The sequence below is a fragment of the Variovorax sp. YR750 genome (genome assembly GCF_900109805.1).
In the GTDB taxonomy this organism is placed as follows: domain Bacteria; phylum Pseudomonadota; class Gammaproteobacteria; order Burkholderiales; family Burkholderiaceae_C; genus Variovorax; species Variovorax gossypii.
On the sequence record NZ_FOBJ01000001.1, the window covers coordinates 55205 to 285890 of the forward strand.

The window sequence follows — 230686 nt, forward strand, 5'->3', positions numbered from 1 at the left end:
CGAGGCCGTTCGCCAGCATCTTGTTGGCCGCGGCCTCGACGGCCGAGGTGATGTCGGTGCCCGCAGGTCCGCCGTTGGGCGGGTTGTACTTGAAGCCGCCGCTCTCGGGCGGGTTGTGCGAGGGCGTGATGACGATGCCGTCGGCAAGGCCCGTCGTGCGGCCGCGGTTGTAGACCAGGATGGCGTGCGACACGGCCGGCGTCGGCGTGTACTCGTCGTCCTTCGAGATCATCAGCTCGACGCCGTTGGCGGCGAGCACCTCGACCGCGCTGCCGAAGGCCGGCGTCGACAGCGCGTGCGTGTCGATGCCCAGGAAGAGCGGCCCGTCGATGCCTTTCTGCCTGCGGTAGTCGCAGATGGCCTGGCTGATCGCCAGCACGTGCCATTCGTTGAAGGCGTCGTCGAAGGAGGAGCCGCGATGCCCCGAGGTGCCGAAGGCCACGCGCTGCGATGGCACCGACGGGTCGGGCCGCCCGGTGTAGTAGGCCGAGACGAGGCGCGGCACGTCGACCAGCAGTTCGATGGGGGCGGGCTGGCCCGCGAGAGGATTGGTTGCCTGGCTCATGTCGATGGGAAGTCGAAGTTGATGAGATCTGCGATGCGCTCGACGGTGATGTCGGCGGGGGCGTAGGCCGCAATGGCCTGCGCGTCGAGCGCATAGTGCCCTTGCCGCACGAAGACCGTTGTAAGACGCGGTCCCCAGATGGCCTTCATGGCCGACAGGATGCGCAGCTTGTCGTCGACCATCACGTAGTGCCGGGCCGGGTGGAGCTGCTCGACGACGTCGAGCATCTGCTCCTTGTGCACGTAGATCAGCACGCGGCCTTCGGTGGCGTCCCCGAGGCCCGAGCGCTGCACCTTGCGCGGCTGGAAGACCGCGTCGCCGTCCGAAAGGATCACCGTGGGCCCCTGCCGGCGCAGGTGCTTCAGCGCTTCGAGCGCGCCAGGGTAGAGCCTGTCGGCGAACGGATAGTCGAGAAGAAAGTTCGACATCTGCAGCAGCCGCGGGTCGCTCATGCCCAGGCGGCTTTCCCCGGCGCGGAAGCGCTGCAGGGCGCCGAGGTAGTCGACGTAGCCGAGCTGGTCGCGCAGTTGCTCGAAGGCGACCCAGTAGCGACTGGCGCTTTCCGCGCCGAAGGACTCCTCGAGGCGGGCGCGAAGGTCGGCGATGACGCGGTCGTTGTCGAGCAGCGTGTTGTCGACGTCGATCAGGAAAACGGTGGCAGGAGGTTGTGTCATGGTTTCGGGGCCCACGGGCCTGGACTGCACGCCGCGTCCAGCATACGCCCCGGATGCGACGCCAATCGGAGCCCGCGTGAATTAGTTGATGCTTCGAGCCTCGCTGGCTTAATCTGTGCCACAGGACCGTCCCCGGAGTTGAATAAGCTTCCGCCCAGCTTGGATCAGCTTGAAGAAGGAGCAAGAAAGATGCGCATCACGAACGGTCGATACCGGCCTGGCCTGTCGGCAGTGGCTTCGAGCCTGTGCTTGAGCCTGGTGCTGGCCGGCTGCCAGACGCCCCCGGCCGACCGGCCCCTGTCACCGGAAGTCCCCGAGCCCCCGAGCTTCGTCACGCCTCCCGAGGCCTGCCAGGCGGCATCCGTGCGCTTCGCCCTGGGCTTGCGCATCAGCCAGCAATTGCTCGAGGAAATGCGCCAGCGCGCCGGTGCCCGGATGGCCCGCACCGTGCTGGCCACCGAGACTGCCGACCCGGCGCAGGACATGATGCGGCTGAATGTGCAGGTCGAGCCCACCGGCCGCGTGGTCGGTGCGTATTGCGGCTAGGACCGCCCGATGCCGCCCGGTGTTGCCCTTCTTGCCGAGAGTGTTGTGATGTTCACACATCGGCTGTAACAAATTTTCGCAACAACACGCGGAACAGTTCGAATTGGGAGAACAATAGTCCGCGACTTCCGGAGCCCCAGTCTTTTGTCGAACCAGCAACCTCCAGTCTCGTTGCCGTCGTACTACGACGGATCGGCCCGTCTCCCGCCGGACGAGGTGCTGCGCCCGTTGATGGCCGACTGGGCACGCGCGGGCAAGCGCCTGGCTGCCATCTGCTACATCGACGTCGACCACTTTGCCGAGTTGAACGAGCGCCTGGGCATGGTCGCGGGCAATGCCGCCCTCGAGGAGGTTGCCCAGCGCATCAAGGCCGAGCTGCCGCGGGAGAGCGTGATGGCCCGAGTGGGCGGCGACGAGTTCGCGGCCCTGTTCGCCGGCCTTGGCGCCTCGCAGTGCGCCCAGGTGCTCGAACGCATCCAGACCTCGCTGGCCGACCCCTGGATCTGGCGCGACCAGACGGCCAGCATCGACGCCAGCATCGGCGCCATGCTGCTCGACAGCAACGGCCCGCCCCCCGAGACCGCACTGCGCCAGGCGCAGCACGCGGCCTTCTTCGCCAAGCGCGCAGCCGACGGCAAGGTGCACTATTTCGACGCTCCCAGGGCTCGCGCCGACGAGCAGGTGGTCCGCGAGCGCCAGCGCATCCAGGAAGGCCTGCTGCAGGGCGAGTTCTTCCTGGTCTACCAGCCCAAGGTCGACATGCGGCGCGGCGTGGTGGTGGGCGTCGAGGCGCTCATCCGCTGGCAGCATCCCGAGCGCGGCCTGCTGCCGCCCGCGCAGTTCGTGCCGCTGATCGAGGACGACCAGCTGGTGGAGCAGGTCGGCGACTGGGCCATCGCCACAGCGCTGTGGCAGGCGCACCAGTGGCGCCTTGCGGGCCTGCACATCTCGGTGAGCGTGAACGTGGCGCCGCGCCACATGATGCGCTGGGACTTCGTCGAGCGGCTCGCCAGGCACCTGGCGCAGTTTCCGAAGCAGGGCGAGGGGATGCTGGAGCTCGAGATCCTCGAGACCACGGCGATCAGCCAGTTCGCGAACGTCGCGCTCTTCGTGGAGGCCTGCAAGATGCTGGGCGTGGGCGTCACCATCGACGACTTCGGCACCGGGTATTCGTCGCTCACCTACCTGCGTCAGCTGCCGGTGTCGACCGTGAAGATCGACCAGTCCTTCGTGCGCGGCATGCTCGACAACAGCCAGGACCGGGCCATCGTGCAGGGCATCATCGCGCTGCTCCATGCGCTGGGGCTCACGGCGGTGGCCGAGGGCGTCGAAACCACGAAGCAGGGCGAGGCGCTGCTCGCCCTGGGCTGCACGCTGGCGCAGGGCTTCGGCATCGCGAGGCCGATGGCGGCCAAGGACGTCGCGCAGTGGGTGGCGCAGTACGAGCAGGCGCCGCTGTGGGGGCGCGACGCGGCTGCGCTGCCCGCCGGCTGAAGGCGCCGGCCAGGTTCAGCCTGACAGGAGCGCGCCGGCGTCGTGGATCATGTTTCGGCGGTTGTGCTTGACCGCGTACATGGCGGTATCCGCCTGCCGCAGGGCCTCCTCGGCCGAGGTGGTGCGAGGATCGACGGCCACCACGCCGACGCTGGCGCCCTTGTAGTCGATCGTCATGTTCCTGAGGCGCAGCTCGCCTTTGGTGTTTTCCGCCAGCCGGTCGGCCAAAGCCATGGCGCCGGTGCGCGGCGATTCGCCCAGGCCGGGGCCCAGGCCGATCACGACGAACTCGTCGGAGCCGAAGCGCGCCAGCATGTCGCTCGCGCGTACGCAAGCCGCCAGCTGCTTCGCCATGGCCGCCAGGAATTCGTCGCCGACTCCGTGGCCGTGCGCGTCGTTGATCTTCTTGAAGTCGTCCATGTCGATGAAGCCGACCAGCACGCTCTGGGCGCTGCGCGCGCCCTGGGCGAGCATGCGCTGCAGCGCGTCGACGAGGGCGCGGCGGTTCGGCAGGCCGGTGAGGACGTCGGTCGCGGCATTGGTCGAGAGTTCGATGCCGGCCTTGTCGAGCTTGGCGATCATCTGCTCCCGCTCGACCTGCTGGCCGATCAGCCTGGCGAACAGGCGCAGTACCGGCTCGGCGATGGCCGGCAGCGGAACCTGCCGTGCGCTGGCGACGCACAGCGCGCCATGGAGGCCGCCGTCGTCGAGCCTGACCGGCGCGCTCGCGCAGGACTGGATGCCCAGCTCGCGGGCGGCGTCGGCGTCGCCCCAGCAGCCGCCGGCATCGTCGGCGTAGATGCGGTTTTCTTCCAGCGCGTGGCGGCACAGCGTGTCGGCCCAGGGCACATAGGCCCCTTCGGGAATGGCGAGCTCGCCCGTGTTGTGGGCGAAGAGGACGTGCTGGCGGGCCTTTTCGGGCTCGATGATCGTGAGGTAGGCCGATTCGAGGCCGGTTGCCGCCTCGAGCATTTCGAGCATCGGGCGGGCGAGGTCTTCCAGCGTCTTGGCAGAGGAGACCGATTCGGATAGCTGTTCGATCAGGAATTCCATGGCCGACATTCTGAGGGCTCCCGGGGTTTCAGGATGCCAGTGCTTCCATCAATTCCGTTTCGATGGCCAGCTGGGTCTTCTGGCCCTGGAGCTCGGGGCCGCTGATCAGGAAGGTGTCTTCCACCCGCTCGCCCAGCGTCGTGACCTTGGCGAGCTGCAGGTTCAGGTGATGGCGTGCCAGCACCCGGGCCACCGAATACAGCAGGCCGGCGCGGTCGCTGGCCGAGATGTTGAGCAGCCAGCGCTGCGCCTTGTCGTCGGGCAGCAGGCTGATGCGCGGCTTGATCGGGAAGCTGCGCACCCGGCGCGACACCCGGCCCATGCTGGGCGGGGGCAGGGCGCCGGCCTCGGTGAGCGTCTGCGCCAGGCCCGACTCGACCATGCTGATCAGGTCGCGGTAGTGGTCCGGCAGGAAGGTAGTGACGACCTGGAAGGTGTCGAGCGCATAGCCGTTGCTCGTGGTGTGCACCTTGGCGTCCAGGATGCTAAAGGAGGCCTGGTCGAAGTAGCCGCAGATGCGCGCGAACAGGTCGGGCTGGTCGGGCGTATAGACCACCACCTGAAGGCCTTCGCCCACCGGCGACAGGTGCGCGCGCACGATGGGCGGCGCCTTCGGGTCGACGGGCACGTTGGGCGGCGGCACGAAGCGCGCGAGCTGCTTGGCGTGCCAGGCGATCTCGGAGGCGTCGTGGCGCATGAAGTAGCCCACGTCGAGCGTGTCCCACAGGGCCTTGTGCGCCTCGAAGCGCTGGGCGTGCAGGGCGAGCTGCACCAGCGCTTCGCGCTTGCGCGACTCGACCTCGGCGTCCGGGTCGGGCATGCGGCCGCCCAGCGCGCGCAGGGTGTAGCGGTACAGGTCCTCGAGCAGCTTGCCTTTCCAGGCGTTCCACACGCGCGGCGAGGTGCCGCGGATGTCGGCCACGGTCAGCAGGTAGAGCGCGGTCAGGTAGCGCTCGTTGCCCACGCGCTTGGCGAAGGCGCCGATGACTTCGGGATCGCTCAGGTCCTGCTTCTGGGCGACCTGGCTCATCACCAGGTGCTCGGCCACGAGGAACTCGATCAGCTTGGCGTCTTCGCGGGCGATGCCGTGCTGCTTGCAGAAGCGCTGCACGTCGCGCGCGCCCAGCGTGGAGTGGTCGCCGCCGCGGCCCTTGGCGATGTCGTGGAAGAGGGCCGCCACGTACAGGATCCAGGGCTTGTCCCAGCCGGCCGCCAGCTGCGAGCAGAACGGGTACTCGTGCGCATGCTCGGCGATGAAGAAGCGCCGCACGTTGCGCAGCACCATCAGGATGTGCTGGTCCACCGTGTAGACGTGGAACAGGTCGTGCTGCATCTGCCCCACGATGCTGCGGAACACGCGCAGGTAGCGCCCCAGCACCGAGGTCTGGTTCATCAGCCGGAAGGCATGCGTGATGCCGTAGGGCTGCTGGACGATCCGCATGAAGGTCTGGTGGTTGACCGGGTCGTTGCGGAACTTGCTGTCCATCACGTGGCGAGCGTTGTAGAGCGCGCGCAGCGTGCGTGCCGACAGGCCCTTCACGCCGATGGTCTTCTGGTACAGCAGGAAGGTCTCGAGCACCGCGTGCGGCTCGCGCTCGTAGAGGTCGTCGCTGGCGATCTCGATCAGGCCGGCGCGCTCGTAGAAGCGCTCGTTGATGGGCGTGTGCTGCTCGTCGCTGGGCTGCAGGCGCTCGGAAATGTTGAGCAGCAGGATCTGGTTGAGCTGCGACACCGCCTTGGCGGCCCAGTAGTAGCGCCGCATCAGGGCTTCGCTCGACTTGCGCTGCGACTCGCTCTCGTAGCCGAAGCTGGCCGCCACGGCGGTCTGCAGGTCGAACACCAGGCGGTCCTCGCGCCGGTTGGCGATCACGTGCAGCCGGGCGCGAATGAGCGAGAGCAGCGCCTCGTTGCGCTTGATCTGCTGCGCCTCGAAGGAGGTGGCCAGGCCGTTCTTGGCGAGATCGTCCCAGCGGCTGCCGTAGCCGGCGGCCTTGGTCATCCAGAGGATGGTCTGCAGGTCGCGCAGGCCGCCCGGCGATTCCTTGCAGTTGGGCTCGAGCGCGTAGGGCGTGTTGTCGAACTTCTGGTGGCGGTGCCGCATTTCCTGCGACTTGGCCACGAAAAAGGCCTGCGGATCGATGGCCCGCGAGAAGCGGCGGCGGAAGGCTGTGAAGAGCTTCTTGTCGCCGGCGATCAGGCGCGCCTCGAGCAGCGAGGTCTGGACGGTGACGTCCTTCTCGGCCTCGGCCAGGCATTCGTCCACCGTGCGCACGCTGGATCCGATCTCGAGGCCGGCGTCCCAGCAGTGGCCGATGAAGGCTTCGATGCGGGCCGGCTCGATGCCGCCTGTCTCGCCCTCGGGCGGCAGCAGCAGCAGCACGTCGACGTCGGAATACGGGAACAGCTCGCCGCGCCCGAAGCCGCCCACGGCTGCCAGCGTGAGCGAGTCGCCGAAGCCGGCTTCGCGCCACAGGGTGCACAGCGTTTCGTCGGCCAGCGCCGAGAGCTGGCGCAGCACCGTGTGCACGCTGCGGGTGGGAGCGCGCGCGAAGCGCAGGGTGTCGAACAGGGCGAGCTTCTTCGCGCGATAGGCTTCGCGCAGCGTCGCCACGTCGATGTTGGCTGCTTCGATCACGGGCGGGGAACGCGTTGCCGCGTCAGGTCTTGGTGGCGGTGACGAAGGAAGGCAGCGGAGGGCTGCCTGCCGACAGGGTCAGCACCTCGTAGCCGGTCTCGGTGACGAGCACCGTGTGCTCCCACTGGGCCGACAGCGAGTGGTCGCGCGTGACGATGGTCCAGCCGTCGTACTGGCCGCCCTTGAAGTCTTCCTTCACGTCGCGCTTGCCGGCGTTGATCATCGGCTCGATGGTGAAGATCATGCCGGGCTTGAGTTCTTCCATGGTGCCCGGTCGGCCGTAGTGCAGCACCTGGGGCTCTTCGTGGAAGCGCTGGCCCACGCCGTGGCCGCAGAACTCGCGCACCACCGAGAAGCCCTGGCCCTCGGCGAACTTCTGGATCGCGTGGCCCACGTCGCCCAGGTGGGCACCGGGTCGCACCTGCAGGATGCCGTGCCACATGGCCTCGAAGGTGATGTTGCACAGGCGCTTGGCGGCGATGGATGCGTCGCCGATCACGTACATGCGGCTGTTGTCGCCGAACCAGCCGTCCTTGATGACGGTGACGTCGACGTTCATGATGTCGCCCTTCTTCAGGGGCTTGTCGTTCGGGATGCCGTGGCACACCACGTGGTTCACCGAGGTGCACAGCGACTTCGGGAACGGGACGCTGCTCGCGCCCATGTAGCCCACCGTGGCGGAGGTGGTGCCCTGCTTGACCATGTACTCGGCTGCGAGCCGGTCGACGTCGTTGGTCGTGATGCCGGGCTTGATCAGGGGCGTGAGGTAGTCCAGCACCTCGGAGGCCAGGCGGCAGGCGACCCGCATGGCTTCGATGCCTGCAGCGTCTTTGTAGTTAATGCTCATCCCGGAATTATCCCATCGGCAGGATGAACCTGCCCCCAACGCGGAACACTTCGTGCCCCGCTGCCCCTCAAGGGGTACGACCGCCTCGGGGCGTCCCGGCGATGGCCTAAAATCACGGGCTAACGCGGATGATCCCAGTCAGCGGTCATCAGCCTCAATTTCTTGATTCCCAACGCGGCCCCCGAGGCCCCATCGACCGTGACGCAGCCCGCACATCAAGCCCTTCCTGTCGTAACCATGTTCGAGGGCGGCAGCGCGCTCAGCGACTTCCGCGCACGGCAGCTGCTGCCGAAACTGCAGGCCATCGAGCCGCGCATCGAGGGCATTTCGGCCCGTTTCGTGCACCTGGTGGTGACCGACTCGGCGCTCGACCAGGCGGGCCATGAGCGCTTCGCCGCACTCCTGACCTACGGCGAGCCCTTCGAGGCGCCGGCCAAGGCGGGCACCACCGTGGTGGTCACGCCGCGCCTGGGCACCGTGTCGCCCTGGGCCTCCAAGGCCACCGACATCGCCCACAACTGCGGCCTGGCGCTGCGCCGCGTCGAGCGCGTTACCCAGTACCACCTGAAGCTCAAGGCGCCGCTGATCGGCAAGGCTCCGGTGCTCGAGGGCGATGCCCTGGCCGCCGCGGCCGGCCCGCTGCACGACCGCATGACCGAATCGGTGCTGGCCACCGTCGAGCAGGCGGCCAGCCTGTTCAGCGAGTTGCCGGCCCAGCCGATGGCGCAGGTCGACGTGCAGGGCGGCGGCCGCGCCGCGCTGGTGGCCGCCAACACCGGCTTCGGCCTGGCGCTGGCCGAGGACGAGATCGACTACCTGGTCGACGCCTTCACCCGCTTGGGCCGCAACCCCAGCGACGTCGAACTCATGATGTTCGCGCAGGCCAACAGCGAGCACTGCCGCCACAAGATCTTCAACGCCGACTTCACCATCGACGGCGAGGCCCAGCCGCAGAGCCTGTTCTCGATGATCCGCAACACCGAGAAGCAGAACCCGCAGCACACGGTCATCGCGTATGCCGACAACGCCTCGGTGATGGAGGGCACGACCATCGAGCGCTTCATTCCGGCCAACGGCTCGCAGAGCTATCAAAAAGATAGCGCCCTGAGCCACGTGCTGATGAAGGTCGAGACGCACAACCACCCGACCGCCATCTCGCCTTTCCCCGGCGCCTCGACGGGCGCGGGCGGCGAGATCCGCGACGAAGGCGCCACGGGCCGCGGCTCGAAGCCCAAGGCCGGCCTGACCGGCTTCACTGTCTCGAAGCTGTGGCCGGAAGAGGGCAGCTACGGCAAGCCCGAGCACATCGCCAGCCCGCTGCAGATCATGACCGAGGGCCCGCTGGGCGGCGCCGCATTCAACAACGAATTCGGCCGTCCCAACCTGCTGGGCTACTTCCGCGAGTACGAGCAGACGGTGGCGAGCGATGTCGACACCGTGCAGCGCGGCTACCACAAGCCCATCATGATCGCGGGCGGCCTCGGCAGCATCGACGCGGCGCAGACCAAGAAGATCCGCTTTCCCACCGGCTCCCTGCTGATCCAGCTCGGCGGCCCCGGCATGCGCATCGGCATGGGCGGCAGCGCAGCCAGCTCCATGGCCACCGGCGCCAACGCCGCCGAGCTCGACTTCGACTCCGTCCAGCGCGGCAACCCCGAGATCGAGCGCCGCGCGCAGGAGGTCATCAACCACTGCTGGCAGCAGGGCGACGCCAACCCGATCCTCGCGATCCACGACGTGGGCGCTGGCGGCCTGAGCAACGCATTCCCCGAGCTGACCAACGACGCCGGCCGCGGCGCGCGTTTCGACCTGCGCTCGGTGCCGCTCGAAGAGTCGGGCATGGCGCCGAAGGAAATCTGGTGCAACGAGAGCCAGGAGCGCTACGTGCTGGCCATCGCGCCCGAATCGCTCGAGCAGTTCAAGGCCTTTTGCGAACGCGAGCGCTGCCCGTTCTCGGTGGTCGGCGTAGCCACCGAAGAGCGCCAGCTGCTGGTGGCCGACGAGGGCGCCGAAGTGCAGCCCGTCGACATGCCGATGGACGTGCTGCTCGGCAAGCCGCCGAAGATGCACCGCGACGTGAAGACCGTGGCGCGCAGCTTCAAGCCGCTCGACCTCACCGGCGTCGACCTGCAGAAGGCCGCCATCGACGTGCTCGCGAACCCCACCGTGGCCTCCAAGCGCTTCCTCGTCACCATCGGCGACCGCACCGTGGGCGGACTGAGCCACCGCGACCAGATGGTCGGCCCCTGGCAGGTGCCCGTGGCCGATTGCGCCGTGACGCTGGCCGACTTCAAGGGCTTCGCCGGCGAAGCCATGAGCATGGGCGAGCGCACGCCGCTGGCCGCGCTCGACGCGCCGGCCTCGGGCCGCATGGCGGTGGCCGAGGCCATCACCAACCTGCTGGCCGCGCCCATCGAACTTTCGCGCGTCAAGCTGTCGGCCAACTGGATGGCGGCCTGCGGCGAGCCCGGCGAAGACGCCGCGCTGTACGAAACCGTCAAGGCCGTGGGCTTGGAGCTTTGCCCGGCGCTGGGCGTGTCGATCCCGGTCGGCAAGGATTCGCTGTCGATGCGCACCCAGTGGAAAGACGGTGCCGAAGCGAAGAAGGTCACCTCGCCCGTGAGCCTGATCGTCAGCGCCTTCGCCACGCTGCCCGACGTGCGCGGCACGCTCACGCCGCAGCTAGACGCCGAAGAGCCCGACACCACGCTGGTGCTGATCGACCTGGGCCAGGGCAAGCACCGCATGGCCGGCAGCATCCTGGCGCAGACGCTCAACCAGAGCGGCGACACCGTACCCGACCTCGACGACCCGGCGCAGCTCGTGGCGTTGGTCAATGCCGTGAACGCCCTGCGCGCTGACGGCAAGATCCTCGCAATGCACGACCGCAGCGACGGCGGCCTGTTCGCCACCGCCTGCGAGATGGCCTTTGCCGGCCACGTCGGCGTGGCGCTGAACGTCGACATGCTCGTCACCGAGGGCGACGGCATCTCCGACAGCCGAATGGAAACCGGCGACGCCAAGAACTGGGCGCAGCAGGTCAGCGCGCGCCGCGAAGAACTCACGCTCAAGGCGCTCTTCAACGAAGAGCTGGGCATGGTGCTGCAGGTGCGCACCGCCGAGCGCAACGACGTCATGCAGGTGCTGCGCGCCCATGGACTCAGCACGCACAGCCACTTCGTCGGCAAGACGCGTCCCGCCAGCTCGCAGATGGATGCGGGCAAGGGCAAGATCGAAGTCTGGCGCGACGCCAAGGCCGTGTTCAGCGCGAGCCTGCACGACCTGCAGCAGGTGTGGGACTCGGTCAGCTGGAAGATCGCCCGCGAGCGCGACAACCCGGCCTGCGCCGATGCCGAACACGCGGCAGCCGGCGATCCGGCCGATCCGGGCATGCACGTGTTCCTGCCGAATCCCCAGCCGGCCGCACCGGCCATCCTGCAGTCGCGCCCCAAGGTTGCGATCCTGCGCGAGCAGGGCGTCAACTCGCACGTCGAGATGGCCTATGCCTTCACCGAAGCCGGCTTCGAGGCCTTCGACGTCCACATGACCGACCTGCAGACGGGCAGGGCGGACCTCGCCAGTTTCAAGGGCGTGGTCGCCTGCGGCGGCTTCAGCTACGGCGACACGCTGGGCGCCGGCATCGGCTGGGCGCGCAGCATCACCTTCAACCCGAAGCTGGCCGAGCAGTTCAAGACCTTCTTCGGCCGCGCCGACACCTTCGGCCTGGGCGTGTGCAACGGCTGCCAGATGTTCGCCGAGCTGGCCGACATCATTCCGGGCGCCGAAGCCTGGCCGCGCTTCACCACCAACCAGAGCGAGCGCTTCGAGGCGCGCCTGTCGATGGTCGAGGTGCTCGAATCGCCGAGCATCTTCTTCGCGGGCATGGCCGGCAGCCGCCTGCCGATCGCGGTGGCGCACGGCGAGGGCTACGCCAACTTCAAGCACCGCGGCGACGCGGCCAAGGCCATCGGCGCGATGCGCTTCGTGGACAACCACGGCAAGCCGACCGAGCAGTACCCGTTCAACCCCAACGGCAGCGCGGGCGGCCTGACCTCAGTGACCACGCCCGACGGCCGCTTCACTGCGGTGATGCCGCACCCCGAGCGCGTGTTCCGCAACATCCAGATGAGCTGGACCTCAGGCGACCGCAGCGAGCTGAGCCCCTGGATGCAGATCTGGCGCAACGCCCGCCGCTGGGTGGGCTGAAGGACGCCCCGCCTCGATCGTCCGCGAAGCCGGCAAGGCCTGGCGGACGCGAACGGACTGCAATAAAAAAGCGGCCTCGAGGGCCGCTTTCTTTTTGCTCGGATCGATTACTCGACCTTGGCCTTCGCGCGCAGGTCTTCCTGGTACTTCTGCAGGCGCTGCTGCTGCAGCTGCTGCGTGATCTGCGGCTTCACTTCTTCCAGCTTCGGCAGTTGAGCCTGGCGGATGTCGTCGACGCGGATGATGTGCCAGCCGAACTGGCTCTTCACCGGAGCGGGGGTGGTCTCGCCCTTCTTGAGCTTGATCATGGCTTCCGAGAACTCGGGCACGAAGCTCGCGGGGTTGGCCCAGTCGAGGTCGCCGCCGTTGGCGCCCGAACCCGGGTCCTTGCTCTGCTTCTTGGCGATGTCCTCGAACTTGGCGCCCTTCTTCAGGTCGGCCATGATCTTCTTGGCCTGGTCTTCGGTTTCGACCAGGATGTGACGGGCCTTGTATTCCTTGCCGCCGTTGGCCGCGACGAACTTGTCGTACTCGGCCTTCACGTCGGCGTCCGCGACCGGGTTGGTCTTGCGGTAGTTCTCGAACAGCGCGCGGATCAGGATGGCCTGGCGGGCGAGTTCGAGCTGGTTCTTGTAGTCGTCGGTGGCGTCCAGGCCCTGCTTCTGGGCTTCCTGCATGAACACTTCGCGTGCCACGATTTCCTCGCGCAGCTGGCCTTGCATTTCAGGCGTCACCGGACGGCCCGCGGCAGCCAGTTGCTGGGCCAGAACGTCCATGCGGGCCTTGGGCACCGGCTTGCCGTTCACGATGGCTGCGTTCTGCGCCAGGGCCGCCATGGGGATGGCACCGAGCAGCGCTGCGGCCGCGACGGCCTGCAAGATTTGTTTTTTCATGGAATGAATGGTCGAGCTGGGAAGTGAATGCGCGTGTAGGAGTTGCGCGGTAATGAAAGCAGGGGATTGGGGAAGAAGGGGCAACGGCCGACGCGGGAGTGGCGTGCGAGCAATGCGTTGGACGACTGACTCAGAGCACCTCGATGGCGATGGCGTGCAGACCCTGTGCGATGAAAACGTGGAGGGCATCATACACAAGCCGATGCCGCGCCACGCGGGGCTTCCCCTCGAACAGCGGGGAGGCGATGCGCACGCGGAAATGGGTGCCGCGGCCTTCCGCGTTGGCGCCCGCATGGCCCGCGTGGGCCGCGCTTTCGTCGATGACTTCGAGCGCCGTCGGCGCGAGCGCATTGCGCAGCGCGGCCTCCAGGGCTGCCGTGGTGGGGAGCTGTGCGGTGTCCGTGGTCATGCGGTCGGCTTGTCCTCGTTCTTCAGGTGCGGCGCGATGTACAGGCCCTGCGCCACCAGGAAGACGATGGGGAACACGTAGCCCCAGAGCTTGAAGTTGACCCAGGCCTCGGTCGTGAAGTACGCCGCCACGTAGGCGTTGATGGCGGCCATGAACAGGCAGTAGCCGATCCACGCCACGTTGAGCCTGCCCCAGATGCGGTCGGGCAGCTCGAGCTGCGAGCCCAGCAGCATCTTCAGGAAGTTCTTCTTCAGCGCCCAGAGCGCCACGGCCAGCGCGACAGCCATTGCGCCGTAAAGCACCGTCGGCTTCCACTTGATGAAGCGATCGTCGTGCAGCGCCAGCGTGAGCGTGCCGAACAGCAGGATCAGCACCAGCGTGGCCTTCTGCATGGCCTGCAGCTTGCGCTCGGTGGCGTAGATGACGGCCATCTGCACCACCGTGGCGGCCATCAGCACGCCCGTGGCGGTGTAGATGTCGCCCAGCTTGTAGGCAATGAAGAAAAGCAGGATCGGGAAGAAGTCGAGGAGCAGTTTCATTGAGCTCTTAGTTTGCTGGCTTGCTTGCTTATTTCTTCTGGAAGTCGAGCGACGCCGAGTTCATGCAGTAGCGCAGGCCGGTTTCGGTGGGGCCGTCGGGGAACACGTGGCCCAGGTGGGCGCCGCAGTTCGCGCAGACGTTCTCGGTGCGCACCATGCCGTGCGAGCGGTCGATGATGTTGCGGATCGCGCCCGGCACTGCTTCCTGCGAGAAGCTGGGCCAGCCGCAGCCGGCGTCGAACTTGGTCGCCGACTCGAACAGCTTGGCGCCGCAGCAGATGCAATGGTAGGTGCCGTCATCCCAGTGCGCCTCGTACTTGCCGGTGAAGGGGCGCTCGGTGGCCGCGTGGCGAGTCACCTCGAAGGCCGCGGGCTCGGCGCCTTTTTCGGCGAGCAGGGCTTTCCATTCGGCGTCGGTTTTTTGTACGGGAGTGGTCATGATGAGCAGCTGATTTCGATCGTGGAAGCCCAGTCGGGCGGGAAGCCGGCGTATGCGTCGGCACCGGGATGTTCTTCAAATGGGGTCTGGAGCACTGCCAGCAAGGTTGCCACACCCGAGTGGTCCTTTTGCTGACTCGCTTCGATGGCTTGCTGTCCCAGGTGGTTCCGCAGCACGAACTTCGGGTTGGTGCGGCGCATCAGTTCGGCGGCCAGGGCCCGGTCGGTGGAGGCATGGCGCTCCGAAAAAGATAGCATCCAGGCGTCGAAGCCTTCGCGGTCGAGGAACAGGTCGCGCACCGGCTCCACGTTGCCGTCAGCCATGAAGCCGGAGAGCCGGCGCCAGAAGATCGTGTAGTCGACCTTGCCCGCGGCCAGCAGCTTGAGCACGCCCTCGATCAGCGGCCGGTCGTCTTCGGCCGCCTCGGCCAGCCCCAGCTTGGCGCGCATGCGGCCCTCGAACTCGTTCGGGAACACCGTCTTGTACGACTCCAGCGCAGCCACCGCGACTTCCTGGTCGCCGATCAGCGGCAGCAGCGCCTGCGCGAGGCAGAACAGGTTCCAGTAGGCCACGTTGGGCTGCTGGTTGAAGGCGTAGCGCCCGTTGGTATCGCTGTGGTTGCAGATATGGCGCGGGTCGAAGCCGTCGAGGAACTGGAACGGGCCGTAGTCGATAGTGAGCCCGAGGATGCTCATGTTGTCGGTGTTCATCACGCCGTGGCAGAAGCCCACCGCCTGCCACTGGGCGAGCAGGGCGGCGGTGCGCTCGCTCACGGCTTCCAGGAAGGCGGCGTAGGCATTGCCGCCGAAGCGGTCGGTGGTGCGGCACTCGGGGTAGTAGCGGTCGATGACGTAGTCGGCCAGCGCACGAAGCTCGTCTTCGCGCTGGTTGGCTGCGAAGTGCTCGAAATGGCCGAAGCGCACGAAGCTGGGCGCCACGCGGGTGACGACGGCGGCGCTTTCCACCTCCTCGCGGTAGATCTGAGCGTCGGAGCCGGTCACGCACAGAGCGCGCGTGGTCGGGATGCCCAGGCCGTGCATGGCTTCGCTGCACAGGAATTCGCGGATGCTGGAGCGCAGCACTGCACGGCCGTCGCCGCCGCGCGAGTAGGGCGTACGGCCCGCGCCCTTCAGCTGCACCTCGAGCCCGCCTTCGGTCTCGCCGATCATGATGGCGCGCCCGTCACCGAGCTGGCCGGCCCACACGCCGAACTGGTGGCCGCTGTAGACCGTGGCGAAGGGGCTGGTGCCGACAATGGGCAGGCTGCCGGTCAACGCGGCCAGCGTGGCCTGCGACGAATGCCAATCGGGCGGCAGGCCCAGATCTCGGGCGACAGCTTCGCTGCGGCCCACCCAGTACGGATCGGGCAGCGGCGTCGGCCGCAAGTCGGTGAGAAAGGCCGGTCCCAGGGCGTGGAAACCAGGCTTCCAGCGCAGTCCCAGGTCCGCGACCCCGGTGTCTTCAGCAAGCAAGCTCATGCCCGGATTGTCCGGCACGGCGCGTAACCCCTGGCCGGGCGGGCCATCGGGACCCCGGAGGGGTCAGGCCGCGAGGGCGGCGGGCGCGTCCCAGATGCGCGCCCGGTACTGCGCCGGCGGTACGCCGAACCAGCGCTTGCAGGCACGGAAGAAGTTGCTCGTGTCCACGAAGCCCAGCATGTCGGCCACATCGGTCAACGTGTGGCGGTCTTCGGCCAGGTATTGCTTCGCCAGCTCGCGGCGGGTGCGATCGAGCAGCGACTGGAACGACACCGACTCTTCCTGCAGCCGCCGCTGCAGCGTGCGCTCGGCCAGACCGAGGCCCGAGGCGACGTCCTGCCGGCGCGGTTCGCCGTACTGGAGCCGGCGCGCGATCTCGGCGCACACCAGCGTGCTGGTGGTCGTCTGGCCCAGCAGGTTCAGCTGGTCGTCCAGCAGGTGCTCCTGCATCTCGCCGAGCACTTCGTGGAAGGTGGGCAGCGGCGTCGCCATGTCGGCGGCCGACAACAGCAGGCGGTTGGCTTCGGCGTTGAATCGCACATCGCAGCCGAATGCCTCGCGATGCAGCCGGTCGTCGGCGGGCGCGGGGTAGACGAACTCCATGGCCAGCGGCTGCAGGTCGCGGCGCGTGAGCCACTGGCATTGCATGAGCACGGTCAGCAGGGCGTATTCGACGCGCTGGCGGGGAATGGGCAGGCTGCCGCCCGTATGGCGCATCACCATCCAGCAGCCGCGTGGATCGGGCTGCAGCGAGAAGGCCGTCGCGTCCGAGATCACGGCCATGTAGCGGGTCAGCCGCACGAGCGCCGATTCGAGGCTGGAGCTGCACGACATCGCATGTCCCACCGTGCCCAGCTTGCTATGGGTGGAGGCCAGGTCGCGGTGCAGGCCCAGCGTGGGCCGGCCGGCACGGGCCACGGCGAGCTGCCAGAGCACCGTGATCTCGTCGACGGGGATGCGCGTGTTCTGCCGGTGCAACGAATCCGGGTCGAAGCCGGCGTCCCGCAGCAGCGAGGGCACGTCCAGCCCTTCGGCCTCGAACATCGACAGGACGCCTTCGAGCCACGCGGCCGAGCTGGTGCGCAGCTCCGGCTGCGGCATGCAGCCCGCCCGGCGCTGGGTGCCGCGCTGGCGCAGCGGCATGGAGGCTCCTGAAGTCATTCGTTTGGCTTTGTTGCGATAGCGATGAAAACGGTGCCGGTTTCTAGAATTTTTTTGCGTGTTCGGCGGCCCGGAGTATGGGTGCCGCGCGCCAGGCCAGGAATTCCGATTAACCCGGTGTGGAGACAAAAAACATGAAGACAGAGACAACCGCGCGCAACCAGGCTGCGGCAGCAGTAAAGAAGACCGCAACGGCCAGGGCCGTGGCCCTGATGATGGCCACGGCCGCCCTGGCGGCACTTTCGGCCTGTGGGGGCGGCTCGTCCGGTTCGTCCGGCTTCGCCTTCCTGCCTAGCGCGCCGCCGCCCGCACCGGCTCCCTCGCCGGCACCGCCCGCCGCCGACGGCCCGATGGTCCGCCAGACCACTGCCGGCAAGGTCGAGGGCGTGGACGACAGCGCCAAGTCGGGCACCTGGTTCTGGAAGGGGATTCCGTTCGCCAAGCCGCCGGTCGGCGAGCTGCGCTGGCGCGCGCCGGCGACGCCCGAGCCATGGAGCGGCATCCGCCAGGCCACGAAGTTCGGCAACGCCTGCCTGCAGATCGGCCGGATCTTCAGCCCCGGCGCCAACAACACCTATGACGAGACCATCGGCACCATGCTGGGCAAGCCGAGCGGCAGCGAGGACTGTCTGTTCGTCAACATCTGGCGCCCGGCCACGGCGGACAAGAACCTGCCGGTGCTGCTCTTCATCCATGGCGGCAGCAACATCTCGGGCTACACGGCCGACCCGCTGTACGACGGCGCGGCGCTGGCCAAGGCCGCCAACGCGGTGGTCATCACCGCCAGCTACCGCCTGGGCATCCTGGGCTTCCTGAACGTGCCGCAGCTGCGCCCGGGCGGCGCCGAGGGCGACGACTCGGGCAACTTCGCGCTGCTCGACAACATGGCGGCGCTGCGCTTCATCCGCGACAACGTGGCCAACTTCGGCGGCGACCCGGGCAACGTCACGCTCTCGGGCGAGTCGGCCGGTGCCACCAACCTGCTGTCGGTGATGACCTCGCCGATGGCCAAGGGCCTGTTCCACAAGGCCTTCGAGATGAGCGGCGGCATCTCGCTCGCGAGCAACCTGCCGCCGGGCACGCTGCCTTCGCTGTCGCCGGCCTCGGCCTCGCTGGCGCAAGGCGAGGGCATCCTCGAGAAGCTGCTCGTCGCCGACGGCACCGCCGCCGACGCGACGGCTGCCAAGGCCTATATCGCCGGCCGCACGCCGGCGCAGATTGCCGAATACCTGCGCGCGCAGGACGGCGGCAAGATGCTGACCACGGTGGTCGCCGCCGGCCTCGGCTCGGTCGGCCCCATTCCCGACGGCACGGTGATCCCGACCGACCCCATCGGCGCCATCGCTGCCGACCAGTACGTGAAGGTGCCGATGCTCTCCGGCAACACGCGTGACGAGGGCAAGCTCTTCGCGTCGCTGCTGGGCACCATCGGCTTTCCGAAGCCGGGCTGGATCGTCACCGACGCCCAGCGCTTCTCGATGATGTTCAACTTCGACCCCGATGCAGCGCCCACGCTCACGGTGAACGACATCATCGACCCGTTCTACCTTCCGGTAGACAAGCCCGGCACCGGCTACAACGCGGCCACTGCGCTCATCACGAAGGGCCTGTTCGAGGCCAACCGCGACAACCTGCTCAACACGATGAAGACGCGCCAGTCGAACGTCTGGCACTACCGCCTCGACTGGGCCCAGGAAGCCTCTCCGTGGAACGACGTGTACGGCGCGGCGCACGCCTTCGACCTGCCTTTCGTGTTCGGCAATTTCGGCCCGTCGGTGCTGTCGAACGCGATGCGCGGCAAGGCCAACGAGAAGGGGCGGCTGGCGCTGTCGAACGCAGTCATGGCCAGCGTGGGTGCATTCATGCGCACGGGCGACCCGAACACCGCCGAGCTGGGCGCGACCTGGGCGCCGTGGCCTTCGCAACTGCTGCTCGACGCCACGCCCACGGCCACCAAGATCACCGTGGCGCCCTGACGCTCGCGTACCGCTTTGCCCCGAAGCGCGCGTGGGCAGCGCATGACATCAATCAAAACGATAACGGAGACGGATCAATGAGGACTTTCAGAGATTTCCCACGATGGCGTATTGCCGCGTCGCTGCTTGCCACGGCAGCGGGCATCGCCGCGTGCGGCGGCGGCTCGTCGGGCGGCGGCTTCACCTTTTTCCCGCCGGCCGCCGAAACGCCGCCGGCACAGCCGCCGGCCACGCCCGAGACGGGCGTGGTCCGCAAGTGGGGCTACATCACGCTGCCCGACGGCAACAGGATGCGCTACTCGCTGCTGCTGCCCAATGGCGGCAAGGGCACCTTTCCGCTGCTGGTCGAGTACGACGGCTACAGCTCGGGCTCGGCCCCGAACATCGGCCAGCTCTGGGTGACGGAGGGCTATGCAGTCATGGGGCTGAACGTGCCGGGCACGGGTTGCTCCAGCGGCGAAGACCAGGTCTTCGATGCCAGCACCGGCGCTGCTGGCGCCTTCGCCATCGAATGGGCCGGCAAGCAGCCGTGGTCGAACGGCAGGATCGGCATGGTCGGCTACTCGTACTCGGGCTACAACCAGCTCTGGGTGGCCGCGCACCGGCCCAAGGGCCTGCTGGCGATCACGCCCAGCAAGAACGTGACCGATCCGTACCGCGACGTGGGCTACCCGGGCGGCATCAAGAACATCGGCTTTCCCTCGCAGTGGTGGGGCGGCTTCCCGGCCACCTGGAACCGCGCGGCGGCGCTGGCCGCCAGGCTCGACGGCGATACCGAGTGCGCGAAGACCGTGGCCGACAACATCGAGAAGATCAAGCGGCCCGATCTCGACCTGACCAAGTGGCTCGAGAACCCCTATGCCGACGGCCTCTACGTGAAGCGCAGCGCGTTCTACGAGACCGGCAAGATCGACATTCCCGCGCTGGGCACCCAGTCGTGGCAGGACGAGCAGATCGGCCCGCGCTCGGGCTACTACGAGGACACCATGTCGCCCGACAGGATGTGGCTCGTCAGCTCCAACGGCGACCACCACACCAACGTCACCTCCGACTACATCGACGGCACCCTGAAGCGCTTCCTCGCCCATTTCGTGAAGGGCGAGGACAACGGCTTCGAGAAGGAGCCGCGCGTGCGCCTGCTGCAGGAGATGCAGCAGACCGACCAGAAGGCGGTGAACGGCGCCGCGAAGCTGAAGCAGACGGCCGTGGCCGAGTTCGACCGCCTGCCGGTCAAGGTCAAGCCGATGCGCCTGTGGATGCAGCCGGGCGGCGTGCTCGGCGATGCGAAGCCAAGTTCCGGCGCGGCCTCGTCCGACTACAGGTATCCGGCGAAGAGCCCGGTGGTGAACAACCCGGCCGCCGAAGGCTGGCAGGCAGTGGCGGATGCGGAGAAGGACGGCCAGCTCACCTTCACCACCGCTGCGTTGCCCGAGGACCTGAGCTTCTACGGGGAAGGCTCGGCCGACCTGTACCTGAGCGCCACCGCCGACAACACCGACCTGCAGGTCACGGTGTCCGAAGTGCGGCCCGACGGCAAGGAGATGTTCGTGCAGCGCGGATGGCTGCGTGCCTCCAAGCGCGCGCTCGACGACAGCCGCTCCACCGAACTGCGTCCCTTCGGCGACTTCACGCAACCGAAGGAGGCGGCGCTGCTGCCGGGGCAACCCAACCTGGTGCGCATCGAGATCCAGAAGTTCGCCCACGTCTTTCGCGCCGGCTCCAGCATCCGGGTGACGGTGGACTCGCCCTCGCAGACAGGCTTCTGGCTGTTCGGCAACGACAAGACGCCTTCGACCAACACGCTGTGGCATGAGGCCGCCAATGCTTCGAGCATCGTGCTGGGCTATGTGCCGTACCCGCATGCAGCCGCTCTGCCGGACTGCGGCAAGACGCTGCGTCAGCCGTGCCGCACCAACGTGGTGACGGTGCCGGCGGGCACCGGTCCGAGGGCTCCCACTTGAGCCGCTTCGTTCAATCGTGCAGTGCGGGTTTGTGTCATTGTGGAAGTGGCCGAAGCTTGCGTGAATCCGTTGTCCGCAAGTTTTCATGAAGTCATTTCACATAGGAGTCCGTAGATGCTGGGTTTGATGCAAGACCAACCGCTTCTGATCTCGTCGCTGATCGAGTTCGCCGAGCGCCACAACGGCGACGGCGAGATCGTCTCGCGTCGTGTCGAAGGCGATATCCACCGCTGCACCTGGCGCGACATCGCATCGCGCGCCAAGCAGGTGGCCAACGCGCTGGACGGCGAGCAATTGCTGTTCAGCGACCGCATCGCCACCCTGGCCTGGAACGGCTATCGCCACCTCGAGCTCTACTACGGCGTGAGCGGCAGCGGCCGCGTGCTGCACACCATCAACCCGCGCCTGCATCCCGACCAGATCGCGTGGATCGCCAACCACGCCGAAGACCAGATCCTGTGCTTCGACCTCACGTTCCTGCCGCTGGTGCAGGCCGTGCATGCGCGTTGTCCCACGATCCGGAAATGGGTTGCACTGTGTGACGCCGACAAGCTCCCCGCCGGCAGCGGTGTGCCCAACCTCGTGAGCTACGAGAGCTGGATGGGTTCGCAGCCCGCCGAGTACGAATGGCCCAGCTTCGACGAGAACTCGGCCTCGAGCATGTGCTACACGAGCGGCACCACGGGCAACCCCAAGGCCGCGCTCTACAGCCACCGCTCGACGCTGCTGCACGCGTATGCGGCCGCGCTGCCCGACGTGATGCACCTGTCGGCGCGCGACTCGGTGCTGCCGGTGGTGCCGATGTTCCACGTCAACGCCTGGGGCATTCCGTATTCGGCGGCGCTGGTGGGCTGCAAGCTGGTGTTCCCCGGCCCGGCGCTCGACGGCAAGTCGGTGTACGACCTGATCGAGGCCGAGGGCGTGACCTTCGCCGCAGGCGTGCCCACCGTCTGGCAGATGCTGCTGGGCCACATGCAGGCGGGCGGCCTGAAGTTCAGCAAGCTCAACCGCACGGTGATCGGCGGCTCGGCCTGCCCGCCGGCCATGATCAAGGCGTTCCAGGACCTCTACAACGTAGAGGTGCTGCACGCCTGGGGCATGACCGAGATGAGCCCGCTGGGCACGCTGTGCACGCTCAAGAACAAGCACCTGTCGCTGCCGGCCGACGCGCAGCTGCAGATCCGCATGAAGCAGGGCCGCGCCATCTTCGGCGTCGACATGAAGATCATCGACGGCGACGGCAAGGAGCTGCCGTGGGACGGCAAGGCCTACGGCGACCTGCTGGTCAAGGGGCCGTGGATCGTCAAGGAATACTTCAAGGGCGAGGGCGGCGACCCGCTCATTCCCGACGAGCGCAACCGCGGCTGGTTCCCCACGGGCGACGTGGCCACCATCGACGCCGAGGGCTACCTGCAGATCACCGACCGCAGCAAGGACGTGATCAAGTCCGGCGGCGAGTGGATCAGCTCCATCGACATCGAGAACATCGCCGTCGCGCATCCGGCCGTGGCCATGGCCGCGTGCATCGGCGTGTTCCATCCGAAGTGGGACGAGCGGCCGATCATCGCGGTCGTGAAGAAGCCCAATGCCGAGGTCACGCGCGAGGAGCTGCTGAAGTTCTACGAGGGCAAGACCGCCAAGTGGCAGATCCCGGACGACGTGGTGTTCGTCGAGGCCATCCCGATCGGCGCCACCGGAAAGATCCTCAAGACCAAGCTGCGAGAGCTACTTAAAGACTACAAGCTGCCCGGCCTCTGAAACAACGAGCAAAGCCCACCCGCACTGTCGCGCACGCGATAGGAAAGCCGCCCCGGCGGCCTTCCTTCCGGGCAATCCCTGTGCGGCGAAGAAAAGGGCGCTTGTACGCTGGCAGTCCGCCTTTCACACTGGAGACTCTTCATGCAATTTGCTATCAAGTCAGTAGCTGCCTGTGCAATGTTGGTGGGCGCCACCGCCGCATTCGCCCAAAAGGGCGAGACCGTCAAGATCGCCTGGCTCGACCCGCTGTCGGGCCTGATGGCTGCGGTGGGCACCAACCAGCTGAAGACCACGCAATTCCTTGCTGAAGAGTTCAACAAGAAGAACCAGTCGGGCGTGAAGTTCGAGATCATCGCGCTCGACAACAAGCTCAGCCCGCAGGAGACCACGGCGGCCCTGCGTTCCGCGCAGGACCAGGGCGCGCGCTACATCATGCAGGGCAACGGCTCCGGCCCCGCGCTCGCGATCATCGACGCCGTCGAGAAGAACAACGCGCGCAATCCGGGCAAGGAGCTGCTGTACATGAACTACGCGGCGGTCGACCCCGACCTGACCAACAGCAAGTGCAGCTACTGGCACTTCCGGGTCGACGCCGACACCTCCATGAAGATGGAGGCGCTGACCACCTGGATGAAGGACCAGCCCGACATCAAGAAGGTCTACATCCTCGGCCAGAACTACGCCCACGGCGTGCAGGTGTCGAAGTTCGCGAAGGAAGACCTGAAGGTCAAGCGCCCCGACATCCAGATCGTGGGCGACGACCTGCATCCGCTCGCGCAGGTGCGCGACTTCTCTCCCTACATCGCCAAGATCAAGGCCTCGGGCGCCGACACCGTGATCACCGGCAACTGGGGCTCCGACCTGTCGCTGCTCATCAAGGCCGCCAACGACTCGGGCCTGAACGTCAAGTTCCTCACCTACTACGCGCCTGGCGCCGGCACGCCGACGGCCATGGGCGCCACCTCGGAGGGCAAGGTCTACACCGTGGCCTATGCCCACTACAACATGGGTGGCGAGATCCAGCAGCTGCTCGCGGGCTACAAGAAGCGCATGAACGACGACCTCACGCAGTCGTCGATCTATCACGTGTTCGCGCTGCTCGACGCGGCCTTCGCCAAGACCAAGTCGACCGACCCTGTGAAGGTGGCCGCCGCGCTGGAGGGCATGAAGATCAAGAGCTTCAACGGCGAGGTCGAGGTGCGCAAGGCCGACCACCAGTTGCAGCAGGGTCTCTACATCTCGCGCTGGGAGAAGGCCAGCGCCAAGTACCCGTACGACGCGGAGAACACCGGCTACACGAACGTTCCCGTGAAGTACTTCGAATCGTACGTGGCGAGCACGCCCACGTCGTGCCAGATGAAGCGCCCCTAGGCGTCTTTGTGAACGCGTTTCCTACCCGGTGGTAGCAGCAGCCTACCGACGGGTAGCAAATTGGAGAAACGCGGTGTCGCATGCGCGATAGAAACGGGCCTTTGCGGCACCCCTCTTACGGGCATTCCCTGAGGGGAGGGGCTGCAAACGCTTGTACTCTCGTGCGGCGTTTTTGATTCGGTTTGACCAGGAGATATAGATTGAAGTTCGCTCTGAAAATCGCCGCAGCAGCCGTCATCGCTGCCACCGCCACCGGTGCCTTTGCCCAGAAGGGTGAAACCGTCAAGATCGCATGGCTCGACCCGCTGTCGGGCCTCATGGCCGCGGTCGGGACGAACCAGCTCAAGACCTTCCAGTTCTTTGCCGAAGAATTCAACAAGAAGAATGCGGCAGGCGTGAAGTTCGAGATCATCGGCATCGACAACAAGCTCAGCCCGCAGGAGACCACCAGCGCACTGCGCTCGGCCCTCGACCAGGGCGCGCGCTACATCGTGCAGGGCAACGGCTCCGGCCCGGCGCTCGCCATCATCGACGCGCTCGAGAAGAACAACGCGCGCAATCCGGGCAAGGAAGCGCTGTACCTGAACTACGCCGCCGTCGACCCCGACCTGACCAACAGCAAGTGCAGCTACTGGCAGTACCGCTTCGACGCCGACACGTCGATGAAGATGGAAGCGCTGACCACCTACATGAAGGACCAGCCGGACATCAAGAAGGTCTACCTGCTCAACCAGAACTACGCGCACGGCCAGCAGGTCTCGAAGTTCGCCAAGGAGAACCTCAAGACCAAGCGCCCCGACGTGCAGATCGTCGGCGACGACCTGCATCCGCTGGCCCAGGTGCGCGACTTCGCGCCGTACGTGGCCAAGATCAAGGCATCGGGCGCAGACACCGTCATTACCGGAAACTGGGGCTCCGACCTCGCGCTGCTCATCAAGTCGGCCAACGACTCGGGCCTGAACGTCAAGTTCTACACCTACTACGCCGTGACCACCGGCACGCCGACCGCCATGGGCGCGGCGTCCGACGGCAAGGTGTACCAGGTCGGCTATGCCCACTACAACATGGGCGGCGACATGCAGAAGTACGCCGAGGACTTCAAGAAGAAGTTCAACGACGACCTCTACACCACCGACGTCTACACCGTGTTCCAGGCGCTGACCGAAGCCTTCGTGAAGACCAAGTCGACCGACCCCGTCAAGGTGGCGGCTGCCATGGAAGGCATGAAGTTCAAGAGCTTCAACGGCGAGATCGAACTGCGCAAGACCGACCACCAGGCACAGCAGGGCCTGTACATCGCCAAGTGGGAGAAGGCCAGCGCCAAGTACCCGTACAGCCCGGAGAACACCGGCTACACGCTGGCCCCGGTGAAGTACTACGACGCCTACGTGGCGAGCACGCCCACCTCCTGCCAGATGAAGCGGCCTGGCGGCGCCTCCTGATCGCAGCCTGATCGCCATCCGACAGGTCGAGGCCCGACTTCAACACTCGGGCCTTTTTCTTTTTCCACCTGACACGAAAGACCGATGAACGTCGAATTCTTCGTCATCTCGCTGCTCAACGGCGTGAGCTACGGCTTGCTGTTGTTCATGCTGAGTTCCGGCCTCACGCTGATCTTCAGCATGATGGGCGTGCTCAACTTCGCGCATGCCAGCTTCTACATGCTGGGCGCCTATTTCGCCTACACGCTGTCCGGCATCGTGGGCTTCTGGCCGGCGCTGTTCATCGCGCCGGTGCTGGTGTTCGCACTGGGCGCCGCCTTCGAGCGCTACTGCCTGCGCCGGGTCCACAAGTTCGGCCATGTGCCCGAGCTGCTGGTGACCTTCGGTCTCTCGTACCTGATCCTCGAAGTCGTGCAGCTGGTGTGGGGCCGCTCCACGGTGCCGTACGGCCTCCCGTCGGCGCTGCAGGGGCCGCTCTTCTCGCTCTACGGCACGCAGTTCCCGAAGTCGCGCTCCTTCATCATGCTGGTGGCTGTGCTGATGCTGCTGTCGGTGTGGCTGCTGCTCACGCGCACGCGCATCGGCCTGGTCATCCAGGCGGCGCTGAAGCACCCCGAGATGGTCGAGGCGCTGGGCCACAACGTGCCGCGCGTCTTCATGCTGGTGTTCGGCGGCGGTGCCGCGCTGGCGGGTCTCGCCGGCGTGGTCGGCGGCAACACCTATGTCACCGAACCGGCGATGGCGGCCTCCGTCGGCTCCATCATCTTCGTGGTGGTGGTGGTCGGCGGCATGGGCTCGCTGGCCGGCGCCTTCCTGGCCTCGCTGATCATCGGCATCGTGCAGACCTTCGCGGTGGCCATGGACCAGTCGCTCGCCACCGGCCTGCAGGCCTTCGGCGTGGCGGTGACCGACCAGACCTTCGGCTACGAGCTGCTCAAGCTGACCATCTCGCAGGTCGCCCCGATCCTTCCGTACCTCTTCCTGGTGCTGATCCTCATCTTCAGGCCCAAGGGTCTTCTCGGAACGCGGGAGGACTGATGCCATGAACACCGCAACGACAACCGCTTCGACGACCTCCACGCCCGTTCGCTACTACCGGTTCAAGCCGCTGAACATCGGCCGCATCCTGATCTGGTCCTTCTTCGCGCTGCTGCTGATCGTGGCGCCGATGATCTTCACCAGCAGCCTGGCGCTGACCATGCTGTCGCAGATCGGCTACCTCATCATCATCTGCCTGAGCTACAACATGCTGCTGGGGCAGGGCGGCATGCTCAGCTTCGGGCACGCGGTGTACGTGGGCCTGGGCTCGTTCATCGCCATCCATGCGATGAACCTGGCCAGCGCCGGCAAGCTGCCGGTTCCGCTGGTGCTGATTCCGCTCGTGGGCGGCCTGGGCGGCATGTTCTTCGCCTTCGTGTTCGGCTACGTGTCGACCAAGAAGTCGGGCACCACCTTCGCGATGATCACGCTGGGCCTGGGCGAGCTGGTGGCGGCGATGTCGCTGATGTTCCCGAGCTTCTTCGGCGGCGAGGGCGGCATCACCACCAACCGCGTGTACGGCGCCTCGTTCTTCGGGCTCAACTTCGGTCCGCAGAACCAGGTGTATTACCTGATCGCCGTCTACTGCTTCATCTGCACCGGCCTGATGTTCGCCTTCACCGGCACGCCGCTCGGGCGCATGCTCAATGCGGTGCGCGACAACCCGGAGCGCGTGGAGTTCATCGGCTACAACACGCAGCGCGTGCGCTACTACGCCTTCATCATCGCGGGCTTCTTCGCGGGCATCGGCGGCGGCCTGGCGGCCATCAACTTCGAGATCGTGAATGCGGCCGACAGCCTCAACGGGCTGCGCTCGGGCAGCTACCTGCTGTTCACCTTCCTCGGCGGCGCGACCTTCTTCTTCGGGCCGATCATCGGCGCGGCGCTGCTGGTGTTCGCGCTGGTGCTGCTGTCCGAGCTCAGCAAGGCCTGGCTGCTGTACGTGGGCCTTGTGTTCCTGCTGATGGTGATGTTCGCGCCCGGCGGCGTGGCCAGCCTGATCATGATGAACGTGCGCGTGGCGCTGTTCGGCAAGATCAAGCGCTTCTACCTGCTGTACGTGGGTCTCTTCATCGGCGCGGCCATCATGCTCGCGGGCGCCGCGGCCATGGTCGAGATGATCTATCACATGCAGCTGAACGCGGCACTCGGACCGATGGTGCCGTTCGCGGGCCTGCAGCTCGATACCTCGTCGGCTACGGCGTGGATCGTCGCTGTGGCGCTGCTGGCCGTGGGCCTGGGCGTGTTCGAGGTGGTGCGCCGGCGCTTCGCGAAGGTCTGGGGCCAGGCCCAGGAGGAAATCGAAGCCGAGATCAAGCGCAGGGAGACCGCATGACCTATTCACTCGAACTCAAGAACCTGCGCAAGAGCTTCGGCAAGACCGACATCATCCGCGGCGTCGACCTGGCCGTGACGGCAGGCGAGCGCATCGCGATCATCGGGCCGAACGGCGCTGGCAAGTCGACGCTCTTCAACCTCATCAGCGGCCGGCTCGCGCCGAGCAGCGGCGAGGTGCTGCTCAACGGCACGCGCATCGACGGCATGAAGCCGTACGAGATCAACCGCATGGGGCTGTCGCGCAGCTTCCAGATCACCAACATCTTCCCGAAGCTCACGGTCTTCGAGAACCTGCGCTGCGGCGTGCTCTGGAGCCTGGGCTACAAGTACACCTTCCTGCGCTTTCTCTCGAACCTCGACGACGCCAACGAGCGCACCGAGGAGCTCATCAGGCAGATCGGACTGGAGAAGAAGCGCGACGTGCACGCGGTGAACCTCACCTACGCCGAGCAGCGCGCGCTGGAGATCGGCGTGACCATCGCCGGCGGCGCCAGCGTGATCCTGCTGGACGAGCCCACGGCGGGCATGAGCAAGACCGAGACCTCGCACTTCATCTCGCTCATCAAGCACGTGACCGTCGGCAAGACGCTGCTGACGGTGGAACACGACATGGGCGTGGTCTTCGGGCTGGCCGACAAGATCGCGGTGGTGGTGTACGGCGAGGTGATCGCCTTCGACACACCGGCTGCCGTTCGTGCCAATGCGCGAGTGCAGGAGGCTTATCTGGGCTCCGCTGTTGCCGATGCACAGGGGGCGGGACACTGAAATGCTGAAGCTTCAAGACATCCACGCCTACTACGGCAAGAGCCATGTGCTGCATGGCGTTTCCTTCGACGTGAACCCGGGCGAGATCGTGGCGCTGCTGGGGCGCAACGGCTCGGGCCGCTCGACCACCGCCAAGGCCATCATGGGCCTGGTGCATGCCGAGGGCGGCCTGCACTGGAAGGGGCAGGACATCCTGCGCCGCAAGGCCTATGAGATCGCGCACTTCGGCATCGGCTACGTGCCGGAGAACCGCGACATCTTCCCCAAGCTCACGGTGCACCAGAACCTGCTGCTGGGGCAGAAGGGCTCGGGCAAGGGCAGCCGCTGGTCGTTCGACGACATGTACGGCATGTTCCCGCGCCTGAAGGAGCGCCAGCACACCGAGGCCGGCGTGCTCTCGGGCGGCGAGCAGCAGATGCTCACGCTGTGCCGCACGCTGATGGGCGACCCCGACCTGATCATCATCGACGAGCCCACCGAGGGCCTCGCGCCCAAGATCGTCGAGCTGGTCGGGCAGTACCTGCGCACGCTCAAGGACAAGGGCATCTCTGTGCTGCTGATCGAGCAGAAGCTCACCATCGCGATGGCGATTTCCGACCGCGCGCTCGTCATGGGCCACGGCAGCATCGTGTTCGACGGCACGCCGGACAGCCTGCGCGCCGACGCGGCCACTCGCAAGGAGTGGCTGGAAGTCTAGGAACCCCCCAGGCTTCGCGCACTCGCTGCGCCAACCCCGTTGCAGGGGACAACACCTGCGGCCCGGCGAAGCCGGTTCCGCGGTGTTTCCGGAAAGTCCCGGCCTCCTCATGGAAGGCCTTGTCTCTACAGCGACTGCGTGCCATTGTTTGGCCTCGCGAAACGCCTAGAATCTCCCGAAAAAGAACACTCGTGCTTTTTCTTCTTTTTCTTCACACACCAAGGAACGCAGCATGACGGCTGAATACAAAGTGCTCGGCGATATCGCCGTGATCACACTGACCAACCCTCCGGTCAACGGTCTCGGTTTCTCGACGCGCATCGGCATCACCGACGGCCTGTCGAAGGCCAATGCCGACGACGCCGTCAAGGCCATCGTCATCACCGGCGCCGGCAAGGCGTTCTCGGGCGGCGCGGACATCAAGGAGTTCGGCACGCCCAAGGCGCTGCAGGAGCCCAACTTGCTGAGCGTGATCCTCGCGCTCGAAGCTTCTCCCAAGCCCATCGTCGCGGCCATCCACTCGGTGTGCATGGGCGGCGGCCTCGAGCTGGCCCTGGGCTGCCACTACCGCGTGGCCGCCCCCGGCACCAGCGTGGCACTGCCTGAAGTCAAGCTGGGCCTGCTGCCCGGCGCAGGCGGCACGCAGCGCCTGCCGCGCGTGCTGGGCGTCGAGACAGCGCTGAACATGATCGTCAGCGGCGAACCCGTGAAGAGCGAGCTGCTCGCGAGCCTGCCCGGCCAGAAGCTGTTCGACAAGCTGGCCGCATCGGCCGAGTCGGTGTTCGAAGAGGCCGTGGAATTCGCCAAGAGCGTGGCCGGCAAGACGGGCGAGGCCCTGCCGCTGGTGCGCAACCTGCCATGCAAGCACCCGCAGGGCGACGCCTACTTCCAGTTCGCGAAGAACATGGTTGGCGGCATGTCGAAGAACTACCCCGCGCCGCTGAAGTGCGTCGACGCCGTGCAGGCCGCCACCAGGCTGAAGTTCGACGAAGGCATGGCCGAGGAGCGCCGCCTGTTCACCGCGCTGATGTTCACGCCCGAATCGCTGGCGCTGCGCCACCTGTTCATGGCCGAACGCGCCGCGAGCAAGATCCCCGACGTGCCCGAAGACACGCCCAAGCGCGAGATCAAGTCGGTCGGCGTGATCGGTGCCGGCACCATGGGCGGCGGCATCTCGATGAACTTCCTGAACGCGGGTATCCCCGTGACCATCCTCGAGATGAAGCAGGAAGCGCTCGACCGCGGCATCGCCACCATCAAGAAGAACTACGAAGCCCAGGTCAAGAAGGGCAAGCTCAAGCAGGACAAGTACGAGCAGCGCATGGCCCTGCTGAGCACCACGCTGAGCTACGACGAGCTGAAGAACGCCGACCTCATCATCGAGGCCGTGTTCGAGGAAATCGGCGTGAAGGAAAAAGTGTTCAAGGAGCTCGACCGCGTCGCCAAGAAGGGCGCGATCCTGGCCTCGAACACCTCGACGCTCGACGTCGACAAGATCGCCTCGTTCACCGAGCGTCCGCAGGACGTGGTCGGCATGCACTTCTTCAGCCCCGCCAACGTGATGAAGCTGCTTGAAGTGGTGCGCGGCAAGGCCACCGCCAAGGACGTGCTGGCCACGGTCATGGCCATCGGCAAGAAGATCAAGAAGACGGCAGTGGTCTCGGGCGTGTGCGACGGCTTCATCGGCAATCGCATGATCGAGCAGTACAGCCGCCAGGCCGGCTTCCTGCTGGACGAAGGCGCCACGCCGCAGCAGGTCGACAAGGCCATCGAGAAGTTCGGCTTCGCCATGGGCCCGTTCCGCATGGGCGACCTGGCGGGCAACGACATCGGCTGGGCCATCCGCAAGCGCCGCGCCGTCGAACGCGCCGACATGAAGTACAGCCGCACGGCCGACAAGCTCTGCGAGCTGGGCCGCTTCGGCCAGAAGACCGGGGCAGGGTGGTACGACTACCAGGCCGGCAAGCGCGACGCCATTCCGTCGGACCTCGTCAACAAGATGATCGAGGACCACCGCAAGGAACTGGGCATCACGCCGCGCAAGATCTCCGACGAGGAAATCGTGCAGCGCCTGGTGTACGCGCTGGTCAACGAAGGCGCGCACATCCTGGAAGACGGCATCGCCTCGAAGTCGGGCGACATCGACATGGTCTACCTCACCGGCTACGGCTTCCCGATCTACCGCGGTGGCCCGATGCACTACGCGTCGCAGGTCGGCCTGTACAACGTGGCCGAGACGATGAAGCGCTTCGCGAAGAACCCGCGCGACGACGCCGAGTTCTGGCAGCCCGCGCCGCTGATCCAGAAGCTGGTGGCCGAAGGCAAGTCCTTCGGCTGATATCGACCAGGCAGAACCTGAACCGGGATCAAGACCGCCAATGTTGAAACGCATCTTCCTCGGGCTGCTGCTGGCAATCGTGCTGCTGGTGGCCGCCGTGGCGGTCAAGACCTGGACCACGCCATCGCAGCAGCTGGCGGTGGCGCCCGCGCCGAAGCTGGACATCGACCTGCAGGCAGCCGCCAAGCGGCTGTCGACGGCGATCACGTTCCGCACGGTGTCGGGGCTGGACGATCCGGCCGCCAACGCGGCCGAGTTCGACAAGCTGCACGCATTCCTCGAGCAGCAGTTTCCGAAAGTGCACGCCACCCTGAAGAAGGAAGTGGTGGGCAACAAGGCGCTGCTCTACACCTGGACCGGTACCGACCCGCAGGCCAGGCCCGTCGCGCTGATGGCGCACCAGGACATGGTGCCCATCGCGCCGGGCACCGAGAAGGCATGGTCGGTCGATCCCTTCTCGGGCGAGATCAAGGACGGCTACATCTGGGGCCGCGGCACGCTCGACAACAAGAGCAACCTGTTCGCGCAGATGGAAGCCATCGAGCTTCTCATCGGCAGCGGCTTCAAGCCGAGGCAGACCGTCTACCTCGTGATGGGCGACGACGAGGAGGTGAGCGGCCTGCGTGGCGCGCTGCCCATCGCCGAGCTGCTCAAGTCGCGCAACGTGCGCCTCGACTGGGTGCTCGACGAAGGCCTCCTGGTGCTCGACGGCGTGCTGCCGGGCCTGAGCAAGCCGGCCGCGCTCATCGGCCTGGCGGAGAAGGGCTATGCGACCTTCTTCCTGTCGCTCGACACCGCTCCCGGCCATTCCTCGATGCCGCCGCAGCACAGCGCCATCGGCAGCATGAGCGCCGCGCTGGCGCGCCTCGAGGCCAACCCGATGCCCGGCGGCATCAAGGGCGTGGCGGGCCAGATGTTCGGTGCGCTCGCGCCCGAGATGAGCGGCGTCAACCGCGTGATGCTTTCGAACCTGTGGCTCACCGAGCCGCTGGTGCGCGGCCAGCTCGAGAAGAGCCCGAGCAGCAACGCCATGCTGCGCACCACCACCGCGCTGACCATCGTGCGCGCGGGCAACAAGGACAACGTGCTGCCCGGCCGCGCCGAGGCTGCCGTCAACTTCCGCATCCTGCCGGGCGACACGATCGCCAGCACCGAGGCGCACCTGCGCAAGGCGCTGGGCAATGACGACATCAAGATCAAGGCCTATCCGGGCAACTCGGAGCCGTCGCCGGTGTCGCCGACCGACAGCACCGGCTACCGCGCGATCCAGCAGGCCGTGCGCCAGAGCTTTCCCGACGCGGTGGTGGCCCCGGGCCTCATGACCGCCGCGACCGACTCGCGCCACTTCAGCATCGTGAGCGACGCCGTCTTCCGCTTCTCGCCGTTCCGCGTGAAGGGCGAGGACCTGGCGCGCTTCCACGGCAACAACGAACGCCTGGCCATCTCGAACTACGGCGAGATGATCGGCTTCTACCGCCAGCTCCTGAGCAACACCAACGCTGCTCCGGCGCAATGACGACAACCGCAACCTCTTTTCCCTTCCCTCTGCTTCAAAGGACCTCACCATGACCAGCGCCGTCATCGTTTCCACTGCCCGCACGCCGCTCGCGAAGAGCTGGAAGGGTGCCTTCAACATGACGCACGGCGCCACGCTCGGCGGCCACGCGGTGCAGCACGCCGTGCAGCGCGCCGGCATCGACCCCGCATCGGTCGACGACGTCATCATGGGTTGCGCCACGCCCGAAGGCGCGACCGGCTCGAACATCGCGCGCCAGATCGCGCTGCGCGCCGGCCTGCCGATCACCACCTCGGGCATGACCATCAACCGCTTCTGCTCCTCGGGCCTGCAGACCATCGCCACCGCCGCCCAGCGCATCATCGCGGGCGAGGGCGAGGTCTATGTGGCCGGCGGCGTCGAGAGCATCTCGTGCGTGCAGAACGAAGCCAACAAGCACATGCTGGCCGATCCCTGGCTCGTGAAGCACAAGCCCGAGATCTACTGGAACATGCTGCAGACGGCCGAGCAGGTCGCCAAGCGCTACAACATCGGCCGCGACGCCATGGACGAATACGGCGCGCAAAGCCAGCAGCGCGCCACTGCCGCGCTGGAAGCCGGCCTCTTCAAGGCCGAGATCGCTCCCATCACTGTGCTGGCCGGCGTGGCCGACCCCGTGATGGGCCTGCGCACCAAGGAAGTCACCGTCGAGAACGACGAAGGCATCCGCCCGGGCACCACCAAGGAAGGCATCAGCGGCATCCGCCCGGCCATTCCCGGCGGCGTGATCTCGGCCGGCAACGCCAGCCAGTTCTCCGACGGCGGCGGCGCCTGCGTGGTGGTCGACGAGAAGTACGCCGAGCAGAAGGGCCTGAAGCCCCTGGGCCGCTTCCTCGGCTTCGCCGTGGCCGGCTGCGAGCCCGACGAAATGGGCATCGGCCCCGTCTTCGCCATTCCGAAGGTGCTCAAGCGCCTGGGCCTGACGGTCAACGACATCGACCTGTGGGAGCTGAACGAAGCCTTCGCCGTGCAGGTGATCTACTGCCGCGACAAGCTGGGCATCCCCGGTGACCGCCTGAACGTGAACGGCGGTGCCATCGCCGTGGGCCACCCCTACGGCGTGAGCGGCCAGCGCCTCACGGGCCACGCGCTCATCGAAGGCAAGCGCCGCGGTGCGAAGAAGGTCGTGGTCACGATGTGCATCGGCGGCGGCATGGGTGCCGCCGGCGTGTTCGAGGTGCTCTGAGTCTCTTTTTGAGCCGCTGAAACCAGGCTTCCGGACACCGAAGTCGCGGAGGTTACGCAGAAGTCGCAGAAGAGAAACCAAAATTTCATTGGTTTTTCGCTGCGACTTTTTTGCGCGGTTTTTGCACTCTTTCGCATCCCTTTAGCGTTCGGCAGTTTGATGCCGCCCCCGCTCCCCCGGAGAACACCATGAGCCTGCGCTCCACCCTCGACTTCCTGCTCTACGACTGGCTCGACGCCGAATCCCTCAACCAGCGCGAGCGCTTCGCCGACCACTCGCGCGAGACCTTCGACGCGGTGCTCGACACCTGCGAGCGCATCGCGCGCGAGAAGTACGCGCCGTTCAACCGCACGGTCGACACGCAGGAGCCGCATTTCGACGGCGAGAAGGTCGTGCTGCCGCAGGCCACGCACGACGCGCACAAGGCCTTCGTCGAGTCGGGAATGATGAGCGCGGCGCAGGACTACGACATCGGCGGCATGCAGCTGCCCTACACGCTGCAGGCCGCGGCCAACAGCTTCTTCGCGATGGCCTCGGTGAGCATCGGCTCGAACATGCTCACCAGCGGCAACGCCAACCTGCTGATGGTGCACGGCACCGAGATGCAGAAAGAGGTCTTCGCCAAGAACGAGTTCTCGGGCCGCTGGGCCGGCACCATGTGCCTGTCGGAGCCGCAGGCGGGCTCGTCGCTGAGCGACGTGGCCACGCGCGCCGTGCCTGACGGCGACGACTTCCAGAACGACCCGCTGGGCCCGCGCTACCGTCTCACGGGCAACAAGATGTGGATCTCGTCGGGCGACCACGAGCTGACCGAGAACATCGTGCACATCGTGCTGGCGAAGATTCCCGACGAGAGCGGCAAGCTGGTGCCCGGCACGCGGGGCATCTCGCTGTTCATCGTGCCCAAGCGCATGGTCGACACCGATGGCCAGCTCACCGGCCAGCGCAACGACGTGGCACTCGCGGGCCTCAACCACAAGCTGGGCTGGCGCGGCACCACGAACACGCTGCTGAACTTCGGCGAGGGCAAGTACCCGGTCGACGGCAAGGCGGGTGCGGTGGGCTATCTGGTCGGCGAGCCCGGCAAGGGCCTGCACTGCATGTTCCACATGATGAACGAGGCGCGCATCGGCGTCGGCACGGCCGCCACCATGCTCGGCATGGCCGGCTACCACGCCTCGCTCGAGTACGCCAAGAGCCGCCCGCAGGGCCGGCTGGTGAAGAAGCCCGATGCCGCCGGTGCAGCCGTTGCCAAGGATTCGGCGGCGCCGCAGGTGCGCATCATCGAGCACGCCGACGTGCGCCGCATGCTGCTGGCCCAGAAGGCGTACTGCGAGGGCGCGCTGGCGCTGGAGCTGTACTGCGCACGGCTGGTCGACGAGCAGAAGACCGGCGACGCGCAGGCCGCCGACGACGCGCGGCTGCTGCTGGAAGTGCTCACGCCCATCGCCAAGAGCTGGCCCAGCGAGTGGTGCCTGGAGGCCAATTCGCTGGCCATCCAGGTGCACGGCGGCTATGGCTACACGCGCGATTTTCCGGTGGAGCAGTACTGGCGCGACAACCGCCTGAACATGATCCACGAGGGCACCCACGGCATCCAGGCAGCCGACCTGCTGGGCCGCAAGGTGCTGATGGAGAAGGGCCGCGGCCTGCAGCTGCTGGCCGCGCGCATGACGGGCACCATCGGCCGCGCGGCCAAGGTGCCGGCGCTGGCGGCCCATGCCAAGGCGCTGGGTGGCGCGCTGCAGCGCATCGGCAGCGCCACAGAGGCTGCGTGGTCTACCGGCGACCCGGCCGAGGCGCTGGCCAACGCGGTGCCGTACATGCAGGCCTTCGGCCACACGGTGCTGGCCTGGATCTGGCTGGACGTGGCCCAAAGGGCCCTGGAAAGCGATGGAGAAAAGGCGAGGGCGGTAACAGCTGGCAAGATCGGCGCCACGGACTATTTCTTCCACTACGAGCTGCCGAAAATCGGCGCATGGCTCAACGTGGTCGAAACCCGCGACCCGACCTGTACAGCTTTGCCCGAGGACGCCTTCTGATGGCCACGACCGATTCGCCGAACACCGCCCCCAACAACAACCCCGCCGCCAAGCCGCCGAAGCCGCACGCGCGGCTCGAGAAATGGATCTGGATCCTGATCTACGGCGGCCTGTTCGGCGTGGTCCTGGGCATTGCCACAGGCCGCACCGACGCTGCGCTGGGCTGGTCCATTGCGGTGCCCGGCGGCATCGTGGCGCTGGTCGGCTTCGTGCTGATCTACGTGCGCTCGCGCCTTTCCAACAACCCTTCCGGCAAGTGACCGACCGAACGAGACCCGCCATGCTCAAGCACATCGTGATGTGGAAGTTCAAGGAACACGCCGAGGGCGCCGACAAGGCGACCAACCTGCTCAAGGCCAAGGCGCTGCTCGATGCCTGCGCGAAGCTCTCGCCCGGCACGCTGCGCTTCGACGTAGCCATCGCCCAGCCCGGGCTTGAGGCCACCTACGACCTGGTCCTGTACTCGGAATTCACCGACGCCGCCGCGCTCGCGGCCTATGCGGACCATCCGCAGCACGTGGCCCTGAAGCCATTCATCGGCGCAGTGCGCGAAGCCCGCCAGTGCATGGACTACGAGATCTGATCCAACCCGAACCCCGGAGACAACCCATGACCGCACGCACCGTCCAGAAACTCTTCGACCTCACCGGCAAGACCGCCCTCATCACCGGCGGCTCGCGCGGCCTGGGCCTGCAGATGGCCCACGCGCTGGGCGAGGCCGGCGCGAAGATCATGCTGAGTTCGCGCAAGGCCGAAGACCTGGAGCAGGCCGCAGCCGAGCTGCAGGCCGCCGGCATCGACGCGCGCTGGATCGCCGCCGACTGCTCGAAGGAAGAGGACACCCGCCGCCTGGCCGACGAGACGCTGCAGCGCATGGGCGCTGTCGACATCCTGGTGAACAACGCGGGCGCCAGCTGGGGCGCGCCGGCCGAGAACCATCCGGTCGAGGCCTGGGACAAGGTGATGAACCTCAACGTGCGCGGCTACTTCATCCTGTCGCAGCAGATCGCCAACGGCTACATGATCCCGAAGAAGTCGGGGCGCATCATCAACATCGCCTCCATCGCCGGGCTCAACGGCAACCCGCCCGAGATGCAGACGCTGGCCTACAACACCTCCAAGACCGCCGTCATCGGCTTCACCCGCACGCTGGCGGCCGAATGGGGCAAGTACAACATCAACGTGAACGCCATCTGCCCGGGCTTCTTCATGACGAAGATGGCCGCCGGCCTCATCAAGTCGCTGGGCGAGGAGAAGATGGCCGCCCAGGCGCCGCTTGGCCGCCTCGGCGACGACGAAGACCTGAAGGGCCTGACGCTGCTGTTCGCGAGCGATGCCGGCAAGCACGTCACCGGCCAGTGGCTGGCGGTGGACGGCGGCGTGAGCGTGGTGCTCGGCGCCGCATGAAGAATCGAAATGACAACCCCTGAATCCGACGACATCAATTTCCGCTCGTACACGAGCCGCATCCCGTTCGCGCGCCATCTCGGCTTCGAGCTGACGAAGTTCGAGAACGGCGAGTCGGAAATCCAGTACACCGCCAAGCCCGAGCACCTGAACACCTTCGACGTGACGCACGGCGGCGCCTGCATGACGCTGCTGGACATCACTATGGCGGCGGCCGCGCGCAGCATCGCGCCCGAGATGGGCGTGGTCACCATCGAGATGAAGACCAGCTTCATGCAGCCCTCGGTCGGCCCGCTGCACGCGCGCGGCACGCTCATTCACAGGACGGCGACGCTGGCTTTCACCGAGGCCAGAATCTATGACGAGCAGGAGCGCGTGTGCGCCCATGCCACCGGCACCTTCAAGTACGTGAAGCGCCGGCTGCCGACCGGGCCGGCCAGCGCCAACGAGATGCGCCCGCCTTCGACCGACTGATTCGACAGACAGATTTTTTCCGGAGACTTCCGTGCCCACCAACAAGCAGATCCACCTCGACAACCGCCCCGAAGGCGAAGCCGTCGCGAGCAACTTCAAGCTCGTCACGGCCCAGACCCCCGAACTCAAGGACAACCAGGTCCTGGTGCGCCACCACTACCTGAGCCTCGACCCCTACATGCGCGGGCGCATGAACGACTCCAAGAGCTACGCGCAACCGCAACCGCTGGGCCAGACCATGCAGGGCGGCACGGTGGGCGAGGTGGTGGAGAGCAAGCATCCCAAGTACGCCGCGGGCGACAAGGTGGTCGGCTTCGGCGGCTGGCAGGAATACAGCGTCGTGGATGCCTCGCAACCCGGCGCGCTGAAGAAGGTGGACACCACGCACGTGCCGCTGTCGCACTACCTCGGTGCAGTCGGCATGCCCGGCGTCACCGCCTGGTACGGCCTCGTGAAGATCATCGCGCCCAAGGCCGGTGAAACCGTGGTCATCACCGCCGCCAGCGGCGCGGTCGGCAGCGCCTTCGGCGCGCTGGCCAAGGCGCGCGGCTGCCGCGTCGTCGGCATCGCGGGCGGCGCGGACAAGTGCAAGTACGTGACCGACGAACTGGGCTTCGACGCCTGCATCGACTACCGCCTGCACCCCGACGTCAAGTCGATGAGCGCGGCGCTGAAGGAAGCCTGCCCGAACGGCATCGACGGCTACTTCGAGAACGTCGGCGGCTACATCTTCGACGCGGTGCTGCTGCGCGCCAACGCCTTCGCCCGCGTGGCGCTGTGCGGAATGATCGCGGGCTACGACGGCCAGCCGCTGCCGCTTGCGAACCCGGCGCTGATCCTCATCAACCGCATGAAGATCGAAGGCTTCATCGTCAGCGAGCACATGGAAGTGTGGCCCGAGGCGCTGACCGAGCTGGGCACGCTGGTGGGCACGGGCAAGCTGAAGCCGCGCGAGTCGATCGCGCAGGGTATCGAGTCGGCTCCAGAGGCCTTCCTGGGCCTGCTCAAGGGCCGCAACTTCGGCAAGCAACTCGTCAAGCTCATCTGATGCATGCACCGATGAACTGAACGCACGGCAAGGAGGCCGGCCATGGACACGACACACGAGGTCTTCAACCAGCCCGCGCCGCTGGTGGACTACAACCTCTTCGACACCAACCGGCCCCTGCGCGATGCGCTGAAGTTCAATGCGCCCGCGCTGCAGACAACGCAGCTGCACGAACTGGGCGCGACCCTCGGCTCGACCGGCATGCAGGCGCATGCGCGGCTCGCCAACATCCACACGCCGGAGCTGCATACGCATGACCGCTTCGGCCGGCGCATCGACGAAGTGGAGTTCCATCCGAGCTACCACGCGCTGATGAGCGCCGCCGTGGGCGCAGGCCTGCACGGCACGCCGTGGACCGGCACTTCCGCCTCGCCGCACGTGCTGCGCGCGGCGGGCTTCATGCTCTTCACCGAGCTGGAGCCTTCGATCTTGTGTCCCGTCTCCATGACCTACGCGGTCACGCCCGCGTTGCGCGGCAATGCGGCGGTGCATGCCGACTGGGGTCCGAAGCTCGGCAGCCTCTGGTACGACCCGGCGCTGAAGCCGTTCAGCGACAAGCCCGGCGTGACCATGGGCATGGGCATGACCGAGAAGCAGGGCGGCTCCGACGTGCGGGCCAACACCACGCAGGCCGTACGCGAAGGCAGCGGCGATGCCTGGGGCGAGCGCTATGCCATCACCGGCCACAAGTGGTTCTTTTCGGCGCCGATGTGCGATGCCTTCCTGGTGCTGGCGCAGGCTCCTGCAGGGCTTTCGTGCTTCTTCCTGCCGCGTGTGCTGCCCGACGGCTCGCGCAACGCCATCCGCATCCAGCGGCTGAAGGACAAGCTGGGCAACAAGGCCAATGCGAGCTCCGAGGTCGAGTTCCATGGGGCCACTGCATGGCTCGTGGGCGAGGAGGGGCGCGGCATTCCGCAGATCCTCGAAATGGGCACGATGACGCGGCTCGACTGCGCGCTGGGCACCAGCGGACTGATGCGGCAGGCGCTGTCCATCGCACTCAACCACGCCACGCAGCGCATGGCCTTCAGCAAGCCGCTGATCGACCAGCCGCTGATGAAGAACGTGCTGGCCGACCTGGCGCTGGAGAGCGAGGCCGCCACCGCGTTCGCGATCCGTCTTGCGAAGGCCTTCGACAACCAGTCCGACGAACATGAACGCCTGATGGCGCGCCTGCTCACGCCCGTCGCCAAGTTCTGGATCTGCAAGCGCGGCAGCCATTTCGCGCAGGAGGCGATGGAATGCCTCGGCGGCAACGGCTACGTGGAAGAGGGCGGCGAAGGCATCATGGCCCGCATCTACCGCGAGATGCCGCTCAATTCCATCTGGGAAGGCGCGGGCAACATCATGGCGCTCGACCTGCTGCGCGGCCTGCGCAAGGGCGATGCGGTGGCTGCCCTCGAAAAGGAACTGACCCCCGCGCGCAGCCAGCACGCCGCGCTCGACCGGCTGGCCGATGCGCTGCCGGCGCGCATCGAGGCGATGGCATCCGAAGCCGAGGCCCGCCGCCTGGCGCAAGATGTCGCATTGGCCGTGCAGGCTGCGCTGCTCGTGCAGACCGCACCATCGGCGGTCGCCGGCGCGTTCTGCGCGTCGCGCCTGGGCGGCGACTGGGGCAATGCCTTCGGTACGCTGGGGGCAGGCACCGATTTCGACTCCATCGTCCAGCGCGCACAGCCGCGCTGAAGCAACACAACGACAACCCCACGGGAAACATCAACCATGGCCGACCTGATCCTTCACCACTACCTGACCTCGCCGTTCTCGGAGAAGGTGCGCCTGATCCTCGGCGCCAAGAAGCTGCCGTGGAAGTCGGTCTTCATCCCGCCGATCATGCCCAAGCCCGATGTGGAGGTGCTCACCGGCGGCTACCGCAAGACGCCGTTCCTGCAGATCGGCGCCGACATCTACTGCGACAGCGCGCTCATCGCCGACGTGCTCGAGCACCTGCGGCCCGAGCCCACGCTCTACCCGGAGCCCGAGAAGGGCATGTCGCGCATCCTCGCGCAGTGGGCCGACACCTCGCTGTTCTGGGCCGCGATGGCCTGGAGCCTGCAGCCCAAGGGCGCGGCCGAGGTGTTCGCCAAGGCGCCACCCGAGGCAGCCAAGGCCTTCGGAGAAGACCGCGGCAGGATGAGTGCGGGCAACATGACCCGCCTGCGTCCGGCCGATGCCACCAGCGCCTACAAGTCGTACCTGCGCCGCCTCTCGGACATGCTCGACGAGAAGCCCTTCCTGCTGGGCGAAGTGCCCAGCATCGCCGACTTCTCGGCCTACCACCCGCTCTGGTACACGCGGCGCATCGAGTCGGTCCGCACCATCCTCGACCTCACGCCGGCGGTGATCGACTGGATGGACCGCATGGCCGCCATCGGCCACGACGTGCCCGAGAAGTTCACGAGCGAGGAAGCCATCGCCGTTGCCAAGGCCTCGACGCCGCACACGCTGCTGACCGACAGCACCTTCCAGGACGACCACGGCATCCCGCTGGGCAGCGCAGTCACCATCCGCGCCGAGAGCTTCGGGCTCGAGGAAACACCGGGCACGCTGATCGCGGCCACGCGCACGCACTACACGCTGGAGCGCAGCAGCGAGCGCGTGGGGACCGTGCATGTGCACTTTCCTCGGATCGGGTATGTGCTGAAGAGCGTCGAGGCCTGAAGAGAACCCCTTTGGGGCGATCGCACAGGCTAAAAAGCGCCTGATGCTGATCGCCGCCGCAAGAGCTTGCAGAACATCGGCCGTGAGCTTGTCGCAAAGCCCGGGCTGTCGCCGGCGGCTGGATGCCGCACTGATGTCCTGATAGTCGCCGTGGCAATGTCCCTCCGTCGCTAATTGATTTAGTGGCGTCTTTTTCCGGTGGCAGACTCCGGCGCCTTAAATCAAGAAGTCGCGCATGCCGTAGAAATGGCATGGCAAGAACAAAGTTCCATAGGGGGGAACAACAAATGTCAATTGGGCAATGGCCGAGTCGCGGCCTGCTCGCGCCGTGGTCGTCGCTGGGCGAGATGGGCGCAATCTTCTTCGCTAGTTCCGTCGTCCATCTGCTGCTGCTAGTTCCAACCCTGGTAACTCTGCAGGTATATGACCGGGTATTGAGCAGTCGTCGCAGCGAGACCTTGTTAATGCTGCTGGCGGCCGCAGCGCTGGCGCTCCTGGCTTGGTGGAGTGTCGAAACGTCCCGGGAACACTGGCATTCAGCGCGTGCCGCAGAGCGAGAACAGCAGGTCATCGCTGAACTGACGCCGCTACTACTCGATGTGCCGGTTCACTTGTTCAGTGCCCGGGCCCAGCAGGCTGAGCGTGACTTATCCGTTTTGCGCAGCTACCTAGGCGGTCCCGTCTTGATCGCTTTCACGGATTTGCCGTGGAGCCTGATCCATCTTCTTGTGATCACTGCATTCCATCCCTTGCTAGGGACTGTCACGCTCATAGGCATGCTTATCCTGCTCGGTTTGGCTTGGCTCACCGAATGGCGATTGCGGGAGCCTACCGTTGCAGCTGAGCAGGCACGGGCTCTTACACAAGTCAGAGTCGGTGAGATTTCCACCTTTATAGAAGTCTTGCACGCACATGGCCAGCAAATGCAGGTCGCCCGATCTCTCGATGTCATGAGGCGCGATGCAGAGAGAGCTCGCCTGGACGTCGAATTGGAGAGCCATAGCTTGAAAACTCTGGGCAAATTGGTTCGCCAAGCACTGCAGCTCAGCATTCTTGCTTTCGGCGCTTGGCTGGTGCTCAAAGGGCAAGCCACAGGTGGGGTGATGATCGCTGGCAGCATTCTCTTGGGGAAGGCCCTGATGCCGCTGGAGGTGCTGATTGGCAATTGGAAGCTCTGGCTTGAAGCGCGGAAAGCTGCGGTGCGCTTGCAGCAAGCAACCACTGTGCAAGGCGGCAGTATGAATTCGTTGCCGCGCACTCGCCCAGAGACCGCACTGCCGGCCTGCAAAGGACAACTTCGAGCGAGAAATCTCGGGGTAAGGGCTGCGATGGGGGGCGCTGCTGCTCTACACAACCTGAATCTTGAACTTCCTGCCGGTGCCATGCTGGTTGTCCTTGGCGAAAGCGGAAGTGGCAAGAGCACACTAGCGCGCGTTTTCGCGGGCATCCAGACACCCACGCAGGGTGAGGTCTCGATGGATGGCGCGGCATTGCAGCAGTACAGCGCGCAGGTCCGCGGTCAGGCCACTGGATATCTTCCGCAAGATGTGCTTCTACATAGCGGGAGCATCGCGCACAACATTGCGCGGCAATGGCAATCTGTCGAGCCGCTTACAAGAGAGCAGAGCGAGGCGGTCGTTCTGGCTGCGCGCCGCGCTGGAGCCCACAATCTGATTACTGCTTTTCCAAGAGGTTACGACACGCTCATCGGTCAGGAGGCAGGTGCGCAAGTTTTGTCAGGTGGTCAACGCCAACGCATCGCGTTGGCACGCGCGATCTATGCGACACCCGATTCGGGACTGGAGACGCCTCGACTGATCGTGCTGGACGAACCCAATAGCCAACTCGACGCTGAGGGCGATGAGGCTCTTGAGCGTTGTCTTCACGGTCTGCGCGAGCTCGGAGCGACAGTCGTGGCCGTGACGCACCGTTCTCACCTGATCGCCTTGGCAAGCCATGTGCTGCTTTTGCGAAATGGGATGGTGGAAAAGTTCGGTCTGCGAGAGGAGGTTCGCGAGTGGATCGCTTGCCGAAATCGGCGAGCGCTCAAGGCGGCTGACCGGAAAGCAGCCATCGTATGACGCAGAGCTGGTCGGCCGGCGCAGAGTCGGAAACGCTTCAACAGGGAGACTTGAAGCACGGTGAACACCCGTCATGGGGGCAGGCACAGCGACGCGCTATGCGGTTGGGGATCGCCGGCGCGGCACTTGGCACGCTGGCCTTGATTGTCTGGGCCGCACTTGCGCCGTTGGCCGCGGCGATCATTGCCGAAGGTACCGTCAAGTCCATGGGTAACCGAAAGACAGTACAGCATGCGGAAGGTGGCATCGTCTCCATCATTCACGTCAAGGATGGAGATCGGGTCAAGCAAGGGCAGACCTTGATCACGTTGGCTGATGCGCGTGTGACGGCCAGTGTGCAGAGCTTGCGTGAACAGGGCGCGGCAAATGCCTTGAGGGTTCAGCGTTTGCGGACGGAGATGGAGACGATGGACGCATCGTTCGAGCCGGATCTGCACGCGCTGCGTGATTTCATGGCTGGCAGTGATACTGCCTATATTGAAGAACTCGCCAGGCGAGAGAAAGCCTTGTTCGTTGCACGGGCTCGGCAGCAAGCTGAACAAGCCTACTGGCTGAATGAACAACTGACCCAGACTCGGCGCGAAATCGCGACACAGCAAGAACTCATTGCCACTACCGACTCTGCCATGCAATTGGCGCGTCGAGATCTGGAATCAAACGAAAAGTTGAGGGCTGACGGCTTCGTCAGTGAAGCTCGACTGATGGAGCTGCAGCGTATCGTTGCTGACTACCGTGCGCGACTTCAAGGCACACAGGCTCAGCTGTCGCAGGCCCGTCAAAGAGAGGCTGATTTTCGACTGAAGCTTTCATCACAAAAGACCGAATTCGCGCGTGCTTCAGCCGAGGAGCTGAAAGAGATAACGGCTCGGCTGGCATTGACAATGCAAGAGCTTGGCCCAGCAATGGACGCCCAAAGCAGACAACGAATCGTAGCGCCAGTCGCTGGCGAGGTAGTCGGTCTGAGGGTTCACACAGTAGGTTCTGCCATTGGGCCACGAGAGCCTGCCTTGGAGATTGTTCCTGCAAATTCCGAGCTGGTGATCGAAGCACGCATTGCTCCCAGCGATATTAGAGACGTGCAACAAGCATGGGTCCAAGCCAAGACGGCGCATGTAATGCTGACCGCCTATCGGACGCGGGCCACGCCGCAAATCGACGGGACACTGAGGTACGTGGGCGCCGATCGATTGACTGATCCTAATGCGCCCAACCCAAACGCACCTTACTACGTAGCGCACATAGCGATAAGCCCTCAGGCGTTGCGAGCGGCGAGTGAATTGGCCAGGCAGACGCTTACTCTGTCGCCGGGCATGCAAGCCGAGGTATTCATCGCAACCGATGAACGCAGTGCTTGGCGCTATCTGTTCGATCCTGTACTCGACGGCATAAGGCGCAGCCTTAGAGAGCGGTGAAGCATCTCACTTCGACCGATTTGCAAGCCTGGCTAACGGCAGTAACTGACCCTCGGGCTACGGCAGCCAATCTTCTGAGCTGGATCGAGGGGCCGCTGCGAGCATTCTTTCCCTTCAGAGGCGTGGTACTGGGGCACGGTGAACTCGTAGCTGGGCAGTTGAAGATTACTCACATGCTTGCATCGGGTCTCGATGCGGAGTATTTGCAACAGATTGCCACGACTTTTGAATTGGCGCAGCGAGGAGCTCTTCAGTGGTGGCTCGCCAATCGCCAACCTTTCCTTATCGATCCGAAGAACCCGCCGCGCTATGCAAGCGTTTTCGAAGTCACGGAAATCGAAAAGTTTGGCTTGTGCAATGTTGCTGGCCATGGCGTCTTGAACGTCAAGGCCAACGCAGGAACCTACTTCGGATTTATCGGTGTCAGGACACCGCTGTCGGAGTGGCATCTGGAGGCGTTGAGGCTGTTGACGCCTGTCCTTAACGATCTATTTCTGGCAAACATTGCAAGCCGTGAGGAGTCAATGGGGATTGACGGAAATCGCTCGGCAGTCATTGGCGAACTCACCACGAGAGAGAGATCGATCGTGCGTCACTTGGCTGAAGGATTGAGCAACAAGTCCATCGCGAGGGCGCTGGGAACCTCGGAGAAGACCGTACGCAATCAGTTGGCCAGGATCTATGCGCATCTGGGTGTGCGCAAACGTTCCGAGTTGATCGTCCTTCTCAAGTAGTTCCGAGTATGAGCGGGACATTTGCCCTATAGGCGAAGAGCGTGAGTTAAATAATCATCGCGCTGTGCTCGAGAAACGAGAGTTCGAAGATCAGAGGTCAAAGAAAGAGCATGAGCATCATGGGCCATTCAGGAGTTCTTCAAGTGCTGCATCGACTAGGACGTACATGCTGGAGCAGAGTTGTCGCTGCCTTCGCGGTCAGCGTATTGGCGGGTGTGGTCGGCGGATGCGCACTCTCGCCAGGAGTCTTGACCACGTCAGACAGGTCGATGCAAGTCGGTGCGGTATTTCCATCAGCACTGATGGTCGAGCCAGTGCAACTACGCGCAGGAAACATCCACACGACACAGCTATTTCAGATCAAGGACATAAGAGAGCGATGGATCGTTGCACTGGGCTTCTTGAGAACTGATCAAAAATTGACACCACAGCAAAGAATGGGAGGAAAGTCCAATACATGTTGGACTGATAGTCCTGATAAACCGATACGCCTCAAGACTTGCGAAAAAGTTAGTCCAGGGTTCTATTTGCGATGGGAACTGCTGCAAGAGGATGGGATTGTGGTAGCCCAATACTCATTCGATAGTCTGACTGCGAGTAGCGGTGGAACTTACACCGCTGACGCCATAACCAGCACCCTGTCGGGCTTCTCAAGTCAAGAGCCGGGCTCCTACAAATTGCGCATTACGGTTCTTCGTGATTCGAAGGAACTCGACTTTCTGAGTCCGCACATCGTCATTGAAAGACCATTTTTTAGTTCTCGATCAATCGAGTAATGGGTAGGTTTTGTTTTCAGATCATCAACGAAATCAGGAGAGGAGTTATATGAGTCAGCCAAGCTTCACCGTCTACGTAGACAACGTTGGTACACCGCACGCCTTCATCGGGCTTGATGATGGCAGTGGAGGCCTGAACTACTACGGGTTTGCGCCCAGTACCAATGCACTGCTAGGGACCCACGGCCCGGGTAAGGTCGGAGATGGCCTGACCACGCATGTTCAAGGCGATATCAACAACAGCAGGGCTGGGTACATTGATGATGTAGGTTGGAGTAAGACCATTCAGGTTTCCAAGGATCAATACGATTCGATGGTCAATGCAGTATCCGCTTGGCGCGAAGCAAATCACGCCTACAACCTTGGTGCGATTCTTGGTGGCGAAAACTGTACGACGTTTGTGCAGGCTGTGGCCAGGGCGGGCGGCATCACAGGGATTGTCACGTCCGGCGTGGTCCACCCGGTCAGTCTGGTTCCTGCGAATGAGCAGAGTGGGCTCTGGACAAGAGATGCAGACGGTGCCCGTTCAAAGTCTGATGCCATGAGAGACCCCTTGAATACGCCGGGCACGCCGGCCTTCGAGTTCAAGAAGACGAATCCGGAGCTTTTCAAGACAGGGCCGGACGCTAGATTCACACCTGACTCTACGAATTCCGAGTTGCGTCAAAACAAAGATGGGACATTCGTGGAGGCGGTCACTGATCACACAACAGGCACGACCCAAACGCTCAGCTACTCAAGCACTGGAGAGGTCACGCGCAGCGTCATTGCGGAACCTGCGTATGACAGAGATCAGTCGTGGTGGCGAGAACTCGTCACCGACACAGTCATAGGGGCCCAAGGCGACGTGACCATTTCCAGATACGACATCAATGGACTGCTGACCGAATCGGTCAGGACCATGCCAAACGGTGATTCCTTTGAAAAGGACTACGATTTCACGGGTAGCAACTACATGGGGTTCATGTATAGAACTATCGAGGTCGACGGAGCGAACAACGATAGCTACCGTTCAATCGCAACGAGCTTTGATCTGCAAGAGCGCGAAGACACTCGGAACACTGTGAATGATGATGGCAGTCGCGACTGGGTTGACTTTGACCAAGAAAACTCCCAATCCTTGAGACAGTACGAGGCCCGTTACGACACTCAAGGCCGCGATGATTGGCATCGCACGACTTTCGACGATGGAAGTGTGACGTGGGAAGATCTTGATCAAGTAAACGAGCGTGGAGATCGTATATGGTCGAACCATGTTGATGCATATGGACGGGAGGACTGGCAGAAAGTCACCCATGACAGCGGTTCGGTGCATTGGAAGGATTTCGATCAAGGCGGTGAGCGCGGCGATCGCATCTGGGAAAACATGACGGATGCCCAAGGACGGGAAGACTGGCGGATAGTGACCCAAGACAACGGCCAAATGGATCGAATCGACTTTGACCAAGATGGTTCACAGCCTTGGAGTCAAGTCAATCAGCACTTTGATTCCCAGGGGCGTGAGGACTTCGCCACGGTCTACAACGACGATGGAAGCCGGACGAAGATCGACTATGACCAGGATGGCTCCCAGCCGTGGGACAAGATCGTCACAATCGTCGATACGATGGGATATGAGTTCACTGATATGAGCTACGACCCTGGTGTTGTCGACTACATGGGGCCACCGCCACTCACTCCTTTCCCTAATCCCGGGGGTGATCCCGTTGTTGTCCCCGCACTGCCGGGAGGTTCTGCCTGTGTTATCGCATTTGGCCGTGTAGCGTGCGAGCCCCTATACGATGTCGAGTACGGGTTTTTCTGATTGGATTGATGACGGGCATATGCGAAAGCAACTCGGCAAATCCTGATTTGCCACGTCGTTTGAAGTTTTCCTGGTTGTTTCGCTAGGCTCCCGCTGCCACACGCGTCACACGAACGACAGTCAACCAAGTTGCAAAGCGTTCCAATAGGCAAGGCAGAGACAACCAAAGGAAAGCACCCAATGATTCAGGACTTCAAGGGCAAGACCGCCGTTCTCACCGGCGCTGGTTCGGGCTTCGGCCTGGAGTGCGCGCGCATCGGCGCCGCCCGCGGCATGAACCTCGTGCTGGTCGACGTGCAGCAGGACGCGCTCGACAAGGCCAGAGCGGAGATGGAGGCCGCCGGCGCGCAGGTGCTGGCGCGCAAGGTCGACGTGTCGAACGCGGCGCAGATGGAAGCGCTGGCCGCCGCCGTGAAGGAGCGCTTCGGTGCTCCGCACTTCGTCTTCAACAACGCGGGCGTGGGCGCCGGCGGCCTGGTGTGGGAGAACACGGTCGCCGACTGGGAGTGGGTGCTGGGCGTGGACCTGTGGGGCGTGATCCACGGCGTGCGCCTGTTCGTGCCGATGATGCTGGAGGCCGCGGCGAAAGACCCGGCCTATCGCGGCCACGTGACCAACACCGCCAGCATGGCCGGCCTGCTCACGCCGCCGAACATGGGCATCTACAACGCGGCGAAGGCCGCAGTCGTGAGCCTCACCGAGACGATGTACCAGGACCTGAACCTCGTCACCGACCAGATCGGCGCGAGCCTGCTGTGCCCGTACTTCGTGCCCACGGGCATCACCAGCAGCGAGCGCAACCGCCCGAATGCGCCGAAGGAAAGCGAGCTCACCAAGAGCCAGCTGATCGGCCAGGCCATGAGCAACAAGGCGGTGAGCAGCGGGAAGATCACGGCGGCCGAAGTGGCCGCCAAGGTGTTCGAGGCCATCACCGACAACCAGTTCTACGTGTTCAGCCACCCGAAGGCGCTGGGCAACGTGCGCAGCCGCATGGAGAACATCGTCTCCATCACCAATCCGGCCGACCCGTTCCTCGAGCGGCCGGAGATCGGGCAGAAGCTGCGCGAGCAACTGCGCTCGGCCTGAGCGCGCGGTTCTTCTTCAGTTGTAGGTGACGGTCACCAGCGCGGCCGTCACGCGGCTCGTGCCGTCGGTGGTACCGCCTTTCGGGCGGATCGAAAGCGTGCCGCCGTCCTGCCCGATGTCGCGCGCGTCCTTCGGGGCCAGTGCATGCCTCTGGCCTCGCGCATCGGTGAAGGCCAGTTCCAGCGGTTGCCCGCCAAGGGCATCGACTCGCACGCTGGCGCTCGGCCGGTCGATGTACTGGCGCTGGAAGATCACTTCGCTGGCGGGCCCCGCCTTGCCGATGCGCGCGGCCATCGTGGCCGGCGCCGAGCTGATGGAGTAGGGCGCGGCCACGATCTCGCCCGTGAAGTGGATCGTGCCATCCGCCGCGTGGGCGCATGCCGATGTCCCGACTGTCGCTGCTGCAAGCAGGAAAACCGATGTCGCGCATGCGCGCACCTGATGTTCGAGTCGTCCCATCGCGACCTCTCTTTCGTCCCGTTTTTCTTTCTTCTAGGACTCCCTGATGTACGCGATGCATCAAATCACGCACGCACCGCGCTTGCAACATCTTGTCGAAAAGTAGTGGCAGCGACGCGACTATCGAGGTCGCGCCGGATCACGCGGCCTGCAGCTCGGCAACGAGCGCTTCGACACGGGCGAGCGCATCGGCGATGGAGCGGTCGAGCAGGTCGCCGTGGTCCTCCGCATGTTCGATCGCGACGCTGTGCACTTCGTCGAGGCCGAGCAGCGACAGCGGAGCCGTGATGCCCGGCGTGAGCAGGTCAAGGTGCGCCTGGAATCCGCCCGGCCGGTAGCCGCTGCTGCCGCACGAGGTGAGCAGCACGGTGCGGCGGGTGCGCTCGGCCAGCAGGGGCACGTACGGGTTCTCGCGGCTGGGGTCGTAGTTGAAGGTGGAGCCGATGCGCACGATGTTGTCGATCCATGACTTCAGCGGCGCAGGCATGCCGAAGTTGTACATCGGCACGCCGATCACCAGCACGTCGGCGCGGCGGATCTCGGCGATCAGCGCGTCGCTCTCCGCGAGCACGGCGTGCATCCACGGCTCGCGCTGTTCGGCCGGCGTGTAGCCCGACGCGATCCATTCGCCGGTGACGTTGCTTGGCGGCGTGGCGCCGATGTCGCGATAGATCACTTCGTCATCGGGGCGCGTCGCGCGCCAGGTCGACACGAAGTGATGGCTCAGCCGGCGCGAGTGCGAGCCGTGAACGTGCGTGCCCGAACGGCCGGGGCGGGCGCTGGCGTCGATGTGGAGCAGTGTGGTCATGGCGAGATCCTCTTTGACATGAAGGGTTGGATGAAGGAAATTCAGCTTTCGGGCTGGCTTGGATCTCACTGTATTTAGGGAGAGGCGGCCCGACAAACGACAATTTCTTTGTGTTGATGAAAATTTGATTCATCCATGGCCAACCTTCGACAACTCCCTCCGCTGGCGGCGCTGCGGGCCTTCGAGGCCGCCGCGCGCCACTGCAGCGCCAAGCTCGCGGCCAACGAGCTCTCGGTCACGCCCACGGCCATCAGCCACCAGGTGCGGCAGCTCGAAGGCGCGCTGGGCGTGCCGCTGTTCATCCGCCAGCCGAGGCAGCTGGTGCTGACGCCGCAGGGCAGGGAGCTGCAGGCGGTGCTGAGCGAGTCGTTCAATGCCATGGCGAATGCGGTCGCGCGGTTGCGTGCGCCGCCGCAGCGGATGGCCATCACCCTGTCGACCACGCCGGCCGTCGCGGCGCGCTGGCTGCTGCCGCGCGTGGGCACGCTGCGCGCGCTGCATCCGCGACTCGACCTGCGCATCCATGCGTCACACGACGCTGTCGCGCTCGACGGCGTCACGGCCGACATCGCGATCCGCTACGGCCGCGGGCAGTGGCCGGGCATGGTGTCGGAGAAGCTGTTCGATACCGTCTTCGCGCCGGCCTGCAGCCCTGCGCTCAAGCTGCGCCGGCGCGGCGATCTGACGCGGCACACGCTGCTTCACTTCGCGGTGCCAGGCAGCAGGAACCAGCCAGGCACCTGGGCCGCATGGCAGCAGGAGGCGCAGGTGCCGGGCCTCGATGTGTCGGCGGGGCCGGTGTTCTCGGACGAGACGCACACCGTGTCCGCCGCGCTGCAGGGGCAGGGCGTCGCGCTGATGGGCCTCGCGCTGATCGCGGACGAACTGCGCGCGGGCAATCTGGTGCAGCCGTTCGGTCCGCAGCTGCCGGGGCTTCCGTTTCATCTCGTGTGCCCCGAGGCACGGCGAAACGAGCCCGCGGTGGCGGCGGTGTTCGAGTGGGTGAGAGGGCTGCAGCCGCCGGGTGCAGGCACCTGATTTCGCGCGCGGTGACTTTAGGCACTGGCGGCCGGCTGTTCACATTTCTAGAGTCCCTCCCGATGAGTTGCGGGTGCAACTCGTCGCGCCGCAGGAGCGTGATGTCCTGCGTTCGACAGCACCACTGGAGGAGGAAATCATGAAACGTGCAACCGTAGTCAAGGCCGGCGTCGTTGCGGCGATCCTGTCGTCGCTGGCCGTTGCGGCTCCCGCGATGGCCGGGCCGTTCACGCAGTGCGGCGATCACTGGCTGTTCTGGAGCGGCTACCAGCTGATCATGGAAGCGATCTTCGATCTCTGCGGCTGAGCAGGGGACGCGCTTCGCTCGTTGCGCCGGGCCGTGCTGCGCCAGGAATACGAAAGGCGTAGTCGTGCTCCGGCGCACTGTTGACACTTGTCAAATATTGCGCAGGTTCATGAGCTTTCTGTGCCGTGCCTGTTTTCAAGTACGGCGTTCGCGCAGTAATCCCTTAACCCCATCCGATGTTTTCCATAACCTCCCGGTACTTTTTGACGAAGGTCAGTAAAGGTTGCGAACGGGCCATGCGAGGGAGTGTGGAGCGTGGTGCCGCAAGCATGCGTCGCTGTTTCGGAGCCTTCGGCCTTCTTCGGCGACAGACAGACACGCGACATATCGCGAAGAGGAGGCAGATCATGCGCACCCCGTTCCTGCGCGAAACCAGTCCCGACGAGCCCGCGGCGCTCCAGCGCCGGCCGGCCTACGTCGCCTGGTTGCCGGTGGTGCTGTGCATCGTGGCCTCCGTGGGTTTCGTGCTGGTGGCCGTCTTCGTGCAGAACATCATCGCGGCATCTATGTTCACGACCGCAGCCATCGTGTCCCTGGGTATCGGCCTGATCCTCGGGCTGAGCATGTGGGTCTTTCCGGACCTTCCGCGCTAGATGAGTACCCGGGAAGAAACCTTGGCCGGCAAGACCGCGACTCCCTTGCCCCGCGCCGGGAACTGGCGCGTGACGCTGATGGCCGCCATGGTCGGATTGCTGATCGTGCTCGCCATGCTCATGAAGTGGATCGTCGAGCTGCAGGTCGAGGCTGCGCAGGAGCGTCGCCTGAGCGAAGCCGTCGCCCGCGAGGCAGTGGCGCGCTGCCACGAGAAGACGCCGCTGCAGGCAGTCAACGAATGCCTGCGGGGGCTGGCCGTCAGCGCCTCACCTACGGCGCGCTGAGCGCGATCAACTGGCGTCGAGCCAGCGGCCCGAGTCCGGGCACACGACGGCCGGCGCGCCGTTTCGCATGAGCTGCTCTTCATCGGGCCGGGCAGATGCCGGCGATGCGATGTCGAAGTCGATCCGCAGGGCCCTTGTCACATGGGCATCCTCGATCGGGAGCTCCCAGGTCAGGAAGACCTGGTTGCAGTCCTTGCCGTCCGCGAAGTCCGCCGGGTCGAAGCCCGTGCTGCCGCGCCGGATGACGCCGTGCGGCTGGCCCGTGTCGAAGACGACCGCCGTGCCCCGCCGGAGCGGGATCCGCAGGCCTGCATGGGGAAAGTGCAGGTCCAGCCCCTTGTCCTCGCTCATGAAGAGATTGCAGAAGGCCGCACCGCCGTACTGCATGCCGTCGTGGTGATACCTCGCGCCGCGGCAGGCCATGAGGGCCACGTCGGCCGAGCCGAGCACCCCTGGCAGGCCCAGCGCGAGCGTCCAGTCGGACACGGCCTGCACGCAGTGCCTGTAGTCGGGCCAGCGTGCGCGAGCGCGTGGCAGGGGAAGTGCCTCGACGTCTCCCGGCTCCAGCGAGAGCTGCGACGCGATCTCCCTGTCCCAGTCCGAGAGCAGGCGTGGCGCAGGCGCGGGCACATCCAGCGTGCCCGCCAGCACCACGCCGCTCACGCTTCGGCTGCGGAGCATGTCGCCGCTGGCGAAGTGGGAGATCAGGATGCCGGGGCTCATCGGGATGGCAGTGTAGTGAAGGGGCAACGCACGGCCTCGATGCATGACGGTGCGCGATCGACCCGCTGGCCCAGGCTTGTCAATGGCCGGATCATCCGATTCCTGAACAAGACGAACCGAAGAGAATCGCAGGCGTTTGCGCTTGGAAAATACCCTGAGGCATATTCGAATACCAAAGAGTTAACATTTGAGGCATCGAGAGGACAAGGAAGAGAGCCCCATGGAGACATATCCGACCCTGAGACAAGCCACCGGCGTGGCCCGCACGCTCAGCAAGCATTCGTCCAGCACGATGGTGGTCTACCGGGTAACGGAGCAGAAGTTCGTCACCGCGCATGCCAGTGACCGGGTGGAAGGGACCATCGAGGCGGTCTACCGCGACGGCTATGTCGTGCAGACACTCCTGAGCAAGCGCGCGGAGTAAGCCGGACGGGCGCAAAAAAGGCCTCCCCCGGGAGGCCTTTGCGCTTCTGGCGCAGAGGTCAGGACGAACTGGGCACCGCCTGCATCAGCAGCGTCAGCGCCTTTCGCAGGCTCGTGACCGACGCGTTGGCCCCCTTGTCGAAGCCCAGCCGCACCACCACCAGGTCGTGCGAAGGAACGATCAGTACCACCTGCCCGCCGGCGCCCAGCATGTAGTAGGCCGAGGTCGGCACCGGCCAGGTGCTCGAGCCGTTGAGCCAGAAGAAGCCGCCGTAGATCGGCCGCTTGTCGGCGGCCCAGGCCGGCGCGAGCGTGCTCACGAACTTCACGTAGCCCTCTGGCAAGAGGCGTTCGCCGTTCCACACGCCGTCCTGCAGGTACAGGTTGGCCAGGCGCGCCCAGTCGCGCCCCGACATGAAGTCGTAGCCCTGTCCCATGAAGTTGCCGTAGGGGTCGGTCTCCAGCGTCATCGTGCGGATGCCGATCTTGTCGAACAGGTTTCTCTGCGGGAACGACAGGTATTCCTCGCCGCGTTTCTCCACCGCCAGGCGGATCAGGTAGTTCGCCAGCACAGGGTCGGTGTTGCGATAGCGGCCGATGGTGTTGGGCGGCCATTGCTGCGGCCGCGTGGCCGCGTAGTTGAAGATGTTGATGCGGCCCGTGTAGAAGTAGACGTGGTCGGGGTAGGTGCCGGTGGGGTCGAAGTCCGGGTCGTCCGGCGCCTTGATGCGCAGGCCGCTCGACATGTGCAGGATGTCCTGGATCCTGATTTCCTTGCGCTTGTCGTCGGCTCCCTGCCATTCCGGAATGGGCGCCGGCTGGTCGAGGCTGTACACGCCCTGCTTCATGAGCACGCCCATCATCGTCGCGGTGACGCTCTTGCCCATCGACCACGACTCGAGCGGCGTGCTCGAGGTGATGCCGTTCATGTAGCGCTCGCCGACGATGCGCCCCTTGTGCGTGACGACGAAGGCCGCGGTGTAGGCCTTCGGCAGCTCGAAGGCCGCATCGACCGCCTGGCCCACCTTCGTCGTGTCGATGCCGGGTGCGGAGCCGGAGGGCACGATGTCGCCCATCGGCCATTGCTGTGTCGATGGGTCGGGCAGAGCGCTCTTGACGGCCACCGGCGTGAAGAACACGTCGTCCCGGCCGGGCGGCAGCGTGATGCAGCCCTGCGAGCCGAAGTAGCGCGCGGTCAGCGTCGGGCCGTTGGGAATGGTGATGCGGACTTCCTTCTTGACGCTGTCCACCACAGGCTTGCCGACCTTCTTGCGCTGGTCGTAGGGCCCGGTGAAGTAGCCGACGCTCTCGGCCGCCACGTCGGGGTCGAGGCCGGTGATGAACGCCGCGGAGCACATCGCCTTGGCGTAGCCGGAAGTGTTGTGCTCCAGCGGGTCACCCGGTGGCGGCACGTACGGCGTGTTGAGCTCGTAGCTCCTGGCGCGGGCAATGAGCGCTTCGCGTGCGGGCAGTTCCGGCGTGGAGGAAGACGGCGGCGAGGTGGTTCCGCCGCCTGTGCCGAGCCCTATGCCGATTCCTCCGCCCCCACCGCCTCCGCCGCCGCCCCCACATGAGGTCAAAGCTATTACAAGCAGCGCACCTGTTGCGATGGCAAAGGGCGCGCGGACAAACCTCGTCATTGGGGGGCTCCTCGCTTTGTTGTTGCCGGAGTCTGCGCGAGAACCGTAACGACATGCAAGCCCGCTCTTCAGATACCGCTCAGCCTGAGGCGGCCTGCGATGCGATCCACTCCCAGACGGCGCGGATCGCCGGCTCGTTCTCCCTGCCGCTCGCGACCGCAAGGAAGTAGCTGCCGGTATCGAGCGCGGGCCCGAAGGGCTGCACCAGCGCACCGCTGCGAAGCTCCTCGGCCGAGAGCGTGAGGCTCAGCAGCGCCACGCCGTGCCCGGCGAGCGCCGCCAGCATCGCGTGCGTCTCGTCGGAGAACGACAGGTCCGATGCCTTCATCGCGCGCCCCCTCGGCGGCACGACGCCGGCTTCGCGGAACCAGCGCGGCCACACGGCGGGCGCGAGCGCCTGCGGCTGCCAGTCGCAGTGGATCAGCCGGTGCTTCGGCAGATCTTCCGCGCGCTTCAGGCCCATCATCGGGCTGCACAGCGGCGCATAGTGCTCGCGCATCAGCTCGCGCGACACCAGGCCCGGCCAGTTGCCGATGCCCGAGCGCACCGCGATGTCCGCATCGCCGCGCGCCAGGTCGACCACGGTGTCGCTAGCATGCAGCCGCAGTTCCACGCCGGGGCTGGCCTTGCGGAACGCATCCATGCGCGGCAGCACCCAGCGCGCTGCGAATGCCGTGTTGGTGGTGAGCGTCACGGCCTGCGACGCGGCGGGCCGGCGCAGCCTGTCGACGCCGGCCTCGAGCAGATCGAAGCCCATGCGCAGGTCGTCGAAGAGCCGCTGGCCCGCGGGCGTCAGCGCGAGCTGCCGCGTGAGCCGCCGGAACAGCGGTTGGCCCAGCGTGTCTTCGAGCCCGCGCACCTGATGGCTGATGGCCGAAGGCGTGACCGATAGCTCGAGCGCCGCGCGCTGGAAGCTCAGGTGCGCGGCCGCGGCTTCGAAGGCGCGCAGCGAGAGCAGGGGAGGCAGCCGGCGGGGAGGGCGGATGGATGAGCCAATCTCGTTCATAAGAGGAGAAATCGTCGTTTGTGAGGAATGACCTCGATCCATAGATTAGAGGCCTGCGCAGCATTCTGGCAGCGCGGAATGAAAGACACCAATTCATCCATCACGAGCAGGACAACGACCATGAACATCCTCCACATCGACGCCAGCGCCCGCCCCGGCCGTTCCGACACCGACCTCCACGGCTCGCACACGCGCCGCCTGTCCGCGCGTTTCGTCGAGCGCTGGCAGAAGGCGCGGCCCACCGACCGCATCGACTACCTCGACGTGGGCCAGCAGCCGCCCGCGCACGTCAACGGGCGCTGGATTCACGCGGCCTTCACGCCGCCCGCGGCGCGCGAACCATGGATGGCGGAGGCGCTGGCCGAGAGCGATCGGTTGGTCGATCAGCTCGTCGCGGCCGACCTCGTCGTCATCGGCCTGCCCATGTACAACTTCAGCGTGCCCGCGCAGTTCAAGGCCTGGATCGACAACATCGTGCGCGTGGGCCGCACCTTCGGCTTCGACCGCTCGCGCGGGGCGGTGCCGTACTGGCCGATGCTGGCGGACATGGGCAAGCGCGTGGTGCTCCTCGGTGCGCGCGGCGACCACGGCTACGACGCGGGCGGGCGCATCGCGCACCTCAACCACACCGAGAACAGCGTGCGCTCGGCATTGGGCTACATCGGCATCACCGAGGTGTTCGAGGCGGCGGTGGAGTCCGACGAATTCGGCGGCGAGCAGCTTGCGCAGTCGCTGCGGCGCGCCGAGCAGCGGGTGGACGATCTCGTAGACGAGCTGCTCGACACGCGTGGACGCATCGCCACTGCTGACACCACGCTGTCAGCAGCAGCCGCCTAGGATTTTTCGCTCCACTTCCGGAGCGAAAAATGGTGCCTGACCCTCTGCTGGAGCGCTTTCCCCGGCCGCCGACCGCGGAACTCTTCGGCCAGCGCGTGCTGGAGTTCGACCGGGCCAGGGGCACGATCCGGCTGAGCTTCACGGCCACCGATGCATTCCTGAACCCCGCCGGAGCGGTGCAGGGCGGCATCCTGGCGGCGATGCTCGACGACACGATGGGCCCGGCGCTGTGGGTGCTCAACGGCGAGGAAACGTACTCCGTCACCATCGACTTCAGCGTGTCCTTCCTGGCCGCCGCGAAGCCCGGCCTGCTGTACGGCGAAGGCCGCGTCGTGCAGCGCGGCAGGAGCATCGCCTTTCTCGAGGCGCAGCTCGGCGACGCCGAGGGCCGCATCGTCGCGCGCTCCACCGCGAGCGCGCGCATCGTGAAGGCCTGATGCGGCGAACTGCAGGCGCTCAGGTCGACAGCTGCTTGCGGAAGCCGATCGACAGCCGGTTCCAGCTGTTGATCGCATTGATCGCCATCGTCAGGTCGACCCGTTCGGCCTCGCTGAACTGCGCCGCGAGCGCCTCGTAGGCCTCGTCGTGTACGTGCGTGAGCGAGACCTGCGTCACCGCCTCGGTCCACGCCAGCGCGGCGCGCTCGCGCCCGGTGAAGAAGGGCGTCTCGTGCCAGACACTCAGCGTGGCCAGGCGGCGGTCGGTTTCGCCGGCCTTGCGCAGGTCGGCCGTGTGCAGGTCGATGCAGTAGGCGCAGCCGTTGATCTGCGAGGCGCGCAGCTTGACCAGGTCGAGCAGCTTCGGTTCCAGGCCGAGCTTGCCGACAGCCACCTCGAAGGCGATCAGCGCCTTGAGCGCGTCGGGCGAGGCCTTGTAGAAATCGAGGCGGGATTCGGAGTGCGCTTGCATGTCGGGTTCCTTCTTGGGTAGTGGTTCAATCCTGACTCGATGCTAGGAGCCGGGGCCGCCGCCGGCGGCGGCCAATCCGGAGCATTCGCAGGAGACCAATCCGATGGAATTGCACGTCGTCATCGAAGGCGACAAGGACCTGACCGGGCAGCTCTACCGGCAGCTGAAGGAAGCGATCCGCGCTGGCTGGCTAGCCGCCGGCGAAAGGCTGCCGCCGTCGCGGCTTCTCGCCGAGCGACTGGGCCTGTCGCGCAAGACGGTGTCGGAGGCTTATGCCCGGCTGACCTTCGACCGGCTGCTCACCGCGCGCGTCGGCAGCGGCACCTTCGTGGCCGAAGGCGCGGCGCGCAAGCCGGCGCCCGTGGCGGCACGGGCGCTCGCGGGCTCGGCGATGGTCGAGCACTGGCGCGGCATGAGCACGCCGCTGCGGCATCCCGCGCCGGCGGGCAGCGCGCGCTACGAGTACATCGGCGGGGCTCCGGCGCGAGATCTCTTTCCGCACGCCGACTGGCGCCGCTGCGTGCTGCATGCGCTGCGGCAGGGCGCGCGCTCGCGCGGGCTGTACGGCGACGCCGAAGGGCTGCATGAACTGCGCGACGGCATCGCGCGGCATGCCAGCTTTTCCAGGGGCGTGCGCTGCGGCGCGGCCGACGTCCTCGTCACCAACGGCGCGCAGCAGGCGCTCGACCTGATCGCGCGGGTGCTGGTGGAGCCCGGGAGCACGGTCGCGATGGAGGAGCCCGGCTACCCGCCGGCCCGGCTGCTGCTGGAGGCGCAGGGCGCGAAGGTGGTGGGCGTGCCGGTCGACCGCGAGGGGCTGGTGGTCGAGCGCATTCCCGACGGCACGCGGCTGATCTACGTGACGCCCGCGCACCAGTTTCCGCTGGGCGTGCCGATGAGCGAGCGCCGCCGCAGGGCGCTGCTGGCGCGTGCAGACGAGCTGGGTGCCATCGTGATCGAGGACGACTACGACAGCGAATTCCGCTACGAAGGCCGCCCGGCCGATTCGCTGCAGAGCATGGACGAGCACGGCCGCGTGGCCTTCGTCGGCACCTTCTCGAAGACGCTTTCGCCCGATCTGCGGCTGGGCTACCTGGTCGCACCGCCGGCGGTGCTGGAAGCCGTGGGCACGGCCAGGCACCTGAGCGACTGGCACACCTCGACGCAGGCGCAATGGGCGCTGGCCAAGTTCATTGCCGACGGCGACCTCAACAGGCACATCCGCCGCTGCCACGCGGCCTACGCGGCGCGGCGGGAGCGCATCGTGCAACGCTTCGCTGGCGACCTGTCGCCCTGGTTCGAGCTGCTGCCGGTGACGGCCGGCATTCACATGGCGGCCATCTGCAGGCGCGAGATCGACATCGGCCAGCTCATCGCGCTGGCCCGGAGGGTCGACGTGGGGCTGTATCCGCTGGCGCCGTTCTTCCATTTCTCGCCGCCGCGTCCGGGGCTGATGCTGGGTTTCGGCGCCATCGACGAGGCGGACATCGATCCGTCACTGGACCGGGTACGCGACGTGCTCCTGCAGATGGGTTGAATCCGATCCGGGTACAGCTGCGTACCCCCACACGGCAAGAATGGAGGGCTTCCGATATCTTCCGTGGTGCGCAGAACGCGTCGATACTGTGCCCGGAAACCCCAGTCCTGCCGGCAACGCACCGGTCCGAACACGCTCAATGACTCAAACAGGCTCCTCGAAAATCCGCCTCGGCTTGCATACCCGCCTGAGCCTCGGCGTGGCGGCCGTGGTCCTGCTGGCCACCTTCGCGATCGCCACCGTCGCCCTGCACCTGGTCAAGAGCAACATGCGGGCCTCGATCGCGGCCGAGGAACTGGCCCGGGTGAGCGCCATCGCGGATGCCATCGACCAGAAGTTCGACAGCCGCCGCATCCTGCTGCAGACCTTCGGCGGCACCGTGAAGGCGCAGGACTTCCAGGCCGACGCGGCACTGCAGGCCTTCCTGGAAAAGCATGTCTCGCTGCGGCAGGCCTTCGACAACGTCGCCTTCCTCGACATGGACGGCAACCTGGTGGCCAACCTGAACGGCGCGCAGGCCATCGGCAAGGTGAACGTCAAGGACCGGGCCTACTTCCAGCAGACCGTCGCCTCCAGGGCGGGCCTGGTGTCGGAGCCTTACCGGAACAGGCTCAACGGGCTGGCCCAGGTGGCCATCACCGAACCGGTGCTCGACCACGCGGGGCAGGTGAGGTTCGTGATTTCGGGCGCCATCAACCTGAAGGAACGCAACGTCCTGGGCACGCTGACCGACGTCAAGTTCGGCAAGACCGGCTACCTGTTCGTGACCACCACGGACGGCGTGGTGGTCGACCATCCGCGCACATCGCGCATCCTCAACCAGATCCAGGCGGAAGGCGGCGGCACGCCCCAGATCCTTCGCGCACTGGCCGGCTTCCAGGGCTCCAGCGAAGGCGTCGACGAGGCCGGCGTGCCAGCCCTCTACGCCTTCGACCGCGCGGAGAGCGCGAACTGGATCGTCGGCGCGCTGTATCCACGCAGCGAGGCCTTCGCGACCGTGGACGCCATCGAGCGCGGCGCCTGGCTCGGCGCACTGGCGCTGGCGTTTTCGGCAGGCGCCCTGGCACTGGCCGTGGCCCGCAGGCAGCTCAGGCCGCTGGCCGACCTGCACCGGCACATGCGCTTCACCCAGGAAGCCCCGGAGGACGCCCCTCACGACGAGATGGCGCAGCGCAGCTACACCCGCGACGAGATCGGCGACCTCGCGCGCACCTTCGACGAGCTGATGGAGCAGCGGCGCGCCATCGAGCGCAGCCTCGCGCACAGCGAGGCGCAGGTGCGCATCATCGCGGACAGCATTCCGGCGATGGTGTCGCACGTCGACGCCTCGCTGCGCTACACCTTCGTCAATGCCCACGTGCGGGCCCTGCACAACAACGCGTCGCTGGTGGGCCGCCTGATGCCCGACGTGCGCGGCCCGGCCGACTTCGCGGTGGTTGAGCCGCATTTCCTGCGTGCGCTGGCCGGGGAGACGGTGATCATCGAGAAGTCGGGCGATCCGGCGCTGGGCATCGGCGACCGCACCTTCAAGGCCCACTACATCCCCGACCTCGACGCCGACGGCAAGGTGTGCGGCGTGTTCTCGATGACCTTCGACATCAGCGAGGAGGTCAAGATCCGCCGCGCCCTGACGGAGCAGGAAACCCGCCTGCGCGACGTGACCGACAGCATTCCGGCACTGGTCGGCTATTTCGACCGCCAGCAGAACTGCCTGTTCGCCAACGTCAGGGCGCGCCAGATGGCGGGCCTGGGCGAGGGGGCTCCGCTGCAGGGCACGACGTTGCGCTCAGCGCTGGGCAGGACGATCTATTCCCAACTCAAACCGTACCTTCCGGTCATGTTCTCGGGCAAGAAGGTGCGCTTTCCGGTGCGCGCGCCGCTGCACGGCAAGCAGGGCTACTTCCAGGTCAACCTGATCCCGGACAAGAACCTGCGCGGCGAGGTCGTGGGCTTCTACCTGATGTCCTTCAACATCACGGCGCTGAAGGAGGCCGAGCTGCGCCAGGCGGAGAGCGAGCTGCGCCTGCGCGCCATCACCGACAACATGCCGGCGCTGATCACCTACATCGATCGCGACGAGAAGATCACCTTCGCCAACGCCACCAGCCGCGAATGGCTCGGGCTCGACCCGGCACAGGTGCTGGGGCGCCACATCCAGGAGGTGGCCGGCCGCGAGGTCTACGTGTCGCGCCAGCCGATGCTCGCCAGGGCGCTGGCCGGCGAGCGCGTGGAGTTCGAGTCGCGCACGCAGCGCGCGGGCTTCGAGCGCATCACCCAGGTCATCTACGTGCCAGACGTGCGCACCGACGGACTGACGCACGGCATCTTCTCGCTGGCGCTGGACATCACGGCGCTGAAGGTGGTGGAGCACAAGCTCATCGAGCTGGCCCGGCTCGACACGCTCACCGGCCTGCCCAACCGGCTGGCCTTCAATGAGTACCTGCCCGACGCGGTGCTGCGCGGGCAGCTCACCGGCCATGCGTTGGCGCTGATGTTCCTCGACATCGACCACTTCAAGGCCATCAACGACACGATGGGCCACGCCGTGGGCGACGCGGTGCTGGCCGAGTACGCGCGCAGGCTGCAGGCCTGCGTGCGCGGCACCGACATGGTGGCCCGCCTGGCCGGCGACGAGTTCGTGCTGGTGCTGGAGGGGCTCGGCACGCCGGAAGCGGCGGCCGTGGTCGCGGAAAAGATCGTGCAGCGCGTCCACATGCCGCCCTTCGTGGTGGACGGCCAGCGTGTGGACGTGACGACCAGCATCGGCATCGCGTTCCACCGCGCGGCCGGCTCCTCGGCCACCGCCACCGAGCTTCTGGCTCGGGCGGACGCCGCTCTCTACAACGCGAAGGCGGCCGGGCGCGACCGGTTCGCGTTCTTCATGCCCTCGGGTGAATCGAACTCGAGCAGCGATTCGCCCACGCGGCAGGAGCACTGACCACCGGAGGCAGGGAGGGGCTCAGGGGCGAGCCAGCACGAGGTTCTCGTGACGGCCTTCGCCGAGGACGAACCACGTCGTGCCCCGGCGCACGAAGCCGTGCTTTCTGTAGAAGCCGCAGGCCCGCTCGTTTCTTGCGTTGACCGTCAGCCACATCGCGTCGCTGCCGGTTCGCTCGCGAGCCGTGGCGCAGGCCTCGTCGAGCAGGGCGGAGCCCACGCCCGAGCGGGTGAACGGCTCCTGCACGTAGAGCGTGCAAAGCTCTGTGCCGGCCACGGATGACAGGGGCGGAGGCTGCGGGACGTCGAAGCCCAGGCGCGCGTAGCCGAGCAGGTGGCCGTCGGCCCCGGCGACGATCAATCCGGTGCCCGCGTCGTCCATCCACCCCGTGAACGCGGCGGGCGTGAACTGTTCGAGCACGTAGCGCGCGAGCAGGTCGCTCACGCCTTCGGTCGCGTAGGTGGCCAGCCAGACCTGAATGGACAACGCCGCCAGCGCTGGAGCGTCGGCGGCGATGGCCGGGCGGACCCGGAAGGAGGGAGGAGACGAAGGCATGTCGGTCGGTCGGCCGATTCTGCCTTCGCGTGTCGATCAGGCTCGGGCCGAGGCGCAATCGCTCGGCGCATCGCGCGGTTCGCTGCGGTCCAGAGAGCGGCTCCACAGTGCGATGGCAAGGCCCACCAGCGTGATCAGCGCGGCCACCCAGCCCAGCGCGCGCAGCCCCGGGCCGTGGTCGATCACCACGCCGCCGACCCAGGCGCCGAGTGCGTTGCCGAGGTTGAAGGCCGCGATGTTGAGGCTGGACGCGAGGTTCTGGCCCGCGCCCGAGGCCTTCTCAAGCACCCGCAGCTGCATCGGCGCCACGGTGGCGAAGGAGGTCACGCCCAGCAGGGCGACGAACACCACAGCGGTGAAAGGCGTGCCGATGGTGAACTGCATCGCACCGAGCACCACGGCCAGCGCCACCAGGGTGCCGAACACGGCGGCCATCGGTGCCCGGTCGGCCAGCTTGCCGCCGAGCAGGTTGCCGATGGCGAGGCCGCCGCCGAACACCAGCAGGATCGGCGACACGGCCGATTCCGGCAGGCCGGTGACCTGCGTGAGCAGCGGCTGGATGTAGGTGTACACCACGAACACGCCGGCGAAGCCGAGCACCGTCATCGCGAGGCCGAGCAGTACCTGCGGACGCGCCAGCACGCCCAGTTCATCGCGCAGTGGCGCGGGCTTGGCCTCGTTCTTCACGCGCGGAACGAACACTGCGAGCACCGCGAAGGCCAGCACGCCGATCAGCGTCACGGCCCAGAAGGCCGAGCGCCAGCCGAACTGCAGGCCCAGCCATGCGCCGGCCGGCACGCCCAGCAGCGTGGCGGCAGTGAGGCCGGTGAACATGATCGCGATGGCCGAAGCGCGGCGTTCCGGCGCCACGAGCCCGGTGGCGACCACCGAGCCGACGCCGAAGAAGGTGCCGTGCGCCAGCGAGGTGATGACGCGCGCGGCCATCAGCATCTCGTAGTTGGGCGCCAGGGCGCAGGCGAGGTTGCCGAGCGTGAAGATCGCCATCAGCGCGAGCAGCACGGTCTTGCGCGGCAGCTTGCGGGTGGCGATGGTGAGCACGGGAGCGCCCACCGCGACCCCGAGCGCGTAGCCCGAGATCAGCAGGCCGGCGGCCGTGATGGAGACGTGAAGATCCGTCGAGACCTGCATCAGCAGGCCCATGATGACGAACTCGGTGGTGCCTATTCCGAAGGCACCGGCGGTGAGGGCGATGAGAGCTATTGGCATGATGGCCTGTACTGTGCGGGCGAAGGCCATCGATGACTAGAATGCCGCCAGTACACAGACTTGTGAGATCAACTCACAGATTGAAGGAAGATCCATGCCGCGCATCGACGTCAACCGCTCCGGCGAGATGGAAGCCTTCGTGCAGGTGGTCGAGTCGGGCGGCTTCTCTTCCGCCGCCCGCCTGCTGGGCATGACGCCCTCCGCCGTGAGCAAGCTGGTGGCGCGGCTCGAGCTGCGCCTGGGCATCCAGCTGGTGCACCGTTCCACGCGCAAGCTGCAGCTCACGCCCGAGGGCACCGAGTTCTACGAGCGCAGCCTGCGCGTGCTGGCCGACATGGACGAGGCCGAGCGCTGCGCCGCGGCCGGCGCCGCGCCGCGCGGGCGCGTGAGCATCAACGCCAGCGTCTCGTTCGGCCACCACAAGCTGGTGCCGCTGGTGCCGCGGCTGCTGGAGATGCATCCGCAGATCACGCTCGACATCGCGCTGACCGACCGCATCGTCGACCTGATGGACGAGCGCGCCGACATCGCGATCCGTTGGGGTCAGTTGCCGGCATCCGATCTCGTGGCGCGACGGCTCGGCGAGACCAGCCAGTCCATCGTCGCGGCGCCGGCCTACCTGGAGAAATACGGCACGCCGCGCACGCCGCAGGAGCTGGAGGCGCACAGCCGCCTGGGCTGGAGCTACCGGCGCAACACGCCCGACTGGCCGCTGCGCGTGGACGGCCGCATGCAGTGGCTGCCGGTGGCCGGGCCCGTGCGCGCAGGCGACGGCGAAACGCTGCGCCAGTTGGCCATCGCGGGGGCGGGCGTGGCGCGGCTGTCGCTGTACCACATACAGCACGACATCGACGCAGGGCGGCTGGTGCCGCTGCTGGAGGAGTTCAATCCGGCCGAGGTGGAGCCGATCCACGCGGTCTATATCGGCAAGGCCGGCACGCTGCCCGCGCGGGTGCGGGCGGTGCTCGACTTCCTGGTGGCCTGCTCGGGCGTGGGAGGTGGGCGCTACACGCTCAAGCGCACGGCGCCGATGCCGGGGAACTCGGCCGTCACCTGATCGCCGCGCCGGCATGGCAGCACGCCGACCCATGAACCGGTGGTGACGACGGTGCCGGCCGGTACTGTCTGGCCATTGCGCGTGATGTGGCGCAGCCAGATCGGCAGCAACCAGGCCGGGTCTGCCAGCGGATGGGTGCCTTCGCGCACCACGACGTCGGCGCTGCCGATCTTCGTTTCGCAGCGCTGCGAGGCCCAGTCGACGGCGGCATAGGGCTTCCATTCGCCGATCACGAGCGCGCCGTGCACCTGCGAGTCGGCAAGACGCAGCAGGGCGGGCGTCGAGGGCAGGTCCTGCCAGCGCGCATCGACGATCTCGACCGACACCGCCATCGCATCGATGAGCGCGGCGGCGTTCTCGTGATCGAGCTTCGCGGCCTGCGCGGGTGTCACGTCCTGGCCCAACCGCAGCGCAATCTCGGCCTCGATGCCGGGTGTATGGAACACGAGGTCGCTGAAATCGGCCGGGCTCTGGCGGACACCGGCGGGCGCCAGCGGCGCATGCGTGAGCGTCGCGGTGCGCGAGCCGCCGCCCGACTTCCATGCGCGGGGCACGGGCTGGCCGTCGAACCAGCCGAGCGCGGCCGCGACGGCGTCCTGCACTTCATAGGCTTGCGTCGCTGTTTCGAGGGTGTCGAGCCAGGGCGTGGCGTCGAGGGTGCGGTTGCCGCGGCGCGCGGCCACGAGTGCGTCGGTGAGGGCGGTCTGGGATGGAGTCATCTTCCCGATCTTCTCAGCAAAAACCTGGCTGGTGATGGCGATCCTTCCGGGAACACGGAGGAACCGGCTTTGCCGGGCCTCGGGTGTTGCCCCCGGAAGGGGATTGGCGTAGCGACACGAAGTGCGCGAAGCCTGGGGGTGAGCCAGGGTCTTCAGGTTTCCACGTGCACGTTGCCGTCCTTGACCACCTTCGCCCACTTCGCGATCTCGGTGCTGATGAACTGCTTGAACTTGTCCTGCGAACCGCCGCCGTCCTCTGCGCCGTAGGTGTCGAGCCGCTCCTGCACGTCGGGCATCGCCAGCACCGTGTTCACGTCGCGGTTCACCTTCTGCGCGATGGAGGCCGGCAGCTTGCCCGGTCCGGCCAGGCCGTACCAGGTGGTGGCCTCGAAGCCCTGGAAGCCTTGCTCCTGCATCGTCGGCACGTTGGGATGGCCCTTGGCGCGCTTGGTGCGCGTCTGCGCCACGGCGAGCACGCGGCCGTTCTTCACGTGAGGCGTGGCAGCGGTCATGGTCTCGAAGCTGTACTGGATCTGCCCGCCCATCAGGTCGGCCAGCAGCGGCCCGCTGCCCTTGTAGGGCACGTGCAGCGCATCGACGCCGCCCTGCAGCTTGAACATCTCCAGCGCCAGGTGTTGCGCCGAGCCCGCGCCGGCCGAGCCGAAGCTCAACGTGCCGGGCGCGGCCTTGCAGGCGGCGACGATGTCTTTCACCGAAAGTGCCTTCTGCGCCGGGTTGGCGATCAGCAGGTTGGGCGTGACGCCCACCAGCACGATCGGAACGAAGTCGCGTTCCACGTTGTAGCGCAGCTTGGGCTGCAGGCTGGGTGCGAGCGCGTGGCTGTTGATGTGGGCCATCAGCAGCGTGCTGCCGTCGCTGGGCTGCTGCGCCACGTAGTCGGCCGCGAGCACGCCGGCCACGCCGCCCTTGTTCTCGACGATCACCTGCTGGCCCCACATGGTGGTGAGCTTCTGGGCGACCACGCGGGCCAGTGCGTCGGTGCCGCCGCCGGGCGGAAAGCCGACGACGATGCGCACCGGCCCGGTGGGCCATTCCTGCGCGAAGAGCCGGGGCACGCCCAGCGTGGCGGCCGCGGCGCCCGCGGCCTGGATCAACGAACGTCTCTGCATCTTCCTTGTCTCCGTCGTGGGTGGGGAATCCGATGCGCGCCGGCCGCGCCGTATGCCTGTGCAGCGCCGATGGCGTTGCGTGCCTGTGCAGCGCCGGTGGCGCTGCGTGCCTGTCTATGCGGCCTTCTGCAGCGCGGCCGGAGCCGTGTGGTTCGAGAAATGGTCCATCGCGGCCTGCACGCCGCTGCCGGCGAGCCTGATGCCCGCGAGCTTCATGCCCATCTCGACGCCGGCGACCATGGCCACCAGCGTCAGGTCGTTGCTGTCGCCCAGGTGGCCCATGCGGAACATGCGGCCCTTGAGCTTGCCCAGGCCGGTGCCGAGCGAGAGGTCGAAGCGCTGGTGGATCAGCCGGCGTAGCGCGTCGGCATCCACGCCCTCGGGCGTGATCACGCCGGTGAGCACGGGCGAGTACACGGCCGGGTCGGCGCACTGGATCGGCAGGCCCCAGGCATTGACGGCGGCGCGCACGCCGGCGGCCCAGCGCTGGTGGCGCGCGAACACGTTGTCCAGGCCCTCGCCGAGGATCATGTCCAGCGACTCCGAGAGGCCGTAGAGCAGGTTGGTGTTGGGCGTGTAGGGCCAGTAGCCGTCCTTGTTCATCTCGACGATCTCGTCCCAGGCCCAGAAGGCCTTGGGCAGCTTCGCGGTCTTCGAGACTTCGAGCGCGCGTGGCGAGAGCGCGTTGAAGCTGATGCCCGGCGGCAGCATCAGGCCCTTCTGCGAGCCGCTGACGCAAACGTCCACGCCCCATTCGTCATGGCGGTAGTCCGCGCTGGCGAGGCCCGAGATGCTGTCGACCATCAGCAGGGCGGGGTGGCCCGCGGCGTCGATGGCCTTGCGCACCGAGGCGATGTCGGAGGTGACGCCGGTGGAGGTCTCGTTGTGCACCACGCACACGGCCTTGATCTTCTTTTCCGTGTCCTTGCGCAGGCGGGCCTCTATGAGGTCGGCCTGCACGCCGCGGCGCCAGCTCGGCGCGTTGGGCAACTGCGCGTCGGTACCCTGCCATGCGAGGAATTCGGTCGAGAGGCCCAGGCGGGTGGCCATCTTCTGCCACAGCGAGGCGAAGTGGCCGGTCTCGTACATGAGCACGTGATCGCCGGGGCTCAGCGTGTTGGCGAGCGCGGCTTCCCAGGCGCCGGTGCCCGAGGCGGGGTAGATCGCGACCGGGTGCTTCGTCTTGAAGATCTGCCGGATGCCGCCCAGCACCTTCAGGCCCAGCGTGCCGAACTCGGGGCCGCGGTGGTCGATGGTGGGCAGGCTCATGGCCCGCAGGATGCGGTCGGGCACCGGGCTGGGACCGGGAATCTGGAGGAAGTGACGGCCGGTGGGGTGGATGTCGAGTTGCAGCATGAACTCTCCTTTCGCATTCAGTTTTGCATTCAAAATGCATTTTTGTTTGATGGTTTACCCTGATGACTCCAGCTTGTTGGCCATCTTTTTTGCATTCAAAATGCATTCAAGGGAAAAATCATGACAGCCGAAATCATCGAAATCTCCAGGCTCGCCTTGCACGACCAGGTGGCTGCGCGCCTGCGCACCATGCTGGTCGAAGGGCTCATCGCGCCCGGCGCCAAGCTCAACGAACGCGAGCTGTGCCTGCAGCTGAACGTGTCGCGCACGCCGCTGCGCGAGGCCATCAAGCTGCTAGCGGCCGAAGGGCTGGTCGACCTGCTGCCCAACCGGGGCGCGGTGGCGGTCAAGCTCACCGAGGCCGACGTGCTCAACACCTTCGAGGTGCTGGCGATGCTCGAGGGCATGTCGGGCGAACTCGCCGCCAGGCGCATCACCGACGAGGAACTCGCCGAGGTGCGCGCGCTGCACTACGAGATGCTGGCCTGCTTCTCGCGGCGCGATCTCTCGGGCTACTACAGGCTCAACGCACGCATCCACACGGCCATCAACGACGCGGCGGCGAACCCGGTGCTGTCGAACACCTACCGCTCCATCAACGCGCGCGTGCAGTCGCTGCGCTTTCGCACCAACCAGAACGAGGCGAAGTGGAAGCACGCCGTCGAGGAGCACGAGCAGATGATCGATGCGCTCGCAAGGCGCGACGCCGAGGCCATGCGCAAGGTGCTCGTCTCGCACGTGCTGCGCAAGCGCGACACCGTGCTGGAGCTGCTGCGCGCCGGCGAGATCTATCCCTCGGCCAAGTCGAGCTGACCCGAACCGGGCATCACCCAAGAAAACACCATGCGCATCGATCCCGCCAGCCACATGCAGCCAGCCGGAACCGTTCTTCCGCCCAACGACACCTGCGAGCTGCTCGCGCGCCGCCTGCGCGCGGACACGCAAGGCGAAGTGCTGTTCGACGACGCCTCGCGCGGGCGCTACGCCACCGACGCGTCGATCTACCAGATCACGCCCGTCGGCGCCTTCGTGCCCACGAACGAACGCGACATCGCCACCGCCATCGACATCGCCCGCGACTTGAAGGTGCCGGTGCTCGCGCGCGGCGGCGGCACCAGCCAGTGCGGGCAGACGACCGGCGCGGCGCTGGTGATCGACAACAGCAAGCATTTCCGCCGCGTGCTCGACGTGAACGTGGAGGAGGGCACGGCCACCGTCGAACCCGGCCTGGTGCTCGACCACCTCAACGCGCAGCTCAAGCCGCACGGGCTCTGGTATCCGGTGGACGTGTCGACCAGCGCGCAGGCCACGCTGGGCGGCATGGCGGGCAACAACTCCTGCGGCTCCCGCTCCATCGCCTACGGGAACATGGTGCACAACGTGCTGGGCGCGAGCGCATGGCTGTCGAACGGCGAACTCGTGGAGTTCGGCACGGTGGGTTCGCTCGGCGTGCGCGCGGCGGGCATCGCGCAGTTCGTGCGCAGCCTCGCGCGGCAGCACCGCGAGGCGATGGCCGAGCACTGGCCCAAGGTCATGCGCCGCGTGGCGGGCTACAACCTCGACATCTTCGACAACCAGAGCGAGCGGCCCTACACGGCCGACGGCAGCGTGAACCTCGCACACCTGCTGATCGGCTCCGAGGGCACGCTGGCCTACACCCGTAGCCTGAAGCTCAAGCTCGCGCCGCTGCCGCGCGCGAAGGTGCTGGGCATCGTCAACTTCCCGACCTTCCATGCCGCCATGGATTCGGCCCAGCACATCGTGAAGCTCGGGCCCACGGCGGTGGAGCTCGTTGATCGCACGATGATCGAGCTGAGTCTGGCCAACCCGGCCTTCAAGCCGACCGTCGAGACCGCGCTGATCGGCAAGCCGGCGGCCATCCTTCTGGTGGAGTTCTCGGGCGCCGACAAGGCTTCGCTGCTGCCGCAGCTGAAGCAACTCGTCGAACTGATGGGCGACCTCGGCCTGCCCGGCAGCGTGGTCGAGATGCCCGACGAGGCGCGGCAGAAGAACCTCTGGGAAGTGCGCAAGGCCGGCCTCAACATCATGATGAGCCTCAAGGGCGACGGAAAGCCCGTGAGCTTCATCGAGGACTGCGCCGTGCCGCTCGAGCACCTGGCCGAGTACACCGACGCGCTGACCGAGGTGTTCGCGAAGCATGGCAGCCGCGGCACCTGGTACGCGCACGCCTCGGTCGGCACGCTGCACGTGCGTCCGATTCTCGACATGCGAGTGGACGGTGCCGCCAAGATGCGCGCCATCGCCGAAGAGGCGAGCGAACTGGTGCGCAAGTACAAGGGCGCGTTCAGCGGCGAGCACGGCGACGGCCTGTGCCGCGGCGAGTGGATCGAATGGCAGTTCGGCCCGGCCATCAACGAGGCCTTCCGCGCGATCAAGCGCAAGCTCGATCCCATCGATCTTTTCAACCCCGGCAAGATCATCGACCCGCCGCGCATGGACGACGGCGCGCTGTTCCGCTTCGCGCCGCCCACTGCGCCCAGGCCGTACCGACGCATCGAACTCAAGCCCGTGCTCGACTGGTCGGCATGGAACGTCAACGCCGACCCCGTGACCGAGGTGACCACCGCGCCCGGCACCGGCGGCGACAGCACAGGCGGCCTGGCCAAGGCCGTGGAGATGTGCAACAACAACGGCCACTGCCGCAAGTTCGACGCCGGCACCATGTGCCCCAGCTACCGCGTGACGCGCGACGAGCAGCACCTCACGCGCGGCCGTGCCAACACGCTGCGGCTGGCGCTGTCGGGCCAGCTGGGGCCCGATGCCTTCACGAGCGAGGCCATGCACGAGACCATGGACCTGTGCGTGGGCTGCAAGGGCTGCAAGCGCGACTGCCCGACGGGCGTGGACATGGCGAAGATGAAAGTCGAGTTCCTTGACCACTACAAGAAGCGCCACGGCCACACGCTGAAAGACAAGCTGGTGGCGAACCTGCCGGACTACGCCCACAAGGCCAGCCGCTTTCCCTGGCTGCTGAACCTGCGCAACAGCGTGCCCGGCGCCGCATGGCTGGGGGAGAAGCTGCTGGGCTTCTCGGCGAAGCGCTCGCTGCCCGAATGGCGCGGCGACACCTTCTGGCGCGGCAAGGCCGATGAGCCCGGGCTGTTCGTCGAGCGAGACGTGGCGTTGTCGATCGCGCGCCGTGGCGGCAAGGCGGCTGTGCTCTTCGTCGACACCTTCAACGGCACCTTCGAGAGCGAGAACGCATTCGCCGCCGCACGCGTGCTGCAGGCGGCCGGCTACGTGCTGCACACGGTCGAGAAGAGCGGCGGGCACCATTGCTGCGGCCGCACATTCCTGGCCAGCGGCATGGTCGACGAGGCGAAGAAGAAGGCCGAGGCGCTGGTCGATGCGCTCGTGCCGCTGGCGCGTGCGGGCGTGCCCATCGTCGGACTGGAGCCTTCGTGCCTGCTCACGCTGCGCGACGAGGCGCTGGTGATGGGCTTCGGCGAGAAGGCCGAGCTGGTGGCCAAGCATGCGCTGCTGTTCGAGGAGTTCATCGCGCGTGAGCTCAAGCAGGGGCGCTTCGAGCTGCCGCTGAAGCCCGCCGAAGCACCCATCCTGCTGCACGGCCATTGCCACCAGAAAGCCTTCGGCGCGGTGAGCCCGGTGATGGATGTGCTCAAGCTCATTCCCGGCGCGCAGCCCGAACTCATCGAAAGCTCGTGCTGCGGCATGGCCGGCAGCTTCGGTTACGAGGCCAGCCATTTCGAGGTGTCGATGAAGATGGCCGAGGCCAGCCTGCTGCCCGCCATTCGTGCGAAGCCTGGCGCCATCGTGGTGGCCGACGGCACCAGCTGCCGCCACCAGATCGGCGATGGCGCGCAGCGCGAGGCGGTGCACGTGGCTGTGCTGCTGGAGCGGCATCTGCTGCAGACAGACCCGGTGACCGAAGCGGGTTGAGCGGCGGGCGCCTGCAGGGCCGCGGCACCTGCCGCAGAATAGGCCCGCCTGCCGCCCGCCATAGCAATGCCGACGACGCTCGCTTCTCCATCCTCCATCTCCGCCCAGCCCACGCTGCGGCTTGCCTTCGCGCTCTCGATGGGCGCGGCGGTGTCGCTGGGCATCACGCGCTTCGCGTATGCGCTGCTGCTGCCGCCGATGCGTGCCGACCTGGGCTGGAGCTATGCGCTGGCAGGCGGCATGAACACGGCGAACGCGGTCGGTTACCTCGTCGGCGCGCTGGTCACTCCGGCACTGATGCGGCGCTTCGGCGCGACCCGGCTGCTGGTGTTCGGCGCGGTGCTGGCCAGTGTGTTCATGGCGGGCAGCGGCTTCGTGACCGATGCGTCTGCATTGCTGCTGCAACGCCTGCTGGCCGGCATTGCCAGTGCCTGGGTGTTCGTGGCAGGCGGACTGCTCGCGGCTCGGCTCAGTGACGCAGGTTCGGCGCGCGGCGGCTTGCTGCTCGGCATCTACTACGGCGGCACCGGCTTCGGCATCCTGCTGTCGGCATTGCTCGTGCCGCAGGTGCTGCGCGCGGCGTCGGGCGTTCCTCACGGATGGGCCTGGGCGTGGTGGGCGCTGGCGGTCGCGAGCGCGGCAGCCACCTGCCTGCTGGCTTGGGCGGGGCGCGCGATGCCCGAGCAGCCGGCCGCTTCCGTGGCACCTGCCGCCGCGTCGGGCTCGGCGCCACCTGTCGCGCTGCACCGCTTCGGCTGGGCGCTTGCCGGCTATGCCTTGTTCGGCATGGGCTACATCGGCTACATGACCTTCGTGATCGCGCTGCTGCGCGAGCAGGGCGCCAGCGCCGGCTTCGTCACGTTGTTCTATGCATTGCTCGGCATCGCCTGCGTGGCTTCCTCCCGGCTGTGGGCCGGGCTGCTCGACCGGTATCGCGGCGGGCAGCCGCAGGCATTGCTCAACGGTTTGCTCGGCGTTGCAACGCTGCTGCCGGTGCTGAGTTCGTCCGCGCCGATCGCGCTGATTTCCGGCGTGCTGTTCGGCGGCGTATTCCTGTCCGTGGTGGCCTCGACCACCGCGCTGGTGCGCCACAACCTGCCGCCGTCGCGCTGGGCACAGGGCATCAGCGCGTTCACCATCATCTTCGCGCTGGGGCAGATCGTCGGGCCGACTGTCACGGGCTGGATCTCCGACGGCTCCGGTGGATTGGCGCGCGGCCTCGTGGCTTCGGCGACGGCCCTCTGGCTCGGCGCGGTGCTGGCGTCGCGCCAGCATTCGCTGCAACGGGAGACATCGTGATGAGCGGCTTTGCCTTGTTCGAAACTTCCATCGGCATGTGCGCCTTGGCGTGGGGGCCGCACGGCCTGGTCGGCGTGCAACTGCCCGCCGACAACGGCGAACCCGCCACGCGAGCGCGCATGCGGCAGCGCTTTCCGGACCTGCATGAAGGCCCACCGGACGAGAGGGCTCAGCGCGCCATCGACGCCATCCAGGGCCTGCTGCGCGGCGTGCACGACGACCTGAGCCACATCGAGCTCGACATGAGCGGCGTGTCCGAATTCCACCAGCGCATCTACGCGATCGCGCGGCGCATTCCGCCGGGCCAGACCCGCACCTACGGCGAGATCGCGGAGGAGCTGGGCGACAAGGGCCTCTCTCGCGCCGTGGGCCAGGCCATGGGCCACAACCCGTTCGCGCCCGTGGTGCCATGCCATCGTGTGCTCGCCGCGGGCAACAAGCCGGGAGGCTTCTCGGCTGGCGGCGGCGCGCTGACCAAGCTGCGCATGCTCGACATCGAGGATGCGCGGCCGAACGGGATGGCTTCGCTCTTCTGACGATCGGCCAGGCGGCGTAGTGCCTAAGTCATCCCTCGAAAAGGGGATGCGGAGGCGGTAGCGAACGAGCACAGTGGCAACCCTCACGGGACGAGGGGGCGCGACGTGCAACTCTGGCTTGAGCAGATCGAGAAGGCGCGGGAGCGGAGCGAAGGCATCGACCTGCAATCTCTTGCCGACTACGCAAGAGACAAGACCCCGCGCGATCTCGGCACGCCCAAGCAGCTCGAGGACCGCAGGAACTTCCTGCGCGAGAGCCTGGGCGACGACGAGAAGTCCGCCGTTGCGTACGAGCGCATCATTGCCGGCAGCGAGATACAGGACGTCAACTACCTGGCCCGCGGCGCACGGGCCGCGAAGGCGGTCAGCCGGATCGTCATCAGGGACACGGCGGGGCGGCTCGTCGGCTACGGCACCGGATTCCTGATCGCGCCGGGCGTGCTCATCACCAACAACCACGTCCTGCCTTCCATCGAAGCCTGTCGCCGCTCCGAAGCCCAGTTCGAATTCGAACTCGACATCGACGGCGCGGCGCTCAACGCGACCACCTACGGCCTCGAGGCACAGGCACTCTTCTTCACTTCGAAAGCGCTCGACTTCACTGTCGTGGCCGTCACCGCCGTATCGACGGTGGGAGAGGGCCAGCTCTCGCACTACGGGTTCCTGCCGCTCGTCGGCGCCACCGGCAAGGTCTCGGACGGCGAGTGGCTCACGATCATCCAGCACCCCAACGGCGACCGGAAGCAGGTGTGCGTGCGCGAGAACAAGCTTCTGAAGCGCACGGACGACGTGCTCTGGTATTCGACCGACACGCTCGGCGGCTCCTCGGGCTCCCCGGTCTTCAGCAACGACTGGTACGTGGTCGCGCTCCACCACAGCGGCGTGCCGGAAGAACGGGACGGCCGGACTCAGACCATCTCGGGCCGCGACTACGACCCGAGGAAGGACGGCGAGCAGGACATCAAGTGGATCGCCAACGAGGGCATCCGCATCTCGCGCATCGTCGAGACGCTGCAGTCGGTTCTTCCCGCGCACCCGCTGCTGCAGCCGGTCTTCGGGGCCACGCCGGAGAACTCGCGGCTGATGCTGCCTTCGGTCGATCTGCTGCAGTCGACGTCGACTCACGTTCCCGGGACCACGCCAGCACCCGGCCCGCTCATTCAGCAACCCCAAAACCGGAAGACGATCATGAACGACATGCAATCTGGTGGAAGAAGGACGCTCACGGTCACGTTGGGCATCGAGGCGGATGGAAGCGTCGCGGTGCTGCGCTCCGGCCCCGCGGCCCGCGAATCGCTGGACGCTTTCGAAGCGTCCGGCGCCAAGGCCAAGAAGAAATCCGCGCCGGCCATCGACGTGCCCTTCAATGCGACCTACGACGACCGCAAGGGCTTCGACAGCGGCTTCCTCGCACCCGGCAAGCCCGAACTGTCGGTTCACCTGCCGCTGCTCGGAAAGGCTCTTGCCAAGGAGACCGCGGAACTTGTCGACGCCGCCCCGGGCGAGAACGTGCTGAACTATCACGGCTACAGCCTCGTGATGCACAAGGCAAGGCGGCTGGCTCTCTACTCGGCCGCGAACGTCGACTTCAGCGGCCGCTTCGAGCTGCCCCGGCCGGCGGACGTGTGGAGGCAGGACCCGCGCATTCCCTCCAGCGCACAACTGACAAATTTCTACTATGAGAACAACCAGTTCGACCGCGGACACCTGACGCGCCGCGAGGACATGGAGTACGGCGGCAGCCGGCTCGCCGCGCTCACCAGCGCGGCCGATACCTGCCACTGGACCAACTGCACGCCGCAGCACTCGAAGTTCAACCAGAACAAGGAGCTCTGGCAGGGCATCGAACGCCACATCTTCGAGGACGCGATCAAGCTCGACCGGTTCAGGGCCCAGGTCATCACGGGGCCGATCCTCGAGGAGAGCGACCCGGTCTGGGACAGGTATCCGAAGATCCAGTATCCGGTGCGCTTCTGGAAAGTCGTCGCGGCGATCACGTCCAAGGGAGCGCTCTTCGCCACTGCCTACATCCTCGATCAGTCCGGCGTCATCGATGAGTTCGGCATCGAGGCAGCACGGGAGGTGCCGTTCGATGCCTACAAGACATTCCAGGTCCGGATCGACGAGGTCGAGCGGCTCACCGGGCTCAGCTTCACGGGTGGCCCCGCCAGGAGGGTCTTTTCGCTCTCCACGGTCGATCCGCTTGCGAAGAAGCCCGTGAGGAGAAGAAGCACCAGGGTTCGCGCGCAGGAGTCGGCGCTGGCCGATGCGCCGGACGGCTGGCTGCCGCTCGATTCGCTCGAGTCGATGATCCTTCCTGATTCGCAGGATTAGCCGAGGCTCCGCTGGATCGCGCGCGCCTCAGACGGCCGGCACAGGCAGCCGGTGCAGCGTCGCGATGCGCGACGCGAAGATGATCGCCGCCTGCAGCCCGAACCCCGCGAGCGCGAGCAGCAGGCAGGCCGGCTCGCCCCATGCCGCGCCGACCATGCCGCCCAGCGCGGCACCGATGGGCCGCGCGCCCGCGTTGATCGTGAGGAACACGGCCGACACCCGGCCCAGCATCGTCGCCGCGGTCACGCTCTGGCGCAGCGTGGTCGAGGTGATGACCCAGACCATCGGCCCCGCGCCGAACAGGAAGAACGAGAGCGCCGCCAGCGCTGCGGTCGGCACGACGAGCGTGGCCGCCATCGCCGCCGCTGCCAGCACGGCGACCGTGGGGCCGACCTGTATCGCGCGGCCGAACGGCAGCCGTGCCACCACGCGCGGCGTGAGCAGCGCGCCCACGACCATGCCCGCGCCGTACATCGCCAGCGTGAAGCCCACCGCCTGTGCGCCGAGGCCGAGCACGCGCACGGCATAGGGCACGTAGCCGGCCTGCAGCACGAACCACGAGATGTTGAAGACCGCGCCGGTCATCAGCATCGGGCGCAGCATCTCGTGCTGCCAGACGAAGCGTGCGCCGTCGCGCACTTCGAGCAGTGGATGCCGTCCGGCGGAGGGCGCACGCGGGGCCTCGCTCAGGCGCAGCAGCAAGGCCACGGCAGCCGCGGAAAGCACCGCGGCCAGGACGAATGCCGCTGACGCACCGGCCCAGGCCACGAGCGCGCCCGCGAGCGCCGGCCCGGCGGTGAACGCTGCGCTGCGCGCCAGCTCGAGTCGCCCGTTGGCAGTGGCCAATGCTTCCCTTGGCACGAGCGCCGGCACCAACGCAGGTGCCGTGACGCTGAAACCCACGGTGCCGACAGCGCCCAGGAACCCGAGCACGGCCAGCCAGCCGATGCTCAGCTTCGACGCGAACACCATCGCCAGCAGCACGAGCAGCGACACCGCCCGCAGCCCCTCGGCCCAGACCATCAGCCGCCGCCGCGACATGCGGTCCGCGAGCAGGCCCATGGGCATCGAGACCAGCAGGAAGGGCAGCGTCTGGACGGCAGCGAGAAAGCCGATCTCGCCGGGCCCGGCGCCGAGCGCCAGCACCGCCACCAGCGGCACGGCCGCGAGGCTCAGTTGTTCCGCGGATTGCGCGGCGAGGTTGGACCACGCGAGGTTCTGGAAGGAACGGGAGAGGGATGATGTTCGAGTCATGCCCTCATCGTGCTGGCCCGGGGCCTTGCCGGCTGGCCGTTTCCGGACGAGCGAGCGTCAGCGCCGCGACTTCGGCATTGGCATCGGATTCGATGCCGGCGAGACCACCTCCATCACGAAATCGATGAAGACACGCACCTTCGCTGCCGGCAGGTGGCGCGACGGATAGAGCGCATGGAGCGGGAGCCGCTCGTCGGGCCAGCCGGGAAACAGATCGACCAGCTCGCCGCTGTCGAGCTGCGGCTGGATGCCCACCGCCTTGATCTGCGCCACGCAGATGCCGGCGAGGACCGTCTCCAGCACCGTGCCCGGATCGGTGAGCAGCAGCCGCCCTGTGGCCGGCACCTTCACGAGCTTGCGTCCGCGCTGGAACTCCCACGCGTATGGCTGGCCCGTGGCCGGGTTGCGCACCTGCAGGCAGGCGTGCCCGGCGAGGTCCTCGGGCTTCGCAGGGCGGCCGTGCCGCGCGAGGTACGCCGGCGTGGCCACGGTGACCACGCGCGAATCCATCAGCTTGCGGGAAACGAGCGACGACGAGGGCGGCTCGCCGAAGCGCACCGCGATGTCGAAGCCCTCGGCCACCAGGTCGCCGAGCTGGTCGCGCGCGATCAGCTCCAGCGTGAGTTCGGGGTATTGCGCAAGGAAACGCGGCAGGTGCCGCGCCAGCAGCAGGCGCGAGGTGAAGGCATCTGTGTTGACCCGCAGGCGACCGCGCACCGCGCCGGATGCACCGGCGGCGATCGTCACCGCGTCCTCGATGCCCAGCACCAGCGGATTGATGTTGGCGTAGAGCTGCCGGCCCTCGTCGGTGAGGCTCAGCGAGCGGGTCGTGCGGTCGAACAGCCGGATGCCGATGCGGCCCTCGAGACGGGCGATGGCACGGCTCACGCCGGAGGGCGTGAGGCCCAGCGCATTGGCGGCGCTGGCGAAGCTGCCGCCTTCGACCACGGCGGCCAGCACGCTGACGTTGGAGAGAAGGCGTCCGTCGAGAGTCATTTTTCATTCGTGATCAGGTGTCATGAATGATATGTCGTGGGGGCGCTTTACTCAAAGATGAGCCGTTCCTACGATTCGTCCCGTCGCATGCGTCACCCCATCGAATCAAGTCAGGAAAAAGGAACTCTCATGTACGCAATCACCGGAATCACGGGCCAGGTCGGCGGCGCCGTCGCGCGCGCCTTGCTGGCCGAAGGGCAGCCGGTTCGTGCGGTCGTCCGCGACGAACACAAGGGCCGCCCCTGGGCCGCGCTCGGCTGCGAGGTGGCCGTTGCCGCGATGGACGACGCTGTGGCGCTGACACGCGCTTTCTCGGGCGCGGCCGGCGTCTTCGTGCTGCCGCCGCCCAACTTCGATCCTGAGCCGGGCTTTCCCGAGGCGAGGGCCGAGAACGCCGCGCTGCGGCAGGCGCTCGACACCGCCCGGCCGGCGCGCGTGGTGTGCCTTTCGACGGTCGGCGCGCAGGCGGCCCAACCCAACCTGTTGAGCCAGCGCACCCTGATGGAGGAAGCGCTTCGCACCTTGCCGATTCCGATCACCTTTCTTCGGCCCGCATGGTTCCTGGAGAACCTGCGCTGGGACATCACGCAGGCGCGCGAGCAGGGCCTGCTGTCGAGCTACCTGCACCCGCTGGAGCGGCCCGTGCCGATGGTGGCCACTGTCGACGTTGGCAGTGTCGCTGCGGAGCTCCTGCTGCAGGTCGGCGGAGCACCGCGCGTCGTCGAGCTCGAAGGCCCTGAGCGGCTGACGCAGCATGCGATTGCAGCGGCGCTCTCGCAGGTGCTGGGCCGGCCGGTGCGCGCGGAGGCGGTGCCGCGCGAGAGCTGGGGCGCGATCTTCCGGGCGCAAGGCATGCGCGACCCGGTGCCGCGCATCCAGATGCTCGACGGCTTCAACGAAGGATGGATCCGCTTCGAAGGCGACGACGCGAGCGTGCGCAAGGGCAGGGTGGGCGTGGCGGATGTGATCCGCTCGCTGGCGGATCAGGTCGGCTAGGCGCCTTCGGCCCGACCCTCGACCTGCATCTCCTCGAACCACTCGGCCACGTACGAAGCCTCCGGCGCGGCGTCGGGTGCCAGTCCGTAGTAGTAGCGCTCCAGCGTCATGCGCAGCGCGGGTAGCGGCGACTGCAGGCGCCCCGAGGCCAGGTCGTGCGACACCAGCGAGGTCGGCGCCAGCGCGATGCCCAGTCCGTCGACCGCGGCCTGCAGCACGAAGTGCAGGTGATCGAACTGCAGCCGACCCGCCGGTCGTGCGCGCGGCGCGCCGACCAGCTTCTTCCAGGCGTCCCAGTCGTCCTTGCGCGTGCGGGCCGACAGCAGGACGTGCGAGGCGAGGGCGCGAAGGTCGGGCAGCGGATGGCCCTTGAACAATGCGGGCGCGCCGACCACCAGCACCTCGTCTTCGAGAAAGGGCTGCACCTCCATCGAGGACGGCCAGCCTTCCAGGCCCCGGCGCACCGCGATGTCGAAGCTGCCGACGGCCTCCTCGGGCATCACGGTGCTGGTGACGACCTGCGGTTCGATGTCGGGAAAGCGTTCGACGAAGGAAGGCAGGCGTGGAATGAGCCAGCGCACGGCGAACGAGGGCCGCACGTTGATCCGCACCGCGCGCGCCGGCCCCTGCGACTGCAGCGCCCGCGCCGCGGCGCCGATCTGCGCGAGCGCGGGCTGCACCTCGGCGAAGAACTGCTGGCCCTCGGCCGTGAGCGTGACCTGCCGGATGCGTCGCTCGAACAGCGCGACGCCGAGGAACTCCTCGAGGCTCTTGATCTGCCGGCTCACGGCGCTGTGCGTGACGTGCAGTTCGAGCGCCGCGCGCGTGAAGCTGAGGTGGCGCGCCGCGGCGGCGAAGGCGCGCACGGCGTTCAGGGGAGGCTCTCGAAGCGGCATGCGTGCGATTTTCTCACGCATGCCGGTCGTTAATGTCGTTTGTCGGCACGGCATGCGGCGGCGCACCATCGAGGCTCGATGTCACGCACCGCACCCGCTCCCCAAACATCCCCCACCGACCTGAATTCCCGCCATGCGGCGATGGCCCTGGGCCTTTCGCTTCCGGCCGACGTGGTGCTCTACCTGCTGCTGCCGATGTACGCGAGCCAGTTCGGCGTGACGCTCGCCGAAGCGGGCATGCTGCTCGCCGCCAACCGGCTGGTGCGAATCGCGGGCTACGGCTTCGTGGCCCGCTTCTACGCCCGCAACGGCGACCGGCTGACCTGCACCATCGCCGTGGTGGCGGCGGCCGTGTGCGGGCTGGGCTACGCCACGCTCTCGGGCTTCTGGGCGCTGCTGCCGCTGAGGCTGACGTGGGGCCTGTGCTTCGCGGCGCTGAACCTGTCGACCCAGGCGCTCGCCACGGCCGACCCGGTGGGCGCCGCGCGGCGCAACGGGCGCTCGCGCGCCTTCATCGCGATGGGGCCGGTGCTCGCGCTGCCGTTGGGTGCGCTTCTGGCGCACTGGACGGGGCCGCGCACGATCTTCGCCATCCTCGCGGTGTTCTCGCTGCTGGCGTACTTCGTCACGCGCCGGCTGCCCGCGGCTCCACATCCGGTGACCAAGCCCGCCAGGCGCTTCAAGCTGCCCAACAGCCTCGACAGCTGGTCGTTCATGGAAGGGCTGGCGCTCGACGGGCTCTTCATCGTCGGCCTCTCGTACCTCGGCAAGGACCTGCTGCCGGGCGGCGCGGTGATCGTTGCCGGCGTGCTGATGGCGCTGCGCTACCTCGCGGAGATATTGCTGAGCCCGGCCGGCGGGCGCATGGCCGAGCACTTCGGCGCCGAGCGCCTGCTGGTGAGCCTGTCGCTCGTCACGGCCATCGCGCTGGTGGGTTTCGGCCTGGGCTGGCTGTGGAGCTGCGCCGCGCTGATCGTGGTGCTGCGGGCACTGCAACTGCCCCTGCTGCCGCCCATCGTGGCCCGCCGCACGCCGGGGCCGGAGCGGGTGCAGGCGCTGGCGGCGCGCTCGGTGTGGCGCGACATCGGCGCCGGTGCCGGGCCGCTGATCGCGGGCCTGCTGCTGCCGGTAGCGTCGCCGCCATGGATCTACGGCGTGGCCGCCTTGCTGCTTGCGCTCGCGGCGCTGGCCTGCGGCTGGAGCAGCGCATCGCCACAATCCACCAGCATCCAGGAAAGCACATGACAAGCTCCTACGCCATCGAAACCATCGCCCAGCTCGAGGCCCTGTTCGGCCAGCCCGGCGATGCAGCGCTGAAGAAGGAGGTGCCGTACCTGCACCCGAGCTACCGGGCGCTGATTGCCGCATCGCCCTTCGCGGTGCTCGCCACCATCGGCCCTGGCGGGCTGGACGCTTCGCCGCGCGGCGATCCGCCGGGTTTCGTCGCGGTGCAGGACGAGAAGACGCTGCTCATGCCCGAGCGGCGCGGCAACAACCGCATCGACAGCCTGCGCAACATCGTGGCCGACCCGCGCGTGGCGCTGCTGTTCCTGATTCCCGGCGTGGGCGAGACGCTGCGGGTGAACGGCAGGGCGCAGCTCACGGTCGAGCCGGCGCTGCTCGAGCGCTTCGCCATGGACGGCAAGCAGCCGCAATGCGTGATCCGCATCACGGTGGAGACGGTGTTCTTCCAGTGCGCCCGGGCTATACACCGTTCGAAGCTGTGGGCGCCTGTGTCGGCGGATGCGCAGCGCCCTGTGCCGACGCCCGGCGCCATCCTCTCTGCGCTGACCGAAGCGGCCTTCGACGGGGAAACCTACGACCGGGAACTGCCGGCGCGGCAGCGGGCGACGCTGTACTGACGCGGAACCCCATTCCATTCGCCAATGAAAAAAGCCCGCGTCAGCGGGCTTTTTCTTGCGGTTCGCACCGCCAGGATCAACGCACCCAGTGGCAGACGCGGTGGTGATGACGCGCGTCCCACTTGCACACCTTGTGCTTCTTGGGGTGATGCGGCGGCGCGGCGGAGGCGATGCTCGGTGCCAGCACGGCGAGGCCGGCGAACGCGAGGATGCTGGAGAGGATGAAATGCTTGGTCTTCATGGGGTTCTTTCTAAGCAAAGGCATCGATCGAGGATTTGCGTCGTTGAACAGGCGCTCCTGTAGAACGTTCGATGCAATATTCAGATGACAGTTGTTGGCGGGGCGGGCGTGAAAAACCTCACCGATCGCGGTACCTGGAATGGCATTCGGGCCGCACCGCATCAGGCCTGTCCGGGCGCTGCGGCCTGCTCGGTGCGCGCGTCGTGGCCGATGATCAGCACGAGCCCGAAGGCCACCGCCGACAGCATCGCCAGGAAGAGCACGGCGTAGAAGTCGTTGCCCATCCGGTCCTTCAGCGTGCCGAAGATGGTCGGGCCGATGTAGCCGCCCAGGTTGCCGATGGAGTTGATCCACGCGATGCCCGCCGCGGCTGCCGTACCGCTGAGGATGGCGGTGGGCAGCGTCCAGAAGGTGGGCAGGGCGCTGAAGATGCCGAAGGCGGCCAGCGTCACCGCCGCCATCTTCGGAACGGGCGCGGTGGTCTCGGCGGCCAGCACCAGGCCGAGGAAGATGCAGGCCAGCGGGATCAGCAGGAACCACTTGCGTTCCTTGCGCGCGTCGGAGGCCCGCGTCCAGAACAGCATGGCGATGGCGCCCACCAGGTACGGGAAGGCGTTGATGAAGCCGATCTCCACGTTGCCCAGCCCGCCGAAGCCCTTGATGATCTGCGGCAGGAAGAAGCTCAGGCCGTAAAGCGGCACCGTGATGCCCATGTAGACGAAGCCCAGCCCGATCACGCGCGGGTTCAGCAGCGACTGTTTCCAGGAGATCTTGTTGATCGACTCCCGGTTGGCGCGCTCGGCGTCCAGCGTGCGCTGCAGCCAGTCGCGCTCCTCGGTGCTGAGCCACTTGGCGTCCTTCGGGCCGTCGGGCAGGTACATCAGCACGAAGAAGGTCAGCACCAGCGAGGGCAGCGCTTCCAGGATGAACAGCCACTGCCAGCCGTGCATGCCGCCGACGCCGTCCATGTTGAGGATGAAGCCCGAGATGGGCGAGCCGATCACGGTCGAGATCGGAATGGCGAACATGAACCAGCCCACGATGCGCGCGCGGTACGCCGCCGGAAACCACAGCGTGATGTAGAAGATCACGCCCGGGAAGAACCCGGCCTCCGCGATGCCGAGCAGGAATCGCACGACGTTGAAGCTGGTCGAGCCGCCCACCCAGGCCTGCGCGGCCGAGAGGATGCCCCAGCTGAACATGATGCGGGCGATCCAGCGGCGTGCGCCGAAGCGCTCCAGCGCCATGTTGCTGGGCACCTCGAACAGGAAGTAGGCGAGGAAGAAGATGCCGGCCGCGCTGCCGAACACGGCGGCGGTGAAGCCCAGGTCCTTGGACATGGCCGCGCCGGCGAAGCCGAGGTTCACGCGGTCGAGGTAGGCGATGAAGTAGCTCACCATCAGAAGCGGCAGCAGTCGCCAGCTGATCTTCGAGATGGTTCTCTGTTCTACGGGGTTCATGGTTGCTTGTCTCCGGTGTTGGATGGTTTTGTGGAGGCGGTGGGAAGAAGGAGGAGGGCGGCTGCAGCCGCCGGTGTCATGGCTGTTGTAGATGCTGCTGTTGCTGCGCCCTCATGATCTGGTGGCGCCGCCAGTAGTGGCCGACTGCGCCCTTGAAGTTTTCTTTCTGCTTGCCGAGGCCCGCGAGCTTCACCTTGGTGGTGCGCGCGCCCAGCATGCCCTTGTCGAAGTGGGTGACGATGAGGGTGTCGCCGAAGCTGCTGTCCTTGTAGGTCAGGCTCTTGACCTCGTCCCACGGGATGGTCGAGCCGCCGTCGGTACTGGGGTGCATGCCCTCGTAGCTGATGTCGATGCGCTCGCCGTTCTTCAGCGCGAAACCGATGGGCGGAAAGTGGCGCAGCACCACGGCGCGCTCTTCCTCGGTCGCGGGCTCGTAGCGGTAGGCCAGGCTCAGCTCGTGGTTCTGCACGAAGCGCTGCTCGTACTCGCTCCACAGGCGTTGCTCGATGGCGTCGGCGGTCTCGATCTCGTCGGCCCACGAGGCCTGCGGCACGGTGGAAACGATGCCGCCGTAGGCGCTCTCGGGCACGTGGTGGCCGACGTTGCGCATGCGTTCCAGCAGCGGCGGATGGCTGTCGTAGGGATGCGGCACGCCGGCTGTCTTCATCGCCTCGATGAAGGCCGGCGAATTGGCGTACGGCGGCAGGCCGTCGGCGACGAAGCGGGCGATGCCGAGCGCGCCGTCGTGCTCGCGGTCCTGCTCGAAGAGCTTCTGCTCCACGTCGTTGCGGTAGCTCGCATAGGCCGAGATCTTGATGAGCGACTGCACGATGGCGTGCGGCGCGGTGAGCCCGGCGGCCACACGGTCGGCCTTGTATTCGCGCTCGCGGCTGTCGCGGGCCAGCGCGAAGGCGAAGATCATGCGGTACAGGCGCAGCAGGTAGTGCGCCACGATGGTGAGGCCGCCGCTTCGCATCTTCCAGGTGTACTGGTCGAACTGCAGCAGCTTGGGGCCGAGCGCCGCGCTGCTGCGGGTGTCGCCGCCGCCCAGGTGGGCGAGCTCGTGCGCGAGCACCGCATCGGCCTCGGTCTGGTCGAGCACGCGCAGCAGCGGCAGGCTCACGAAGAGCGTGCGGCCCTGCAAGGGGCGGCCCTTGACCTCGCACGGCGCTTCGGTCACGAAGAAGTTGGTGTCGATACCTGCCACGATCTGGTCGGGCGGGGTGGTCTTCACGCGGCCGGCGAGCTGGCGGATGCGCTCCCACAGGCGCGGCGCGTCGGCCTGCGAGACCAGCTCGCCCTCGATCTCGTTGCCCGAGGGCAGCTTCTTGAACAGCGTGTAGATCGCGTAGAACACCGCCGCGCCGGCCGCGATGCCGGCAATCGCGATCAGCTTGATGTAGTAGCTGTGCCAGAAGTACGCCGTGAGCCAGAACGAGAGCCACACCAGCATCGCGCTTTGCAGCACCACCTCGACCGCGCTCGACACGGTCATGAGCCGCCAGCCCGCGACGAAGCTGGCGTAGCGCAGGCCGCGGTTGGCGAAGGCCAGCGCGCCCAGCACCAGTGCCGCGACCAGCAGCGCGGCGCCGAGCACGATGGTCCAGAGGGCGGCGCGGTCGGCCCAGTGGAACTGCCAGTGCATCGAGTAGGGGCTGCACACCTTGTCGTGGAAGTTCCTGTCTTCAGGCGCGGTGGCGTCGCAGGCCTTGGAGAGCTGGTGGCTGCGGTAGAACGCAGTGGCTTCGGCCTTGTCCGCGGCGGAGAGACGCGCATCCTTGGCGATGCGGTTTTCCATCGCCTGCAGGAACTCCGCGTCCTGCGAGCGAAGCGCGTATTCGGTGAAGGCGAGGGTGGCCGCCGGAATGGCGAACAGCGAGACGAGCGTGAGAACGAACACGCGCAAGAGATCGGCGTGAACCGTGCGGGCGTGGGCCATGGACGAGCTGCTCCTGGATGACGATTGCTGTGAGTTGTTATGAACGGTCCGGGAAGGCGATAGCGTAGCGGGCACGGCGCATGCAGTGAAGCCGGGCACGGCGTCAAGCGGCGCGAGGCACCGACCTGCCACCGAATAAGGTTATCCCTTTTGCATCGTTCCGCGCGGCGGGGCGCAGGTATAGCCTTCGTTCTCATTCATGGCTGTCACCTCCGTCACTCCATCTTCGCCGTCGTCTGGGTCCGCGCCGTCGCCCGTTGCATGGATTGCCGGTGTCGGCGCCAGCGCAGGCTTGGGTGCGGCGCTCGCGCGGCGCTTCGCGGCCGAAGGCTTCATCGTCGCTCTGACCGGCCGAACGCAGGCCCAGCTCGATGCGGTGGCCGGCGAAATCGTCGCAGCTGGCGGCCGGGCCCATGCCTTCGCGGGCGACGTGGCGAGCGAGGCCGAGATTCACGGCATAGCTCAGAAGACGGCGGCGCTGGGTCCGCTCACGGTGGCCATCTTCAATGCCGCGAGCGCGGTGCGAGCGCCGACGCTGGATCTTTCGGTCGAACAGTTCACGCAGGCCTGGCGCACCAGTGCGCTGGGCGGCTTCATCTTCGGGCACGAGGCCCTGCGCGGCCTGCTGGTCAATCCCTTCGAGGCGGGCGGAGCGCACGCACGTGGCACCTTGCTGTTCACCGGAGCCACCGCGGCTCTGCGCGGCAAGCCGCCGTTCGCGGCCTTCGCCGCGGCCAAGGCCGCGTTGCGTTCGCTGAGCCAGAGCCTGGCGCGCGAGTTCGGCCCGCAGGGCGTTCACGTGGCGCACGTGGTGATCGACGGGGGCATCGACGGCGAGCGCCTGCGCAACAACGCGCCGCAACGCGTGGAGCAGGCCGGCGACGACGGCCTGCTGCAGCTCGAAGCCATCGCTGAAAGTTACTGGCAGCTGCATGTGCAGCACCGCAGCGCATGGACGCAGGAGCTGGACCTGCGGCCGTTCAAGGAACCGTTTTGAGGAGTCACGCTACATGAGCGTCGGATCGAATGGACAGATGCTGGCCGCTACGCTGCCTTCGGTGCAGGCGGAGCTCAACTACCTGAAGGCGGGCCAGGGCCGGCCCGTGAGCTACACATTCGAGCCGCCGCCCGGCACGCCCTGGGTGACCGGCGAACTGGAGCCGCGCCGCGTGACGATCCGCGACGGGCGTCCGCTGGTAGCGCTGAACGAGCTGACGCTCGACCGCAGCGGCTTCACGCAGATCTCGCATCGCAGCGCGCTCGCCGATTTCTCCCAGGACGCGGCGATCCGCGACATCTACTACCGCGAATCCGAAGCGCTGCTGCGCGACGTGACCGGCGCCGAGAAGGTCGTGGTGTTCGACCACACGCTGCGCGACAGCGCGCAGGGCTCGCGCCGCACCGCCGAGCTGCGCGAGCCGGTGCGACGCGTGCACAACGACCAGACCTTCGTCTCCGCGCCGCGCCGCGTGCACGCCCACCTGCCGCCCGAGGAGGCCGAGGAGCGCCTGAAGAACCGCTTCGCGATCATCAACCTGTGGCGGCCGCTGGCCACGGTCGAGCGCCTGCCGCTGGCGCTGTGCGACGCGCGCTCCATTTCGCCCCCCGACCTCGTGCCCAGCGACCTGGTCTATCCCGACAAGGTGGGCGAGACCTATTCCTTCACCTGGAATCCCGAGCACCAGTGGTACTGGTTTCCGAGACTGCGGCCCGACGAGGCCCTGCTGCTGAAGATCTACGACTCGCTCGAGCAGGGCGTGGCGCGCTACACCGCGCACACCGCCTTCGAGGACCCGACGGGTTCGCAGGAAGCGCCGCCGCGCCGCAGCATCGAGCTGCGCGCGCTGGTGTTCTGGCCCGCCGGCAAGTAGCAGCCTCCCGATGAGCACCGCGAAGCAGCTGCGGCTGGGCGCCTTCATGCGCCCCGTGAGCATCCATACCGGCGCCTGGCGCTATCCGGGTGCGTGGCCCGACGCGAACTTCAACTTCGCGCATCTGAAGCAACTTGCGCAGACGCTGGAGCGGGGCCGCTTCGACGCCTTCTTCATGGCCGACCACCTTGCCGTGCTGAACATGCCGGTGGCCGCGCTGCAGCGCAGCCACACGGTCACGTCGTTCGAGCCGTTCACGCTGCTGTCGGCGCTGGCACAGCACACGCGGCACATCGGGCTGGTGGCAACGGCTTCGACCACTTTCGACGAGCCGTTCCACATCGCGCGTCGCTTCGCCTCGCTCGACCATCTGAGCGAAGGCCGCGCGGGCTGGAACATCGTGACCACCTCCAACCCCGACGCTGCGCTGAACTTCGGCCGCGACGACCACATGGAACACGACGAGCGCTATGCCCGCGCCCGCGAGTTCCACGACGTGGTCACCGGCCTGTGGGACAGCTGGGCCGACGACGCCTTCGAGCGCGACGTCGAAAGCGGCCGCTTCTTCGATCCGGCCAAGCTGCACGTGCTGGACCACAAGGGCAAGTACCTGTCGGTGCGCGGCCCGCTGCACATCGCGCGGCCGGTGCAGGGCTGGCCGGTGATCGTGCAGGCGGGCGCCTCGGAGGCCGGCCGCCAGCTCGCGGCAGAGACCGCCGAGGCGGTGTTCGCCGCGCCCGGCACGCTGGCCGGCGCGCGCAGCCTCTATGCCGACATCAAGGGCCGCATGCGCGCGATCGGGCGCGACCCTGACCATCTCAAGATCCTGCCGGCCGCCTTCGTGGTGGTGGGCGACAGGGTGGAGGAGGCGCGCGCCATCCGCGCGAAGCTCGACAGCCTGGTGCACTACGACAGCGCCATCGCGTCGTTGTCGATCGCGCTGGGCCACGACGCTTCGAAGTTCGACCCCGACGGCCCGTTGCCCGACGTGCCCGAGACCAATGCGAGCCAGAGCGGCCGCGCCCGCGTGATCGAGCTGGCCCGCAGCGAGAGCCTCACGGTGCGCCAGCTGGCCCAGCGCCTGGGCGGCTACGGCGGGCTTGCCTTCGTCGGCACCGCGCAGACCATCGCCGACGACATGCAGGAGTGGCTGGAAAGCGAAGGCTGCGACGGCTTCAACGTGATGTTCCCCTGGCTGCCAGGCGGGCTCGACGCCTTCGTCGACAAGGTGGTGCCCGAGCTGCAGCGACGCGGCATCTTCCGGCGCGAATACGAAGGTCGTACCTTGCGCGAGAACCTCGGCCTGCCGCGGCCCGGCAACCGTTTCTTTGCCCAGAATTAGCAAGCCGGGCTGAACCGCACCGGGGCCGACCCCACGCCTGCACCGATTGCCGCGCTTCGCGACAATCGGTTCAATGCGTTCTTCCCCCTTCTTCAAGATGGCCCTGCTGCTGGGCCTGCTCTCGGCCATCGGGCCATTCGCCATCGACATGTACCTGCCGGCGCTGCCAGCCATCGGGCAGAGCCTGCGTGCCGACATCGGCGCGGTGCAGATGAGCCTCACGGCCTTCTTCCTTTCGCTCGGCGCGGGGCAGCTGCTGTACGGGCCGGTCTCCGACATGGTGGGCCGCAAGCCGCCGCTGTACGCGGGGTTGGTGCTGTTCGCGCTTGCCAGCGTGGGCTGCGCGCTGGCGACCGACATCCAGACGCTGATCGTGCTGCGCTTCATCCAGGGCCTGGGCGCCGCAGCCGGCATGGCGATTCCGCGCGCCGTGGTGCGCGACCTGCATACCGGCACCGATGCCGCGCGGCTGATGTCGCTGCTGATGCTGGTGTTCAGCGTGTCGCCGATCCTCGCGCCGCTCGCGGGCAGCGCCGTGATCGCGTTCGCCGGCTGGCGCGGCGTGTTCTGGGCCGTGACCATCGCGGCCGTGGCCGGCCTCGCGATGATGGTGAAGCTGCTCGACGAAACCCGCCCGGCCTCGGAGCGCGTCGAAAGCAGCCTCGGCAGCGCGCTCTCGGCCTACTGGCTGCTGCTGCGCGACACGCACTACCTCGGGCTGGTGTTCATCGGCAGCTTCGCGATGGCGGGCTTCTTCACCTATCTCGCGAACTCGTCGTTCGTGATGATCGACCACTACGGCCTGTCGCCCGCGCTCTACAGCGTGGCCTTCGGCGTGAACGCGGCCGCCTTCATCGGCGCCTCGCAGTTCACCGGTGCGCTGGGCGAGCGCTACGGGCTGGTCAAGCTCGTCAAGTTCGGCGTGGTGTGCTGCGGCGTGGCGATGGCCGCGATGTTCGTCTACTTCGCGATGGGCGGCGACAGCATCTGGGTGCTTATCGTCCTGTACTTCATCGCCTCGGGCTTCATGGGGCTGGTGATTCCGACCACCGGCGTGCTCGCGCTCGAGATGCACGGCGCCATTGCGGGCACGGCCTCGGCGCTGCTGGGCACGCTGCAGATGCTCACCGGTGCGCTGGCGATGGCGGTGGTGGGCTTCTTCACCGACGGCAGGCCGCTGCCGATGGTGGCCGGCATGGCCGGCGGCGCGCTCATCGCGCTGGTGCTGACCTGGCTGACGCTGGGCGGCGTGCGCTCCGAGCCCACGGCCAAGGCAGGAAAGACAGGAAGGACGCAGCAAGCCTGATGAACACGGTACGCGCAGGCGCCGCGCTCCCGGCAGCCGAAGACAACAACAACGGCGGCAACGCGGGCCCAAGGCCCATGGACGGACTGGCGCAGCCGGAGCGCGGCTGGGCGATGCTGGTCATCATCCTCGGGCTGATCGTGGCGGTGCTCGACGGCACCATCGTCAACCTCGCGCTGCCGGGCATCGCGCGCGAACTGCAGGCCAGCCCGTCGCAGGCGATCTGGGTGGTCAATGCGTACCAGATCGCCACGCTGGTGATGCTGCTGCCGCTGGCCTCGCTGGGCGACCTCGTGGGCTACCGGCGCGTGTACCTGGTCGGCATGGCGGTGTTCACGCTGTCGTCGCTGGCAGCCACCTTCGCCAACTCGCTGGGCACGCTGATCGCGGCACGCGCATTCCAGGGGCTGGGCGCGGCCGGCATCATGAGCGTGAACGCGGCGCTGGTGCGGCTCACGTATCCATCCGCCCAGCTGGGCAAGGGCATGGCGATCAACTCGCTGGTGGTGGCTACTTCGTCGGTGGCGGGGCCTTCGGTGGCGGCGGCCATCCTCTCGGTGGCTTCGTGGCCCTGGCTCTTCGCCATCAACGTGCCGCTGGGCATCGTCACCTTCGCGCTGGGCATGAAGGCGCTGCCGTTCAACCGCGTGGCGCCTGCCGCCGGGCTGCGCTTCTCGCCGGTGGACGTGGCGCTCAACGTGCTGATGTTCTCGCTGGTGTTCCTGGGCGTCGACCGGCTCGGCGTGCGCGAGGGCCCGGTGCAGGGCGCGGGCGGTTCGCAGGCCTCGGCGTGGGCCATCCTGCTCGCCGGCGTGGCCGTGGGCTTCGTCTACCTGCGGCGCCAGCGCAAGCTGGCCGTGCCGCTCTTTCCCATCGACCTGCTGCGCATTCCGGTGTTCGCGCTGTCGATGGGTACTTCGGTGGCCGCCTTCTGCGCGCAGATGCTGGCCTACATCGCGCTGCCGTTCCTGCTGCTCGACGTGTACGGCCGCAGCCACATCGAGGCCGGTCTGCTCATCACTGCCTGGCCGCTGGCCATCGTGGTGATGGCGCCCATCGCGGGGCGGCTGATCGGCCGCTACCCCGACGGGCTGCTCGGCGGCATCGGGCTGGGCCTGCTGGCCACCGGCCTGGCGCTGCTGGCGGCGCTGCCGGCGCATCCGGGCAATGCCGACATCGCCTGGCGCATGGCGCTGTGCGGGCTGGGCTTCGGGCTGTTCCAGTCGCCGAACAACCACACCATCGTGACCTCGCCGCCGGCGCACCGCAGTGGTGCGGCCAGCGGCATGCTGGGCACGGCCCGGCTCACCGGGCAGACCCTGGGCGCCGTGGTGCTGGCGGGCGTCTTCAGCGTCTGGAGCCCGCACGGCGGCCACGGACCGGTGGTGGCGCTGGTGCTGGCGGCCAGTTTTGCCGCGGTTGCGGCGGTTTTCAGCACGCTGCGCCTCAGGACGACAAGCCACGGCGGCTGAATGAGTTAGGGTACTCACCCATGAAGGAAGTACCTGAAACGGTGGTCTGCCCGGGCTGCGACGCGGTCTACAGCCGCGCGCCGCTCAAGCCGCGCGACGTGGCGCACTGCCCCCGCTGCGGCACCGAGCTCGACCGGCACCCGGGCCAGCAGGAGCGCCGCATCCTTCCGCTGACGGTGGCCTGCCTCATCATGTTCGCCATCGCGAACCTGTTTCCCATCGTCGAGATCGAGCTCCAGGGCCTGCGCAGCCAGACCACGCTGGCAGGAGCCGTGGTGGCGCTGACCGCCGAGGGCATGTCGCTGGTGGCGCTGCTGGTGCTGGCGACCACCATCCTCTTTCCCTTCCTGCAGCTTTGCATCCTGGCCTACCTGCTGATTCCGCTGAGCCGGGAGCACCGGCCGGTGGGCTTCGCGCTGCTGGTGCGGGCGATGCAGTCGCTGCGGCCCTGGGGAATGATCGAGGTGTTCCTGCTCGGGGTGCTGGTGGCCATCGTCAAGCTGTCGAGCATGGCGAGCGTGGTGCCGGGGCCGGCGCTGTGGGCCTTCATGGCGCTCACGGTCATGCTGACGGCGGTGCTGTCGTTCGATCCGGGGGCGTTCTGGGGAATGGCGTTCCGGCCGAAGGGCGAGGCCCTGCCGGACGAAGGCACGGGCGAAGGGGCGAACGACGAGAAGGGCGGGGCGTCGGCATGAAGCCGCTGGGCCGTCTCCGGCAGCGCCTCGGGAGCATCGCGGCTTCCAGCGACCATCACCACCACGACGAGGACTCGCGGGTTCTCACCGCCGCCTCGCTCGGCTACATGCCCTGCCGGCATTGCGGCGCCGTCTGGGAAGGCGCGGAGGAGGGCGATGCCTGCGGCCGCTGCGGCACGCACCTGCACACGCGCAAGCCGCAGAGCCTGAAGCTCACCTGGGCCTTCCTCATCGCGGCCTGCATGATGTACATACCGGCGAACCTGCTGCCGGTGATGATCACGCGCACGCTGTTCGGCACGCAGAACGACACCATCCTGAGCGGAGTGATCTATTTCTGGGTGTCTGGCGCCTACGGGCTCGCGGCCATCGTCTTCATCGCCAGCTTCCTGGTGCCGCTGTTCAAGCTGGCCGTGCTGCTGCTGCTCGTGGTGCTGGCGCAGCGCGGCAGCAGCTGGCGGAGGCGCGAGCGGGCGAAGCTGTATCACATCATCGAGATCATCGGCCGCTGGTCGATGCTCGACGTGTTCGTGGTGTCGCTGCTGACGGGGCTGGTGCAGATCCAGGGCTTCGCGGTCATCACCGCGGGCGTGGGCATCGCGGCCTTCGGCTCGGTGGTGGTGCTGACGATGCTGGCCTCGTTGAGCTTCGACCCGAAGCTCACCTGGGACAGCAGGGAGGAACAGGCCATCCTGCGCGACAACGAGGAAGGTGCACAGACACATGGAAACAGGGACGAGAAACCAGCATGAGTGAAGAAGATCAACCCAAGGACAGGCCGGCGCCGTCCGGCCCGCCCGACCAGTCACCCTTGCCCAGGCCGCGCGTGGTGCGCCGGCGCGAGTGGCTGCCGTCGCTGATCTGGCTGATCCCCATCGTGGCAGCGCTGGTGGGCATCACGCTGGTGGCGCGGATCATCCTGGAGCGCGGCCCCGAGGTGGTGCTGACCTTCAAGACCGCCGAGGGCCTGGAGGCCGGCAAGACCGCCGTGAAGTACAAGGACGTGCAGATCGGCCTGGTCACCAGCCTGCGGCTGGCGCGCGACCGCTCGCACGTGCGCGTGCTGGTGCAGTTCAACAAGGAGGCGCAGAGCTTCACGGCGCAGGACTCGCGCTTCTGGGTCGTGCGCCCGCGGCTCGACACGTCGGGCATCTCGGGGCTCAACACGCTGCTGTCGGGCGCCTACATCGGCGCCGACGCGGGCGTGTCGACGGAAACGGCGGGCGAGTTCACCGGGCTGGAGACGCCGCCCATCGTCACGCGCGACGACTCGGGCAAGCAGTTTCTGCTGCGCGCCAACGACGTGGGCTCGCTCGACGTGGGCTCGCCGGTGTACTTCAGGCGCGTCAAGGTCGGGCAGGTGGCGGCCTACGAGCTCGACGGCGACGGGCGCGGCGTGACCATCCGCGTGTTCATCAACGCGCCCTACGACAAGTTCGTGGGCATGAACACGCGCTTCTGGCAGGCCAGCGGCATCGATGCGCAGCTGAGCGCGAGCGGCTTCACGCTGCGCACGCAGTCGCTGGCGACCATCCTGCTCGGCGGCATCGCCTTCCAGGCGCCCGACGACGCCATGGGCCCGGTCGCCAAGGAGAACGCGGCCTTCACGCTGGCGCAGGACGAGTCTTCCGCCATGAAGGAGCCCGACGGCCCCTCGCAGACCCTGCTGATGTACTTCAACCAGTCGCTGCGCGGGCTCACGCCGGGCGCGCCAGTGGACTTCCGCGGCGTGGTGATCGGCGAGGTCAAGTCCATCGGCGTGGAGTTCGACCGCGCCGAGCGCGAGTTCCGCATGCCGGTGCTGGTGCAGGTCTACCCCGACCGCCTGCGCCGCCGTGCGGGCGAGAGCGGCACCGAGTCGCGCGCCACCCAGCAGGAGCGGCTGCGCTTCCTGGCCGAGAAGGGCCTGCGCGCCCAGCTGCGCAACGGCAACCTGCTGACCGGCCAGGTCTACGTGGCGCTCGACTTCTTCCCGAAGGCGCCGCCCGCGAAGATCGACCTGTCGAAGAACCCGATCGAGCTGCCCACCGTGGCCAACAGCCTCGACGAGATCCAGTCGCAGGTGCAGGAGATCGCGACCAAGCTCAACAAGGTGCCCTACGAGCAGATCGCGGGCGACCTGCGCACCACGCTCGCCTCGCTCAACAAGACCCTGACGACCACCGAGCAGACGGTCAGCCGCATCAACAACGACGTCACGCCCGAGCTGGCCGCGGCCATGAAGGACGTGCGCAAGACCGTGAACAGCGCCGAGCGCACGCTGGCCGACGACTCGCCGCTGCAGCAGGACATGCGCCAGACGCTGCAGGAGCTCACGCGCGCCGCCGGCTCGGTGCGCGTGCTGACCGACTACCTCGAGCGCCACCCAGAGTCGCTGCTGCGCGGCAAACCGGACGACGGCAAGAAATGAAGAAGAACCACATCGCATCCGTGGCCGCAGCAGCGGCAATGCTGGCCACGCTCGCGGGCTGCGCCAGCAAGCCCGACAACTACTACACGCTGGCGAGCCCGGTGGCGGCGGCTGATGCCGCGCCTTCGACGCTCGGCAGCGCCGCACCGCTTTACATCGAGCTCGCGCCCGTGGCCGTGCCCGAGCGCTTCGCGCGGCCGCAGATGGTGGTGCGCCGGCCCAACGGCAGCGTGCAGGTCGATGTGCTGGAGCAGCATCGCTGGGCCTCGTCGTTCGAGAACGAGCTGCGCGATGCGTTGGCCAGCGGCATCGCCGGCCGGCTCGGCGCGCTCGACGTGACCAGGAGCGGCAAGCAGGGCTCGCAGCCGGTGTGGCGCATCGCGGTGCAGCTGCGCCAGTTCGATGCGGTCGACGGCGCGCGCGTCGATGCGGGCTTCAGCTGGACGCTGCGGCGCTCGGACGAGGCGCGTACGGTGGTGTGCCAGCTGAACCTCGGCGAGGCAGTGGGCAGCGGGATGGACGCGGTGGCGCAAGGAGCGCAGCGCGTGACGGCGGCTGCGGCCGCTGCGATGGCGCGCAGTGTGAATGCCGCGCGTGCCAATCCGTCGGCGACTGCCTGCGCGACCTGATTCTTTCTCCCGGCCTCTGGGAAGAAAAAAGAGGCAAGACCGGAATCCCATAGGAAGGAGACCTCCATGGCACAGATCGGCAAGGCGCCCTGCGACGACACGCTGATCCTGCATGGCGCCCGCCCCGAGGAGGGCGGCTGCCCCGATGCCTCCAAACCCTGGGTGCTGGCGGCGGCCATCGTGGGGTCCAGCATGGCCTTCATCGACGGCACTGTGGTCAACGTAGCGCTGCCGGCCATCCAGTCCGACCTGCACGCCACGGCCTTCCAGGCGCAATGGGTGGTCGAGTCGTACGCCTTGCTGCTGGCGGCACTGCTCCTGGTGGGCGGCGCGCTGGGCGATCACTACGGCCGGCGGCGCATCTTCGCGATCGGCGTCGGCATCTTCGCCCTGTCGTCGGTGGCCTGCGGGCTTGCGGCCAACGTGCAGCAGCTCATTGCCGGGAGGGCGGTGCAGGGCATCGGCGGGGCGCTGCTGGTGCCGGGCAGCCTCGCGCTGATCAGCGCGGCCTTTCCCGAGAAGGAGCGCGGCAAGGCCATCGGCACCTGGTCGGGCTTCAGCGGCATCACGGCGGCGGTGGGGCCGGTGCTGGGCGGCTTCCTGGTCGATCACTTTTCCTGGACCTGGGCCTTCTTCATCAACGTGCCGATGGCGCTGCTGGTGCTGTGGATCGTGTGGCGCCACGTGCCCGAGAGCCGCGGCGCTTCCGCCAGCGGCGGGCTCGACCTGTGGGGCGCGCTGCTCGCGACGGCCGGGCTCGGCGGCATCGTCTACGCATTCATCGAGGCGCCGACGCAGGGATGGCGCTCGCCGGCCGTGCTTTCGGCGCTGGCCGTCGGCGTGCTGGGCGGTGCGGGCTTCTTCGTCGCCGAGCGCAAGGTGCGTACGCCGATGCTGCCGCTGGAGCTGCTGCGCATCGGCAACTTCAGCGGCGCGAACCTGCTGACGCTGCTGCTCTATGCGGCGCTGGGCGGCGGGCTGTACTTCTTTCCGCTCAACCTGATCCAGGTGCAGGGCTACTCGGCGACGGTGGCGGGGGCGGCGCTGCTGCCTTTCATCTTCATCATGTTCGCGCTCTCGGGCTGGGCCGGGCAGCTGGTGGACCGCTTCGGGCCGCGCATGCCGCTGGTCATCGGTCCGGCCATCGCGGCGGTGGGCTTCGCGCTGTTCGCGGTGCCGGGCGTGGGCGCGAGCTACTGGAGCGGCTTTCTGCCGGCAGTGGTGGTGCTGGGCTTCGGCATGACGGTGACGGTGGCGCCGCTGACCACCACGGTCATGAATGCGGTCGGCCCCGAGCTGGCGGGCGTGGCATCGGGCGTGAACAACGCCGTGTCGCGCGCTGCGGCGGTGCTGGCGATCGCGGTGTTCGGCGCGCTCATGGCCTGGGCCTTCGACGCGGCGCTGGCGGATCACCTGCGCGACATGGGCGCTTCGAGGCAGGTGGCAGCATTTCTCGAAGGCGAGCGCAGCAAGCTGGCGGGCGCGGCGATGCCGCCGGGCGTTGATGCGGCCACGGCCGCGGCCGCGAAACGGGCGGTGGCCGAATCCTTCGTCGCGGGCTTTCGCTGGGTGATGCTGTCGAGCGCCGCGCTGGCCATGTTGAGTGCGGTGAGCGCGTGGCTGATGATCCGGGGCACCCCCGCGGGAGGTGCGGACAGGAAGAACTGAGTAGACAAGGAGACATGTCGATGCAGGACGAAGATCAGCAGGAGCACGTCGATGTGCTCGTCGTGGGCGCTGGCCTCTCCGGGATCGGCGCCGGCTACCACCTGCAGGCGAATTGCCCGGGGCGCAGCTACGCGATCCTCGAGGGGCGCGAACGCAGCGGCGGCACCTGGGACCTGTTCCGCTATCCGGGCGTGCGCTCGGATTCCGACATGTACACGCTGGGATATTCGTTCCGGCCGTGGACGCAGGCGAAGTCCATTGCCGACGGGCCGTCGATCCTGAACTACCTGCGCGAGACCGCGGCGCAGCACGGCATCGACCGGAAGATCCGGTTCAACCATCGCGTGGTGCGCGCCTCGTGGTCCACAGCCGATGCCTGCTGGAGCGTGGATGTCGAGCGCGGCCCCGAACGGCTTCTGCTGCGCATGCGTTGCAACTTCCTCTTCCTGTGCAGCGGCTACTACAGGTACGAGGCCGGCTACACGCCCGAGTTCGCGGGCGTTGGCGACTACGCGGGCCGCATCGTCCATCCGCAGCACTGGCCCGAGGACCTGGATTGCAGCGGCAAGAAGGTGATCGTGATCGGCAGCGGCGCGACCGCGATGACGCTGGTGCCGGCGCTGGCGAAGACGGCCTCGCACGTGATGCTGCTGCAGCGCTCGCCCACCTACGTGGTCGCTCGGCCGGCGCAGGACCCCATCGCCCACGGGCTTCGCAGCTTCCTGCCGGCCGGAATGGCCTACGGTCTCACGCGCTGGAAGAACGTGCTGCTGTCGATGTACTTCTTCCGCCTCGCGCGGCGCAAGCCCGATCGCGTGAAGAAGCTGATTCTTGGCGGCGTGCGGCAGGCCCTCGGGCCCGGCTACGACGTCGCCACGCATTTCACGCCGCGCTACAACCCCTGGGATCAGCGCCTGTGCCTCGTGCCCGACGGCGACCTGTTCGCGGCCATCAGGGCAGGGCGCGCCTCGATGGTCACGGACCACGTCGACACCTTCACGCCGGGCGGCATCAGGCTGAAGTCGGGCAGGGAGCTGGAGGCCGACGTGGTCGTCACCGCCACCGGGCTCGAACTGCAGGTGCTCGGCGGCGTGCAGCTCGAGGTGGACGGCCGGCGCGTGGATCCGGCCGCGACCTTCAACTACAAGGGAATGATGTACAGCGACGTGCCCAACCTGGCCTCGTCGTTCGGCTACACGAATGCCTCGTGGACGCTCAAGAGCGACCTGACCTGCGCGTATGTCTGCCGGGTGCTCAACCACATGGAGAAGCAGGGCTGGAGGCAATGCACGCCCCGCAACACCGACCCGTCCCTGGCGCCCGAGCCCTGGCTCGACTTCTCCTCGGGCTACGTGCAGCGCGCGGTGGGCAGGTTTCCGAAGCAGGGCTCGCGCGCGCCGTGGCGGGTGTACCAGAACTACGCGCGCGATCTCGTGAGCCTGCGCTTCGGTTCGGTGGACGACGGGGTGATGGAGTTCGCGAATCGGCGTGTCGGCTAGCGAGACTCAGAGAAATGGCGTGTAGGGCTTCTGAGGCTGTAGGTAGATTCTTTTTTCGTAGACAGTGGGGACCTTGGTTCCGCCTTCAATTGTTTTCTCGATATGCGCGATCTGGCCCATATAGATTTTCGCGCGACTGAACATGTGGGCTTTCCATCCGTCCGGGTGTATCACGGTGATGTGGAAATAATCCTGTCCCTTGAAATTCTGAAGCTGGTGGAATCCCAGTTCGACTGTGACATTGAGTCTGTCGCTCAACACGGCCGTAGCGATTTCGTATAGCTCGCTGGCGTGATTGTGGGCAATTTCTCTTTCTGCCCACGTGTTCAGCATGGCGCATATCTGCTGGTAGTTGGCATCGCCCAGAGTGTTGTAGTCGTCGTCATACCAGTCTCCATGCTTCGCCCTGAGTCCATCGATGTTGTTCCAGTTTTCTGCAAACACAATGCCCATTTGGACCTCCAATCCGATTGATGCTTTACTGAAATGGATGCACCCGACTTTCCTCCGGATGCGTGCCTGGGTCGGGGCTGCCGGCAACTTGCCCCCTTCTGGCTTTCCGGAGAACTGAAGTCCGTGCACTGTGGCGTCCATTCGGACACCAATCCATTTCGCACCATTACAGACAGGCTCGGGCTGGCAGGCTCAGGGCGCGCGCCCGTCTGTCCGGACCGCAGCGACCGCTTTACCCGCGAAAGATCGCTCGTCTATGAGGGGCGAACCAGCCGTGTACAGCCCTTGTCAGGGCGTCGCTGTTGGTGCGCGAGAGGGCGAGAGCAGCGTGTCGAGCTCGGTCCACAACGGATCGCATTGCCCGGCCCTGAATGCGGCTGCCCTGAAGGTCGGATGCTCGCCGTGGTACGTCTCCCACAGCGCGCGCTGGCCGTCCGCCACGCAGGCGCGCACGTTGGCCAGGCGGTCGGCGGCCTTCACGAGCAGCGCGAGTTCCTCGTCGCCCTTCACTTCGGCCAGAGCCGCATAGGTCTTGGCCTTGCGCTCCTTGCGGTTGGCCCCGGGCGCGTCGGTCAGCAGCGCAACGCACGAGGCCACCAGATCGCCGAAGCGCGAGCGCACGTCCGCCACCGTCGCTGCCGTGTCCTCGACCACGTCGTGCAGATAGCCGACGACGCGCGCCCTGTCGCCGTAGGGCTGGAGCAGGGCGGCGACGGCGTCGAGGTGGTGCACGTATGGATGCGTGCCGTACTTCTGGTCGCCGTGCATCTCGACGGCATAGGCACGGGCTGCGTCGGGTGTCTGTGAGGTTATGGTCATGCGGCGTCCTGTGGTTTTTCCATTCTGCCTTCGTGGCGGCGCACGATCCTTGGCGCTTGCGGCCGCATGATGCTCGCGGCCAGTCTTTCCTTCCGAACAGAAGCTTTTTCATGACCACGGTTTTCGTCAGCCATCCGCCAGCCAAGCTCGCCAACTACTTCGGCGACCGCGCCACCGCGGCCCTTCGGGCCATCGCGCAGGTGCGCTTCAATCCCAGCGACGCCGATCTTTCGTCGCGCGAGCTCGCCGACCTTGCGCAGGACTGCGACGCGATCATTTCCTACCGCCAGACGGCGGGTGACGAGGCGCTGTTCGCGGCCCTGCCGCAGCTCAAGGCCTTCGTGCGCTGTGCCATCGACATCCGCAACATCGACGTGGCCTCCGCCAGCCGGCACGGCGTGCTGGTGACGCAGGCGAGCGCGGGGTTCATCGCCTCGGTGTCGGAGTGGATCGTGGGCGCGATGATCGATCTGGGCCGAGGCATCAGTGCCTCCGCCGCGAGCTACCACGCAGGCCGGCTGCCGCCGCCCGCGATGGGTCGCGAACTGCGCGGCAGCACGCTGGGCGTGATCGGCTACGGGCAGATCAGCCGCTACCTTTGCGATGTCGCGCTGGCGCTGGGCATGCGCATCGTCGTGCACGACCCGTACACGGCAACCGACCGGGCCGAGTTCGAGCAGGTGAGCTTCGAGGCGCTGCTGGCGCAGTCGGACTTCGTGGTCTGCCTCGCGCCCGCCACCGAGGCGACCGAGAACATGATGAACGCCCGGGCGTTCGCCGCGATGCAGCCGCATGCCTTCTTCATCAATGCCTCGCGCGGCAATCTGGTGGATGAGCGTGCGCTGCTCGCCGCGCTGGACGCCGGCACGATCGCGGGATGCGCGCTCGACGTCGGCCGCGCGCCCGACCAGATGCCTTCGCCGGACGTGGCAGCGCATCCGCGCGTGATCGCCACGCCCCACATCGGCGGGCTCACGCCGCCGGCGGTCGAGCACCAGGCGACGGAAACCGTGTCGCAGCTCGCGGAGATCTTCCAGGGCAGGGCGCCGAAGGGCGCGGTCAATGCGGCCGAGGCCTATCGCTGGCGGAAGGCATTCGGCGCAGGCGCCTGAGTTTTCAGGCGCCTCGTTTCACCAGCAGCCGCTGCGGCCCCTGGCCCTCGGCGCCAAGCCGGTCGAGCGGATTGCGCAGCTTGCAGCGGTCGATCGACAGGCAGCCGCAGCCGATGCAGTCGTCGAGCGTGTCGCGCAGCTTCTGCAACTGCTCTATGCGCTCGTCCAGCTCGGCACGCCACGAAGCCGAGAGCCGGGCCCAGTCCTCGCGGCTCGGCGCTGCGGATTCGGGGAGGGTAGCCAGGGCAGTGCCGATCTCGGCAAGCGAAATGCCTACCCTCTGCGCTACCCGCACGAAGGCCACGCGCCGCAGCACCGTGCGCGGGTAGCGTCGCTGGTTGCCTGCGGTGCGGGTGCTGCCGATCAGGCCCTGCGCCTCGTAGAAATGCAGCGTGGACACCGTGACGCCGCTGCGGCGGGCGACCTCGCCGACGGTGAGCGTGGGGGAAATGCCGGCTCTTTGCAGTGCGTCGTTCATCGGAAGAGAAACCTCTTGACCTCAGCTTTACTTGAGGTTTGAGAATAACTTCCAGCGCGCGGGTTCCGTGCGCATTTTTCTCTTGAAGGAATCCGTTTCATGTCGAACGACACCAGCGTCGCTTACCCGGTCTCCGCTTCCGGTCCCGTTTTCCGCGTCGACAAGTTCGCGGTGCCCGCCGAAGCCCGGCAGGCTTTCATCGCGCAGATGCAGCGCATCCAGCAGACGCTGCGCAACTTGCCGGGCTGCCTGCGCGCGCATGTGCTCGACCAGACGGGTGGAGGCAGCGAGTTCAACGTACTGACGCTGGTCGAATGGACCAGCGAGCAGGCCGTGGCCTCGGCCACAGAGCTCGTGAAGAAGAAGTTTGCCGAGGAGGGCTTCGACCCGGTCGAATTCACGAAGAAGGCAGGCGTGCTATCCGACCAGGGCTTCTATCGGATCGCCTGAAGGGCCTGGCGGCCGAGGGCAGGGCGATCGGAACGCATGGGAACTTCCCGCTGACAGGCGTCGCACGGGTTGACAGGGGCCGTACGACGCTTCGATACTGAACTATCAGGTTCATCGTCAAAAGCGAAGGAGTCCCATGCAGAAGATCATTCCCTGTCTCTGGTTCGACACCAACGGCGAGGAGGCGCTGAAGTTCTACAGCAGCATCTTTCCGAACTCGCGCGTGACCGACACGCTGCTCTGGGGCGACAGCAACCCCAGCCGCAAGGGCTCGCTGCTCACCGCGACCTTCGAGCTCGACGGGCAGAAGTTCATGGTCCTCAACGGCGGCCCGGAATACAAGTTCAACCCGGCCATCTCGATGTTCGTGCCCTGCGAGACGCAGGCCGAGGTCGACTACTACTGGGACAGGCTGCTCGAAGGCGGCGGCCAGCCGGTGCAGTGCGGCTGGCTCACCGATCGGTTCGGCGTGTCGTGGCAGGTCGCGCCCATGGCCATGATCCGCATGTTCCAGGACAAGGACGAGGCCAAGGCCAACCGCGCGATGCAGGCCATGATGAAGATGGTCAAGCTCGACCTTGCCGAGGCGCAGCGGGCCTTCGACGGCAAGTAGTCCGCGCGGCGGCTACACCAGCTTGTGGATGGCCTTCTTGCGCCACACCAGCTGGTAGTACGCGGTCTGCAGCAGCAGCATCGCGCCGAAGGTCACCGGGTAGGCCACCCAGATTCCGTCGAGCCCGATGCGGTGGCTCATGACCCAGGCCACCGGCACCTCCACGCCCAGAATGCAGATGATGGAAATCAGCGTGGGCACCAGCACCGAGCCGCTGGCGCGCATGATCCCCGACAACGCCGAGGCCATGCCGAAGACCACCAGGCTCCACAGCATGATGTGCAGCAGCGTCTGCGCGATCTCGATGACCGGCGCGCTGGTGATGAAGAAGCCCATCAGCGGCCGCGAGAACAGGTAGCCCAGCAGCACCAGGCCGCCGGTGAGCACCAGGTTCATCAGCAGCGCCGTCTGCGCGATGGCGCCGAGCCGGTTGGCGCGGCCCGCGCCGATGGCCTGCGCGCCCAGGATCGACGCCGTGATGGCGATAGAGATCGCCGGGAACTGGACGTACGCCACCACCTGGTTCACAGCGCCGTAGGCGGCCGTGGCGTTGGAGCCGAAGCCGTTGACCATCGACAGCAGCACCACCTCGGCCAGCGCGACCACGATCATCTGCACGCCCGTGGGCACGCCGATGCGCAGCACGGCCTTCAGCAGTTGCGGCTGGATGCGCAGGTTGCGCATGAACTCCGCGTCGGGCGCGAGCGGACTCTTCTGCTGGCGCAGCCGGAAGCCCAGCCAGGTGGTCGCCACGATGAACGACAGCACCGACGCCCATGCGCCGCTCGCCACGCCGAGCTGCGGCAGGCCGCCCCAGCCGCGGATGAGCGCGGGCGTGACCACCAGCCCGATCAGCGTGGAGATCAGCAGGGTGAACAGCGGCGTGACGGTGTCGCCCACGCCGCGAAGCATCGCGGTGGACAGCAGGAACAGGAACACGCCCGGCATCGCGATCAGCATGATGCGGGCATAGCGCGTGGAGTCGGCCAGCACGTCGGGCGGCGTGCCCAGCGCGGCCAGCATCGGCGTGGTGAACGCGCCGCCGAACACGGCGATCACCAGTCCCAGCAGCACTCCGACGGTGAGCGTGGTGCCCGCCACGGCCTTGGCCTTGGCGACGTCGCGCGCGCCCCATGCCTGGCCGATGAGCACCGAGGCGCCCGCGCCCAGGCCGATGATGAAGGCGATGAAGAAGAACATCACCGGGAAGAAGCTCGACACCGCCGCCAGCGCGCCCACGCCCAGCATCTGCCCCACGTACACGTTGTTCAGCGTGCCGGAGAGCGACTGGAGGATGTTGCTGAGCAACATCGGCGCGAGGAAGAAAAGAAAGACCTTCCACAGCGGCCGTGGCGCGTTGACCGGTGCCACTGGCACGCCTTGCAGTCCGCTGGGGTCGGCGCCGCCGCCGGTTCCGGTTGTCTCGGGTGTTGTTCTCATTGGGCGTGCCAGCCGGCGGCCGACAGTTTCTGCAGATGGGCGCGCACGTCGGCGGGCCAGGTTTCTATGAGGTTGCCGAAGCGCTGCTCCTCGCCGGCGAACAGCGCGCGCGTGGCTTCCTCGAAGCCCGGCAGGTTGCCCGCGATGGCGGTCATGAAGCGGTAGGTGGCTTCCTGCGCCGCGCGCACGGTGTCGCGCTCGGCGTTCACGCGGCGGGCATCGTCGACCAGCTTGCGCAGCGCGACCGACGCGCCGCCCGGCTGGCGGCCGAGCCAGTCCCAGTGGCGCGGCAGCAGCGTGACTTCACGCGCGACCACGCCGAGCTTGGGGCGGCCCACGCCGCGCGGTGCATCGTCGCGATGCTCGGCTTCGTGGTCGCGCAACTCGGGCGGAAGCTCGCGCATGTCGAGGTCGAGCTGCGCGCCGGTGCGGTCGTCGAACACGAGATAGGGCCCGGGATCGTCGCGGCGGCGCAGCTGGTCGAGCACTTCGGCCTTGCTGCCTTGCGCGACGCGCTGGAAGTCGAAGAACACGGTCAGGGTGGTGGGGGTGTCGGATGACATTCGGGTGTTTTGTTCCTGGGGGTACCAAGCGAAACGAGGTGCGTAATCTACTCGCTGCCGCGCTTTGGTGCGCGTCATCTGGTTGCCATGCGTTGCGTGTGCGCCCGGTGCAAGTTTCAACGCGTGTTGTAGCCCTTCGGTCCGAAGCACTGCAACTCTTCCTGCCAGAGCGAAAGAAGCCTGTCGAGTTCGGCTTTGCGGTCGAAGGCGGGGTCGTCGCGCTCCTTGACGCGATCGATCACCTCGAAGCTGAAATGGCCCGCGCCGTGCTCGATCCAGTCTTGCCCGAGCGCCTTGTTGCGGTGGCTGCGCATGTTCAGTTCGAAGCGCGCGCGGTTCATCGCGCCTTCGACGTCCAGGCTGCCGCCCACATAGACGCGGCCGTTCGAGCCGTTGCGGATGACGTAGACGCCCGCGGGGCGCGGGGTTTCCTTGTATTGCCGGACGAGGGCGCGGCGGCTTTCCGTGGGGAGATTCATCTTCAAATATTACCCGGGTTAAATGAAAATCACAATATAACCCGGGTAATATTTGTCTCAGCCTTCCCGGAACCGTCGCCAGCCGCGGGCGATCCGCCGGTTCAGCGCCCGCACCACGCGCCAGGGGCGGCTCTGGCGAACGATGGTGAGCACGTGGTCCTTCCACGCCTTCCATCGCGGATACCAGCGGGCGAACCACGGAATGCGCATCAGCGGCCCTTCGACCAGCTGGAAGATCCGCGCGACGATGGCCGTGCCCACGAGCTTGGCCAGCACCAGCACGGTGAGCGCGGTGGCGGCATGGCCCCGGCTGAACAGGAACAGCGCCAGCACCTTCACCGGCAGCAGCAACAGCACCGGAATGAAGAAAGCCAGCAGCGCTCCCCAGGGCGGCAGCCGCCGCAGCCGTGCTTCGAGAGCGGCCCAGAAGGGAAGGCGCGACAACCGCGCCGCGAGCGCGGCCAGCGGCTCCCAGCCCCATTCCTCGAAGAGCAGCAGGGGAACGACGAGCGCGGTACCTATGGCACGGAGCAGGGCACGCAAGGCGCGCGGAAATGTGGGCATTCCGCTAGCGTAAGGCAATGCGGACCGGGCCCCGCGCGGCCCTGTCGCTCGCCTTCGCCTGCTTTCCCGCCTGCTTGCCTGCCTACTTTCCGGCAGGCACGAAGAACAGGTATTCGCCGCGGCCCATCTCGGGCGTGACCTCGTAGCCGGCGCACAGGTCGTTGGTGCACTGGATCACGATCACGCGCGGCCAGATCGTCGCAGCCGTGGGATAGCCCGGCATGTACTGCGGCACGTGCCACACGCCCAGGGAACCTACCGCTTCCGCGTTCTCGGTACCCCGTGCGTTCTGAAGGCCGCTACCCATGTTCATCCGCTCGACGCGCAGCGTGGGCTGCGCGACGGAAGCGGCCGCCGCCGCCGTCGTCACGCAGCAGGCCGCCAGCCAGAGGAGAAGTACGGTCCTGGTCATTTCAGGCTCCGCGCAGTCATTGCGGCACCGTCCGCAGGCCAGGGCCGTCGTCGAGCCGGGCGTCGAGCAGATGCGCGGCGCGGATGGCGGCTGCGTCACGCGGGTCGATCGGCGTCACAGTCGCGCTGACGACCGGAGTCGCCACCGCGGCGGACGGCTCTTCCACGGCAACGGGAGCGGTAGCCACCTGCTGCGGCGCTGCTTCGGCGATGGGAGCCGGTGGCGTTGGCAGCGCAGCGGCCGCGGGGGCTGCGGGAGCGGGCTGGGGCGCCGGTGTGATGGCCGCCACGGGTTGCGGCACCGCCGGAGCGGGTGGCGCCACGGCAGCCACCGGCCGAGGCGGCGAGGCGGGCGCGCCGCTGGCCGATGCCTGCGGGCCGTAGGCCGAAACGCGTTCTTCCGCCGTCATCGACTGCGGGCATTTGGTGCCCGTCATCTCCAGCGCGGCCATGGCCGCCGGGTCCATGCAGTCCATGGCGAGCGAGGCTGCCTTCATGCCCTTGTTCCAGAGCTCGCGGCTCATCTTCAGGCGCTTGCAGTGCTCGTCCGTCCAGGTGGTGCCGAAGCTGAGGCCGACGCCGGCGCCGTTCGCGCTGGCGCTGGTGCTGCCCATGCAGGTGTCGTTGCTCGTCGTCAGGTTGGGGCCGTTGACCGAGGGCACGTTCTTGATCGTGTAGCTGCCCCGGTAGTCGATGGTGCTGGTCGTCGCGCCGCTGCTGTTGACGTTCTGGGTCACCGTCGAGGGGTTGGTGGTGTTGAAGTTCACGGCCTGGTTGTTCCCCTGGGCCGAGGTGGTGGCCGAACTCGATGACTGGTTGTTGGCTCCGCCCACGTTGGTCTGCGCCATCGCGCCCGCGGAGAGGCCCAGCAGGGCCAGGACGATAAGTTTCTTCATGTTCTCGACTCCTTTGGTAGCCGGGGAGGGGCGAACCCCTCCCCATTTCCTGGTGCAACAACCGGTGTCGGCGAAGTTCAGGGTGCCGATGCGGTCGAACCTGCGCCAGCCAGGCCGCCGGTGCCGCCGCCGTTGCTGAAGCCGCCGGCATTGCCGAAGCTGACGTTGGTCACGCCGAAGGAGCCGCCGGTCGAGCCCGCGGTGGCCGAGGTGGTGGTGCCGTTGATGAAGCCGTTGACGGCGCCCGAGGAGGCGCTGTAGCCCGAGGTCGTGCCCGAGGTGCGCGTCACGATCGCGAGACCGCCGCCAGGACCCGCGGCCGTTGCAGCCGTGTTGTTGGTCGTGGAGGAGGCGGTACCGCCGGCACTGCCGCTCACCGAGTTCGGCCCGCCGGCGCTGTAGTTGGCATTGGATGCCGCGCCTGCATTGGCCTGTGCGTTGGCACCGCCCACGGCAAGGCCGTTGCCGGTCGTCGCGGCCATGCTGGTCACGCTGCCCTGGGTGGTTGCCGAGCCGCTGGCCGAGGCGCCGCCGATGCGCAGGCCCGGGAAGCTGACCGCGCCGCCTGCCGCGTTGGCCGAGGCCGACGAGCTGGAGTTGGCTGCGTTGTAGCTGAGTGCGCTGCCGGTGCCGGAGCTGGCTGCCACGGAGCCGGCCGAGCTGGAGGAGCCGGTCGTCGTGCTGGTGGCGGCAAGGGCCGTGGTGCTCGTGGCGGAGGCGACGCTTCCGACCAGGACCACTGCGATGGCGATGAGAGTCTTCTTCATGATGCTTCCTCGAGAGATGGTGGTGAAACGAACCCGATCGCCGGAGCATCCGGCCATCAGCTGACGGTCAGTAGCGGGGGCTGAAATGGCATTCCGCGTCGACCGGGATGCAGTTTCTTGGCTGGGAAGCGAACGAAGAATGCCCAGTGCTGGGTAGAGCAAGGCTATGGCGAAAGGCGTGTTTCGCCCCCTCCGGAGCGCCGCCCGGAGGACGCGTTTACTTGACACGACAGAGGAGGAAAGTACAACTTTCGATGGACAGTGGTCGCGAATCGCAACAGAATGCAACCAAAGTAATCAAAAAAACTGAAACTCAAAATCTGAATGGAAATGGATTAACTTTTCGTCACGAACAAGATGCACCAGTTGTCACAAAGGGGCTGAAATGGAAAGCGATCTCGACATTTCGTTGACAGATTCAGGGAATGGGTCTAGGAAATTCTCGAACCCAGGACAGTTCGGCGGGCTACTCGCTCCCTCTGCCGATACCCTCCCGTGGCCCGATTTCCTTACAGGGCAGCAAACCAAACCAGTACGCGTTCTGCTGGTGGACGACGACCCCTTCGTGCGTCGCGTCATCGCCCAGGAATTGCTGGGCGACCTGCGCATCCAGCTCGAGGGCCAGGCCGGTACCCTGCGCGAGGGACGCCGATTGCTGATGCAACACGAGTTCGACGTTCTCATGGTCGACATCCGCCTCGGCGACGGCAGCGGATTCGAGCTGATCGAGGAGGCCAAGCGGCATCGCAGCGCGGCCGAGATCATCGTCGTCTCCGCGCTCGAGGACGAACCCCAGGTACTGCATGCCTTCGAGCTCGGAGCTTCCGGCTACCTCGTCAAGAACGCGTGGTTCCAGAGCTATGCGCAGGCCGTGCTGCAGGTGGTGAACGGTGGTGCCGCCATCACCCCGCGGCTGGCCCGCAGGCTGCTCGTGCACCTCGACCACAAGCGCTCCAACGTGAACCCGGTGCGTCCGCCGGACAGCAAGGCCACGTTATCCACCCGGGAGCGCGAAGTGTTGCGACTTGTAGCAACGGGCTACGTAACCGAGGAGATCGCGCTGCAGCTCACCATCAGCGCCCAAACGGTCAACGCGCACGTCAAGAACATCTACCGCAAGCTGCACGCCCACACCCGCGCGCAGGCCGTGAGCTTCGCCTCCCACCGGGGACTCCTGTAGGGCATGCCATGCTCGCGCCGCAGGTCCTTCATCTTCCGCACATTCTGGAAGACCAGTTCGTGTGGTTGTCGATCGGCTCGTGGCTCGTGCTCCTGACGTGGCTGTACTCGCGCATCTCGCGCCGTCGGCTGCTGATGTGGGCTGCTCTGGCCGGCGCGCTGCACCTGACGCCGGTGGCCGCGCAGGTCATCAGGGCGGGTTCGGCCATCACGGTCATGGCGCAGGACATGCCGTTCACCTTCTGGGCCCTGCAGGTGGTCAACGTGCTGGTGCTGGGCATGATCCTGGGCATCTGGTACGTCTCGCAGCGGCGCGCATCGCGCTTCCGTCAGACCCAGGCGGTGATGGCGGAGCGCCGCCGCATCGCCAACGACCTCCACGACGGCGTCGGCTCCAGGCTGGTGGCGCTGCTGGCCAGCCAGAACCCCGGGTCCGGCGGCCCCGACAGCCTATCGATGGCGCTGCAGGCCTGCCTTCTCGAACTGCAGATGACCGTGGACGACCTGGACGACCAGGGCGACAGTACGGTCGTCGAGCGGCTGGGCCATCTGCGCTACCGGCTGAGGCCCGCTTTCGAGCGCATGGGCATCGCGCTCGAGTGGAGCGTGTCGCCCGAGTCCGAGGCCTTTCCCATGCCGGCTGAAACCGCGTCGCAGGTCTGCCGCGTGGCGCAGGAGGCCTTGTCCAACGCATTGCGCCACTCCCGTGCGACCCGCGTCGAGCTGCGCGTGGCTCCGCAGGAGGGCGGCAGGGCGATGGTGCTCGAGGTGCGGGACAACGGCCGGGGGCTGGGCGCGCCGGGCAGCCTGCCGGCCGGCGACGAGCACTCTTTCGAGAGCCTGGGCAAGGGGTTGCGCAGCATGCATTCGCGCGCCGAGGCGATCGGGGCGGAGCTCGACATCGCTCCCGTCGCGCCGCACGGCCTGTGCGTGCGGCTGGTGGTGCCCTGCGAGGCGGTCGCGCAGCCGCAGCCCGAGGCACGGCCCGAACACGAAAGCATGCTGTAACACGCCCGCCGGGCGAACCGGCGCGGATGCCGTTCCCGCCTATGGCAAACTCCCGCGCTTTGTTGCCAGGGACGCGCTCAAGACATGCAGAAAATCATTCGCCAGCTCGCCGTCGAGATCAAGGTCGGCGAGAACCAGGTGAAGGCCGCCGTCGAACTGCTCGACGGAGGCGCCACGGTTCCATTCATCGCCCGCTACCGCAAGGAAGCCACCGATGGCCTCGACGACACCCAGCTGCGCGAGATTGAAGCCCGCCTTTCCTACCTGCGCGAACTCGAGGACCGCCGCGTGGCCGTGCTCAAGGCCATCGACGAGCAGGGCAAGCTGACCCCCGAGCTGCGCGCCGCGGTCGAGCTGGCGCCCACCAAGCAGGAGCTGGAAGACCTCTACCTGCCGTTCAAGCAGAAGCGCCGCACCAAGGGCCAGATCGCCCGCGAATTCGGCATCGAGCCGCTGGCCGACAAGCTGCTGGCCGACCCCACGCTCGACCCCGCCGTGGAAGCCAAGGCCTTCCTGCAGCCCGCCACCACGCTCGACGACGGCAAGCCGGGCCCCGACTTCTCCACCGTGCCGCTCGTGCTCGACGGCGTGCGCGACATCCTTTCCGAGCGCTGGGCCGAAGACGCCGCGCTGGTGCAGAGCCTGCGCGAATGGCTCTGGAACGAAGGCCTGCTGCGCTCCAGCCTCATGGCCGGCAAGGACGAGAACAACGCCGACGTCGCCAAGTTCCGCGACTACTTCGAGTACGACGAGCCCATCGGCCGCGTGCCTTCGCACCGTGCGCTGGCCGTGTTCCGCGGTCGCGCGCTCGAGATCCTCGACGCCAAGCTGGTGCTGCCCGTGGAGCCCGAGCCGGGCAAGCCCAGCATCGCCGAAGGCCGCATCGCGCTGCACCTGGGCTGGAGCCATTCGGCCCGCCTGTCGGACGACCTGATCCGCAAGTGCGTGGCCTGGACCTGGCGCGTGAAGCTGGCTCTTTCCACCGAGCGCGACCTGTTCACCCGCCTGCGCGAAGACGCGGAAAAGGTCGCCATCAAGGTGTTCGCCGACAACCTGCGCGACCTGCTGCTGGCGGCGCCCGCCGGCCCGCGCGTGGTCATGGGCCTCGACCCCGGCATCCGCACCGGCGTGAAGGTGGCCGTGGTCGATTCCACCGGCAAGCTGGTCGAAACCGCCACCGTGTTCCCGCACGAGCCGCGCAAGGACTGGGAAGGCTCGCTGCACACGCTGGGCAAGCTCTGCGCCAAGCACGGCGTGAACCTGATCGCCATCGGCAACGGCACCGCCAGCCGCGAAACCGACAAGCTGGCCGCCGACCTCATCAAGCTGCTGGCCAAGATGGCCGCGCAGGCCGGCGCGCCCGAGTTGAAGGTCGACAAGGTGGTGGTGAGCGAGGCCGGCGCCTCGGTGTATTCCGCCAGCGAATTCGCCTCGCAGGAAATGCCCGACGTCGACGTGAGCCTGCGTGGCGCCGCTTCCATCGCGCGCCGCCTGCAGGACCCGCTGGCAGAGCTCGTGAAGATCGACCCCAAGAGCATCGGCGTGGGCCAGTACCAGCACGACGTGAACCAGAGCGAACTCGCGCGCACCCTGCAGGCCGTGGTGGAAGACTGCGTGAATTCGGTGGGCGTCGACCTCAACACCGCCAGCGTGCCGCTGCTCAGCCGCGTGTCGGGGCTGTCGTCGAGCGTCGCGAAGGCGGTGGTGCGCTGGCGCGAGGCCAACGGCGCCTTCTCCACCCGCAAGCAGCTGCTGGACGTGACCGGCTTCGGCCCCAAGGCCTTCGAGCAGAGCGCGGGCTTCCTGCGCATCCGCGGCGGCGCCGATCCGCTGGACATCACCGGCGTGCACCCCGAAACCTATCCGCTGGTCGAGCAGATCATCGTGAAGACCGGCAAGCCCATTGCCGAGCTGATGGGCCGCGCCGACATGCTCAAGACGCTGAAGCCCGAGCTGTTCGCCAACGAGAAGTTCGGCGTCATCACGGTCAAGGACATCCTGGGCGAACTCGAGAAGCCCGGCCGCGACCCGCGCCCCGACTTCAAGGTGGCGCGCTTCAACGACGGCGTGGAAGACATCGCCGACCTGAAGGAAGGCATGGTGCTCGAGGGCACGGTGAGCAACGTGGCCCAGTTCGGCGCCTTCGTCGATCTCGGCGTGCACCAGGACGGCCTGGTCCACGTGAGCCAGCTGAGCCACAAGTTCGTGAACGACGCGCGCGAGGTCGTGAAGACCGGCGACATCGTCAAGGTCAAGGTCATGGAAGTGGACGTGGCGCGCAAGCGCATCGGCCTGTCGATGAAGCTCGACGCCGCTCCGGCGCGCCGCGACGGCCCGCGCGACAACCGCTTCGAGGGCGCGGGACGCGGGCAGCAGCAGCACGGCCGCCGCGACAGCTCGCCGCAGCCGGCCGGCCAGATGGCCAACGCCTTCGCCAAGCTGCAGGGGCTGCGCAAGTAGCAGACCCGGCGGACCGCGACGCACGCTTCTTGCTGACGTGTCCGGCATGACGATGAAAGCCCTGCGCATCTATGCCGGCCCCGCGGCCCGCAAGCACATCGAGCAGCACGGCCTGCGCCCGCAGGACGTGCGCACCATTCCCGGCGCGGCGGGCGGGCCGAAGGGACTGATCCTCGGGCCGCTCGACCGCTTCATCTTCGGCCGCTGGCTGCCGCAGTCGAGCCAGCAGGTGCATCTGGTGGGCGCCTCGATCGGCGCGTGGCGGCTTTCCACGGCCTGCCTGTCGAACTCCGACGCCGCCTTCGAGCGCTTCGAGCACGACTACGTGCACCAGCAGTTCGAGGTGCCGCCGGGGCAGAAGCGGCTCAGCCCGCGCCAGCTCAGCGAGCGCTTCGCCGAGAGCCTCGAAGCCTTCTACGGCGGGCGCATCGGCGAGGTGCTGAGCCATCCGCGCTATCGCCTGCACGTCGTGACATCGCGCGGCCGGCACATCCTCGGACGCGAGGGCAGGGCGCGTACGCCGGTGGGTTACCTCGGCGCCTTCGCCACCAACAGCCTGCACCGCAAGAGCCTGGGCGCGTGGCTGGAGCGCTGCGTGTTCTCCACGCCCGGAGCCGCCTTGCCTTTCGCCACGCGCGACTTCCGCACGCGCCAGCACGCGCTGAGCGAGGCCAACTTCAACATGGTGCTGCAGGCCTCGTGCTCCATTCCGTTCCTGCTGGCGGCGGTGCACGACATTCCCGGCGCACCGCGCGGCGCCTACTGGGACGGCGGCATCACCGACTACCACCTGCATCTCGACTACCAGCCGGCCGACGACGGCATCGTGCTGTATCCGCATTTCCAGCAGGCGGTCGTGCCGGGCTGGCTCGACAAGGGCCTGCGCTGGCGCCACAAGGCCAGCGGCTTCCTCGACCGCATGGTGGTGCTCGCGCCCGATCCCGAATGGGTGCGGACCCTGCCCAACGGCAAGCTGCCCGACCGCAAGGACTTCATCCACTTCGCCAACGACGCCCAGTCGCGCATCGCCGCCTGGGGCCGGACCACGCGCGAGGCGCAGCGGCTTTCCGACGAGTTCCAGGACTGGCTTCAGCGCGACGCCGCCCCCGGCATGCTGCCCCTCTGACCCGGCAGCGCCAGGGGCAGGGCGCAGTCGAGGATGTTCACTTCCACCGCATCGCCGGCCTTGAGCGCGGCGCCGGCGGGCCAGCGGCCCGTGCCGAGCGAGCGCGTGTGCACGCCGCCGTTGCGGTAGCGCACGACGGCATAGGGCGCCGAGGATCCGCCCTCCGCGCCGCAATCGCGGTCGGCCGTCGCGGCCAGGTCGCCGGCCCGACCGACGCTGACGACCTGCGCCGCCCGCCAGCCGGCGGCGTGGTCGAAGGAATGCGCGTCGAAAGCCGAGCAGCCGCCCAGCGCCAGCGCCCACAGCAGGGTTGCGCGCCGGACGCGTCTCACGGCGCCGGCCCGATCGCCGCCGTGGCCTGGATCTCGACGCGGTACTCCGAATCGATCAGCTTCGCGCCGACGGTGGCGCGGGCGGGCGTGTGGCCGGCGGGTACCCATTCGTCCCACACCGAGTTCATCGCGGCGTAGTCGCCTACCGTTCGCAGGTAGATCGTCACGCTCACCAGGTCTTTCTTCGTCGCGCCCTGCATGGCGAGCAGGCGGTCGATGTGGCGCAGGATCTCGCGCATCTGCCCGGTGATGTCGAGCGAGGGGTTCTCGGCAACCTGGCCCGAGAGGTACAGCAGGCGCGCGGCGCCCAGGTCGACGGTCACCATCTCGCTGAAGCGGGGGCCCATGTCGTGGCGGATGATGTTCATGGCGATGCGGGGGAATTTGAAGAAGACGAGACGATGGCAGGTTGCTGCGCATTCCACCAGCCGCCGCCGAGCGCCTGGAAGAGGGCGGCCGCGTCGGTCAGCCGCAGTGCACGCGCCTGCACGAGGTTGAGTAGCGCCTGCTGTTGCGCCTGCTGCGCGATACGCAGCGAGAGCGCGCTGGCATCGCCCAGACGCACCTGCGCCTGCGTGCGCGCCAGGCTCTGCGAAGCGGTGCGCTCGGCCTTCACGGCCGCCTGCAGCGCGCGCGTGTCGGCGTCGATGGCTTCGAGCGTGTTGGCCACGTCCTGGAAGGCAGCGAGCACCGTCGCGCGGTACTGCGCCGCCGCCTCGTCGAACGAGGCTCGCGCAGCCGCCTCGCGGTGCTTCAGCGCGCCGCCGTCGAAGATGGGCTGCGTCACGCTCCCGGCCACGGTCCAGAAGAGCGACGACGACTTGAACAGGTCCGACAGCCTGTACGCCGACGAGCCGTACGAGTTCACGCCCAGCGTCAGGTTCGGCAGCCGGGCCGCTACCGCCACGCCGATGGCGGCACTCGCGGCCTGCAGCTGCGCTTCTGCCGCGCGCACGTCGGGACGGTGCTCGACCAGGCTCGACGGCAGCGTCAGCGGCAGCTCCGACGGCAACTGCAAGGCATCGAGATCGAATTGCGCCTCGACGCCCTGGCTCGGATAGCGTCCCGCCAGCGCGGCAAGCAGGTTGCGCTGCTGCGCGAGCTGCTTTTCCAGCGGCGGCAGGGTGGCCTCGATGGCTGCCAGCGAGGCCTCCTGCGCGTCGACGTCGGCCGGCGCCACCTGGCCCAGCGCCAGTTGCTTGCGGTAGGCCGCGAGCATCTCCTTCTGGCCCGCGACGATGGCCTGCGTAGCGCGTTGCTGCGCGCGCAGCGAGGCCTCGGTGATCGCGGCAGCCACCACGTTGCTGCTCAGCGTGAGCTTCGCCGCCACCGTCTGGAAGCGCTGCAGCTCGGTCTGTGCCTTGGCGCCTTCCACCTGCCGGCGGGTGGCGCCGAACACGTCGGGCGTGTACGACACCGTCACCTGCGCCGTGTGCAGCGTGTAGAGGCTCGCGTTGGACGACACAGGGCTCGCGACCGCGCTGGCCACGCGCTGCCTCGTGGGCGAGTAGCCCAGCGCCACGGTCGGCCAGAAGGCTGCGCGGTCGGCCGCCTCGTTCTCCTGCGCGGCGCGCAGAGCGGCGTCGGTGGCCTCGATGGTCGGGTTGCCGGCGAGGCTCTGCGTCACCAGCGCGTTCAGCGGTTCGCTGCGAAAGGCCTGCCACCACTGGGCGGGTACATCCAGCTCGGGCGACAGGCGCGCCAGCGGCACGCTCTCGGCCTCCTGGCTTGTCGGCGGCGTCGCCGTGTACTGCGTGGGCAGATTCAGTGGCGGACGGGCGTAGTCGGGGCCGACAGCGCATCCGGCCATCAGCAGCATCAGCGCGACGCCTGCGGCCGCGGGGGCCGTTCTTGTCTTCATTGCTTTCGTCATTTTTCTTGCTCCCTCAGCGGTCGCGGCGCGAACGGGTACCCCAGCCCTTGCGCTCGAACAGGCGCTCCATCGCGAAGTACAGCGTCGGCAGGATGAAGAGCGTCAGCAGCGTCGACACCACCAGCCCGCCGACCACCACGGTCGCCAGGCCGCGCTGCACGTCGGTACCCACGCCGGTGGCCAGTGCCGCAGGCAGCATGCCCACCGATGCCACGGTGGCAGTCATCAGCACCGGCCGCAGCCGTTCGGTCGCGCCTTCGAGCACCGAAGCCTGCAGCTCCAGCCCTTCGCCGCGCACGCGCCGGAAGTTCGCGACCATGATGATCCCGTTCTGGATCGACACGCCGAACAGCGCGATGAAGCCCACGGCCGTGGCCACGTTCAGCGTTTCGCCCGCCACGTGCACCGCGATCAGCCCGCCCAGCGTGGCCATAGGCACCACGCCGAGGATCAGCGCAACCTGCCGGATCTTTCCGAACTGGAAGAACAGCAGCACCGCCATGATGCTGACCACGATGGCCAGCGAAACGCCCAGGCGGGCCTGCGCGCGCTGCTGGTTCTCGAACTGGCCGGCCCACTGCAGGCGGAATTTCGTGGCGTCGAACTTCACCTCCTTCGCGATGCGATCGCGTGCCTCGTCGAGGTAGGAGGCCAAGTCGCGGTCGCGGTTGTCCACGCGCACCGTGATCTGGCGCTCGTTCATCTCGTGCGAGATCGTGCTTTCGCCGGTCTGCAGCCGGATGTCGGCCACCTGCGACAGCGGCACCTTCGCGCCGCCGGAGCTGTTGAGCAGCAGCGCGCCGATGGCCTCGGTGTTGCCCTTGGCGCTCTTGGGCATCTTCACCGACACGTTGTAGGTGCGGTTGCCTGAGTACACCGTGATCACCGGCGCGCCGCCGATGCCGGTCTGGATCAGGCTGGCCACGTCGTTCGCATTGACGCCGAAGCGCGCCGCCGCCTCGCGGTTGAGCTGGATCACCACCTGCGGAATGGGCGGCTCCTGGAAAATCGAGGCCGAGGCCGTGCCGCGCACCGTCTCCAGCAGATCGACGATCTGGTTGCCGATGTGCCGGCTTTCCTTCAGGTCGTCGCCGTAGATGCGCAGCACCAGCGGGCTGTGCGCGCCGCCCACGGCGTCGTTCACGCCGTCGATGATCGGCTGGCTGATGCCCACGTCGAAGCCCGGCATGCGCGCGAAGCGCTCGGTCAGAGTGCGCACGAAGTCCGCCTTCTTCACGCCGGCCGGCCACTCGCTGTACGGCTTGAGGCCTACGGGCACCTCCATGTGCGAGGGCGTCCACGGGTCGGTGCCGTCGTCGTTGCGGCCGAGTTGGGTCACCACGTACGACACCTCGGGGTATTCGAGCAGCACGTGCCTCAGCTCGGTGGCCATCTCGCTGGCCTTGTCGAGCGACAGGCCCGAGGGCAGCTGCACCTGCAGCCACAGCGCGCCTTCGTCGATGTCGGGCAGAAACTCGCGCCCGGCCGTGGCGCCCAGCACTACCACCGCTGCAAGTGCCGCCACGCTCAGGCCGTAGGCGATGGCGGGCACCTCCAGCAGCCTGGCCAGCACCCGGCGGTACGCCGCCGTGAGCCACACCAGCGGCTTGTTGACGAAGGGCTTGCTCGGCTTGCGCAGCGCCACGTAGGCCAGGCTCGGGATGAGCGTCAGCGCGCAGAGCAGGGCGCCCACCAGCGCGTAGCCCACCGTGAAGGCCATCGGCTTGAAGAGCTTGCCCTCGGCGCGCTCGAAGGCGAAGAGCGGAAAGTACGCCGTGATGATGATCAGCGTGGCGAAGAAGATCGGCCCCGACACGTGGCTCACCGTCTCGAGGATGTTGCCTTCGGTGAGCGTGGCGTGCGGTTCCTCCTCGCGCCTGCGCAAGATGGCTTCCATCACCACGATGGCGCCGTCCACGATGATGCCGAAGTCGATCGCGCCCAGCGAGAACAGGTTGGCCGGCATGCGGGTGAAGTGCATCACGATGAACACCGTCACCAGCGACATCGGAATGGCCACCGCCGCCACCACCGCGCTGCGCGGGCTGCCCAGGAAAAGGATCAGCACGAAGCACACCAGCGCCATGCCTTCGAGCACCGTGTGCGTCACCTTGTCGACCGTGAGCTTCACCAGGTCGTCGCGGTCGATGTAGGGCACGATCTTCACGCCCATGGGCGCGAGCTCGGCCTGCAGCTCGTCGATCTTCCTGTGCACGCCTTCGAGCACGCGCGAGGGGTTTTCGTACTTGAGCATCAGCACGATGCCCTCGATGGTGTCCGGGTTGGTGTCCTTGCCGAGGATGCCGCCGCGCTCCTGGTGGCCGAACTGCAGCCGCCCGAGGTCGCGCACCAGAACCGGCGAGCCGTTGCTCTGCGCCACCACCACCGTGCCCAGGTCGTCCAGCGTGCGGATCTGGCCGATGCCGCGCACCACGTAGCTCTGGTCGCCGCGCGCGATGCGCCCGCCGCCCGCGTTGGCGCTGTTGTTGTTGATGGCGGTGACCACGTCGTTGAGCACCAGTCCGTACTTCTGCAGGCGGGCCGGATCGAGCTCCAGCTGGAACTCCTTGGTGAAGCCGCCGAAGTTGTTGATGTCCACCACGCCGGCAACCTGCTTGAGTGCGGGAATCACCTTCCAGCGCTGCAGCTCCGACAGCTCCATCAGGTTCTTCGTGTCCGACTCCAGCGTGTAGCGGTAGATCTCGCCGGCCGGCCCCGCCACTGGCCCCAGGCCGGGCTGCGCGCCCGAGGGCAGGCTGACCTGGCCGATGCGCTCGGTCACGCGCTGGCGGGCGAAGTAGTCGTCGGTGCCGTCCTTGAAGGTCAGCGTGATGAGCGACAGCCCGAAGGTGCTGCTCGAGCGGATCCACGCCAGCCCCGGCGTGTTGCTCAGCGCGCGCTCCAGCGGCGTGGTGATCTGCTGCTCGATCTCCTCGGCGGCCAGGCCGTTGACCTGAGTCGTCACCTGCACGTTGACGTCGCCGAGGTCTGGGTAAGCCTCGACCGTCATCTGCGTCCACGACCACGCGCCGAACAGCACCAGCGCCACCGACATCGCCCAGGCGAGGTGCCTGCGGCGGAAGAACTGGGTGATGATGAGATTAATCATTCAGCAGCACACCACCACGCACCACCACGCGCTCGCCGGCGGCCAGGCCGCTGCGGATGCGCACATTGTCGCCGTCTTCGCGGCCCAGTTCCACCGTGCGCCGCACGAAGGTCCAGGGCTCGGCCTCGACGAAGACGCTCACGCTGTCGTTGTTCATCAGCAGCGCCGAGGCCGGCACCTGCGGCTGCGAGCCCTGAGGTACGCCGAGCACCGCGGTGGCGAACATGTTGGGCTTGAAGAGCCCGTCGGGGTTCGCAAAGACGATGCGTGCGCGGGCGCGGCGCGTGTCCGCATCGAGCACCGCGCTCACGAAGGCGACCTTGCCGGTGAAGCTGCGCCCCGGATAGGCGGCCAGCGTGACCACCACGTTCTGCCCCGGTGCGACCGTGCCGACGACGCTTTCGGGCACGTTGACCGTGACCCAGACCGAATCGAGGTTCGACACCGTCATCAGCACCGCGTTGGCGTCGTTCAGGTTCGCGCCCGCGGCGGCATTCAGCGCCGTGACCGTGCCGGCCATGGGCGCGACGATCTTCAGCACCTGGCCGGCCTGCGCGCCGCCGCCTTCCGCGCCCAGGCTGCGCAGGCGGGCCTCGCTGCGTTGCAGTTCGGCGGTCTGCTGGGCGACGCTGCTGCGGGCGGCTTCCACGTCTTTCATCGCGTTGGAACCGGTCTCGTTCACGCCGCGCGCCCGGACCAGCGCACGCTGCGCCAGGTCGAGTGCGTCGCGGGCCTTCTGCGCGTCGGCCACGGCCTGCGCCAGGTCGGGCGAGCTCATCGTGGCGAGCAACTGGCCGCGCTTGACGGTATCGCCCAGGCGCACCTTCAGCTCGAGCAGCCGGCCGGTCAGCGGCGGCAGGATGTTGACGGTGCTGGCCGGGTTGGCTTCCACCGTGGCGGGCAGGCTCACTTCGTGCGGCAAGGCATCCTGGCCGACCGTGGCGACCAGCAGCCGCTCGCGCAGCGGCGACCCCGCGGGCACGTTCAGCCGGTTGCCCTGGCGCACGAGCATCGGGGCCGGCGCGGCGGCCACCGCGGTGGCCGCATGGGCGGGGTTGTCGAACGAGTCGACGCACAGGGCCGCGCAGGTCATCAGGCCGAAGACGATGCGTGCGGGGGTGATCTGGTAGAGGGTTTTCTTCTTCATCGCGATGCGGATGTCGCGGGACGGGCGCGCCGCGCATGGGACCCCTTCCCATGCCCTCGATCCGCTCCCGTCTCCTGCCGGGGAGCGTATGAAAGGGCGCCTGAAGAAGCTCCCAAGAAATCCTGAAGTTCTCTTCAGGATCGGCCACCGACGGCCTTTGGTTGCCTTCGGTGGCCGGGAGTCAGGAAGGCGCGGCATGATCCGCGCCATGAGAATTCTGCTGATCGAAGACGACCGCAAGGCGGCCCGCCTGCTGGCCCGGGGCCTGCAGGAAGAGGGCTTCGTGGTCGACGTGGTCCACACGGCCGAGGAGGGCGACGAAGAGGCATTCGTCGTCGCCTACGACCTGATCGTGCTCGACTGGATGCTGCCCGGAAAGGACGGCCTTACCCTGTGCCGCGACCTGCGCCAGCGCGGCTGCAAGACGCCCGTGCTCATGCTCACCGCCCGCGACTCGCTGAGCGACCGCGTGGCCGGCCTCAACACCGGCGCCGACGACTACCTGACCAAGCCCTTCGCCTTCGACGAGCTGCTGGCCCGCGTGCGCGCGCTGCTGCGGCGCTCCGAGCTCGTGCGTCCGGTGGTGCTCTCGCTGGCCGACCTGAGCCTCGATCCGCTGAGCCAGCGGGTGCTGCGCGGCGGCATGGTGCTCGACCTGACGCACAAGGAGTTCGCGATCCTGCAGATCCTGCTGCGCCATGCCGGCGAGGTGGTCAGCCGCTCGCGCCTTGCCGAGCAGGTGTGGAAGGACGACCTGATCGCCATCGACAACCTGATCGACGTGCACATCAGCAACCTGCGCCGCAAGGTCGACGCGCCGCCGGCGGCGCCGCTGATACAGACGGTGCGCGGGCGCGGTTTCAGGCTGGCGCCGGCCGACGACGGCGCGGGCACCGGAACCGGAGCCGCCGCGCATGCTTAGCTTTCGCAAGCGGCTCGCGCTGGCGCACGTGAGCGCGATCGTCGTGGTGATGGCGGTCGCCGCCTTCGGCTCGTACCTCGTGTTCTCGCGCAACGTGCACCGCGAGCTCGATGCCGCGCTGCTGGCGCTGGCCGAGACCGAGATGGGCATGCTGCTGTCCGCCGGCGAGGGCGACACCGTCATCGTGCACGAGGCCCCACCGGGCCCCGGTGCGCCGTCGTTCGTGCGGCTCGACCGGCTGGTGCAGATCGTCGACGCCGACGGGCGCGTGCTCGCGCGCAGCAGCAACCTCGGCGAGGCGCAGCTGCCCATTCCGCCCGCGCTGCGCGAGCGGCTCGCCGCGGGCGAAACCGTGTTCGAGACGCTCGACGGCTACGGCGAGGAGCCCACGCGCATGGTCTCGGTGCCCGTGCCGGGCCGCAGTTCGCTGCTCGCGGTGCAGGTGGCAGGCTCGCTGGACGACGTGAACCGCACGGTGGCCATGGCCAGCGCGCTGTTCCTGATCCTCGGCTGCGCGCTGCTGCTGGCGCTGGGCGCGGCGGGCGCGTTGATCACCCGGCGCGCGTTCGGCGCCATCGACGACGTGGTGCGGCAGGCACACCGCATCGGCGATGCGAATCTCGGCGAGCGACTGCCGCACCCCGGAACGAAGGACGAGATCGGGCGGCTTGTGGACACGCTCAACGACATGCTGGCGCGCATCGAGCAGGGCATGGAAGCACAGCGGCGCTTCACCGCCGACGCCTCGCACGAACTGCGCTCGCCGCTGTCGCGCCTGCGCACCGAGCTCGAGCTGGCCTTGCGCAGGCCGCGCGAACCGGCCGCGTACGTCGAGACGCTGCATTCCTCGCTGGAGGAGGTCGAGTCGCTCACGCTGCTGGTCGAGGAGCTGCTCGTGCTGGCCCGGCTCGATGCCGGCCAGGAGCGCGACGTGGCCGAGATGGTGTCGCTCAACCAGCTCGTGGAAGAAGCATCGAGGCGACTGGAGCCGCTGGCACGCGAACGACGCCTCACGCTTTCGCTGGAGCCCGCGCCGCCGGTGGCCGCGCGGGTGGCGCGCGGTGCGGCCAGCCTGGCATTGGCCAACCTGCTCGACAACGCCCTCAAGTTCTCGCCAGCCGGAACCACGGTGCGCGTGGGCCTGCGGGCGGATGCCGATGCGAACGAGGCCGTCATCAGCGTGGCCGACAGCGGCCCCGGCATACGCGGCGACGAGATTCCGCATCTGTTCGAGCGCTTCTACCGTGGGGCCACTGCGCGGTCGGACGAGAAGACGCCGGGTCTCGGGCTCGGATTGGCCTTGTCTCAGGCCGTGGTGCATGCGCACGGTGGGCGGATCGAGGCGGCGAATGAAAGCGGTGGTGGGGCGCGGTTCGAGATGCGGTTGCCGTTGGCGCGTTGAGGCTGAGTCATCGATGGGACTAGGCGGCCCACTACACTCCGCGCGGCAACGGCTGCGAAACCGTCATTTCGCGCAAGCAAGGGTTTCGGTTTTGGCGCAGAGTGGACTGTTTATCAAGAAGACTCAGGAGGATTCATGGACTGGTTCGTAAGTGATATGGGCGGTGACAAGTTTCCGCACTGGATGCGGAGGCTCGGCATTTCCAAGGATGACGGGGAAGTAGTTGTTCCTGCGGCAATCGCAGGCAACGAATACGAAGTCGCCTTGCGTGCCGAGGGCGACGGGGTGCCACGCCATCACCGCGATGGGCACGTATACGTATCGGCGACATGGCTTTCGAACGCGTTTCCTGATGCCAGCGTGGTCTGCGAAAAGTTAGCGTTTATCGCCCGCAACAACGTATCGTCCGCGACAACTGATTCCGAAGCTGTTACTCAATACACCCAGTTGGCATCCCAAGCCGAGAGTAGGAGCGATGCGGTTATCACTCAAGCACTTTATCGGCGCGGATTCACACAGAATCAGTCACGAGATGCGCTATGGTTCACGCCCATTGCTTTCGGTCGTCGCTTGCTGCAAAGCAAGAACATGAAGTTTTCCGACAACTTTCTTGTCCTTTCACCAAACGGAGAGGTTCTGCAAGAGGGACAGCTTTCCGACAACTCGATCTACCGCTCCGCGGTTGAGTTGGCGCCAGCCCTTCTGTCAGATGCCGCAATCAAACATGTCGCGTTTCGATCCCCTGAGATCCGATCGTTTGCCGACGCCGTGAGCAAAGGGGCTAGTGCTGAAGATCTCGAATGGACACCCGTAATCTTCTTCAGCAGCAGCCCTATGTCTCAGGGACTTGAACGAGCGAGTCAAGTTACAAGTTCGTTCCTGGGGCCGGATCGCAATTGACGGCTTCCTAGAAAACCGCCACGGGTCAAATGTAGTAATCGTCGGAGAAGCGATGTACTCAGCATCCTTCAACGGCGAAGACTCCGCTGGGCAACCCGAAAAATGCTCATCTTCCTGAAGTTCATCGCCTCCATCGCGCTGCTGGTCTGCATTCATCTCTTCGCGATGGCCGCGCTGGGACGCTGGTGGGGCATCACCGTGCGTGCTGTTTCGCTGGGTTTCGGCCCGCGGTTGTTGTCACTCGGCATCTTCCATCTGCACGCTGTGCCGCTGGGGGGCAACGTCCGGTTCAAGGATACTCAGGAGGAGGGCGTGCCGTTCGACAAGCCAGCCGACTACTTCGACGACGCCTTCGATCACAAGCCACGCACTGTGCAGGTGCTGATTCCGCTGGCCGGCGTGGCAGCGCTGATCGTTGTCGCGCTGGTGTTGCGGCAGGGGGCTGCAGTGCCGAGCGTGGTCCATGGCTTCGCGCAGTTCCTGATGGGCGCGCTCGATCCGCTGACCACGGGGCGGCAACTGGTGAGCGGCGCAACGGCCTTCGCTGGGCAGCATGCTTTCCTGCCGTTGCTCGGGATGCTTGCCGCGAAGCTGGCGGCGGTGAACCTGCTGCCGGTGCCCTCGCTGAACGGTGGCCAGGCGCTGCTCACGCTGGTGACGCGCGACCTGCGCGAGACGCCGGCGTGGCGGCGCAGGCTCACGGTCGCTGGCCTACTGGTTTGGGTGGCGCTGGTCGCGTCGTGGCTGTCCGCGATCCTGGCGTACGTCGAAGGGCGTTGATCCGCCCGCCGGGCAAACCCTGACCGCTTAGGCGTGTGGCGCTTCGAGAATGGTTCGCTTAACCCATTCATTCATCTCGAAGCAACGAAGAAGGATCCCCGCCGCCATGCCTCAAGCCACGCTGTCCCGCCGCCGGTTCACGCTAGCCACCGCCGCCGCAAGCCTTGCGATGCCGTCGTTCGCGCAGGGCGCATGGCCCTCGAAGCCGATCCGCATCGTCGTGCCCTACACGCCGGGCGGCTTCACCGACCAGATGGCGCGGCTGGTGCAGATCGGGCTGCAGACGAAGCTTGGCCAGCCGGTGCTGATCGACAACAAGCCCGGAGCCAACAGCCTGATCGGCGTCGATGCGATCGCCAAGGCTGCGCCCGACGGCACGACCTTCGGCGTGGTCATCGCGGCCTATGCGGCCAACACCACGCTGTACCCGAAGCTGCCCTACGACCCGCGCAAGGACCTGACGGGCGTTTCGCTGATGGGCGTATCACCGCTGCTGGCGGCGGTGAATGTCGACGCGCCCTTCAAGACCGCGCGCGAGCTCATCGACTACGCGCGCGCCAATCCGGGCAAGGTGAGCTTCGGCTCGTCGGGCAACGGCTCGGCGGCGCATCTCACCACCGAGCTGTGGAAGTCGCTGACGCAGACGTACATGATCCACATCCCGTACCGCGGCGCGATGCCGGCGCTGACCGACCTGATGGGCGGGCAGATCCAGCTTTTCTTCGATGCGCCCACGGGCCTCATCAACCAGGCCAAGGCGGGCAAGGTGCGGCTGATCGGCGTGGCGGGGGACAAGCGCCTCGCGGCGGCGCCCGAGGTGCCCACATTCATCGAGCAGGGCTTCGCGGGCTTCACCGGCAGCACCTGGGCCGGCATGCTGGCGCCGGCGGCCACGCCGCGCGATATCGTCAAGCGCATGTCGGAAGAGGTGGCCCGCATCATCAGGAGCGACGAGACGCGTGCGAAGCTCGACGCGATGGGCACCATTCCGGCGGGCAGCACGCCCGAGGAGTTCGATGCGTTCATCACCGCCGAGACGGCGAAGTGGGGAAAGGTCATCCGCACCGCGGGCGTGAAGGCCGAGTAGTGCTTTCAGCGTAGCCGGGTCTTTTCAGGACGGGTTCCGAGTGTCCGGAAGGTCATTCGGATGGCGCTGCACGGATAGCGCAGCCCGTCGAAGGGCAATCGAGAATTTCAGTGCCTCAGAGAAGGCGCGGGTCCACCCAAGCTGAGCAAGCGATGGGTTTGGCGAAATCCCAACTCGATACCTGGAGACAAATCTTGAACAAGACGACGAATTCCGGCCTTCGTGAGACATGGCGGTCGCGGCGGCTGCTGCGGCCCATCTTCGTGGCAATGGCCTGCGGGGGGTTCATTGCATCGGCCCACGCGGCCAGCGACATTTCGGGCACTCTCGTCCGGACCTGCTCCAACCAGCTGAACGGCACGCAGTACGGCGATGCCTTGCTCGACGATTTCCGCGGCACACGGTTTCCTTCGCCGCGCACGGGCGGATTCACGGTCACCTCCGTCGAGCAGGTCTGGCTCGCGCTGCCGGCCTATTGCCTTATCAAGGGAACGATCCAGCCGACTTCTCCCGACCGCGTGGATCCGGCCGTCAAGGACCCGAGCTATCGCGTGCCCGACATCAACTACCAGATCTATGTGCCGGCCCAGTGGAACGGAAAGTTCGTGCAGCTCGGCGGCGGCGGATTCGCCTGGAAGACCGACGTTGTCGCCAACGGCATCCAGACCAATCTCCAGTATTCGCCGTCGCTGCAGGGGATCGCGCTGTCGAACTACGCCGTGATCCTCAGCGACGCGGGCGCCGGCGATTCGGGCAAGTCGTTCAACCCTGATTTCGTGCGGCCCGGCAGGAAGCTCGGCGACGTCGCGAAGCAGGAAATGGTGAAGAACTTCGGGCAGGACTCCATCAAGAAATCGCTGGACGTCGGGCTGTATCTCCTGAAGAAGCTCACAGGGAGCAAGCCGACCGACACGTACTTCGTCGGCATTTCCACCGGCGGCAGGCAGGCACTGAAGGCCATGGCGAACTGGCCCGACGCCTACGACGGCATCGTCGCGGGAGCGCCGCCAGTGGACGAGACCAACCTGCTCAAGAGCATCGAGGTGCCGGCGGTGGTCAACGACTGGGTGGTCAACTGGGGCAGCGCCTCGGCAATGATCACGAGCCTCTTCGGCCAGGAGGTGTCGCAGCAGACCCTGAGCGACGGGCTGGGCGCCGTCTCGCGGCATCTGGCGGACGTGGCCATCGAGTCGGGCGCGGACTACGACGGCTACAACAGGCTGCTCGACGTGCTCGCACCCGTCTGGAACGTCCAGCCCCGCGAACTCCTGCCGTTCTTCGACGCGGCGGCGAGCCAGAAGAAGGCGGGCGCGAAGGGCAAGAAGATCATCGTCTACCAGGGCACTTCGGACTTCCTGGTGCCCTGCACGCAGGCCGGTGAGTTCGTCAGCAAGCTGGCGGCCTTGCCTTCGGGTGGAAGGGTGACATCGGGCGAGATCAAGGCCTCGGTTCGCGCCTATTTCATCGAGGACTACAGCCACGGCTTCTACAACACCAATACGCTGCTCAGGCGGATTGGCCTGACGCCGCTGCAACTGGCCTGGAATGCGGCGGCTGACCTCGACAACTGGGTGCACGACGATCAGGCCCGAGTCGGCGCGCCGTCGCTCGCAAGAAACGCGACTGGCGAGATTCCGTCGAACCAGGCCCTGAGCGCCTGGAAATGCATCGCCAGCCCCTGAGGCCGGCGGCGCCCCCGGCGCCAGGAATCAGGGCGCCAGCACCAGCACCTTGAACTGGCTCGGCACGATCCGCATGCCGATGATGTTGCAGCGGTTCTGCACCGACAGGCTGGTCATGCGCGTGCACGGCGTGCCCTTCAGCAGCACGGTGAACGCGCCGGTGATGTGACGCGAGGGGCCCATCACCGTCTGCGAAACCACACCCATCAGCACCCCGGCGTTGTCGCCGTTGGTGATGGGCGTGGTGGTCGCCAGGTTGTGAGCGGGCGTGCCGCCGTAGAGGATGTTCCAGGCGTTGGGGATGGCGGTCGGCCCCAGCGCGAAGTTGGGGTAGGGAATCGGCAGCGCCGGCGGCGTCTTGCAGACGTCGGGGAAGGCGAGGTCAACGCCCATCATCTGTGCATTGGCAAACATGGCAACGGCTCCTTCGGGTCAGCCCATGTGGATCTGTTCGGCATCGACCTTGACCAGCCCCTTGCTGGTCAGCAGCGTGTTCTTCGAATGCAGGCGCAGGGTCTGCTCGGCCTCGATGTCGAGCTGGCCGGCACGCACCTGTTCCACCTCCTCGGTGAGGCGGAAGCTCGAGCGGGTGAGCAGGTTGAAGCGGTCCAGCACTACCTCGCAGGCACGGCCGACGAAGCGCGACACCAGCACGCTGAAGCGGATGTGTCCGCCCTGGTAGTCCATCTCGCCGATCTCGCAATGGGCCTGCCGGGCCTGGGTGCGCCACTCGGGTGACTGCATGACGATCGAGGTGTCCGATTCCAGCGCCATGGGGCCGGCGCTGCGCGCGCGGATGCCACCCGAGCGCGACACCAGCGTCAGGTCGCCGTCCACGGCCAGCGTCGCCTGCCGCGGGTCGGCCTGGGCGACCACCGCGATGACGAAGCTGTCGCCCTGGCGGGTCGAGGTGATCAGCACCGTATCGCCCGGCGCGGGCAGCAGCAGGCAGCTGGCGACGCGCCGGCAGCGCAGCGATCCCTGGCCGTCGTCGAGGTCGACCTCGAACCAGAGGTCGGCGTCGCTGTCGATCACAGTGGCGATTCGCGTGCCGGAGTCCGCGCGGCCTGCATGAGAAGGGCGCTGCATGAGCGGATCCAGCACGCCTTGCGTTGCATCGCTTGCGGTGGCGATCGTCTCGCCGGCCGTGGTCCCGTGGGTGTTCCGGGTGGAGGTCATGGGCTTTCTTTCTTGGGCCGGCGGCCATGGATGTCGCGGTCCAGGCGGGATGCGCGCTCGGGCTGCTGCAGCGCCACCTTCTCGGCTTCGTGCAGCGCAGGGTCCCGGTCCAGCGTACCCAGGCGGGTGCTGAACCTGGCACCGTCGAGGTCGGCGCGATGAAACACGGTGCGCAGGAAAGCGGCATCGCGGAAGTCGGCCTGGACCAGCGAGGCATAGGAAAAATCGGCGTAGTCCAGGCGGCTGCCGGCGAATGTCGTCTGTCCGCAGTGCGCACGATGGAAGACGCCTTGCTCGAGTTGCGCCTGCGAGAAGTCCGCGCCGTCGAGATGGGCGTCGACCCAGATGCTGTGCTGGAAGTGGCCGCGCCGCGCATCGACGCCGCGCAGGTCGGCCTCGGGAAACAGGCACTGCATGGCCTGCGCCTCCGCCAGCACCGCGTTGCGCAGATCGGCACCCTTGAAATTGCACTGCGTGAGGCGCGCATCGTGGAACCGGCACGCCGTCAGCACCGCATCGATGAACTGGCAGAGGTGAAACTGCTGCCCGGAGAAGTCCTGCCCCGCGAGGTCCGCCTCGCTGAAGATCGCGTTCGTGAAGCTGGCTCCGGCGTAGCGCGTGCCTGTGAGCTTTGCGCGAAAGAAGATGGTCGACGAGAAGGCCACCTCGTTGAAGGACACGCCCGTCAGGTCGCACTCGGAGAACACGGCCTTTTCGAGGCTGGCGCGGTCCAGGCAGGCGTCGTGCAGCTTGCTTTGATGGAAGTTCGCCTGGTCCATGAAGGCCCCATCGAATCGAACGCCCGGCAGGGCGCAGCCGCTGAACACCGAATGCGGCATGGAGGCCGCGTTCAGCACCGCATCCTGCAGGCTGCACTCGTGGAAGGCGGCGCGCGTGAGTTCGGCCGCTGGCAGCTGCGCCTGGTCGAAGCGGCATTTCTCGAAGAGGGATTCGCCCAGGAGCGCGGCATCGGCCTGGACGCCCCGGAAGCTGCATTCGCTGAACACGCCGCCGCGCAGGTCGATGCCCCTCATGTCCATGTTGCTGAAGTCCTTCTCGCGGATCGGCTCGCCGTTGCGGACCTGGGCTGCCAGCGTCTCGGCGTTCACGCGCTGCCTGCCTCGGCGCGCCGGGGCAGTGTCTTCATCTGTTCGATGTGGGCACCCAGGGTGATCGTGCCGTGGCTGATGAGAACCTGGGCGACATCGGCGCGGAACAGGTTGGCCTCGCCCAGGTCGGCATCGACCAGGCAGGCTTTCTGGAGGTTGGCATTCATGAGATTGGCGAGCCGCAGGGAGGCTCGCGTGAAATCGGCGCGGATGAAGAGGCTGTCGGGCGCAGCCGCCGCGCGCAGGTCCGCGCCCTTGAGCGACGCGGAGGAGAAATCGCAGGTGTCGAGCGTGACCCGTCTGAAGTTCGCGCCGTCGAGCGGCAACTCGCGCAAGGTGCAGTGCACCAGCGTGGCGTCCTCGAAGTCGCTCTCACGGAGATCCGTGGTGCCGACGAAGCTGGTCGTCTTGAGCAAGGCTCGCCGGAACCGGGTGCCCTTATGCAGCGGGGTGTGGGCCCAGCTGCAGGCTTCGACGGTGGCGCCGGAAAAATCAACCGACTCGAATTCGGCCTGCACGAACAGCACCTTTTCCAGGCGCGCCTCGCCGAAGTCGCAGCGCGCCAGCCGGCAGTGTTCGGCCATGCTCACGTAGCTCAGGTCGGCGCGCCGCAGGCTGCAATCCGCGAGCTCGATCCCCTGCAGCAACAGGTGGCTCCACTTCGCCTCGTCGAGACAGCAGCCGTCGAGGCGCAGCTTTTCCATCTGCGTGCGCTCGAAGCGGGCCTGCGCGAAGTTGGTGTTCTCGCAGCGGGCGAGGCTGAGGTTGGCACGCTCCAGGTTGCAGCCCGTCAAGGACGCCTGGCGCAGGTCGGCGCGCACCAGCACCGATTGGCTCAAGTCGGCGCCATCCAGGCGGGTGCCCTGGAGGCAGGCGGCTTCGAGCAGGGTCTGGTGCATGCGGGCGCCCCGCAGATCGAGGCCCGACAGGTCGCAGCCCGTCAGGTCCATGGCCGACAGATCGCGGTCCGTGGCCATGGCGGCGAGCACGCGTTCGCGCGCCTGCGCATTCTGTTCGGCGGCCATCGGATCGGCAGCGGCCTGGTGGTGCGCGCCCATGCGGTACAGCGTCAGCATGTCCTTGCGACCCCGCCGCCCGACGGCCTGCAGCTCGGCGTGCTCGGCTGCGCTCATGGCCGGGGTACCCGTGGCCGCGGCGATGCCCGCCAGCCCCTGGAGGATCGTCTCGGCGTCGAACTTCGGCGGGCCCTTGAGCTGCGCGTTCTGGCTTTCCTCGATGATCCGGCCGCTGTCGAAGCCCGCCTTGCGCGATTCGGATGCGTTGTCCCGCGCCGCCTTCGCGACTTCCTGCCTGGCTTCCTCCAGCTTGCGTTCCTGTTCACGCTGGTAGGCGCGCGTCTTGTCGATGAACTCGGGCAGCTCGGCCAGCGTGGGCATCTTGTCGAAAGGTTTCGGCAGGGGCCGTTCCCGGAAGTAACGCGGCTTGTGGCCGGCCTCCAGGGCGCGCGCCGTCAGTTCGGCGCGCAGGCGCTCGCCCTTGTCCTTGATGTTCCTTGCCAGGATCGATTCGCGCGCGTCGATCCGGTCCAGCCAGGGGCCGATGGCCGAGGCCGGCAGCAGCTCCTCGTCGAGAAACGCATGGATCGCGCCTTTCTCGAGGTTGCAGCGGTTCTCGAAGACCTTCTCGTAGTGGGAGAGGGGGCGCGGCGGGCTGTCGGCCGCCTCCATCGCCGGCATGACGTGCGTGATGTCCGCGGCATCGTCCTCGACGATGGTCGTCTCGCCGTGAAAGATCAGCATGACCTGCGCCATGTGCGGGAAGAACCAGGCGGTGGTCAGCCGCAGCGGCACCTCTTCCAGCGCGAGAGGCGGCGCGGACTTTCTCGCCACGAAGCCGCGTGCGCGCAGATCCGGAAGCCGCCCGCGCAGCACCGCGTGCTCCGGGTGCATGTTCCAGATCTCGTAGGGCGTGGCTGCGGGGATGGACAGTTCGTCGTTCCAGCGTTGCTCCGGGGCCGCGCTGTTGAAGAACTGCCAGTCCATGTCGCGCGCAAAGCCGGGGTAGAGCGTCTCGCGCCAGCGGTCGCCGTAGTCCGTTCCCAGCAGCTTCAGGCGCTCGGGCAGATCGACGTCCATCGCACCCGGGCAGGCCGGAGCCGGACGCCGGTCGGGACGGTCCATGCCGTCGCCCGGGCGTTCGACGTTGGGAAGCCGCTGCACCAGCAGGCCATTGACCATCTCGGGTGCGTACCCTATGCCCGCGGGGTTGGCGGCAAAGCCGGGACCGCCGAACGCGTGCTGCCAGTCCAGGCGCATGGTGTCGAAAGCCTGCGGCTCGGTGGCGCGGCCATCCAGCCAGTAGCGGTCGCCCGAAACGAGGAACTGGCGCCGCAGGCCGCCGACGCGCAGCTCGACCGCGCAGCGTGTCTTGTCCTGCTGATGGCAGGTGTAGGCCTGGCCGCTCACCAGGAACTCGGGCCGCAGCTTGGGAATGCCGAGATCGATCGCGGACTGGTTTCCCAATTCGGTGGAGACGCTCTTCCAGAGCTCCGTCTCCGGCAGCAGCACGCCTCCTTCGCCGAGGGTGTGCATGCCGATCACGGTGAGTGCGAGACGTTGGCTTTGCTGGCTTTGCGCGCGCAGGAAGGGGCGTGTCAGGACGCTCAGGCGCAGGGGTTTGATGGTTTTCACAGCGGGATCAGCGCCTTGCGCCGCGGATCACCAGCGGTGTATGCCTGCGGTCGATGGCCAGCCGCGACGGGTCCTGCGGGTCCTGCAGCAGATGAATGTCGGGCCGGCCCGCCGAGAAATGAGCCAGCAGGTCCTCGTCGATGAGCGTGCGCAAGGTGGTCTGCTGTTCGATGCCGGCGGCATCGACATAGGCGACGCCCAGTTGCACGGCCGTCATGCGCTGCCCGACGGGGCCGCGCCGGGAGTAGCCGCTGGGCGAGCGCATCAGGGAAACCGCGACGCCCTGCAGCGGGCGCCCGTCGGCCTGCAGCTGCTGCCACAGCCGGCCTTCCTCGGAATAGGCGCGATGGCTCATCAGCGCCACCGCGAGCACGATTGCGGCGAGCGCGATCACGCCCAGGCTGACGATGCCGAACACTCCCCACAGAACGATATCGAGCACCTTGTCTACGCCTCAGAGCAGGATCTTGAGCGCCTGGATGCCGGCGCGCAGACCGCCCGTCTTGATCTCCGTGCCCACGAGCTGGATGAGCGCACCGGCATCGCCCAGCGACATGGCCTTGTTCTTCCACTCCGCGCCGACAGCCTCCAGCTTCACGCCGATGGCCTGCGCCTGCACGCCCATGGCCATCGAGCGCACGGCCAGCACGCCCAGCGAAATGCCCGACACGTCCATGTTCAGGCCGGTGCCGCCCAGGCGGAACCACCTCCAGTCGCTGCTCTTGGAGTAGTTGTTGGTGTAGGTGGCCGAGTTGTTGGTGTAGTTGACCGTCAGGTTGTTGTAGGTGTTCGACGTCGTGTTGTAGACGTTGGTGTTGATGACGTGCTGCGTCGTGTTGTGGATGTGGTTCGTCGTGTTGAACGTCACATCGGGCGAGGTGTGCACCGTGGGGCCGGTGACCGTGGTGGTCGAGGGGCCGTTGACCAGCACGTCGTTCGACGTGTTGATGGTGTCGTTGCGTCCGTCGCTGACGAAACGGATTTCCTTGCCGTCGATGGTGCCGTGGAAGCCGCCGGTGATGGCGAGCTGCACGCCGCCCGTGATGGTGTCGTTCAGTCCGCCGCTGAGCATGCGGGTCTTGCCGCCAGAGATGGTCTGGTTCACGCCGCCGGTCACGGTCTCGGTGAAGCCGCCCGTCACGCTGCGGGTGTCGCCGCCGGTGATGGTTTCCTTGGCGCCGGCGGTGATGTCGCGCGTCTCGCCATCTTGATACGTGGCCGACTCGTGGCCCTTGATGAGCGTGGTGCGGGTGCCGTCGGTGGTGTGCGTCTCGTCGGCTTCCACTTCCACGTCGAGGTTGCGCTCTGCATGCAGCAGGATCTGCTCGGCGCCCGTGCGGTCCTCGAAGCGCAGCATGTTGGCCTGGTTGGCCGCGCCGCCCGAGCTGGAGCGCGTGAGGATGCCGCTGGCCGTGGCGTTGGCGGGCAGTTCCCACGGAGGCATCTGGTCGCTGTTGTAGACGCGGCCGGTGATGATGGGGCGGTCGGGTTCGCCGCCGATGAAATCGACGATCACTTCCTGGCCCACGCGCGGCATGTGCATGGTGCCGTAGTTGGCACCGGCCCAGCTGCTCGATACGCGCACCCAGCACGAGCTGTTCTCGTCGGACTGGCCGTAGCGGTCCCAGCGGAACTGCAGCTTCACGCGGCCGAAGCGGTCGGTCCAGATTTCCTCGGGGCCGACCACGGTGGCGGTCTGCGGGCCGTTGGTGCGCGGGCGCGGCGTGTTGCGTGCTGGGCGATAGGGCACGGAGGAGGGCAGCACGGTGAAGTCGAACTCGCACACCGATTCGCTGCTGCCGCCCGAGGAGTACTCGGGCTCCCGCAGGTCGTAGCGGGTTTCGGTGACGAGGTATTCGCGGTTGTCCGACTCGCGCGGGCAATGCGTCATCTGGAACAGGTAGCCCGGGGCCATGCCCACCACGTTGGTGTGGCCCGAGGCCAGCTCGTGCGCGCACTGCAGCTCCTGCAGGCGGATCCTGGCGTAGGCGTCGCCCTGCTGGTGCTCGGTGTAGCCGCCGAGCCATTCGTAGACCTCGTAGGTCGAATGCTCGTGCGGCTTCGGGTCCTGCTGCACGCTTTGCAGCGAGGCGCGCGACTTCCTGAAGTCGAAGTCGTCGAGCATCACGCGGCCGGAGGTGATCTGCTCGGACACGCGCCACTGGTCGATGCAGGGCTCCAGCGCGTTGACCACGCGGTCGCGCGGACGGTAGGCGATGCTCGCATGGCCGGGCAGCGGCTTGTAGCTGCCCGAGTCGTCGGCCAGCACCAGCAGGTGCGAGCCGTTGCTGTGCTCGAAGTGGTAGCCGATGCCTTCGTGCTCCATGAGACGGCTCACGAAGGAGAAGTCGCTTTCCTGATACTGCACGCAGTATTCCTGGGCGGCGTAGCTGCCCGTGAGGCGCTTCTCGAACTGGAAGCCGTACTTGCCCAGAACCTCGTCGAGCACCTCGGGCACGCTCTTGTTCTGGAAGATGCGGCAGTCGGTGGTGCGCGTGAGGTACCACAGCCACGGCTGCACCAGCGCGCGGTAGATGTAGTGGCGGCCGGTTTCGTTGGCGCGGCCCACGAGCTCGAAGCGCACCACGGTGCCGTTGAGGAAGCGCGGGCCGCCTTCGTCGGCCAGTTCCAGCGTGAGCGAGGTGCCGAGCAGCTGCTTCAGATCGAGGCTGAAGCTGGTGCTGACCATGTCCACCTCGAACTCGAAGAGTTGGGAGAGTCCTTCCTGTCCCCGCATCGAGCGGAACTTGAGCTGTTCTGAGCTCAGGACGGTGTGAACTTGGACGGTACGCTGCATTCGGAACTTCCCTGACCCTTGGGTTTCCGCGGCTGGGAAACCTTCGGTGACAGTCTAGAAATCCCTTATGTCACATAAATGACGCGAGGGGTGTCGGAGAGCTACTTTTCCCTCTGAAACACCCCTCGGAACGGTCACTGAAACAATGTGTAGAAGAAGCCCTTACAGGCCTCTTACGCGAGCCTTACATCGAGGCTTCGAGCATGGCCTTGTAGTCGTCGCGCGTGGCCAGGCGCGGGTTGGTCTTGTGGCAGTGGTCGGCCATGGCGCCGTCGATGATCTGCTCGAACATCGCGGGCGTCACGCCCACTTCGGCGAGGCCCTTGGGCAGGCCGAGGCGCGCGTTCATGTCGCGGATGGCGTCGCCCAGGTCGCCGGCCGAATCGAGGTGCATGGCCTGCGCCATGCGCTGCAGGCGCTGTTCCTTCTGCACCGATTCGGCACCCGAATTGAAATGGATCACCGCGGGCAGGAAGAGGGCGTTGAGCGTGCCGTGATGCAGGCGCGGATCGACGCCGCCCAGGCTGTGGCTCAGCGAGTGCACGCAGCCCAGCCCCTTCTGGAATGCCATGGCGCCCTGCATTGATGCGCTCATGAGGTTCAGGCGCGCCTCGCGGTCGTTGCCGTCCTTCGTCGCGCGTTCGATGTGGCCCCATGCGCGCTCCAGTCCGTCGAGGCCGATGCCGTCGGCCGGAGGATTGAACGCGGCCGACATGAAGGTCTCCATGCAGTGCGCGATGGCGTCCATGCCGGTGGCGGCCGTGAGCCGGGGCGGCAGGCCGAGCGTGAGCTCGGGGTCGCAGATGGCGGCCTTGGGCATCAGGAACCAGCTGTGAAAGCCGAGCTTGCGATGGTCGTCGACGATGACGATCGCGCCACGCGCCACTTCGCTGCCGGTGCCGCTGGTGGTGGGCACTGCGATCAGCGGCACCACGCGGTCGGTGATGCGCGGCGAGCCGCCCTCGATGGTCGCGTAGGTCTTGAGCGGGCCCTCGTGCGTGGCCGCGATGGCGACACCCTTGGCGCAGTCGATGGCGGAGCCTCCGCCCACGGCGATGAGGCCGTCGCAGCGGCCGCTGCGATAGAGCTCGACGGCCGCGCGCACCGAGGCTTCGGTCGGGTTGGAGGGCGTCTGGTCGAACACCGAGACTTCCAGGTCGGCGATGGCGTCGAGCGCCTTCTGCAGCACGCCGGCCGCGCGGACGCCCGCGTCGGTGACGATGAGCGGACGGTTGATGCCGATGCGCGCGCATTCGGCCGACAGCAGCTTGATCGCGCCGAACTCGAACTGGATCTGTGTGAGGTATTGGATGAGTGCCATGGGGATGAAGGCCTCGGGGAGCCCCGGGGCAGTACGATTGCCGACCAGCCAAATCTAACAAGAGCGATCAGTCTTGCACACGAAAGAAACCCTTGCCGCTGTCGCGCCCGGAACACCGTCCGGCACGCGGCTCACGCCCAAGATGGCCAGCGTGGTCGAACGCATGGCACGCGCCGGCCATCCGCCGCTCGACCGGCAGACGCCCGACGAGGCCAAGGCCTCCTACGAAAAAGGCGCCGGCGTGCTCGAGGTGCCCAAGCCTGAACTGGCGCGCATCGAAGACCTCACCATCGCGGCCCGCGACGGATATGCGATTCCGGTGCGGCTGTACGCGCCTTCATCGGCTGTGCTGCCGGTGCTCATCTACTTCCACGGCGGTGGCTTCACCGTTGGCAACATCCGCACGCACGACACGCTGTGCCGCGTGCTGAGCGCGAAGAGCGGTTGCGCGGTGGTGTCCATCGATTACCGGCTGGCGCCCGCGCACAAGTTCCCGACGGCGTCGAACGATGCGTGGGATGCCTTCCAGTTCATCGCGAAGCAAGGCGCGAGCCTCGGCCTCGACCCGTCGAGGCTGGCCGTGGGCGGCGACAGCGCGGGCGGCACGCTCGCGGCCGTGTGCGCCATCCTCGCGCGCGACGCGGGCCTGCCGCTTTCGCTGCAGATGCTGATCTACCCCGGCACCACGGCACACCAGGACACCGCCTCGCACCTGCGCCATGTCGACGGCCCGCTGCTCACAAAGGCGATGATCGACTTCTTCTTCTCGCAGTACGTCAACACGCCGGCCGACCGCGACGACTGGCGCTTCGCGCCGCTGCTGGCCGACGACGTCGACGGCGTGGCGCCGGCCTGGATCGGGCTGGCCGAGTGCGATCCGGTGGTGGACGAAGGCATCGCGTACGCCGACAAGCTGCGTGCGGCGGGCGTGCAGGTCGACCTGGAGATCTATCGCGGCGTGATCCACGAATTCATCAAGATGGGCCGCGCCATTCCCGAAGCGCTGCAGGCGCAGGACGATGCGGCCCGGGCCCTGCGGGAGGCCTTGCAGCCTTGAGCGCGGTCGCGCATGCCTACCGGTACGCGCACGCATCGGCCGCGCTGGCGGAGCCGTCGGGCCCGCGGCTGAGCCTCGCGACCTCCAGCCCGCAGGCCAATGGCGGTGCGGCGCATCCGCATTTCTTCGAGGGCCGGCTGCTTCAGCCCCGGCTGTGCGCCGAGTTGCTGAGTGCCGTGCACCTGGTGGTCGGCTCGCGCTTCTTCACGCCCGCCAACAGCGTCGCGCGCGCCATCGCGCTGGCCGATCCGGTGGTCACGGCCGGCGGCGAGCTGCTGCGCTTCGAGGGCTTTTCTTCTTGCTGCAGCTGCTATGTGCGCGTAGACCTGCTGCCCGATTCCTATGACGGGCAGGTGGTGGGCAAGGGCACGACGAACGTCGATTTCAATGCTCCGATGCGCGCCGCGCTGGCCCGGCTTCGCGACGCCGACGGGCTGGCGCTCTCGGTCGGGCGCGATGCACTGACGCTGCAATCGGGCGGCGGCGAGGTGGTCGAGCGCAAGGTGGCGCTGCCGCTGCGCTGGCTGCGCGGCATGGTCGAGGTGCAGTCGTACCTGGCCGGCATGCGGCACCGCTTCGAGCTCAAGGGACTGGAGGCGTTGCGCTTCCTCCGCACGCTGCCCAAGGCATCCACCAGCCGCACGCCGCTTTGGGTGGTGCCGTCGCCGAAAGGTCCCTTCACCACGACCCGCCCGCATCCGCAAGGCGTGCGCGTGACCGACACCAGCCGGTTGCGCGTGCTTGAAGCCTTGTTGCCCAAGGCTCGGAGCCTTGCCGTGCATGCCGACGAAGCACAGCAGGCCAGCGCATGGGTGCTGGATTTTCCGGGCGCGCGGCTCACGCTGGCGCTCAGCGCAGAGCCCTGGCGCGGCTTCTCGGGCGAGGGACAGGCGTTGCGCGCGCTGATGCGCATGGACGACGAACGCGCGGTGTCGCAGGTGCGGGCGCAGCTGAACTGGCAGGCACTGATCGACGCGCCGGCGCTGGCGCGTACGCTGGACATCGCCGAGGCAAGCGTGGAAGACAGCCTGCGCATCCTCGGCGCCTCCGGCCTGGTGGGCTTCGACGTGGTCGAGCGCCGCTACTTTCACCGCGTGCTGCCGTTCGACCTGTCTTCGGTCGAGGACATGCATCCGCGGCTGGCCGATGCGCGCGAGCTCATGGCGCGCGGCGCCGTCACCATCGCCAAGACCAGCCCGGTCGAGGCGCAGGTGAACAGCTCGGGCACTGCGTACAGCGTCCGGGAGATCGACGGGGAGCTGCGCTGCACTTGTCCCTGGTATGCCAAGCACCAGGGCGAGCGCGGCCCTTGCAAGCATGTATTGGCGGTGGAGGCCACGGCCTTCGCGGCGGAAGGCGGACAGTGAGAAATGCAGAGGAACTGCCGGCATTCGTGCCGGAGGGCGCGCTGGAGCAGGCGGTGTACCAAGGCGACTTCGAGGCGGCGCTCGCGAGCCTGGAGGCCATGCCTGCCGCCGGTCGCAAGGCTTGCGCCGAATCGCTCGAGAAGGTGGGCCAGATCATGCGATCGAGCCACTGGCAGGGCAGCCCGTACGCGCACCAGTGGGGCGGAGAGGCCAAGGCCGCGCAGTACCGCGCGCTGCAGGCTGCCGTGGTCGTGTGCATGGAGCCCAAGGCCTTGCTCGACCATGCGAGCCTGCGGGTCGCGCTCGACCAGGAAACCGTCTTGGCGCTGTGCAAGCGCTTCGGCATCGATGCCGCCGGCTGGCGCGCCGCGCTGCAGCAGGCAGCCGAGGCGGGGCTGCGAGCCTTCGCGGCCCACATCATGCCGGTGCAGAACCTCGTCGCGGCGGGGCTGATCGATCGCCCGCAAGGCGATGAATACGCCATCGGCCTCATGGCCCTGCCGCGTGCGCTTTCCCGCCTGACTACCATGGACCAGCATTTCGAGCGCGACCCCGGCCTGTACCAGGCCGTGCTCCGCCTGTTCGACGTGGAAGGCACCGGCGAGCACAACCTGTCCGCGGTCGACAAGTACAACCACTCGCCGAAGAACTCCTGGTCGTACATCTTCATGGACGGCGTGGCGCGGGGCGAATTCACACGCGCGCAGTTGCTCGAGAAGACGCTGGGCACGCTGGAAAAGGACTGGCCCCAGTTTCGCGCGGGCTGGTTCTCTCGCTTTCACGAGACGCTGACGCCCGACGCCGAGGAGATGGCGCCGTTTGCCGCGCGCTACCTCGGCCTGTGCCAGAGCCGCATTCCGCCGACCGTCGCGCTGGCGCTCGGTGCGTTGAAAACACTGCAGGCGGCGGGGCACGTCGACGGAGCATCGCTGCTGGCCGCGCTGCGCCCGGCGTTCCATGCCAGTGCCAAGTCGCAGGTCGAGGCCGCGCTGAAGCTGGCGGAGGCCGCAGTCAAGCGCGAACCTTCGCTGGCGCATGAAGCCTCGGCGGTGGTGCTGTGCGGGCTGGTTCACGAGGCGGCCGACCTGCAGAAGAAGATCGTCGAGCGGCTCAAGGGCTGGGGCGTGGACGATTCGGCGCGCGGTGAGCTGGCGGCGTATGTCGACAGCGTGGCGGCGGTCAACCGGCCGGCGCTTGCGGCACTGCTCGGGGACGTCTCCGCGCTCGCCATGGTGCCGGTGGTCGTCGAGCAGACTCCGGCAGAAGCTACGGGAGACGGCCCGACGGACCCGCTCGACGCCAGCCGTGCGCTCGTGCCGATCACCGAGCCTGCCGAGCTGGTCGAACGTATCGCCTTCGTGCTCGAGAACTCCAACGACATCGATGAGCTGGAGCGCGTCGTCGAGGCGCTGTTGCGCATGGCGCCGCTGCCGGAAGCGCTGGTGAAGCAGTGCGCACCCGTGGTCAAGCGAGCCCGAAAGCTGCTGCGCAGCGAGGTGCCGGCCCGGCTGGCGCGGTTGCTGGTCTTCGTCACGAGCGGGGAGCGACTGCCCGACCTGCGCGACGATCCGCGTCGGCTCGGCTTGCAGAAGCCGCAGGCCGACGAATTCCTGGCCTTGCGTATCGACGATCTCGTCAATCAGGCCGCAAAGGGCTGGGGCCTTGCACCGTTGTCGTCGGCCACGCATGCGCGGGGTTTCATCGATGCGGCGGTGTTCATCGAGCGCGTCGCGGCGTATCAGGCTCGCAGCGCGGAACCGAGCCTGGGAGAGCAGGTGAGGGGGCTTCTGCGGCTGGCCCCGGTGCAGGGGCAAAGCGCTGCGGTCTTGCGGGAGAAGGCCCGTCGGCTGGCCGATGTTCCCCTGGTGCGGGCGTTGCGCCATGCGCTCGGCGAGGACGGCATCGTCATTCCGGCCAAGGCCGACCAGGCACAGGAGGCCCTGTTCGCGGCTGCCGCGCGCATCCGACACCCGGGCGGAGACGATTCGCGCGTGCTGGCGGCCCTGGGCGACGTCGGCCCCGACGGCGCGAGTGCAGCCCGCTACACATGGTCGGTGAGTTCACGAAGCTCCACCTACGACGGCAAGACCTACGTTCATCACGACTTCCTGCTGGCGTCCGTCGCGGTACATCAGGACACGCCGCACGCGCTCGTCGCGGTGCGCCGCGCCGGCATCGAGGGTGACTACGACGAAGCCCTGCTGCGCTACGCAGTCACGGTGCTGCCGTCGTCGCTGGAGAGCTTCTTCGCGGCCGGCTGCCGCGAGATCGGCAACAACCTCGACTGGTGGGAGGCGCAGTGGCAGAACCGCGCCTACCTCGTGCCGCTGCTCGATCCCACGGTGCCCGTCACCGCCTCGCAGCCGATGGCGGTGCTGTTGCTGGCACTGGCTCTTGCGGGCAAGGAGCCGGGTCAGACGGCGCTTGCCGTCGATGCGCTCGTGCATGCCTTCACCGAAGCGCGGCTCGACGTGCCGGCGCTGGGGGCGCAGATGCGCGCGCTGCTGGCTTCATCGCTCGCGATGGCCAAGCGCTACGGAAAGAGCCTGCAGTCGGCGGTACGCGCCGATGCCCGACTGGCCACGCCGGTCTTCGACCTTCTCTGCGAGATGCTCGCGGCGGACGTCGAAAATCCACCCAAGGACCTGGCCGCGCTGATGGAGCTGCTGCTCGAGATCGCACTGAGCTCGCAGCGTGCGCTACCCCCGACCACGCTGGGGCTGCTGAAAGAGCTCAAGCTCGGCGGCAAGGGCCGTGCGGTACAAAAGAACCTGCTTGCCCTGGGCCCGGCCTCGCCGGCCTGAGCCCTGGGCGCTTCGGATTGCCGCAATCCATTTCCATCCTTCGATTCCACCAACTATTCCGGAGACATGAATGCAACGTAGCGATTTCCGCTTTTTCCACCGCCTGCGCGTACGCTGGGCCGAAGTCGACATGCAGAAGATCGTCTTCAACGCGCACTACCTGATGTACTTCGACACCGCCATCGCGGACTACTGGCGCGCGCTGGCGCTGCCGTACGAGGAGTCGATGCATTCGATGGGCGGCGACCTGTACGTGCGCAAGGCGACGGTCGATTTCCAGGCTTCGGCGCGCATCGACGACGTGCTCGACGTGGGCATGCGCTGCGCGCGCATCGGCAATTCGTCGATGGTGTTCGAGGGCGGGCTGTTCCGGCAGGACCAGTTCCTGGTCGGCTGCGAGCTGGTCTACGTGTTCGCGGACCCCACCACGCAGACTTCGAAGCCGGTGCCGGCGGCGCTGCGCGAGGTGCTGACGGGGTTCGAGGCCGGCGAGTCGATGCGCAGCATCGAGACGGGTGACTGGGCCACGCTCGGTGAAGGCGCCAGCGCCTTGCGGCGGGCCGTGTTCATCGAGGAGCAGAACATTCCCGAAGCGCTGGAATGGGACGAGCAGGACGCCGTGGTGTTGCACGCAGTGGCGCGCAACCGCCTCGGCCAGGTGATCGCCACGGCACGCCTGCTGCCGGCCGAGAACGGCATCTCGCACATCGGCCGCGTGGCCGTGCATCGCAACCTGCGCAGCGGCGGCCACGGCGCGGCGGTGATGCAGGCGCTCGAAGATGCCGCCAGGGAGCGCGGCGCCAGCGTGGTCGCGCTGAATGCGCAGCGCAGCGCCGAGCGCTTCTATGTGCGGCTGGGCTATGTGCCGCACGGCGAGGGCTTCGAGGAGGCCGGCATCCCGCACATCGAGATGCGCCGGTCTCTTCTTTCTTCTTCCTCTCAGTAGCGGCTGGGCGGGTCCGGCACGTAGCCGGGTTCCGAGCCCGGGAATGGCGACGGACCAGCCGGGCGCGGCCAGCGCGGCGGAGGCGGCACCGGGATCACGCCGGCGGCGACGAGGTTCTCGCGGCTGTCATAGCGGATGCGCACCACCTCGTCGGGCGACGACTGCGCGCGCTCGAAGGTGGTCTTGCCCACGTACGAAGTTTCGCGGCGGCCATGCGCTGTGCCCAGGCTCGGACTGGGCGCGGATTGACGAGCCAGGTTTCCGGAAGACTCGGCAGCCGCCGCGGGCGCGGCGCTGTCGGCTGCGCCGGCCTTTGCCCGCGCATCGCCCTGGTACGACGACGATTCGCTGCGGCGCTCGCGCTCGGGGCCGTATCCGCCGTATTCGTCGCGGCGCGGGAAAGGAGTGACCGGCGGAGGCGGCGGCTCGGGCATGCGCTCGCGGAACATCGCGACGCCGATCACGCCCACGTCGTCGGGCCGGCCGGTGCGGCTGGCGTAGGAATTGCCGGCCGCTGCGAACTCGAAAGCCGCGATCTGCGAGTCGCTCTTGCGCCAGCCGGTGATGTCGCTGCGCTCGCGCGCGCTGAACACGTAGCCGTTCTGCCCGACGCCCGCGGTCTCGCCGGTGACCACGTTGACGCCGTCGACGGACATCACGGCCATGATGCGCTCGCCCATCGCGTTGCGCGCCCGGATGGCGTAGCGTGCGCCGGGACGGCCGGCCACCCAGTATTCGCCGCGATAGCGGTAGATCGGCAGCTCGGCGCCGGTGCCGCGGTCGACCACGCTGATCTGCATCAGCGAGCCGATGCGGCTGGACGGCGTGGAAGGAACATAAGGTCGTTCCGAGGTCTGCGCGCAGGCCGAGAACGAAGCCACGGCACTCAGGGCCAGGGCGGTGGAGAAGAGTCTGCGCTTCATGGTGTGTCTTCCTTGCCGGAGTTGATCGGTGCAGGCTTCTACGGAGCGGCACCGCCGGCGGGGTTAAACGACGCGCAAAAAAATGGCGCTATCTCTTCGATAGCGCCAAACGCTCCTTTTCTCCAGGGGCGTTGGGGGTAGGGTGGCTCAGATGTCTTCGAGCAATGGATAGGGCAGCGGCTCGACCGTGAGCGCGGGGCCATCGGCCGCGCCCGCGCGCAAGCCGCCGGCCTCGAGCGCGGCGATCTGCATCGAGATCAGTGCGGACCAGCCGCCATCGGGTGCCGGCGCGGCTTGCGCCACGGTGCCCACGGGCTGTTCGGCGTCGCCGGCGGCGAACACTTCCTGCCCCACGGACACCGGAGCATCGGCCTGTACGAGGTACGTGCGGCGCTTCAGCGTGCCGCGGAACTGGCTGCGCGCGACCACTTCCTGGCCGGGGTAGCAGCCCTTCTTGAAGTTCACGCCGCCCACGGACTCGTAGTTGATCATCTGCGGCACGAAGGCCTCGATGACCGGTGTGGTCAGGGTCACGATGCCGCTGCGGACCTCGCTCCACTGCCAGAGGTTGTCGTCGAGCGTCGGGCCCGCGGGGGCGGCATGGCCGGCCGGCGCGATCCAGAGGGCGCGCGGCACGCCGTCCGCCGGGTACAGCGACACGGCGCTGACCTCGTCGCCGATGGCGGTGCGCTTGCCGGGCGCGGCGGCAGCGTCGAGGCCATTGGCTGTCAGGGCGGTGCCGGCCAGGCCGTACAGCGCGTATTGCTCAGTGGCATCGGTCAGCTTGGCCTTGGCGCGAAGCACATACATCGACAGGCGCTTGAGCGTCGCGGCGAGGATGTCGCGGCTGCACACCAGCAGGATCAGGTCGGGTTGCGGCTTGATGCCGATGAAACTTGCGATCACACGGCCCTTGGCGGTGCACAGCGCGGCCAGTCGGGCGTCGGAGGCACCGAGCAGGGAGAAGTCCTGTGTGAGCTGGCCGTGGAGGAAACTGGCGGCGTCGGGGCCTTCGGCACGGATCACGCCGAGGTGGGAGAGGGCGGTCACCCCATTGAGAACGACAGTGGTCATCGCTGAATTATCATGGCCGGGCTTGTTCCTTCGGGGCGGCAGGGGCTCCAGCCCTTCGGTTCGCAAGGGCACCGTTTTTCTATCCGACGCCTCCGTCTTTTTCTCCGTCATCCCCACATCGGACTCGTGCGCAGCTTCTTCCTCACGCTTTTCCTGCTCGCCGCCCTGGCCGTGCTCGCGCTCGGCGGCGCCGGCCTCTGGTGGGTGCACCAGCCGCTCAGGCTGCCGGCGCCCAGCGTCGACCTGTCGGTCGAGCCCGGCACCACGCCGCGCGGCATCGCCCAGGCCGTGGCCGACACGGGTGTCGACGTGCAGCCGCAGCTGCTCTACCTGTGGTTCCGCGTTTCGGGGCAAGACCGCCAGATGCGCGCCGGCAGCTACGAGCTGGAGCGCGGCGTCACGCCCAAGCTGCTGCTTAACATCCTGGTGCGCGGCGAGGAAGCCACGCGCAGCTTGGTGCTGGTAGAGGGCTGGAACATCCGCCAGGTGCGCGCCGCGCTCGCCAAGGCCGACCAACTCAAGCCCGAGAGCGTCGGCATGACCGACGAGGCGCTCATGGCCAAGCTCGGCAAGCCGGGCCTGCACCCGGAAGGGCGCTTCTTCCCGGACACGTACACCTACTCGAAGGGCTCGACCGACGTCGCCCTGCTGCAGCGCGCGATGCGCGCCATGGACAAGAAGCTCGAAGCCGCCTGGGCCGCCCGCGCCTCCGACTTGCCACTGAAATCGGCCGATGAGGCGCTTATTCTGGCCAGCATTGTCGAAAAGGAGACAGGAAAGGCCAACGACCGCGCGGAAATCTCGGCCGTGTTCACCAATCGCCTGCGCATCGGCATGCCGCTGCAGACCGATCCGACGGTCATCTACGGCATGGGCACGGCCTTCGACGGCAACCTGCGCAAGAAGGACCTGCAGACCGACACCCCCTGGAACACCTACACGCGCGGCGGCCTGCCGCCCACGCCGATCTCCATGCCGGGCAAAGCTGCGCTGCTGGCGGCGGTGCAGCCGGCGCAAAGCAAATCGCTGTACTTCGTATCGCGCGGCGACGGCACCAGCCAGTTCAGCAGTTCGCTCGACGATCACAATCGTGCGGTCAACCGCTACCAGCGTGGCGGCGGCGATTCCAAATCGAAGGCGACCCAATGAGTGACCAAGGTCTGTTTCTGACGCTGGAAGGCATCGACGGCGCAGGCAAGTCGAGCCATCTCGATGCGCTGGAGGCGCTGTTCAAGGCGCAGGGCCGCACGGTGGTGCGCACGCGCGAGCCCGGCGGCACGCCGCTGGCCGAGACGCTGCGCGGCCTGATCCTCGAACAGCCGATGGACCCGCTGACCGAGTCGCTGCTGGTGTTCGCGGCGCGGCGCGATCACATCGTGCAGGTCATCGAGCCGGCGCTGGCGCGCGGCGACGTGGTGCTGTGCGACCGGTTCACCGACGCCACCTTCGCCTACCAGGGCGCGGGGCGCGGCTTCGACCCGGCCGTGCTTTCGACGCTGGAGCAATGGGCCCAGGCGGGGAGGGCGGCACTGCCCGCCTCGACGCTGCTGCAGCCGCACATCACGCTGTGGTTCGACCTCGCCCCCGAAATCGCCGCCCAGCGGCTGGCCGGTGCCCGGGTGCCCGACAAGTTCGAGGCGCAGCCGGTCGAGTTCTTCCGCCGCGTGGCGCAGGGCTATGCGGACCGCGCGAGCGCCGATGCCCGGCGCTTCGTGCGCATCGACGCCAGCCAGACGCGCGAGCAGGTCTGGCTGCAGATCGAGTCCGAATTGACGGCGCGCGGCGTCTTGGCCGGCGGAGGCGCCGGATGAGCGCCGAGACACTGTCCCCCTGGCTGCGCAGGCCGCTGACCGAACTGCTGCGCCAGCGCGGCCATGCCTGGCTGCTGCAGGGCCCGTCCGGCATCGGCCAATACGAACTGGCGCTGGCGCTGGCTTCCGCATGGCTGTGCGAACAGCCGACGCAGGAGGGCGTCGCCTGCGGCAATTGCCCGAGCTGCCATGCCATCGAGGTGCGCACGCATGCCGACCTTTGCGTGCTGATGCCCGAGATCGCCATGCACGAGCTCAACTGGCCGCTCGACGAGAAGGCGCAGGCCGAAATCGACGACAAGAAGCGCAAGCCCAGCCGCGAGATCCGCGTCGAGGCGATGCGCGACGCGGTCGGCTTCGCCCAGCGCACCAGCGCGCGCGGGCGCGGCAAGGTGGTGCTGGTGTATCCGGCCGAGCGCATGAACACGATCACCGCCAACGCGCTGCTGAAGACGCTGGAGGAGCCCGTCGGCGACGTGCGCTTCGTGCTCGCGAGCGAGGCCGCCTGGCAATTGCTGCCGACCATCCGCAGCCGCTGCCTGGGCTTCACGCTGCCCTGGCCCGAAACCGCCGAGGCCGAGGCCTGGCTGGTCGCGCAGGACGTGCCCGCGGCCGACGCGCCCGCCTTGCTGCGCGCCGCCGGCGGCCGGCCCAGCGACGCTCTACGGCTCGCCCGATCGGGGCAGTCGCCGAAGGCCTGGGCCCTGCTGCCCAAGGCGATGGTGCGCGGAGACGTCGGGGCGCTTGCCGATCATCTGCCCGCGCAAGCCGTCGGTGCCCTGCAGAAGCTCTGCCACGACCTGATGGCTGTCGGCAACGGCGCTGCTCCCCGTTTCTTCGATGCCGCCGACCTGCCGGCGGCGCCGTCCCGGCTGGCGCTCGCGCGTTGGTCGAAGTCGCTCGCAAGTGCCGCGAGAACCGCGGAACACCCGTTCAATGCGGGCCTCATGCTCGAAGCGCTTGTGAGCGAAGCGCGAACCACCCTAAACTCTGCCGCTCGTCGCCCATGAACCAACCTGCCGCTTCAGCTGCGCCCGCAGCAGCCTCCACACCCGCCCGGCCGAGCGTCATCCAGCTCGCGATCAAGGAAAAGGGCGCGTTGTACGCGGCCTACATCCCGCTGTTTGCCGAAGGCGGCATCTTCATTCCGACCTCGCGCGAATACCGGCTGGGCGACGACGTCTACGTGCTGCTGACGCTGCCTGAAGACCCGCAGCGTTACCCGGTGGCAGGCAAGGTGGCCTGGATCACGCCGCCGCGCGCCGCCGGCAACCGGGCACCTGGCGTGGGCATCCGTTTTCCTTCGGACGAGAAGTCGCGCCAGCTGAAGGCGCGCATCGAGGCGGCGCTCGGCGGCTCGATGGCATCCGACCGCCCCACGCAAACCATCTGAGTTTTCCGCCGTCCATGTGACGCGGAACTCGTTCGACGGCGCCCCCCTCCCATACACAGGCCGACAGCCCGGGCGGGCCTGACAAGGGCGAGCGCCGCGCACTCCATCCATTCCGATGTTCACAGACTCCCACTGCCACCTCACGTTTCCCGAATTCGCGGGCCAGATGCCGCAGATCCGCGCCGCCATGGCCGCGGCGCAGGTCGACCGGGCCCTCTGCATCTGCACCAAGCTCGAGGAATTCGACGAAGTGCAGGCCCTTGCCGCCAGCTACGACAACTTCTGGGCCAGCGTGGGCGTGCACCCCGACAACGAGGACATCGCCGAGCCGACGGTCGAAGACCTGGTGAGCCTTTCCGCAAGGCCGCGCGTGGTCGCCATCGGCGAGACCGGCCTCGACTACTACCAGATGGAGGAGCGCAAGGGCGGCCGCAGCATCTCCGACCTGGAATGGCAGCGCGACCGCTTCCGCGTGCACATCCGCGCAGCCCGCCAGACGCGCAAGCCGCTGGTCATCCACACCCGCGAAGCTTCGGCGGACACGCTGGCGATCCTCAAGGAGGAGGGCGAGGACGCCTCTCCCGGTGCCGCCGGCGGCGTTTTCCATTGCTTCACCGAGACCGCCGAGGTGGCGCGCGCCGCGCTCGACCTGGGCTTCTACATCTCGTTTTCCGGCATCCTGACCTTCAAGAAGGCGCAGGACCTGCGCGACGTCGCCGCCTTCGTTCCGCTCGACCGCATGCTGATCGAGACCGACAGCCCGTACCTCGCGCCGGTGCCGTACCGCGGCAAGACCAACAACCCGTCGTACGTGCCCTACGTAGCACAACAGATCGCAGAGCTGCGGAAGATGCCCGTGGAGGCCATCGCCAAGGCCACGAGCGACAACTTCGAAACATTGTTCAGGGAAGTCAAATCATGAAAAACTACTTCAAGAAATCGATTTATCTTATTGTCATTGCTGCATCTTTTGCTGCCCACGCCGGTTCCTTCGAAGACTTCTTCCGGGCCGTGCGGGGCGACAACGCCAGCGGCGTGCGCAACCTGATCCAGCGCGGCTTCGACCCCAACACGCGCGACGAACACGGCCAGACGGGCCTGCTGATCGCGCTGCGGGAGCCGTCGCCCAAGGTCGTGAAAGTGCTGATCGAAGCGCCGCAGACCGACGTCGACATCGCCAGCCCGAAGGACGAGACCCCGCTGATGCTGGCCGCCATCAAGGGCCAGCAGGACGTGGTCGACCAGCTGCTCAAGCGCGACGCCGCCGTCAACAAGACCGGCTGGACGCCGCTGCACTACGCGGCCACCAGCGGGCAGATCGCGATCATGAAAGTGCTGCTCGAGAACTTCGCCTTCATCGATGCCCAGTCGCCCAACGGCAGCACGCCGCTGATGATGGCGGCCATGTACGGCTCGAACGACGCAGTGAAGCTGCTGCTGGACGAGGGCGCGGACACCACCATGAAGAACCAGCTGGGCATGACCGCCGTCGACTTCGCGAACAAGGCGAACCGCTCGGAAGCCGCTTCGATGATCGCCGCGGCAGCCAACGCAAAGGCCAGCGCGGCCAAGGCCGTTCCGAAGGACGGCAAGTGGTAAGTCCCTGAAGGGAGCCCCTTATTAGCGCGGCTGCTGCTGCGTCGTGCAGTGGATGCCGCCGCCGCCCGCGGCGATGGCGTCGATGTCGAGCTGAACCACCTCGCGGCGCGGAAACAGCTCGCGCAGCAGCGAACGGGCATTGCCGTCGGCCCGCGCATCGCCGAACTGCGGCGCGATCACCGCGCCGTTGCACACGTAGAAGTTGATGTAGCCCGCCGCGAACTCGGGCGTTTCGAGCTTCTTGCGCACCGATTCCGGTCCCTTGAGCACTTCCACGCGCAGCCGCTGGCCGCGCGCATCCGTGGCCTGCTTCAGGATTTCCAGGTGCCGCCGGGTGACGGCACGGTCGTAGGAATCGGGGTCTTCGTCCAGGCCGGCCACCACCACGCCCGGCGACGCGAAGCGGGCGTAGAAGTCGGTGTGGCCGTCCGTGATGTCGCGCCCCGCGATGCCCGGCAGCCAGATGATCTTGCGCAGGCCCAGCAGCCGTTTCAGTTCGGCCTCGCAGGCTTCCTTGCCCAGGCCGGGGTTGCGGTTGGCGTTGAGCACGCAGCTCTCGGTGATGATGGCCGTGCCTTGTCCATCGACCTCGATGCCGCCGCCCTCCAGCACGAGCTTGGTACGCAGCCGCTGCACCCCGGCGGCGCCCGTCACGTACTCGGCGACCTCGGCGTCGGCCTCGTGCTCCTGCTTGCGGCCCCAGCCGTTGAAGTTGAAGTCGACCCCGGCCCACTGGCCCGAGGCGCCGTTGCGCACGAAGACGGGGCCGGTGTCGCGCATCCAGAGGTCGTCGACCGGCTGCACCTCGAGCTGCACCCGGTTGCCGCACAGGCGGGCCGCGAGGTCGTGGTCTTCCTCGTTCACCAGCATGCGCACGGGCTCGAAGGCCGCGATCGTGCGCGCGACGAGCGCCAGGTGCTCGCGCACCGGCTTCAGCAGGCGCCGGCCCCAGACGTCTTCATTGGGGCCGAAGGACATCCAGGTGGCACGATGCGGGTCGCCTTCGTCGGGCATGTGCCAGGACTCGGGTGCCGCCGCCATCGACGGCACGGCCAGTCCCAGCGGCGCGAGGCTCAGGCCGCCCAGCAGGCGGCGACGGGTCAGGGGAGGGGGCATGCGCATGTCGGTGTCCTGCTACACGGGTTCCTGCTGCGTCGTGCAGTGGATGCCGCCACCGCCCGCGGCGATGGCGTCGATGTTCAGCTGCACGATCTGGTGGCTGGGCAACTGGGCCGCCAGCGCATTGCGGGCCGCCGAGTCGGCGACAGCATCGCCGAATTCGGGCAGGAAAAGGGCCTTGTCGGTGATCAGGAAATTCACGTAGCCGGCAGCGAAGTCCTTGCGGGCGAACTCGGGTCGCACCTTGCCAGGCGTTTCCAGCACGACGATCTGCAGGGCACGGCCGCGTGCGTCGGTGGCCGTGCGCAGCAGTTCCAGGTGGCGCCGTGTCACCTTGTGGTCGAAGGAGGTGTCGTCGTTTTCCAGCGCCGCGACGATTACGCCCGGCTTGATGAAGCGGGCATAGAAGTCGGTATGGCCGTCCGTGATGTCGCGGTTGGCGATGCCCGGCAGCCAGATGATCTTTTCCAGGCCCAGCAGTCGCTTGAGCTCGACTTCGGCATCGGCCTTGCTGACGCCCGGATTTCGGTTGGCGTTGAGCACGCAGCTCTCGGTGATGATGGCCGTGCCTTCGCCGTCGACTTCGATGCCGCCGCCTTCCATCACGAGCCGGCTGCGCAGCAGCGGAACACCGGACAGTTCTGCCATGCGCGCGGCCACCGTGGCGTCGCGGGCGTGCGGCTGCTTGTTGCCCCATCCGTTGAAATTGAAGCTCACCGCGGCGCGCTCGCCGCGGGCGTTGCGAACGAAGACGCAGCCGGTGTCGCGCATCCAGAGGTCGTCGATCTCGTGCTGGATCAGTTGCACGTTGGAGCCGCAGAGCTGCCGGGCCGTGGCGAAATCGTCCGCGCCCACAAGCATCTTGACCGGTTCATAGACGCTGATCGCGTTGGCGATGCGCGCCAGGGCCTGCTGCACGGGCTGGCGCATGGGCGCGGTCCACACGGATTCGCGGGCGGCGAAGGCCATCCAGACGGCGCGGTGCGGAGCGCTTTCGTCGGGCATGCGCCAGGCTTCGGCGGGCTGCGGGGAGGGCGAAGGGGCGTTCGGGGAGGGTGTTGGAAAAGGAGCCGGCATGGGGAACAAGGCTTGGGAGCCGCCACCGCCACTACCGCCGCCGCATGCGGCAAGGATGCCGCTCATGAATCCGAGGCTGCCAAGGCCCATCAGGGCACGTCGAGTCGTCATTGAAAAAATCTACGGGTAACTACTGAGGCATCGGATTCTGTCGACCTTTACTCATTTAAAAAATTGATCTTTTCTGGACTGATTGGGCAATCCAGCTCATGAATTAGATGTCAGCCCTTGGAATACGCCAGCAGGCTGCCGAATACCTGCCGAACCAGCGGCAGGCGCGGCTCGCCCTCGGTGCGCGAGATCCAGAGCGTGCCGAGCGGCAGGCTCGGGTATGCGGCGAGGTGCCGCAACTGGCCGCTGCGCAAGGCTTCGTCGGCCAGCAGGCGCGACAGGAGCGTCACGCCATGGCCGCGCAAGGCGGCGTCGAGCAGAAGGCGCGGATCGTCGTAGATCGCGAGCTTGCGCAGGTTGCCGAAATGCTCGCGGATGAAGGGGCCGATGCGGTCGCTCGTGAGGTCGGTTTCCAGGCAGAGCATTCCCGCAGGCTGGCTATCGGAGTCCGGGCGCACGACGGCCACGAGCTCGTCGTCGAGCAGCGGGACTTCGAGCACGCCGCGCTGCTTGAGCGGTTCGCGCGTGATAGCGATGTCGACGTCCATCTCGTCGATGTAGCGCGCGGTTTCGTCGATGGAAATGATCGGACAGAGCGCCGGATGCTCCTGCAGCAGCCGGTCGACGCGCGGTTGCAGCCAGCCCTTGACGACCGGCGCCGGACAGACCAGCGTGACGAGGCTGTCGTCCATGTAGGTCTCGATGCGGCTCAGGCCGCTGCGGATCTGGTCGAGCGATTTGCCCACGCTGTCGAGCAGCAGTCGGCCGGAGACGGTCAGTTCGACGCCGCGACCTTTGCGCCTGAACAGCGGCTGGCCGACTTGCTCCTCGAGCTGCGCGATCTGATGGCTCACGGCGGACTGGGAGATGCAGAGTTCTTCCGCGGCGCGCGAGTAGCTTCCCAGGCGCGCGGCAGCTTCGAAGCCGATCAGGAATCTGAAGGAAGGCAGTCTGGCGTTCGACATGGTTCGGGGGATTCTTTGGGGGGTGATTCGATGCTAATGCTCGGTGGACGGGAGTCTGCTTGGATGCCTTTATATTGCACACAATGTGCATTATGTTAAATAACGTGGAGACTCGAATCTATGGACTATTGCCGGCAGCCCCCGCTGCCGGCTTCCAGGTTCAGGGCTGGAAATACAGGTCCGAGAAACTTCCCCGGATGTGCTCCCCCGTCGGCGCATAGTCGCGCACCTTCTTCGCCACGACCGTGATCGCCGGATTGGCACCCAGCTCGATCGACGGAATGTCCCGGTGCACGATCTGCTGGAAATCGGTGAACAGCTGCCGGCGCCTGCCTTCATCAACTTCGACCGCAGCCGCCTCCAGCAGACGATCGACTTCAGGATTCACGTAGTGCGGCGCATTGGAGAACGGCAGCCCGATCTTGAAGTTCTTCGACCAGAACACCCGCTGCACGCCCACAGTGGGATCGAAAAGATTCGTGAGGCTTTCCAGCGTCAGGTCAAAGGCGCGATCCGTATAGGCCTTGGTGACGTAGGTCGCGAAGTCGTAGCTCTCGACCGCCGCGTCGATGCCGACTCGCCCCAGCGACTGGCGCACGAAGTCCGCCGCGCGCCGTTCCTGGAAGGGGTTGTAGAGCACCCGCAGCTTCAGTCGCGTACCGCCGGCACCGCGCTTGAAGCCGGCCGCGTCGAGCGCTGCCTCGGCTTCCTTCGGATTGAACGAATACGGCTGGATGCTCGCATCGTGATACCGCGAAATGCCCTTCCCTATCGGCGATGCCGACGGCGTCCCGTAGCCGTACCACACCGTCTTCGCGAACGCATTGACGTCGATGGCCTGCGCGATCGCCTTTCGCACCTCGAGCTTCTGCAGCGCGGGCGTATCGAGGTTGAAGTAGATCTGCTGATGGCTGCCCAGGTACGGCGAGATACGCGTGTCGATCTCGATCCCGGCCAGCTTCCTGAACCGCTCCACATCCGACAGCGGAATGCCCCCAGTCCCGTTCGCGAGATCGGCAGCGCCCGACTCCAGCGCTGCAGCGCGCGCCGCGGCGTCGAGCACGAAGCGCACCACGACGCGGTCCAGGTAGGGCTTGGGCTTGTCCCAGTAGTTCGGATTGCGCTCCAGGATGATGTGGCTACCCTGCACCCACTCCTTGAACACGAAGGGCCCGGTGCCCACCGGCGCGCTGTTGTACTTGCTGGCGGCGATGTCCGTGCCCTCGTACAGGTGCTTCGGCACGATCGGCGATTCGGTAGATGCCAGCGCCGTCAGCAGGAACGGCGACGGTTTGCTCAGCACGATGACTGCCGTGTACCGGTCAGGCGTCTTCACTTCCACCACGTTGGCGAAAGTGCCTCTCCCGCGCGGGTGGACCTGCTTGAGCGTCAGGATCGAGAAGGCCACGTCGGCCGACGTGAAGTCCTTGCCGTCATGCCATTTCACGCCCTTGCGCAGCTCGAAGGTGTACTGCAGGCCGTCCTTGCTCTGCGACCACGCCGTGGCGAGCAGCGGCTTCGGCTTGAGTTCGTAGTCGTAGGTCAGCAGCCCCTCGACGATCTTCGGGCCGATCTCGGCGTTGCCGCCGGCGGTGGTCGTCAGAGGAACGATCGAGGAAGGAACGGGATTGATCAGCCAGTTCAGCGTGCCGCCCTGGCGCGGCTGGGCCGTGGCAGCCAGCGCCGCGAAGGCGAAAGCGGCGGCCACGGCCGATGCCGCACGGTGCGGGGTCGACCGCGTGTGATTCCGGAACGTCATGTCTTCTTGCTCAGAAAGCCGGGATCACCGCGCCCTTGTACTTGTCCTGGATGAACTTGCGGACCTCCGGCGTGTGCAGCGCGGCCACCAATTTGGCAACGGCCGGCGAGCTCGCGTTGTCCTTGCGCGAAGCGATGAAGTTGGCATAGGGCGACTTCTGGCCGCTCTCGATGAAGAGCGCGTCCTTGCCCGGATCGAGCTTCGCCTCGAGCGCGTAGTTGGTGTTGATCAGCGCCAGGTCCACGTCGGGCAGCGCGCGCGGCAGCTGGGCCGATTCGAGCTCGCGGATCACCAGCTTCTTCGGGTTGGAGACGATGTCGCGTGCGGTCGACTTGATGTTGGACGGGTCCTTCAGCTTGATCAGCCCTTCCCGCGCCAGCAGCGACAGCGCGCGGCCCGAGTTCGACGGATCGCTCGGAATCGCGACCACGGCGCCCTCGCGCAGCTCCGAAGTCTTGCGGATCTTCTGCGAGTACGCGCCGAAGGGCTCGATGTGTACGTCGCTGTTGGGCACTTCCACGATGTCGGTCTTGCGGTCCTTGTTGAAGGACTCGAGGTACGGCCGGTTCTGGAAGAAATTGGCGTCCAGCTGCTTGTCGCTCACCGCCAGGTTCGGCTGCACGTAGTCGTTGAATACGCGCACCTGCAGGTCGACGCCCTGCGCCTTGAGTTGTGGCCGGACGAACTCGAGGATCTCGGCATGCGGCACCGGCGATGCGGCCACGCGCAGCACCTCCTGTGCGTGTGCGGCGGCACCGAGGCCAGCAAGGGCAGCAAGCGTCATCACAGAGAAAGCGCGTCGGGATGAAAGCAACATGGTTCGGGGTTCCCTCGGGAAATATGAAATAGGTTTTTGTCGGTGGCCTTCTTCACGCATCAAGCGAGAAGGCCGGGGCGCCGCAGGTTAGCCGCGCAGCCCTTTCGCTCAAACAACGGATGGGCGCTTCCATATCTGTTTTTCGCATGCACGAGCTTGCAAGCTCGGGCCGCCGCTTCTTATGCATGCACCGGCTAAGCAATCCCCAAAGCCTTCTTTGGCGAGCGTGCAGGCCGCGCGTAGCCTGCGCCGTTCCTTCCTTTCCCACCGAGGAATCCGCAGATGAACGATCGTTTGAACCGCGTGCACGCATCGCGCTCCGCCGCCGTGAAGGCCGGCCTCGACCATCCCGTGATCGACACGGATGTCCACGTCAACGACTACGCGCCCGTGCTCGAGGACTACGTCGCGCAGTACGGCGGCAACAAGCTCGTCGATGCGCTGCGCAAGGCGTTGGGCGGGCGCTTCGTCACGCGCAACGGCGGCGGCAAGGACTGGTACCAGCAGACGCCCGAGGAACGCCAGTTCCACCGCACGCTGCGCGCGCCCTGGTGGGCCCGCGTGACGCGCAACACCTACGACCTCGCCACCTACACGCTGCCCGCGCTGCTGTACGAGCGCCTCGGCGAGCAGGGCTCGGACTACTCCATCCTGTTCCCCAACGACGTGCTCTCCCCCGCCGCTGCCGGTAGCGAATACCGCCAGCCGCTGCACCGCGCAATCAACCACTTCCACGCCGACCAGTACCGCCCCTACGCCGACCGCCTGACACCGGTGGCGGGCATTCCGCTGCACACGCCGCAGGAAGGCATCGAGGAGCTGGAGTTCGCGGTCAAGACGCTCGGTCTGAAGGTGATCAACATCGCCGGCGGCGTGCGTCGCCCGATCCGCGCCATCGCCGAGAAGTACCCGGCCGCCGAACACCCCGAGATCGCCAGGCAGGTGGGCTACATCGACTTCTACGGCATCGACAGCGAGCACGACTACGACCCGTTCTGGGCCAAGGTGGTCGAGCTCGGCGTGCCCGTGACCACGCACTACGGCAGCCAGGGATGGACGGGCCGGCAGTCGATCAGCAACTACATGAACAACCACATCGGCCATTTCGCCGACGGCTCGCAGGCCTTCGCCAAGGCGTTGTTCTTCGGCGGCGTGACGCGGCGCTTCCCGGGCCTGCGCGTGGGCCTGCTCGAAGGCGGTGCCGACTGGGGAGCGCATGTCTACACGCACCTCGTGGACCGCTGGGAGAAGCGCAACAGGCATGCGGTGCGCAACTACGATCCCTCCGAGGCCGACGTCGAGCTGCTCGCATCGCTGTTCGAGCGCTACGGTGCCGACTTCCTCAAGGGCCGCACGCTCGACAAGTCGAAGCTGCTGCGCGACAGCCTCGGCATTTCCGCACTGCCGCACAGCCGCGAGCCGAACGAATCTGAGATCGACGACTTCGCGCTCGCCGGCATCGAGAAGGTCGAGGACATCCGCGACCGCTGGGTCGACAACTTCTACTTCGGCTCCGAGGCGGACGACCGCACCGTGGCCGCGGCCTTCAACGACCGCGTGAACCCGCTGGGCACCAAGATCAATGCGATCTGGTCGTCCGACGTCGGCCACTGGGACGTGCCCGAATTCACCGAGCCGCTGGCTGAAACATGGGACCTCGTGCAGCAGGGCGTCATCTCCGCCGCCGACTTCAAGGCCTTCGTCTTCGGGAACCCGTATCGCTTCTACACCGAGGCCAACCCGCGCTTCTTCGAGGGCACCGAAGTCGGCCGCAAGCTCGGCCTGAAAGGCAGCAAGTGAACCGGGTGCATCCTTTCTTCGCCAACCTGCGCCGCTGGGCCTCCCCGCCCCTCGCCCTGGTCTTCGCCCTGGCCCTCACGGCGGCAGCCGTCTCGCCCGCACAGGCCGCGCCGGACACCATCCGAATCGGCGTCGCCACCGCGGGCGGCGGCGATCCCGTCACCTGGGGCGGCTCGCCGGGCGGCGTCGCGCGCGTCAACAACTGGCTGGAGGACGAGTTCAAGGCCTCGGGCATCAAGGTCGAGTGGCTGTTCTTCAAGGGCGCCGGCCCGGCTGTGAACGAAGCGCTTTCCAACAAGCAGATCGATTTCGCCTACCAGGGCGACCTGCCGCAGATCGTCGGCCGCTCCAACGGCCTGAAGACCAAGCTGCTGCTGGTGAGCGGCGCACGCAACAACCTCTACCTGGTGGCGCCGCCGAAATCGGACATCAAGTCGATCAAGGATCTGAAGGACCGCACCGTCTCGATCTTCCGCGGCACCAACGGCCATCTCGTCGCCATCAACGTGCTGGCGGCCAACGGGCTGGCCGAACGCGACATCAAGGGCGTGAACCTCGACACCGGCAGCGCGCAGGCCGCGCTGGTGTCGAACGGCGTCGAAGCGGCCTTCGGCGGCTACGAGTGGTTCAAGGTGCGCGACCAGGGCCTGGCCAAGGTGGTGTATTCCACGCAGGGGCAAGACCCGGCCTTCACGCGCCAGGCCTCGCTGCTCGTTCGCTCCGAGTTCGAGCAGGCCAACCCGGCCGAGGTGCAGCGCGTGGTCGACGTGTTCGTGCGCGCGGCGCGCTGGTCGTCCGACGAGAAGAACCGCGACGAGCTGTTCCGCATCTGGGCGCGCAGCGGCACGCCGGTCGCGTCGTGGGCGGCGGAGTTCGACCAGCAGCAGCTCGCCGCGCGCAACTCGCCGCTGGTCGACGACTTCATCATCGGGCGCTACAAGGCCGTGGTGGCCGATGCGCTCAAGCTCAAGCTGATCCGCCGCGAGGTGTCGATCGACGACTGGTTCGACACGCGCTACCTGAAGAACGCGCTGAAGAAGCAAGGGCTGGAGAACTACTGGACGGCCTACGACGCCAAGGGCAATCCCAAGGCTGGTTCTGCCGCATCGGTCGCGGCCAGATGAGCGCCGAAGCCGAGCTGTCGGCCGTCCTGCAGCCCCGCGACGACACACCCGCGTCCGGCAGGGCGCGAGCTCTCGCCCCGTCGCTGTCCTGGCGCCGCATCGCCCGCCTCGGCGAGGGCGCCCTCCCCTGGCTCCTGCCCGTCGCGCTGCTCGCGCTCTGGTACACGGGCGCCGAGCAGGGCTGGATCTCTCCGCAAGTGCTGCCGCCGCCCCGGTTCGTCTGGGAAACCCTGCGCGACCTGGCCACCAGCGGCGATCTCTGGCTGCACGTGAGCACCAGTTTCGCGCGCGTGGGCATCGGCTTCGCCGTCGGCACGCTGCTCGGTTTCGTGCTGGGCACCGCCATGGGCCTGTCGCGCAGCTTCGAGGCCTACGTGCTGCCCACCTTCAATGCGCTGGTGCAGATCCCGGTGCTGGCCTGGCTGCCCTTCGTGCTGCTGATCGTAGGCATCGGCGAGCCGCTGAAGTACATCCTGATCGCCAAGGCGGCGCTGGTGCCGGTGGCGCTGAACACGCTGCAGGGCTTCCGCCAGACGCCGGTTTCGCTGCGCGAGGTGGGCGAGGTCTACGGCTACGACCGGCGCCAGCAGGTGCTCGAGATCGTGCTGCCGCACGCCGTGCCCACGCTCTTCACCGGCGTACGGCTGGGCTTCACCAAGGCCTGGCTCTCGCTGGTCGTGGTGGAACTCGTGGCCTCAAGCGAAGGGCTGGGATATCTCATCGTCTACGGACGCCAGCTGTTCCAGCTCGACCTGGTGATGGCGGCCGTGATCGTGGTGGGAGCCATCGGCTATGCCATCGACCGCCTGCTCGACAGGCTCGAGGCCGCCGTGCGCCGGCGCCAGCCCGGCGGAGCCGCGCGATGAGCACCTCCACGCAGGATGCGGCCGAGCTGGCCGTGGTGCAGCCGCTGCGCCCCGAGCAGCGCGGCCGCTGGCGCGGCTTCGTGCTGCCCGTGGCGGCCGTCGCGTTGTGGTGGCTGCTGTCGTCGCTGGACGTCGTCAACTCGGCGCTGCTGGTCTCCCCGGCCAAGGTGTTCAGCACCGCCGTCGACCAGGTGGCCAGCGGGCGCCTCTGGCGCGCATTGAGCGCCAGCCTGGCGCGCGAGGCCACGGGTTTCCTGATCGGCACCGCCTCGGGCCTTGTGCTCGGCGCGCTGCTGGGGCTGTCGCCGCTTTTCAACCGAATCGTCGGACCGAGCTTCAACACCTTCAAGCAGATCTCGCTGTTCGCCTGGATTCCGCTGATCTCGGTGTGGTTCGGCCTCGGCGACGTGGCCAAGGTGGTATTCCTCTCGCTGGCCGCGCTGGTGCCCGTGGTGGTCAACACCTGCGACGGCATCCGAACCACGCCTGCGCCCTTGCTCGAAGTGGCGCGCGTCTACGGCTACACGCGCTGGCAGACCATCACGCAGGTGGTGCTGCCGGCCGCCCTGCCCTCGATCTTCACGGGCGTGTACCTGGCGCTCATCTATTCCTGGCTCGCGACCATCGGCGCCGAATACCTGCTGGTGGCCGGCCGCGGCATCGGCAACACGCTGATCGAAGGCAGCGAGCATTTCCAGATGGACCTGGTGATCTTCGGCATGTTCGTGATCGGCCTCGTCGGCTGGCTCATGAACGCCTCGGCCCGCGCGCTCGAGCGCAGGCTGGCGCGCTGGACGGGCCGCAGCAGCTGAAACCGCACAACCGCACGCAACGAACAAATGAGCAATGCCACCACCCCGACCGTTTCGTCGAACGCACTCGACATCCGCGCCCTCGGCAAGCGCTACGCGAGCACGCAGGCCGACGGCGGCGAGCTGCAGGTGCTCGAAGGCATCGACCTGCACGTGCCCGCCGGGCGCTTCGTGAGCATCGTCGGCGCGAGCGGCTGCGGCAAGTCGACGCTGCTGCGCCTCATCCTCGGGCTCGACGCGCAGTACGAAGGCCAGATCCTGCTCGGCGGCCAGCCCATCTCGGGCACCGGGCGCGAGCGCGGCATCGTGTTCCAGGACCATCGGCTCTTTCCGTGGCTGACGGTGGCGCAGAACATCGCCGTCGGCCTGCGCAACGCGCCATTCACCGCGAAGGAAAAGGCCGAGCTCGTGGCCGAGCACGTCGCGCTCGTGGGCCTGAACGGCTTCGAACGCTCGTGGCCGCATCAGATCTCCGGCGGCATGGCCCAGCGCGTGGCGATCGCGCGCGGGCTCGTCAACCGCCCGCGCGTGCTGCTGCTCGACGAGCCCTTCGGCGCGCTCGACGCGCTCACGCGATCCCGGCTGCAGAACGAGCTGCAGCGCATCTGGCAGAAGGAGCGCATCACGATGCTGCTGGTCACGCACGACGTGGAGGAAGCCGTCTTCCTCGGCGACCGCGTGGTGGTGATGCAGCCTTCGCCGGGGCGCATCCGGCGCATCGTCGACGTCGACCTGCCCCATCCGCGCAACCGCAGCGATCCGGAATTCATCCGGCTGCGCGACGACGTGCTGAGCGACTTCCTGGACACCGAACCGCGACCGCGCGCCGAGCCGCCTGCCAGGGGCGGGCTCGCCGCGGGCAACGTCGCCCTGCCGCAGCTGCAACTCGCCTGGTGAGCCCTCCGCCGGCCCTGCCCGGCGGTTTTTCTTTCTTCGAGGAACACATCCCAATGACCCAACGCAAGGGCTTCCTGAGCCTGGGCGCCTTTCTCTATCCGAGCGGGCACCACATCGCCGCCTGGCGCCATCCCGAGGCCAAGGCCGATGCCGGCATCGACTTCAGGCACTACATCGAGCTCGCGCAGGCCGCCGAGGCCGCGAAGTTCGACCTGATCTTCCTGGCCGACGGCGTGGGCACGCGTGGCGACAACGTCGACTTCCTGAGCCGCACCGCGCACAGCTACCAGGCGCAGTTCGAGCCCATCACCCTGCTCTCCGCGCTGGCCGCGGTGACGCAGCGCATCGGCCTCGTGGCCACGGCCTCCACCAGCTTCAACGAGCCGTATCACATCGCGCGCAAGTTCGCCTCGCTCGACCACATCTCGGGCGGCCGCGCGGGCTGGAACCTGGTTACTTCCTCGAGCGCCCACGAAGCGCGCAACTTCAACCGCGAGGAACACTTCGCGCATGCCGACCGCTACGAGCGCGCCGGCGAGTTCGCCGACGTGGTCGCAGGCCTGTGGAACAGCTGGGAAGACGACGCCTTCGAGCGCGACAAGGCCGGCGGCCGCTTCTACGACCCCGACAAGCGCCATGTGCTGCATCACCGCGGCAAGCACTTCTCGGTGCAGGGGCCGCTCAACGTGTCGCGCCCGCCGCAGGGCCACCCGGTGGTCGTGCAGGCAGGCTCCTCCGAGGCCGGCAGGGAGCTTGCCGCGCGCACCGCCGAGGCCGTGTTCACAGCGCAGCAGACGCTGGAGGACGCGGTCGTCTTCTACGCCGACATCAAGGGGCGCCTTGCCAGGTACGGCCGCGACGCCGACGACCTGAAGATCCTGCCCGGCGTGTTCCCGGTGGTGGGCCGCAGCGAAAGCGAGGCGAAGGAAAAGTTCGAGCAGCTGCAGTCGCTGATCGATCCGGTCGTGGGCCTCGCGCTGGTGTCGGGCCTCACGGGCGGTTTCGACCTGTCGGGTCATCCGCTCGACGGCCCCATTCCGCCGCTGCCCGAGACCAATGCCAGCAAGAGCCGCCAGCAGCTGATGATCGACCTGGCGCGGCGCGAGAACCTCACGATCCGCCAGCTCTACCAGCGCGTGGCCGGCGCGCGCGGCCATTGGCAGCTGGTGGGCACGCCCGGACAGATCGCCGACCAGCTCGAGGAGCGCTTCGTGCACCACGGCGCCGACGGCTACAACATCATGGCGCCGACGCTGCCCGGCGGGCTCACCGACTTCATCGCGCTGGTGCTGCCCGAGCTGCGCCGCCGAGGGCTCTTCCGCAGCGAGTACGAAGGCCGGACGCTGCGCGAGCACCTCGGCCTGAAGCGGCCGGCCCACCCTGCCCCGGCCGCCCGAAAGGCGATCGCCGGGGCGAGAGAGGCAACGCCGCTCAGCGTGCCAGCAGCTGGTTGAGCTTCTGCTGGGCGTATTCCTCGTTGGTGGTGCCGTCCGGTGCCTTGGCCCCCCAGAAGTCGGCGTTCCACTTGATCGCCTTCTTCTCCACTTCGGGGCTGTTGGTCCAGTAGTCGCGCAGCTTCGGGTCGGCGGCCGCGTACACGCGCGGCGACGGCAGCGCGACGCTGGTGGCTTCGGCCAGGCGTGCCGCGCGCTCCGCGTCGAGGCGGAACGACAGCAGCTTGAGCGCGGCATCGTGATGCGGCGCGTCCTTCGGGATCGAGAAGAAGTCGTAGTACGTGAAGGCCTGGTCCCAGGTCAGCTCCAGCGGCGCGTTGGCGTCTTCCTTCTTCAGGCGGGCGACCGGGCCGGTGTACGAGAGGCAGGCCGAGGCCTCGCCGTCCAGCAGCAGCTGCGGTGCCTGCGAGTTGGTCAGCCACCACTTGACCACGTGCGGCTTGATCTCCGCGATCTTGCGCAGCGCGCGCTCGAAGTCGACCGGGTAGATCTTGTCGGCCGGCACGCCGTCGGCCAGCAGCGCCGACTCGAACACGAAGCGCGACCACTGCGGCAGGCAGCGCTTGCCCGGAAAGTCCTTCACGTTCCAGAAGTCGGCCCAGGTCTTCGGGTACTTCTTCGACGGGAAGGCTTCCTTGTTGTAGACCAGCGCCACGCCGATCACCTGCAGCGCCACGCCCTTGGGCCGCACGGCTTCCTTCGGCAGCGAAGCGACGGTCTTCTGCGCCTCGGGAGACAGTTTCTTGTAGTCGATCTCGGCGAGGTAGGGGTCGAGCAGGCGGACTTCCTGGTCGAAGATGAAGCTCAGGTCCCACTCGGTGCGCTTCGCCTCCACCTGCGCCTTGACGCGCGGTCCGCCGCGGGCCTCCTGCACGGTCAGCACCTTGATGCCGGTTTCCTTGGTGAACGGGTCGTACACCAGCCGGCGCAGGTTCTCGCCATAGGTGCCGCCGGGGTCCTGCGTGACGACTTCCTTCGCCTGGCTCCAGGCCGGACCGACGCCACAGATGCTGCCCAGCGCGATCGCGAGCGCGGTCAGGGCCTGCAGCGGACGGGGGCTTCTCTTTCTCTGCTTCATGCGGATGCTTTCTTTCTGCGAATGACAAACAAGGGGGAACGAAAGGAATTCGGCGGTCAGCGCCGCTGGCGTGCAGCCCATGCGGAGCGCGCGAAGAACAGGCCGACGACGATCAGCGCGACCTCGAAGGTCGCCACCACCGCCGGCACCGGGTCGAGCTTGTAGTTGACGTTGCCCCACAGCCGCAGCGGCAGCGTCGTCATGCGCGCACCGCTCAGGAACATGGAAAGCACGAGGTCGTCGAAGGAATGCAGGAACGCGAAGAACGACGCCGCGAGCACGCCCGGGCGAATGGCCGGCAGCGTGACGAAGCGGAACACCCGCCACGGCGAGGCACCGTGCACCGCCGCCGCCTGCTCCTGGCGAGCGTCCACCGCCTGCAGGCTCGCCGCGACGATCACCAGGACCAGCGGTATGCCGCCGATGGCGTGCGCCGCAGCGAGCCCGGTCACGCTGCCCGCGAGATCGGCCCGCAGGAACAGGCTGTAGAGCGACAGGCCGAGCACCACGCCGGGCACGATCATCGGGCTCACCAGCAGCGTCATCCAGGCCGACTTGGCCGGCAGCGAGGATCGCACCAGCCCGAACGCGGCGGCCGTGCCCAGCACGACGGAGATCGCTGTCGCGAGCAGCCCGACCGCGACGGATGTGCCGAGCGAGGACATCCAGGCCGAATCGGACAGGAACTTCTCGTACCACCGCAACGAATACGCCGGCGGCGGAAAGCGCATGTAGGCCGAGTCGCTGAACGAAATGAGAGCCGCCACCACGATGGGCAGCAGCAAGGTCGCGTACGCCACGACCGCCAGCCCGCCCGACACCAGCCGTCCGAGCCACGACGGCACGAGGCCGAGCGCGCGCAGCAGCGGCCAGCCGAACAGGTCGGCCGCGCGTTCGAGCACAGCGTGCCGCCACGACGACCGCCGTCCGTGCGCCGCTTCACGCGGCGACTTGCCCGCGCGCTGGCCGCCCCAGATGAATTCCAGCCCGAGAAAGCGTGCCGCGACCACGACAACCAGCAAGGTCACCGCCAGCAGCACCGCCGCCAGCGCCTGCAGGAAGCCGCCGCTGGCCAGGAAGTCGGCCTGCTGCGTGATATGCATCGCGAACATCTGGTCGGCCGGGCCGCCCAGCAGCGAAGGCGTGATGAAGAAGCCCAGCGCCGAGATGAAGACCAGCAGCACGCCCGCGAGCAGGCCGGGCAGCGTCTGCGGGAAGAGCACACGCCAGAACACCGCGAGCGGCCCTGCCCCGCTGGCCGTTGCGGCGCGCTGCACCAGCGGGTCGATGCGCGCCAGGCTGCCGCCCACGGTGAGCACCAGCAGCGGCAGCAGCACCGCGCTGATCGAGATCAGCACCGAGGCGCGGTTGAAGATCAGCGGCAGCGGCGCGTCGACCAGGCCCAGTGCGAGCAGCAGCTTGTTGATAGGCCCGTTGCGCCCGAGCAGCACCATCCACGAGTAGGTGCGGATCAGCACCGAGATGAAATAAGGCAGCACCACGGCCGCCGTCAGCACCAGCTTCCAGGTGCCGCGCGCGCGGTGGATCAGCAGCGCCGTCGGGTAGCCGAAGAGCGCGCACAACGCGGCCACTGCGGCGGCGATACCGAAGGTGCGCAGCAGCGAATCGCGGTACAGCGGCACCTCGAACACGCGCGCGTAGTACGAGAGCCCGGCTTCGCCCGCGACGCTCAGGTGCAGCAGGTCGACCAGCGGAAGGATGTAGAAGAACGCGAAGAACAGCAGCACCGGCGCGAGCAGCCATGCCGGGTTCCGCAGGTCGAGCCGCGCGGACAGGGCCGGCCGGGCCGGGGCTGCCGCCGCCGTGCTCACGCGAGCACCCACGCGTCGCCCGCATGCCAGGCCAGGTGCACGGCTTCGCCGGCGAGCGGCAGCCGGGCATCGCGCGGATCGAGGCAGCGCACCTGCACCCTGTCGCCCGAGGACAGCGCGGCATCGATGCGCAGGATCTCGCCGAGGAACACTGTCGATTCGACCGTGGCGGCCAACGCGCCCGGCGTGCCCGGTGCCACCAGCGCCACGCGCTCGGGCCGCACCAGCACCTTGACCTGCTGGCCGGGCGCCAGCGCGGCGCCGGCATGGCGCGCCTCGAACAGGTGCGCATCGCCGGACTGCAGCACGACCTCCTCGCCCTGTATCCGCAGCACGCGGGCGTCGAGCACGTTGGATTCACCGACGAAGCGCGCCACGAATTCGCTGCCCGGCTGCCGATACAGCGCGCCGGGCGTGCCGACCTGCACGATCCGGCCCTGGTCCAGCACCGCGATGCGGTCGCTCAGCGCCAGCGCCTCGCCCTGGTCGTGGGTGACGAAGACGATGGTGGTGCCGAGCGTTCGATGAAGCGCGCGGATCTCGATCTGGATCGCCTCGCGCAGGCGCCGGTCTAGCGCGCTCAGCGGCTCGTCCATCAGCACCACAGGCGGCCTTCGCACGATGGCGCGCGCAATGGCCACCCGCTGCTGCTGCCCGCCGCTGAGCTGCGCGGGCAGGCGTTCGGCGTAGTCGCCCAGGTGCAGCAGCTCGAGCGTTTCGCCGATTCGCCGTGCGCTTTCCGCGCGGCCGAGGCCCGCCATGCGCAACGGAAAGCCGACGTTCTGCGCCACTGTCATGTGCGGGAACAGCGCGTAGTGCTGGAACACCATGCCGAAGCCGCGCCGGTGCGGCGGCACTCCGCGTACCGAGCGGCCGTCGACCAGGATGTCGCCCGCGTCCACTTCGGCGAAGCCCGCGATGGCGCCCAGCAGCGTGGTCTTGCCGCTGCCGCTCGGGCCCAGCAGCGTGATGAACTCGCCGGGTTCGATCTGCAGGTCGACGTTGTCCACCGCGGTGAAGCGGCCGAAGCGCCTGCTCAGGCCGCGGATCGAGATGGCGCTGCCGATGGAGGCCGCGCGCGCGGGCGCACCGTCGCGCGCTGTTGCGGTTGCGGTGCGCAGGGTTTGCCCGCGCAAGGGAATGTCGGTGCCGATGGAACTCATGAAGACTGTGCCTGCAGGAAGGACTGGCCGTGGACCGCGCGCCCGCCGACCAGCGTCAGCTCCGCGCGGATGTGCGCGAGCGCGTCCACGGGCGCGGTGAGCGGATCGGCATCGAGCACTGCGAGGTCGGCCCAACGGCCCGGTGCCAGCGTGCCCTTGCGGTCCTCCTCGAAGCTGAGGAAGGCGCCGTTGCGCGTGACGGTCTGCAGCGCCTGCAGCCGCTCGAGCGCCTGGCCGGGGCCGATGGCGCGACCCGTGGTGCGCTCCTGCCGCGCGACCGAAGCCCAGGCTGCGGTGAAGAGGCTCACCGGAATGTTGTCGCTGCCGGCCGCCAGCGGCAGACCGGCCTCGAGCAATGCGCGCTGCGGCAGGAACTGCTCCTGCCGCGCCTCGTCGGAAAGCCGCGAGGCGCCGTTCTTCCACAGCATGTAGAACGGAATGCTCGTGACCATGAGCCCCAGCCGCCGCACGCGCGCGATGTCCTCGGCAGTGACGTAGCCCACGTGCTCGACCACCCAGCGCCGCCCCGCGAGCGGAAAGCGCGCGTCGATGGCCTCGAACACGTCGAGCACCTCGGCGAGCCGGTCGACCACCACGCTGTGCACGCGCAGGTCGTGCTCGGCTGCAAGCCATGCGTAGTCGCTGAAATCCTCGATGCGGTTGGCCCACTCGACGAAGCCCATCCAGCCTGTGTTGGGCAGCGCGCGACGAACCGCGCCGGCAGCGGCCTTGTCGCCGCCCAGCCCGATGTAGACACCGCTGACCGACAGCATCGGGTCGCCCGTGCCGCGCCCGCGCGCATACGAGAGCCAGTCGCGCATCGCGAGGCGAGCCTCCTGCACGTTAGACCAGGTCGGGCTCACGCACAGGCGCGTGCGCATCGTGAGGCCGCCCTCCTCCCACAGGCGGCGGTACACCGCGATGGTCTCGGGCGAGGAGCCGTGGCCCTCGTAGATGCTGGTGGTGCCGAAGGCGTGATAAAGCGGCAGCGAGCGCCTGAGCCCTTCGAGCCGGTCCTCGAAGCCGAAAGCCGGCACCTGCGTGAGGATGGAGAACTCGACCAGCGGGCGCTTGTTGGTCTCGACGATCACGCCGTTCGGCTGCCCGTCGGAACCGAGCTCGATGGTGAGCCCGCTGCAGTCCGGGCAGGTCGCGTCGTCGATGCGGTGCAGCGCCAGCGCGCGGCTGTTGAGCGCGCTGTGCCCCGGCGGCACGCCCCAGTTGCCGAACAGGCCCGGAATGTAGACGAGATGGTCCGGCGCCACGGCATCGAGCTCGTGGCGATCGGGCATGCGCCCCTCGGCAAGGTTCGATGGGCCGCCGAAGTAGAACGGCGGCTGCCCCACGGGCATGGTGACGATCCAGCTGCCCGGCGGCTTGCGAGCGGCCTCGGCTGCGACCACGGCCAGCACGTCCGCGATGCTGCAGGCATGCGCGAGGCTCGGCCGCAAAGTCTTGAGCCCTTCGCGCTCCATGTGCGCGTGGGCGTCGATGAGGCCGGGCGCCAGCGTGCGGCCGTCGAGGTCGATCACGCGGGTTTCCGGGCCGCGCGTGCGCGCCACCTCCGCGTTGCTGCCGACCGCGAGCACGCGGTCGCCCGAGAGCGCCACGGCCTGCGCCGGCGCCGCGCCGGGCACCATGGTGAGGACCTGTCCGCCCTCGAGGATCAGGTCAGCGCCGGGCATCGGCGCCATACCAAGGGAAGAAGCGATGCAATAGCCAGGCGAAGAGCTGGTCCGCCAGGAAGCCGATGGCGCCCAGGAACAGCAGCCCGACGAACATGATGTCGACCCGGAAGACCAGGTGCGCGAACGAGATCAGGAAGCCCAGCCCCTGCTCCGCGCCCACGAGCTCGGCCGCCACCAGCACCACGAAGGAGACGGCCGTGGCCTGTCGCAGCCCCGCGAAGACGAAGGGCAGCGCCGCCGGCAGCGCGACCTGCACCATGGTCGCGAGCGGGCCGGCCCCGAGCGCCGCGGCCGAGCGCAGGTACACCACCGGAATGTCGCGCACACCGATGAAGGTGTTGACCCAGACCGGAAAGAACGCACCCCATGCGATCAGCATGACCTTCGACAGGTCGCCGAGCCCGAACCACACGATGGCCAGCGGCACGATCGCAATGGCCGGAATGGCGCGCAGCCCGTGCAGCACCGGATCGGTGAGCTGCCGCAGCGTCGCGCTGCGCCCCGTCAGCACGCCGGCGACGATGCCGCAGGAGGCGCCGAGCAGGAACCCCCACAGCGCCCGCAGCAGGCTCGCGCCCACGTGCGGCCAGATCTCGCCGGTGCGGAAAGTCATCTCCACGAACACGCCGGCCACCTGCGACGGCGGCGGGAACATCTTCGTGTTGATGCCGGGAACCACGCGCGGCGCGATCTCCCAGGCCGCGAGGAAGGCGATCACGCCGATCACGCCCAGCAGCAGTTGCCGGCGGCGCCCGCGACGGCGCTGCGCGAGTTGCTCGCGCCGGAAGTCGCGCTCGATGGCGAGCTTGCGCGCGTCGTCGGCGGCGTGTGTCGTCGCGCCCTCCTCCTCGCTCGGGCCGAGCTCGCGCAGGTCGTTCAGCGCGGCGCTCATGCCGTTGCCTCCTCGTTCTGCGCAAAGGCCGCACTGATGCGCTCGTACAGGGCGCCGAAGGCCGGGTCGGCCCGGTTGCGCGGGTAAGGCAGGTCGATGTCGACGATCTCGCGGATGCGGCCCGGATGGGCGCTCATCACCACCACGCGCTGCGCGAGGAACACGGCCTCCTCGATGTTGTGCGTGATGAAGAAGACCGAGAGCCGCAGTTCCTGCCAGATGCGAAGCAGCTCGCGCTGAAGGCTGGTGTGGGTGAGCGCGTCGATGGCGGCGAAGGGCTCGTCCATCAGCAGCACCCTGGGCTGCGTGGCGAGCGCGCGTGCCACCGCGATGCGCTGGCGCATGCCGCCCGAAAGCTCGAAGGGATAGCGTCCGGCCGCGTGCGAAAGGCCGGTGAGCGCCAGCAGTTCCTCGGCACGGGCGCGCCGCGCCGGTGCGTCCAGGCCCTGCATCTTCAGGCCGAACTCGATGTTGCGGCGCGCGGTGAGCCACGGGAACAGCGCGTATTCCTGGAACACCACGCCACGGTCGGCGCCGGGGCCGGTCACGGGCTGCCCGCCGGCCACGACCGAGCCCGTGGTCGGCTGGATGAAGCCCGCGATGGTGTTGAGCAGCGTGGTCTTGCCGCATCCGCTCGGGCCGATGGCGCAGACGAACTCGCCCTCGCCGATATCCAGGTTCACGCCGGTCATCGCCCAGTTGAGCTCACCGCCCGAAGACGCATAGAGCTTCGACGCGTCGCGGATGCTCACGGCCGGGCGGCCCGCCGCCCCCGTTTCCTTCACCGATGCATTCATCTCCGGCTCAGCCCAGCGTCACGCGCTCGGGGGCCGCCGCCTTCAGCGCATCGGCGTAGATCAGCTTGCGGTAGAGCGTGCGCAGGTCTTCCTTCGGCTGCGTTGCAAGACCGGCCTCGACGGCCCACTGTGCGTTCAGCACCAGGTCGTCGAGCAGGCGGTTGTCCAGCCGCACGCCGACGGAGACGGTGTCCAGCCCGGCCTTCGTGACTTCCACCGTGGCCTTGGTGCGCTCAGCGACCAGCGCGATCGCGTCCGTCGTCTGGGCGCGGTAGAACTTCTCGGCGTCCAGCAGGCTGCGTACCGCGGCTTCGACCAGCTTGGGCTTGCCCTGCACCAGCGCTTCGCTGGCCGTGAGCACGTAGTGGCTCAGGAACACCTTCTCCAGGCCGGTGTCGTCCAGCAGCCTGACCTTGCCGCCGCTGTCGGCCACCGCTTTCTGGCCGGAGTCCCATCCCCAGGCGAAGGCATCGATGTCGCCGCGCGTCACGGCGGTGACGGCATCGGGGCCGCGCAGGTTGACCAGCGTCACGTCCTTCAGCGCAAGGCCGTGCAGCGAGAGAAAACGGCTCAGGAAGTAGTGGCCGCTGGTGCCGATGGTGGTGGCCACGCGCTTGCCCTTGAGCTGCGCGCCGGTCTGGATGCCGCGGTCGGTGCGGGCCGCGACCACCATGCCGCTGGACAGCCGCGAGAACTCCGCCACGATGACCGCCGGCACGCCGTTGGCGCCCGCCAGGCCCACCACGCTGTCGGTTGAGGTGGCGAACTGCGCCTTGCCGGCCACGGCCGCGTCGAAGGCCAGCCGCCCCGAGGTGAACTGCAGCGTGGTCGCCTCGATGCCGTGGTTCTTCCAGTAGTTCTTGCTGGAGACGAGGTAAGGAATGGCCCAGCTGAAGCCCTGGCTTTCGGCGACCACGATCTTCTCGGCGCCGGCCTGCTGGGCCCAGGCGGAGGAGCCGAGCGCCAGGCCTGCGAGGCCGAGGCCGAACTGGCGGCGGTCGATGGAGTGCGAACGTGTCATGCGGATATCCGGAAAGAAGCGGAAGAAAACGGGAGGAAAAGGAAAGGGAAACTGCGCGGCGCCCCGTCAGCCGTAGCCGTATGGGTTGGGCGCCTCGCCCGCCAGCAGCCATGCGCCGATGCTCTGGTGCCGGTAGTCGAGCGGGTCGTGCAGCGTGTGGACGCGCACGTTGCGCCAGTAGCGGTCGAAGCCGTGCCGCGCCGCGGTGCCGCGCGCGCCCACGAGTTCGAAGATCTGCGAAGTCACCTGCAGCGCCACGCGGCCGGCCTGGGTGCGGGCGGAGGCCACCTCCACGGCCAGTGCGGCGCGCTCGCCGACTGTCAGTTCACTGCCGCGCTCCCAAGCCTGCTGGAAACGTTCGTTGGCCAGGTTCGAAAGCGCCGTGGCGGCCCGCAGGCTCGACCACATCTCTCCGGCGCGCAGCTGGAGCATCCGGTCGTCCTCGGAGCGCGTCACGCCGGCCATGGGCCACGGCTGCGTCTGCGTGCGCAGGTAGCCGATGGCCTCGCGCAGCGCGCCGAGCGCATTGCCGAGATAGATCTCGGTGAGCACGATCTGCCCGATCAGGTTGCGAAGCGTCGCGCGCGGGCTCGACGCCACGCCGGGCGGGCCTAGCACCTCGTCGTGCGCAATTTGCACGCGCTCGAAGGAAACGCTGCCGCTGTCGGTCTGGCGCTGGCCCATGTTGTCCCAGTCATCGTGCACGCGGATGCCGGCGCGCGAGGTCGGCACCACGGCGAAGACACGGTCGGTGGGCTCGGGGCCGAGGGTGACGGAGACATTGAGCACGTCCGAATCGGAAGCACCCGAACAGAAGCCCTTGATGCCGTCGATCTCCAGCCCCTGCGGCGTGCGCGTGGCAGTAAGCCGCGTGTCGCGCGCATTCACGGCGTTGCCCCAGAACCAGCGGTGCTCCACCGCCTGGCCCAGGTAGCGCGCCTGCTGCTCCTGCGAGCCGAACAGCAGGACGCTCGCCACCTGCAGGTGCTGGAAACCGAACAGGTGCGCGAGCGAACTGTCGGCCTGCGCGAGCCGCCGCAGGATGCGGAAGATCAGCGGCCACGCCGCCTGCTGCCCGCCGAAGGCAGAGGGAATGGCGAGCGTCAGCAGCCCGCTTTGCCGCAGCAGCTGCCGCTCGGCCAGCGCGGTGCCGCCGGCCCGGTCGCGCGCGGCGGCCGTTGCTGCCAGCGAGGCGGCGAGCGCCTGGACGGTCGGGGTGAGGTCACCAAAGTCTTCATCGAAGGGATCGGCGGGAGATGGGGAGGGAGAAGATGACAAGGGATTCCACCCGGCTTCAAGGAGCGAGGGAACCGCTCGACAAGGGAGCCATCGAGTCTAGGAACGAAGGTTCGCATGCAGAACGAAGGAATCCGCATGACCAAATGCGAATCCCGTTATTGCGCTGACCGTCGTTCAGGGGGCTTCGTGCAGCCTCTGCCTGCGACGGGACGAAGCTGCCGCAGTCACGCGACCTTCCGCCCCTTCACGGAGAACTGGTTGACGGGTCGCTCCAGCCCGAGGTTCTCGCGCAGGGTGCGGCCTTCGTATGCCGTGCGGAAAAGGCCGCGGCGCTGGAGTTCGGGGATCACGAGGTCCACGAACTCTTCCAGCGATTCAGGCAGCACCGGCGGCATGACGTTGAAGCCGTCGGCCGCGCCGTTCTCGAACCATTCCTGCATCCTGTCCGCGATGGTCTGCGGCGTGCCGACCACCACCCAGTGGCCGCGCGCGCCGGCGAGGTATTCGTAGAGCTGCCGCACGGTGAGCCTGTCGCGCCGGGCCAGCTCCAGCACCACGTGGGCGCGGCTGTTGCGCCCCGGCGGCGGCTCCGGGATGTAGGGCGGCGGCGCATCGAGGTCCCAGGTCGACAGGTCCTCGCCGGGCCAGAAGGTGTGCAGCGTGTTCAGGCCCACGGATGGATGGATCAGGCCCTGGAGCTTCGCCCACTTGGCCTCGGCCTCCTCCTGCGTGCGGCCGATCACCGGCGATATGCCGGGCAGCACCAGCAGCTGCTCGGGCCTGCGGCCGTACTTGGCCAGCCGCCCCTTCACGTCCCGATAGAACGCCTGCGCCTCGGCCAGGCTGGTCCAGGCGGTGAAGATGGCCTCGGCCGACGCGGCCGCGAGTTCGCGCCCGGGTTCCGACGAGCCGGCCTGCACGATCACCGGATAGCCTTGCGGCGGCCGCTCCAGGTTGAGCGGGCCAGCGACCTTGAAGTACTTGCCCGAATGGTCAAGGGCATGCAGCTTGGCAGGGTCGAAGTACTTGCCCGAGACCGGATCGCGCTGGAACGCGTCGTCCTCGAAGCTGTCCCACAGGCCCTTGGCCACGTCGATGAACTCATGCGCCTGCTCGTAGCGCGAGGCCGGGTCGGGGTGCCTGTCGAGGCCGAAGTTGCCGTGGACGTTGTCCGCGCTGGTGGTCACCACGTTCCAGGCCGCGCGCCCCTTGCTGAGATGGTCCAGCGAAGCGAACTTGCGGGCCAGGAGAAAGGGATCCTCGTAGGTGGTCGAGGCAGTCGCGACGAAGCCGATGTGTCGCGTCACCGCCGACAGCGCCGCCCACAGCGTCACGGGCTCGAAGTAGGACACCCTTCCCTGGCGGCTGAAGGCTTCCTCGTCGCCGTGGAAGCCGACGCCGGGCGTGTCGGCCACGAACACCTGGTCGAACAGGCCGCGCTCGGCGGTTTTGGCGACCTCGATGTAGTGATCGATGTTGACGCCCGAATCGACCTGCGACCCCGGATGGCGCCATGCGGCCACGTGATGGCCGGTGGCCATGATGAAGGCGCCGAGGCGCAGCTTGCGTTGACTCATGAGATGCCGTGCTGGAATGAACGGCATCTGGCGTGCCGCAAAGCACGCCACGTTAGACCGCCGCGGCGGCCGCGCCAAAGAAGAATTCCGCGCTTCCTTATTCGCGCGGCACCGGCACTACCAGGAAGCCGCCTCGCCGCTCGCCTGCAGGTGCCGCCCAACGCCTTCCCTGCCGCTGGGATCGAACATGTAGCCCACGCCCCAGACCGTCTGGATATAGGAGAACGCCCCGTCTTCCAGAAGCCTGCGCAATCTGGAGACCTGCACGTCCAGGCTGCGATCGTAGGCGCCGAGCTCGCGTCCACGCGCCACCTGGGCGATCTTCTCCCGCGACAGCGGCTGGCCCGTATGCCGCACGAGCACCTTGAGAATCGCGATCTGGACGGTCGTGATGCCGAGGATCCGGTCGCCCTTGCGGAGCGTGCGCGTGCCAAGGTTGAACTCGAAGGGCCCGAACCGCACGATCTCGTTCGCGATCGAGGGGCCGCCCGGCTCTTCCCTCGGAGAGCTGCGCCGCAGGATCGCCTGGATGCGTGCACGAAGCTCCCGTGGATTGACCGGCTTGCAGACATAGTCGTCCGCACCCATCGTCAGGCCGGCGATCTTGTCCGCGTCCTCGCCCTTCGCACTGAGGATGATGATCGGCGTGCGTACGCCCATGGCGCGCAGCCGCCGGCAGACCGAAAGGCCGTCCTCGCCCGGCAACAGCACGTCGAGCACGATGAGGTCGATGGCACGGCGAAGCAGGATCGACGCGAGCGACCTGCCGTTCTCGGCCTCGAAGACCTCGTAGCCCTCCTGGGAGAGATAGCCGCCGATCAGTTGCCGCAACCGGGGGTCGTCGTCGACGACCGCGATCGCGTCGGGGCGATGGCGGCCTGTCATCGGAGCGCCTCCTTGCCGCGCCGGATGAGGCGGCATGAACCTCGATGGCACTGGCTTCCCGAGCCCGTCTTCTCCCCTTCCACCCCGGCAGACCCCTCGGTCTTGCGTAAAATCAAATGCAAAATCATGGAAACCGGCTCGATTCATCAAGTTCGGCATCGGCCACAAGGCCATGCGAAGAACTTTGATTTATAGGGCCGGCTGCATTGATTGATCTAATCCATTAACGGCCTCGGGAGCGCCAGCCTGAGCGCTTTTCTTGCTCTCGCACAGTCGAAGATCGCCCAGCCAAAGCGGCGTCTATCCGGAGGATTAGCGACGGGCAGCATCACGCAAGAAGCCGTCGATTCGCGACGCGCGGCTGCCCATCTTCCCGCACGGCAGAGACGATCAGAGCGCTCCGGCACTCTCCGGAAGAATGCCGTTGAGCAGGTGGTCGCCCACCACGGTGTACTTGTGCCTCACCGGATCGTGCAGCGTGTGCACCCGTGCATTGCGCCAATGCCGGTCGAAGGCGTGCGGCGATTGCGCCGAGCGCGTTCCGCACAGCTCGAAGAGCTTGCTCGAGGCAAGCAGCGCCACCTCCGAAGTAAGCACCTTGGCTTCGGCCACGGCCAGCGACGCAGCCGCCCGAAGCGCCCTGTCGGGCTCGGCGATTGCCGCATCCACCGCTAGGCCCGCCCGCTGCGTCATGGCTTCGGCGGCATGGATGCGGATCTGGATTTCCCCGGCCTGCACGATGACCAGCGGGTCGACTACCGCGCGCGGCGAGCTCTCTGGCTGGCTTATCGACGAGTGCCCGCGCAGGAAGCGCACCGTGTCGTCCAACGCCGCCTGCGCGATGCCCAGGTCGATGCCCACATGGCTGAGCTGCGAGACGGCGCCCATGGCCTGTTCGCTGTAGGCACGGTGGATAGGCAGCACGCACAGGTCCGGCAGCTCGACCCGGTCGAACCGCACGCGGCCGCTCGCGGTGGTGCGCTGGCCGAAGCTCTGCCAGTCGTCCTCGATCGAGAGGCCGGGCGTGCCGGCTGGAATGACGGCGACCGTTTTCTCGCCTGCCTCGTTCTGGCCGATGACGGTGACGTAGTGCGCGAAGAGCGCACCCGTGGCGTAGATCTTCTCGCCGCTGAGCACGTGGCCGCGCGCGGTGCGGGCGATGACGGTGGGCTGCACGCCCTGCTTTCCGGGCGCGTCGGTGTTGGCATTGCCGAAGCGGCAGCCGCGCACGATCTCGCCCAGGAAGAAGTCTTTCTGCGCGGCGGTGCCTATGGTCGAGAGCCAGAACACCGCGCTGTTGTGGTTCTGCTGGATCTGGCCGATGGACGCATCCGCCGCGGAAAGAATCGCGAACACCTGCGCCACCGTGGCATAGGACACGCCCGCGCCGCCATGTTCGCGCGGCACGTTCATGGCCCACAGGCCCGCGCCCGAGACCAGGTCGAGCTCCGGCTCGGGCAGGATGCGATCGCGGTCCCGCTCGGCCGAGCCTTCGGCGATCAGGCCGGCGATGCGGCGCGCGGCCTGGAGCACTTCCGCATCGGAGCGCAGCACCTGCGCCGCCTGCACGGCGCGCGCGGTGCGGTGGGCGGGCTGCTGGCGCTTGGTCACCGAGGCGAGCACGGCATTCATGAGGCAGCCACGCGATGCCGCGGCAGCCGCCCGAAGAAGGGATGGCTCGGATCGTTGAAGCCCGGCAGCGACGAATGGCCGGTGGTCACCAGCGCGTCGACCAGCGCCTCGTCTTCGTCGCTGAAGCGGTACTGCAGCGCCGGCACGTAGTCTTCCCACTGCTCCAGCGTGCGCGGGCCGGCAATGGCGGACGTGATCAGCCGGTTGTTCAGCACCCAGGCCAGCGCGAACTGCCCGGGCGTGATGCCCCGCCCCTCGACGTGCTCCTTCACGCGCTGGGCAATCTGCAGCGACTCGGCGCGCCACTCGGTCTGCAGGATGCGCTTGTCGTCGCGGCCAGCGCGCGTGCCGGGCGGCGGCGCCTTGCCGGGCTCGTACTTGGCTGTGAGCACGCCGCGCGCGAGCGGGCTGTAAGACACCACGCCCACGCCGTAGTACTCGGCCGCGGGCAGGTGCTCGGCCTCGACCTGCCGGTTGGCCAGGTTGTAGAGCGGCTGGCTCGCCGCCGGCCGGTCCACGTTCAGGGCGTCGGCCGTGCGGCTGAATTCCGCGATCTTCCAGGCGCTGTGGTTCGACAGGCCGTAGCTGCGCAGCTTGCCCGTGCGGATCAGGTCGCCCAGTGCGCGCACGGTCTCGGCCACCGGCGTGGCGCGGTCTTCGCGGTGCAGGTACAGCAGGTCGATGTGGTCGGTGCCCAGGCGCTTCAGGCTGGCCTCGACAGACTGCACGATGCCGTGTCGCCCCGTGCTCCTGTTGTTGGGGCCGGCGATGTCCGGGTCGGGGTTCGCGAACTTGGTCGCCAGCACCCAGCGGTTGCGGTTGGGCGCCACGAGCTGGCCCACCACCGTTTCCGACTCGCCCTTGTTGTAGGCATTGGCGGTGTCGATGAAGTTGATGCCCTGCTCGAAAGCCCGGTCGGCAATGCGCTGCGCGGTGGCGCGGTCGGTCTGGCCGCCGAACATCATGGTGCCGAGCGTCAGCGGCGACACGAGGATGCCGCTGCGGCCGAGGGGGCGATAGTCGATGGTGCTCATGAAGGAAGTTCTTTGGTATCGGGTGAGAAAAGAGGCGCCTACAGGCGCAGCCCCGCCTGCTTCATCAGCGGCAGGATGCGGTCGCCGAAGAATTCGAGGTCGGGCTTGAAGTCGAAGAAGCTCAGCTGCAGGCCGTCGATGCCCGCGCGCTTGAGCTGCACGAACTGCTCGACCACCTGCTCCGGCGTGCCGATGACTTCGATGTTCCCGCCGATGGCGCGGCGCTTGGGTGCGTCGTTGCCGACGCGGCCGCGCCAGGCGTGCGCATCGCTGTCGAAGCGGTTGAAGCTGGTCTTCGGATCGGCGTCGATGTGCGCGACGATGGCGTCGTGGTAGTCCCAGGTCTCGCGCTCGGTCTCGCGGCTGATCACCATCGGGTTGAGCAGCGTGCGCACCTCGCGGCCCACGTCGCGCGCCGCCTGCTTCACGCGCGCGGCGTGCGCCGGCAGTGCCTCGATGGCGCTCGCGAAGCTGGAACCGCTCGGGCTGGTGATGAACACGATGTCGGAGTAGCGCGCCGCGAAGCCGATGCCCGCATCGGAGCCGGTGGCGTTCACCAGCACGGGCCGTCCGAAGCGCGGTTTGGGCGAGACGAATGCGCCGTCGAGCTTCCACGGCGATTCGCCCTTGAACGACCAGTTCTCGGTGTCGGCCCACAGCCGCTGCACCACTTCGAGGAACTCGGCCGCGAGTTCGTAGCGCCGGTCGTGCTCGATGCGATGAGAGCCGAACATCTCGTGCTCGACCGCGCGGTGTCCCGTGACCACGTTGATGCCCCAGCGCCCGCCCGAGATGTGGTCGAGCGTGGCGGCGTACTTGGCCAGGTGCAGCGGATGCAGGGGGCCGTAGAGCACGTGGATGGTCGAGATCAGCATGATCCGGCTCGTCAGCGCGGTGAGCGCGGCCGTGGTCATGAACGAGTCGAGCGCGTTGCCGTTGAAGACGCCGCCGTAGCCGCCCTTGGGCAGCCATTGCGAGAGCGCGAACACGAGGTCGAAGCCCAGTCGCTCGGCCTTCAGAACGAGGTCGCGGTTGTAGTCGAAGCGCCAGTCGGTGGTGCGCGGCAGTGTCGACGCGCTCCAGCCGCCCGCCTGTATCGGCAGGAACAGCCCCAGCAGCACGGGCTGCCTGAAGGCCTGGGAGATCGGGCTTTCGCTGAATTCGGTCGGAGCGGCAAAGCGCTCCCATCCGGCAATGGCGCCGGGCCGTTGTGGCAGGGACATTTGAAATTACCTTCCGAGGTCCGGGATTCTGGTCAGCCGTACCCGAATTGGCACGCCCGGAATCCGCATATCCAAATTCGCGGGATTCATCATCGGGCTCAGAAGACCTTGCCTTCCTCCAGATGCTTCGTGGTGCCGTTGAGGTGGTAGTCGCCGATCACGCGCGCTTTCTGCAGCAGCGGGTTGTGGCTGAAGATGGTGCGCAGGTTGCGCCAGTGGCGGTCGAAGTTGTGCCTGCGCGAAGTGGCCGAGGCGCCGCCGGCCTCGAAGAGGCGCTCGGCGGCCTGCAGCGCGATCCGGCTCACCGCCAGTTGCGTCTTGGCCGTGGCGAGCGCACCGTCGAGCACCAGTTGCTGCACGCCCTCCTCATCCGCGTCGCCGTTCGCGGCGCCGCGCCTCAGGGCCTCGGCCGACCGGTCGAGCTGCCGCGCGTTGTCGGCGATAAGCGCGTCCACCGCGTGCGTGTACGCGGCCAGGTCTCCCACCACCCATTGCGTGAAGTGGTCTTCCGCCGCCGAGGACGCCGGGCTGTGCGCCGCGGGACGGGCGTGATGCCGCACGTAGTGCACGGCGTCACTGAACACATTGCGCACGATGCCCGCCGCGACGGCTACGAGGTAGAGCTGCCGCAGCGAGGAAGCGTGGCGCCGCTGCAGGCTGCGCGGCGAGGTGAGCACGATCTCGTCGGGCCGTATCTCCAGCCCGTCGAACTCCAGGCTGCCGCTGGCCGTGAGCCGCTGCCCCATGCCGTCCCAGTCGTCCTTCACGTGAAGGCCTTCGCGGCCGGTGGGCACGATCACCGTGGCATCGCGGCCTTCCTCGTCGCGCACCGCGATGCTCGCGAAGTCGGAAAACGCGGTGCCGGTCGCGTAGTACTTGCTGCCGTTGAGCACGAGCCTGTCGCCCTGCCGTTCGAGCGCGGTGGTCACCGTGCCCGAACGCGGCGTGCCGAGTTCGGTGAAGGCGCCGCCGAACAGGGCCCCCTCGAGCACGCGGGCTAGCTGGCGGTCGGCATCCGCATTCGGCGGTGCGGAAGTCCACAGCTCGATGGCGTTGTAGTGCGTGCGCAATGCGTGCGCCACGTTGGAGTCTGCCGCGGCCAGCGTGGCGACGACCTGCACGAGGTCTTCGATCGAGCCGCCGGGGCCGCCGCGATCAGCTGGGATGCGCAGCGCGCCCAGCCCCGACGCGCGAAACAGCGCGAAAGCCTCGAAAGGCAACGTGCCTTCGCGTTCGCGCTGCGAGGCGCCTTCGGCAATCGCCGCGGCCAGCGCAGGCAGCCGCTCGAGCAAGGTTCTGAGTTGGGCACCTGGCACGGCGCGATCGACGGCATTCATTGCTTGCATTTCCCGTAAGCGGCAGAGGCTCGGGAATATAGGCCGCGGCACTCATCGGTTTGCGCATAAGCAAACTCGGTTTTCGGCTCGGTGCGCAGCACGCCGGGCACCCGTCGCGACTGCATTTCGATGATCGAAAAAATGCTAAGCGCAGGGACGGATTTCCAAGACCATCGTCAGCCTTTCGAGCCACTCGCGGACACGGTGATCCATCCCATGCTTTCATTTCTTCTCCTCGCAAAACTGAAGTTCGACCGGCGGCTGATTCACCTCGCGCTGGCCGCCCTGCCCTTCACCGCAAGCGCGCAGAACACCGCCGCGCCCACGCCGGTGAGCGGCGGAACGCTGACCTACGCGGTGTCGCAGGAGCCGACATCCCTGGTGTCCTTCCTCGACACGAAGACGGACAACCGAAACATCAGCGCCAAGGTCACCGAGGGCCTGCTGCGCTACGACGCGAAGTTCAATCCGCAGCCGCTGCTGGCCACCTCGTGGCAGGTCAGCACCGACGGCCTGAAGTACACCTTCAAGCTGCGTCCGGGCGTGAAGTTCCACGACGGGCGCGACTTCACCGCCGAGGACGTGCGCTACTCGGTGCTGGTCCAGAAGAAGCAAGGCCCGCGCGGACGCATCACGCTGGCCAACGTGGAGCGCGTGGACGCGCCCGATCCGCTCACCGCGGTGATCGTGCTGGCCAAGCCGGCGCCCTTCCTGTTGAAGTCGCTGTCGTCGGCTGAGCTGCCGATCGTGCCGGCCCACCGCTATGCCGACGGCGACCCGCTCTCCAGCCCGAACATCTCGGCACCCGTGGGCACCGGACCCTACATCTTCGAGCAGTGGGTGCGCGGCAGCCACCTGGTGCTGCGCAAGAACCCGGGCTACTGGCGCAAGGACCGCCCGTACATCGACCGCGTGATCGTGAAGTTCGTGCGCGACCCGGCCGCGATCTCCACCGCCATAGAGACCGGCGAAGTCGACGTGGCTCAGGGCGTGAGCCTGGCCGACCTCGAGCGGCTGTCGACGAACCCGAAACTCAAGGTCGATGACGGCTACGACGGCTTCCTCAACAACGCCTCGTTCCTCGAGTTCAACGTGGAGAACCCGGTCCTGGCGAACGCCAAGGTGCGCCACGCCATCGCGCAGGCCATCGACCGCAACTTCATCCGCAACACGATCTACTACAAGCGCGTGGAGGTCGTGAACTCGCCGATCCCGCGCGTGCTGTCCGACTACTACGACGACAGCACCTTCCGCTATCCCTTCGACGTCGCCGCGGCCAACCGCCTGCTCGACGAGGCGGGCCAGCCCAAGCAGGCCAACGGCCAGCGCTTCTCGCTGCGGCTGAGCTACATCCCGGGCGCGGAGTTCAAGCGCACGGCCGACTACCTGCGCTCCGCGCTGGCGCGCGTGAACATCAAGGTAGAGATCGTGGACGGCGACCTTCCCACCTTCCTCAAGCGGGTCTACACCACGCGCGATTTCGACATCAACATCAACGGCCTGGGCCGCCTCTTCGATCCCACGGTGGGCGTGCAGCGCATCTACTGGGGCGACGGCGTGCGCAACCCGCTGATCTGGGTGAACGCCGCCCACTACGACAACCCGCAGGTCGACGAGCTGTTCCGCCAGGCCGCCGTCGAACTCGACGCGGGCAAGCGCGCGGCGCAGTTCAGGCAGGTGCAGCAGATCGTCGGCCGCGAGCTGCCGGTGCTTCCGATCGTCGCGGTGCCCTCGATCGTGGTGCACAGCGCGCGCCTGCACGACTTCCACAACAGCATCGACCTGATGTCGGGCGACCTGGCCGACGCATGGATCGAACCGCGCAAGTGACCACCCGAAAGCCCACATGACCACCCAGGACCTTCATCACACCCTTCTGGATTCGCTGACCTTCGCGAGTGCCCGCGCGCAGGCCGAGGCGCTGGCCGCCGGCCGCGTGTCGGCAGTCGATCTGCTGGAGCATGTGCTCGCGCGCATCAGCCGCTTCGACAACGACCTCAACGCAGTGGTGGTTCGCGACGACGAGGCCTCCCGCGCGGCGGCCCGCGAAGCCGACGCAGCCCTGGCGCGCGGCGAGCGGCGGCCGCTGCTCGGCGTACCGATCACGGTGAAGGAATCGTTCGACGTCGCCGGCTACGTCACGAGCAGCGGCAACCCGGACTATGCGAACAACGTGGCCGCGCAGGACTCCCTGGCCGTCGCGGCGTTGCGCGGCGCCGGCGCGGTGATCGTCGGCAAGAGCAACGTGCCGCTGGCCCTGGCCGACCTGCAGAGCTACAACGACGTCTACGGCGTGAGCAACAACCCCTGGGACACCGCGCGCACGCCGGGCGGCTCCTCGGGCGGCTCGGCCGCCGCGCTCGCGGCGGGCTACGTGGCGCTGGAGCTGGGCACCGACATCGGCGGCTCGATCCGCATTCCGGCGCACTTCAACGGCGTGTACGGCCACAAGCCGACGGCAGGGCTTGTCGCGTTGCGCGGCACCGGCGTGCCGTCGGGCCGGCTGGCGGATCGCGACCTCGCCGTGGCCGGCCCGCTGGCGCGCACCGCGCCCGACCTCGGGCTCGCGCTGGACCTGCTGGTCAACCTCGAGCCGCTGGCCGCCAAGGCCTGGAAGGCGACCCTGCCGCCGGCGCGCCACGCCAAATTGAGCGATTTCCGCGTGCTGGTGATCGACCAGTGGCCCGGCAGCGCGCGCAGCCTGCACGAGGCGCTGGTGGTCGATCGCGTGGTGGAGCGCCTGCGCACGCAGGGCGTGAAGGTGACGCGGCCTTCGGAGCTGCCGGCCGGCCTGCTGCCCGACCTCACGCAGTCGCACCGCGTCTACCGCAGCCTGCTGGGCTCCTCGCTGGCCACGCCGCCCGCGCTGAGCAAGTCGGCGCAGAAGCGACTGGAAGCTCTCTCGCCCGACGACGACAGCGCCGATGCCGCATGGCTGCGCGCGCCCACGCTGCGCCACGGCGAATGGCTGAAGGACAACGAGCGCCGCGTGGCGCTGCGCCACCAGTGGGAGCGCTTCTTCGAGAACTTCGACGTGGTGGTGACGCCGGTCGCGCCGCTTCCGGCCTTCCGCCACAACCACACCGAGCCGAAGGACGAGCGCACCTATCCCGTCGCTTTCGAGAACGGCACGCGCGAGGTTCGCTTCCTGGACCTGTTCCACTGGGCCGGACTGCCGGTGCTGCCGGGCCTGCCGGCCACCAGCTTCCCGGTCGGGCTCGACGAAGACGGCCTGCCGGTGAGCGCACAGGCCGTCGGCCCCTATCTCGAGGATCGCACGACCATCGCCTTCGCCGAGCTGCTCGAGCAGGTCTACGGCGGTTTCATCGCACCGCCCGGTTTCGGAGGGAGCGGCGCGGCATGAAGCCCACGCTGCCCATCAGCCGACGGCGCTTTCACCGGCGCATCCTCGGCGGTCTCGGCCTGCCCTTGGCTGCACCGGCACTGGCGGCCACCGCCGCAACCCCGGCCGATGCGCCGCGCCGCGCGCAGGGCGGCGTCGTCACCCTGCTCACGGCGCTGGAGCCGCCCACGCTGGTCGGGCTTGTCAACTCCGCCGCGGGTACCTTCCTGGTCTCGCCCAAGGCGGTGGAAGGCCTGCTGAGCTACGACTTCGAGCTGCGCCCGCGCCCACAGCTGGCGGTAGCGTGGGAGGTGCAGCCCGACGGCCTGCAATACACCTTCCGGCTGCGGCGCGGCGTGAAGTGGCATGACGGGCGCGACTTCACCTCGGCCGATGTCGCCTTCTCGATACTCGCGCTCAAGGCTTCGCATCCGCGCGGCAGGGCCACCTTCGCGAGCGTGTCCGAGGTGCGCACGCCCGATGCGCACACGGCAGTGCTGGTGCTCAGCCGCCCTGCCCCGTTCCTGCTCACCGCGCTCGCGGCGGCGGAGTCGCCGATCGTTCCGCGCCATGTGTACGAGGGCAAGGACCTGGCCACCCATCCGGCCAACAACGCGCCCGTGGGCACCGGCCCCTTCGTCTTCAAGGAATGGGTGCGCGGCAGCCATGTGATCTACGAGCGCAACCCGAACTACTGGGACCCGGGCAAGCCGTACATCGACCGCCTGGTGGTGCGCTTCATTCCCGACCAGGCGGCGGCCGCCGCCGCGCTCGAGAGCGGCACGGTCGACCTTGCCGGCGCCACGCCCGTGCCCATTCCCGACCTCGACCGCCTGAAGGACCTGCCTCACCTCGGCCTGGACACGCGCGGCAACGAGTACTTCAACAACTCCACCACGCGCATCGAGTTCAACCTCGACAACCGCTACTTCAGGCACGCGAAGGTGCGCCAGGCCGTGGCGCATGCGATCGACCGCGAGGTGATCCTGAAGACCGTGTGGTACGGCTACGGCATCGCCGCGCCCGGGCCGATCTCGCCGGTGCTCAAGGCCTTCCACGACCCGAAGGTGGCGGTGCCGCGCTTCGACCGCAAGCGCGCCGAGGCGCTGCTGGACGAGGCCGGCTTTCCGCGCGGCGCCGACGGCGTGCGCTTTCGCGTGAGCCACGACGTGTTCGACGGCGGCGGCAACCGCGTGGGCCAGTACATCCGCCAGGCGCTGGCGCGCGTGGGCATCGACGTGACGGTGCGCACGCAGGAGTTCGGCAGCTACATCAAGCGCGTGTACACCGACCGCGACTTCGACTTCAACAACCAGGGCATGAGCCAGATGTTCGACCCCACGGTGGGCATCCAGCGCTTCTACTGGTCGAAGAACTTCCGCCCCGGCGTGCCGTTCTCGAACGGCGCGCACTACGACAACCCCGAGGTCGACCGGCTGCTCGAGGCCGCGGCGGTGGAAAACGACCCTGCGAAGCGCCGTGCGCTCTTCAGCGAATTCCAGCGCGTGATCGCCGCCGAGCTGCCGACCATCGGGCTCGTGGCCGTGGCGCAGGTCACGGTCGCGAACCGGCGCATCGGCGACCACACGGTCGGCGCCGAAGGGCTCTCGGGCAACTTCGCCGACATCTACATCAGGGCCTGAGACCATGAACGACAACGCCATCCATCGCCGCCTCTTCCTGCAGGGCGGCGCGAGCCTGGGCCTGGCGGGCCTGGCGCCCGCGTGGGCGCAGGGGCTGCCCGCGGCCACCACCACTACCGGTGCTCCGGTGCGCGGCGGCACGCTCACCGTGCTGATCGACCCCGAGCCGCCGACGCTCACCACCATCGCGCATTCGGCGGGCTCGTCGGTGCTGATCTCGGCCAAGGTCACCGAAGGCCTGCTGAGCTACGACTTCGACCTCGCGCCGCAGCCGCAGCTTGCCACCGCCTGGTCCGTGAGCAGCGACGGCCTGCAATACACCTTCAGCCTGCGCCGCGGCGTGAAGTGGCACGACGGCCGGCCCTTCACCTCGGCCGACGTGGCGCACTCCATCGGCCTGCTGAAGCAATACCACCCGCGCGGGCGCGCCACCTTCTCCAGCCTGGCCGAGGTGCGCACGCCGGACGAGTTCACGGCCGTGCTGGTGCTGTCGAAGCCGGTGCCCTACCTGATCACCGCGCTCTCCGCCTCCGAATCGCCCATCGTGCCGAAGCACCTGTACGAGAGCGGCAAGGCCGATGCCAACCCGGCCAACAACGCGCCCGTGGGCACAGGCCCCTTCGTGTTCAAGGAGTGGGTGCGCGGCAGCCACGTGACCTACGAGCGCAACCCGAACTACTGGGACAACCCCAGGCCCTACGTCGACCGGCTGATCGTGCGCTTCATTCCCGACGCGGCCGCCCGCGCCGCCGCCATCGAGAAGGGCGAGGTGCACCTGAGCCCGGGCACGCCGGTGCCGCTGGGCGACGTCGAGCGGCTGCGCGCCAGGCCGAACCTGGTGTTCGAGCCCAACGGCTACCAGTACATCAACAACGTCTCGCGCGTGGAGTTCAACCTGGAGAACCCCGCCCTGCAGGACCTGCGCGTGCGCCAGGCCATCGCGTACGCCATCAACCGGCAGGTGGTGCGCAAGACCGTGTGGTACGGCCAGGGCACGCTGATCCCGGGGCCGGTGCATCCGGCGCTGAAGAAGTTCTACGTGCCCGACCTGCCCGTGCTGCCCTACGACCTGAAGCAGGCCGAGGCGCTGCTCGACGCGGCGGGCCTCGCGCGCGGCAAGGCCGGCGGCAACCTGCGGCTGAAGCTGGGCCTGGTGCCGATTCCCAACGAAGGCGGCCAGCGCACGGCCGAGTACCTGAAGCAGAGCCTGGGCCGCATCGGCATCGAGGTCACCATCAACTCGCAGGACTTCGCGACCTACGTGCGCCGCGTGTACGCCGACCGCGCCTTCGACCTGCACGTGAGCGTGATGAGCAACACATTCGATCCGACCGTGGGCATCCAGCGCCTGTACTGGTCGAAGAACTTCAGGAAGGGCCTGCCGTTCTCGAACGGCTCGGGCTACAGCAACCCCGAGGTCGACCGCCTGCTCGAGGCCGCGGCCGTCGAGGTGGACGAGGGCCGCAGGCGGCAGGCCTTCGCGGAGTTCCAGCGGCACATCGTGCGCGACCTGCCCGACATCACGCTGCTGGCCATCGACAACTACACCATCGCCGACCGCCGCGTGCACGGCCACACCGTGAGCGCCGACGGCATCGCCGGCAACCTGGCCGGCGCGTGGATCGGCGCCTGAAACCGAGGAACACACTCAATGACTTCGCCTTCGTCCCCCACCGGCACCAGCCCCGGCGTGCTCTGGTACACCCGCTGCCCCGTGCCCTCCCCCCTTGGCATCGCCGCCCGGCAGGGCTGGCTGGCCGAGTCCTTCGCCGAGGAAGGCATCGCCATCGAATCGATCATCGACTCGAAGGACCGCAGCATCCGCGAGAGCCATTTCGACCATCACCTGGCGTGGTCCTTCCGCCAGGGCGGCAACATCCCGCCGATCTGGGCGCGCGCCAACGGGCGTGCCACGCGGCTGGTGGCCATCACCTGGACCGACGAGTTCCAGGCCATCGTGACACTGCCGGGCAACGGCATCGCATCGGCCGAGGCGCTCGCGGGCCGGCGCCTCGCGGTGCCGCGCCGCGTGAACGACCTGATCGACTTCCACCGCGCGACGGCGCTCAAGGGCATCGTGTCGGGCCTGTCGCTGGCCGGGCTCTCGACCGGAGACGTGACGCTGGTGGAGCTGCCGATCGAAGAATCGGTCATCGTTGCGCAGGGCGACCCGAGCCTCTTCGGGCTGCGCCGGCGCCATCCGTACTTCCGCGAGGTCGAGGCACTGGTGCGCGGCGAGGTGGACGCGATCTTCCTCAAGGGCGCCGAAGGCATCGTGGTGGCGAACCTGATCGGCGCGCAGGTCGTCGTGGAGTTCGGCAACCATCCCGATCCGAAGATCCGCATCAACAACGGCACGCCGCGGGTGCTCACGGTGGACGACGCGCTCTCGCGGCAGCGTCCCGACCTCGTGGTGCGCCTGCTCGGCGTGGTCGCGCGCGCGGGCCGCTGGGCCGAGGCTCATCCCGACGAGACGCTGCGCTTCGTCGCGCGCGAGATCGCCACCAACGAGGAAGCGGTGCTCGCCTCCAACGGCCCCGATGTGCACCGGCACCTGGGCGTCGGGCTCGATGCGCCGCTGGTCGAGGCCATCGGGCATTTCAAGGACTTCCTGCTGCAGTGGGGTTTCCTGCCGGCGGACTTCGATCTCGACGCCTGGGTCGACCATGCGCCGCTGCGCGCGCTGCATGCGCAGGCGGGGCACGCCGAACCCGTGGCGCTGGCGGCCGCCGCATGAGCTCGCCACCTCGCATCCTGGTGACGGGAGCCACCGGCCGGCTGGGGCAGTTGCTGGTGCCGCGCCTGCTCGCGCGCGGTGCCGGGGTGCGCGCCCTCACGCGCCATCCTGCGCGGGCCAACGGCCTCAGGGCGCAAGGCGCCGAAACGGCCGTCGGTGATTTCGACGACGGCGACACCCTGCGCCGTGCGCTGGAAGGCGTGTCCCATCTCTTCCTGCTCTCCCCGATCACGCCCACGCTGGCCGATCAGCAGATCGCGGTGATCGAGGCGGCCGCGGCGGCGGGCGTCGAACGCATCGTGAAGCTCTCGGGCTCGCACTGGACCATCGAGCCGCCCGGGCGCTCGCTCTCGGGCGACGCGCACCGCGAGATCGAGGCCGCCTTGCGCCGCTCGGGCATCGCCCACCGCGTGCTGCGCCCGAACGCATGGATGCAGGTGATGCTCGCGCGCGTGGCGTCGGAGCTCGCGGCCGGCGACGAACTGCATGCGCCGCCGGGCGATCCGAAGGTCGCCTTCATCGACGCGCGCGACATCGCGGACGTGGCGGTGGAGGCGTTGTTCGAGCAGCCGGCCTCCCGCGAGGCCTCGCCCGAGCCATGGGTGCTCACGGGCGGCAGCGCCCTCGGGTACGACGAGATCGCGAGCATCGCGTCGCGGCTCACGGGCCGCCGGATCGTCGCCACGCCGCTGTCCGCGCAGGCACAGCAGCAGCGGCAGGCGGCGAATGCGCCCTCGCCCTACATCGCACGCGTGCACGCCCAGTTCGCGGCGCTGATCGTCGCCGGCGAAGCCGAGCCTGTGAGCGACACCGTGGCCGATGTCCTCGGGCGCCCGCCGCGCACGGTGGAAGCCTTTCTCGCGGAGACCGTCGCGGGCCGCGTGCCGGCCTGAAGATCGCCGGGCGGGCCGCCCCGCCTCGCCATGCCCAACCCAAAAGCCCGCGAAAGGCGCATCATGGTGGCTGACGAACCCACGGTGCAGACTGTTCGCGAGGCAGAGCATGGCATGGTTCAAGAAGCTCTTCTGGGTCGGCGCAGGGCTCGCCGTGGGGGGAGTTTTTGTCGTGTTCGTGGCGGACGAGCTGAAGACCTCACGGCTGCAATCGGCCTTCTGGCGCGACCTTGCCAGGGACGCCCGCTTCAGCGTCGACGCCGGCCCCAGCGACGCCATCCGCTTTCCCCGCACCGGTCCGCATGACGAGCGGCTGGGCTACCGGCAGCTTCCCGACTTCATCGAGCGCCTGCAGCTCCATGGCTATGCCGTCACCCGCCAGGCGCGCATGTCGCCGCGGCTGATAGAGCTGCAGGAGCACGGGCTTTTCGCCCCCTACCGCGAGAAAAACCAGGCCGGCCTGAGCGTGCGCGACTGCCGCAACGAGGCGCTGCTGCACGCGCGCGTGCCCGGTCGCGCCTACGAGCGCTTCGAGGACGTGCCCCCGCTGCTGGTGAGCGCCCTGCTCTTCGTCGAGGACCGCCACCTGCTGGACGCGCAGCCGCTGCAGCGCAACCCTGCCATCGACCCGGAGCGCTTCGCGAAGGCGGTGCTCGAGCAGGCCCTGCGAACGGTCAGCCTGGGCCGGACGGCGAGCGGCGGCAGCACCCTGGCCACCCAGATCGAGAAGTACCGCCATTCGCCGCAGGGCCGCACCGGGTCGGTCGGCGAGAAGCTGCGCCAGATGGCGTCGGCCTCGCTGCGCGCCTACCAGGACGGCGAGGACACGCAGGCGCGGCGGCGCCAGATCGTCGTCGACTACCTCGACACCGTGCCGCTGGCCGCGCGCCCGGGCATCGGCGAGGTGCACGGTCTGGGCGACGGCCTGTGGGCCTGGTACGGGCGCGACTTCCGCGAGGTCAACCGCCTGCTGGCCGACGACGCCGAAGGCGCCGCGCCCACGCCCGAGGCGCTCGAACGCCAGGCCGGCGCCTTCAAGGAAGCGCTGTCGCTGATGATCGCGCAGCGCCGCCCCTCGCAGCACCTGCTCGGCGACGGCGAGGGCCTGGCCCGGCTGACCGACAGCTACCTGCGGCTGATGGCCGAGGCCGGCCTGATCACGCCCACCCTGCGCGATGCGGCGCTGCCGCTCCCCCTGCACCTGCAGCCCGAGCTGCCGCCGACGCCCCGGCCGGATTTCGTGCAGCGCAAGGCCACGACCGCGCTGCGCACGCATATCTCCACGCTGCTCGACGTGCCGCGCGCCTACGACCTGGAGCGCCTCGACCTCGAGGCCGAAACCAGCCTCGACAGCCAGGCGCAGGCCGTGGCGGCCCGGGTGCTGGCCGGCCTGCGCACACCCGCCGCGGCCAAGGCGGCGGGACTGTACGGCTCGCACATGCTCGACCCGGGTGCGGACCCGGGCCCGCTGGTCTACAGCTTCACGCTGTTCGAGCGCGGCGCCGGGGCCAACCTGCTGCGCGTGCAGGCCGACAGCATCGACCAGCCCTTCGACGTGAACCAGGGCGCCCGGCTGGACCTGGGCTCGACCGCCAAGCTGCGCACCCTGGTGAGCTACCTGGAGCTCGTGGCCGAGCTGCACGCGAGCTGGTCCGGCCTGAGCACGGCCGAGCTGTCGGCGCTGGCGCCCAGCCCGCGCGACCCGCTGGGCACCTGGGCGCGGCAATACCTGCTGCGGGCCAAGGATCGCCGGCTCGCGCCGATGCTCGAGGCGGCCATGGAGCGGAAATACTCCGCGAATCCGGGCGAGGCTTTCTTCACCGGCGGCGGGCTGCACCAGTTCGAGAACTTCGAGCGCTCGCGCAACGGCAGCTCGATGACGGTGCGCGAAGGCTTCAAGCACTCGGTCAACCTGGTGTTCATCCGCCTGATGCGCGACCTGGTCCGCCACCGCATGTTCGGCGGCGCGACGGACCCCGAGCGGATGCTGAAGGACCCCGCCGACCCGCGCCGGCGCGAGCTGCTCGCGCGCTTCGCCGACCGCGAGGGCTCGGCCTTCCTCGTCCGCTTTCATCGCAAGTACCAGAACCGCAGCGCCGCGGAAGCCGAGGCGCTGCTGCTGCGCGGCCTCAGGCCTTCGGCGCCGCGCCTGGCGAGCGTGCTGTTCACGATCGAGCCGGATGCCAGTGAGGCACGGCTCGACGAGCTGCTCGCGCGGCAGCTGGGCCGGGGCGCGGCCTCGCCGCGCGAGTTGAAGGCGCTGCGCACCACCTACGCCGGCCTGTCGCTGGCCGATCGCGGCTACGTCGCCCGCGTGCATCCGCTGGAGCTCTGGCTGGTGGGATTCCTGCGGCGCCACCCGGGCGCGACGCTGGCCGATGTGCTGAACGCGAGCGCGGGCGAACGGCAGGAGGTCTACGCCTGGCTCTTCAAGACGCGCCACAAGAGCGCGCAGGACAGGCGCCTGCGCGAGCTGCTCGAGCTCGACGCCTTCGCGCAGATCCATCGCTCATGGCAGCGCCAGGGCTATCCGTTCGCCTCGCTGACGCCGTCGTACGCCAGCGCCATCGGCGCATCGGGCGACCGGCCGGCCGCCCTGGCCGAGCTGATGGGCATCATCGTGAACAACGGCGTGCGGCTGCCCACGCAGCGGGTCGAGGCACTGCACTTCGCGCGCGACACGCCCTACGAGACACGCCTGGAGCCGCGCAACGCGAAGCCCGAGCGGGTGCTGCCGGCGGAAGTGACGGCAACGCTGCGCCGGGCACTCTTCGAGGTTGTGAACGACGGCACGGCAAGGCGCCTGAAAAGCGCGCTCGCGGACGCGAACGGCCGCGCAATCGACATCGGCGGCAAGACCGGCACCGGCGATCACCGCTACGAGCGCACCGGCCGCGGCGGCCGGGTGATCTCCGAGCGCAAGATCGACCGCTCCGCCACCTTCGTCTTCATGATCGGCGAGCGCTACTTCGGCACCGTCATGGCCTACGTGCACGAGCCCTATGCCGCCCGCTACCGGTTCACGAGCGCGCTGCCGACCCAGCTGCTGAAGTCGCTGGGGCCGCAGTTGCTGCCCGTGCTCCAGCGCAGCGGGTGTGGGGGCGACTGATTTTTTCTGCGGCCGGCGGCTCAGGCCGCCTTGCCTTCGCGCCTACAGGCCGGAGCCCGGCCTACCCGTTTTCGGGTATGGCCGTGGCGCTGTCGCGTCCCTACGATCCGCGCTGTCGATGGTTCAAGAAGGGTCGCGGACATGCCCAAACGCGCTATACAGCCGACGCCGGCCTTCCGGCAGGCGGTGGACGACATGCAAGCCAAGGCCGGACCGAACACGGTGGGGCTGGTCATGCGCTTCAACGAGGACGACAGCACGCTTCGCGATCTGTGGTCGGAGGGCTCCAATGCCCCGAAGCACAAGTACAACCCCCACCCGGCAGACCGCCCCGACATGTGGCGCAACGATCTACCGAACGGGGGACAGCGCCTTGCCAACAAGGTCAACGACCAGCGCGGCTATCACGCCGAGGAGATATTCATCGCCTGCTGGCCCGCCTTGCTGCGCGGCGCCGACCTGCCAGAGACCCAGCTGCGTTGCGTCGAGCTCGTCATCTCGAAGAGCCCATGCCACGGTCGCTCGGGATCGTCGGAGCTGCGCCTTGGCGCCAACCCCGTGTACTTGCCGATGGGGTGCTCTTCGAAACTCGCCACCTTCGTTTTTGGAAAGGACATGCGCATCGAATGGCGCATCGCATTCCTCTCGCTGAACGGCTCGGACGCGACGAGCTACGTCCCCATCGGCGGCTTTGGCGTCGACCGGCTCATGAGCGCCCGGGAACGACAGATCGCCGATGCGGCCGACCAGCAGGCCCAGTTCCAGTCCGTCGGCGCACCGATCACACGGAGCTTTGCTGTCCGCTTGGGCAGGCGAGCTGCCGCCACCCAGGCGCACGCGCTCTTGCAGCCCGGCAATGCCAGAGGGCCGCTGATGGCACTGGCAAGAGCCGATCGGGCGCTGGCCGCGAATCTGAACGCCGCAGTGGACCAGCGGTCGCTCGCCCTTTTGAATCAAGCCAGAACCCTTTCGGTCGGCGTGGCCCAGCAAGGCATCGCTGTACTGGAGCGTCTGCCCAATGTCGACGTCAGGCGGTGGATCTGATCCGCCGTGAACGCGCTGAAGCAAATACTCAGGCCGCCTTGCGCTGCTCCGCCCCCGGCACCGCCGCGATCAGGCTGCGCGTGTACGGATGCTGCGGCCGGTCCCAGATGTCGCGGTGGCTGCCGGTCTCGACGATCTTTCCCTGGCTCATCACCATCACGCGGTCGGCGATGTATCGCACCACCGAGAGGTCGTGCGAGATGAACAGGTACGAGAGCCCGAAGTCCTCCTTCAGCTCCACCAGCAGGTTCAGGATCTGCGCCTGCACCGACACGTCGAGTGCCGAAACAGGCTCGTCGAGCACCACCAGCGAAGGCCGCAGCACCAGCGCGCGCGCTATGCCGATGCGCTGGCGCTGGCCGCCCGAGAACTCGTTGGGAAAGCGCCGTGCCGCGTCCGCAGGCAGGCCCACGCGCTCCAGGATGGCCGCGATGCGGCTGTGGCGTTCCGCGCGATCAGACACGCCGTGCACCTTCAGCACCGATTCGAGGATGTCGAACACGCTGCGCCTCGGGTTCAGCGAGGCATACGGGTCCTGGAACACCATCTGCACGCGGCGGCGCCACGGCTTGAGCGCCTTCTCGGACAGCCCGGCGATGTCGGTGCCGTCGAACACGATGCGGCCGCCTGTCGGGTTCACCAGCCGCAGCAGCGTGCGCGACAGCGTGGACTTGCCGCAGCCCGATTCGCCGACCAGGCCCACGGTCTCGCCGGCGCGGATGTCGAAGGACACGCCATCCACCGCATGCAGCACGCCGCCGCCCCGCCTGGGGTAGTCGGTGCGCAGCTCCTGCACCGACAGCAGCGGCTCGCCCCCCGCCGCGCGAACCGGCAGGGCCCGTACCTTCGAAGCGGGTTGCGGCACATGGAGCGTGAAGTCGCGCACGCCGGTGACGGGGTCGAGTCGCGTCTGTATCTCGGGCAGCCTCGCATCGGCATGGTGCAGTGAGCTGCCGGCGTGCAGCGACGCGCCGAGCAGGCCCTTGGTGTAGGGGTGCGACGGTGTGGCGAAGAGCCTGGAGGTGGGGGCCTCCTCGACCTTCTCGCCGCCGTACATCACGGCTACGCGGTCGGCCCACTGCGCGACCAGGCCCAGGTCGTGCGTGATCAGCAGCAGCGCCATGTCGAGCTCGCGGCGCAGGCCGTCGAGCAGCTCGAGGATCTGCGCCTGGATGGTCACGTCGAGCGCGGTGGTGGGCTCGTCGGCCACCAGCAGGCGCGGCCTGCAGGCCACGGCCATCGCGATCATCACGCGCTGGCGCTGGCCGCCCGAAAGATTGTGCGGATGGTCGTCGATGCGCTGGTGCGGTTCGGGAATGCGCACCAGGTCGAGCAGCTCGATCGCGCGCTTGCGGGCCGCCGCGGGAGAGAGCTTCTCGTGCCGGCGCAGCGTCTCCTCGATCTGCGCGCCGATGGTGTGCACCGGGTTCAGCGAGGTCATCGGCTCCTGGAAGATCATCGCGATCTCGCGCCCGCGCACTTCGCGCAGGGCCGCCGGCGACAGCGAGAGGATGTCGCGCCCGTCGAAGCGGATGCTGCCGCGCAGGGCGGTGCCGGGTGCCAGCAGCCGCAGCAGCGCGAGCGCGGTGGTCGACTTGCCGCAGCCCGACTCGCCCACCAGCGCCAGCGTTTCGCCGCGCTGCAGCGTGAGGTCGAGCCCGCGCACGGCCTGGATGGGCCCGTTCGATCCGTGGAAGAAGACATCGAGGCCGCGCACGTCGAGCAGCGGCGCGGTGGTGCTCACCTGTTCGAGCGTCATTTCAGCGGCCCCTCAGGCGCGGGTTGAAGGCGTCGTTGAGTCCGTCGCCCACGAGGTTGAGCGCGAGCACCGTCAGCACGATGGCCGCGCCCGGCAGCGCCGTGAGGTACCACGCGGTGCGCAGCAGCTCGCGGCCCTGCCCGATCATGCTGCCCCACGACACCGCATTGGGGTCGCCCATGCCGAGGAAGGACAGCGCCGACTCGATGAGGATCGCGCTGGCCACCAGCACCGAGGTGGTCACGATCACGGGCGGCAGTGCGTTGGGCAATATCTCCTGGAAGATGATGCGCGCATGGCTGAAGCCCTGGCTGCGCGCGGCCAGCACGAACTCGGTCTCGCGCAGCGCGCGGAACTCGGCGCGCACCAGCCGGGCGATGACCGGCCACGAGGCGAGCCCGATGGCGAACACGATCACCGGCACCGAGGGCTGGCCGATCGCGACCACCACGATCACGAACAGGAACGAAGGCATGGTCTGGAACAGCTCGGTGATTCGCACCAGCACGTCGTCGATGCGGCCGCCGAAGTAGCCCGCCGTGGCACCCACGAGGACGCCGATCGCCAGGCTCAGCACGGCCGCCACCACGCCCACCGAGAGCGAGATGCGCGCGCCGTGCGCGATGCCGGCGATGACGTCGCGGCCCAGCGAATCGCTGCCCAGCGGGTAGTCGGCGTCCTGCCCCGGCCACAGCAGCGGCTGCGCCACCATGTCCAGCGGGTCGCCCGGATAGAGCAGCGGCGCGACCAGCGCCAGCACGAGCATGAAGGCCAGCAGCAGCAGGCCCGCCATCGCCGCCGGGTTGCGCACGAATGCGCGCAGCGCGGCATGGCGGCTGGAGAGCGGCCTGACATCCACCGCGGTCTTGGCCGTGACGACGGGCCTGGTTGCGGCCTTGGGAGCCGGCGCCGGGGCCGGCGGGTGCGCGATGGCGGTATCGAGTGGGAACTGTGCGGACATCGGGGATCGCAGTCGGGAAGATCGGAAATGAAGCTCAGCGCACCTGGATGCGCGGATCGAGCCAGGCATGCAGCAGGTCGACCAGCATGTTGGCCACGATGACCAGCATCGAGGACATCAGCAGCACGCCCAGCAGCACCGTGTAGTCGCGGCCCGCAACCGAATCGAAGGCCAGGCGGCCCAGGCCGGGCCAGCTGAAGACGGTCTCGACCACCACGGCGCCGCCCAGCAGCGTGCCGAAGTGCATGCCGGCGACGGTGGTGACCGGAATCAGCGCGTTGCGCAGCACGTGCCGCAGGTTGACGGTCCATGGGTGCAGGCCCTTGGCCTCGGCGGTGCGCACGAAGTCCTGGCGCGTCACCTCGAGCATCGCCGCGCGCGTGAGGCGCGAGAAGATCGCGATGTAGAAGCCCGACATCGCCAGCGCCGGCAGCACGAGGTGCCGCGCCACGTCGACCGCGTGCCGCCAGCCGGTGTAGCCCGCGCCGATGCTTTCACTGCCGCCGGTGGGCAGCCAGCCCAGGTGCACCGAGAACAGCACGATCGCCATCAGGCCGAGCCAGAAGCCCGGCGTGGAATACAGCAGCAGCGCGAGCACCGAGAGCGTGCGGTCCTGCCAGCGCCCTACCCGCGTGGCCATGATCGTGCCCAGCGCGATGCCGATGGCCAGCGCGAAGGCCAGCGCCGTGACCATCAGCAGCAGCGTGTTGCCCAGCCGCGCGCCGATCAGCGACACCACCGGCATGTTGTAGCGCGGCGAGACGCCGAGGCTGAAGTGCGCGAGGTTGTTGAGGTAGGCGCCCAGCTGGTGCAGCACGGGCAGGTCGAGCCCGAAGTGGCTGCGCAGCTGCGCCATGCTCTCGGCGGTGGCCGAGCCAGATTCGGCAGCCGCCACGTCGGCGGCATCGCCCGGAATCCACTGCATCAGCACGAAGTTGAGAAGAATCACGCCGACGACGGTCGGCACGGCCTGCCACGCCGTGCGCGCCAGCGTGCGGCTTGCGCTGCGCAGGTTCATAGAGGGTTCTGGAAGGAGGCGGTCAATCGGGCCGTCAGGCTATACGAGCGACTTCACGCATCGAAGGAAGCTTTCCTTCTACGCATATCCGATTTGCTTCGTTGGCCGGGCGTCGCGCGCGCATCTAGATTGCGGTCCGACTTCCACGGCCCCACGAAGATGATCCAGATCACAACCATCGGCAAGGCGCTGCTCGCGCTGGCCTTGCTCGCGACCCACTACGCGCTCCAGGCCGCCCCGCAGGCGGGCGGCACGGTCACGCTGGTGCTGCAGAACGAGCCGCCCACGCTGGTGTCGATCGCGCATTCGCACTCCTCCACGCTGGCCGTCAGCGCGAAGGTCACCGAGGGCCTGCTGAAGTACGACCAGGACCTGAAGCCGCAGCCTCAGCTCGCGACGGCCTGGCAGGTGAGTCCTGACGGCCGGAACTACACATTCACCCTGCGCCGCGGCGTGAAATGGCACGACGGGCGCGACTTCAGCTCGGCCGACGTGGCCTATTCGATCCTGCTGCTGAAGGAACACCATCCGCGCGGCCGCAGCACCTTCGCGCCGGTGGAGCGCGTGAGGACGCCCGACCCGTACACGGCGGTTCTCGAGCTGTCGCGCCCGGCGCCCTACTTGCTGAAGGCCTTCGTCGCGTCGGAAGCGCCCATCGTGCCGAAGCATCTCTACGAGAACGGCGGCGACGTGCTGCGCAACCCCAACGGCTCGGCGCCCGTGGGTACCGGCCCGTTCAGGTTCAAGGAATGGGTGCGCGGCAGCCACATCGTGTACGAGCGCAATCCCGACTACTGGGACAGGCCCAAGCCCTACATCGACAGGCTGATCGTGAAGATCATTCCCGACGCGGCCTCGCGCTCCATCGCCTTCGAGACCGGCGACGTGGACATCGGCTACCGCACGCCCGTCTCGCCCGGAGACATCGAACGGCTGAAGGCGAACCCGAAGCTGGGCTTCGAGACGAAGGGCAACAGCTATTCCTACAACGTGACGCGCCTGGAGTTCAACCTGCGCCAGCCGCAGCTCAAGGAGCTGAAGGTGCGCCAGGCGATCGCGCATGCCGTCAGCCGCGAGGTGGTGCGCGACAACGTGTTCTACGGCTACGGCGTGATCTCCTATTCCCCCATCGCGCCCGGCCTCAAGGAATTCCACGACACGCGCCCCACGCCCTACCCCTACGCGCCGAAGACAGCCGAGCGCCTGCTCGACGAGGCGGGCTTTCCGCGCGGCGCCGACGGCACGCGCTTCACGCTTGCGCTCGACTTCAACCCGAGCGACGTTCACAAGCGCCTGGCCGACTACGTGAAACAGGCGCTGGGCCGGGTCGGCATCAGGGTCGACATTCGCGCCACGGACTTCTCGCAGTACGTGAAACGCATCTACACCGAGCAGAACTACGACCTGGCGATCAACGGCACCAGCAACCTGTTCGATCCCACGGTGGGTTCGCAGCGCCTGTACTGGTCGAAGAACATCCGCCAGGGCGTGCCCTTCTCGAACGGCACCTTCTACGACAACCCGGTGGTCGACAAGCTGCTGGAAGACGCCGCGGTCGAGATCGATCCGGCTAAGCGGGTGGCCCTCTTCAAGGAGTTCCAGCGCATCGTCGGCGTCGAGGTGCCCGACCTGAACCTGCTCTCGCCCACCTACTTCACCATCTACAACCGCCGGGTGCACGACCATTCGCTCACGGGCGACGGCGTGGAGGCGAACTTCGCGGACGTCTATATTCGCTGACTGCCTTTCCTTTCACCTGTCGCGAAGAAGATGCCGCTGAATGCCCACGAACTGAAACAACTCGCCGAAGCCGGCGACCGATCCGGGGTCTCCCCTTGCGGCTGCTGGCTGCATCGGGCGGATGCCTGGGAGAGCTTCGCCGAAGACCGCTGGCCCGCCGATCTGCTGCAGCGCGTCGACACGCTGCGCGCCGAAGGCGTCGACGAACCGACCTTCGAGGAGTTCCACCCCGGCGGCACGCGCTACGACTCGGCCGAAGCGCCGATCTCGGTGGCGCACTTCCCGTTCAACCGCTGCGACGTGTACCGGTGCACGGCCTGCCAGCGGCTGGTGCTGCGCTACACCGAGTTCGGCGGCTACTACGTCGACCACCGCGCGCGTCGGGTGGATGCCGCGCTGGTGATCGCCTGACGCAGCTGACGCAGGCTCAGGCCAGCAGGCCTTTCCAGTAGAGCCGCGCCGCGGCCAGCACGGTGCGCATCTGCGTCGTGTGGGCCAGCCGGAAGGCTGCGCCGCGCACCGTCTCGTCGGGAAACTCCGTCACGAGCGTGAACGGCACCGTCGAGCGCTCGTCGGTCGTGACGAGGCACGGAATGCCGTTGATCCGCTCGAACGGCAGCTCGCCCACATGGGCATGCCACATCCGCTGCTGCAACGCGTTGAACTCGGCCAGCTCCGGCGAACCGGAATGCAGCTCCTCGGTGAGCGCATGCAGGAACCGCATGCCGTCCAGCCCCGGGTGGCGGCGGAAGATCAGGAAGAAGCCCTTGGGCACCGTCCACAGCTCGCCGCCCAGGGGCACGTAGCCCGCGCGGGGCCGCGTCCATTCGTGCGCCGGATAGCCGTGCAGGCTCAGGTGCAGGCGCGCGCTGGTGCGAGCGATGGCCTCGAGCCGCGCGGCCTTTTCGCCGAAGGGCGGCTTCGTGCGGGCCTCCAGGTCGTCGCCCAGTGCCGTGTAGCGGGCCGCGTGCGCCATGTGCTTCGGGTGCGTGGCCTGCAGGTGGTAGTGCAGCGCGGCGCCGTCGGGGTTCTCGAGCGGCACCAGTGCGTAGTGGGCGTCGCGGTGGGTGTTCAGGTGGCGGGCCGCGCGCAGTGCGCCGACGACGCCCGAACTCTCGTTCGCATGCTGCCCGGCCGTGATCGTCAGGCCCGGCAGCGCGCCGCGCACATGCACGCCGGCGACCTTCCGGCCCTGGAACGAGGTCACGGAAAACGGCTCTCCCGGCAGCTGCGCGACGATGCGTTCGACCTCCACGGGCGCGAGCGAGCGCCCGGCCTCGTCGAGCACCAGTGCGGCGTCCACGGGAGGATCGACGCGGCGGTGCCGTGCAAGCCGCACCCTCACCCGCGTGTCGCCGTCGGCTTGTGATATCAGCGGCACGATCTGCCCCGGCTGCAGCGTGCGGTCGGCCTCGGGCAGGCCCGCGCGAGCCTTGAAGAATTCCAGCACGCCGTAGTAGATGTCCTCGTGCAGCGCCTCGAAGGTGCTGATGGTCTCCTCGCCGAACGGCAGGCGCCGCTCGATCCCGGTGGTCGCGATGTCGATCTCCAGCATGTCGAACAGGGGCAGCGTGGCCGGCCACTCGTGCTTTCGCACTGCGTCGAGCGCAGCCTCGCAGGCGATCTCGAACTCTGTTCGCAGCGGCGCGTCTTCCACCAGCGCGTCGCCCTGCCAGACGCGCAGCCAACCGCAGGGAGAAGCGGTGCCGTCGTTCGGAGCGAACACCTGCCAGCGCCTGCCGCCGGCCTCGACGATGTAGTCCGACTGGAGCTCGTCGCCTTCGACGAAGCGCAGCGTGTTCCTCTTGCCGATCAGCCCGGCCAGCGGATAGGCCTCGAGCCGGAAGCGCTGCCCCTTGCCGGCGGGCGTGCGCACCACGATCTCGCGCGCGCCGGGACTTTCGCCTTCGAACTCCTCGAGAAAGAAATGCACCAGCGGCTTGTACGCGCTGCGCAGCACCGCCGTGACACCCGCCGCGGCCAGCGTCTTCTCCGCCCCGCGGCGCGCCGCCTCGTCCTCGAACAGCCAGGCCTCCACGCGCGTCGCCGGCCCGGCGGTGAAGCGCTGCACCAGTTGCGTGAGGGCTCGAGGGACGATGGTGTCGAGCAGCGAAGTCATGCAGCGAGCGTTTCGGGGTCGGAGAAGAAGCTGTGCTCGATCTGGCGGATGGATTTCCAGTCGGCCGTGAGCCGGTCGAACTGGGCGTCGAACAGGCCCACCATGCCCAGCGCCGTACGCAGGTCGGTGGTCACGTTCAGGCGGTCGCCCGTTTTTACCCATCGCTTCACGCTGACGCAAGACGGCAGCCGCTCGATCGAATCCCAGGCGAAGTCCCTGGCGAGCACGCCCGCCTTGGGCGAGACCAGCAGGATATGGCCGCAGAAGCCGCTGAAGCGCGGCTGCTCGTTGAGCGTCTGCTTGAAGAGCTGCGGATTGACGAAGGCCTCGACCGTCACCGAGATCTGGTTCTCGCCGGTCACGGCCGTCGTGAGGCGCGGGTCGAGGCTGCCGTGCAGGCGGGAGTTCAGCTCGACGATGGTCGGCCCCTCGGCCGTCACGATCAGCTCCAGGTGGGACGGTCCGTAGTGCAGCCCCACGGCGTCGAGCACCTGCACCGCGTAGGCGATGACTTCCGCGTACTGCGGTTGCGTGTGGTCGACCACGAGCATCTTCTCCAGCCGGGGCGAATGGCTGCGGTCGCGCTCCACCTCCCAGAGGCTGACCACCTTGTGATGGCCTTCGAAGGAGACGGAATCGACGATGTATTCCTGCCCCTCGCTGTACGACTGCACGAGGATGTCCTCCTGCACCTCGTCGTACGAGGACTTGATGGCCAGCACGTTGCGGGCCGCCTCCTCCACCTGCTCCTGCGTGCGGCAGATCTTCACGCCCTTCACGCCGGAGCTGCGCGTGGGCTTGATGACCACCGGCAGGCGCGCATGCGCCCGCGCCCAGTCGGCGATCTCCTGCGGCGAGCGCGACTGGAACTGCTGCGGCGTGCGCACGCCGGCGCGCCGCAGCGCCTCGATCTGCTCGAACTTGTCGCGCCGCGCGGCGGTGAGTTCCACCGGGTTGCGCAGCGGCACCTCGAGCGCATCGGCCAGCCTGGAGGCCAGCTCGACGCCGCTGTCGACGCCCGGCAGCACCACGCTGATGCCCAGGTCTCGCAGCGCATCGGCCGTCTGGCGCAGGTCGCCGCGATGCACCACGCTGCGCACGTAGTCGGCCGGGTTGATCTGCGTCTGCAGGCGCTGCGGCAGCGACTCGCTGCTCAGCACGTGCACGCAGCGCACGCCGTACGAGCGGAAGGCGGGCGCCAGGTGCGCGCTGGTCGAGGCGCCGTCGACGATGGCCACGGTATCAAGCAACTGCTTCTTCATGGAGTCTCTTCTCTGCGGTGGGTTGAAACAGGCGGCGCACGTAGATGTACGCGCGCCGCTCGCGATGGACCAGCCGTTGCGGTCCGTAGGTGATGTGGAGGTCGGCGTTGCGCAGCTCGCCGGGCGACGAGAAGTCCCACGGCAGCGGGTCGCTCGCCAGCAGGAACTCGACGTGCGCGTACGAGCGCGGCGCGAAGATGTCGGGCACGTCCACGCCGCGGCCCGTGAGCTTGTCGAGCAGCGCGGCGACGATGTCGAAGCCGTAGCCGTCGCGCACGATGTCGCAGATGAAGCTGCCCGCGATGCGCGGATTGAGCTCGATCACGTAGGGCACGCCGTCGCGCACGATGCAGTCCAGGTGCACGGGGCCCCACGAGAGGCCGGCGAGTTCGATGGCGCTGGCGCCGGCGTCGATCAGCCGGCGCAAGGCGGTGTCGTCCAGGTCGAGCTCGGAGGTGTAGCCGCGCTCCAGGAAGCCCTCGCCGCGGCGCTTGAGCTTGCGCATGGCGCCCACGTACCGCCCGTCGAAGTACTCGACGCAGTATTCGGCGCCCTCGAGGAATTCCTCGACGATCACGCTGTCGGTCAGGCCGGTGCGCCGGTTGGCTTGCAGCTCGTCGGCCAGCGCCTCTGCGTGCCGCCTGGCCTCGCCCGCATCGGCGCAGCGCTTCACTCCGTGGCTTGCCGAGCCTTCGGACGGCTTCACCACCACGGGGAAGCGCAGCGCGCCCACGCGGTCCCAGAGCGCCGGCAGGTCGGACAGCGCGCCGTCGACGAACTTCGCGGTCGGCAGGCCGCTTCCGGCCAGCAGCGCCTTCTGGTTGGCCTTGGACACGCTGCGCGCCACTGCGGCGGCGTCCGGCCCCGGCAGGCCGAGCTGTTCGGCCACCTGCGCCGCGAGCCGCGCGTAGACGTCGTTGGCCGTGGTAACGCGCAGCCGGCGATCAGGATCGGGATGGTGGTCGCGCAGCCAGGCGACCACCGCGTCGGCCTCGGTCTGCAGGTTGACGATTTCCACCTCCGGCGGAAACACGCCCTGCAGCAGGTCGTTCGGCCCGCTGATCACCGTCACCTGCAACTGCCTGTCGAGCGCCGCGCGCACCAGCGCGAGGCTGGTGCCGGTCTTGCGCGCACCGATCACGATGAGTCGTGTCATTCGATACCCCGGAAGAAAAAGGAACGCCGGCCCTAGAGGCACAGCACGGCGATCAGCGCACCGGCCAACCGCAGGAAGGCCGACAGGTCGAACGCGAACACCGCCCCGGCCGCGACCTGCGCGGGTAAGCCGACCAGCAATGCCCCGAACAGGGCCACGCCGATGGCGCTGCCGACCTGGCGCGCCGCGCCGAAGATCGCCGACGCCGTGGCCGACAGCGACGAGGCCACGCTGCCGATCACCAGCGACGTGAGGGCCGGCGTGCCGATACCCGCGCCGATGGCCAGCAGAAGCAGGCTCGGCAGGATGCGCAGGTACGGCGTGGCGGCGTCCACGCCGTGCAGCAGCGCGAACGCCAGCGCGGAGAGCAGGAAACCCGCGATCACCGGCGTGCGCTGCGAGAAGCGCCTGGCCAGTCGTCCGCTCGCGAGGTTCGCCAGCATGATCACGGTGAAGGGCAGCAAGGCAAGGCCGGTCTGCGTGGGCGTGTAGCCCTTCGAATGCTGGAAGTACAGGCTCAGCACGAAGATCGACCCGTAGAAGGTGATGTTCATCAGCACGCCGAGCACGATGGCGGCGGAGAACGCCCTGCTGCGGAAGATGCCGAGCGGGATCATCGGCGCCGGCACGCGCGACTCGTTGCGCACGAAGGCGGCAACGGCCAGCGCGGCGACGGCGAAGCCCGCGAGCACCGTCCAGTCGGTCCAGCCGAGCACGCCGCCCTCGATGACCGCATGGGTGAGGAAGAACAGCGCGACGATGGCCAGCAGCTGCCCGCCCACGTCCAGCCGGCCGGCCGCCGCGCGAACCGTCTCGGCGACGTAGCGGCGCACCGCCCACAGGCCCAGGGCGCAGATCGGCAGGTTCACGAAGAAGATCGAGCGCCAGCCCAGGCCGGTCGTCAGCGCGCCGCCGAGCACGGGCCCCGCGGCACTCACCACGCCGCCGATGGCGCTCCACCACCCGATGGCGCGCGTGCGTGCCACCGCGTCGCCCGCGCAGGCATGCGACAGCAGCGACAGCGAGGTCGGCAGGATCAGCGCCGCGCCGACACCCTGCGCCGCGCGCGCCGCGATCAGCACGCCGATGGAAGGCGCGACCGCGCAGCCCAGCGAGGCCAGCCCGAACAGCACCAGCCCGACGCTGAAGACGCGCCGGCTGCCGAAGCGGTCAGCGAAGGAGCCTGCCGTGAGCAGCAGCGCCGCGAAGGCCAGCGTGTAGGCGTCGACGATCCACTGCAGGCCGGTCACGCCGGCACCGAGGTCCTTGCCGATCTGCGGCATCGCCACGTTGACGATGGTCACGTCGAGCTGCACCACCACGAAGCCGAAGCTGGTCGCAGCCAGGGTCCAGCCGATGCCGATGGCGCGCCGCCCGGCGGGTGCGAGTTCGGCCAGTGAAGTGCTGCCTGCGGCGCTCATTCCGATGCCCTCAGTTCGCGTGCGCTCCTGCGGCGCTCGCTGAGCGCCTCCAGGCGCGGCACCAGGCTCTGGATGACGCGCGGCAGCAGGTAGATCGGCAGCTGCGCGCAGGCGAAGAACAGCGCGATGGCGGGCGTCGCCGCGGCGCCGAGCGCGGCCCACAGCAGCCCGACGTTGCGGTTGCCCATGAGCAGCGCGACATTCAGGCGGGTGCGCACGCTGCCCGGCGTGAGCAGGTAGGCGATGCATTGCACGCCGACGTTGGCGGCGAACGCCAGCGCGATGGCCGCGATCACGAGTGCCGGCTGGTCCACGATGGCCTGTTGCAGGCCGGCCATCGTGCCGACGGCGAAGACCAGCAGCGCGACCACCACGACGCCGTCGATCGCGCCCGCATGGGCCGCGAGGCGCTCCTTCGCGAACCGGCGCACGAGGATCGCCGCGCCCTCGGCCGTGCCGACCAGCAGGACCAGCCGCAACGCGAGGCTCGAAGGCTGGATGGCCACGCCCGGATCCCGCCCGAACCACTGCGCCAGCAGCGGCGCGGTGAGCGGCACCAGCGCCATCGCCGCCAGCGTGGCAACCAGCGCGACGGCCGCGTCCAGCCCCAGCATGCGGGCCACGGCCGAGGTGCCGCTGGCCGGCGGCGCGCAGAAGGCGAGCACCAGTGCCAGGGTCCATGCCGGCGGCAGGCCCAGCGCGTGGCCCGCCAGGCCCGCGACGACGGGGCACACGACGATCGCGCACAGCGGCAGCGCCAGCGAAACCGCCGGCCGCCGCGCGACCGCCAGCACGGTGGCCGGGTCGACGCGCAACAAGGTGCCGAGCACGAAGATGAATACGGTCACCGGCATCAGCGGGCGTGCCGCGTCCGCGAGCGCCGGCACGAGCAGGCCCAGGAAGACGCCGGCGGCCAGCACGCTCGGGCCGTTGCGGGTCAGGACGGCGAACGGCCCCGGCATCGGCTCAGGCCTGCTCGCTCAAGGCGGGTTGGCGCGCATCCGCGTTGCGCGAGCGTACCGGCTCGCTGGCGCGCGGCAGCAGGAAGGGATCGAACACCCGCTCCTGCCGCTTGCCGAAGGAGCGGAAGTTCCACAGGTTGGTCGTGACCATGATGCGCTGCACCCAGCGGTAGGCGCGGTCGTTGGCGTCGAAGCTGGGCACGAAGCTGTCGCGCGAGTGCAGCGCGAAGCGGTTGTTGACGAAGACCAGCCGGCCCGGCTTGATGTCGATGGCCTCGGAGACCGCCCTCACCTCGCGGTGGAAGTTCTCCAGCGCCGTCCTGGCGCGCTGGTTCACAGGCAGCACCATGTCGGGGTAGAAGGCCACGGTCACGCGCGGCAGCTCCAGCGGGCCCGACAGCACCGGGCTCAGGTCGGTGTTGTCGCGCGGCGTGGGCGTGGCGCCGCGCCAGCGGTACGGCACGCGGATGATGAAGTTGCGGCCGTAGAGCGCCTCCAGGTCCTCGTCGCTCAGGCGGGCCAGCGCGAGCCTCGCGTCGGCCACCCGCGTGAACGGCCCCCTGTCCTCGCCCTCGGGCGCGGCGCGCAGTCCGAGCAGCAGCAGCGCGAGCGGCGAGGTGTCGCCCTCGGGCATGAAGGCCTGGGCGGCGTTCTCGATGTGGAAGTCGAGTTCCACCTCGGAGCCCAGGCCGGTGTAGTCGTTGCGCGTGTGCTTGTGCGGCGTGAGGTTGTTGACCAGCTCCAGCCCTTCGTGCGAGATCGAGTACGGCTCGCCGATGGCAGCGCCGAGCGCCGCGAGCAGGTTCTCGCTGAGCACGCCGTCCTTGAACTGGCGCCCGGTCTCGCCGAACTGCGGGCTGCCCCTCACGCCGGAGTCGATCGGCAGGTTGTCGACCACCAGGTAGGCATAGGCGGCGCTGTTGGACGACTTGATGACTTCCAGCAGCCGCACCAGGCGTTCCGGAAAACCGGAATAGACGCGCCGGCGAAGCTCGCCGATGTAGGCCGAACTCCCTGCCGGGTCGTAGTCGAGGTCTCCGAGCACCTGACGGATCTGCTCGGCCTCGCTGGCGGTGATGCTCACTTCGGCTCTCGAACCTTGGTCTGACATGAAAACTCCTTGAGTGTGTCGACAGGCGCGCGGCAAGGCGCGTCACGATGGGACAGCGGTTGGGTCTGCTGACGCTGACGCGAGGCTATTGGCGATTTTTTATCTCAAAAACGAATCTATTTGATATTCCATATCCGATAATCAGATTTATTACTTTCCGCTGAATCTGGAGAAAAGAGGTCGCCCATGGACCGTGTATTGCTCGAAACCTTCAAGGCCGTGGTGGACGAAGGCGGTGCCCTGAAGGCGGCCAACGTGCTCGGCTGCGCCCAGTCCAACGTGACGACGCGGCTCAAGCAGATGGAACAGCGCCTGGGCGTGCCGCTGTTCAACCGCCAGGGCAAGCGGCTGCAGCTCAGCGAGGCCGGGGAGCGCTACCTGCCCTACGTGACGCGCATCCTCGATCTCATCGACGAAGCGGCGGCCAACGCGCGCGCCGAGGCCCCCGCGGTGCAGCGCCTGCGCGTGGGCACCATGGAAAGCACGGCCGCCATGCACCTGCCGCACGCACTGGCCGCCATGCGGCAGGCATTCCCCGAACTGGAGCTCCAGCTGGAGGTGGAAGCCGAGCCCGCGCTGTCGCAGATGCTGCTGCAGCACCGGCTGGACCTCGCGGTGACCGCACGCGTGAACGAACGCGCGGGCCTGATCTACGAGGCGGGCTTCGACGAGCCGCTCGTGGTGGTGGCGCAGGAAGACCCGGCGGAACTGCTGGCGCAGGCGCCCGTGTATGCACCGACGCTGATCGCCTTCCGCGAAGGCTGCCCCTATCGCACCATGGCGCAGCGCTGGCTCGAATCGCGGCGCATCGCCTGCGCCCGGGTGCTGTCGTTCAGCACCTATGGAGCGGTGCTGGGCTGCGCGGCGGCGGGCATGGGCATTGCGGTGGTGCCGCGCAGGCTGGTGGAGAACCAGGCGCAGTCCTACCAGTTGCAGGCCTACCGCCCGCGCGACCTGGCGCCGGCCACGAGCTACTTCGTGTACCGCGAGGAATGGCAGCCCGGCGTCGAAGCCCGGGCGCTGATGCAGGAGCTGCGCCGCTCGGCACGCGAGCCGGTCGCGCCGCTCTGAGGCGCGACAGTCCTGTTGCCTCCTGGCAAGCCGGGGACATCGGCGGGCCTCAGGCCGCGAGCCGCTGCCTCGCGCCGGCCTGCCAGATCGCGCTGGCGTAGAGCGATTCGTCGAAGTCCGGCGGCACCTCCGCGCGCGTGCGTTCCTCGTGCAGGGCGAAGTCGGCCAGCAGCAGGTCTTCGCTGATGCGACGCACCACCGTGGGCACATAGCCGCGGATGCTCGGCACGTCGCCCAGCGGCAGGCCGGTGCTGGCGAAGCCGCCCGGGTTGTAGATGTGGATGTCGCGCAGCCAGGGCGCGGTGCCGGGCGTCTTCTCCAGGAGTTCGAGTCCCGCGCCCAGGTACGGTGCAGCGCCGAGTTCGTCGTCGCGTTCGTGCGCGGGCGGCTCGAAGCGGTCGCGCCAGCGCAGCACCTGGCCGGCGATGCCGGCCAGTTCGGGCCGCTGCGAGAGCTCGTGCGTGTAGCCCGTGCCGGCGATGGCGAAGTCGAAGCGGAAGCTCTCGTCGTCCACCGAAGCGACCACCTTGCCGTCGCGCACTTCCGCGCCCTGCCAGGGCGAGGACAGGTGCAGGTGGAAGTGCGGGAACTTCAGCACGCGCTGCACCGAATCCGGCGGTGGCGTGGTGCCCAGGCGGCGATAGCGCGCCGCATGGTGCCAGCGCGTGGCATCGGGCAGCGCGAGGTAGTTGTCGTAGAGGCCCGGATAGCCGCGCACGCGTGCCACAGGCGTGGCCGCCAGCCGGTCGCGGCGCGCGAACAGGTGCACCGCCGCCGCGCCGCTTTCGAGGGCGACCGCTGCCACGTCGAAGGCCGATGCGGCGGCACCGATCACGGCCACCGTCTTGCCGGCGAGCGCCCCGAAGTCGATCGCATGGCCTGTGTGGGCCGCGAGGCCCTGGCTCACGGCCGATGCCAGCAGGTCGGGAATGAAAGGCGCGCCGCTGCCGGCCACGCCGTTCGCGAAGATCAGCTTGCGCGCGGTCTCGATGCGCGGCTCGCCGTTCACTTCGAGATGCAGCCGGAAATGCGGCACCGCCCCACCCTCCACCGGCTCGAAGCGGACCAGCCGCGTCCCGTAGCGCACCGCGGTGCCCGTGATGCCCCGGAACCAGTCCAGGTACTCGGCCCAGGCCGTGCGCGGAATGCGGTCGATGGCGGCATACGCCTCCTGGCCGTGCCGCGCTTCATACCAGGCCTGGAAGCCCAGCGCCGTGACCGGCCCCTCGGGACCGACAAGGTTCTTCAGCGTGCGCAGCTTGTGCATGCGCGCCCGCGTGAGCCACACGCCGGCCTGCGAGGTTCCGGCAGCAGCATCGATGACGCTCACGCCGCCGATGCCCGCGCGCTGCATCGCGAAGGCGAAGGCGCTGCCGGTCTGGCCACCGCCGACGACGAGCACGTTGTGGTCGATGCCCGCATGGGCCGGCACCCAGTTGGCTGGCGCGGGGCCGAGCAGGCGCAGCGCTTCCTGCGCGGCGTGGTCAGGGTTCGCGGCGTTCGCGAGGGAGGATGAAGAGCTCATGTGCGGTGCTTTTCGTTGTGAAGCTGTTGCATGAATTCACGATGCACCCGCGCGCAAAAAAACGGGCCCCGAAGGGCCCGTTGAACGTCGCTTCGGGTACGACGAGGAGACACTCACCTCGAAGGCAAGACACCCCATTCTTCAGGCGTGGCCACGAAAAGCGAAGCACGGAATCCGCATACGCTGATCCGTTTTTGTTCTTTGGGCTGCGAGCCTATGCCGCTGCGGCAGAGGCGCCGGCCACCGGCGCACGACGTCGCCAGGCATCGATGCTCCAGGGGCCCGCGCCGGCTGCGGCGATGAACAGGAGGACGAACGAGAACAGCACCGCGGCCTCGCCCTGGTTGAGCGAAGGGGCCAGCACGAAGCCCCTGGATGCATGACCGATGAAGTACGCGAAGGCCGCCAGCCCCGACAGCACGAAGGCGACCGGCCTCGTGAACAGCCCGATCAGCAGCAGGATGCCGCCGAAGAACTCCAGCACGCCCGCCGCCCCCAGCAGCGAGACGAGCTGCAGGTTGTCGAAGAAGGCCACGTGCGGAAAGCCGAACAGCTTTGCCGAGCCGTGCAGGATCAGCAGATAGGCCGAGACGATGCGCAGCACCGAGAGAGCGGGCGGAACCAGGCGGTCTGTGTTGGGAATGGTCATGGCGGTGAAAGCGATGGAAGGTTGAAGGAAAGAAAGGAAAAAGAAGAACAGGAACGCGCTGAAATTCTGTGATGGCGCCACTTGCATCCAAAGCTCGAAATTCGCACTTCGACCCTCGCTTTCTTTCTTCAGACCTCCTTCACGCCTCCCTGCCCTCGCCGCGAACGGAACCCGCAGACGCCCGAGTTGCGGTCCAGCCCACACGGCGAACAGCGCGGCGGCCCACTCACGGGCCTGTCACCAACGAAGCGTTTCGATAAGGCCATAACCAAGGCATCTGAGTGCGCCTGGCGATGTCGGCATAGACCGACAGCGCAGCGCGCCGTCTGTCCTCAATGCATTCGGCGCGCGCGATCTAGGCTCTGCCCCATACGAAGAAACCGCGTTGCACGTTCGCTGTACGCACACGTGCCGCGCCGCAGGAAAGCAGCCCAGTGACGACCACCTCCACCAACCCTGCAATCCCCGCCGGCGTGCCCGGCACCGAGACCGAGACGCAGCCCCGGCAGCCGCACAGCTGGCAGTTCATCCGCGCGGGCGGCGTGGACCAGGTGGTGTTCCGCAGCGGAGAAGACATCGCCCGCATCGCCGAACTCGACCAGAAGCTCTGGGTCGCGCTCGCCTGCCCCACGCGCGGCATCGACTTCGACCCGCGCACGCTCGACCTGATCGACTCCGACGGCGACGGCCGCGTGCGCCCGCCGGAGGTCATCGCGACCTGCCAGTGGGCCTGCGAGCGGCTGCGCAGCGCCGACGTGCTGCTCGCGGGCGGCGGCGCGCTGTCTCTCGACGACCTCGACAACACAGGCTCTCCGGGCTCGGACCTTGCCAGGGAGGGCCGGCGCATCCTCGACCTGCTCGGCAAGAAGGATGCGAACACGCTGACGCTCGCCGACATTTCCGATCGCGGCGAGTGGCTGGCATCGATGCGCTTCAACGGCGACGGAGTGGTCACGCCCGAAACGGCCGGCGACGACGGGCTGCGCGCGACCATCGAGGAAGCGATGCGCACCCACGGCAGCACGCCCGACCGCCACGAGAGCAGGCCCGGCCTCGATCGCGCGCGTGCCGAGGCCTTCATGGCCGAAGCGAAGGCGGTCCACGATTGGTACGCCAAGGGCGACGAGGAAGCGCGGCTTCCCCTGGGCGAGCGCACCCTGGCCGCGACCGAGTCCATGCGGGCAGTCGCGGCCAAGGTCGACGACTTCTTCGCGCGCTGCCGCGTGGCCGCTTACGACGTGCAGGCGGTGGCGGCGCTCAACCCGTCAGCCGATGCCTACGACGCGCTATCGAGCCATACGCTCGACGTGGGCGCGCCACCGATCGCCGAGCTGCCGCTGGCACCCGTCACGCCCAACCGTTCGCTGCCGCTGCAAGGCACCAGCCTGAACCCTGCCTGGACCGATGCGATGGCCGTGTTCGCGCGCGATGCGGTGGCCCCGCTGCTGGGCGAACGCGATGCGCTCGAGGAAGAGCAATGGCAGGCGCTGCGCCGCCGGCTCGCACCCTGCGAAGCCTGGATAGAGGCGCGCCCGGCCAATGCACTGGCCGGCCTTTCGCGCGATCGCGTCACCGCGCTGCTTGCGACACGCAACGCACTGTTCGCGCTCATCGCCGAAGACGAGGCGGCCGAGCACCACAACCGGCTGCTGGTCGACCTCGAGAAGCTCCTGCGCCTGCAGCGCGACCTGCGGGTGCTGCTCCACAACTTCGTGTCCTTCAAGGCGTTCTACCAGCGCGAGGGCGCCATCTTCCAGGCCGGTACGCTCTACCTCGACGGGCGCAGCTGCGAGCTCACGGTGCAGGTGCAGGACACGGCCCGGCACGCTGCGCTGGCAGGGCTGGCCAAGACCTGCCTTGCGTACTGCGACTGCACGCGCCAGGGGCAGAAGATGAGCATCGTGGCCGCCTTCACGGCGGGCGACGTCGACTTTCTCTTCGCCGGGCGCAACGGCGTGTTCTACGACCGCCAGGGCCGCGACTGGGATGCCACCATCACCAAGCTCATCGAGAACCCCACCAGCGTCGCGCAGGCCTTCTTCGCGCCGTACAAGAAGTTCGTTCGCCTGGTCGAGGAACAGGTGGCCAAGCGCGCGGCGGCGAGCGAGGCCGGTTCGCACAGCGCGCTGCAGTCGCTGGCGGGCCGGGTCGCGACGGCTGATCAGGCAGCGGCCCCGGATGCATCGAAACCGCCGGCGCGGCCCGGCGTGACGCCGACCGCAAGCCGCATCGACGTCGGCACCGTGGCCGCCATCGGCGTGGCGCTGGGCAGCATCAGCGCGGTGCTGGTCGGCATCTTCGGCAAGTTCATCGACCTGGGGCAGTGGATACCGGTGGCGCTCGCCGGCATCGTGATCGCGATCTCAGGGCCGAGCATGCTGATCGCCTGGCTGAAGCTGCGCCAGCGAAGCCTGGGGCCGATCCTCGATGCCAGCGGATGGGCCATCAACGGGCGCATGAAGGTGAACGTGCGGCTCGGCGGGCTGCTGTCGCAGACCGCGCGCGTGCCGCCGGGCGCGAAGCGCATCGCCGCCGATCCTTACCGCGAGCGGCACGGCCTTGCGGGCGTGCTGGCCGCGGTCTGCATCGTCGGAATGGGCGTGGTGCTGGCGTGGCGCATGGACTGGCTCGACGACCGGCTGCCGCCGCGGCTGCAGCACGGAACGACCATTTCGGGGCAGTAGCCGGAGGCGAACGCGTGATCGGGAAGACCGCAGCCCTAGTCCTCGTCGCGCACCCGGTACTGGTCCGTCAGCGTCTGCTGGACGCTCGGCGGCACGGCCTCGTAGTGCGACAGCGCGATGGTGTAACGCCCCTGGCCGCTGGTCATGGCATTGAGCCGCGACTGGTAGTTGGCCAGCTCGGCCATCGGCACCTGCCCGCCGACGGCCACGGTGCCGGCGCCCAGGGTGGATGTTCCGGTCACCAGCCCGCGCCGCGACGACAGGTCGCTGGTGACGTCGCCCACGGCATGCTCGGGCACGTCGATCTCGATCTGCACGATCGGCTCCAGCACGACGGGCCGGGCCTCGCGGATCGCAGCCATGAAGGCCTTGCGGCCGGCGGTCGCGAAGGCGATGTCCTTGCTGTCGACGCTGTGGTGCTTGCCGTCGTGCACGACGACGCGGACATCGACCACGGGGTAGCCGGCGATCGCGCCGCACACCAGCACTTCGCGCACGCCCTTCTCGACCGCGGGAATGAACTGGTTCGGTATCGCGCCACCCCTGACTTCGTCGTCGAACTGGAAGCCCGCGCCGCGCGCCAGCGGCTCGATGCGCAGGAAGACCTCGCCGAACTGGCCCGCGCCGCCTGTCTGCTTCTTGTGGCGGTGGTGGCCCTGCGCGGGCGCGGTCACGGTCTCGCGGTAGGCGATGCGCGGCGGGCGCGTCTGGACCTCGAAGCGGTACACCTCGCGCAGGCGCTCGAGCACGATGCGCAGGTGAAGCTCGCCCAGCCCGTAGAGCACCGTCTCGTTGGTCGCGACCACGTGCTCGATGCGCAGGCACGGGTCTTCGGCCGCGAGCTTGCCGAGGATCTCCCAGGCGCGCTGCTCGTCGCCGCGGCGCTTGGGCTCCACGGCCAGGCCGTGCACCGGCACCGGGAACGCCAGCGGCGCGAGATGGACGTGGCTGTCTTCCGCGGCGTCGTGCAGCACGGCGTCGAAATGGACCTCCTCGACCTTGGCCACCGCGACGATGTCGCCGGGCACGGCGCGCGATACCTCCACGTGGTCCTTGCCCTGGAGCATGAACAGGTGCCCCACCTTGAAGGGCTTGCGGCCGTCGCCGATGTAGAGCTGGCTGTCGCGCGTGACCGTGCCCTGGTGCACGCGGAAGATGCCCATCTTGCCGACATAGGGGTCGATCGTGACCTTGAACACGTGCGCCAGCACGTGCAGCGCCGGGTCGGGCCTGGCCTGCATGGGCTTTGCCTCCGCGCCCTCGCCGACGAGGAAGTCCGGCGGGTTGGCCTCGGTCGGATCGGGCAGGAGCTTGACGATCACGTCCAGCAGCTCGGCGACGCCGGCGCCGCTGCGCGACGAGACGAAGCACACCGGGATCAGGTGGCCTTCGCGCAGCGCCTGCTCGAGCGGCGCATGCAGCTCGGACGGACTCACGTCGCCCTCCTCGAGGTAGCGGTCGACGAACGCCGCGTCGACCTCGACCACCTGCTCCACCAGCGCGCGGTGCGCCGCTTCGACGGGACCGAAGTCGGACTGCCCGAAGCGGTTGAAGAAGCAGTCCACCACCTGCCTGCCCACGCCGTCGGGCAGGTTCAGCGGCAGGCATTCGCGGCCGAACGCCGCCTGAATGTCGGCCAGCAGGCCCGCCAGCGAGACGCCCTGCGAGTCGATCTTGTTGACGATGATCAGGCGGGCGAGGTGGCGCGAGGCCGCGTACTCCATCATGCGCACCGTCATCGGCTCGATGCCGGTGGCGGCATTGATGACCACCGCCGCCGTCTCGACCGCCTCCAGCGCCGGCAGGCTCTGGCCGAGGAAGTCGGCGCCCCCGGGCGTGTCGATGAAGTGGATGCGGGTACCGGCATGGGTGAGGTGCATCACCGATGCGTTGAGCGAGTGCTGCATGCGGCGCTCGAGCGGGTCGTGGTCGCTGACGGTGCTGCCCCGCTCGACGCTCCCGCAGGCCCCTATGGCACCCGCCTTGTGCAGCAGGGCCTCGGCAAGAGAGGTCTTGCCGGAGGCAGCGGCGCCGACGAGCGCCAGCGTTCGCACTGCTTCCATTTCGGCCGCGAGGCCGTTCGATCGGCTTGGCATGGCTGGACTCCTTGGCGTCCGGAAGGCCGGCCCGGCGGTCCCGGCTGCTGTGCGTGGACGCCGGGCCAGCGTACGGGATTGAAGGGGCTGTTGCAAGCAGGCCACGGCGCGCGCCCTTGCCTTTCGGGCCGACATAAGGCGTTCGGCCGACGGATCGCGCGCCGCCTAGGGCTTAAACAGTAGTCCAAAGCTTTCACATGAACGCCGTTGCGCAGGACAATAGTGTGCAAACCGTCCGTTGGCGGCATGCGCCGCGGACCCCTTTTCAAACGTACCTTATGGAATAGCGCTCGCTTTCATGGAACGCCGGCTGGATTGGGCCCTCGCTGCTTGTGCCCGCATTCTTCGCCCGGTGGTAAGGCTTGCCCTCGCGATGGGGGTCAAGCATCCCCACCTGGAGGAGTTGCTGCGCGACCTGCTGATCGAGGAGGCGCAGCGCAGCTGGCGTGCCCAGGGCGTGCCCAGGCCCAACCTGAGCCAGCTTTCCATCACGACCGGCCTGAACCGCAAGGCGGTGACCGCCAAGGTACGGGCCACTTCCGACCCCCTGCCCCACACCGAGCTGTCGGCTGCAGCCAAGACCTTCACGTTGTGGTTGCAGATGCTTACGCAGAATGACTCCTTCCGGCGCCTGCCCATCACGGCAGGCAGCACCACGCCCTCCTTCGAGGCCGTGGCACGCATGAGCAGCCGCGGCGACGTGCATCACCGCACCATCCTCGACGAGCTGGTGCGCCTGAACATGGTGAGCGAGGAAGAAGGCGTGGTCGAACTCACGACCGACGGCTTCGTGCCAGTGGAAGACCTCCAGTCGATGCTCGCCTTCCTGGGCGACAACGGCCGCGACCATCTGCTGGCGGCCGTCTCCAACACACTGGGCGACGAGCCCAGGATGCTCGAGCGCGCGGTGTACGCGCGCGGGCTCACGCTGCAGGAATGCGAGCAGATACAGCGGCTGGTCAGGGAGCGGTGGGCCGCCCTGCACCATGAGCTGGCGCAGGAAATGACACAGGCGGTCGACCGCGCCCCCTCCGGCTCGACGGGGCGCATCAGGGTCGGCATCTACACCTACTACCAGGACGAGAACGTCGAGAACGTGCCGGCGCCACCTCCCAGACCACCTGACTGAAAGCGAGCCACGCCATGAACAAGATCAAGACACCCTGGCGGCGTTTCATGCTCGGCCTCCTGTCCGCAGGCTTCATCGCGCTGCTGCTGTCGTGCGGCGGTGGCGGAGGCGACGGCAGCAGCGCCGGCGGCCTGTCGGCTGGTCTTGGCGTTGCAACGGGGGATGCGGCGGTGGCAGGCACTGGAGGAGATGCCGCTGCGGGAACAGGAACGGGCTCCGACGGGGCGGGCACTGGCGGCAACGGTGGCAGCGGCGGAACCGGTAGCGCGGGCGGCGGAACGAGCACCGCCGGCAACAGCGGCACCGACGGCTCCGGCGTGGGCTCGGGCGGAACCGGCGTGACTGCCGACGCCGCCGGCATCGGCGCGGCGGACGGCCTGGGCAGCATCATCCTCAACGGGCTGCGCTACGACACCGACAGCGCCACCTTCACCATCGAGGACGCCAGCGAACTGCAGATCGGCATGAGCGCGCGCGTCGCCGGCAAGGTCGACGCCAACTTCACCAGCGGGGTCGCCACGCAGGTCCAGTCGGCCGCCGAACTGCGGGGCGAGGCCTCGGGCATCGACACCTCGGCCGGCAGCTTCGTCGTGATGGGTACCGTCGTCAGCATCGACTCGGCCACCGTCTGGGGCGATGCGGACGGGCTGGCGGACGTGCGCGCGGGAAGCATCGTCCAGGTGTGGGGCCTGCCCAGCGCACCGGGCGCGCTGCGCGCCACGCGCATCCAGGTCGCTCCCACGCTGAACGCGCCCCTGGTCACGGGGACGGTGCAGAACCTCGACACGCTGCACAAGACCTTCACGCTCGGCCAGCTGACGATCGACTACGCAACGACGGCCTTCTCGGGCATGAACGCCTCGTCGCTCGCCAACGGCGTCATCGTGCGCGTCCGGGGTACCGCCGCGCCTGCCGCCGGCGTGCTCATCGCGACGACCGTGCAGGGCTGGTACGCGATTCCGGTGAGCGACGGCATCGCCGTCCAGCTGGCGGGTGTCATCACCGACTTCGTCTCGCGCGGCTCGTTCAAGGTGCTGGGCACGCCTGTCGACGCGACCAACGGGCAGATCACCGGCGGGCCCGCGAACTCGCTCGGCAACGGCGTGAAGGTCGAGGTGGACGGCTTCATGTCGGGCGGCGTGCTGGTGGTGAAGAAGCTGCGCATTCGCAATGTGCCGGGCACTGGCGGGCCGGCGTCGTTCACGCTGATCGGAGCGATCGGGGCATACCACTCCGCCGCCGACTTCAGGGTGCGCGGCCAGCCGGTTGACGCCAGTGGCAGCGGCGTCCTCTTCGAGAATGGCACCGTCTCCGACCTGGCCAATGGCCGGCGCGTGACCGTTGTGGGAGACCGCGTGGTCGACGGCGTACTGATCGCTCAGCGGGTGACGTTCACGCCCTGACCTGGCGCGTCACAGGGGGCGCCCGCATTGCTTGGGCGCCCTGTTCTGCTCGCTCTATCCACCCGGAAATTTCGTTCGCGGAGCATGTCCTCTCGACAAGGGCATGCGGTTGATGTACAACGAAATCACTAAAGTGAAAAATTCACATTTCAACCGCAAATGGCTCCCGAACCTCGTGGCGAACAGGATCCGTACCGCTGCGGCTTTCAGCCCGCAGTGTCGTCACACGCCTTGAAGCGGCGTCCAGGAGGTGATGCGAACCGGGGGCCCCGGCGGCATTTTCAGCTGGTCTCTCCTCCCCCACGGCTCGACGTGCACATACGGTGCAGATAGGAGCATGTATGCCGCTCAACCTCCTCCTTCAGCTTCTTCATGAGAAGTTTCCGGTCACGCTGACTTCCGACCCGGACATCAGGAATGCCTCGGTCCTGCTGGCGACCGGGCTCGTCGAAGCCGAATTCCATCTCGATCACTTCGGTTACCAGCAGTACGAGAGCGCCGTGGTGTTCGCCATCACCGATGAAGGGCACGCGGAGATCGCCAGCCTGAAAAGCGGCCGCTGCGCCGCCTCTTCCGACGAGCAGGAGTGGCCGGTCATGCCACTCGACTACCTGCGCAAGATCGGCAATTCGGTCTTCCCGCTTCGCATCGACGACCCGGCCGGGATCAATTCCGTGGCCGTCCTGAACGCCGCCGGCATGGTCGAAGCCACGCTTCCCCCGACCTGCCGGGCCCGCCAGAGCCAGCAGAAGTTCAGGCAGGCGGTCGTCCTGCGAGTTACACCTCTGGGCCGCACGGCGCTGGTCGGGCGGCGGGGTGTAACTCCGGTAGCTCAATAACGGCCTTGTTGCATCGCACTGATCGGGTACCCGCAAATCTCGTACTTCTCCCCGACTGAAGGACGGCCGCTCCTCTACAGAAGCGCTCGGAACCAGGGGGAAATCCAAATATGTTACTTGATGCAACAAACGTCACAAGATGGGCAGATGCGGTCACCCCCATTGTTTTCGACTACCAAAGTAGTAATGTGAAACCTTCACATACGTTGCTTTCAGGTGCGAAGAAAGTATTCCAAAATGACACCGTCGAGCCGCCCCTCCCACCTCCGCCTGGTCGGCCTGGCGTGACACGCCTCATGCCAAGGAATCCTCCCCATGCTGGCCCGCTCCACTGCCCCCGACGTCGACGCGAGTGTCGGCGCGGATGCGCTCATGGTGGCTCGCATGCGGCTGGTGCTGTCGGTTTCGGCACTGCTGGCCGTTGTCGTTGACGCCGGGGAGTACCGCCAGCAGATCCAGAGCGCCGTCTGGCTGGCCTTTTCAGGGTACGTCCTGCACAGCCTGCTGGTCTATGCGTGCACGCGCATGGGTCGCCCGTACTTCCGGGGCAAGGTCATCCACTGGTCCGACGTGCTGTGGTTCACGCTGATCATCTTCGTGACCGACGGCGTACAGAGCCTCTTCTTCCTCTTCTACTTCTTCGCGATCCTCACCTCCTCGTTCCGCTGGGGTTTCGAGGAAGGCGCCCGGGTCACGGTCGCCTCGGTCGCCTCGTTCGCCGCCTGCGGCCTTGCCACGAGCACCGGTGACGAAGCACCGCAACTGCTGATGCGCAGCACCTTCCTGCTGGCGCTGGGGCACATGATCGTGCACTGGGGCGGCTCGAAGCTCAGCCTGCAACGGCGCCTTGCCCTGCTGGGCGACGTCAGCCAGCTGTCGAACCCGCGCTTCGGCGCCGGCCGCACCATCGCCCGCACGATGGAGAAGACACTGGCCTTCTTCAGGGCGAGCCACTGCATCCTGCTCACGCGAGACACCTCCACCGGCAACTGGACCCTGCGCACGCTGCGCAAGGACGACACCTGCGAGCACGTCAGCGTGGAGACGATCGGCCGCATCGCCGAGTCCCCGCTGATGACGCTGCCGGCTGACTGCACCGTGCTCAGCAACCACCTGCCCTGGCCCCTGAGCCAGCTCTACGCACAGAGCCATGTCTTCGAAGCCGGCGCGGACGGCTGGCGTCCGGAGGACGAGGACGGCGCCCAGCGTTGCGAGGCCATATCCGAGATGCTCGAAGCCCGCGCCTTCATCAGCGCTCCGCTGCCGATGCGGCTGGGAGAGGGCCGGGTCTTCGTGTCGTCGCGCGACGGACTCTTCAACAAGTCCGACGCCCTGTTCCTCTCGCACCTCATGGAGCAGATCTTCCCGACGATCGAGACCATCGAGGTGCTCGACCGGATGGCCTCCGAGGCCGCTTCGGCCGAACGCCTGAAGTTCGCGCTCGACCTGCACGACACGGCGGTGCAGCCGTACATCGGCCTGCGCATGGGCCTGTGCGCGCTGCGCAGGAAGGCAGCCGCCGACAACCCTCTGAGCGAAGACCTCGACAAGCTCGCGAGCGTGGCCGAGGGCGTCATCGCCGACCTGCGCCGCTATGCCGGCGAGGTCCGGCAAGGCGCGAACAACTCCTGCGGCCTGGTGCTGCCCCAGTTGCACCGCCAGGCTGCGCGGATCAAGGGGCTCTACGGCATCGACATCGCCGTGGCCGTCGACGGCCCGCTCCAGCTGGACGACCGGGTGAGCGCGGAAGTCCTGCAGATGGTCGGCGAAGGCCTCAACAACATCTGCAAGCACACCCAGGCACGCCACGGCAGCGTCCACATCGCCTGCAGGAACGGGCGGCTGCAGCTGAGCATCGAGAACGAGGCCTGCGAGGAGAGCTTCACGCAGTTCCGCCCCCATTCCATCACCGAACGTGCCACGGCCCTCGGCGGGCGCGCGCAGGTCCGCCAGTGCGAAAGCGGTGGCACCGCGGTGCTGGTCGAGATTCCCATCTGAGAAAAAACAGCATCCCCGTGCAGCAAGCACTGCATTGACGAAAAGACAAGTCAAGGAGCCCACCATGCAACCAGTTGCTCATCCCATCGGCGTCCTGCTCGTGGACGACCACCAGACCATGCTGTGGGGCCTGTCCAGGCTGATCGATGGCGAGCATCCGCGCATGAAGGTGGTGGGCACGGCCCGTTGCTGCGAGGACGCGGTGGCGACGTCGGAAAGCCTCGCGCCCGACGTCATCGTGCTCGACCTGGACCTGGACGGCCATTGCGCCCTCGACATCCTGCCGAAGCTCGTGTCGAACGAGGTGTCCCGCGTCGTGGTGCTCACCGCGGAGCGCGAACAGCGCACGCTCGACCTCGCGGTGCTGCACGGCGCGCGCGGCGTGATGCGCAAGGACGCCCCGGCCCAGCAGGTGATCGACTCCATCGAGCGCGTCTACAACGGCGAGCTCTGCGTCGACGCCCAGTCCATCGGCCGCGTCTTCTACGAGCTCACGGCGGTGAAGAAGCCGCAGAAGGCCGATCCCGAAGCCTCCAGGCGAGCGAGCCTGACGCAGAAGGAACGCGAGATCATCAACACCGTCGTCGCCGGCAGCGGCGCCTCCAACAAGGCACTGGCCGCGAAGCTCTTCGTCACCGAGCACACGCTGCGCAACCACCTCACCTCGATCTACCAGAAGCTCGGTGTTTCGAACCGTCTCGAGCTGTACATCTACGCAGTGAAGCATCAGCTCGACGCCGTGCAGCATTGAAACGGAAACGCCGCGCCGGATGCCGGCGCGGCGTGATGAATCCGGAAAGCGCCCCGAAAGGCGCTCAGTTCCTGCTCAAGTCCCGCTCAGCATCGGCATGATCATCCGCACCACGCGGATCGCCGCCGGCGTGAGGATGACCAGCGAGATGCACGGGAAGATGCACAGCACCAGCGGCACCAGCATCTTGGTCGGCACCTTGGCGGCCAGTTCCTCGGCGCGCACATGGCGCTTGTGGCGCAGGTCGTCGGAGAAAACCCGCAGCGACTCGCCGATGCTCGTGCCGAAGCGGTCCGCCTGGGTCAGCATGGTCGCGAAGGTTCCGATCTCCTCCACGCCCGTGCGCAGTGCCAGGTTGCGCAGCGACTTCTCGCGCGTGCCGCCGGCGCGCATCTCCAGGTTGGTCCAGTGCAGTTCCTGCGCCAGCGCCCTGCTCTTCACCTGGATTTCGTCCGTGACCTTGACCAGCCCGGCATCCAGGCCGAGCCCGGCCTCGACGCACACCAGCATCAGGTCAGCGGCATCGGGAAAGTTCTCGAAGATCTCACGCCGGCGCGCGCGGATGAGCAGGCGCAGCACCAGGTTGGGCAGGTAGCAGCCGGCGAGCGCCGCCAGCGCGAGCAGCAGCATCAGCACCGTGCCGTCATCCGCCGTTCCGGTTGCCCGCAGCCCGACGAAGGCGAGCGCGGCAAAGCCCAGCGGCAGCAGCGTCTTCATGCCGAAGTAGACGAGATAGGCGTCCGGATAGCGGATGCCCGCATTCAGGAATCGCACGCGCAGCGGCGACAGCTCCGCGTCGTTGGTGGGCGAGGACAGCTGCGCGAAGGGACCGACGAGCTTGACGGCGGTCTCGGTCCAGGCCGACTTGCCCGCCGGCCCCGCCATCGCCTGCAGGCGCTGCTCGGTACGCGTGGGAGACAGCCACACCGCCAGGCCGATGATCGCCAGCGACACGGTCAGGAATACGAGGATGGGAAACAGCATGGTCATGGCTTTCTCCTTCAGACGCGGATCTTCACGATCTTGCGCAGCAGCACGATGCCGATGAGCATCACCACCAGCATGTACTTGAGCACCGTCTGGCCGATCGGGTCAGTCCACAGCGGTGCCATGAATTCGGGATTGAAGATGTTCACGAGCGCCGCGAGGGCGAACGGCATCAGGCTCAGGATCCAGGCCGACAGCCGCCCCTCGGACGACAGCACCCTCACCCGCGCGAGCAGCTTGAGCCTGTCGCGGATCAGCCGGCTGAGGTTGGTCAGCACCTCCGTCAGGTTGCCGCCCGAATCGCGCTGGATCAGCACCGACACCACGAAGTAGCGCAGGTCGGTGAGCGGCACGCGCTCGCTGAGATTGGTCAGGGCCTGCTGCAGCGAGACACCGAAGTTCACCTCGTCGGCGACCATGCGGAACTCGCTGGCGATCGGCTCGGCCATTTCCTCGCCGATCATCTGCACGCCGCTGGCGAACGAATGCCCCGCGCGCAGGGCCCGCGTCACCAGGTCCAGCGCCTCGGGAAGCTGCTTCTCCATGCGAGTCAGCCGCCGGCTGCGCTGGCGCTGCAGGTAGATCGCCGGAAGCACCGCCGCGCAGCCGCCGGCCACGAGCGCGAACAGCAGCGACTCGCGCACGACCAGCATCAGCACGAAGAACACGAACACGCCCAGCACGCAGGAAACCAGCAGGAAGCTGGAAACCGTCCAGTCCAGGCCCGCCTGCAGGATGAAGCGATCCAGCCGGTGCGCCCGCGGCAGCGTCAGCAGCATGCGCTGCATCCACGGCACCTCGCTGAGCATGCGTTCCTTGACCAGGTGAGCCTGCGGCGTGTGGTCGGTCGCTGCCGAGAACGCCTGCAGCCGCTTTTCGATCTTGCGCGCCTCGGGCCCCTTGTAGGACCGCCACAGCATGTAGAAGCCCTCGAGCATGAGCAGCACGGTCACGAACACCAGCACGGTGACGGTGATGAGGGTATTGCCCCCCAGGTTGTTGAGCATGGCGGCCTCCTGTTGGCTCTATGGTTGTTCCTGGTTATTCGTAGTGCTTGTCGGGGTCGAAGATCGTGTCGGGCAGATCCACGCCGTAGGCATGCAGCCGCTCCGCGAACTTCGGCCTGACACCCGTCGCATGGAAATACCCACGCACCTGGCCGTCGGGCCCCATGCCGGTCTGGCGGAAGCTGAAGATTTCCTGCATGGTGACCACCTCGCCTTCCATGCCGGTGATCTCCTGGATGCTGGTGACCTTGCGCCGCCCGTCCACCAGCCGCAGCACCTGTACGACCACGGTGATGGCCGATGCGATCTGCTGGCGCACCGTGCGGTGCGGCAGGTTCAGGTTGGCCATGCCGATCATGTTCTCCAGCCGTGCCAGCGCGTCGCGCGGCGTATTGGCGTGAATGGTGGTGAGCGAGCCCTCGTGGCCGGTGTTCATGGCCTGAAGCATGTCGACCGCCTCGGCCCCGCGCACTTCGCCGATCACGATGCGGTCGGGCCGCATGCGTAGCGCGTTGCGCACCAGCGCGCGCTGCGTGATCTCGCCCTTGCCCTCGATGTTCATCGGCCGCGTCTCCATGCGCGCCACGTGCGGCTGCTGGAGCTGGAGCTCGGCCGCGTCCTCGATGGTGATGATGCGTTCGGTCGGCGGAATGAAGCCCGAGAGGATGTTCAGCAGCGTGGTCTTGCCGGCGCCCGTGCCGCCGGAAATGAGCATGTTGACCTTCGCCTGGGACAGGCCCTCGAGCATCTGCGCCATCTGCGGCGTCAGCGTCTTGAGCTCGTTCACGAGGTTCTCCATGCGCAGCGGGATCTTCGCGAAACGCCGGATCGACATCATCGGCCCGTCCAGCGCCACCGGCGCGATGACCGCGTTGACGCGCGATCCGTCTGGCAGCCGAGCGTCGACCATCGGGCTCGACTCGTCGATGCGACGCCCCACCAGCGAGACGATCTTGTCGATGATGCGCAGCAGGTGCTTCTCGTCGGTGAAGCTGACGTTGGTCAGCTCCAGCCGCCCCCGGCGCTCCACGTAGATCTTTTCGTGCGAGTTGACCAGGATGTCCGAGACCGACGGGTCAGCCATCAGCAGCTCGATCGGCCCGAAGCCGAGCATCTCGTGCTGGATGTCGCGGATGAGCGTGCGCCGCTCGATGTCGTTGAGCGCCTCGGGCTCCTCCTGCAACAGCCTCGTGGTCATGGTGGAGATTTCCTGGCGCAGCACGTCGGGTTTCAGCGTCTCGAGCGCCGCGAGGTCGAAGCGCTCGAGCAGCTTCAGGTGCATGCGCTCCTTCAGCAACTTGTAGGTATCCGAGGCGAAGGGCGACACGGGCTGCTCTACGGCCGGCCCTCCCGGGCGCGTGTCGATGTCGGCTTCGATGGCATTGAGCTGTTCTCTGAATGACATGGGGAACCTGCCTTGCTGTTGAATGGGGTGATCGATGCCTGCTTACGCGCGGCGGAACAGCCGCCCGATGAAGCCGGGTGCCGCCTCCTGGCGCGGGCTGAGCGCGTGGGCGATGTCGGCGAGCTTCCTGGCGAGCGCACTGCCGCGCGACATTTCCGCCAGCGGCACACCGCGGTTGATGGAAGCATCCACGTCCTTGCCGCCGTCGGGCACGATCGTGAGCGACGCGCCCACCAGCGAGCGGCGCATGTCCGAAAGGCCGATCTCGCCGCCGCCGGCGCTGCGGTTCACCAGCAGCTCGACCTTGGCGGGCGGATAGCCCAGCGACTTGAACACCTGCATCAGCCGCGTCACGTTGCGGATGTGGGGCAGGCTAGGCTGCAGCACGGGGAAGATGCGATCGGCGCGGTCCAGCACGCGGATCGAGAGCGTGTCGATGCGCGGGCCGAGGTCGAATATCACGAAGTCGTACACGCCCAGCGCAACCTGCAGGATCGCGTCGATGTGCTCGGCCTTCACGTCCATCGCGCGGGAAAGATCCTCCGGCGCCGGAAGAATGCTGAAGCCCGGCGACACCGCCACCACGCTCGCCGCGAGCAGCGAGGCGTCGAGGCGGCCGATGTCGCGGGCAACGTCCGCCATCGTGGAGCTCGGCCGCAGGTCGCTCACGTACGACAGCGCGTCGCCGAACTGCAGGTTCAGGTCGATCAGCAGCACCGAGCGCTCCCTGGAGAGCTGGTAGGCGATGTTTGTCGCGAGAAAGGTCGAGCCGCTGCCGCCCTTGCACGGCATGAAGGCCACCACTTGCCCGGGGGCGCGCGCCTGGGCCCCGGCCATCTTGAGCGCGATGCGCTCGACGGCGGCTTCCAGCGCCGTGGTGTCCGCGGGCGACGGCAGTACCTCGCGAACTCCCGCGCGCATTGCGTGGATCAGGAATTCCGGCGTCTGCATCGCGCAGAGAAGCACCACCGCGATCGCCGGGTGCCGCAGCGTGAGCTTCTCGATCAGCGCCAGCTCCTGGAGGTCGCAGCACATGCCGTCGACCAGCACGAGGTCGGGCGAGGCTTTCTCGACGGCCCACTGCATCCGGCTCTTGCCGCCCTCGAAGAGCGACACGGTGTGCGAGCGCGCCTCCAGCACCTTGCGCATGTCCTGCAGGTGGTTGGGGTTGGGAGAGATGATGGCGATCTTCATGGTGTGTCCGTTGCGTTGATGGCTAGGAGCAGATGGCCGCGCTGTTCGGGTCCTTGCGCATGACCTCGCGTGGCAGGTAGGTGGAGAAGCCCGGCATCGGGATCAGCGGAGCGGTCGCGCTCGCGATCGGCGAGATCCACTGGTAGTTGAGCCCGGTGATGCTGACGGTGACGCCCTGGCAGGTGGCGGCGGTGCAACCCGAGGGCGCCCAGGCCACCGACACGGTGCTGATCTGCGGCAGCAGCGCCTTCATGCGCGCGAGCACGAGCGCCTGCTGGGCGGTGTCGTCGCACACCACCGCGTACCGGGCTCCGGCGCGCGTCGCCTCCTGGGCCGCATTCCACGTGAACAGCATGCGGGCGAAGTCCACGATGCCCAGCAGGAACATGAGGAAGATGATCAGGCCGAGCGCAAACTCGACCGTGGTCGCGCCGGTGGTGCGGTTTCTTCTCATGATGGCGCCCTCATGCTGGCGGTGATGTCGCTGAAGACGATGTTGCCGCTGGAGTTGGCGAAGACCACGCCGATCACCGAGGGAAACAGCGAATGGAAGGTGTAGCCGGTGACGCGCACCGTCACCGTGGTGATGATCGGATTCGCGCCGGCCGACTGCCAGGTGCAGCAGCTTCCGGCCGGCACGTTCGACAGGCTCAGCCCGCGCGCCACCGGCGATCCGGTGCCGGCCGTGTTGCCGTACACGATCAGATTGCGCGCCTCGGTGACGTGCGTGCCCTGCGTCTGAACAGACAGGTAGCGCACCGCGTCGCGCGTCGACTTGACCACCGCGTTGTACTCGTACAGCGCGCGGCCGAATTCCGTGGTGATGAAGGTCAGCAACAGCAGCAGCGGAATGATCAGCGCCAGTTCGACCAGCGCCACGCCCTGCTGTACACGATGAGATGGCTTCATGGCGTGCCTCCTGTTCCTATCTCACCAGGACCGGAACCAGCGGGCCGGCCGATCCTCCCGCGAGCCCGCTGGTGGTGCAGGGGCTGCCGGCGGCACCGGCGTTGCCGAGAAACTCGAGCTGCACGTCGGTCATCGGAATGCTCAGCGGCTGCAGCATCAGCATGCAGAGGTAGTCGATCACGTGGTTGCCGCCGTCGATGACCGGCACTGTCACGAAGCGGCGGTCGAGGCCGTACTGCATGTGGCCCCCGGCGACATTGCCCGGGGCGGTCAGCTTCTGGAAACTGTTGAGCGAGAGCCCGGTGATCGATTCGCAGCTGTTCGCGCCATTCACCTTGGTGCCGGTGTCGGCGCACGACGCGAAGGAGGCCCGCTTGGTCACGAAGTTCTGTGCGCTGGCGGGTGCTCCGGCGCCTGGCGTGCCGTTGTAGGCATTGAACTGCGCAGGCCAGTTGAGCGAGGTGTAGGCGTAGCCGGTGTAGTCGGGCCGCGCCACGCTCGGATCGCTGCTGTTCTTGTAGATGCCGAAGCGCTGGTTCCAGACATCGGCCACCGAGGTCTGCACGCCAGGAGTGCCGATGGTGTCGCCTACCCTCGCGCCACAGCGGCCGTTGAGTTCGGCTTCGGTTTCCGAGGCGCTGTTGCTGCCGTCGAGGTTGGCCCAGCCGATCTGGCCGCCCACAGCTGCGTTCTGCGCCATGATGAGCCTTACCCACTCGCCGGTCACGAAACCGTAGTTCGGCGCGGTACCGCCCGCCTTGGGCTTCGCCGCGACCGGAATGGGGCATGCGGTCTGCGCGCTGGCGCGGGTGGCGACCGCGCTCGCGGTGACGCTGCGCGTGGCGGGGTTGCCGGCGGTATCGCCCGAGAAGGCGCCCATCGCCTTCATGAGCCAGATGTTGATGTTGGGCTGCGTATGCACGCACTGGGCATAGCGCGCCAGGGCGGGCGTCGTGGTGACGGCGTACGAGGCGTCGCGGAAGGTGATGTCGGTCGCGACGATCTGGCCCTGTCCGCTCCAGGTGCTCGACTGCATGTTCACGCGGTTCGCATTGCCTGCGGTCTGGCCCGCGCTCGTTGCACGGGTGATCGCCGTGCCCTGCCCGTCGAGCTCACGCGCGGCGGACAGGGCGCAGCTGTCGACAGCTGTCTGCAGCTCGGTCTTGACCACGAACAGGTGCCCGAAGTCCAGGGCGATGCCCATGAACCCCATCAGGAACAAAAGGATCAGCGCGGCTGTGACGATCATCGCGCCGCGCTGGCGGCGGGGAGAACGGCGTACATGCATGATCGGCTCCTGTGCAACAGAGGTGGTCCGGCAGACGCGGGCTCAGGTGCAGCTCGTGCCACCGAGGCAGGTGGCGACGCGGGAGATGAACGAGCTGAAGCTGTTGCCCGTCGTGAGCACCTGCAGCGCGATCACCAGCGCGATGGAAACGACGGCGATGATCAGTGCGTACTCGACGACCTGGGCACCGCTTTCGTCTTTCAGAAATGACTTGAACATGGGTTGCTCCTTTTTTCCGTATGGCGAGGAATGCGAACGCGACGACTGGCGGGCAATGGGCCGGGCCCGAAAGCCCGGCCCACCCGGCCGGCCACTCACGTGCACGTCGTCGTGGTGAGGCAGTTGGTCACGCGGGTGATGAAGCTCGAGAAGCCGCCACCGTTGTTGGTGAGCGCCTTCAGCGCAACGACCAGGGCGATCGAGACGACCGCGATGATCAGCGCGTACTCGACGACCTGGGCGCCCTCTTCTTCGCGCAGGAAGCCTTGGGTCGATTGGCCGATGGCCTTGAGAAAGTTTTTCATGGTTCGTTCCTTTCAAGGTTTGAACGGTTGGAAATCAGGTTCGAGAAAACATGAGTGAGGGAAGAAAGTTCGTTTCGATTCGTGTCACTCTCCTTTCCGCGTGAGTCCCGAGGAAGCGGGCTTGGCTAATGCAATGTGTGGTGCGTGCATCACTTCGAGTTGCCGGCGCTCTGTCCGCCGATCTGTCCACCGATGTTGATGACGTTGACCGCCGGCGGCGGCGTCTTGTACGACTCCTGGTACTGGTGCATCGCCTCGCGTGAGGCGCGACCGTCCATGCCGGTGACGGGGTCGCCGTTCTTGCCGGCATTCGGATTGATCGTCATCTTCTTCCTGGCGTCGCGCACTGCGTCACCGAACCGCGCGTCATAGTTGGGCGTGACGGTCGAGCAGCTGGCGCCGAGAAGGCAGATGAGGGCGACGGTGGTCGATCTGATGATGAACATGACGGTGCTCCTCACGGGGTTTCGCTGGCGGGGGCGGCCGGGGCCGGGGTGGAGCTCTCGAGGGCTCCGTTGAGATAGACCTCGGCGCGGCTGGGAACGACGTGGTTGTCCGTCGGCACCCTCGGCGATTCGGCAAGCGGCTTCACCAGGCGCGGCGTGATGACGAACATCAGCTCGGTCTGCTCGTTCTGGAATTCGGTGCTTCGGAACAGCGCTCCCATCACCGGCACTTCACCCAGGCCCGGATAGCGCTTGATCGTCTCGTTCACGTTGCTCTTGATGAGCCCGGCGATGACGAAGCTCTGTCCGTCGTTGAGCTGCACGGTGGTGTCGGCGCGCCGCACCGTCAGCGAAGGCAGCACTGCAGTGACGCCCGAGACGGTGGTGAAGGGAGAACCGGTCTGCGTCAGGTCCGACACCTCGGACACCAGCTTGAGGTTGACCCGGTCGCCATTGAGCACGGTCGGAGTGAACTTGACCCCGATGCCGAACTCCTTCTCTTCCAGCGTGATGTTCGTCCCGCCGCCGCCGGCGGCGTTCTGCGCCACCGGAATGAAGATCTTGCCGCCCGACAGGAAGCTGGCCTGCTGTCCGCTGATGGCCATGATGTTGGGCTCCGCGAGGATGCGCACCAGCCCGTCGTCCTTCTGGCCGTCGATGGTCAGCGAGGTGCGCCCGATGCGCAGCGCCTGCGCCAGGCCGGCGCCGGTGCTCAGGAAATTGGAGATCAGCGAGTAGTTGTTCAGGCCGCCGTTGCCGGTGCGCGCAATGCCGACGCGCGAACCCAGCCGGTCGAGCAGCGTCTTGCTGACCTCGGCGATCTTCACCTCGAGCATCACCTGCTGCGGCGTTGCGACGCGCAGCAGGTTCACCACCTTCTTGCCGTCGGCGCCGTAGGCCGAGGCCAGGTTCATCACGTCGTCGAGCTTGAGCGCGTCGCTGATCTCGCCGGTGAGAACGATGGACTTCTCGGCACTGCGAACGCGGATGCGCCGCTCGTCGGGCATCAGCTCGGCCAGCTTGGCCTGCAGCGCCAGCGGATCGATGGTGACGATCACGTCCTTGATGTAGCAGGTGCCGTCGGCGCTTTGCAGCACCACGTTCATCGAGCCTGCCTGGCGGCCGCGGAAGAACAGGTCGGTCGGGCTCAGCAGCGTCACGTCGACGTCCGCGATGCCGTCTCCGGCGTTGGCATTCGCGGCCTGGGCCGGCGGGGGCTGCATGCCAGCCGGCACGGCGGCGGCGGCGGCGGCGGGCACGGCGGCCCGGGCCGGCGGCTGGCCGCTGACCACGATGCGCACCACGCGCGCCTTCAGTGGAATGACGACCGACTTGCCCAGCACCGCCTGTGTAGGCTGGTCGTCGGGAATGATGGCCGTACAGCGGCGGCTGCTGCCCGGTCCGGTGTTGCCGGACGCAGCCGCGGCGGCGGCTGACGTCGAGGCGACTGCTGCCGTGGGCATGGCGCCCGTGGCGGCGGCGGTTGCCGCGACCTCCGCGGCCATGGCGGGAGTCGCCGCGGTCGCGATGGTCGCCAGCAGGCTGGCGAGTTTTGTGGAGATATGGCGCACTTGGTGTTCCTCCTGTCGTTTGGGGTCAGAAGCAGGTGAGCGAACTGCCCGAGTGCTGGATGACCTCCACGCACTGGGAAGCCGGCTGAGCGGCGGGGCCTGCGTGACGAACACGCGGGCGGGCGGGAGCCGGCGCTGCGGCGGTGGAGACCTGCACGATCTCCTTCGCGCCGAAGAGCTGGCCCTTGGTGATGCCGTCGGTGGCGACGGTGGTCTTGTCCATCTGGTTGCGAAGCACCAGCGACAGGGTTCCCACGCTGCGGGCCAGGTCGAGCTTTTCGGAGTCCTCGAGCGAGAGCTCGAGCGTGACGGCGCTCACGACCTTGGGCTTGGTGTCGTCGCGGTTGGCTTCCTGCGCCACCGCCAGCACCAGCACCTTCTCGAGCACGGTCTTGCTGATCTGCAGCGCTTCTTCGCCGCGGCCCTTGTCCTGCTGGGCGTTGACCATCACGTCGACGTAGTTGCCCGGCAGCGCGAAGCCTGCGACGCCGACCACGTCGTTGACGCGCACCGTCATGGCCCGTTTGCCGCTGGCGATCACCGCCGAGAGCCCGCCCTGCGTGCCCACCGGTGCAAGCTTGCCCTCCA

199 protein-coding genes (2 of these 199 cut by a window edge) are annotated in these 230686 nt (G+C 67.6%); 104 read left to right on the top strand and 95 right to left on the bottom strand.

Annotated features, from left to right (window positions below):
• Together pgm and BMY35_RS00275 are read right to left on the bottom strand one after the other, a co-directional pair.
• A protein-coding gene (pgm, locus tag BMY35_RS00270) for a phosphoglucomutase (alpha-D-glucose-1,6-bisphosphate-dependent) (RefSeq protein WP_093195002.1) crosses the window boundary here: on the bottom strand, positions 1-565 show its 5' portion. It extends 1091 nt beyond the left edge of the window; the window shows 565 of its 1656 coding nt (coding positions 1-565); it begins with the start codon at positions 563-565; its stop codon lies off the left edge, out of view.
• Positions 562-1239: an HAD family hydrolase gene (locus tag BMY35_RS00275; protein ID WP_093195003.1), complete on the bottom strand. Its 678-nt coding sequence runs from the start codon at positions 1237-1239 to the stop codon at positions 562-564. The genes pgm and BMY35_RS00275 overlap by 4 nt, the downstream gene beginning before the upstream one ends.
• A 189-nt stretch (positions 1240-1428) precedes the next feature.
• Between BMY35_RS00275 and BMY35_RS00280 the strand changes: the two genes are divergently transcribed.
• Together BMY35_RS00280 and BMY35_RS00285 are read left to right on the top strand one after the other, a co-directional pair.
• On the top strand, positions 1429-1785 hold the full coding sequence (locus BMY35_RS00280) for a hypothetical protein (RefSeq protein WP_093195004.1): 357 nt from the start codon (positions 1429-1431) through the stop codon (positions 1783-1785).
• Positions 1786-1929: 144 nt separating this feature from the next.
• Entirely contained in the window at positions 1930-3279 is a 1350-nt protein-coding gene (locus tag BMY35_RS00285) for a putative bifunctional diguanylate cyclase/phosphodiesterase (RefSeq protein ID WP_093195005.1), read from the top strand.
• Between the two features lie 15 nt (positions 3280-3294).
• Here BMY35_RS00285 and BMY35_RS00290 read toward each other — a convergent pair whose 3' ends face one another.
• From BMY35_RS00290 to map, 3 genes are read right to left on the bottom strand one after another with little or no spacing between them, the layout of a single operon-like run.
• Positions 3295-4332 (bottom strand): sensor domain-containing diguanylate cyclase, encoded by a 1038-nt coding sequence (locus BMY35_RS00290; protein WP_093195570.1) that lies wholly within the window; start codon positions 4330-4332, stop codon positions 3295-3297.
• Between the two features lie 28 nt (positions 4333-4360).
• A complete protein-coding gene (locus BMY35_RS00295; RefSeq protein WP_093195006.1) occupies positions 4361-6967 on the bottom strand; it encodes a [protein-PII] uridylyltransferase in 2607 nt (868 codons plus the stop codon).
• A gap of 22 nt (positions 6968-6989) precedes the next feature.
• Complete coding sequence (gene map, locus BMY35_RS00300; protein ID WP_093195007.1) at positions 6990-7814, bottom strand: type I methionyl aminopeptidase; 825 nt, start codon at positions 7812-7814, stop codon at positions 6990-6992.
• A gap of 237 nt (positions 7815-8051) precedes the next feature.
• On the opposite strand from map, the gene purL reads away from it, so the two are divergent.
• Positions 8052-12020 carry a phosphoribosylformylglycinamidine synthase gene (gene purL, locus BMY35_RS00305; protein ID WP_093195008.1) on the top strand — a complete coding sequence of 1323 codons (3969 nt, stop codon included), beginning with the start codon at positions 8052-8054 and terminating at the stop codon, positions 12018-12020.
• Positions 12021-12127: 107 nt separating this feature from the next.
• On the opposite strand, the gene BMY35_RS00310 is transcribed toward purL, so the two are convergent.
• From BMY35_RS00310 to BMY35_RS00335, 6 genes are all read right to left on the bottom strand, one after another.
• Complete coding sequence (locus BMY35_RS00310; protein WP_093195009.1) at positions 12128-12913, bottom strand: peptidylprolyl isomerase; 786 nt, start codon at positions 12911-12913, stop codon at positions 12128-12130.
• Positions 12914-13043: 130 nt separating this feature from the next.
• Positions 13044-13322 carry a BolA family protein gene (locus BMY35_RS00315; protein WP_093195010.1) on the bottom strand — a complete coding sequence of 93 codons (279 nt, stop codon included), beginning with the start codon at positions 13320-13322 and terminating at the stop codon, positions 13044-13046.
• The gene (locus tag BMY35_RS00320) at positions 13319-13861 is read right to left on the bottom strand and encodes a septation protein A (RefSeq protein ID WP_093195011.1); all 543 of its coding nucleotides are present in this window, start codon (positions 13859-13861) and stop codon (positions 13319-13321) included. Before BMY35_RS00320 ends, BMY35_RS00315 begins: the two co-directional genes overlap by 4 nt.
• 28 nt (positions 13862-13889) lie before the next feature.
• Positions 13890-14300, bottom strand: a complete 411-nt coding sequence (gene msrB, locus BMY35_RS00325; RefSeq protein WP_093195012.1) for a peptide-methionine (R)-S-oxide reductase MsrB — start codon at positions 14298-14300, stop codon at positions 13890-13892.
• On the bottom strand, positions 14297-15778 hold the full coding sequence (locus BMY35_RS00330) for a protein adenylyltransferase SelO (RefSeq protein ID WP_093195013.1): 1482 nt from the start codon (positions 15776-15778) through the stop codon (positions 14297-14299). Before BMY35_RS00330 ends, msrB begins: the two co-directional genes overlap by 4 nt.
• Before the next feature lie 63 nt (positions 15779-15841).
• Entirely contained in the window at positions 15842-16921 is a 1080-nt protein-coding gene (locus tag BMY35_RS00335; protein WP_093195014.1) for an AraC family transcriptional regulator, read from the bottom strand.
• Between the two features lie 233 nt (positions 16922-17154).
• Between BMY35_RS00335 and BMY35_RS00340 the strand changes: the two genes are divergently transcribed.
• From BMY35_RS00340 to BMY35_RS00465, 26 genes are all read left to right on the top strand, one after another.
• Positions 17155-18915, top strand: a complete 1761-nt coding sequence (locus BMY35_RS00340; protein WP_093195571.1) for a carboxylesterase/lipase family protein — start codon at positions 17155-17157, stop codon at positions 18913-18915.
• Between the two features lie 77 nt (positions 18916-18992).
• On the top strand, positions 18993-20876 hold the full coding sequence (locus BMY35_RS00345) for a CocE/NonD family hydrolase (protein ID WP_093195015.1): 1884 nt from the start codon (positions 18993-18995) through the stop codon (positions 20874-20876).
• A gap of 114 nt (positions 20877-20990) precedes the next feature.
• Positions 20991-22634, top strand: a complete 1644-nt coding sequence (locus BMY35_RS00350; protein WP_093195016.1) for a 3-(methylthio)propionyl-CoA ligase — start codon at positions 20991-20993, stop codon at positions 22632-22634.
• A gap of 141 nt (positions 22635-22775) precedes the next feature.
• A complete protein-coding gene (locus BMY35_RS00355) occupies positions 22776-24005 on the top strand; it encodes a branched-chain amino acid ABC transporter substrate-binding protein (protein WP_093195017.1) in 1230 nt (409 codons plus the stop codon).
• Between the two features lie 200 nt (positions 24006-24205).
• Positions 24206-25447, top strand: coding sequence for a branched-chain amino acid ABC transporter substrate-binding protein (locus tag BMY35_RS00360; RefSeq protein WP_093195018.1), 1242 nt, complete (start codon positions 24206-24208; stop codon positions 25445-25447).
• Positions 25448-25531: 84 nt separating this feature from the next.
• Positions 25532-26485 (top strand): branched-chain amino acid ABC transporter permease, encoded by a 954-nt coding sequence (locus BMY35_RS00365; RefSeq protein WP_093195019.1) that lies wholly within the window; start codon positions 25532-25534, stop codon positions 26483-26485.
• Positions 26486-26489: 4 nt separating this feature from the next.
• Positions 26490-27821, top strand: a complete 1332-nt coding sequence (locus BMY35_RS00370; RefSeq protein ID WP_093195020.1) for a branched-chain amino acid ABC transporter permease — start codon at positions 26490-26492, stop codon at positions 27819-27821.
• The gene (locus BMY35_RS00375; protein ID WP_093195021.1) at positions 27818-28588 is read left to right on the top strand and encodes an ABC transporter ATP-binding protein; all 771 of its coding nucleotides are present in this window, start codon (positions 27818-27820) and stop codon (positions 28586-28588) included. Before BMY35_RS00370 ends, BMY35_RS00375 begins: the two co-directional genes overlap by 4 nt.
• A gap of 1 nt (position 28589) precedes the next feature.
• Positions 28590-29285: an ABC transporter ATP-binding protein gene (locus BMY35_RS00380; RefSeq protein ID WP_093195022.1), complete on the top strand. Its 696-nt coding sequence runs from the start codon at positions 28590-28592 to the stop codon at positions 29283-29285.
• A gap of 232 nt (positions 29286-29517) precedes the next feature.
• A complete protein-coding gene (locus BMY35_RS00390; protein ID WP_093195024.1) occupies positions 29518-31623 on the top strand; it encodes a 3-hydroxyacyl-CoA dehydrogenase NAD-binding domain-containing protein in 2106 nt (701 codons plus the stop codon).
• Positions 31624-31663: 40 nt separating this feature from the next.
• Positions 31664-33139, top strand: coding sequence for a M20 family peptidase (locus BMY35_RS00395; RefSeq protein WP_093195025.1), 1476 nt, complete (start codon positions 31664-31666; stop codon positions 33137-33139).
• Between the two features lie 49 nt (positions 33140-33188).
• Entirely contained in the window at positions 33189-34364 is a 1176-nt protein-coding gene (locus tag BMY35_RS00400) for an acetyl-CoA C-acyltransferase (RefSeq protein ID WP_093195026.1), read from the top strand.
• A 188-nt stretch (positions 34365-34552) separates the two neighbouring features.
• Positions 34553-36406, top strand: a complete 1854-nt coding sequence (locus BMY35_RS00405) for an acyl-CoA dehydrogenase (protein WP_093195027.1) — start codon at positions 34553-34555, stop codon at positions 36404-36406.
• On the top strand, positions 36406-36666 hold the full coding sequence (locus tag BMY35_RS00410; protein WP_093195028.1) for a hypothetical protein: 261 nt from the start codon (positions 36406-36408) through the stop codon (positions 36664-36666). The genes BMY35_RS00405 and BMY35_RS00410 overlap by 1 nt, the downstream gene beginning before the upstream one ends.
• Before the next feature lie 20 nt (positions 36667-36686).
• Positions 36687-36989: a Dabb family protein gene (locus BMY35_RS00415; RefSeq protein WP_093195029.1), complete on the top strand. Its 303-nt coding sequence runs from the start codon at positions 36687-36689 to the stop codon at positions 36987-36989.
• Positions 36990-37015: 26 nt separating this feature from the next.
• Entirely contained in the window at positions 37016-37813 is a 798-nt protein-coding gene (locus BMY35_RS00420; RefSeq protein ID WP_093195030.1) for an SDR family oxidoreductase, read from the top strand.
• 9 nt (positions 37814-37822) lie between these two features.
• Entirely contained in the window at positions 37823-38287 is a 465-nt protein-coding gene (locus tag BMY35_RS00425; protein WP_093195031.1) for a PaaI family thioesterase, read from the top strand.
• 31 nt (positions 38288-38318) lie between these two features.
• Positions 38319-39335, top strand: coding sequence for an NADP-dependent oxidoreductase (locus BMY35_RS00430; protein WP_093195032.1), 1017 nt, complete (start codon positions 38319-38321; stop codon positions 39333-39335).
• 42 nt (positions 39336-39377) lie between these two features.
• Positions 39378-41021 (top strand): isovaleryl-CoA dehydrogenase, encoded by a 1644-nt coding sequence (locus BMY35_RS00435; RefSeq protein WP_093195033.1) that lies wholly within the window; start codon positions 39378-39380, stop codon positions 41019-41021.
• Between the two features lie 36 nt (positions 41022-41057).
• A complete protein-coding gene (locus BMY35_RS00440; protein ID WP_093195034.1) occupies positions 41058-41996 on the top strand; it encodes a glutathione S-transferase family protein in 939 nt (312 codons plus the stop codon).
• Between the two features lie 287 nt (positions 41997-42283).
• Entirely contained in the window at positions 42284-44077 is a 1794-nt protein-coding gene (locus BMY35_RS00445; RefSeq protein ID WP_177213545.1) for a type I secretion system permease/ATPase, read from the top strand.
• Positions 44074-45489 (top strand): HlyD family type I secretion periplasmic adaptor subunit, encoded by a 1416-nt coding sequence (locus tag BMY35_RS00450; RefSeq protein WP_093195036.1) that lies wholly within the window; start codon positions 44074-44076, stop codon positions 45487-45489. Before BMY35_RS00445 ends, BMY35_RS00450 begins: the two co-directional genes overlap by 4 nt.
• Positions 45486-46223: a response regulator transcription factor gene (locus tag BMY35_RS00455; RefSeq protein WP_218152965.1), complete on the top strand. Its 738-nt coding sequence runs from the start codon at positions 45486-45488 to the stop codon at positions 46221-46223. Before BMY35_RS00450 ends, BMY35_RS00455 begins: the two co-directional genes overlap by 4 nt.
• Positions 46224-46333: 110 nt before the next feature.
• A complete protein-coding gene (locus tag BMY35_RS37525) occupies positions 46334-46999 on the top strand; it encodes a hypothetical protein (protein ID WP_143080635.1) in 666 nt (221 codons plus the stop codon).
• A 49-nt stretch (positions 47000-47048) separates the two neighbouring features.
• On the top strand, positions 47049-48803 hold the full coding sequence (locus BMY35_RS00460) for a hypothetical protein (RefSeq protein WP_143080636.1): 1755 nt from the start codon (positions 47049-47051) through the stop codon (positions 48801-48803).
• Between the two features lie 180 nt (positions 48804-48983).
• A complete protein-coding gene (locus BMY35_RS00465) occupies positions 48984-49889 on the top strand; it encodes an SDR family oxidoreductase (RefSeq protein ID WP_093195038.1) in 906 nt (301 codons plus the stop codon).
• A gap of 15 nt (positions 49890-49904) precedes the next feature.
• On the opposite strand, the gene BMY35_RS00470 is transcribed toward BMY35_RS00465, so the two are convergent.
• Both BMY35_RS00470 and BMY35_RS00475 read right to left on the bottom strand, forming a co-directional pair.
• A complete protein-coding gene (locus BMY35_RS00470; protein ID WP_093195039.1) occupies positions 49905-50348 on the bottom strand; it encodes a fimbrial protein in 444 nt (147 codons plus the stop codon).
• 139 nt (positions 50349-50487) lie between these two features.
• Positions 50488-51156 (bottom strand): FMN-dependent NADH-azoreductase, encoded by a 669-nt coding sequence (locus BMY35_RS00475; protein WP_093195040.1) that lies wholly within the window; start codon positions 51154-51156, stop codon positions 50488-50490.
• Between the two features lie 135 nt (positions 51157-51291).
• Here BMY35_RS00475 and BMY35_RS00480 point away from each other — a divergent pair, with 135 nt between their 5' ends.
• From BMY35_RS00480 to BMY35_RS00490, 4 genes are all read left to right on the top strand, one after another.
• Positions 51292-52194: a LysR substrate-binding domain-containing protein gene (locus tag BMY35_RS00480; protein ID WP_093195041.1), complete on the top strand. Its 903-nt coding sequence runs from the start codon at positions 51292-51294 to the stop codon at positions 52192-52194.
• 139 nt (positions 52195-52333) lie between these two features.
• Positions 52334-52501, top strand: a complete 168-nt coding sequence (locus tag BMY35_RS38225) for a hypothetical protein (RefSeq protein WP_177213546.1) — start codon at positions 52334-52336, stop codon at positions 52499-52501.
• Between the two features lie 347 nt (positions 52502-52848).
• Positions 52849-53094, top strand: a complete 246-nt coding sequence (locus BMY35_RS00485; protein WP_093195042.1) for a hypothetical protein — start codon at positions 52849-52851, stop codon at positions 53092-53094.
• A 21-nt stretch (positions 53095-53115) separates the two neighbouring features.
• Complete coding sequence (locus tag BMY35_RS00490) at positions 53116-53379, top strand: general secretion pathway protein GspL (protein WP_256227890.1); 264 nt, start codon at positions 53116-53118, stop codon at positions 53377-53379.
• A 6-nt stretch (positions 53380-53385) separates the two neighbouring features.
• Here the strand turns inward: BMY35_RS00490 and BMY35_RS00495 are convergent, their stop codons facing one another.
• Complete coding sequence (locus BMY35_RS00495) at positions 53386-54102, bottom strand: hypothetical protein (RefSeq protein ID WP_093195044.1); 717 nt, start codon at positions 54100-54102, stop codon at positions 53386-53388.
• Between the two features lie 220 nt (positions 54103-54322).
• Here BMY35_RS00495 and BMY35_RS00500 point away from each other — a divergent pair, with 220 nt between their 5' ends.
• Complete coding sequence (locus BMY35_RS00500) at positions 54323-54526, top strand: hypothetical protein (protein ID WP_093195045.1); 204 nt, start codon at positions 54323-54325, stop codon at positions 54524-54526.
• A 58-nt stretch (positions 54527-54584) separates the two neighbouring features.
• Here the strand turns inward: BMY35_RS00500 and BMY35_RS00505 are convergent, their stop codons facing one another.
• Positions 54585-56165 carry a serine hydrolase domain-containing protein gene (locus BMY35_RS00505; RefSeq protein WP_093195046.1) on the bottom strand — a complete coding sequence of 527 codons (1581 nt, stop codon included), beginning with the start codon at positions 56163-56165 and terminating at the stop codon, positions 54585-54587.
• Between the two features lie 79 nt (positions 56166-56244).
• Positions 56245-57171, bottom strand: coding sequence for a LysR substrate-binding domain-containing protein (locus BMY35_RS00510; protein WP_093195047.1), 927 nt, complete (start codon positions 57169-57171; stop codon positions 56245-56247).
• A 120-nt stretch (positions 57172-57291) separates the two neighbouring features.
• Between BMY35_RS00510 and BMY35_RS00515 the strand changes: the two genes are divergently transcribed.
• Entirely contained in the window at positions 57292-58008 is a 717-nt protein-coding gene (locus BMY35_RS00515; RefSeq protein ID WP_256227893.1) for an FMN-dependent NADH-azoreductase, read from the top strand.
• Between the two features lie 29 nt (positions 58009-58037).
• Complete coding sequence (locus BMY35_RS00520) at positions 58038-58445, top strand: PaaI family thioesterase (protein WP_093195049.1); 408 nt, start codon at positions 58038-58040, stop codon at positions 58443-58445.
• Positions 58446-58464: 19 nt separating this feature from the next.
• On the opposite strand, the gene BMY35_RS00525 is transcribed toward BMY35_RS00520, so the two are convergent.
• A complete protein-coding gene (locus tag BMY35_RS00525; protein WP_093195050.1) occupies positions 58465-58917 on the bottom strand; it encodes a carboxymuconolactone decarboxylase family protein in 453 nt (150 codons plus the stop codon).
• Positions 58918-59020: 103 nt separating this feature from the next.
• Between BMY35_RS00525 and BMY35_RS00530 the strand changes: the two genes are divergently transcribed.
• Entirely contained in the window at positions 59021-60454 is a 1434-nt protein-coding gene (locus tag BMY35_RS00530) for a MocR-like pyridoxine biosynthesis transcription factor PdxR (protein WP_093195051.1), read from the top strand.
• Between the two features lie 175 nt (positions 60455-60629).
• On the top strand, positions 60630-63392 hold the full coding sequence (locus tag BMY35_RS00535; protein WP_256227896.1) for a sensor domain-containing diguanylate cyclase: 2763 nt from the start codon (positions 60630-60632) through the stop codon (positions 63390-63392).
• 21 nt (positions 63393-63413) lie between these two features.
• On the opposite strand, the gene BMY35_RS00540 is transcribed toward BMY35_RS00535, so the two are convergent.
• Together BMY35_RS00540 and BMY35_RS00545 are read right to left on the bottom strand one after the other, a co-directional pair.
• Positions 63414-63947, bottom strand: a complete 534-nt coding sequence (locus tag BMY35_RS00540) for a GNAT family N-acetyltransferase (protein WP_093195053.1) — start codon at positions 63945-63947, stop codon at positions 63414-63416.
• A 36-nt stretch (positions 63948-63983) separates the two neighbouring features.
• Positions 63984-65174, bottom strand: a complete 1191-nt coding sequence (locus BMY35_RS00545) for an MFS transporter (RefSeq protein ID WP_093195573.1) — start codon at positions 65172-65174, stop codon at positions 63984-63986.
• Positions 65175-65268: 94 nt separating this feature from the next.
• Here BMY35_RS00545 and BMY35_RS00550 point away from each other — a divergent pair, with 94 nt between their 5' ends.
• Positions 65269-66231 (top strand): LysR family transcriptional regulator, encoded by a 963-nt coding sequence (locus BMY35_RS00550; RefSeq protein ID WP_093195054.1) that lies wholly within the window; start codon positions 65269-65271, stop codon positions 66229-66231.
• Here the strand turns inward: BMY35_RS00550 and BMY35_RS00555 are convergent.
• From BMY35_RS00555 to BMY35_RS00565, 3 genes are all read right to left on the bottom strand, one after another.
• The gene (locus BMY35_RS00555; protein WP_093195055.1) at positions 66180-66950 is read right to left on the bottom strand and encodes a fumarylacetoacetate hydrolase family protein; all 771 of its coding nucleotides are present in this window, start codon (positions 66948-66950) and stop codon (positions 66180-66182) included. The genes BMY35_RS00550 and BMY35_RS00555 overlap by 52 nt on opposite strands.
• A 152-nt stretch (positions 66951-67102) precedes the next feature.
• Positions 67103-68080: a Bug family tripartite tricarboxylate transporter substrate binding protein gene (locus BMY35_RS00560; RefSeq protein ID WP_093195056.1), complete on the bottom strand. Its 978-nt coding sequence runs from the start codon at positions 68078-68080 to the stop codon at positions 67103-67105.
• A gap of 114 nt (positions 68081-68194) precedes the next feature.
• Positions 68195-69436: a pyridoxal-phosphate-dependent aminotransferase family protein gene (locus tag BMY35_RS00565; protein WP_093195057.1), complete on the bottom strand. Its 1242-nt coding sequence runs from the start codon at positions 69434-69436 to the stop codon at positions 68195-68197.
• Between the two features lie 120 nt (positions 69437-69556).
• Here BMY35_RS00565 and BMY35_RS00570 point away from each other — a divergent pair, with 120 nt between their 5' ends.
• The 5 genes from BMY35_RS00570 (at position 69557) to BMY35_RS00590 (ending at position 77526) form a co-directional block, all read left to right on the top strand.
• Positions 69557-70249 (top strand): GntR family transcriptional regulator, encoded by a 693-nt coding sequence (locus BMY35_RS00570; RefSeq protein ID WP_093195058.1) that lies wholly within the window; start codon positions 69557-69559, stop codon positions 70247-70249.
• A 30-nt stretch (positions 70250-70279) separates the two neighbouring features.
• A complete protein-coding gene (locus BMY35_RS00575; RefSeq protein WP_093195059.1) occupies positions 70280-73357 on the top strand; it encodes an FAD-binding and (Fe-S)-binding domain-containing protein in 3078 nt (1025 codons plus the stop codon).
• Positions 73358-73423: 66 nt separating this feature from the next.
• Positions 73424-74656 (top strand): YbfB/YjiJ family MFS transporter, encoded by a 1233-nt coding sequence (locus tag BMY35_RS00580; RefSeq protein WP_093195060.1) that lies wholly within the window; start codon positions 73424-73426, stop codon positions 74654-74656.
• A complete protein-coding gene (locus BMY35_RS00585; RefSeq protein WP_093195061.1) occupies positions 74656-75192 on the top strand; it encodes a methylated-DNA--[protein]-cysteine S-methyltransferase in 537 nt (178 codons plus the stop codon). Before BMY35_RS00580 ends, BMY35_RS00585 begins: the two co-directional genes overlap by 1 nt.
• Positions 75193-75297: 105 nt before the next feature.
• A complete protein-coding gene (locus tag BMY35_RS00590; RefSeq protein ID WP_093195062.1) occupies positions 75298-77526 on the top strand; it encodes a DNA/RNA non-specific endonuclease in 2229 nt (742 codons plus the stop codon).
• A 27-nt stretch (positions 77527-77553) separates the two neighbouring features.
• Here the strand turns inward: BMY35_RS00590 and BMY35_RS00595 are convergent, their stop codons facing one another.
• Together BMY35_RS00595 and BMY35_RS00600 are read right to left on the bottom strand one after the other, a co-directional pair.
• Positions 77554-78780, bottom strand: coding sequence for an MFS transporter (locus tag BMY35_RS00595; RefSeq protein WP_093195063.1), 1227 nt, complete (start codon positions 78778-78780; stop codon positions 77554-77556).
• Positions 78781-78837: 57 nt separating this feature from the next.
• Positions 78838-79776, bottom strand: coding sequence for a LysR family transcriptional regulator (locus BMY35_RS00600; RefSeq protein WP_093195064.1), 939 nt, complete (start codon positions 79774-79776; stop codon positions 78838-78840).
• 129 nt (positions 79777-79905) lie between these two features.
• Here BMY35_RS00600 and BMY35_RS00605 point away from each other — a divergent pair, with 129 nt between their 5' ends.
• The gene (locus BMY35_RS00605; RefSeq protein WP_093195065.1) at positions 79906-80772 is read left to right on the top strand and encodes an NmrA family NAD(P)-binding protein; all 867 of its coding nucleotides are present in this window, start codon (positions 79906-79908) and stop codon (positions 80770-80772) included.
• Here BMY35_RS00605 and BMY35_RS00610 read toward each other — a convergent pair.
• Positions 80769-81668, bottom strand: a complete 900-nt coding sequence (locus BMY35_RS00610) for a LysR substrate-binding domain-containing protein (protein ID WP_093195066.1) — start codon at positions 81666-81668, stop codon at positions 80769-80771. The genes BMY35_RS00605 and BMY35_RS00610 overlap by 4 nt on opposite strands.
• Positions 81669-81746: 78 nt before the next feature.
• On the opposite strand from BMY35_RS00610, the gene BMY35_RS00615 reads away from it, so the two are divergent.
• Positions 81747-82913, top strand: a complete 1167-nt coding sequence (locus tag BMY35_RS00615) for an MFS transporter (protein WP_093195067.1) — start codon at positions 81747-81749, stop codon at positions 82911-82913.
• Entirely contained in the window at positions 82910-83530 is a 621-nt protein-coding gene (locus BMY35_RS00620) for a pyridoxamine 5'-phosphate oxidase family protein (protein ID WP_093195068.1), read from the top strand. Before BMY35_RS00615 ends, BMY35_RS00620 begins: the two co-directional genes overlap by 4 nt.
• Before the next feature lie 76 nt (positions 83531-83606).
• Here the strand turns inward: BMY35_RS00620 and BMY35_RS37530 are convergent, their stop codons facing one another.
• From BMY35_RS37530 to BMY35_RS00630, 3 genes are all read right to left on the bottom strand, one after another.
• Positions 83607-83771 carry an HHHH-motif protein gene (locus tag BMY35_RS37530; RefSeq protein WP_126468559.1) on the bottom strand — a complete coding sequence of 55 codons (165 nt, stop codon included), beginning with the start codon at positions 83769-83771 and terminating at the stop codon, positions 83607-83609.
• 161 nt (positions 83772-83932) lie between these two features.
• The gene (locus BMY35_RS00625; protein ID WP_093195069.1) at positions 83933-85231 is read right to left on the bottom strand and encodes an MFS transporter; all 1299 of its coding nucleotides are present in this window, start codon (positions 85229-85231) and stop codon (positions 83933-83935) included.
• Positions 85232-85307: 76 nt separating this feature from the next.
• Positions 85308-87170 carry a M48 family metallopeptidase gene (locus BMY35_RS00630; RefSeq protein WP_093195070.1) on the bottom strand — a complete coding sequence of 621 codons (1863 nt, stop codon included), beginning with the start codon at positions 87168-87170 and terminating at the stop codon, positions 85308-85310.
• Positions 87171-87369: 199 nt separating this feature from the next.
• On the opposite strand from BMY35_RS00630, the gene BMY35_RS00635 reads away from it, so the two are divergent.
• From BMY35_RS00635 to BMY35_RS00685, 11 genes are all read left to right on the top strand, one after another.
• Positions 87370-88167 (top strand): SDR family NAD(P)-dependent oxidoreductase, encoded by a 798-nt coding sequence (locus BMY35_RS00635; protein WP_093195071.1) that lies wholly within the window; start codon positions 87370-87372, stop codon positions 88165-88167.
• Between the two features lie 13 nt (positions 88168-88180).
• Complete coding sequence (locus BMY35_RS00640; RefSeq protein ID WP_093195072.1) at positions 88181-89041, top strand: CmcJ/NvfI family oxidoreductase; 861 nt, start codon at positions 88181-88183, stop codon at positions 89039-89041.
• A gap of 10 nt (positions 89042-89051) precedes the next feature.
• Positions 89052-90383 carry an LLM class flavin-dependent oxidoreductase gene (locus tag BMY35_RS00645; protein WP_093195073.1) on the top strand — a complete coding sequence of 444 codons (1332 nt, stop codon included), beginning with the start codon at positions 89052-89054 and terminating at the stop codon, positions 90381-90383.
• A 73-nt stretch (positions 90384-90456) separates the two neighbouring features.
• On the top strand, positions 90457-91689 hold the full coding sequence (locus BMY35_RS00650) for a multidrug effflux MFS transporter (protein WP_176947610.1): 1233 nt from the start codon (positions 90457-90459) through the stop codon (positions 91687-91689).
• A complete protein-coding gene (locus BMY35_RS00655; protein ID WP_256227905.1) occupies positions 91689-93161 on the top strand; it encodes an MFS transporter in 1473 nt (490 codons plus the stop codon). Before BMY35_RS00650 ends, BMY35_RS00655 begins: the two co-directional genes overlap by 1 nt.
• 20 nt (positions 93162-93181) lie before the next feature.
• Positions 93182-93856, top strand: a complete 675-nt coding sequence (locus BMY35_RS00660) for a paraquat-inducible protein A (RefSeq protein ID WP_093195074.1) — start codon at positions 93182-93184, stop codon at positions 93854-93856.
• A complete protein-coding gene (locus BMY35_RS00665) occupies positions 93853-94608 on the top strand; it encodes a paraquat-inducible protein A (RefSeq protein WP_371287119.1) in 756 nt (251 codons plus the stop codon). The genes BMY35_RS00660 and BMY35_RS00665 overlap by 4 nt, the downstream gene beginning before the upstream one ends.
• A complete protein-coding gene (locus BMY35_RS00670) occupies positions 94605-96266 on the top strand; it encodes a PqiB family protein (protein WP_176947609.1) in 1662 nt (553 codons plus the stop codon). Before BMY35_RS00665 ends, BMY35_RS00670 begins: the two co-directional genes overlap by 4 nt.
• The gene (locus BMY35_RS00675; RefSeq protein WP_093195075.1) at positions 96263-96895 is read left to right on the top strand and encodes a PqiC family protein; all 633 of its coding nucleotides are present in this window, start codon (positions 96263-96265) and stop codon (positions 96893-96895) included. Before BMY35_RS00670 ends, BMY35_RS00675 begins: the two co-directional genes overlap by 4 nt.
• A gap of 66 nt (positions 96896-96961) precedes the next feature.
• Positions 96962-98563 carry an MFS transporter gene (locus BMY35_RS00680; RefSeq protein ID WP_093195076.1) on the top strand — a complete coding sequence of 534 codons (1602 nt, stop codon included), beginning with the start codon at positions 96962-96964 and terminating at the stop codon, positions 98561-98563.
• Positions 98564-98583: 20 nt separating this feature from the next.
• Positions 98584-100062, top strand: coding sequence for a flavin-containing monooxygenase (locus BMY35_RS00685; RefSeq protein WP_093195578.1), 1479 nt, complete (start codon positions 98584-98586; stop codon positions 100060-100062).
• Positions 100063-100068: 6 nt separating this feature from the next.
• Here the strand turns inward: BMY35_RS00685 and BMY35_RS00690 are convergent, their stop codons facing one another.
• Positions 100069-100656, bottom strand: coding sequence for a hypothetical protein (locus BMY35_RS00690; protein WP_093195077.1), 588 nt, complete (start codon positions 100654-100656; stop codon positions 100069-100071).
• 147 nt (positions 100657-100803) lie between these two features.
• On the bottom strand, positions 100804-101334 hold the full coding sequence (locus BMY35_RS00695; protein WP_093195078.1) for an HD domain-containing protein: 531 nt from the start codon (positions 101332-101334) through the stop codon (positions 100804-100806).
• Positions 101335-101444: 110 nt separating this feature from the next.
• On the opposite strand from BMY35_RS00695, the gene BMY35_RS00700 reads away from it, so the two are divergent.
• The gene (locus tag BMY35_RS00700; RefSeq protein WP_093195079.1) at positions 101445-102446 is read left to right on the top strand and encodes a hydroxyacid dehydrogenase; all 1002 of its coding nucleotides are present in this window, start codon (positions 101445-101447) and stop codon (positions 102444-102446) included.
• A 4-nt stretch (positions 102447-102450) separates the two neighbouring features.
• On the opposite strand, the gene soxR is transcribed toward BMY35_RS00700, so the two are convergent.
• Positions 102451-102924, bottom strand: a complete 474-nt coding sequence (gene soxR, locus BMY35_RS00705; RefSeq protein ID WP_093195080.1) for a redox-sensitive transcriptional activator SoxR — start codon at positions 102922-102924, stop codon at positions 102451-102453.
• Between the two features lie 99 nt (positions 102925-103023).
• Between soxR and BMY35_RS00710 the strand changes: the two genes are divergently transcribed.
• Both BMY35_RS00710 and BMY35_RS00715 read left to right on the top strand, forming a co-directional pair.
• Positions 103024-103374 carry an antibiotic biosynthesis monooxygenase family protein gene (locus BMY35_RS00710; RefSeq protein WP_093195081.1) on the top strand — a complete coding sequence of 117 codons (351 nt, stop codon included), beginning with the start codon at positions 103024-103026 and terminating at the stop codon, positions 103372-103374.
• A gap of 136 nt (positions 103375-103510) precedes the next feature.
• Positions 103511-103987, top strand: a complete 477-nt coding sequence (locus tag BMY35_RS00715; protein WP_093195082.1) for a VOC family protein — start codon at positions 103511-103513, stop codon at positions 103985-103987.
• Between the two features lie 12 nt (positions 103988-103999).
• Here BMY35_RS00715 and BMY35_RS00720 read toward each other — a convergent pair whose 3' ends face one another.
• From BMY35_RS00720 to BMY35_RS00750, 7 genes are all read right to left on the bottom strand, one after another.
• Positions 104000-105427 (bottom strand): MATE family efflux transporter, encoded by a 1428-nt coding sequence (locus tag BMY35_RS00720; RefSeq protein WP_093195083.1) that lies wholly within the window; start codon positions 105425-105427, stop codon positions 104000-104002.
• Positions 105424-105990, bottom strand: a complete 567-nt coding sequence (locus BMY35_RS00725) for a DUF2239 family protein (protein WP_093195084.1) — start codon at positions 105988-105990, stop codon at positions 105424-105426. Before BMY35_RS00725 ends, BMY35_RS00720 begins: the two co-directional genes overlap by 4 nt.
• Positions 105991-106106: 116 nt before the next feature.
• On the bottom strand, positions 106107-106469 hold the full coding sequence (locus tag BMY35_RS00730) for a GIY-YIG nuclease family protein (protein WP_093195085.1): 363 nt from the start codon (positions 106467-106469) through the stop codon (positions 106107-106109).
• A gap of 57 nt (positions 106470-106526) precedes the next feature.
• Entirely contained in the window at positions 106527-107033 is a 507-nt protein-coding gene (locus BMY35_RS00735; RefSeq protein WP_093195086.1) for a hypothetical protein, read from the bottom strand.
• Positions 107034-107115: 82 nt separating this feature from the next.
• Complete coding sequence (locus BMY35_RS00740; RefSeq protein ID WP_093195087.1) at positions 107116-107445, bottom strand: hypothetical protein; 330 nt, start codon at positions 107443-107445, stop codon at positions 107116-107118.
• Between the two features lie 16 nt (positions 107446-107461).
• A complete protein-coding gene (locus tag BMY35_RS00745) occupies positions 107462-108340 on the bottom strand; it encodes a hypothetical protein (protein ID WP_093195088.1) in 879 nt (292 codons plus the stop codon).
• Between the two features lie 77 nt (positions 108341-108417).
• On the bottom strand, positions 108418-109107 hold the full coding sequence (locus tag BMY35_RS00750; RefSeq protein ID WP_093195089.1) for a hypothetical protein: 690 nt from the start codon (positions 109105-109107) through the stop codon (positions 108418-108420).
• Between the two features lie 385 nt (positions 109108-109492).
• On the opposite strand from BMY35_RS00750, the gene BMY35_RS00755 reads away from it, so the two are divergent.
• The 4 genes from BMY35_RS00755 (at position 109493) to BMY35_RS00770 (ending at position 114880) form a co-directional block, all read left to right on the top strand.
• Complete coding sequence (locus BMY35_RS00755) at positions 109493-110287, top strand: LuxR C-terminal-related transcriptional regulator (protein ID WP_093195090.1); 795 nt, start codon at positions 109493-109495, stop codon at positions 110285-110287.
• A 59-nt stretch (positions 110288-110346) separates the two neighbouring features.
• A complete protein-coding gene (locus tag BMY35_RS00760) occupies positions 110347-111294 on the top strand; it encodes a sensor histidine kinase (RefSeq protein ID WP_256227911.1) in 948 nt (315 codons plus the stop codon).
• Positions 111295-111378: 84 nt separating this feature from the next.
• Positions 111379-113754 (top strand): Tex family protein, encoded by a 2376-nt coding sequence (locus BMY35_RS00765; RefSeq protein ID WP_093195092.1) that lies wholly within the window; start codon positions 111379-111381, stop codon positions 113752-113754.
• A gap of 52 nt (positions 113755-113806) precedes the next feature.
• On the top strand, positions 113807-114880 hold the full coding sequence (locus BMY35_RS00770) for a patatin-like phospholipase domain-containing protein (RefSeq protein ID WP_093195579.1): 1074 nt from the start codon (positions 113807-113809) through the stop codon (positions 114878-114880).
• On the opposite strand, the gene BMY35_RS00775 is transcribed toward BMY35_RS00770, so the two are convergent.
• The 5 genes from BMY35_RS00775 to BMY35_RS00795 are packed head-to-tail and all read right to left on the bottom strand — an operon-like array spanning position 114844 to position 121341.
• The gene (locus BMY35_RS00775; protein ID WP_256227913.1) at positions 114844-115212 is read right to left on the bottom strand and encodes a hypothetical protein; all 369 of its coding nucleotides are present in this window, start codon (positions 115210-115212) and stop codon (positions 114844-114846) included. The genes BMY35_RS00770 and BMY35_RS00775 overlap by 37 nt on opposite strands.
• The gene (locus BMY35_RS00780; RefSeq protein WP_093195093.1) at positions 115209-115580 is read right to left on the bottom strand and encodes a RidA family protein; all 372 of its coding nucleotides are present in this window, start codon (positions 115578-115580) and stop codon (positions 115209-115211) included. The genes BMY35_RS00775 and BMY35_RS00780 overlap by 4 nt, the downstream gene beginning before the upstream one ends.
• Positions 115577-117073: an efflux transporter outer membrane subunit gene (locus tag BMY35_RS00785; protein WP_256227915.1), complete on the bottom strand. Its 1497-nt coding sequence runs from the start codon at positions 117071-117073 to the stop codon at positions 115577-115579. Before BMY35_RS00785 ends, BMY35_RS00780 begins: the two co-directional genes overlap by 4 nt.
• A 25-nt stretch (positions 117074-117098) precedes the next feature.
• Positions 117099-120194 (bottom strand): efflux RND transporter permease subunit, encoded by a 3096-nt coding sequence (locus BMY35_RS00790; protein ID WP_093195095.1) that lies wholly within the window; start codon positions 120192-120194, stop codon positions 117099-117101.
• A complete protein-coding gene (locus BMY35_RS00795; protein ID WP_093195096.1) occupies positions 120187-121341 on the bottom strand; it encodes an efflux RND transporter periplasmic adaptor subunit in 1155 nt (384 codons plus the stop codon). Before BMY35_RS00795 ends, BMY35_RS00790 begins: the two co-directional genes overlap by 8 nt.
• Before the next feature lie 208 nt (positions 121342-121549).
• Between BMY35_RS00795 and BMY35_RS00800 the strand changes: the two genes are divergently transcribed.
• The 6 genes from BMY35_RS00800 (at position 121550) to BMY35_RS00820 (ending at position 128114) form a co-directional block, all read left to right on the top strand.
• The gene (locus BMY35_RS00800; protein WP_093195581.1) at positions 121550-122263 is read left to right on the top strand and encodes a response regulator transcription factor; all 714 of its coding nucleotides are present in this window, start codon (positions 121550-121552) and stop codon (positions 122261-122263) included.
• Entirely contained in the window at positions 122256-123665 is a 1410-nt protein-coding gene (locus BMY35_RS00805) for a sensor histidine kinase (protein WP_093195097.1), read from the top strand. Before BMY35_RS00800 ends, BMY35_RS00805 begins: the two co-directional genes overlap by 8 nt.
• Before the next feature lie 135 nt (positions 123666-123800).
• Positions 123801-124565 (top strand): hypothetical protein, encoded by a 765-nt coding sequence (locus BMY35_RS37535; protein WP_143042999.1) that lies wholly within the window; start codon positions 123801-123803, stop codon positions 124563-124565.
• Positions 124566-124667: 102 nt separating this feature from the next.
• Positions 124668-125345 carry a site-2 protease family protein gene (locus tag BMY35_RS00810; RefSeq protein ID WP_093195098.1) on the top strand — a complete coding sequence of 226 codons (678 nt, stop codon included), beginning with the start codon at positions 124668-124670 and terminating at the stop codon, positions 125343-125345.
• Between the two features lie 106 nt (positions 125346-125451).
• Entirely contained in the window at positions 125452-126432 is a 981-nt protein-coding gene (locus tag BMY35_RS00815) for a tripartite tricarboxylate transporter substrate binding protein (RefSeq protein WP_093195099.1), read from the top strand.
• Between the two features lie 194 nt (positions 126433-126626).
• Entirely contained in the window at positions 126627-128114 is a 1488-nt protein-coding gene (locus tag BMY35_RS00820) for a tannase/feruloyl esterase family alpha/beta hydrolase (protein ID WP_177213547.1), read from the top strand.
• 27 nt (positions 128115-128141) lie between these two features.
• Here BMY35_RS00820 and BMY35_RS00825 read toward each other — a convergent pair whose 3' ends face one another.
• From BMY35_RS00825 to BMY35_RS00855, 7 genes are all read right to left on the bottom strand, one after another.
• Positions 128142-128528 carry a DUF4150 domain-containing protein gene (locus BMY35_RS00825; protein WP_093195101.1) on the bottom strand — a complete coding sequence of 129 codons (387 nt, stop codon included), beginning with the start codon at positions 128526-128528 and terminating at the stop codon, positions 128142-128144.
• An 18-nt stretch (positions 128529-128546) separates the two neighbouring features.
• The gene (locus tag BMY35_RS00830; RefSeq protein ID WP_093195102.1) at positions 128547-129293 is read right to left on the bottom strand and encodes a DUF3540 domain-containing protein; all 747 of its coding nucleotides are present in this window, start codon (positions 129291-129293) and stop codon (positions 128547-128549) included.
• The gene (locus BMY35_RS00835) at positions 129290-130402 is read right to left on the bottom strand and encodes a pentapeptide repeat-containing protein (RefSeq protein ID WP_093195103.1); all 1113 of its coding nucleotides are present in this window, start codon (positions 130400-130402) and stop codon (positions 129290-129292) included. The genes BMY35_RS00830 and BMY35_RS00835 overlap by 4 nt, the downstream gene beginning before the upstream one ends.
• Positions 130399-133053, bottom strand: coding sequence for a DUF2169 family type VI secretion system accessory protein (locus BMY35_RS00840; RefSeq protein ID WP_093195104.1), 2655 nt, complete (start codon positions 133051-133053; stop codon positions 130399-130401). The genes BMY35_RS00835 and BMY35_RS00840 overlap by 4 nt, the downstream gene beginning before the upstream one ends.
• Before the next feature lie 7 nt (positions 133054-133060).
• Positions 133061-133495, bottom strand: coding sequence for a hypothetical protein (locus tag BMY35_RS00845; RefSeq protein ID WP_093195105.1), 435 nt, complete (start codon positions 133493-133495; stop codon positions 133061-133063).
• 12 nt (positions 133496-133507) lie between these two features.
• Complete coding sequence (locus BMY35_RS00850) at positions 133508-135850, bottom strand: type VI secretion system Vgr family protein (RefSeq protein WP_093195106.1); 2343 nt, start codon at positions 135848-135850, stop codon at positions 133508-133510.
• 184 nt (positions 135851-136034) lie between these two features.
• Positions 136035-137171, bottom strand: coding sequence for an iron-containing alcohol dehydrogenase (locus BMY35_RS00855; RefSeq protein WP_093195107.1), 1137 nt, complete (start codon positions 137169-137171; stop codon positions 136035-136037).
• Between the two features lie 142 nt (positions 137172-137313).
• On the opposite strand from BMY35_RS00855, the gene BMY35_RS00860 reads away from it, so the two are divergent.
• The 4 genes from BMY35_RS00860 (at position 137314) to BMY35_RS00875 (ending at position 143345) form a co-directional block, all read left to right on the top strand.
• A complete protein-coding gene (locus tag BMY35_RS00860; protein WP_256228128.1) occupies positions 137314-138228 on the top strand; it encodes an alpha/beta hydrolase in 915 nt (304 codons plus the stop codon).
• The gene (locus tag BMY35_RS00865; protein WP_093195109.1) at positions 138225-139595 is read left to right on the top strand and encodes an SWIM zinc finger family protein; all 1371 of its coding nucleotides are present in this window, start codon (positions 138225-138227) and stop codon (positions 139593-139595) included. The genes BMY35_RS00860 and BMY35_RS00865 overlap by 4 nt, the downstream gene beginning before the upstream one ends.
• On the top strand, positions 139592-142399 hold the full coding sequence (locus BMY35_RS00870; protein ID WP_093195110.1) for a DUF6493 family protein: 2808 nt from the start codon (positions 139592-139594) through the stop codon (positions 142397-142399). Before BMY35_RS00865 ends, BMY35_RS00870 begins: the two co-directional genes overlap by 4 nt.
• 70 nt (positions 142400-142469) lie before the next feature.
• Positions 142470-143345: a YbgC/FadM family acyl-CoA thioesterase gene (locus BMY35_RS00875; protein WP_093195111.1), complete on the top strand. Its 876-nt coding sequence runs from the start codon at positions 142470-142472 to the stop codon at positions 143343-143345.
• Here the strand turns inward: BMY35_RS00875 and BMY35_RS00880 are convergent.
• Positions 143339-144268, bottom strand: coding sequence for a hypothetical protein (locus tag BMY35_RS00880; RefSeq protein ID WP_093195112.1), 930 nt, complete (start codon positions 144266-144268; stop codon positions 143339-143341). The two genes, BMY35_RS00875 and BMY35_RS00880, sit on opposite strands and share 7 nt — an antisense overlap.
• A gap of 147 nt (positions 144269-144415) precedes the next feature.
• Positions 144416-145342 (bottom strand): CAF17-like 4Fe-4S cluster assembly/insertion protein YgfZ, encoded by a 927-nt coding sequence (locus BMY35_RS00885; RefSeq protein WP_093195113.1) that lies wholly within the window; start codon positions 145340-145342, stop codon positions 144416-144418.
• Positions 145343-145468: 126 nt separating this feature from the next.
• On the opposite strand from BMY35_RS00885, the gene mltG reads away from it, so the two are divergent.
• From mltG to BMY35_RS00915, 6 genes are all read left to right on the top strand, one after another.
• Positions 145469-146491 carry an endolytic transglycosylase MltG gene (mltG, locus tag BMY35_RS00890; RefSeq protein WP_093195114.1) on the top strand — a complete coding sequence of 341 codons (1023 nt, stop codon included), beginning with the start codon at positions 145469-145471 and terminating at the stop codon, positions 146489-146491.
• Entirely contained in the window at positions 146488-147153 is a 666-nt protein-coding gene (gene tmk / locus BMY35_RS00895; protein WP_093195115.1) for a dTMP kinase, read from the top strand. The genes mltG and tmk overlap by 4 nt, the downstream gene beginning before the upstream one ends.
• Complete coding sequence (locus BMY35_RS00900; protein ID WP_093195116.1) at positions 147150-148163, top strand: DNA polymerase III subunit delta'; 1014 nt, start codon at positions 147150-147152, stop codon at positions 148161-148163. Before tmk ends, BMY35_RS00900 begins: the two co-directional genes overlap by 4 nt.
• Positions 148160-148546, top strand: coding sequence for a PilZ domain-containing protein (locus BMY35_RS00905; RefSeq protein ID WP_093195117.1), 387 nt, complete (start codon positions 148160-148162; stop codon positions 148544-148546). Before BMY35_RS00900 ends, BMY35_RS00905 begins: the two co-directional genes overlap by 4 nt.
• Positions 148547-148661: 115 nt before the next feature.
• On the top strand, positions 148662-149468 hold the full coding sequence (locus BMY35_RS00910) for a TatD family hydrolase (protein WP_093195118.1): 807 nt from the start codon (positions 148662-148664) through the stop codon (positions 149466-149468).
• Positions 149465-150145 (top strand): ankyrin repeat domain-containing protein, encoded by a 681-nt coding sequence (locus BMY35_RS00915; RefSeq protein ID WP_093195119.1) that lies wholly within the window; start codon positions 149465-149467, stop codon positions 150143-150145. The genes BMY35_RS00910 and BMY35_RS00915 overlap by 4 nt, the downstream gene beginning before the upstream one ends.
• A gap of 21 nt (positions 150146-150166) precedes the next feature.
• Here BMY35_RS00915 and BMY35_RS00920 read toward each other — a convergent pair whose 3' ends face one another.
• From BMY35_RS00920 to BMY35_RS00940, 5 genes are all read right to left on the bottom strand, one after another.
• Positions 150167-151186, bottom strand: a complete 1020-nt coding sequence (locus BMY35_RS00920; RefSeq protein WP_093195582.1) for an agmatine deiminase family protein — start codon at positions 151184-151186, stop codon at positions 150167-150169.
• Positions 151187-151279: 93 nt separating this feature from the next.
• A complete protein-coding gene (locus BMY35_RS00925) occupies positions 151280-152269 on the bottom strand; it encodes an agmatine deiminase family protein (RefSeq protein ID WP_093195120.1) in 990 nt (329 codons plus the stop codon).
• Positions 152270-152562: 293 nt separating this feature from the next.
• Entirely contained in the window at positions 152563-153417 is an 855-nt protein-coding gene (locus BMY35_RS00930) for a LysR family transcriptional regulator (RefSeq protein ID WP_093195121.1), read from the bottom strand.
• Positions 153418-153577: 160 nt separating this feature from the next.
• Complete coding sequence (locus tag BMY35_RS00935; protein ID WP_093195122.1) at positions 153578-155176, bottom strand: ABC transporter substrate-binding protein; 1599 nt, start codon at positions 155174-155176, stop codon at positions 153578-153580.
• A gap of 10 nt (positions 155177-155186) precedes the next feature.
• A complete protein-coding gene (locus BMY35_RS00940; RefSeq protein WP_093195123.1) occupies positions 155187-155960 on the bottom strand; it encodes a MetQ/NlpA family ABC transporter substrate-binding protein in 774 nt (257 codons plus the stop codon).
• Between the two features lie 315 nt (positions 155961-156275).
• Between BMY35_RS00940 and BMY35_RS00945 the strand changes: the two genes are divergently transcribed.
• The 6 genes from BMY35_RS00945 to BMY35_RS00970 are packed head-to-tail and all read left to right on the top strand — an operon-like array spanning position 156276 to position 162946.
• Positions 156276-157793 carry an amidohydrolase family protein gene (locus BMY35_RS00945; RefSeq protein WP_093195124.1) on the top strand — a complete coding sequence of 506 codons (1518 nt, stop codon included), beginning with the start codon at positions 156276-156278 and terminating at the stop codon, positions 157791-157793.
• Positions 157794-157819: 26 nt separating this feature from the next.
• Positions 157820-158917, top strand: coding sequence for an ABC transporter substrate-binding protein (locus tag BMY35_RS00950; RefSeq protein ID WP_371287124.1), 1098 nt, complete (start codon positions 157820-157822; stop codon positions 158915-158917).
• Entirely contained in the window at positions 158914-159783 is an 870-nt protein-coding gene (locus BMY35_RS00955; RefSeq protein WP_093195125.1) for an ABC transporter permease, read from the top strand. The genes BMY35_RS00950 and BMY35_RS00955 overlap by 4 nt, the downstream gene beginning before the upstream one ends.
• Positions 159780-160595: an ABC transporter permease gene (locus tag BMY35_RS00960; protein WP_093195126.1), complete on the top strand. Its 816-nt coding sequence runs from the start codon at positions 159780-159782 to the stop codon at positions 160593-160595. The genes BMY35_RS00955 and BMY35_RS00960 overlap by 4 nt, the downstream gene beginning before the upstream one ends.
• 27 nt (positions 160596-160622) lie before the next feature.
• Positions 160623-161492, top strand: coding sequence for an ABC transporter ATP-binding protein (locus BMY35_RS00965; protein WP_093195127.1), 870 nt, complete (start codon positions 160623-160625; stop codon positions 161490-161492).
• A gap of 53 nt (positions 161493-161545) precedes the next feature.
• Positions 161546-162946, top strand: a complete 1401-nt coding sequence (locus tag BMY35_RS00970) for an LLM class flavin-dependent oxidoreductase (protein ID WP_093195128.1) — start codon at positions 161546-161548, stop codon at positions 162944-162946.
• Here BMY35_RS00970 and BMY35_RS00975 read toward each other — a convergent pair.
• The 14 genes from BMY35_RS00975 to BMY35_RS01040 form a co-directional block, all read right to left on the bottom strand.
• Positions 162924-164024, bottom strand: a complete 1101-nt coding sequence (locus BMY35_RS00975; protein ID WP_093195129.1) for an extracellular solute-binding protein — start codon at positions 164022-164024, stop codon at positions 162924-162926. The genes BMY35_RS00970 and BMY35_RS00975 overlap by 23 nt on opposite strands.
• A 56-nt stretch (positions 164025-164080) precedes the next feature.
• Complete coding sequence (locus BMY35_RS00980) at positions 164081-165856, bottom strand: ABC transporter permease subunit (RefSeq protein ID WP_093195130.1); 1776 nt, start codon at positions 165854-165856, stop codon at positions 164081-164083.
• Positions 165853-167019 (bottom strand): ABC transporter ATP-binding protein, encoded by a 1167-nt coding sequence (locus BMY35_RS00985; RefSeq protein ID WP_093195131.1) that lies wholly within the window; start codon positions 167017-167019, stop codon positions 165853-165855. The genes BMY35_RS00980 and BMY35_RS00985 overlap by 4 nt, the downstream gene beginning before the upstream one ends.
• Positions 167016-168704 carry an amidohydrolase gene (locus BMY35_RS00990; RefSeq protein WP_177213550.1) on the bottom strand — a complete coding sequence of 563 codons (1689 nt, stop codon included), beginning with the start codon at positions 168702-168704 and terminating at the stop codon, positions 167016-167018. The genes BMY35_RS00985 and BMY35_RS00990 overlap by 4 nt, the downstream gene beginning before the upstream one ends.
• The gene (locus BMY35_RS00995; RefSeq protein WP_093195132.1) at positions 168691-169599 is read right to left on the bottom strand and encodes an ABC transporter permease; all 909 of its coding nucleotides are present in this window, start codon (positions 169597-169599) and stop codon (positions 168691-168693) included. The genes BMY35_RS00990 and BMY35_RS00995 overlap by 14 nt, the downstream gene beginning before the upstream one ends.
• Positions 169596-170396 (bottom strand): ABC transporter ATP-binding protein, encoded by an 801-nt coding sequence (locus BMY35_RS01000; RefSeq protein ID WP_093195133.1) that lies wholly within the window; start codon positions 170394-170396, stop codon positions 169596-169598. Before BMY35_RS01000 ends, BMY35_RS00995 begins: the two co-directional genes overlap by 4 nt.
• Positions 170397-170403: 7 nt before the next feature.
• Complete coding sequence (locus BMY35_RS01005) at positions 170404-171417, bottom strand: ABC transporter substrate-binding protein (RefSeq protein ID WP_093195134.1); 1014 nt, start codon at positions 171415-171417, stop codon at positions 170404-170406.
• 66 nt (positions 171418-171483) lie between these two features.
• Entirely contained in the window at positions 171484-172695 is a 1212-nt protein-coding gene (locus BMY35_RS01010) for an acyl-CoA dehydrogenase family protein (protein WP_093195135.1), read from the bottom strand.
• A gap of 185 nt (positions 172696-172880) precedes the next feature.
• Complete coding sequence (locus BMY35_RS01015; RefSeq protein WP_093195136.1) at positions 172881-174233, bottom strand: LLM class flavin-dependent oxidoreductase; 1353 nt, start codon at positions 174231-174233, stop codon at positions 172881-172883.
• A 117-nt stretch (positions 174234-174350) separates the two neighbouring features.
• Entirely contained in the window at positions 174351-175118 is a 768-nt protein-coding gene (locus tag BMY35_RS01020) for a response regulator (RefSeq protein ID WP_093195137.1), read from the bottom strand.
• A 390-nt stretch (positions 175119-175508) separates the two neighbouring features.
• On the bottom strand, positions 175509-176750 hold the full coding sequence (locus BMY35_RS01025; protein WP_093195138.1) for an SfnB family sulfur acquisition oxidoreductase: 1242 nt from the start codon (positions 176748-176750) through the stop codon (positions 175509-175511).
• Positions 176747-177775, bottom strand: coding sequence for an aldo/keto reductase (locus BMY35_RS01030; RefSeq protein WP_093195585.1), 1029 nt, complete (start codon positions 177773-177775; stop codon positions 176747-176749). The genes BMY35_RS01025 and BMY35_RS01030 overlap by 4 nt, the downstream gene beginning before the upstream one ends.
• Before the next feature lie 47 nt (positions 177776-177822).
• Positions 177823-179007, bottom strand: coding sequence for an LLM class flavin-dependent oxidoreductase (locus BMY35_RS01035; protein WP_093195139.1), 1185 nt, complete (start codon positions 179005-179007; stop codon positions 177823-177825).
• Positions 179008-179105: 98 nt separating this feature from the next.
• Positions 179106-180344, bottom strand: coding sequence for an acyl-CoA dehydrogenase family protein (locus tag BMY35_RS01040; RefSeq protein ID WP_177213552.1), 1239 nt, complete (start codon positions 180342-180344; stop codon positions 179106-179108).
• A gap of 216 nt (positions 180345-180560) precedes the next feature.
• Between BMY35_RS01040 and BMY35_RS01045 the strand changes: the two genes are divergently transcribed.
• From BMY35_RS01045 to BMY35_RS01080, 8 genes are all read left to right on the top strand, one after another.
• Positions 180561-182174, top strand: coding sequence for an ABC transporter substrate-binding protein (locus tag BMY35_RS01045; RefSeq protein ID WP_256227931.1), 1614 nt, complete (start codon positions 180561-180563; stop codon positions 182172-182174).
• A 16-nt stretch (positions 182175-182190) separates the two neighbouring features.
• Positions 182191-183708 (top strand): amidase, encoded by a 1518-nt coding sequence (locus tag BMY35_RS01050; protein WP_093195141.1) that lies wholly within the window; start codon positions 182191-182193, stop codon positions 183706-183708.
• Positions 183705-185330, top strand: a complete 1626-nt coding sequence (locus BMY35_RS01055; protein ID WP_093195142.1) for an ABC transporter substrate-binding protein — start codon at positions 183705-183707, stop codon at positions 185328-185330. The genes BMY35_RS01050 and BMY35_RS01055 overlap by 4 nt, the downstream gene beginning before the upstream one ends.
• A gap of 4 nt (positions 185331-185334) precedes the next feature.
• The gene (locus BMY35_RS01060; RefSeq protein ID WP_093195143.1) at positions 185335-186963 is read left to right on the top strand and encodes an ABC transporter substrate-binding protein; all 1629 of its coding nucleotides are present in this window, start codon (positions 185335-185337) and stop codon (positions 186961-186963) included.
• Between the two features lie 18 nt (positions 186964-186981).
• Positions 186982-188067, top strand: coding sequence for an ABC transporter substrate-binding protein (locus tag BMY35_RS01065; protein WP_093195144.1), 1086 nt, complete (start codon positions 186982-186984; stop codon positions 188065-188067).
• Positions 188064-188960, top strand: a complete 897-nt coding sequence (locus BMY35_RS01070) for an NmrA family NAD(P)-binding protein (RefSeq protein ID WP_093195145.1) — start codon at positions 188064-188066, stop codon at positions 188958-188960. The genes BMY35_RS01065 and BMY35_RS01070 overlap by 4 nt, the downstream gene beginning before the upstream one ends.
• Before the next feature lie 109 nt (positions 188961-189069).
• Complete coding sequence (locus BMY35_RS01075; protein WP_093195146.1) at positions 189070-192069, top strand: transglycosylase domain-containing protein; 3000 nt, start codon at positions 189070-189072, stop codon at positions 192067-192069.
• Positions 192070-192210: 141 nt separating this feature from the next.
• On the top strand, positions 192211-193113 hold the full coding sequence (locus BMY35_RS01080) for a hypothetical protein (RefSeq protein ID WP_093195147.1): 903 nt from the start codon (positions 192211-192213) through the stop codon (positions 193111-193113).
• Between the two features lie 28 nt (positions 193114-193141).
• Here BMY35_RS01080 and BMY35_RS01085 read toward each other — a convergent pair whose 3' ends face one another.
• The 3 genes from BMY35_RS01085 to BMY35_RS01095 are packed head-to-tail and all read right to left on the bottom strand — an operon-like array spanning position 193142 to position 196851.
• Entirely contained in the window at positions 193142-194872 is a 1731-nt protein-coding gene (locus tag BMY35_RS01085) for an ABC transporter ATP-binding protein (protein ID WP_093195148.1), read from the bottom strand.
• Position 194873: 1 nt separating this feature from the next.
• Entirely contained in the window at positions 194874-195833 is a 960-nt protein-coding gene (locus tag BMY35_RS01090; RefSeq protein ID WP_256227932.1) for an ABC transporter permease, read from the bottom strand.
• 34 nt (positions 195834-195867) lie between these two features.
• On the bottom strand, positions 195868-196851 hold the full coding sequence (locus tag BMY35_RS01095; protein ID WP_093195149.1) for an ABC transporter permease: 984 nt from the start codon (positions 196849-196851) through the stop codon (positions 195868-195870).
• 159 nt (positions 196852-197010) lie between these two features.
• On the opposite strand from BMY35_RS01095, the gene BMY35_RS01100 reads away from it, so the two are divergent.
• Positions 197011-198591, top strand: coding sequence for an ABC transporter substrate-binding protein (locus BMY35_RS01100; protein WP_093195150.1), 1581 nt, complete (start codon positions 197011-197013; stop codon positions 198589-198591).
• Between the two features lie 30 nt (positions 198592-198621).
• On the top strand, positions 198622-199002 hold the full coding sequence (locus BMY35_RS01105; protein ID WP_093195151.1) for a hypothetical protein: 381 nt from the start codon (positions 198622-198624) through the stop codon (positions 199000-199002).
• Positions 199003-199018: 16 nt separating this feature from the next.
• On the opposite strand, the gene BMY35_RS01110 is transcribed toward BMY35_RS01105, so the two are convergent.
• Genes BMY35_RS01110 through BMY35_RS01135 form a run of 6 tightly spaced genes read right to left on the bottom strand, consistent with a single transcriptional unit; the run spans position 199019 to position 206622 of the window.
• Positions 199019-200710: a M14 family metallopeptidase gene (locus tag BMY35_RS01110; protein WP_093195152.1), complete on the bottom strand. Its 1692-nt coding sequence runs from the start codon at positions 200708-200710 to the stop codon at positions 199019-199021.
• Entirely contained in the window at positions 200707-201972 is a 1266-nt protein-coding gene (locus BMY35_RS01115; RefSeq protein ID WP_093195153.1) for an ATP-grasp domain-containing protein, read from the bottom strand. Before BMY35_RS01115 ends, BMY35_RS01110 begins: the two co-directional genes overlap by 4 nt.
• On the bottom strand, positions 201953-203128 hold the full coding sequence (locus BMY35_RS01120) for an ATP-grasp domain-containing protein (protein ID WP_093195154.1): 1176 nt from the start codon (positions 203126-203128) through the stop codon (positions 201953-201955). Before BMY35_RS01120 ends, BMY35_RS01115 begins: the two co-directional genes overlap by 20 nt.
• 32 nt (positions 203129-203160) lie before the next feature.
• Positions 203161-204549 (bottom strand): MFS transporter, encoded by a 1389-nt coding sequence (locus BMY35_RS01125; protein WP_093195155.1) that lies wholly within the window; start codon positions 204547-204549, stop codon positions 203161-203163.
• Positions 204546-205511 (bottom strand): AEC family transporter, encoded by a 966-nt coding sequence (locus BMY35_RS01130; RefSeq protein ID WP_093195156.1) that lies wholly within the window; start codon positions 205509-205511, stop codon positions 204546-204548. The genes BMY35_RS01125 and BMY35_RS01130 overlap by 4 nt, the downstream gene beginning before the upstream one ends.
• 4 nt (positions 205512-205515) lie before the next feature.
• Complete coding sequence (locus BMY35_RS01135) at positions 205516-206622, bottom strand: TauD/TfdA family dioxygenase (protein WP_093195157.1); 1107 nt, start codon at positions 206620-206622, stop codon at positions 205516-205518.
• A 186-nt stretch (positions 206623-206808) separates the two neighbouring features.
• Here BMY35_RS01135 and BMY35_RS01140 point away from each other — a divergent pair, with 186 nt between their 5' ends.
• A complete protein-coding gene (locus BMY35_RS01140) occupies positions 206809-207693 on the top strand; it encodes a LysR family transcriptional regulator (RefSeq protein ID WP_093195158.1) in 885 nt (294 codons plus the stop codon).
• 49 nt (positions 207694-207742) lie between these two features.
• Here the strand turns inward: BMY35_RS01140 and BMY35_RS01145 are convergent, their stop codons facing one another.
• Both BMY35_RS01145 and BMY35_RS01150 read right to left on the bottom strand, forming a co-directional pair.
• Entirely contained in the window at positions 207743-209218 is a 1476-nt protein-coding gene (locus BMY35_RS01145) for a SidA/IucD/PvdA family monooxygenase (RefSeq protein WP_093195159.1), read from the bottom strand.
• Positions 209219-209432: 214 nt separating this feature from the next.
• A complete protein-coding gene (locus BMY35_RS01150; RefSeq protein ID WP_093195588.1) occupies positions 209433-209867 on the bottom strand; it encodes a DoxX family protein in 435 nt (144 codons plus the stop codon).
• 434 nt (positions 209868-210301) lie between these two features.
• Between BMY35_RS01150 and BMY35_RS01155 the strand changes: the two genes are divergently transcribed.
• Positions 210302-212551, top strand: a complete 2250-nt coding sequence (locus BMY35_RS01155) for a hypothetical protein (protein WP_256227942.1) — start codon at positions 210302-210304, stop codon at positions 212549-212551.
• Positions 212552-212586: 35 nt separating this feature from the next.
• Here BMY35_RS01155 and fusA read toward each other — a convergent pair whose 3' ends face one another.
• Positions 212587-214647 (bottom strand): elongation factor G, encoded by a 2061-nt coding sequence (gene fusA / locus BMY35_RS01160; RefSeq protein ID WP_093195160.1) that lies wholly within the window; start codon positions 214645-214647, stop codon positions 212587-212589.
• 298 nt (positions 214648-214945) lie between these two features.
• Here fusA and BMY35_RS01165 point away from each other — a divergent pair, with 298 nt between their 5' ends.
• From BMY35_RS01165 to BMY35_RS01185, 5 genes are all read left to right on the top strand, one after another.
• Entirely contained in the window at positions 214946-215776 is an 831-nt protein-coding gene (locus tag BMY35_RS01165) for a DUF6502 family protein (protein WP_093195161.1), read from the top strand.
• Between the two features lie 14 nt (positions 215777-215790).
• Positions 215791-217179 carry a DUF5666 domain-containing protein gene (locus tag BMY35_RS01170; RefSeq protein WP_093195162.1) on the top strand — a complete coding sequence of 463 codons (1389 nt, stop codon included), beginning with the start codon at positions 215791-215793 and terminating at the stop codon, positions 217177-217179.
• Between the two features lie 341 nt (positions 217180-217520).
• Complete coding sequence (locus BMY35_RS01175) at positions 217521-218018, top strand: hypothetical protein (protein ID WP_093195163.1); 498 nt, start codon at positions 217521-217523, stop codon at positions 218016-218018.
• A gap of 315 nt (positions 218019-218333) precedes the next feature.
• Positions 218334-220016, top strand: a complete 1683-nt coding sequence (locus BMY35_RS01180) for a sensor histidine kinase (protein ID WP_093195164.1) — start codon at positions 218334-218336, stop codon at positions 220014-220016.
• Positions 220017-220080: 64 nt separating this feature from the next.
• Entirely contained in the window at positions 220081-220767 is a 687-nt protein-coding gene (locus BMY35_RS01185) for a response regulator (RefSeq protein WP_093195165.1), read from the top strand.
• Between the two features lie 75 nt (positions 220768-220842).
• Here the strand turns inward: BMY35_RS01185 and BMY35_RS01190 are convergent, their stop codons facing one another.
• The 12 genes from BMY35_RS01190 to cpaB all read right to left on the bottom strand — a co-directional run.
• Positions 220843-221757, bottom strand: coding sequence for a type II secretion system F family protein (locus tag BMY35_RS01190; protein ID WP_093195166.1), 915 nt, complete (start codon positions 221755-221757; stop codon positions 220843-220845).
• A gap of 11 nt (positions 221758-221768) precedes the next feature.
• Positions 221769-222761 carry a type II secretion system F family protein gene (locus BMY35_RS01195; RefSeq protein WP_093195167.1) on the bottom strand — a complete coding sequence of 331 codons (993 nt, stop codon included), beginning with the start codon at positions 222759-222761 and terminating at the stop codon, positions 221769-221771.
• A 34-nt stretch (positions 222762-222795) separates the two neighbouring features.
• Positions 222796-224166: a TadA family conjugal transfer-associated ATPase gene (locus BMY35_RS01200; protein WP_093195168.1), complete on the bottom strand. Its 1371-nt coding sequence runs from the start codon at positions 224164-224166 to the stop codon at positions 222796-222798.
• A 42-nt stretch (positions 224167-224208) separates the two neighbouring features.
• A complete protein-coding gene (locus tag BMY35_RS01205) occupies positions 224209-225360 on the bottom strand; it encodes a CpaE/TadZ family protein (protein WP_093195169.1) in 1152 nt (383 codons plus the stop codon).
• A gap of 22 nt (positions 225361-225382) precedes the next feature.
• Positions 225383-225814 carry a TadE/TadG family type IV pilus assembly protein gene (locus BMY35_RS01210; protein ID WP_093195170.1) on the bottom strand — a complete coding sequence of 144 codons (432 nt, stop codon included), beginning with the start codon at positions 225812-225814 and terminating at the stop codon, positions 225383-225385.
• Positions 225811-226269, bottom strand: a complete 459-nt coding sequence (locus BMY35_RS01215) for a TadE/TadG family type IV pilus assembly protein (protein WP_093195171.1) — start codon at positions 226267-226269, stop codon at positions 225811-225813. The genes BMY35_RS01210 and BMY35_RS01215 overlap by 4 nt, the downstream gene beginning before the upstream one ends.
• A gap of 16 nt (positions 226270-226285) precedes the next feature.
• Entirely contained in the window at positions 226286-227557 is a 1272-nt protein-coding gene (locus BMY35_RS01220; RefSeq protein ID WP_093195172.1) for a pilus assembly protein TadG-related protein, read from the bottom strand.
• A gap of 42 nt (positions 227558-227599) precedes the next feature.
• A complete protein-coding gene (locus tag BMY35_RS01225; RefSeq protein WP_093195173.1) occupies positions 227600-227776 on the bottom strand; it encodes a Flp family type IVb pilin in 177 nt (58 codons plus the stop codon).
• Positions 227777-227871: 95 nt separating this feature from the next.
• A complete protein-coding gene (locus tag BMY35_RS01230) occupies positions 227872-228081 on the bottom strand; it encodes a Flp family type IVb pilin (protein WP_093195174.1) in 210 nt (69 codons plus the stop codon).
• A 149-nt stretch (positions 228082-228230) separates the two neighbouring features.
• Complete coding sequence (locus BMY35_RS01235; protein WP_093195175.1) at positions 228231-228527, bottom strand: hypothetical protein; 297 nt, start codon at positions 228525-228527, stop codon at positions 228231-228233.
• 11 nt (positions 228528-228538) lie between these two features.
• Complete coding sequence (locus tag BMY35_RS01240; protein WP_371287125.1) at positions 228539-230032, bottom strand: type II and III secretion system protein family protein; 1494 nt, start codon at positions 230030-230032, stop codon at positions 228539-228541.
• Positions 230033-230123: 91 nt separating this feature from the next.
• Positions 230124-230686, bottom strand: the 3' portion of a protein-coding gene (cpaB, locus tag BMY35_RS01245; RefSeq protein WP_093195177.1) for a Flp pilus assembly protein CpaB. The gene runs 280 nt beyond the window's last position; 563 of the gene's 843 nt are visible here — the last part of the coding sequence; its start codon lies beyond the right edge, outside the window; the stop codon is at positions 230124-230126.

What these genes read in the sequence shown, in the direction of transcription:
- BMY35_RS00920 (WP_093195582.1), bottom strand. Translation starts at nt 151,186, where the DNA reads ATGGCGGCGGCACCCGAGTCCTGGCACATGCCCGACGAAGGCGACCCG.
- BMY35_RS01045 (WP_256227931.1), top strand. Translation starts at nt 180,561, where the DNA reads ATGCTTTCATTTCTTCTCCTCGCAAAACTGAAGTTCGACCGGCGGCTG.
- BMY35_RS01230 (WP_093195174.1), bottom strand. Translation starts at nt 228,081, where the DNA reads ATGAAAAACTTTCTCAAGGCCATCGGCCAATCGACCCAAGGCTTCCTG.
- BMY35_RS00830 (WP_093195102.1), bottom strand. Translation starts at nt 129,293, where the DNA reads ATGACCTCCACCCGGAACACCCACGGGACCACGGCCGGCGAGACGATC.
- BMY35_RS00320 (WP_093195011.1), bottom strand. Translation starts at nt 13,861, where the DNA reads ATGAAACTGCTCCTCGACTTCTTCCCGATCCTGCTTTTCTTCATTGCC.
- BMY35_RS01130 (WP_093195156.1), bottom strand. Translation starts at nt 205,511, where the DNA reads ATGCCGGGGCCGTTCGCCGTCCTGACCCGCAACGGCCCGAGCGTGCTG.
- BMY35_RS38225 (WP_177213546.1), top strand. Translation starts at nt 52,334, where the DNA reads ATGAAACGTGCAACCGTAGTCAAGGCCGGCGTCGTTGCGGCGATCCTG.
- BMY35_RS00450 (WP_093195036.1), top strand. Translation starts at nt 44,074, where the DNA reads ATGACGCAGAGCTGGTCGGCCGGCGCAGAGTCGGAAACGCTTCAACAG.
- BMY35_RS01140 (WP_093195158.1), top strand. Translation starts at nt 206,809, where the DNA reads ATGGACCGTGTATTGCTCGAAACCTTCAAGGCCGTGGTGGACGAAGGC.
- BMY35_RS00875 (WP_093195111.1), top strand. Translation starts at nt 142,470, where the DNA reads ATGCAACGTAGCGATTTCCGCTTTTTCCACCGCCTGCGCGTACGCTGG.
- BMY35_RS00570 (WP_093195058.1), top strand. Translation starts at nt 69,557, where the DNA reads ATGACAGCCGAAATCATCGAAATCTCCAGGCTCGCCTTGCACGACCAG.
- msrB (WP_093195012.1), bottom strand. Translation starts at nt 14,300, where the DNA reads ATGACCACTCCCGTACAAAAAACCGACGCCGAATGGAAAGCCCTGCTC.
- BMY35_RS01050 (WP_093195141.1), top strand. Translation starts at nt 182,191, where the DNA reads ATGACCACCCAGGACCTTCATCACACCCTTCTGGATTCGCTGACCTTC.
- BMY35_RS00665 (WP_371287119.1), top strand. Translation starts at nt 93,853, where the DNA reads ATGAAGCCGCTGGGCCGTCTCCGGCAGCGCCTCGGGAGCATCGCGGCT.
- BMY35_RS00910 (WP_093195118.1), top strand. Translation starts at nt 148,662, where the DNA reads ATGTTCACAGACTCCCACTGCCACCTCACGTTTCCCGAATTCGCGGGC.
- BMY35_RS00720 (WP_093195083.1), bottom strand. Translation starts at nt 105,427, where the DNA reads ATGAGAACAACACCCGAGACAACCGGAACCGGCGGCGGCGCCGACCCC.
- BMY35_RS00750 (WP_093195089.1), bottom strand. Translation starts at nt 109,107, where the DNA reads ATGAAGAAGACTCTCATCGCCATCGCAGTGGTCCTGGTCGGAAGCGTC.
- BMY35_RS00515 (WP_256227893.1), top strand. Translation starts at nt 57,292, where the DNA reads ATGAACATCCTCCACATCGACGCCAGCGCCCGCCCCGGCCGTTCCGAC.
- BMY35_RS00560 (WP_093195056.1), bottom strand. Translation starts at nt 68,080, where the DNA reads ATGCAGAGACGTTCGTTGATCCAGGCCGCGGGCGCCGCGGCCGCCACG.
- purL (WP_093195008.1), top strand. Translation starts at nt 8,052, where the DNA reads ATGTTCGAGGGCGGCAGCGCGCTCAGCGACTTCCGCGCACGGCAGCTG.
- BMY35_RS00595 (WP_093195063.1), bottom strand. Translation starts at nt 78,780, where the DNA reads ATGACTCGAACATCATCCCTCTCCCGTTCCTTCCAGAACCTCGCGTGG.
- BMY35_RS00660 (WP_093195074.1), top strand. Translation starts at nt 93,182, where the DNA reads ATGAAGGAAGTACCTGAAACGGTGGTCTGCCCGGGCTGCGACGCGGTC.
- BMY35_RS01210 (WP_093195170.1), bottom strand. Translation starts at nt 225,814, where the DNA reads ATGAGAAGAAACCGCACCACCGGCGCGACCACGGTCGAGTTTGCGCTC.
- BMY35_RS01125 (WP_093195155.1), bottom strand. Translation starts at nt 204,549, where the DNA reads ATGAGCGCCGCAGGCAGCACTTCACTGGCCGAACTCGCACCCGCCGGG.
- BMY35_RS00800 (WP_093195581.1), top strand. Translation starts at nt 121,550, where the DNA reads ATGAGAATTCTGCTGATCGAAGACGACCGCAAGGCGGCCCGCCTGCTG.
- BMY35_RS01115 (WP_093195153.1), bottom strand. Translation starts at nt 201,972, where the DNA reads ATGAAGAAGCAGTTGCTTGATACCGTGGCCATCGTCGACGGCGCCTCG.
- BMY35_RS00755 (WP_093195090.1), top strand. Translation starts at nt 109,493, where the DNA reads ATGGAAAGCGATCTCGACATTTCGTTGACAGATTCAGGGAATGGGTCT.
- BMY35_RS01100 (WP_093195150.1), top strand. Translation starts at nt 197,011, where the DNA reads ATGATCCAGATCACAACCATCGGCAAGGCGCTGCTCGCGCTGGCCTTG.
- BMY35_RS00645 (WP_093195073.1), top strand. Translation starts at nt 89,052, where the DNA reads ATGAGCACCGCGAAGCAGCTGCGGCTGGGCGCCTTCATGCGCCCCGTG.
- BMY35_RS00640 (WP_093195072.1), top strand. Translation starts at nt 88,181, where the DNA reads ATGAGCGTCGGATCGAATGGACAGATGCTGGCCGCTACGCTGCCTTCG.
- BMY35_RS00905 (WP_093195117.1), top strand. Translation starts at nt 148,160, where the DNA reads ATGAACCAACCTGCCGCTTCAGCTGCGCCCGCAGCAGCCTCCACACCC.
- BMY35_RS00970 (WP_093195128.1), top strand. Translation starts at nt 161,546, where the DNA reads ATGACCCAACGCAAGGGCTTCCTGAGCCTGGGCGCCTTTCTCTATCCG.
- BMY35_RS01240 (WP_371287125.1), bottom strand. Translation starts at nt 230,032, where the DNA reads ATGGCCGCGGAGGTCGCGGCAACCGCCGCCGCCACGGGCGCCATGCCC.
- BMY35_RS00770 (WP_093195579.1), top strand. Translation starts at nt 113,807, where the DNA reads ATGAAAGCCCTGCGCATCTATGCCGGCCCCGCGGCCCGCAAGCACATC.
- BMY35_RS00555 (WP_093195055.1), bottom strand. Translation starts at nt 66,950, where the DNA reads ATGACTCCATCCCAGACCGCCCTCACCGACGCACTCGTGGCCGCGCGC.
- BMY35_RS00855 (WP_093195107.1), bottom strand. Translation starts at nt 137,171, where the DNA reads ATGGCACTCATCCAATACCTCACACAGATCCAGTTCGAGTTCGGCGCG.
- BMY35_RS00565 (WP_093195057.1), bottom strand. Translation starts at nt 69,436, where the DNA reads ATGCTGCAACTCGACATCCACCCCACCGGCCGTCACTTCCTCCAGATT.
- BMY35_RS00415 (WP_093195029.1), top strand. Translation starts at nt 36,687, where the DNA reads ATGCTCAAGCACATCGTGATGTGGAAGTTCAAGGAACACGCCGAGGGC.
- BMY35_RS01055 (WP_093195142.1), top strand. Translation starts at nt 183,705, where the DNA reads ATGAAGCCCACGCTGCCCATCAGCCGACGGCGCTTTCACCGGCGCATC.
- BMY35_RS00585 (WP_093195061.1), top strand. Translation starts at nt 74,656, where the DNA reads ATGAGCGGCTTTGCCTTGTTCGAAACTTCCATCGGCATGTGCGCCTTG.
- BMY35_RS01195 (WP_093195167.1), bottom strand. Translation starts at nt 222,761, where the DNA reads ATGCTCAACAACCTGGGGGGCAATACCCTCATCACCGTCACCGTGCTG.
- BMY35_RS00330 (WP_093195013.1), bottom strand. Translation starts at nt 15,778, where the DNA reads ATGAGCTTGCTTGCTGAAGACACCGGGGTCGCGGACCTGGGACTGCGC.
- BMY35_RS00600 (WP_093195064.1), bottom strand. Translation starts at nt 79,776, where the DNA reads ATGACTCTCGACGGACGCCTTCTCTCCAACGTCAGCGTGCTGGCCGCC.
- BMY35_RS01215 (WP_093195171.1), bottom strand. Translation starts at nt 226,269, where the DNA reads ATGAAGCCATCTCATCGTGTACAGCAGGGCGTGGCGCTGGTCGAACTG.
- BMY35_RS00495 (WP_093195044.1), bottom strand. Translation starts at nt 54,102, where the DNA reads ATGAGCCCCGGCATCCTGATCTCCCACTTCGCCAGCGGCGACATGCTC.
- BMY35_RS00935 (WP_093195122.1), bottom strand. Translation starts at nt 155,176, where the DNA reads ATGACGTTCCGGAATCACACGCGGTCGACCCCGCACCGTGCGGCATCG.
- BMY35_RS00945 (WP_093195124.1), top strand. Translation starts at nt 156,276, where the DNA reads ATGAACGATCGTTTGAACCGCGTGCACGCATCGCGCTCCGCCGCCGTG.
- BMY35_RS01020 (WP_093195137.1), bottom strand. Translation starts at nt 175,118, where the DNA reads ATGACAGGCCGCCATCGCCCCGACGCGATCGCGGTCGTCGACGACGAC.
- BMY35_RS00740 (WP_093195087.1), bottom strand. Translation starts at nt 107,445, where the DNA reads ATGACCAGGACCGTACTTCTCCTCTGGCTGGCGGCCTGCTGCGTGACG.
- BMY35_RS00350 (WP_093195016.1), top strand. Translation starts at nt 20,991, where the DNA reads ATGCTGGGTTTGATGCAAGACCAACCGCTTCTGATCTCGTCGCTGATC.
- BMY35_RS00540 (WP_093195053.1), bottom strand. Translation starts at nt 63,947, where the DNA reads ATGCCTTCGTCTCCTCCCTCCTTCCGGGTCCGCCCGGCCATCGCCGCC.
- BMY35_RS00880 (WP_093195112.1), bottom strand. Translation starts at nt 144,268, where the DNA reads ATGAAGCGCAGACTCTTCTCCACCGCCCTGGCCCTGAGTGCCGTGGCT.
- BMY35_RS00675 (WP_093195075.1), top strand. Translation starts at nt 96,263, where the DNA reads ATGAAGAAGAACCACATCGCATCCGTGGCCGCAGCAGCGGCAATGCTG.
- BMY35_RS00425 (WP_093195031.1), top strand. Translation starts at nt 37,823, where the DNA reads ATGACAACCCCTGAATCCGACGACATCAATTTCCGCTCGTACACGAGC.
- BMY35_RS01080 (WP_093195147.1), top strand. Translation starts at nt 192,211, where the DNA reads ATGCCCAAACGCGCTATACAGCCGACGCCGGCCTTCCGGCAGGCGGTG.
- BMY35_RS00850 (WP_093195106.1), bottom strand. Translation starts at nt 135,850, where the DNA reads ATGCAGCGTACCGTCCAAGTTCACACCGTCCTGAGCTCAGAACAGCTC.
- BMY35_RS01005 (WP_093195134.1), bottom strand. Translation starts at nt 171,417, where the DNA reads ATGACACGTTCGCACTCCATCGACCGCCGCCAGTTCGGCCTCGGCCTC.
- BMY35_RS00715 (WP_093195082.1), top strand. Translation starts at nt 103,511, where the DNA reads ATGCAGAAGATCATTCCCTGTCTCTGGTTCGACACCAACGGCGAGGAG.
- BMY35_RS00310 (WP_093195009.1), bottom strand. Translation starts at nt 12,913, where the DNA reads ATGAAAAAACAAATCTTGCAGGCCGTCGCGGCCGCAGCGCTGCTCGGT.
- BMY35_RS00785 (WP_256227915.1), bottom strand. Translation starts at nt 117,073, where the DNA reads ATGAAGACAAGAACGGCCCCCGCGGCCGCAGGCGTCGCGCTGATGCTG.
- BMY35_RS01170 (WP_093195162.1), top strand. Translation starts at nt 215,791, where the DNA reads ATGAACAAGATCAAGACACCCTGGCGGCGTTTCATGCTCGGCCTCCTG.
- BMY35_RS01190 (WP_093195166.1), bottom strand. Translation starts at nt 221,757, where the DNA reads ATGACCATGCTGTTTCCCATCCTCGTATTCCTGACCGTGTCGCTGGCG.
- BMY35_RS00315 (WP_093195010.1), bottom strand. Translation starts at nt 13,322, where the DNA reads ATGACCACGGACACCGCACAGCTCCCCACCACGGCAGCCCTGGAGGCC.
- BMY35_RS00370 (WP_093195020.1), top strand. Translation starts at nt 26,490, where the DNA reads ATGAACACCGCAACGACAACCGCTTCGACGACCTCCACGCCCGTTCGC.
- BMY35_RS00365 (WP_093195019.1), top strand. Translation starts at nt 25,532, where the DNA reads ATGAACGTCGAATTCTTCGTCATCTCGCTGCTCAACGGCGTGAGCTAC.
- BMY35_RS00670 (WP_176947609.1), top strand. Translation starts at nt 94,605, where the DNA reads ATGAGTGAAGAAGATCAACCCAAGGACAGGCCGGCGCCGTCCGGCCCG.
- BMY35_RS00420 (WP_093195030.1), top strand. Translation starts at nt 37,016, where the DNA reads ATGACCGCACGCACCGTCCAGAAACTCTTCGACCTCACCGGCAAGACC.
- BMY35_RS00380 (WP_093195022.1), top strand. Translation starts at nt 28,590, where the DNA reads ATGCTGAAGCTTCAAGACATCCACGCCTACTACGGCAAGAGCCATGTG.
- BMY35_RS00290 (WP_093195570.1), bottom strand. Translation starts at nt 4,332, where the DNA reads ATGGAATTCCTGATCGAACAGCTATCCGAATCGGTCTCCTCTGCCAAG.
- BMY35_RS01015 (WP_093195136.1), bottom strand. Translation starts at nt 174,233, where the DNA reads ATGAGTCAACGCAAGCTGCGCCTCGGCGCCTTCATCATGGCCACCGGC.
- BMY35_RS01040 (WP_177213552.1), bottom strand. Translation starts at nt 180,344, where the DNA reads ATGAATGCCGTCGATCGCGCCGTGCCAGGTGCCCAACTCAGAACCTTG.
- BMY35_RS00400 (WP_093195026.1), top strand. Translation starts at nt 33,189, where the DNA reads ATGACCAGCGCCGTCATCGTTTCCACTGCCCGCACGCCGCTCGCGAAG.
- BMY35_RS00505 (WP_093195046.1), bottom strand. Translation starts at nt 56,165, where the DNA reads ATGACGAGGTTTGTCCGCGCGCCCTTTGCCATCGCAACAGGTGCGCTG.
- BMY35_RS00545 (WP_093195573.1), bottom strand. Translation starts at nt 65,174, where the DNA reads ATGCCAATAGCTCTCATCGCCCTCACCGCCGGTGCCTTCGGAATAGGC.
- BMY35_RS00795 (WP_093195096.1), bottom strand. Translation starts at nt 121,341, where the DNA reads ATGAAGAAGAAAACCCTCTACCAGATCACCCCCGCACGCATCGTCTTC.
- BMY35_RS00275 (WP_093195003.1), bottom strand. Translation starts at nt 1,239, where the DNA reads ATGACACAACCTCCTGCCACCGTTTTCCTGATCGACGTCGACAACACG.
- BMY35_RS00780 (WP_093195093.1), bottom strand. Translation starts at nt 115,580, where the DNA reads ATGAACATCATCCGCCACGACATGGGCCCCCGCTTCAGCGAGATGGTG.
- BMY35_RS00410 (WP_093195028.1), top strand. Translation starts at nt 36,406, where the DNA reads ATGGCCACGACCGATTCGCCGAACACCGCCCCCAACAACAACCCCGCC.
- BMY35_RS00405 (WP_093195027.1), top strand. Translation starts at nt 34,553, where the DNA reads ATGAGCCTGCGCTCCACCCTCGACTTCCTGCTCTACGACTGGCTCGAC.
- BMY35_RS00730 (WP_093195085.1), bottom strand. Translation starts at nt 106,469, where the DNA reads ATGAATCTCCCCACGGAAAGCCGCCGCGCCCTCGTCCGGCAATACAAG.
- BMY35_RS00510 (WP_093195047.1), bottom strand. Translation starts at nt 57,171, where the DNA reads ATGAACGAGATTGGCTCATCCATCCGCCCTCCCCGCCGGCTGCCTCCC.
- BMY35_RS00575 (WP_093195059.1), top strand. Translation starts at nt 70,280, where the DNA reads ATGCGCATCGATCCCGCCAGCCACATGCAGCCAGCCGGAACCGTTCTT.
- BMY35_RS01200 (WP_093195168.1), bottom strand. Translation starts at nt 224,166, where the DNA reads ATGTCATTCAGAGAACAGCTCAATGCCATCGAAGCCGACATCGACACG.
- BMY35_RS00470 (WP_093195039.1), bottom strand. Translation starts at nt 50,348, where the DNA reads ATGGGACGACTCGAACATCAGGTGCGCGCATGCGCGACATCGGTTTTC.
- BMY35_RS00395 (WP_093195025.1), top strand. Translation starts at nt 31,664, where the DNA reads ATGTTGAAACGCATCTTCCTCGGGCTGCTGCTGGCAATCGTGCTGCTG.
- BMY35_RS00580 (WP_093195060.1), top strand. Translation starts at nt 73,424, where the DNA reads ATGCCGACGACGCTCGCTTCTCCATCCTCCATCTCCGCCCAGCCCACG.
- BMY35_RS00735 (WP_093195086.1), bottom strand. Translation starts at nt 107,033, where the DNA reads ATGCCCACATTTCCGCGCGCCTTGCGTGCCCTGCTCCGTGCCATAGGT.
- BMY35_RS01135 (WP_093195157.1), bottom strand. Translation starts at nt 206,622, where the DNA reads ATGTCAGACCAAGGTTCGAGAGCCGAAGTGAGCATCACCGCCAGCGAG.
- BMY35_RS37530 (WP_126468559.1), bottom strand. Translation starts at nt 83,771, where the DNA reads ATGAAGACCAAGCATTTCATCCTCTCCAGCATCCTCGCGTTCGCCGGC.
- BMY35_RS00340 (WP_093195571.1), top strand. Translation starts at nt 17,155, where the DNA reads ATGGCCACGGCCGCCCTGGCGGCACTTTCGGCCTGTGGGGGCGGCTCG.
- BMY35_RS01070 (WP_093195145.1), top strand. Translation starts at nt 188,064, where the DNA reads ATGAGCTCGCCACCTCGCATCCTGGTGACGGGAGCCACCGGCCGGCTG.
- BMY35_RS00815 (WP_093195099.1), top strand. Translation starts at nt 125,452, where the DNA reads ATGCCTCAAGCCACGCTGTCCCGCCGCCGGTTCACGCTAGCCACCGCC.
- BMY35_RS00690 (WP_093195077.1), bottom strand. Translation starts at nt 100,656, where the DNA reads ATGGACGCCACAGTGCACGGACTTCAGTTCTCCGGAAAGCCAGAAGGG.
- BMY35_RS00460 (WP_143080636.1), top strand. Translation starts at nt 47,049, where the DNA reads ATGAGTCAGCCAAGCTTCACCGTCTACGTAGACAACGTTGGTACACCG.
- BMY35_RS00530 (WP_093195051.1), top strand. Translation starts at nt 59,021, where the DNA reads ATGGAATTGCACGTCGTCATCGAAGGCGACAAGGACCTGACCGGGCAG.
- BMY35_RS00345 (WP_093195015.1), top strand. Translation starts at nt 18,993, where the DNA reads ATGAGGACTTTCAGAGATTTCCCACGATGGCGTATTGCCGCGTCGCTG.
- BMY35_RS00925 (WP_093195120.1), bottom strand. Translation starts at nt 152,269, where the DNA reads ATGCCCGACGAAAGCGCTCCGCACCGCGCCGTCTGGATGGCCTTCGCC.
- BMY35_RS00655 (WP_256227905.1), top strand. Translation starts at nt 91,689, where the DNA reads ATGAACACGGTACGCGCAGGCGCCGCGCTCCCGGCAGCCGAAGACAAC.
- BMY35_RS01085 (WP_093195148.1), bottom strand. Translation starts at nt 194,872, where the DNA reads ATGACGCTCGAACAGGTGAGCACCACCGCGCCGCTGCTCGACGTGCGC.
- BMY35_RS00825 (WP_093195101.1), bottom strand. Translation starts at nt 128,528, where the DNA reads ATGTTTGCCAATGCACAGATGATGGGCGTTGACCTCGCCTTCCCCGAC.
- BMY35_RS00465 (WP_093195038.1), top strand. Translation starts at nt 48,984, where the DNA reads ATGATTCAGGACTTCAAGGGCAAGACCGCCGTTCTCACCGGCGCTGGT.
- BMY35_RS00790 (WP_093195095.1), bottom strand. Translation starts at nt 120,194, where the DNA reads ATGATTAATCTCATCATCACCCAGTTCTTCCGCCGCAGGCACCTCGCC.
- BMY35_RS00630 (WP_093195070.1), bottom strand. Translation starts at nt 87,170, where the DNA reads ATGGCCCACGCCCGCACGGTTCACGCCGATCTCTTGCGCGTGTTCGTT.
- BMY35_RS01075 (WP_093195146.1), top strand. Translation starts at nt 189,070, where the DNA reads ATGGCATGGTTCAAGAAGCTCTTCTGGGTCGGCGCAGGGCTCGCCGTG.
- BMY35_RS00700 (WP_093195079.1), top strand. Translation starts at nt 101,445, where the DNA reads ATGACCACGGTTTTCGTCAGCCATCCGCCAGCCAAGCTCGCCAACTAC.
- BMY35_RS00685 (WP_093195578.1), top strand. Translation starts at nt 98,584, where the DNA reads ATGCAGGACGAAGATCAGCAGGAGCACGTCGATGTGCTCGTCGTGGGC.
- soxR (WP_093195080.1), bottom strand. Translation starts at nt 102,924, where the DNA reads ATGAACGACGCACTGCAAAGAGCCGGCATTTCCCCCACGCTCACCGTC.
- BMY35_RS01090 (WP_256227932.1), bottom strand. Translation starts at nt 195,833, where the DNA reads ATGTCCGCACAGTTCCCACTCGATACCGCCATCGCGCACCCGCCGGCC.
- BMY35_RS00765 (WP_093195092.1), top strand. Translation starts at nt 111,379, where the DNA reads ATGCAGAAAATCATTCGCCAGCTCGCCGTCGAGATCAAGGTCGGCGAG.
- BMY35_RS00500 (WP_093195045.1), top strand. Translation starts at nt 54,323, where the DNA reads ATGGAGACATATCCGACCCTGAGACAAGCCACCGGCGTGGCCCGCACG.
- BMY35_RS01145 (WP_093195159.1), bottom strand. Translation starts at nt 209,218, where the DNA reads ATGAGCTCTTCATCCTCCCTCGCGAACGCCGCGAACCCTGACCACGCC.
- BMY35_RS01105 (WP_093195151.1), top strand. Translation starts at nt 198,622, where the DNA reads ATGCCGCTGAATGCCCACGAACTGAAACAACTCGCCGAAGCCGGCGAC.
- BMY35_RS01095 (WP_093195149.1), bottom strand. Translation starts at nt 196,851, where the DNA reads ATGAACCTGCGCAGCGCAAGCCGCACGCTGGCGCGCACGGCGTGGCAG.
- BMY35_RS00635 (WP_093195071.1), top strand. Translation starts at nt 87,370, where the DNA reads ATGGCTGTCACCTCCGTCACTCCATCTTCGCCGTCGTCTGGGTCCGCG.
- BMY35_RS00975 (WP_093195129.1), bottom strand. Translation starts at nt 164,024, where the DNA reads ATGAAGCAGAGAAAGAGAAGCCCCCGTCCGCTGCAGGCCCTGACCGCG.
- BMY35_RS00355 (WP_093195017.1), top strand. Translation starts at nt 22,776, where the DNA reads ATGCAATTTGCTATCAAGTCAGTAGCTGCCTGTGCAATGTTGGTGGGC.
- BMY35_RS00990 (WP_177213550.1), bottom strand. Translation starts at nt 168,704, where the DNA reads ATGCCCGGCGCTGACCTGATCCTCGAGGGCGGACAGGTCCTCACCATG.
- BMY35_RS01060 (WP_093195143.1), top strand. Translation starts at nt 185,335, where the DNA reads ATGAACGACAACGCCATCCATCGCCGCCTCTTCCTGCAGGGCGGCGCG.
- BMY35_RS00480 (WP_093195041.1), top strand. Translation starts at nt 51,292, where the DNA reads ATGGCCAACCTTCGACAACTCCCTCCGCTGGCGGCGCTGCGGGCCTTC.
- BMY35_RS00810 (WP_093195098.1), top strand. Translation starts at nt 124,668, where the DNA reads ATGCTCATCTTCCTGAAGTTCATCGCCTCCATCGCGCTGCTGGTCTGC.
- BMY35_RS00960 (WP_093195126.1), top strand. Translation starts at nt 159,780, where the DNA reads ATGAGCACCTCCACGCAGGATGCGGCCGAGCTGGCCGTGGTGCAGCCG.
- BMY35_RS01225 (WP_093195173.1), bottom strand. Translation starts at nt 227,776, where the DNA reads ATGTTCAAGTCATTTCTGAAAGACGAAAGCGGTGCCCAGGTCGTCGAG.
- BMY35_RS01120 (WP_093195154.1), bottom strand. Translation starts at nt 203,128, where the DNA reads ATGACACGACTCATCGTGATCGGTGCGCGCAAGACCGGCACCAGCCTC.
- BMY35_RS00680 (WP_093195076.1), top strand. Translation starts at nt 96,962, where the DNA reads ATGGCACAGATCGGCAAGGCGCCCTGCGACGACACGCTGATCCTGCAT.
- BMY35_RS00435 (WP_093195033.1), top strand. Translation starts at nt 39,378, where the DNA reads ATGGACACGACACACGAGGTCTTCAACCAGCCCGCGCCGCTGGTGGAC.
- BMY35_RS00520 (WP_093195049.1), top strand. Translation starts at nt 58,038, where the DNA reads ATGGTGCCTGACCCTCTGCTGGAGCGCTTTCCCCGGCCGCCGACCGCG.
- BMY35_RS00280 (WP_093195004.1), top strand. Translation starts at nt 1,429, where the DNA reads ATGCGCATCACGAACGGTCGATACCGGCCTGGCCTGTCGGCAGTGGCT.
- BMY35_RS00805 (WP_093195097.1), top strand. Translation starts at nt 122,256, where the DNA reads ATGCTTAGCTTTCGCAAGCGGCTCGCGCTGGCGCACGTGAGCGCGATC.
- BMY35_RS00485 (WP_093195042.1), top strand. Translation starts at nt 52,849, where the DNA reads ATGCGCACCCCGTTCCTGCGCGAAACCAGTCCCGACGAGCCCGCGGCG.
- BMY35_RS01235 (WP_093195175.1), bottom strand. Translation starts at nt 228,527, where the DNA reads ATGTTCATCATCAGATCGACCACCGTCGCCCTCATCTGCCTTCTCGGC.
- BMY35_RS00440 (WP_093195034.1), top strand. Translation starts at nt 41,058, where the DNA reads ATGGCCGACCTGATCCTTCACCACTACCTGACCTCGCCGTTCTCGGAG.
- BMY35_RS00375 (WP_093195021.1), top strand. Translation starts at nt 27,818, where the DNA reads ATGACCTATTCACTCGAACTCAAGAACCTGCGCAAGAGCTTCGGCAAG.
- BMY35_RS01175 (WP_093195163.1), top strand. Translation starts at nt 217,521, where the DNA reads ATGCCGCTCAACCTCCTCCTTCAGCTTCTTCATGAGAAGTTTCCGGTC.
- map (WP_093195007.1), bottom strand. Translation starts at nt 7,814, where the DNA reads ATGAGCATTAACTACAAAGACGCTGCAGGCATCGAAGCCATGCGGGTC.
- BMY35_RS00930 (WP_093195121.1), bottom strand. Translation starts at nt 153,417, where the DNA reads ATGTCGAACGCCAGACTGCCTTCCTTCAGATTCCTGATCGGCTTCGAA.
- BMY35_RS00550 (WP_093195054.1), top strand. Translation starts at nt 65,269, where the DNA reads ATGCCGCGCATCGACGTCAACCGCTCCGGCGAGATGGAAGCCTTCGTG.
- BMY35_RS00625 (WP_093195069.1), bottom strand. Translation starts at nt 85,231, where the DNA reads ATGAACCCCGTAGAACAGAGAACCATCTCGAAGATCAGCTGGCGACTG.
- BMY35_RS00610 (WP_093195066.1), bottom strand. Translation starts at nt 81,668, where the DNA reads ATGCCGCTTCGAGAGCCTCCCCTGAACGCCGTGCGCGCCTTCGCCGCC.
- BMY35_RS00745 (WP_093195088.1), bottom strand. Translation starts at nt 108,340, where the DNA reads ATGAAGAAACTTATCGTCCTGGCCCTGCTGGGCCTCTCCGCGGGCGCG.
- BMY35_RS00995 (WP_093195132.1), bottom strand. Translation starts at nt 169,599, where the DNA reads ATGAGCGCCGCGCTGAACGACCTGCGCGAGCTCGGCCCGAGCGAGGAG.
- BMY35_RS01180 (WP_093195164.1), top strand. Translation starts at nt 218,334, where the DNA reads ATGCTGGCCCGCTCCACTGCCCCCGACGTCGACGCGAGTGTCGGCGCG.
- BMY35_RS00885 (WP_093195113.1), bottom strand. Translation starts at nt 145,342, where the DNA reads ATGACCACTGTCGTTCTCAATGGGGTGACCGCCCTCTCCCACCTCGGC.
- BMY35_RS00605 (WP_093195065.1), top strand. Translation starts at nt 79,906, where the DNA reads ATGTACGCAATCACCGGAATCACGGGCCAGGTCGGCGGCGCCGTCGCG.
- BMY35_RS01065 (WP_093195144.1), top strand. Translation starts at nt 186,982, where the DNA reads ATGACTTCGCCTTCGTCCCCCACCGGCACCAGCCCCGGCGTGCTCTGG.
- fusA (WP_093195160.1), bottom strand. Translation starts at nt 214,647, where the DNA reads ATGCCAAGCCGATCGAACGGCCTCGCGGCCGAAATGGAAGCAGTGCGA.
- BMY35_RS01025 (WP_093195138.1), bottom strand. Translation starts at nt 176,750, where the DNA reads ATGAATGCCGTGCTCGCCTCGGTGACCAAGCGCCAGCAGCCCGCCCAC.
- BMY35_RS00695 (WP_093195078.1), bottom strand. Translation starts at nt 101,334, where the DNA reads ATGACCATAACCTCACAGACACCCGACGCAGCCCGTGCCTATGCCGTC.
- BMY35_RS00335 (WP_093195014.1), bottom strand. Translation starts at nt 16,921, where the DNA reads ATGCCGCTGCGCCAGCGCGGCACCCAGCGCCGGGCGGGCTGCATGCCG.
- BMY35_RS01000 (WP_093195133.1), bottom strand. Translation starts at nt 170,396, where the DNA reads ATGAATGCATCGGTGAAGGAAACGGGGGCGGCGGGCCGCCCGGCCGTG.
- BMY35_RS01205 (WP_093195169.1), bottom strand. Translation starts at nt 225,360, where the DNA reads ATGAAGATCGCCATCATCTCTCCCAACCCCAACCACCTGCAGGACATG.
- BMY35_RS00710 (WP_093195081.1), top strand. Translation starts at nt 103,024, where the DNA reads ATGTCGAACGACACCAGCGTCGCTTACCCGGTCTCCGCTTCCGGTCCC.
- tmk (WP_093195115.1), top strand. Translation starts at nt 146,488, where the DNA reads ATGAGTGACCAAGGTCTGTTTCTGACGCTGGAAGGCATCGACGGCGCA.
- BMY35_RS00965 (WP_093195127.1), top strand. Translation starts at nt 160,623, where the DNA reads ATGAGCAATGCCACCACCCCGACCGTTTCGTCGAACGCACTCGACATC.
- BMY35_RS37535 (WP_143042999.1), top strand. Translation starts at nt 123,801, where the DNA reads ATGGACTGGTTCGTAAGTGATATGGGCGGTGACAAGTTTCCGCACTGG.
- BMY35_RS01185 (WP_093195165.1), top strand. Translation starts at nt 220,081, where the DNA reads ATGCAACCAGTTGCTCATCCCATCGGCGTCCTGCTCGTGGACGACCAC.
- BMY35_RS01110 (WP_093195152.1), bottom strand. Translation starts at nt 200,710, where the DNA reads ATGACTTCGCTGCTCGACACCATCGTCCCTCGAGCCCTCACGCAACTG.
- BMY35_RS00525 (WP_093195050.1), bottom strand. Translation starts at nt 58,917, where the DNA reads ATGCAAGCGCACTCCGAATCCCGCCTCGATTTCTACAAGGCCTCGCCC.
- BMY35_RS00955 (WP_093195125.1), top strand. Translation starts at nt 158,914, where the DNA reads ATGAGCGCCGAAGCCGAGCTGTCGGCCGTCCTGCAGCCCCGCGACGAC.
- BMY35_RS01035 (WP_093195139.1), bottom strand. Translation starts at nt 179,007, where the DNA reads ATGTCCCTGCCACAACGGCCCGGCGCCATTGCCGGATGGGAGCGCTTT.
- BMY35_RS01150 (WP_093195588.1), bottom strand. Translation starts at nt 209,867, where the DNA reads ATGACCATTCCCAACACAGACCGCCTGGTTCCGCCCGCTCTCTCGGTG.
- BMY35_RS00615 (WP_093195067.1), top strand. Translation starts at nt 81,747, where the DNA reads ATGTCACGCACCGCACCCGCTCCCCAAACATCCCCCACCGACCTGAAT.
- BMY35_RS00620 (WP_093195068.1), top strand. Translation starts at nt 82,910, where the DNA reads ATGACAAGCTCCTACGCCATCGAAACCATCGCCCAGCTCGAGGCCCTG.
- BMY35_RS00940 (WP_093195123.1), bottom strand. Translation starts at nt 155,960, where the DNA reads ATGACGCTTGCTGCCCTTGCTGGCCTCGGTGCCGCCGCACACGCACAG.
- BMY35_RS01220 (WP_093195172.1), bottom strand. Translation starts at nt 227,557, where the DNA reads ATGCATGTACGCCGTTCTCCCCGCCGCCAGCGCGGCGCGATGATCGTC.
- BMY35_RS00915 (WP_093195119.1), top strand. Translation starts at nt 149,465, where the DNA reads ATGAAAAACTACTTCAAGAAATCGATTTATCTTATTGTCATTGCTGCA.
- BMY35_RS00475 (WP_093195040.1), bottom strand. Translation starts at nt 51,156, where the DNA reads ATGACCACACTGCTCCACATCGACGCCAGCGCCCGCCCCGGCCGTTCG.
- BMY35_RS00445 (WP_177213545.1), top strand. Translation starts at nt 42,284, where the DNA reads ATGTCAATTGGGCAATGGCCGAGTCGCGGCCTGCTCGCGCCGTGGTCG.
- BMY35_RS00725 (WP_093195084.1), bottom strand. Translation starts at nt 105,990, where the DNA reads ATGTCATCCGACACCCCCACCACCCTGACCGTGTTCTTCGACTTCCAG.
- BMY35_RS00650 (WP_176947610.1), top strand. Translation starts at nt 90,457, where the DNA reads ATGCGTTCTTCCCCCTTCTTCAAGATGGCCCTGCTGCTGGGCCTGCTC.
- BMY35_RS37525 (WP_143080635.1), top strand. Translation starts at nt 46,334, where the DNA reads ATGAGCATCATGGGCCATTCAGGAGTTCTTCAAGTGCTGCATCGACTA.
- BMY35_RS01165 (WP_093195161.1), top strand. Translation starts at nt 214,946, where the DNA reads ATGGAACGCCGGCTGGATTGGGCCCTCGCTGCTTGTGCCCGCATTCTT.
- BMY35_RS00985 (WP_093195131.1), bottom strand. Translation starts at nt 167,019, where the DNA reads ATGAGTTCCATCGGCACCGACATTCCCTTGCGCGGGCAAACCCTGCGC.
- BMY35_RS00900 (WP_093195116.1), top strand. Translation starts at nt 147,150, where the DNA reads ATGAGCGCCGAGACACTGTCCCCCTGGCTGCGCAGGCCGCTGACCGAA.
- BMY35_RS00860 (WP_256228128.1), top strand. Translation starts at nt 137,314, where the DNA reads ATGGCCAGCGTGGTCGAACGCATGGCACGCGCCGGCCATCCGCCGCTC.
- BMY35_RS00390 (WP_093195024.1), top strand. Translation starts at nt 29,518, where the DNA reads ATGACGGCTGAATACAAAGTGCTCGGCGATATCGCCGTGATCACACTG.